This window comes from Panacagrimonas perspica, assembly GCF_004364935.1.
In the GTDB taxonomy this organism is placed as follows: domain Bacteria; phylum Pseudomonadota; class Gammaproteobacteria; order Nevskiales; family Nevskiaceae; genus Panacagrimonas; species Panacagrimonas perspica.
Window position 1 is genome coordinate 285,781 of the sequence record NZ_SOBT01000008.1, and the last position, 230,686, is coordinate 516,466.

Here is a 230,686-nt window from a genome sequence, read left to right on the forward strand (position 1 = left end):
ACACGATCATGCCGTCGCGGCGCTTCTCGATGGCCATCGACGCGACGCTGGTATAGACGTCGAAGTTCGAGGCGAGGTCTTCGAACATCTGCTCCAGCGTGCGTGCGCTGCGCAGCAGCACCCAGAGCGGTCCGATGACGACCGCCATCTGCGCCCGGCTGCCCAGGCGCAGGCCGAAGCTCGGGCAATCGCACATCTCCGCCGCGCATTCGAGGAACGCGTAGGCGGCACGGCCGGGCAGCGGAATGTCCGGATCCTTGAGCGCCTCGGCCGACACGTTGGCCCGGCGTGCGATGGCCAGCGGTTTCCCGCCGAGTTCCCGGATCAGGTCATCGGCGCCACTGAGCAGCGCGCTGCGGACGAAATTGCCGGGCATCGAGGAAGGGCGATTCGAAGGCTTGCATCTAATGTCAAAAAGATGGCATCTGATGTCAAGCTCGCATCGACGGGCGAGCGCATGATGCGAGTACTAAACCGGCATCAGTCCGGGTTTCAAAAGCCGCATTCGGCACTATTCGTTGGAGGAAGGAACATGACGCAAGGCAAGACCAGCACGCCCACGGTTCTCATCCTGGGCGCCGGCATGTCCGGCATCCTGGCGGGCATCAAGCTCAAGGAAGAGGGGATCGAGACCTTCGAGATCCTCGAGATGGGCGACAGCGTCGGTGGCACCTGGCGCGACAACACCTATCCCGGCCTGTCCTGCGACGTTCCCGCGCACAGCTACGACTACACGTTCGAGCCGAACTGGCGCTGGAAGTCGACCTACGCCGAAGGCCCCGAGATCCACGCGTACTTCAAGCACTGCGCCGACAAGTACGGCGTCACGCCGCATGTCCGCTTCAACACCCGCATCACCTCGGTCGTGCGCGAAGAAGGCGCTTGGACCGTGACCAGCGCCGACGGCATGAAGCGTCGCGCGCAGATCGTCATCAACGCCCTGGGCGTCCTGGTCCACCCGATGGACCCCGAGATCGAAGGGCTGAACAGCTTCGAAGGCCCGCGTTTCCACAGCGCGCGCTGGGATCACTCGGTCCCGCTCGACGGCAAGCGCGTCGGCGTCGTCGGCACCGGCAGCACCGCCGTGCAGATCATCTGCGCGCTGGCCGACCAGACGTCCAAGCTGGAGATGTACCAGCGCACGGCGCAGTGGGTGGGTCCGAATTACGACACCAAGCGGCCCGAGTGGCTGCGTGCGCTGCACCGCGCGGTTCCCGCGGTGTCGTGGGCGGCGGGTCGCATCCAGAACTGGGTGCTCGAAAACACGTTCTGCAAGGCCGTGGTCGGCAACAAGACCATGAAGAACCTGCTCGAGAAGCTGTGCCGCCGACACCTGGCTCAGGTCAAGGATCCGGTGCTGCGCGAGAAGCTCACGCCGAAGTTCGAGCTGGGCTGCCGCCGCCTGATCTTCTCCGACCAGTTCTACAAGGCGATCCAGAAGCCGGGTGTCTCGCTGGTGACCGAGGGCATCGAGCGCATCGAGCCCAAGGGCATCCGCACGAAGGACGGCGAACTGCATGAACTCGACGTCATCGTCACCGCCACGGGTTTCCACGCACTCGACTACACGCGAAACCTGATCATCCGCAACGAGAAGGGCGAGAGCCTGGGCGAGGTCTGGGACCAGGGTGCGCGTGCGCTGCGTTCGGTCGCGGTATCCGGCTTTCCCAACTTCTTCATGCTGATCGGCCCGCACAGCCCCATCGGCAATTTCTCGCTGACCGGGATCTCGGAGATCCAGATGCGCTACATCATGAGCTTCGTGCGCATGATCAAGCGTGGCGAGGTCAAGGCCGTGAATCCGAAGCTGTCGGCACAGGACAGCTACAACGATCACCTGCGAGAGGGCTTCACCAAGACGCAGTGGGTCACCGGCTGCTCGAGTTGGTACCTGGACAAGAACGGCCTGCCGCGCATGTATCCGTTCACGCCCAACCAGTACCGTCAGGACATGAAAGATCCCGACGTGTCCGAGTTCGAAATCACGACGACGGCCTGATCGTTGTCCCTATGCGGGATATTCCCAGCTTGGCGGAGTAATGCACACCGCCTACGCTGGACTTCCTTTGCCTGATACCCGGCGCCGCGTTGATGCGGTGCCGGGTTTTTTGCTTTCAGTTTCCTGTCATTCATTCCCCCCGACGTCATGACCTCATCCGCGCCGAAAGCCGCCTCGACAGTCCCCGCCGCCGACCCGCTTCGTTTCCGCGTGGCGGCGTGGATCATGAAGCACCGAGGCGGCGTGCTGATCGCCTTCGTCCTGATCACGCTCGGCTTCATGGGCGGATTCCCGGGCATCGAGATCCGCACGATCTTCAAGGATCTTCTGCCCGAAGATGACCCTTTCGTGCAGGTCTATTACGACCATCCGAACTTCGGCAACCCGCTGACCATGTCGATCATGATCAAGCGCAAGCAGGGCGACATCTACAACGCCGATACGCTGGACAAGGTCTGGAAGATGACGCGCGACATCGACCTTGGTCCCAACGTCGACCACGACCAGATCATCTCGCTGTCCACGGAAAAGCTTCGCTACGCCGAGGCAACGCCGTTCGGCATCGACATGCGTCCGCTGATGGACGGCCATGCGCCGGCGTCGCCCGAAGAAGTGCACGATTTCCGCCGCCGCATCCAGCTTTCTCCCAACGCGCGCACGTTCTACGTGTCGCGTGACGAGACGGCCACGCTGATCAACGCGACGTTCCTGGACTCCATCGAGTACGGCGAAGCCTTCAACTACGCGTACGACCTGGTCGAGAAGGCACGCGACGAGAACCACGACGTCTTCCTCGCCGGTCAGCCCGTGCTGACGGGCTGGGTCTACAAGCTGCAGAAGCAGACCTACAACATCTTCGGCGTCACGCTGGCGCTGCTGACGATCGCGCTGGTGCTGTACATGCGCAACATCGCCGGCGTCGTCACGCCGATCGTCTGCGCGCTGGTCGCGGCGGTCTGGGGCTTCGGCTTCATCGGCTGGCTGGGGCGGCCGATCGAACCGCTGCTGATGATCGTGCCATTGCTCCTGGTCGCTCGAACGTTCTCGCATTGCATCCAGTACACCGAGCGCTACTACGAAATCCTGAGTCACGTCGGTGACAAGCGCAAAGCCGCCGAGATCACGATGGGCGTGATGATGGCGCCGTCGATCCTGGGCATCCTCACCGACGTGTTCGGCATCGTGTTCATCGCCGTGGCGCCGATCGTGACGATGCACAACCACGCGCTGTTCTGCGGCGCCTGGGCGTTGTGGATCATCCCGACCGGCGTGTTCCTGATCTCGATCCTGCTGTCCTATCTGCCGGTGCCGAAAAACGTCGACCAGATCGCCGGTGGCGAAGGCAAGGAATCGGGTATCCATCTGTTGCAGAAGAACCTGCTGCACCGTATTGCCCGCATCACCTACGGCAAGCCGGCGCGCATCACGGCGGTGGTCATGGTCGTGCTCACGGCCTGGGCGGTCTACGACTCGCTGCAGATCAAGATCGGCAACCCTACCGAGGGCAGCAACCTGCTGTGGAACGACTCGGACTTCAATACCGCGGTGCGCGCGATCAACGCGAACTTCCCCGGCATGAACACGCTGGAGATCGTCATCGAGTCCAAGGACCCGAACAACGACGGTGAACGCGTGGGCCGCCTCGTCGAAGCCACGATGCTGCGCAAGAGGATCCAGGAGATCGTCGAGAAGGATCCGATCCTGGCACCGCGAGCCACGCTCTCGTTCACCGACTACATGATGGAAGGCAACCGCCTGATGGCCGGTGGCAATCCCAAGTGGCTACCGCTGGATCCCACGCGTGTGGCGGTCAACGGCGCGGCGGATGCGGTGACGTTCGGCTCGAACCCGATCAACTTCGGCCACGTGGCCGACTTCGTGTTCCAGCACTCGACGGTGTCGCTGTGGTACGCCGACAACAAGCAGGAGACGGTCGACGCGGCGCTCGCCAGCGCGCAGCGTGCGGTGGACGAAGTGGGCGTGGAACACGACATGTTCCGCGTCCGCATGGGCACCGGCTTCATCGCGCTGCAGCAGGCGATGAACAATGTGGTCAAGCGCTACCACTGGTTCATCCTCGGTCTCGTGAACCTCGCGATCGCTTTCATCTCGGCTTACGCGTATCGCTCGTTCGTCGCGGCGTTCCTGCTGCTCGTGCCGGTGAACGTGTCGAACTTCCTGCAGATCGCGGCCATGCATCAGCTCGGCATCGGCCTGGACATCAACGCCACGATCGTCGCCGTCATGGGAGTCGGCGTGGGTATCGACTACGGCATCTACCTGCTGTCGCGCATCTGCGAGGAGTTCACCGCGTCCGGGCATGACTGGGGCAAGGCGATCACCAACTCGCTGACCACGACGGGCAAGGCGATCATGTTCACCGCGACGATCATGCTGGTGGGCATCCTGCCCTGGTACTTCCTGTCCGACCTCAAGTTCATGGCCGACATGGGCATGCTGCTGGTGGCCATCATGCTGATCAACATGGTGCTGTCGCTGGTGCTGCTGCCGCTGCTGGTCTGGTACGTGAAGCCAAAGTTCGCCTCGCGCGAGGATCTGATCGTCGGCGAAGGCGTGGACCTGTCGAAGTACGCCGTGGCGAAGTAAAAAAGAAAGAGAGCCCGGATGTCGTCCGGGCTCTCTTCGATGTCGATATGTGACCCGGGCGAAGCCCGGGTTTTTTATGGCCTTCGCCAATTGACGGGGATTCGGACTTTGCCGGGCTTGCAGAAGCGTAGAGCGCAAAGGTCGCAAAGAGGAAAAGAAAGGACGCAAAGGAATGCGGGTAACAGCGCGGGTGAAGAAGCCGTTCCTATCATTTCCTTGTTCTTTTCTTTGCGTTCTCTCTTTTTCCTTTGCGCCCTTTGCGTCAAAAGCTTTTGTTCTACAAGTTCGAAACTCGGCACGAGCGGTGCCCGGCCTATCGCGGCTTCAGCCCTTGGCCAGTGTCTCGACCTGTGTCGCCCAGTCGTCGTAGGAGCCGAGCATCGTCCACGTGAAGTCGCAGGCGTAGTCGTAGCCGAGCTTGAAGAACGGCAGGCCGTGCGTGATCGGATCGATCTGGGCCGTGTCGGCGATCTCGACGATGGCGATCACCTCGTAGCGGCCCGGAACCTTCCAGACCTGCTTGATGGCGCCGGCGTCGCGCGCGGCCTTCACCGCGACGGTCTCCTGGTTCCAGGCGCCGAAGAATTCCTTGTGGCTCATGCCATCGGGCTTGCGAAGCTTCGCGTGCAGCAAGAACTCCATCGTGAATCTCCTGCTATGGGGATGTGGGGAACGGCGTGTGTCGGTCAATGAGTCGAATCGGTATCCGTGGCCGCACCGGTGAATTCGCCCGGGTTGATGTTCAGCTCGGCGAATTTCCGGTACAGCGTCGATCGCGCGATGCCGAGGACGCTGGCGACTCGATTCGCCTTGCGGTACTTGCGCAGCATCGAGACGATGATCTGGCGCTCGTAGTCGCGTACCGAACCCAGGCTCTCCGACGGCGTCGATGACGTGACCGGCGCGCTGCCGCCGCGGTCGCCGTCGGCGCGGACCTCGGGCGGCAGGCACTCCAGGTCGATGGCGCCAACCGAGCACAGGACGGCGGCCTCGATCGCATTGCGCATCTCGCGAGCGTTGCCGGGCCAGTCGTAGGCGGCCAGCGCGGCATGGGCAGCAGGTGTGATGCGAAGCTCGCCGAGGCCGTGCTTGCCGCGCATCGCTTCGGCGAAATGTTCGGCGAGCAGGCCGATGTCGCAGGGTCGTTCGCGCAGCGGCTTGATCGTGCGCTGGACCACCTTGAGCCGGAAGTAGAGATCCTGTCGGAAGCGGCCTTCGGCGATCAGTTGCACGAGGTTGCGATTGGTGGCGGCGATGATCCGGCACGAGGCTCGCAACGTTTCGCAGGAACCGACGCGCTGGAAGCTGCCGTCCTCGAGCACGCGCAGCAGCGAGGCTTGCATCGCCGGCGGAAGCTCGCCGACCTCGTCGAGGAACAGCGTGCCGCCCTTGGCGGATTCGAAGTAACCCGCACGGCCGCGCGGATCGGCGCCCGAGAACGCGCCACGCACATAGCCGAAGAACGTGCTCTCCATCAGCTGCTCGCTGATCGCGCCGCAGTTCACCGCAAGATAGGGCTCGTTGCGGCGCGGACTGCAGGCGTGGACCTGACGGGCCAGCAACTCCTTGCCGGTGCCGGTCTCGCCGATGATGAGCAGGTTCACGTCGGCCGCGGCGATGCGCTGCAGATCATCGAACATGCGGCGCGTGTCCGGATCGCGCGTCGTGAAATCTCCGAATCGTTCGACCGCGTCAGGAGCCGGAGCCGGTGGCGGCCGGATGACGCGCGTATGCCCGGAGGACCTGCCGAGGAGCACGATCGATCCGATGCGCGATTCCGAATGCGGCGCCGTGACGTCGATGGTGCTCTGTACCGAAACCCCGTCGTGACGTGTCGAGACCCAGCGTTCCGCGATCTGGCGGCAGCGCTCGTTGGGCGTGAACATCACCGGCCGGCCGCCGACGTCGAGCGCGAGCATGTCGTCGTGCGGGTAGTGCCGGGCCGCGTCGCTGAATGCGCTGAGAATGCGGCGGCGTTCGAGTTCGCGATGCAGCGCCATGCGGGCCTGGATGGAATTGGCGACCGACACCGTCAGGCCCAGGGCCTGGTCGCGGAAGTCGGTTTCGACGGCCGTGAAGTCGATGATGCCCAGCACCGTCTGGCCGTCGGTGTCGAAGATCGGCGCCGCCGCACAGGACCAGGAGTGCCAGCCCTCGCAGAAATGTTCCGTGGCGAACACGTGCACCGGCTGGCCCTTCGACAGGGCCGTGCCCATGCCGTTGGTGCCGGCGCTGAGCTCGTTCCACTGCGAGCCTTCGATGATGTTGGACTGCGATGCGGCGCGCTCGCGGACCACCGGGTCGCCGGAGATGTGCAGGATCGTGCCGGTGCGTTCGGTCAGGATCATGATGCCGGGAACGTCGACCAGGAAATGGCTGACGTCCTGCACGACGGGGACCGACGTCTGCAGCAGCAGTTGCTCGGCCTGACGCCGCTGGCGGAATTCCTCTTCGCTGAGACGGCGTCCCTTGGTCATCGCGACATCGACGCCCAGCGCGGAGCAGCGCTGCCACTCGCTCAGCAGGAGCTGCAGGTAGGGCGTGCGCCGTTCCTCGGTGTCGAGGACACCGGCGTTGAAGCGCTCCCACAGGCTCCTGACGCCGTGCGCGTCCTTGTGGAATCCGACGTAGGGGCTCGGAACGGGATTCATCTTCAGATCCTCCAACCTTCTGGAGCCGCGCAGCCCCGTTTGCGGCAGCGTGTCGGCTTCTTTTCGTGGTGCCACATCCGGTGGCGCACCGTATTCAACGCCCTTCGGGAGGCCGCTTCAAGGCGGGCGTCTGCCCCGTCCATCGGAGGCGTCGGGGAGATGTCCGATTCCTCGGACACATCTGTCCGACCGGCAGACAGATCGACGCTCTTCGCATCCTTTGGACAACCCCGGAGAGTTCGCAAAAGCGCTTGAAACAAGGCAATTCTGGTGACCGCGACCGGTGGTATGAATTTTGGGAAGACGGCCCTGCCTGGACATTGCGCCACGCCGAAGTCGTGCGCAAATCGGGCCGTGATTACCGGGGCAGCGCCCATCCTGAGAGGAGAACCAAAAAATGAGCACCACGACACTGGCCGCGCCGTCTGCGGCCGCCAACAGCAGCCAGGGCGCGAATCGCTACGACGCCATCGTCATCGGCGCCGGCGTCGCCGGCCTCTACCAGCTCTATCGACTGCGCAACCTCGGCCTGAAGGTCCGCATCCTCGAGTCGGGGACCGGCGTCGGCGGCACCTGGTACTGGAACCGGTATCCCGGCGCCCGCTTCGATTCGCAGGCATACATCTACCAGTACTGGTTCTCCGAAGAGCTCTACAAGGAATGGAATCCGAGCGAGCGCTTTCCGGCGCAGCCCGAGACCGAGAAATGGCTCAACTTCGTGGCCGACCGCTGTGATCTGCGCAAGGACATCCAGTTCAGCACGCACGTCACCAAGGCGCAGTTCGACGAGCGCACGCAGCGCTGGAAGATCGACACCACGGGCGGCGAGACTTTCGATGCGCAGTACTTCGTCACCTGCTGCGGCATGTTGTCGGCTCCGCTGGAGAACAGCTTCCCCGGTCAGCAGACGTTCAAGGGGCAGATCTTCCATACCGCACGCTGGCCCAAGCAGCCGATCGACTTTCGCGGCAAGCGCGTCGGCATCGTCGGCACCGGGGCCACCGGCATCCAGGTGATCCAGACGATCGCGCCCGAGGTCGGACACCTCAAGGTGTTCCTGCGCACGCCGCAGTACATCATCCCGATGCAGAACCCCAAGTACAGCGACACCGATCGCGAGGCCTACAAGGCGCTGTTCCCGTACCTGAAGGAACGCCTGCCCAACACGTTCTCGGGCTTCGACTTCAACTTCAAGTACGGCAACTTCGCGGACCTGACGCCGGCGCGGAAGAAAGAGCTGCTCGAGATGTTCTGGAACGAAGGCACGCTGGTGCTGTGGCTCGCATCGTTCCCGGACATGTTCACCAACGAGGCGGTCAACGAGGAGATCTCGGAGTTCGTGCGCGTGAAGATGCGCGAACGGCTCAAGGATCCGGAACTGTGCCGCAAGCTGATCCCGACGACCTACGGCTTCGGCACGCATCGCGTTCCGCTCGAGTCGGGTTATCTCGAGGCCTATCACCGGCCCAACGTCGAACTCATCGAGGTGGCGAAGAACCCCATCGTCAGCGTCGTTCCCGAAGGCCTGAAGCTCAAGGATGGAACGGTTCACGAATGCGACATCCTGATCCTGGCTACTGGCTTCGACGCTGGTTCGGGCTCGCTGACGCGCATCGACATCCGCGGCAAGAAGGGGCAGTCGCTGAAGGAACAGTGGAACCAGGAGATCCGCACGACGATGGGTCTGGCCGTGCATGGTTACCCGAACCTGTTCACGACGGCTGCGCCGCTCGCGCCGTCGGCCGCGCTGTGCAACATGACGACGTGTCTGCAGCAACAGGTCGACTGGATCGCCGAGTGCATCGGCTACATGCACCGGCAGGGCCTGAACGTGATCGAGGCGACGAAGGACTTCGAGGATCACTGGGTCGATCACCACGACGCCATCGCCAACGCCACGCTCGTGACCAAGACCGACTCCTGGTACATGGGTTCGAACGTCGACGGCAAGCCGCGACGGCTGCTGTCGTACATCGGCGGCGTCGGACGCTATCGGCAGGAGTGCAACGACGTCGCCGCGAAGGGTTACGAGGGTTTCACGCTGACCTGATCCCGCCCCGGGGCGCGTGAGCCCTCATTTCGGCCCCGCCGGCGCGCTTGCCGCCGGCGGGGCCGGCTTTCTGTCCGGATGTCCGCCGAGACCGCAGCCGAGATGAACAAGACCAAATACCACCTGCGAGCCGACCTGCAGGGTCCGGGCACGCCGATCCTGGGCGCTGCCGATGACGCATCGCCGCGGGGCGCGATGTCCCCGTCGCTGACGCAACAGGAGCGCCGCGTCGTCGCCGAACTGATGCGCGGCCTGTCGAATCGACAGATCGCGCGCGCCCTGTCGCTGAGTCAGTACACCGTGAAATTCCACCTCAAGAACGTCTTCACGAAGTGGGGCGTGCGCTCCCGCGTCGAAGTGATCCTGCGTTTCGCGTCCGAGCGGTCGCGCGCGCCGGTCGAGCGCTATGCCGTCACCGAATCGGTCGCCGCAATCGCCACAGCCCCGTAGCCCGGGCGCAACCCGGCGGTTTTCCTCGAATGACGACCGAAACCCCGGGTTTCACCCGGGCTACGGTGACACGCCCACCCGCGCTAGGCTTCGCGCGGCGCGACACCGCGCCGTCAGGGGAGCGTCGTCATGCGGCAGGTCTTCATCGTTTCGGCCGGCGGGCCGGAGAAGCTGCAGGTGCGCGAGGCGCCCGATCCGGTGCCCAAGGGCCGCGAACTTCGCGTCCGCGTTCGCGCCAGCGGCATCAATTTCGCCGACATCCTCGCGCGCCAGGGCCTGTATCCGGATGCGCCGAAACTGCCGGCGGTCGTGGGCTACGAAGTCTCGGGCGTCGTCGACGCCGCGGGTCCCGATGCTGGCGAGTCCTGGATCGGGCGCGAGGTCATGGCGCTGACGCGCTTCGGCGGATATGCCGACACCGTGATCGTTCCGGCACACCAGGTCTTCGACAAGCCCGCGTCACTGACCCACGAGCAGACCGCCGCAATCCCGGTGAATTACCTGACGGCCTGGCAACTGATGGTCGTCATGGGGTCCTTGTCGAAGGACGACACGGTGCTGATCCACAACGCCGGCGGCGGCGTGGGCCTGGCCGCGATCGACGTCGCGCGGCACATCGGCGCCCGCAGCATCGGCACTGCGAGCACCGGCAAGCACGCCTTCCTGAAGGCGCGCGGCCTGGATGAGGCCATCGACTACACGCGCGGCGACTGGATGCCGGAGCTGATGCGGCTGACGCAGAACCGCGGCGCCGAACTGATCCTCGACCCGCTCGGCGGCTCGCACTGGAAGAAGAGCGTCAAGGCGCTGCGGCACACCGGGCGCCTGGGCATGTTCGGCATCTCGACGGCGACGGAGTCGAAGCTGCCGGGACCGCTGCGCCTGCTGTCTGTGGGCCTGGGCCTGCCGCTGTTCAATCCGGTGACGCTGATGAACCAGAACCGCTCGGTGTTCGGCGTGAACGTCGGTCACCTGTGGCACGAGCCGGACAAGATCCGGGTCTGGGGCGATGTGATTCTGAAGGGCGTGACCGACGGCTGGGTGCGGCCGCACGTGGACAAGACCTTCGCGCTCGAGCAGGCGGGCGAGGCCCAGGCGTACATCGAGGCGCGCAAGAACACCGGCAAGGTCGTGCTGGTGCCGTAAAGCCGTAGCCCGGACGAAGTCCGGGGCTTCGGTCGAAATTCGAGGAAAAGCCCCGGACTTCGTCCGGGCTACGGGGACGATTCAGTCCGCCACCTGGACCAGCTTCAGCCGGCCGGATGCGCCGCTGCGGATCGACACCTGCGCCTTGCGCACGTCCAGCGTCTCGGCCACCAGCGCGATCAGGGCCTCGTTGGCCTTGCCGTCGATCGGCGGCGCCTGGACCTGCGCGATCCAGGTTCCGTCCGGCTGCTCCTGGAGCGCGCGCGTCTTCGCATTCGGCTTGACCTTGACTCGCAGTGTCCTCACGTCGATGTGCCCGGCTGGATCCAGCGTCATTGCACCACGCGGCGCTGCCACTGTCGTGGCGCGCGTGCAATCCGGGGATCGGGCGCAAGTGCGTTTCCTGCGCAGCCTGCCGAGCTACTGGCACGCCCCGACTATGACGTCTGCCCGATTCGCGCCTAGAGTTCGTCCATGGGCGCAACCGTTCTGATGCCGACCGCTATCGGTTTCGAAGCACCGATTCCAGGGTGCGGATGGCGTGACGGCGGCCGGCAACGCCGCCGCACCGTTTCAGGGCGCGCCTTCGCCCGATACCGGCCCCGTCCCGAAAGTATGTTGCCTCAGGCAAAGTACGCAGATGCGGGCCGGGTGGCCGTCATGGCTTTCCCCATCGAACACACCTTCACTTCAAGAGACCGATCATGAGCACCAAGCAGCCGACCATCATCTACACGCTGACCGATGAGGCGCCGCTGCTTGCGACCAGCTCCTTCCTGTCCATCATCCGCGCGTTCGCCGGCCCCGCCGGCATCAACATCGCCACCAGCGACATCTCGGTGGCGGCGCGCATCCTCGGCGAGTTCCCGGAATTCCTCACCGAGGACCAGCGCGTGACGGACAACCTGGCCGAGCTGGGCAAGCTGACGCTGCTGCCCGACACCAACATCATCAAGCTGCCGAACATCAGCGCCTCGGTGCACCAGCTGGTGGCCGCCATCAAGGAACTGCAGGGCAAGGGCTACAAGATCCCGGATTTCCCGGAAGACCCCAAGACCGAGGCCGAGAAGGCCGTGCGCAAGCGCTACGCCAAGTGCCTGGGCAGCGCCGTGAACCCGGTGCTGCGCGAGGGCAATTCCGATCGCCGCGCGCCGAAGGCGGTCAAGGACTTCGCGAAGAAGAACCCGCACAGCATGGGCGCGTGGAGCATGGCCTCGCGCACCCACGTGGCGCACATGACGCACGGCGACTTCTATCACGGCGAAAAGTCGATGACGCTCGACCGCCCGCGCGACGTGAAGATGGAGCTGGTCACCAAGAGCGGCGAGAAGATCGTGCTCAAGCCGAAGGTCTCCCTGCTCGAAGGCGAGATCATCGACTCGATGTTCATGAGCAAGAAGGCGCTGCTGGAGTTCTACGAAGAGCAGATGGAGGACGCGCGCAAGACCGGCGTGATGTTCTCGCTGCACGTGAAGGCCACGATGATGAAGGTCTCGCACCCGATCGTGTTCGGTCACGCGGTGCGCATCTTCTACAAGGAAGCCTTCGAGAAGCACGGCCAGCTGTTTGCCGAGCTCGGCGTCAACGTCAACAACGGCCTGGTCAACCTCTACGACAAGCTGCAGGGCCTGCCCAACTCGCAGCGCGAGGAAATCATCCGGGACCTGCACGCCTGCCACGAGCATCGCCCCGAGCTGGCGATGGTGGATTCGGCGAAGGGCATCTCGAACCTGCACGCGCCCAACGACGTGATCGTCGACGCCTCGATGCCGGCGATGATCCGCATCGGCGGCAAGATGTGGGGTGCCGACGGCCGTCCCAAGGACACCAAGGCGGTCATCCCGGAGAGCACGTTCGCGCGCATCTACCAGGAGATCATCAATTTCTGCAAAACCAACGGGAACTTCGACCCGCGCACGATGGGCACGGTGCCCAACGTCGGCTTGATGGCGCAGCAGGCCGAGGAATACGGCTCGCACGACAAGACCTTCGAGATCAGCGAGGACGGCGTCGCCAACATCGTGGATCTGGCCACCGGCGAAGTGCTGCTGTCGCAGAACGTGGAGACCGGCGACATCTGGCGCATGTGCCAGGTCAAGGACGCGCCGATCCGCGACTGGGTGAAGCTCGCCGTGACGCGCGCGCGCAACTCGGGCATGCCGGCGGTGTTCTGGCTCGATCCGTACCGTCCGCACGAGCATGAGCTGATCCAGAAGGTCGTGAAGTACGTGAAGGAGCACGACACCACCGGATTGAAGCTCGAGATCATGTCGCAGGTGCGCGCCATGCGTTACACGCTGGAGCGCGTCGTGCGCGGCCTGGACACGATCTCGGTCACCGGCAACATCTTGCGCGACTATCTCACCGACCTGTTCCCGATCCTGGAACTGGGCACCAGCGCCAAGATGCTGTCGATCGTGCCGCTGATGGCCGGCGGCGGCATGTACGAGACCGGCGCCGGCGGCTCGGCGCCCAAGCACGTCAAGCAGCTCGTCGAGGAAAACCACCTGCGCTGGGATTCGCTCGGCGAGTTCCTCGCGCTGGCGGTGAGCTTCGAAGACCTGGGTCTGAAGACCGGCAACCAGAAGGCCAAGGTCCTGGCCAAGACGCTCGACACGGCCACCGGCAAGCTGCTCGACAACAACAAGAACCCGTCGCCGAAGACCGGCGAGCTCGACAACCGTGGCAGCCAGTTCTACCTCGCGATGTACTGGGCGCAGGAGCTGGCGGCGCAGACCGACGACAAGGAGCTGCAGCGACAGTTCGCACCGCTGGCCAGGACGCTCACCGAGAACGAGAAGACCATCGCGGCCGAACTGTCGGCGGTGCAGGGCCAGCCGGTGGACATCGGCGGCTACTACATGCCGGACTTCGAGAAGCTCGAAGCGGTGATGCGGCCGAGCCCGACGTTCAATGCGGCACTGGCGAGCATGAAGGGCTGATCGCACTGCGGGTCTGTCTCTCCCCGTTGTCGCGGGGAGAGACAGACCCGCTCGCCGTTCCAGACCAGGCAGGCGCTACTTCGGCGGTCCCTGCGCGAGCAGTTCCTGCAACGTCGCCACGCAGACGTACCCGAGCCCCGTCAGCAGATTCATCATCGCGTCCAGGTGCGTGCGCTTGCCGTAGGCCGCGCGCAGGCTCGTGGCCATCGTGATCACGGCGAATTTGTAGGCGTTGAAGACGTCGAAGTAGTACAGCGTCTGCGGATCGATCTTCAGGCCGCTGCGTTCCTGGTAACGCGCCAGGAACTGCGGACGCGGGATCATTCCGGACGACAGCAGCGTGCCGTCGTCGTCACGCGCGCCGGTGAGCGTCATCGTGGCCCACGAGACGTCCTCGTGGTGATCGCCCAGGTGCGCGAGCTCCCAGTCCAGGATCGCGTTGATCTGCAGGTCCGGCGTGAACATGAAGTTGCCGCCGCGATAGTCGCCGTGCACGACCACCGGCTTGCCGGTGACCGGCATGTGGCGGCGCAGCCAGCCGGCGGCGTACGCCATCACCGGGTGCGCCTCGAAGGTGTCTTCCTCCCACACGCGATCCCATAGCGCCAGCGCCCAGCGCGTGCCCTCGTTCGTTCCGGGTTTCGGTTTCTGGAACGACGACAGCGGGGCCTTCGACCAGTCGAGTGTGTGGATCGCCGCCATGTGGTCGACGAACTGCCCGCTCAGCGCCTTGCGGTATTTCTCGGGAAACATCTGGCCGACGCCGCTGGCCTTGGTCGCGCCTTCGGGTTGCACCGCGCCGGGCAGGAAGACCGCGATCAGGAATGGGTGGCCCAGCGTGTGGGGATCCGGGTCCACCCACAGCACCTCGGGAACCGGCACCTGGCCGACCATGGCCTTGAGCACCTGCGCCTCGCGCAGCCGGTGCGTCTCGACGACGGACTCCGAAGGATCCATGCGCAGGATCAGCTTGCGCGTGACGCGCTGGGCGCTGGCGTCCTTCCATGTGAGGTCGAACGTGAACTGCTCCTTCGACGCACCGCCGGACAGCCGCTTGAGATTCGTCAGCGACAGGTCGGCCTGCCCGGTGTGCTGGCGCAGATACGACGTCAGGCGCTCCGCCAGATCGGTGAAATCGCTGAGGTGTTCGAGCCCCTTGCGCCGATTGTCGAGCTTGCGCGTCATGACCTCGTCGAGCGTGGACTCCACCGGGAAACGCTCGCGAACCTCGCGGATCCAGTCGGACGTGGGGTTGGCGCGCAGGCGCTGGCTCCGGGTATCGAGGGCCATGATCAGCCTCCCAGGCCGGGTAGGTGGAGCTGGCCGTCGCGATACAGCAGCGCGTCGAGGTCCGGAACCGGATCGGTCAGGTTGTCGAAGCCCAGCGCCTTGACCCAGGCGCGCTCGCGGATCTGCAGATCCTTGAAGAAGGGCCGCAGCAGCGCCTCGAAGCGCGTCGACACCGCGGCCGGGAACTGGTCCTGCGCGTGGATCAGCGTGGCCAGCAGTTCGCGCATCGTCTCGTTGGATCCGCGCAGGAAGCGGAACGGCTTCAGATGAACCGCGCTGCCGGCGGGATCGACCTCCTGGTGCGCACGGATGGCCGCAACGCCCTCGGCGGTGACCTTGGACGCGGTCGCGTCGCGGGTGACGATCGCGACCGCGTCGGACAGCAGCTGCTTGTAGAGATGGTTCTCGAGCAGCTCGTAGTGGAACGCCTTGTCCTGCACCGTCTGCAGGAAGCCCAGGGTGCCGGCGATCATGCCGGCCTGCTCCTGCGCGAAGCGGTCGGTGAGATTGGCGATCACGACCTGCTCGATCGCCTTCTTCATGCCCGACAGGAACTGCGAGATCTCCGGTTGCATTGCCGTCTCCTCGTTGTTTTTGTGTGCGGCGCGCGACGCGCGATCCCTTACCCCGGCTTCCAGGTATCGGCGAATTCCTTGAACCCGCTCGGGTCGTGCGGCCCGAACGCCGTGTGCTCGAGGATGCCCACCGACTTCTCCTTGCCGTTGAGCGTGACCTTGCAGACCTGCTGCACGTGGAAGAGATGGGCCTGCGTGATGTCCATCTTGTCGACGTCCCAGGTCTCGTCGTCGATCGCATACGCGCCCTTGAAGCAGCCGTGCCCCCAGGTCGGATGGAAGTAGCCGACGCCGGCCATCGCGAATGTCACCAGCGGCTCGTACTCGGCTTCCCAGATCTCGCCGCCCGGGCGCTTGAACTTCAGCTTGGCGCTGCGCAGGCGCCGGCTGTTCGGCAGGTAATTGAAGGTGTAGCCGACCGGCGTGGCGGCGACTTCGCCGGTGTCGCGTGCGAACACCGGCTCGTCGCCGGCCGGCACGCGCGGGATCGTGCCGCCCGAGCTGATCACGAGATCACCTTTCTGATCGGCGAACAGCACGCCGTGCAGGATGAAATCCTTCCAGAACGTCTGCGACCAGCCGAAGTAGAACTGCGAGGCCCAGCGATGCGGGCGGCCGCCGTTCTCGCCGCAGGGACGGATGCCCCAGGAACGGTCGCGCGTGCCGTTGGTGACGGCCGGGTTCAGCTCGATGCGCTTGCCCTTGACCTTGATCCAGCCCGACCACGCGCCGAACTGCGTCATGCGCGTCACGTCCATCGAGAGCTGCACGCCGTCGTGCAGCACCTGGCGGTCTTCCTCGTGCGTGCCGGTGCCGCCCTCGAAGCGCAGGTCCGCTTCGAAGCCGCGCTCGGGATCGGAGATCAGCACGCGGTGGCGACGCATCGGGATGATCGTCTGCACCGTGATCGGCCCGAGTTTGGTATTTGCGCGGTCCACGGGCAGGTCGCCGCTGACGTGCAGGCAGTACTGCTTGCCGTCGACGAGCACGCTGAAGCCGGCGTCCATGACACGGCGGTTCGGGTAGAAGCCCATCGCGACGCTGAAGTACAGCGAGCCGTCGCCGACGAAGCCATTGAACCAGAAGCGGTCGTAGAAGTTGCGGTCGCTGGTGGACGGAATGGCGACCGGCTGTGCCGTCTGGTGGATGGGATAGTCGTCGAGCGTCGTGATCATGCGGTCTCCCGGTGATGACTCAGTTTCTAAGGCAAAAAAGATGGGTAGGAAAAATCATCAACGCAAAGGCGCTAAGGACGCAAAGGTACGAAATTTCTCTGGACTTCTTTGCGACCTTTGCGCCTTTGCGTTGAAGTCTTTCGAATCTAAACACCACGCGGGTTCCTGTTCCTGTCGTGTCGAGGATGAGAAGGCACATGTCGCGACTCGGGTTCAGATGGTCGTCGTCGCTTCGCTCTTGCTTGTCGCGAAGAAGCGGTCCATGAACAGCGACTGCTCCGACAGGCCCTTGGCCTGCAGCAGCCGCGCTACCGCGTCGCACATCGGCGGCGCGCCGCACAGGTAGGCGTCGCAGAGATGCGCCTGCTCCTGCACGCCGCGCTGGATCGCCTGCGTGACGTTGCCGCGCTCGCCGGTCCAGGGATCGTTCGCATCGATACCATCGAGCGTCGGCACGAACTTCGATCCGGGCGCGAGGCCGTTCGCGAACAGCGCTGCGATCTCGGCGTGGTGCGGGACGTCGGCCGCGCTGCGGGCGCCGTAGTAGAAGAGGAAGGGGCGGGGATCCTTCGTCTCCGCGGCCTCGTGCAGCATCGACAGGATCGGCGCGATGCCTGACCCGATCGCGCACATCAGCACCGGACGATCGCCGGCGCGCAGGTAGCCGTCGCCGTAGGGGCCGCGCAGGCGCACCGCTGCGCCGGGCGAAACGTCACCCACGCGTGACGAGAACGCGCCGCCGGCGATGCGCTTGATGACGAACGACAGTTCGAAGCGACTCGAAGGTGGTGTTGCGATCGAATAGCTGCGCCAGATGGCGTCGACGGGCTCGGCGCCACCCGTAGCCCGGACGAAGTCCGGGAGTCCCGCTCCGGTTGAGGAGCCCTCCCGGACTTCGTCCGGGCTACGGTGGTGTCGCAGCCCCAGATCCACGAACTGTCCGGCGTAGAAATCCAGAGGCTCATCGAGCGTAAGGCGCAGCTCGACAAGTTCGGGCGTCAGCGAGCGCACGCCGGCAATCCTCGCGTCGATCTCGCGTGGCGGCAGCAGCGGCCTGACGCGCAGGTCGGGCGGGCGGTTGTCGCGGATCAGCAGGTCGGTCAGCGGCCGCGCACGGCAGAGCAATCCCCAGCCCTCGTCTCGCTCCGCGTCGGGCAACGAATAGACCGACACGTCGCCGTGATCGATCTCGCCGTCCTCGATCTGGAACTTGCAGGTGGAGCACTTGCCCGCGCGGCAGCCGTAGCGGATCTGCACGCCCTGGCGCAGCGCGGCGTCGAGTACGGTCTCGCCAGGCGAGACGTCGAACGTTTCTCCGGACGGAGTGAACTCGACGTTGAACGTCGCGCCACTCATGACGCGGACGGCGACGGGCGCGTGGACGACGAATCCATGCGCCTCAAGCCTGCGGCTCGATCTGCGTGATCGCGCTCGTGACCTTGAACTTGCGCGGCGTGGTGTCCACGCGCCCCACGTAGCTGGTCAGGATCACCAGCCACTGCGGCATCGACAGTGGCTGGCCGAGTTCGGAAGCGACGCGATCGAGATCGACCTCGAGGTCGTACTCGGTCGAGGTGACCTTCCAGTAGGTGCCGTGATCAGCGACCTGCAGATCGGGGTGATCTTCCACGAGCACGTCGATCGTGGCCTGCGCCTCGGGCGAGCCCTGCATCAGGATGATCGAGATCGGCGTACGGCCGTCGGCGCGGAGCGTGGCCATCAGGTGCCTCCCGCCGACGCGAAGCCCAGGCCCGAGAGCACGGCGCTCATGTCCGCGCTCGCCCTGGCGTAGGCCACGTCGAAGGTCTCGCGACGGTTCGGCACGGTGTCGAAGACCGGCGCGAGTGCCTTCGCAGCCTTTTGCGCGTAGTCGCTCCACTGCTCGATCCATTCGCAGATGACGGCGTGATTGGCGCCCGCTTCGGACAGCGCGGGATCGGTGACCATGCGAACGAAGGCCTCGGTGGCCGCGAGGTTGCGTCGGCGGTCACGCTCGGTCGTGACGATGATCTGGCTCGCCACGTCGTCGCCGTTGGCGCCTGCGTTGCCGCGCACGATCGCGCTCGATGCGAGTTGCTGCAGCAGCGGGCCGACGACGAGATTGAGCCCGACCATCAGCTCGCCCCAGTCGCCGGTATTGAGGATGTGCTCGGCCAGGTGCCGCGACGGCTGGTAGCAGGGGTCTTCCATCCAGGCTCGGCGCCCGGCCGCGTCGTCGACGGCCTTGTTGTAGCGCTCGAGTTCGACCAGATACACGATGACATCCTGCGCATGGCGCAGATGGTCGAAGCTCTGGAAGCAGAGCATGGAACTGAGCGTGTCGCTCAGCGATTCGCGCTGCGCAGGACACAGCGTGCGAAAGATCGCGTACTCGAAATGCGACCACGCGCGCCAGTGCTTCGACAGCACCTGGCCGACCCAGTCGGCCTTCAGCGCGGCGAGCGTGCCGTTGAGTCCGGCATCCTCGGTGGCGCGCTCGATCGCGGTCTCCTGCTGCTCCTGGTGGCGGATGTAGGTGCGCTGCCAGTGCTGCGCCGGGTCGCGGTAGCGATACCAGTCCGGGTGGCGCAGGCGCGTCGACGTTTCCCGCCACAGCGGGCCGCCGTCGGAGCGCAGCAGGAAAGCCTCGGCGCCGAAGCGTCCGCCGCCCGCCATGTCGTAACCGCTGGCATCGGGCTGCTGGTGCACCGTCAGCGCCTCGTACTCCGTGAGACGTCGCCCGGCCGGCTGGATGAACGTGAAGTCGCGCGCAGGTTTCGTCGATGCGGCAGTCGCAGGCCGCTGGATCACGGCGCTCATTGCAGCGTCCTCGGCGCCAGCAGGCGTGGCGCGCCGTCGGCGGGCAGCTTGCTGAGCGGGTTCTCGATCTCGATCTTGGTCCGCGCGATGTCGTCGACCGTCCACATCTTGTCCCAGTTCAGCGAGGGCTGGCCGATCAGCGTCTTGCCATCGGCGCGAATCAGGCCGCACTCGCGCACGAACTGCGACAGCTCGTAGCCCTCGTACTGCTCGAACCAGGTCCAGGCCTTCGCGTAGCGGTGCGGCTCGAGCGCATACAGGTGCTCGCAGCCGTCGCTGCAGAACGCGTGCTTGCGTCCATCGGCTTCACGGATGCGCACCGTCGACTGGTCGAAGCGCGGGAACACGCAGGGCATCTGGCAGACGCGGCAGATCGGCGGCACCTGCGGGAACAGCGTGAGCGGAATCTGGCCGTCCTTCGGATCGCCCATCTTCGCGTAGGCCTCCCAGAAGCCGCCGTACAGCGCGTACCAGCCCGGGTACTTTTTCTCGAACCACTCGAAGTCGCGTGGCGTCAGCGGGTCGATCCGGCAGAACTGCACGGGCCAGGTCGCGGCCAGCATCATCACGATGTTGTGGTGGCCCCAGGGAATGCGCGCCTTGGCCTCTTCCCAGCCGCGCGGCAGCTCCACGCCGAAAGGCTTCAGGCGCTCGATGTACGAACCCGCCCAGTCGTTGCCGACCCACTCGGTCCAGGCCTCGTGGTAGGAGCCGCCCCGGTTCTGCTGGAAGTAGTCGTAGACCGAGCCGATGAACGAATCCAGGAACGAGTGCTGGCGCCAGAACGCGTTGTCGAAGTCGCGCTGCAGCCGCGGCAGGTTGTCCGGCACCGAGGCGATCGCGGCGAGCGTGGCGTAGCCGTTGGCCATGTGGCGCGCTTCGTCGGACTGCACGCTGAGGAACGTGGTGGGCGTGGCTTCGTCGCCGTTGGCAGCCGCGACCTCGGTGAGCGTCACGAAGATCGGGTTGGTGTACGCGGTCTCGGCGACGACCTGCAGATTGATCGCGCCCTCGATGGGATCGCTGGCGAAGAAGGCGTCGAGCGCCGGTCGCGCGGCGCGCGTGATCATGTTCTGCCCGCGGATCTTGAAGCCGCGGTCGAAGCCCTCGGGATCGCGCGCGTGCTTGGCCAGATACCGGATCAGGTGGGCTTCCTGGTTGGTGTGGCGCACCTCGTCCATCATCTGTGCGAGGTAACCCTGCCGCAGTTCCGCGTTGTCGACCGAGTCCACGAGCTGGCCCGTGCACTTCATCGCCGCGTACTCGGCATAGGTGGTCACCGGCAACGCCATCTTCAGGATCTCGGTCCAGCGTTCCGAGGCCTTGGCCGGCATCTTGGCGCGCGCCATCACGTCGCTCATCGCGCCGTACTGGCGATCGTCCTTGTCGCGTTCCATCTTGCAGTAGTCACGGACCAGGTGACGGAACGGGTCGCTGGTCTTCTTCGGAATCTTGTAGTTCTGCGGGTAGCGCGTGGTCTTGGGCTCGTAGCTGAAGTCCCACTCGAAGTCCTTGACCCTGTCGTGGGCCTTGATGAATTCGTTGCTGTCCATCGGGTTCTCCTGTCGACACGCGCAGCGGCGGTTCGCCGGGGCGGGCTGCCGGCAGCGTAGGCCTGCCGCGGGCGTCACTCTTGGCATCCGCTGCCTGCCGATTTGGCAGCCCTTGCCAGCGCGGGTTCGTGCGCCTTGCAAGGTCGTCCGATGCGCCCATAATCGGGATACAACATGAGGTGCCCCGGATTCCGAGGCTCGCGTGGCCGTGTTCCCGGGCCCGCGACCAGGCTCCGCAGGACCACCGAGGAGGGGCCGTGACGTCTTCCAGTCCTGTGCTGAACGAACACTGGCGTGACCTCGAGAGCTGGACCACTGCCACGGTCATGCCCTCGAAGCAGTTCGATCGATGGCGCGACTTCGTCGTGGACGCGCACCTGCACTGGGACATCCACTCGGTCCGCTGCGACCAGTTCCCGGCCTTCATCCGCCAGGGCCGTTACGAGGGCTTCCGCCTGGTGCATCTGACGGCCGCGCGTGGCGGCGTCATCGGCCGGCGCTCGACGCGCGAGATCGCGCAGGATAGCGAGGCGCTCTACAACCTGATCTACGTGGCCGAGGGCTCGCAGTGCCTGGAGTTCGCCGATCACGAGATCCGGCTCGATCCGGGCACGTTCGCGCTGTGGGATTCCACGCAGCCGATGAACTTCAACACCGGCGAAGGCCTGCGCCAGATCACGTTCTCGGTGCCCAGGAAGCGCCTCGACGACGCGCTGCCGCGCTCCGGCGAATTCTGCGGTCACGCCATGAAGGCGACGGCGGGCATCGGCAAGCTGTTCATCGACTGCATGCTCGCGCTCGAGACGAGTTTCGGCGAACTGTCCAACGCCGAGGCCAGGCAGGTGCTCGAGGCGACGACGGAAATGCTGGTGGCCACGCTGACCGCCAAGGTGCAGCTGCCGGAGCACCGCGGGTTTCGCGAGCAGCTGCAGCACGTCATGGCCGGCATCAACCGGCAGCTCGACGATCCGCACCTGACGCCGCAACGGGTCGCCCGCGACAGCGGCATGTCGGAGCGGCATCTGTATCGCCTGTTCGCCGAGGCCGACACCACGCCGGCGTCGTGGATCCGCAAGCGCCGGCTGGAACAATGCCGCCGCGACCTGGTCGCCCGTTCGTGCGCGCACCTGAGCATCCTCGACATCGCCGCGCGCTGGGGCTTCTTCGATTCGAGTTCGTTCTGCCGCATGTTCCGGCAGGAATACGGCCTGTCGCCGAAGCAGGTGCGTTCTTCGGCAAGCCCTCGCGAGAACGTGAAGCGATGACCGACTTGAAGAAGGTTCTCCATGTGGAGGCCTCGCCGCGCAAGCAGCGCTCGGCCTCGCTGGAAGTGACCCGTGCCTTTCTCGATGCGCTGCGCGCGAAGACGCCGGGCCTGCAGGTCGACACGATGGACCTGTGGGACATGGCGCTGCCGGAGTTCGACGGCGCCGCACTGCAGGCCAAGTACGCGGGCCTCGAGGGCAGGGCGCGCAGTGCGGACGAAGAGATCGCCTGGAAAGCGATCAACGCCTATGCCGACCGCTTCAAGGCCGCCGACCTGCTGCTGTTCTCGGTGCCGATGTGGAACTGGACGGTTCCCTACAAGCTCAAGCACCTGATCGACCTGGTGTCGCAGAAGGACGTGCTGTTCACGTTCGACGAGCGCGGCATGAACGGCCTGCTGACGCGCCAGCGCGCGGTCTGCGTCTATGCACGCGGTGCCGATTTCACGCCGGGTGCCGGGTTCCCGCTCGACTGGGACCACCAGCAGCCGTTCATGCAGACCTGGCTGCATTCGATCGGGGTGACGCAGGTCGACGCCGTGATCGTCCAGAAGACCGTGATGGGGCCGGAGCTCGATCGCGCATCACGCGATGCCGGCTGCCGCGAGGCGCGCGAGCTGGCGCAGCGCCTGTCGCTCGCCGCGACGCGCTAGGCTTCACGGCAGCTGCGCCGTCCGCGCAGGCAGCGGCAACAGGCCCCAGATCATGAGCAAGCCGAATCCGGCCGTCGACGCCGTGGCGAAGAAGGTCGAGCAGACCATGCGACGGTTGAACGTGTGGACCACTCCGGCGCCGCCGCTGAAGCCGTTCCGCCAGCCGTTCGCGATGGACGCGATGCCGTTCGTGCACTGGATCCAGCTCGTGCTGGTGCCGCGGCTGCGCGAAGTCGCGCGCGGCGATGGGCCGATGCCGCCGTCGAGCAACCTGGCCGGGCACGCCGTGCGCGAGTTCGACGGCGACGACCTGATGGATCCGCTGATCGACGTGCTGCGCGAAGTCGATGGGCTGTCGCAGCCGTTTCTTGCGCCGGCGCCTGCCGGGCGCGTGCCGTCGATGTTCGCGCTCAAGCTCGCGGCACGCCTGGGGATCATCGTCGCCATCGTCCTTTCGATCTCCGCCAGCCAATGGGTGTCGAGATCGTTCAGCGCTTACTTCCCGCCGCATGTCAGCGCCGTCTTCTTCGGCAGCATCGAGCCCGACGCCGGGCACAGCGTTCTGCGCGTGGCGCTGATGGCGGAGCGGGGCAGGGAGAATGCGCTGCGACCCACCGAGGCGCATGTGCTGCTCGACCGCAGCGGGATGCCGACGCCGGGCGTTCTGATCAAGCTGCCCGATCCGCTGTCGTTCGACCCGACCGCGCCGCCCGAGGCCGCCGCGATTCGCGACTGGCTCGTGAGCGCGGGTGTCGATGCGAACTCGCCCCAGGCGCTGCCGGCCGCGGCGCAGGTGCTCGACATCGTCGGCGTGGCGGTGTCGGCGCGCACGCGGCAGGACCTCGAAACGCTGAGGCCGCGGCTGCCGCCGGGTACCTACGAGCCGCAGATCGTCGACATCGATGGACACACGCCCGGCTGGCTGGACATGACTGCCGGGCTCGTCGTCGCGGTGGCCGTGTGCATCCCGTTCCTCTGGTACGCGATCCGCGTGCGGCGACGCCGTTCGTAGCCTGGGTGAAACCCGGGGCTGCTGCTCGCTGACGAAGGGGAACCCCGGGTTTCACCCGGGCTACGGGATAGCAGACGGCAGATCACATCCCGCCCAGCCCCAGCCCGAAATTCACCTTGAGCAGGATCAGCGCGCCGAAGACCGCGAATAGCGCGGCGGCGACGAATCGCATCCGGCTCAACGGAAAGCGTTTCGCCAAGGTCTCGCCGAGCAACACCGCGGGCACGTTGGCCACCATCATTCCTAGGGTCGTGCCGGCGGCGACCGCGGCGAGACTCGCGTACTGGGCGCCGAGCGCCACCGTCGCGAGCTGCGTCTTGTCGCCCATCTCGGCGAGGAAGAACAGGATCGTCGTGGTCAGGAACGCGCCGTAGCGCGACGGCCGATGATCTTTCTCGTCGAGCGTGTCCGGGATCAGGGCCCAGGCCGCGAAGGCGAGGAAGGACAGGCCCAGCACCCAGCGCATGATGTCCGGGTCGACATGGCTGGCCACCCAGCCGCCGACGGACGCCGCGACCAGGTGGTTGGCGATGGTGGCGACGAAGATGCCCGCGATGACGGCCGCGTGCTGGCCGCGAAAGCGCGCGGCCATGACAAACGACAGCAGCTGCGTCTTGTCGCCCATCTCGGCGAGCGCAACCATGCCCAGCGAGGCGAGAAAAGCTTCCATTGGTGTATTTCCATTGGCTGGCGATGGAGCGCAATGACCCCGTTCTCCATCGCCAGCCGGCTGTGGACAACGAGGTCAAAGGTCTCGCCCTGCGGGTGCTGCCGACGCCATGGCCATGCGACCAAGTGTGTTGACGTCGGCTCTTTCCTTGCGGAAAGCAGCTACTCCCCAATGACGCGGCCACTATAGCGGGGCACGCGATCCTTGAACAACACGCACCGGGCCCGCTCAGCGCGGCGTTGCCGGTGCGTCGAGCGTGGCGAGCAGTTCCGCGGCTTCCTCGTGCCCCTGGGCGGCGGCCAGTTTCAGGTAGTGCGTGGCCCGTGCCGGATTGCGCGCGACGAGTTCGTCGTTCACGAACGAGAGGCCGCCGTCGAGATACAGCTGGCCGAGCAGGGCCTGGGCCTCGGCGTAGCCGCCGTCGGCCGATCGATGCAGCAAGGCAAGGCCGGTGACGTCGCTCTGTTCGACGCCGCGTCCGTCGATGTACATGCCGGCCAGGTGCACCTGCGCGCTGCCGACGCCGCGTTCGGCCGCGGCGCGGAACAGACGCGCGGCTTCGCGATCGTCCTGTGGCAACTCCTCGCCTTCGAGATAGAACTCGGCGAGCAGGGCCTGCGCGGCGGGATACGCTTGGTCGGAAGCCTTGCGCAGGAACGTCAAAGCCCGCGCGGAATCTTCGGCGGCTGCGTAGGCGCGGCTCAACTGGTACTGCACCCGCGGCGACGTGGGGGCCTTGGCGAGTTCCTTCGTGCAGGCCGCGATGGCCTTGGCCGGGTCGACGAAGTCATGCCCGGCGCCTGCGCCTGGTCCCAGCGGATCGAGCGGATCGCCGGCCATGCGATCGCAGTCGTTGGAGAGGCGAGGAGCGGATGCGCCCGATGGCGCGGGCACGATGGCGACGCCGTGGCCGATCGCAGCCTGCATCGGCAGGGCCAATGCCAAGGCAGCGGCGTATCGCCGAAGGCGCGTGGCAGGGGTTTGAAAAACGGGCAGCGGACTCATGGACACGCGACGTGGGAATCGGCCGCCCGGATTCTATTGATCTTTCCCGGACGAACGACGATCGGTAGCTCCCTCTCCCTTTGGGAGAGGCGTTTCGGGTTCAGGAGTGACATTGAGTCACTCCTGAACCCGAAACGGGGTGAGGGCGCGCGGAGCGCGGCAGAGGCGCTCTGATGGCGCTGCTCGACCGCGCTCCGCGCGGCCTCACCCCGGTTGGGTTTACGTGGGAGTGCCATTGAGGCACTCCGCGCTGGGACCCAACCGCTCCGCGCCGACCTCTCCCGGAGGGAGAGGTATCCGTTCGGGATCGCAATTGCTGCGGTCGGCCCTGCACCTTCACCGATACCGCGCCGGTAATCCACGCCTCCGCGCAAGGTATTGGACGCGCGCACGGGGCGCGCCTAGTTTTGCGGATCGGTGCCCGGGCAGCCTGCGATTCATCGTGGGCGCCGTCCGCGGTGTCGATCGCGCAGAAGGAGCCGAAGACGCCGACGCCTTCGAACAACGAGTTCAAACCATTGAACCGAGGAGATCGCAGCGATGCAGAAGAAGAGCACGTTTCTCGCCAATGCCTGGTATGCGGCGGCGATGAGCACCGAGGTCGGACCCGAGGCGCTGTTCCATCGCAAGATCCTGGACACGTCGATCCTGATCTACCGCAAGCAGGATGGATCTCCGGTGGCGATGCACGATCGCTGCCCGCATCGCTTCGCGCCGCTGCACCTGGGCAAGCGTTGCGGCGACGAGGTGGCCTGCCTGTACCACGCGCTGCGATTCAACGAGAAGGGCCAGTGCACGCACAGCCCTCATGGTGACGGCCGCATCCCCAACAGCGCGCAGGTGCGCGTGTTCCCGCTGCTGGAGAAGTACGGCTTCCTGTGGATCTGGATGGGCGATGCGCCGGCCGATGCATCACGCCTGCCCACGTGGAACGAGCTGGACGAAGGGCCGGCCACCGGCGTGGCGCATACCTACATGCACATGAAGGCCAACTACGAGCTGATCGTCGACAACGTCATGGACTTGTCGCACGTGGATCACGTGCACGGCGAGATCATCTCGACGCGCGGCCAGTTGTCCCCGTTGACGCCGCAGGTGCGCGAGACCGCCACGTCGATCGCCTCGCGCAACGAGTGGAAGCAGACGCCGCCGATGTTCATCTTCAACCAGTTCCTGCCCGATCCGCAGGGCGAAGCGCGCATGTTCGTCGAGGTCACGTGGACGCCGCCGGCGAACATCCAGCTGTCGATCGGCGCGTCGCAGGATCCGGCGGGCCAGCTCAATCTCGAAGAGTGCGTCAGCCAGTTCGACCTGCACACCTGCACGCCGGAGACTTCCTCGACGACGCATTACTTCTTCGCCACGCGCCGCAATCACCTGGTCGACAGCGCCGAATACAACGAGGGCAAGATCCGCGCGATGCATGCCGCGTTCGAGACCGAGGATGGTCCGATCATCGAGGCGGTGCAGCAGGAAATGGACACCGATGATTTCTTCAGCCTGCGTCCGGCGCTGACCACCAATGATCTGGCGCCGGTGAAAGTGCGGCGCTTGTTGAGGAAGCTGATCGAGGCGGAGCGGGTGGCGGCGGTGCGCGGTCAGCTGGAAGCGGTCGTCGGCTGAACGTCGCCCGTAGCCCGGGCGAAGCCCGGGGCTTCATTCGCAATTCGAGGAAAAGCCCGCGGGCGAAGCCCGGGTTACAGCCCGAGTTCGCTCAGCCCCGGATGATCCGCAGGCCGAGGGCCACTCGCATCCCAGTGGAACAGGCGCTGATCCTCGCGGATCGCAAGATCGTTGATGCTGGCGTGACGTTCGGCCATCAGGCCATTGCCGTCGAACGCCCAGTTCTCGTTGCCGTAGGCGCGAAACCACTGGCCCGTCGCGTCGCGATACTCGTACGCGAAGCGCACCGCGATGCGGTTGCCGGTGAACGCCCACAGTTCCTTGATCAGCCGATAGTCCTGTTCCTGCTTCCACTTGCGCGTCAGGAACTCGACGATGCGATCGCGCCCCTGGAAGATTTCGCTGCGGTTGCGCCAGCGGCTGTCGGGTGTGTAGGCCAGCGAGACGCGCTCGGCATTGCGTCCATTCCAGCCGTCTTCGGCCATGCGGACTTTCTGTGCGGCGGTGTCCGCGTCGAACGGGGGCAGGGGCGGTCGCGAGTCCATGGCAGATCTCCGTTGGCAAGCGCGCGTCGGCGCGCTTCGCAGATGAAAGACGACGATGTCGGCCGGAATCGTACGTGACGGCCGGATCACGTGGAGGGAGATGTCCGGCACCGTAGCCCGGACGAAGTCCGGGGTCGTCGCTCGAATTGAAAGCGCAATCCCGGACTTCGTCCGGGCTACGCTCGCTACGTCGAACGCAATTCCATCAAATGCACCAACGTCCGCAACGCCCCGTTGACCGGCGTAGCGACGCCGTACGTCTCCCCGAGGCGCACGACATAACCATTCAAATGATCGATCTCCGTCGGCTTCCCCGCCGCCAGATCCTGCGCCGTCGACGAACGTTGCGTCGCCATCGATCCCGCGATCCGGTTCACGGCGAGATAGGGATCGGAAAGCCCGGCGACGCCCGCCGCGCGTGCCACGGCCAGGCACTCGCGGATGACGTCGTGCATCACGGCAACGACACCCTCCGACGCCACGAGCTTGCCGTAGGGAATCTGCGGAATCGCCGACATCGCATTGAACGCGCAGTTGATGATCAGCTTGTCCCACAGGGCCGGCACGACGTCGTCGGACACCTGCGTCGGAATCTTCGCGGCATCGAGCACGGCCGCGATCCGCGCCGCGTCGTCGAAGCGGCCGATGACGAGTTCGCCGCGCCCGTGGTGACGCAGGTGACCATCGCCGGGCATGCCGACGGCGAGATAGACGATTGCGGGAATCACGTTGCGGCAGAGAACCTTCGACAGGCGTTCCGCGTTGTCGACGCCGTTCTGCAGGCTCAGCACGCAGGCCTTGTCGTGCAGGAACGGCAGCAGCATTTCGCCGGCGCTCTCGGTGTCGCCCGACTTCACGCAGAACAGGACGAGATCCGCATCGCGCGCCGCTTCGGGTGTCGTGCTCGCGCCGATCGGGATGCGACCGGTGAACGCGGCGGACTCGAACAGCAGGCCTTCGCGACGGATCGCATCGACGTGCCGCGCCCGCGCCACCAGCGTCACCGCGTGACCCGCACGCGCCAGCATCGCCCCGTAGTAGCAGCCGACCGCGCCGGCACCCATCACCAGGATGTTCATGCGGGGATCTTAGCGGCGTGCCGGTGCCGGGTGCGGGTTCGAGGCCGGAACTCCGGGCCGGGATGAGCGGAGTGGGGATACGCTGCGAAGGAGACGGACGTCGCAGTCGGATCGACGCGGGCTCCTGTGTTTCGAAGCGCGATTGAGCAGACTGCGGACAGGCCACCACCGCAGATGATCGTCATGCCCGCTTTCTCGTCCGCCCGCCTGATGCCCGCCGTCTTCGGTCTGTTCCTGGTGTTCGTCGCCGCCGCGGCGATGCATATCGAAGCCCGCGCCGCGGGGCCTCAAGCCGCGGACCGAAAGATCGAGTTCAACGGACGGCCGCTCGATGCGGCCGGCCTGAAGATCATCCAGTCGATCGAGCAGCAGGTCGGCCCGGTGCCCGATGGCCGTTACTGGTACGACGGCAGGACCGGCGCCGCCGGCCTGTGGGGCGGGCCGGTCGCCGCGGTGATCGCGCCGGGTCTTGCGCTGGGCGGTGCGCTGCCCGCACAGGCCTCGGGTGGCGGCGACGGACGCCTCACCGGCGTCTTCGTCAACGGACGCGAGCTGCATCCCTTCGACGTCAAACGACTGCAGACCGTCGGGGCCGTGGTGCCGGGCCGTTACAACTGGGATAGCGCGGGCAACGTCAGCCTCGAGAACGGGCAGCCGCTGTTCAACTTCTTCGCCGCCGTGCGCCAGAGCGGTCGCGGCGATCCGTTCTATACCAAGGACGCCAACAACCACTCCAGCGCGTTCGTCTCGAAAGGCTGCACCGCCGTCAGCGGGCGTACACGCGCCAGCGACGAGAGTTCCACGTACGACTACTACGTGGGCTGCTGAAGCCCGCAGCCAGCGGGACGATCAGCCGGGAACGCGGCCCGCGCGGCGCAGCGCGCCCTGGGCCAGCACCGACCAGTCCTTGTCGCCGTCGCCATGAGCGAGCGCATCCAGCAGGCTGTCGCGCACCAGGCTCGCGATCGGCAGCGGAACGGATTCGCTCTCGGCGGCAGCCAGGATCAGCCGCACATCCTTCAGGCCCAGACGCGCCTTGAAGCCCGCGGGCTCGTAGCGCTGCTCGGCGATGTTGCTGCCGTAACCCTGGTAGACCGGCCCCGGGAAGATGCTGGAGGACACCAGCTCGATCAGCGTCGACGGCGAGACGCCATGCGCGTCCACCAGCGCCGCGGCCTCGCCCATCGTCTCGATCGCCGACACCAGCATGAAGTTCACGGCCAGCTTCATGACGTTGGCCTGCGATGCCCGATCGCCGAGCCGCCAGGTCTTCTTGCCGATGACGTCGAGCAGCGGTTGCACGCGATCGAGTGCTGCCGCCGGACCCGCGGCCAGGATCTGCAGCGCGGCGGCTGCGGCCACATGCGGGCGTCCGACGACGGGAGCCGACAGGTAGGCCACGCCGGTGGCGGCATGCAGTGCGGCGAGCTCGTCGGCGAGCACGACCGAGATCGTCGCCAGGTTCACGTGCACCAGCGGTTCGCGCAGCGTCGCCAGCAATCCGGATTCGATCAGCACGGCGCGCAGCGAAGGATCGTCGGCGAACATGCTGAACAGCACGTCGGCGTCCGCGCAGGCGTCCGCAGGGTTCGCTGCGATGCGGGCGCCTTGCGCCGCGAGTGCGTCGCCGGCGGTAGCCGTGCGATTCCAGGCCGACACCTGATGTCCGGCCTTGAGCAGATTGGCGGCGACGGCCTGGCCCATGGCGCCGAGGCCGAGGAAAGCGAGTTTCATCGTTGCGTTCTCCGGATGAGGATCTCTACCGTAGCCCGGACGAAGTCCGGGATTTCGCTTGAATAAGGGGCGCGATCCCGGACTTCGTCCGGGCTACGGGTACTAACGGCCCTGGAAGCGCGCCTCGCGACGCTCCATGAACGACATCACGCCTTCCTTGGCGTCCTCGCTGCGCATCAGGCCCGGCATGTCGTCGAACAGGTGTCCGATCGCCACGTCCTGTCCTTCGGTGACGGCCATGCGCGTCGACTTGAGCACAGACTGCACGCCCAGCGGCGCCGCCTTGGCGATCTTCACCGCGATCTCGCGCGCCACGCGGTACTGCTCTCCGGCAGGAACGACTTCCTGCACCAGGCCCAGCCGGTGCGCCTCGGCGGCGGTCCATGCGTCGCCGGTGAGCAGGTAGCGCTGCGCGTTGCCCCAGCCCATCTGCTGCGGCAGCCGGATCGTCGCGCCGCCGCAGGGATAGATGCCGCGCTTGACCTCGAGCATCGCGAACTTGGTGTCGTCCGCCGCGACGCGCACGTCGGTGGCGAGCATCACCTCCACACCCCAGGTGTAGCAGTAGCCCTGCACGGCCATCACCAGAGGCTTGCGGCAGCGCGGCGACGTCAGCCCGAACGGATCGATCGCGCCTTCGAATACCGGGAACTTGTCGCCCGACGCGAAGATCGGCGCCCACTTGTCCAGCTCGATGCCCGAGGAGAAATGCTTGCCCGACGCATGCAGCAGGCCGACGCGCAGCTCCGGATCGCGATCGAGCTGTCCGAGCGCGAGCCCGATGTCGCGGTACATCTCCGGCGAAAGGGCGTTGAGCTTCTCCGCGCGATCGACATGGATGTCGAGGATGTGGTCGGCGATGGTGATCTTGATGTGCGACATGACAGGACTCGAAAGAGGTGATGGTCGAAGTAGAGCAGATGAAAGCGCCTCCCGGGCTACGTTCAGAAGATCTCCGGCGGCGCGCCGGACGCCACATCGGTACGCGACGCCACGACGCCGAGCCACGCATCGATCTTCGGCAACTCGCATTCGAAGAAATAGCGGCAGGCGCGCAGCTTGCCGTCGATGAACGTACGTTCGTCCGTCGTCTTCACATCCAGCGACCGCGCGGCCACGGCCTGCTCCAGCCACAGCCACGCGACGACGACATGCCCGAACGCCCACAGGAACGGCGTGGCGTTGTCGAAGGCGGCGTTGGCCACTTGCTGTCGCAGCGGGGCCAGCGAATCGTTGATCTGCGTGACGGCACGCTTGAGCGCGGCGGCGTGCGGTGCGAACTCGGGCACGCCCTGCGATCGCGCCGTGGTGTCGATCATCCGCCGGCCGAGTTCGGCCATGCCACGTCCGCTGTCGCGCAGGATCTTGCGTCCGAGCAGGTCGATCGCCTGGATGCCGGTCGTGCCTTCGTGGATCGGGTTGAGGCGGTTGTCGCGCAGCAGTTGCTCCACGTCGAAATCGCGCGTGTAGCCGTAGCCGCCGTGGATCTGGATCGCGATGTCGTTGGCGGCCAGGCCGTACTCCGAAGGCCAGGTCTTGGCGACCGGTGTCAGCAGGCCCAGCAGTTCGGCGCTGCCGGCATTGCCTTCCTCGTCGACGAGCTTCGCGCAGTACAGGCACAGCGCCAATGCACCTTCCGCGTAGGCTTTCTGCGCGAGCAGCATGCGCTTGACGTCCGCGTGTTCGATCAAGGGCACCGGTGCGCCGGTGCGCACGCCGATGGCGCGGCCCTGCAGGCGCTCGCGCGCATACGTCACCGACAGCCGGTGGCCGCGATAGCCCAGCGCCGCCGCGCCCAGGCCGACGCCGATGCGCGCCTCGTTCATCATCTGGAACATCTGCATCAGGCCGAGCCCGGGCTGGCCGACTCTCCAGCCGATGGCGCCACCGTGCTCGCCGAAATTGAGCAGGCAGTTGGCAGTGCCGCGATAGCCCATCTTGTGGTTGAGGCCGGCGACGCCCACATCGTTGCGCGATCCGTCGGGCAGGATCTTGGGCACGATGAACAGCGACAGCCCCGCGGTGCCCTCGGGCAGCCGCCCGTCCGCACCGGGGACTTTCGCGAGCACGAGATGGACGATGTTCTCGCTGGCGTCCTGGTCGCCACCCGAGATCCACATCTTGTTGCCGGTCAGCCGGTAGCGCTCGCCCAGTTCATCGGCTCCCGCGGGCTCGGCACGCGTGCGCACGTCGCCCAGGCTCGAACCGGCCTGCGGTTCGGACAGGCACATCGTCCCGAACCAGCGGCCGTCGATCTGCGGCCTGGCGAAGGTCTCGATCTGCGCGGACGAACCGAAGCTCACGATCAGGCGCGCGTTGGCCACCGTCAGCATCGCGTAGCCCGAGGTTGCGACGTTGGCCGCCGCGAAATACGCGAACGAGGCGGAAGTCAGCAGGTAGGGCAGGCCCGAACCACCGAGGTCCGGCGAAAAGCCCGCGGAGAAAAGTCCCACTTCCGCGTACTGGCGCAGCGCCTGCGTCACCTCGGGGCAGATGTGCACGCCGTCGGCGTCCAGTCGCGGCTCTTCGACGTCGGCGCGCTTGTAGTGCGTCAGGAAATGTTCGCGCGCGAGTTTTTCCGACAGGTCCAGCATCGCATCGACGGATTCACGCGTCAGATCGGCGTGGCGCTGCTGCGCCGCCAGCGATTCGATCTTCAGCCAGTCGTGCAACAGGAAATCGAGGTCGCGGCGGACGATCAGCGACGTGCTCATGCAACGGTCCTTGCGGTATCGGAGGGGAATCCCGAACTTCGTCCGGGCTACGCGAGCGGTTGTAGCCCGGACGAAGTCCGGGGTGGGACGTCGCCGATCACGTCTCGGTGATCCCGACGTACAGCGTCTCGCGCGGCCGCGCCAGCACGCGACGCACCATCGGCTCGAAGTGGCTCAGCGGCAGCGTCGGCGCCGCGGCATCGAAGGCGGGTCCGTCGTAGCGCTCGCAGAACTTCGCCGTCATGTCGTAACCGGGATGCTGGCGGAAGTTCTCGCGCAGGTTGCGGTCCATGCCCAGGTGATGGAAGAAGTAATAGCCCTGGAAGATGCCGTGCTTCTCGACCATCCAGTGATGTTCCGGCGTGACGAACGGCTTGAGCATGACGGCCGCGACGTCCGCGTGGTTGTACGGCCCCAAGGTGTCGCCGATGTCGTGCAGCAAGGCGCACACGAGGTATTCCTCGTTCTCGCCGGCCTCCTGGGCCAGTGTGGCGGTTTGCAGGCAATGCTGCAGTCGATCGATCGGAAAGCCGCCGTGATCGCCGTCCAGCAGGCGCAGATGAGCCAGCACCCGGTCCGCGAGGCCCTGCGCGAACGGAACGTAATGGCCCTTGATCGCCGCCCAGTCCTGCACGGTCGAGTCGGCGATCGACGCGAACGTGGCGCGGGGAAGGGTGGTGTCGTTCATGGCTGTGCCTCGATGTTGATGGTCTCCCTCTCCCGGCTTCGCGGGGTGAGGGACAAATGAATTACGCCGCGTGTTCCCGCGGCTGAGCTTTCGCTCTCTTCCTCAACCGCCCCGGCATGCTCGTCGCGATTCGCCGACGCTGTCCAGCAGACGACACGATCCCCGGCCTTGATCTGCTTGCCGCCGATCTCGACGTCCGCGGTCGCGGTGCGCATCTTGCGGAACAGGTCGCAGAAGTTCTTCTCGTCCGCGAAGAACGAGTGGCTGGTCAGCTGCTCGTCGATGGTCATACGGGATCTCCTTGGAGGAAAAGCTTCAACGCAGAGGCGCAAAGGACGCAAAGCGAAAAGAATCGGATGTTTTCCCGCCTGTCTTTTTGTTTTTCTTTGCGACCTTTGCGCCTTTGCGTTGAATGATTTTGAGGAGGACAGAGTGCCTCAGTGCACGACGGCCGGCAGGTCGACGACGAACATCTCCGGCCGCGTCTCACGGAACGAGGGCCGTGCTTCCAGCGCGTCGACGTACGCGACCAGATTCGGATACTTCTGCCGCCAGCGCGCTTCCTCGACTTTCGCGAACAGCCCGTTGCCGAGCATGAAGTCGAACCAGGTCAGCGCGGCGGCAGCGGCGATGTCGGCGTAGGTGATGGGTTCGCCTACCTTCGGAACGCGGTTGCCGACCAGCTTGGCGATCTCCGCGATGCCGCCGCCGACCTTGCGCGTCTGCCGCTCGGTCCACGCCGGGCTCGGGTGCTCGCGCTGCTCTTCGAACACGATCAGCACCGTGATCTCCATCAGCCGCTCGCCGAGCAGCTGCAGGCGCCTGGCCGCGAGAATGCCGTCGACATCACTCGGCAGCAGCGGCGGGTTGGGGTGCTTACGCTCCAGCCATTCGCAGATGAACATCGAGTCGTAGATGTTTTCGCCCTGGTCGGTGACCAGGATCGGGAGCTGCTGCAGCGGGCTGTAGCTGGGCACGATCGACTTGTCGTTCCAGGGGACGTCGAACACCGTCTCGAACGGGATCTTCTTTTCCTTCATCGCGATGGCGACCTTGCGGCCGAAGGCGCTGGGCGTGGAGTTGACGAGTTTCATGTGCGGGTCCTCGTGAGTTGGCTTACAGCGTCCAGGCGAGGCGCGTCTGGATGACATCGAATTTGGCGTCGTCGAGATCTTCGCGCACCGAGTGCACGTAGTTGATGCCGATCTTGATGTGCTGGTTCAGGAACCAGTTCAGCCCCAGCGTGTAGTTGGTCACCTCGGCACCGTCGCCGAGCGCGGTGGCGCCGCCCTGGAATTCCTTCGAACGCAGATCGAGCTGCGAGTAGCGTGCCTGGATCTCCCACGCGCCCCATTTTCCGAGCTTGCGGTTGGTGACCGGCACCGGCAGCACCTGGCCGTTGAGCGCCAGCGGGTTGAACAGCGTCTGGTGTCCGGTCAGGAAATATCCCGCCTCGACATAGAACGCGCTGAACGTCAGATCATCGGCCGTGTCGCGCTGGGTCTTGTTGTAGAAGTAATCCGACTGCATCCAGAACGGGCCTTCGACATAGCGGAACTCCAGCACGCCGAGCATCGCCTTCTTGGCGTTGTCGATGATCGCCAGCGGATACAGCTCGACGTCGTCGGTGTAGACCTCGGGCCAGATGCCCCAGACCAGCGTCTCGTCCTGCGGCTTGATCAGCGCGCCGGAGACACCGAGGTGGATCATGTGACGGCCGAGTTCGCTGTAGCTGGGCAGGAACGAGAAGCGGCCGTGCACGATGTAGTCGTCTTCGCCCTTGTCCACCGCCTGCAGCCCGGTGCCGGCTTCCTCGGTGGTGTCGCGCGCGATGCCCAGCGCCCAGCTCAGCTTGTGTTCCATATCCACGTCGAAGGCCGTGATGCCCAGCAGCGGCCCGTGGAAGAACGCGTTGACCAGTGAGGGTTCGAGCATCAGGCGGTGACGCGGATAGTTCGCCCACACGTCGAGCCCGTAGGTGGGCATCTGCAGGCCCACGAGCAGGTTCTGCACGACCGGAAGATTGTTGAAGCCCAGCGCCGCCCATTCCACGGCCGAGTCGCCGCTGCCGCTGCCGTTGTCCTGGAAGTCGACGCGGAAGTAGTACCAGTAGTCCTCGGTGTAGCTGCCGTTGAATTCCAGGCGTGCGGTGGCGATGCGGCTCTCGCCGTCGATCTCGTCGCGACCGAGCGCTTCCGCGAACTCCTTGTCGTCGAGCACGAAGCTGTTGTCGAACCAGACGAACAATCCCATCGTCAGACGGTTCTGCTGGTCCGGGCTCGTGAACGTCGGACCGTAGACACCGAGCGGGCTGTAGTCCCACTTCAGGCTGCCGTACGGAGAGGCGGGCGCCGCGGCCTCAGGCGGATTGGCCGGTGCCTTTTCCACCGCCGCGACGTCTTCGGCGTTCGTGCCGGGCGGAACGCCGCCCTCCGGAGTCTCGGCGAAGCTGTCGAAAGGCATCCACGCACCGGCCAGCGCCAGCATCAGCGCGGGCATGCGGCGGGCGGAAGGGGCAGGCGGGCTGTCGCCGCGGTCTGCGTCGAAGAAAAGCCGCACGGTTGTTTCTCCTCAGGGTGTCGCCTGCTGGCTGCCTGCGAAACGGTCTGCGGCAACTCGATCGGCAGTCACGAAAAATCGCGACCGGTAGCCAGCCGGTCGCGCGGTATGGCGGTGGTGCCGCGGATTACTTCTTCGACTTTTTCTTCGGCGCGACGTTGCCCTCGAAGGCCTTCTCGAAGGCGCTCGCCGCGCGGTAGATCGTCGATTCCTGCCAGTGCTTGCCGATCAGCATCATGCTGGCCGGCAGGCCGTCGCTGTAGCCGCAGGGAATGGCGATCGCCGGATGGCCGGTGGCGTCGAATGGCGCGGTGTTGCCGATCATCTCCAGGCCGCGCGCGACGCTCTCGGTGATGCTCGCGTCCGCGCCGGGGATCTTGCTGGCCTTGATCGGCACCGTGGGCATCAGCAGCAGGTCGTATTCGTTCAGCGCCGCGTCGTAGGCCGCGATCATCTGACGCACCAGGTTCTGCGCCTTGGCGTAGTACTGGCCCTGGTGCTGGTTGAGCATGAACTGGCCCATCAGCATCGTGACCTTGAGCGTCGTCGACAGCTCGTCCGCGCGGTTGCGCCAGCCCTCGTGCGCCTTCATCAGGCCGGGCAGGTACAGCCCCTTCCAGTTAAAGCCGAAACCGTTGCCGTGCATCATCTGCATCATCGCGCCTTCGTGCGCGATGGCGCTCCAGACCGACTGCGCCGCGCCGCCGTGCACCGGCACCGAGATCTCGTCGACTTTCACGCCCAGCTTCTTGAACAGTGCGGCGCCCTTGAGCACCAGGTCGTTGACGTCGGACTCGGCGTTGGGCAGCAGGAAGCCTTCCTTGACGATGCCGATCTTCAGGCCCTTCACACCGGCGTCGAGCGCCTGCGTGTACTTGTCGGTCTTGACGTTGATCTGGCGCGGATCGAGGCCGTCGTAGCCGGCGATGACTTCGAGCAGCAGCGCGCTGTCCGCGACGTTCTTCGTGATCGGACCGCAGTGGTCGACCGTGGCCTCGATCGGCATCAGGCCGGTGTAGGGCACCAGGCCGTGCGTGGCCTTCATGCCGACGATGCCGCAGTACGCGGCCGGCATGCGCACCGAGCCGCCCTGGTCGGTGCCCACGGACATGTCCACTTCGCCCGACGCGACGAGCGCGCCGCTGCCCGACGACGAGCCACCGGCCGAATAGCCGTGCTTGCGCGGGTTGTGCACCGGGCCCAGCGATCCGGTGTGGCTGCCGCCGGAGAAGCAGAACAGCTCGCAGTGCGACTTGCCGAGGATCGTGCCGCCGGCGTCGAGGATGCGCTCGACGACGGTGGCGTCCACGTCGGGCACGTAGCCCTGCAACGTGGTGGAGCCATTCATCATCGGCACGCCGGCGACGCAGATGTTGTCCTTGATCGCGAACGTCTTGCCCTTGAGCTTGCCGTTCTTGGCGCCCTCGATCTTCGACTTGTAGTACCAGGCGTTGAGAGGGTTCTCCTCGGCCGTGGGCATGTAGCCCGGCGTGCGCGGGTATTTCACCGGCGGGAGTCCGTCGGGCAGCTTGTCCAGCGCGTTGTAGCCGGCCACGGTGGGGACCATCAGCGCGAGGTATTCCTCGATCTGGGTCGGGGACAGGCTCATGCCGAGCTGCTCGGCGATATCGGCCATCTGCTCGTGCGTGGGCTGCTGGACGCTCATCGGTGGATCTCCCGGTTGTTGTGGTTCCTTGTTAGCCCAGTCTCCCCGGTCCGGGCAAGGCGGGTGATCCCGCGGAGCACCCTGCGACGGCGAGGCGACCGGGGGATCGAACCGGATCGACACGAAGACCCGGGCCCGCCACGATCACGGACCCGCCGCGATCCGACGACGCAACGAAGCTGGAGAAGAAATCCGATGATCAAGCTCGTCTACTGCCTGACCCGCCGCCCCGACGTCACCCCCGAGCGCTTCCACACGTACTGGCTCGAGAAGCACGGCCCGAAGGTGCGCGAGCGCAAGGCCGCGTTGCGCGCGCTCAAGTACATCCAGAGCCACACCGTGGAGCCGGAACTCAACGGCCTGCTGCAGGCCTCGCGCGGCATGCAGCCGCCGTACGACGGCATCACCGAAGTGTGGTGGGACAGTGCCGACACGCTGAAGGCCGCGATCGGAACGCCGGAAGGCGCCAAGGCGATGCAGGACCTGCTCGACGATGAATCGACGTTCATCGAGTTCTCGACGTCGCGGTTGTTCATCACCGAAGAGCATTCGATCTTCTAAGGAGGGCCCCCGTAGCCCGGACGAAGTCCGGGGTGCGCTTGGTATTCGAGGGGAACCCCGGACTTCGTCCGGGCTACGGCGCCGTCTTCTTCATCCGGTAGCGTCGGAACTCGATGTCCCGTCGCACGACCCTCTGCTCTTCCTCCACGCGGAATCCCTGTCGCGCAAAGAAAGGCGCGGCGACGAGGCTCGCCTCGGTCACGAATTCGGTGACGCCGATCCCGCGTAGATGCTGCTCGGCGGCCCGGTACAGCGCGGAGGCGACGCCGCGACGCGCGTGGCGGGGCGAGGTGTAGAGCAGGTCGATGTGCCCATCGTGCGAACAGGCGATGAAGCCGGCGAGGCCGGCTCCGGCGTCTGCGACGAGCGTCGTCTGCCCGCTCAAGCGCTGGCTCCACTCGGCGAGGTCAGGGGCGGCGGGAGCCCACGCGGCGCGCTGCGCCGCGTCGTAATCGTGAACCGCGAGTTCATGGATGGACGCGGCGAAGAGTTCCACGACGGCCGCAAGGTCAGTGTCGAGGTAGGCGCGGATGTTCATTTGCGGGATTGTCGCGCAACGCGAAGGCTGCGCCCGTTCCACCGCCGGAACGAGCGGCTGAACGAGGCCAGTTCCGCGTAGCCGAGCAGGCCCGCGATCTGCGTGGCGCTCATCTGCGAATGCCTCAGGTACTTGGCCGCAAGATCGCAACGCACCGCTTCCTTGATGGATCGCAGGCTGCGGCCCGAGGCCTTCAGGCGCGCTTGCAGCGTGCGCACCGGAAGCCCCATCGCGAGACTCACCTCCTTGGCGCTGCACGGAGCGAACGGCAACAGCGCGCGCACGATGCCCTCGACTTGCAGCGGAACCATCGTGACGGGCACGTCTTCCTCAAGCCGCAGCATGTCGAGCACCATCGCGCGGTTGCGCGTCGCGCCGCCGCGCAGCGGGCGGTCGAGCATGGCGTCGTCGATCTCGATCGCATTGCAGTTGCCGTTGAAGCGCAGTTGCGGTCCGAAGATGCGTCGATGCAGTCGCAGATCGCGCGGTGCGTCGTGGCGAAACCAGGTCGCGACGGGCGTCCAGGCGGCGAGGGCGTGCGAGCGCAGCTCGTTGATGAAGACCCCCAGCGCGAACTCGACGATCTGCACGTCGCTGTCGGTCTGCCCGGAGGCCGGAGACCATCCCAACAGCGAAGTGCCGCGCGAAGGCTCGAAACTGACGAGCGCGACGCTGCTGTAGAGATCGTAGTGACGTGCCAGGTCTTCGCAGAACTGGCGTACCGAGCGCGCGTTGCGCAGCAGCACCCACAGCGGACCGATGACCGCGGCCAGGCGGGCGTCGATCGACATCTCCAGCCCCCAGTTGCGACGGCGGCAGGCCGTCGCCGCCAGCTCGAAGAAGCGCATCACGGCGCGTCCGCTGACGAGCAGGTCCGGATCCTTGAGCGCGGAGGCAGGAATGCCTGCTTTGCGCGCGACGGCCGCCGGCTGCTTGCCGGCCGCGCGGATCTTCTCCGCAGCGCCACTGAGGATGATGCTTCTGACCAGCGCTCCCGACACGCGAGATCGTCCGTTGGATGGGCTGCGCATTCTGACAACTTTGCAGCGCATTCGGACAAGTCGCGGACCGCGTGCGGGCACATGCTGGGATCGCGTGGACTCCGGATGAAGCCGGAGATCCAAAACGCCAGGACAGACAGAAATGGAGCGAGAAATGGGCGACATGCCGATGGCCATACCGGCCGGAATACCCGGACACCTGGTCGTGGACTTCGACGTCTACAACCCCACCCCGGATGCCGAGGGCTTTCACCGCGCGTTCGTCGATTTCCAGCGCGCCACGCCGCACCCGCTGGTCTGGTCGCCGCACCACGGTGGGCACTGGATCGCCGTGCGCGGGCAGGACGTTCACGATCTCTACGCGGATCACGAGCGCTTCAGCTCCCGCCATTACTTCGTGCCCGCTGCACCGGAGCAGATGCCGATCGGAGCGTTCACGCTCGATCCTCCCGAACACCAGCCGTTCCGCGCGTTCCTGAACATGGGACTCTCGCCGCGGATCGTCGGCTCGAAGACCGCGTTCGTGCGCCAGTTCGCGATCGATCTCGCCGAAGGACTCGCCGGGCGCAGCGCCTGCAACTACATCGCCGAATTCGCGGACGTGCTTCCGCTGACGGTCTTCCTCGATCTGGTCGAACTGCCGCTCGCCGATCGCGAGAAGCTGGGCACGTTCGCGGAAATCGCGACGCGTGCTCCCGATCCGGCTCAACGGGTCGAGGCGATCAACGGATTGGCCGCGTACCTGCAGCCACACCTGCAGGCGCGTCGCGGTCGTGGCGGTGAAGACCTGTTGAGCCGGGCCGCCAACGCGGACATCGGCGGGCGGCCGATCTCCGACATCGAGGCGCTGGGTGCGTCGATCCACATCCTCGGCGCCGGCCTCGACACGGTGTCGTCGCTGTTCAGCTTCGTGATGCTGTTCCTCGCGCGAAACCCGGATCACCGTCGCGCGCTCGTCGAGAATCCCGAGCTGATTCCCGCCGCAGCGATGGAGCTGGTCCGCCGATTCCCGGTGGTGACGATGGTGCGTCAGGTCCGCGCCGACATGGACTTTCACGGCGTGGCCCTGCGCAAGGGCGAGATGGTGGCCATCCCATCCGCCTTCTTCAACCTCGACGAGACGATCTACGAGCGGCCGCTGGAGGTCGACTGGACCCGGCGCGTCGACAGGGTGCTGACGTTCGGGAACGGACCGCACCGCTGCCCGGGCGCGGTGCTCGGGCGCAACGAGCTGGTGATCGGACTGCAGGAATGGCTCAAGCGCATTCCGGACTTTTCCGTGGCGCCCGGGGCCGCCATTCCGGTGGCCGGCGGCACCGTCGCGAAGATCCTGGATCTGCCGCTGGTCTGGTAAGGGCTCCCTGTTGGGATAGCATCGCCGCCCGTCCTGGCCCTCGGGCTGCAGGCGGCACGAGATACCGCGATCCCTGGGAACCTATCGAGATGACCGAGCAAGCAAACGAGCGCGAACAAGAGTGGGAAGACGATCGGGACTGGCCGAATCTCTGGCGCTTCCATGAGGAGAACGCGCGCCTGCTCGCCAGCGGCGAGCCGGTCGACGTCGTGCTGCTGGGTGACTCCATCACCGAGGGCTGGAGCGTGGCCGACCCCGACTTCTTCGCCACGTCGAGCACGCGCCTGCTGAATCGCGGCATCACCGGGCAGACGTCACCGCAGATGCTGCTGCGCTTCATGGCGGACGTCGTCGCGCTGCGGCCGCGCGCGGTCCATCTGCTCGCAGGGACCAACGACGTCGCCGGCAACACCGGGCCGATCTCGTTCGAGGCCTTTCGCAACAACGTCAGCGCGATGATCGCCATCGGCCGCGCGCACGGACTGCGCATCATCCTGGGCACGCCGCTGCCGACCACCGGCTTTCCGTGGAACCGGGCGATCTCCAACGCGGTGCCACGCATCGCCGAGATGCGCGACTGGCTGATCGCCACCGCCGCATCGACCGACCTGATCCTCGCCGACTACTACCCGGTGCTGCTCGCACCCGGCGGTGCGATGGATCCGGCGTTCACGGAAGACGGCGTGCATCCGTCGACGGCGGGGTATCAGCAGTTGCGCGAGGTTGCGACGCGCTCATTCGAGGCGGCGCTGCGCTGAGGCGGTGGCTCGAGATGCCGTGCGCTGTCGCGCGCGGCTGCTCGAGATGAGCGGGGGACATCGATCGCCCCCGTGATGTTTCCTCAGGGCGTGCGATACCACTCCGGGCGTCCGGCCAGCCACAGCTCGCCCCAGAGCTTCCCGCCGCCATCCACCGTCAGCGTCTCCCCGGTGATGAAGCTGGCGGCCGGCGCCGACAGGAACACGCAGGACTCCGCGATCTCCATCGGCGTGCCGGGGCGCTTGAACGGATTGGCCAGCGGAAACTCGGCGACGGCTTCGGGCGGATAGACGTCCAGCCCTTCGCTGGCGGTAAGACCCGGTGCCACGCAGTTCACGCGAATGCCGAGCGGCGCCCATTCGACGGCGACGGTGCGCATCGCGCCGACGATGCCGGCACGCGCGGCCTGCGTATGCGCCACGCCCGGCATGCCGCGTTCGAGCACGACGATGACGTTGACGATGGAGCCGCCGCGCTTCAGGTCGCGCCAGCGCTGCGCCGCGCGCTGCATGACGAACCAGGTGTTGTTGAGGTTGTTCGTGATGACGGCGTTCCAGCCCTTCGGCGACAGGTCGATGGCGTCCTGCGGGAACTGGCCGCCGGCGCTGTTGACCAGCAGATCCGGAACGCCGACCTCGGCTTCGATCTTCTCGAACAGCGTGACGACCTGCTCGTGCTCGCGCAGCTGGGCCGCGAAGCCGTGCATGCGCGCGCCTTTCTTTACGGCGAAGTCGACGACAGCGTCGAGCTTCTCCTGCGTACGGCCGGTGATGACGACAGTGGCGCCGAGCCGCGCGAACAGCACGGCCGTCGCGCGGCCGATGCCACTGCCGCCGCCGCAGACCAGTGCGACCTTTCCGGCGAAGAGATCGGAGCGGAACGCGGTGTCGTGCTGCCAGAGGGATTCGAGGAGTTCGGACATGGGCTTCGAGAACAGGAGATGCGTAGCGCGGCGTCAGCGGTGCCGTGGCCCGGACGAAGTCCGGGATGCGCCGCGCCGGTGAACGAATTCATCCCGGACTTCGTCCGGGCTACGGTGTTGCGCGTGGGTCACGACGACAGCAGTTCCTTCGCAATGATCATCTTGCGCACCTCGCTGGTCCCCGCACCGATCTCCAGCAGCTTGATCGAGCGGTACAGCCGGTTGATCTCGCTCTCCCAGATGTATCCCGTGCCGCCGTGCACCTGCACCGCGTCGTTGAGCACCTTGTTCATCGTCTCGGCGGTGTAGAGCACGCCGGCGGCGGTGAGCTTGTGGATCTCGCCGCGACCGCCGTCGTCTTCGCCGATGACGTTGGCCGCACGCAGCGTCTGGTACGTGAACAGGCGCATGCTCTCGACCCAGGTGTACATGTCGGCGAGCTTGGCCTGGATCATCTGGAAATCGCTGATCGGGCGGTTGAACTGCTTGCGCTGACGCGAGTAGTCGAGCGCCAGGGTGAACGCGCGCTCGGCGATGCCCAGGCAGATCGGCGAGATCATCGCGCGTTCGAGATCGAGCCCCGACATGACGACCTTGACGCCGTTGTTCTCGGCGCCGACGAGATTCTCCGCCGGCACCTTGCAGTCTTCGAACACGAGCTCGGCGGTCTGCGATCCGCGAAAGCCCATCTTCACCAGCTTCTGCGCAACCTTGAAGCCGGGATAGTCCTTCTCGACGATAAACGCGCTGATGCCTTGCGCGCCCTTGTCCTTGTCGGTCTTGGCGTAGACCAGCAGCACGTCGGCGACCGGGCCGTTGGTGATGTAGATCTTGCTGCCGTTGAGGATGTAGTGGCCGCCTTCGCGCCGCGCCGTCGTGCGCATCGAACCCAGTGCGTCCGAGCCGGCGCCCGGTTCGGTCAGGCCCAGCGCGCCGATGCTCGTGCCCTTGCACAGGCCGGGCGCGTACTTCTGCTTCTGCGCCTCGTTGGCGTTGCGCAGGATGTTGTGCAGGCACAGGTTCTCGTGCGCCACCCAGGCCAGCGCCATCGCGTGGTTCCAGCGCGAGAACGCCTGCAGGATCAGGCCGGACGTGAACACATCCATGCCCGAACCGCCGTAGGCCTCGGGCGCGGTGATGCCGAAGTAGCCGGTGGAGCCGATCGTCGGAAACGCCTGGTCGGGCCACCACTCGTCGTCGTCCATGCGCTGCGACAGCGGATACAGCTCCTTCTGCGCGAAGCGATCGGCCTGCGCGAGGATGTCCATCTCGTCATGCGACAGGCCGGTGAAGGCCTGCATCACGGTGGGGCGGGAAGAAGGTTCGGACATGGTCGGGTGTGTCGAAATGGGGTGGGGAAGTTTCAGCGAGAGAACAGCATTTCAACGCAAAGGGCGCAAAGGAAAAAGAGAGAACGCGAAGTTTTCAAGCTACGCGGAACGCCCGCGCGGCAGCTATCGCACTTGCATCAAGTCTTTGCGTCCTTTCTTTTTCCTTTGCGCCCTTTGCGTTGAAATGTTTTTGACTCAGAGCCGGAAAACACCGTAACGCGGATCACCGATCGGCGTGTTCAGCGCCGCGGAGATCGACATGCCGAGCGCGTTGCGCGTGTCCACCGGATCGAGCATGCCGTCGTCCCAGATCTCGGAGGTCGTGTAGTACGCGCTCTGCTTGCGCTTGAACTCGCCCAGCACCGGATCGCGAATGGCGTCGATGTCGGCCTGCGACAGGGTCCTGCCGGACTTGGCGAGCTGGCGGATCTTCACGTCGGCCAGCACGTTGGCCGCCTGTTCGGCGCCCATCACCGAGGTCTGCGACTGCGGCCACGAGAACAGCATGCGCGAATCGAACGCGCGGCCGCTCATGCCGTAGTTGCCGGCGCCGAACGAGCCGTGACACATGACGGTGAACTTGGGCACTTCGCTGCACGACACCGCCATGATCATCTTGGCGCCGTCCTTGGTGATGCCGCGGCGCTCGTACTCGCGCCCCACCATGAACCCGGTGATGTTCTGCAGGAACAGGATCGGCGTGCGGTTCTGGTTGCACAGCTCGATGAAGTGCGCGCCCTTCAGACTGGAGTCGTTGAACAGCACGCCGTTGTTGCCGAGGATGCCGATCTTGTAGCCCCAGATGTGCGCGTAGCCGCAGATCAAGGTCGTGCCGTAGGCGGGCTGGTACTCGTGGAAGCGCGAGCCGTCGACCAGGCGCGCGATCACTTCCTTCATGTCGAACTGCTGCTTGATGTCGCGCGGCAGGATGCCGTAGAGATCAGAGCTGTCGTAATACGGATCCTCAGGCGTCTGCCATTCGGTGTGCGTCTTCTTCGGCCGCTTGAACTGCGCCACGATGTCGCGCGCGATCGCGATCGCCTCTTCCTCGCTCGACGCCGGATAGTCCGCAGTGCCCGAGGTCGTCGTGTGCATGTCGCAGCCGCCGAGCTCGTCGACGGTGTTCTCTTCGCCGGTCGCGGCCTTCACCAGCGGCGGGCCGGCGAGGAAGATCGCGCCGGTGCCGCGCACGATCACGTTGTAGTCCGACAGGCCGGGCACATAGGCGCCGCCGGCCGTGCAGTGGCCGAGCACGACCGAGACCTGCTGCACGCCCATCTTCGACAGGATGCACTGGTTGCGGAAGATGCGGCCGGCCATGTACTTGTCGGCGAACAGGTCGGCCTGCAAGGGCAGGAAGCCGCCGGCCGAATCGCAGAGGTGGACCACCGGCAGGCGGTTCTCGATGGCGATGTCGAGCGCGCGCACCGTCTTCTTGACCGTCAGCGGATACCAGGCGCCGCCCTTGACGCTGGCGTCGCCGGCATTGATGACGCACTCGCGTCCGGAGACGATGCCGATGCCGGTCACGCAGGCCGCGCCGGGAACTTCGCCGTCGTAGGCGTCGTTCGCGGCCAGCGACGAGAACTCGAGGAACGGCGTGCCGGGGTCGAGCAGCAGCGCGATGCGCTCACGCACCAGCAGTTTCTTCTGCGAGCGCAGGCGATCGATGTCGCGCTGCGGACGATCGTCGCGTGCCTTGCGCTGGCGTTCGCGGAATTCCTCGGCGAGCCGGCGGTTGTGCGCGGCGTTGGCCAGGAATTCGGCGGACGCTGTGTTGAGTTTGGATTCGATGCGCTTCATGCGCCTTCCCCGGCGGCGGCTTCCAGCTTCAGGAGAATCGCGTCGCGCTCGAAGGTCTGGCCCTTCTCGAATTGCACCGCAGCCACCGCGCCGTCGCGCGGCGCCACCAGCGTCGTTTCCATCTTCATGCTTTCCATGACGAGCAGGGTCTGGCCCTTGGCGACGGTGTCGCCGGCCTTCACATTGACGCTGACGATGCTGCCGGGCATCGGCGCGCGGATCAGGTCGTTGGCGCCGCCGCCGGCCTGTGCGGCCAGGCGTTCCAGCGGATGCCAGTAGCGCAGCGCATGGGCTTCGCCGTCCAGATGCACGAACACCTCGTCGCCGCGCGTCGCGATGACGACCTCGACGTGGCGCGTGCCCAGGGTGAGCCAGGTGCGGCCATCGGGCGAGGTCTTCAGGTCGATCGGCACGCGGCGATCGCCGACGTGCAGGCAATAGGCTTCGCGTGCGCGCGACAGGGCGAGGTTGTGTTCGGCTTCGCCCAGCTTGAATGCGTGTTGCATCAGTTCCTCCACTCGCCGATCGCGGCGTGCAGATCCGGCACGCAGTCGGCGGCATCGCGCATCGGCCGCGTGCTCAGGCTGGCTGCCGCGAGCAGGGCGTGCAGGGTTTCGTCGGCCATCGGCGGATCGGCCGCGATCTGCGGATTGGCGTCGAGGAAACCGGTATGGACATCGCCTGCGACGAACGCCGGGTGGACGACGAGGCGGCGCAGGAACGCCGTGTTGGTCTTGCAGCCGAGCAGCACGGTTTCGGCGAGTGCTTTCTCTGCCCGCGCGATCGCGTCGTTGCGGTCCGTGCCGCGCACGATCAGCTTGGCGATCATCGGATCGAACGCCGCGGTGACTTCGCCGCCCTGCACGACGCCACTGTCCCAGCGAATGCCGTCGCCTTGCGGCGCACGCAGCGCCAGGATCGGGCCGGTGGTCGGCGTGTAGCCGCGACCCGGGTCCTCGGCGTAGATGCGGAACTCGATGGCGTGCCCCTGCGAGCTCACGTCGCCCTGCGCGTAGCCCAGCGGCTCGCCGGCGGCGATGCGCAGCTGCTCCAGCACGAGGTCCTTGCCGGTGATCTCCTCGGTGACCGGGTGCTCCACCTGCAGGCGCGTGTTCATCTCGAGGAAATAGAACTCGCCGCCCTGGCCGAAGATGAACTCGACGGTGCCGGCGCCGCGATACCCGGCCGAGCGCGCGATGCCGGCCGCGGTCTCGCAGATCTGCGCGCGCAGCTGCGGCGTCAGCGCAGGCGAGGGCGTCTCTTCGACGATCTTCTGGAACCGCCGCTGCACCGAGCACTCGCGCTCGAACACGTGCACGACGTTGCCGTGGCTGTCGCCGAGCACCTGCACCTCGATGTGGCGCGGGTTCTCGATGTAGCGCTCGCAGTACAGGCGGCCGTCGCCGAAGTAGCGTTGGCCTTCGCTGCGCGCCCGTTCGATCTCCGCTTCGAGCACCGAAAGATCGCGCACGATGCGCATGCCCTTGCCGCCGCCGCCGGCGGACGGCTTGATCAGCAGCGGCGTGCCGACATTGCGCGAGCGCTCGACGAACGTCTTCGGGTCGTCGTCCTCGATCGCGCTGGGCGCAACCGGAAAGCCGCCCTTCTCGACGAAGTTGCGCGCGCGCACCTTGTCGCCCATCAGTTCGATCTGTTCGGGCTTCGGTCCGATGAAGATCAGCCCGGCGGATTCCACGGCGCGGGCGAAGCCGGTGTTCTCCGACAGGAACCCGTAGCCCGGATGGATGGCGCCGGCACCGCAGGATTTCGCAGCCGCCAGGATCTGCGCGCTGTCGAGATACGCGGCGACCGGCGTCGCGCCGGTGATCTCGATGGCGTGGTCGGCCATGCGCACTGCGGGCGCGTTGCGATCCGCGGCGTGGAAAACCACGGCGCCCTTGAGGCCGAGCTTCTGCACCGTGTGCAGCACGCGCACCGCGATCTCGCCGCGGTTGGCGACCAGCACGGTGGAGAACGGCCAGCCCGAAGCAGCACTTGTTGCAGTCTTCATTTGCGACTTTTCCTGTCACGTACCAGCGTGTTGACCGCCCTCTCCATCGTCGCCGTGAGTTCGGCGAACTTGCGCGTGTCGAGCGAGACCGTCGATGCCTTCTCGGCTTGCACGCCGCCGCAGACCAGGTCGGTGAGCTGGTCGGCCACGCGCTTGGGATCGAGCTCGCCGTTGCCGTAGAGGAAGCGCCAGGCGTGGTGCTCGATGCCGCCGTAGACGAGGTCGCGGATCAGTTCCGGCGCAACGGCCTGGCGGAACTCCTTGCTGCGGATGCCCTCGCGGACGACGTCCACCAGCAGGCCGGTGTAGCGGTGATTCATCTCGTGCAGCGGCGACTGCGCGTAGTCCGGCTGCACTCGCACTTCGGTGAAGATCAGGCGGCACATCTCGGGCCACTCGACGACCGTGCACAGGTGGCGCCAGACCAAGTAGCGGAAGCGGTTCTTCGCGCCCTGGATCGGGCCGAGTTCTTTCGAGTAGTCGCCGAAGAGGTCGCCGTACCAATGCTCGATGACCTTGTTCAGCAGATCGCGCTTGGTCGGGAAGTACTTGAAGATCGTTCCTTCCGCGACGCCCAGCGTCCGCGCGATCTCGGAGACCGCGGCCGCGTGATAGCCGCGCGACAGGAAGGTTTCGCGCGCGGCGACGAGGATGTCGGCGATGCGCGCGTCGCGATCCATGCGCGGGGCGCGCACGGCGCTGCGGGCCTTGGTTGCGGACGCTGTCTTGAGTGCTTTCATGGCGTGCGCCGCCGGCCGGCCGCGTCGGGTGAGCATCGCTCACCAGTGTTCGGCGGAGTATTCGCGGAGGGCATGGAAATGGGCATTTGAGATGGTGAGTGTTACTCACTAGAATCGGGCAGCGCAAGATCCGGTCTGACCGGAACGGGCGTGGCCGGGGGCTTTTCCTCGAATTGCGAGGGGAATCCCGGACTTCGTCCGGGCTACGGATGGAATTGATCCGGCAAGAACGTTTTTTTGCCAGCACCGCTCGCAGAAGCGGACCAACGAGAGAGGAGATGCACGTGACGATCGACGTCGAACGCCTGTACGACCGCCGCGCCGACAATCGCTGGGAACGCATCAGCGTCGGCGACATCTTCGAGCGCCTGACCTGGAGCGAGCCGGACAAGGTGGCGTTGATCGCCGCGCCCTGCGCCGTCCGCGATCCGGCCTTCGCGCGCGTCACGAACCGCCAGGCCGACGAGGCGGCGAATCGCATCGCGAACGGCCTGCTGGCCTGCGGCGCGGCGCGTGGCGATCGCGTGGCGCTGTTCTGCGACAACTCGGTCGAGGCCTTCATCGCGAAGATCGCGATCGCCAAGGCTGGTTTGGTGGCGCTGCCGATCAACACGATGATGGCGGCGGACATGGTCGAGCACTCGCTGCGCCACACCGGCGCGCGCATCGCCATCGTCGACGCCGAGCTGTGGGGCAAGTGCCGCAAGTCGCTCGAGGCGGCCAGCGTGCGCGTCGTCGCCGCCGTCCAGGATCGCGAGGGTGGCACCGGCGGGCTTCCGTCGCTGCGCGCGCTGATGGATGCGCAACCGGCCACCGAGCCGGACGTGCGCATCCATGGGGACGACATCTGGGAGATCCTGATGACCTCGGGCACCACCTCGATGCCCAAGGCCGTGATGCTGTCGCACAGCTACACCTACTTCGCGGCGCTCAACCAGACGGTGAGCTACTCGCGCGGCGTGCCGATCGAGAGCGAGTTCCGGATGTGCGTGTTCCTGCCGGTGATCTTCCACATCGCGCACCAGATCTTCGGGCTGGCGCCGTTGTTCGCCGGCGGCAGCCTCGTGATCGGCCGCGGTTTCGACGCGGGTCGCCTGGCGCAATCCATCACGCAGGAAAAGCCCACCGCGTTGTTCGGCGGCTCGCCGCAACTGGTCACCGACCTCGTGCGCGAAGCCGAGGCACATCCGCAGGCGCACGATCTTTCCAGCCTGCAGGTCGTGGTGTTCGGCTGGGCCGCGATGCCGCCCGCCGTGGCGGAGCGCCTGGAGACGCTGTGCAAGGGCGTGCTGCTGATCGGGATCTTCGGCCAGACCGAGGCCATCGCGCTGCATCGCTTCTGGCCCAAGCGCTGGCCCGAGGTCTACCGCGAGACCGCGCCGGCGACCAATGTGGTCGGCGTGCCGTCGCCGCTGCTGGCGTCCACGGTGATGGACGAGGACGGCCGCTCGCTGCACGGCCAGTCCGGCGTGCGCGGCGAGGCGGTGTATCGCTCGCCGATCGTCACCGCCGGTTACTTCCGTGACGAGAAGGCCACGCGCGAAGCGTTCCGCGACGGCTGGTTCCACAGCGGCGACATGTGCGAGTTCCGCGACGACGGGCTGCGCGTGATGGTCGACCGCTTCAAGGACGTCGTGAAGTCCGGCGGCGAGAACGTGTCGAGCCTGCGCGTGGAAGCAGTCGTGGCGCTGCATCCCGCGGTGGCGAGAGTCGCCGTCGTGGGCCTGCCGGATCCGCGCTGGGGCGAGGCGGTGACGGCGGTGATTGTGCCGAGGCCGGGCGAGGTGTTCGACGAGGCCGCCGTGCTGGCCTTCTGCCGTGAGCGCCTCGCGGGTTACGAGACGCCGAAGCGCATCGTGCTGGTCGATGATCTACCGGTCACGGTCGGCGGCAAGGTGCTCAAGTACAAGTTGCGGGCGATGCTGTCTCCTGTGTAGCCCGGACGAAGTCCGGGGTTCCCGCCGATCGACGAAACGGGATCCCGGACTTCGTCCGGGCTATGGGGGAGGTGCCTTGCTCTCGTCTTCGTCTTCGTCGTCGGACTTGCCCTTCCCGAACAGCTTTCCGATTGCATCGCCCGTGGCTTCCACGGTGTCGCCGCCGAACGTGCCGACGCCCTTGATCACGTCGACCAGCCCGATGCCCAGCGCGCCGGCGGCACCGACGGCGACGCGCACGGCCATCGTGTCGTTGAGCGAGAACCTGGTGTTGCCCAGATCGCCTTCGAGGTTGAAGTCGAGCGTGATCTTGCCGTCCCTGTCCTTGAGCGTGGCGAGGACGGCCTGGCGCGGCATTCCCATGAACGTGCTGCCGAAGTTGTCGCCGGGCCTGAGCTTCAGGTCCTCGAGGACAAGCGTGCCGGGCGCGTCCAGGTGCCGGTCCTTCACCGTGGAAGTGAGTTCCATCGAGAGCTTGCCGCGCTTCACGCCGGTTTCGGAACGGCGCAGCAGGTAGGGCTCGAGCAGCCGCATGTCGACACCGTCGAGCTTGATGGCCAGCTCGGATTCGCGCGTGGCGACCTGGACCTGGCCCTTGACGGTGAAGGGGCCGTCCAGCCGCTCGCCATCGTCGTTCTTCTCGCCCTTCACGACGCCCTTGATGTCGACCTGGGTGTGCGCGTCGCGTTCGGGCATGCGCAGGCCATGCAGGTCGGCCTCCACGTCGACGAGCTGCAGCTTCACGAGCTTCCCTTCCTCCACGCTGGCGTCGTAGAAATCGATCGTGGAATGGCCGAGCTCGACGTGCTCGATCGTGACGTGGAGGCGCTCGCTGTACGGCTTGGGCGGCTCGCGGCGGTAAGCCGGGTCGAAGATGCTCGGCACCAGCTTGAGCTGGCTCTGCTTGTTGCGCAGCACCGACAGGTAGCCGCCGTCGATCTTCACCCTGCGCACGATCATGCGATCGGAGAACAGCGAGCGCAGCGTGGGGACGATCTGCACGCGATCGGCGCGCAGCGTCTCCTTCGCGGGCCAGCCCTCCGGTGATTTCAGGCTGAGTTTCTTGATGACCACGACGCCGGGCCAGCCGACGCTGACGTCCTGCAGGTCCGCGTCGGGTCCCAGCACGCGGAGCACGCCGCTCTCCAGGCGATACAGCGCGGTGCGCCACATGCCGAGCAGCGCGACGACGACGACCACGAGCGCGATGATCCACAGGCGCCAACCGGTGCGCCGCGTCGTCTGCTGCGAAGTGGACTGCGGGTCGGGAGGCTTGTTCACGCGGGGCAGGGGCCGATGGAGAAGGAGCGTGACGACATCATCGGTGGAAGCTGCTTGCGTGCACCACGTTCACCTCGGAATGGCACTGGATCGGCGGATGCCAGCACGACTCGATCCCGGCCGGTCGGCAGGGCGTCAACGCGGGCCGTTGACGACCCCGGCATCGACGTGGCCGGTGGGGCCGGCCAGCGCGGCGGACTCGCAATGGGCGAGCTGGTCGTCGAAGAAGAAGTCGGGCTCGAATTCCTGCAGGAAGGGGCCCTTGCTCAGGCCGCCGAGGAACATGGCCTCGTCGAGCTCGATGCCCCAGTCCATCAACGTGCGGATCGCGCGCTCGTGTGCCGGTGAACTGCGCGCCGTGACCAGCGCCGTGCGCAGCCTGATCCCCACTTTCTCGCCGGCCGCCCTCTGAAGACGATGCAGGGCTTCCAGCAGCGGCTTGAACGGTCCGGGCGGCAGCGGGCGCGCGGCGTGGTGACGCTCGTGATCCTGGAAAGCATCGAGCCCGGCGGACTGGAACACGCGCTCGGCCTCGTCGGAGAACAGCACGGCGTCGCCGTCGAAGGCGATGCGCAGTTCATTGGGATGCCGCGCGGCATCGATCACCGAGCGGCTGAACACGCGCGCCGCCGGAAATCCGGCTGCGAGCGCGTCGGCGACGTCGCGGTCGTGCGCGGACAGGAACAGGTGCGCGCCCAGCGGACGCAGGTAATGCCAGGGCGGACTGCCACGGGTGAAGACGCCGCGCTCCAGCAGGAGATTGCCGGCCTTGGCGGAGCGGAACACACGCAGGCCGGAAACCGGGTCGTTGCGCGACAGGATCACCACTTCGGCGCGATGCTCGCCGTCGGCGTTGAACGCCAGCAGCTTGCGCACGAGCGCGTAAGCGACGCCGGGTTGCGCGGGCTGGTCGAGGCGGTCGAGTTGCAGGCGCGTGTAGGCCGCATCGCCCTGTTCGTCGAAGACGCGGTTCTCTTCCTCGAAGTCGAACAGCGCCCGCGAGGAGAGGGCGACGACGAGCTTGTTCTCGAGCGTGACGGGCATGGCCGCGGGCGGATCAGAGCGCGCGATAGACCTCGGAGCCGGCGTCGCGGAACTGTGCGGACTTTTCTTCCATGCCCTTCTCGAGCGCGGCTTTCTCGTCGGCGCCGATCTTCGCCGCGTACTCGCGCACGTCCTGCGTGATCTTCATCGAACAGAAGTGCGGACCGCACATCGAACAGAAGTGCGCGAGCTTCGCGCCTTCCTGCGGCAAGGTCTCGTCGTGGAATTCCTTGGCCTTCTCCGGATCCAGCCCGAGATTGAACTGGTCTTCCCAGCGGAACTCGAAGCGGCTCTTCGACAGCGCGTTGTCGCGCACCTGCGCGCAGGGATGCCCCTTCGCCAGATCCGCGGCGTGCGCCGCGATGCGGTAGGTGATGATGCCTTCGCGCACGTCGTCCTTGTCCGGCAGGCCCAGGTGCTCCTTGGGCGTCACGTAGCAGAGCATCGCGCAGCCGTACCAGCCGATGTTGGCGGCGCCGATGCCGGAGGTGATGTGGTCGTAGCCCGGCGCGATGTCGGTGGTCAGCGGCCCGAGCGTGTAGAACGGCGCTTCGAAGCAATGCTTGATCTGCTCCTCCATGTTTTCCTGGATGAGCTGCATCGGCACGTGGCCGGGACCTTCGATCATCACCTGCACGTCGTGCTTCCACGCGATCTTCGTGAGTTCGCCCAGCGTGTGCAGCTCGCCGAACTGCGCATCGTCGTTGGCGTCCGCGATGCAGCCGGGGCGCAGGCCGTCGCCGAGCGAGAAGCTCACGTCGTAGGCCTTCATGATCTCGCAGATGTCCTCGAAGTGTTCGTACAGGAACGACTCCTTGTGATGCGCGAGGCACCACTTGGCCATGATCGAGCCGCCGCGCGAGACGATGCCGGTCACGCGATTCGCCGTCAGCGGGATGTAGCGCAGCAGCACGCCGGCGTGGATCGTGAAGTAGTCCACGCCCTGTTCGGCCTGCTCGATCAGCGTGTCGCGGAAGATCTCCCAGGTCAGTTCCTCGGCGCGGCCGTTGACCTTCTCCAGCGCCTGGTAGATCGGCACCGTGCCGATCGGCACCGGCGAGTTGCGCAGGATCCACTCGCGCGTCTCGTGGATGTTCTTGCCGGTGGACAGGTCCATCACGGTGTCCGCGCCCCAGCGCGTGGCCCACACCATCTTCTCCACTTCCTCGGCGATCGAGGACGTCACTGCGGAGTTGCCGATGTTGGCGTTGATCTTCACGCGGAAATTGCGGCCGATGATCATCGGCTCGAGTTCCGGATGATTCACGTTGGCCGGGATGATCGCGCGGCCGCGCGCCACTTCGTCGCGCACGAACGCCGGCGTGATCTCGCCGTGCGGAATCGCGGCGCCGAACGCGTTGCCGCGGTGCAGGCGGCGCAGGTATCCGGCCTTCTGGTAGCTCTCGCGCAGTTCCTCGAGCCGCGTGTTCTCGCGGATCGCGATGTACTCCATTTCCGGTGTGATGATGCCGCGCCGGGCGTAGTGCATCTGGCTCAGGTTGGCGCCGCTGCGCGCCTTGCGCGGTGCACGGATGTGCTCGAAGCGCAGGCTGGCGGTCTTCTCGTCGGCCGCACGGATGCGGCCGAAGATCGACGACGGACCGCGCAGCTGCTCGGTATCGCCGCGCGCCTCGATCCACGGCGAGCGCACCGGCTGCAGGCCGGCACGAAGGTCGATGACGGCGGCAGGATCGGTGTACGGACCGCTGGTGTCGTACACGGTGATCGGCGGATTGGGTTCCGCGCCGGTCGCCGTGCGGGTATCGGTCTGGCTGATCTCGCGCATCGGGACGCGCACGCCGGGTGCTACGCCATCGACGAAGATCTTGCGCGACGCCGGAAATGGCTTGCAGACCTCGGCGGAGAGCTGTTCGGCCTGGCCGAAGATCGAATCTGCAGCGGGGGTATGCGGGGCATTCATCGTTCGGTGACTCCGCGGTGCGGTCGAACGGCGGCGCGGGACGCGGGCGCCCCTTCAGCCTTCCGTTCGCCGCCCGCTCAGGGGACGGCTACGTTCCAAGGGTGTGATCTCAGCCGCAACATTCGTGCGGCACCCCCGGCCAGACGCAAAGCTTACGCGCAATGGGCGGGGTGACCAAGGCGAGGTCGTGGGGGCATGCGGCCCGTCGCGCTCTGTCGCACACGGGACTCACGACGGCAGCTGTCGATGCCGCTCCTCGCGGACGCGCTACCCGAACAGCCGACCGGGCTCAGCGCAGCGAGCGCACGTAGCGATTCGCCGCCGGTGCCTCGGCCGGCGGCTCGACGTTCGTCGCGCTCGGTGCCGGCGCAGGCACCGGCGCGACAGCCGGCGTCACGGGCTGGCGTGACGACACGGAGGCGAGATGGACCGGGGCGGGCTTGACCTTGCGCGGCGCCGGCAGCAGCGCGGCGTACAGCACGGCGTACTCGCGCGTCTTCGGATCCGGGTTGGCCATTGCCAGCGCGATCACCTGGCGGGCGTATTCGTCGTCGCGCGTCATCAGCATCGCGTCGATCGTGAAGGCACCGCCGCGGCGCAGCCGCGAATACAGGTGCGCGGCGAGACTGAATTTCTCACGCTGGATGTCGTCGTCGCGGCTCATCGGGGCGGTCCTGGCAAGCGCAATCATTCGATCTTCTCTCCGTGCAGCGACAGGTCGAGGCCATCCCGCTCTTCCTCGGGCGAGACGCGCAGACCGATCGTCCAGCGCAGCACCAGCAGGATGAGGAACGACATGCCGGCGCTGTAGAACAGCGTGGCGAATGCGGCGATCGCCTGTGCCGTGATGTTTCCGTCCGCGCCGCCGATCTGGCGCGAGGCCAGCACGCCGGTCAGCAGCGCGCCGACCAGCCCGCCGATGCCGTGGATGCCGAACACGTCGAGCGAATCGTCCGCTCGCAGCAGGCGCTTCAGGCCGGTGGCGCCCCAGTAGCAGGCGACGCCCGCGACCAGTCCGATGATCATGGCGCCCATGACGTCGACGAAGCCCGAGGCCGGCGTGATGGCGACGAGCCCGCCGACGGCACCCGAGCAGGCGCCCAGCAGCGAGGCACGGCGACGCGCGATGTACTCGGAGAGCATCCAGGTCAGCGCGCCGACCGAGGCGGCCACTTGGGTGACGAGCATGGCCATGCCGGCGCGGCCGTCGGCGGCGACCGCCGATCCCGCGTTGAAGCCGAACCAGCCCACCCACAGCAGCGAGGCGCCGAGCAGCGTGAAGCCCAGGTTGTAGGGAATGAAGGGCTCCTGACCGAAGCCCTGGCGCGGCCCGAGCATCCAGGCGCACATCAGGCCGGCAGCGCCTGCATTGATATGGACCACCGTGCCGCCGGCGAAATCCAGAGCGCCCAGGCCGGCCAGCCAGCCGCCGGATTCCCAGACGCCGTGCGCCACCGGTGCGTAGACCAGCAGGCTCCACAGTGCGACGAAGCACATCATCGCGCCGAACTTCATGCGCTCGGCGAAGGCGCCGGTGATCAGCGCCGGCGTGATGATCGCGAACGTGAGCTGGAACATGACGAACACCGACTCGGGAATGCTCGGCGCCAGGTGGCTGACGCTGAGCATGGCCGCCTCCTTGTCGAAGGTCAGGCCCATCAGCAGCACGCGATCGAGTGAGCCCAGGAACGGCGAGCCGGGCGTGAAGGCCAGGCTGTAGCCGACGGTGATCCACAGGACGGTGACCAGCGCCGCGACCGCGAAGCTCTGCAGCGCGGTCGCGAGCACGTTCTTCTTGCGCACCATGCTGCCGTAGAACAGCGCGAGCCCGGGCAGCGTCATCAGCAGCACCAGGGCGGTGGAGACGAGCATCCAGGCGGTGTCGCCGGAACTGATCTGCGAGACCGGCACCAGGCTGGGGCCTGCGGCGGAGCAAGTTCCGGACGCCAGCAGCAGGGCCCCGATGCCCAGATACCGCGAGGCCGCCCGCGGCGCGCCAAGGGCGCACAGGACCTTCATCGTTATGGATTCCCGGTTGAACATTCTCGCGGCAGGCCAATTGGACGCACCTGCCTCCCTCCCAACTTTGTGACGCACATTTGTGAAGCACGTTGGATGCCATTCGAGGCCGGCCCGGGCGGAACAGGCGACGAATGAGGGCTTGCCTGACACGGCGCCGCGGCTGGAACCACGAGGGTTAGCCCGGCTTGCGGGGCCGCTGTCAGAATGGCGCCGATGGTTTCCGATTCGCCACGAACTCCTGATTCCTCAATGCGCCCATCGTCTCGACGACCTTCGCACCAGCGTGGCCGGGTCGTGCCGTTCCTGCTGCTCGGGTTCCTGTTCGGCGCGGGGTTCTACTGGCTGATCGCGCGAAACCCGCCGGCGGCCCTCTCGCCGGCCCCGACGCCGGCGGCCGTCCAGGCCCGTGCCGTCACGGCGCGCGCGGACCTGAGCGACTTCGAGCGCAACAACATCGAGGTGTTCCGGGCGGTGTCGCCGTCGGTGGTCAACATCACCACGGTCGAGCACATGGCGAGCCTGTTCTCGCGGCGCATCACCGAGGTGCCGCGCGGGACCGGCAGCGGTTTCATCTGGGACGCCGACGGCCATGTCGTCACCAACTTCCACGTCATCCAGAACAGCGACGGCGCGCGCGTGACCTTGGCCGACCAGAGCAGCTACACGGCCAAGCTCGTCGGCGCCTTCCCGGACCGTGACCTGGCGGTGCTGCAGATCGAAGCACCGAAGGACCGGCTGCCGCCGATCATCGTCGGCGCCAGCGAGAACCTCGTCGTCGGCCAGGCCGTCTACGCCATCGGGAACCCGTTCGGCCTGGACCAGACACTGACCACCGGCATCGTCAGCGCGCTCGATCGCGAGATCGAGTCGGTCACGCGCCGGGCGATCCGCGGCGTCATCCAGACCGATGCCGCGATCAATCCGGGCAACTCGGGCGGGCCGCTGCTGGATTCGGCCGGGCGCCTGATCGGCGTCAACACCGCCATCTACAGCCCCAGCGGCGGCAGCGCCGGCATCGGCTTCGCCATCCCGGTGGACGAGGTCAACCGCATCGTGCCGCGCCTGATCAAGGACGGCCGCGTCACGCGCCCGACGATGGGCGTCTCGGCGGCGCCGCCGGATTTCAACGAGTCGCTCGGACTGGGCAAGGGCCTTGCCGTCGTCGGCGTCGAGACCGGTGGTCCCGCCGACAAGGCGGGCCTGACGCCGTTCAAGCGCGAGCGCACCGGCGGCATCGTCATCGGCGACATGATCATCGCCATCGGCGATGTCGAGATCGGCAACTTCGACGACATGCTCGACCAGATGGAGCGCCACCAGCCCGGTGACAAGGTCGGGGTGAAGGTCAGGCGCGGCGACAAGGAGCGGACCATCGAGGTCACGCTCGGCGAGCCGGAGTAGCGGGCCCCCGCTTAGCCCGGACGAAGTCCGGGATCCCCCCCGATTCCGTAGAGCCATCCCGGACTTCGTCCGGGCTACGAAGCCCTTCGCGTTGCAACCCCTTCACGCGGCGTTGATCGAGCGCTGAGGGGATCAGCCATCTCGGTGTTCCGAAAGAAAAATATCGATGTGTGGAAACTGTGTGGGAGTTATTGGGAAACCGGTAAGACCCTCGGCGGCGCGGCGGGCAGAGTGCGCTCCATCGGCAGGCCAGAACCCGCCGACCCGCTCAACCCGACCCTCACGCTTTCTTCCCGGAGACTCGCCATGAACAAGCTCAAGACCCTCGCCGCCTCGATCGTCCTTGCCGCGTCCGCATTTGCTCCCGCCCACGCCGGGATCTCGATCAACGGCACCCAGCCGAACGGCATCTCGATCAACGGCATCCAGTTGAACGGTTTCGTTCTGAACGGAATGAAGCAGAACGGGCTTTATCTGAAGGGTGTTCGTTCCAGCGGCCTGATCGACAACGCGGCCGGATCGACGGGCATCGAAGCGGGCCGCCCGGTGGCGGTCACGTTGCCGGTTGGCGCCACGTCCCGGGTTCGCTGATCGCCGGACCCGCGCGGCTGCGTCGCAGGTGTGAAAGACATTTGAAAGTGGTTTCAAGGCCGTGAGGATGTTCTTCGGCCGCCTCCACACACTGTCTGCCTCGACGCGGTCCGCCGCGGAGCAGATCCGCCGTTCCGGCCCGGAGCGGACTCGTCCGCTACGAGAGGCTCCCGCTCTGGGTCCTTCCTCATCTCGCAGCACTCGCCGAAACGTATGCGTGTTCTACCGACAGCTTGGTTGATGGCGGGATTGCTGAACGCGGCCGCCCAGGCGGCAGCCCCGTCACTGGACCTGAAGGTGGAGCGCACGGAACGGGTTTATCGCGTGCCGGACGGAAAGCTCTTTCGCGGCGCGCAGTTGCAGGGTGCGATCGTGACGATGGGGGTCGATGGCGCTGCAGCGACGGCGACTCGCGCAGGCGGGCGTCTGCACCGAGGCCTCGGCGCGACGACACGGCGCGCTGTTGTTCCGGGGATCCAGGCCGACGTGAAGCAGGCGCAGGGGCGATCGTTAGCCCCGCTCACGAGGAAGGGAAGGTCACCGATACGATGATGGGGAAGCCGGCGAATCGCGATGGGGAACGCCGGCAGGGCATGCGCACAGGGGAGACGATGAGCGTGAAACGGGGATCGATGTGGGGCGTGCGAGCAGGTCTCGCCGCAGGGATGCTGGCCGTGGTGCCGTTCGCACACGCGCAGGCCGTGGAGCCTGCGGCTGAGGACGCCGCGGCGCCCGGGGCGCCCGAGGCAGATGCGATGCAACTCGACACGATCGTCGTCACCGCGCGCAAGCGCGAGGAAGACCAGACGCGCGTCCCGCTGGCGATGACGACGATTCCCGGAGACGTTCTGGCGCAGCGCCGCCTCGACACGATCGCGGATCTCGCCACGCAAGTGCCCAACCTGCAGATCGTCACCACCACCCGCACGATCTACCTGCGGGGTGTCGGCGGCGGCGGGCTTCACGTGGGCTTCGATACGCGCGCGAGCGTACACGTCGATGGCGTCTATGTCGGCGCGCCGCCGGCCTCGGACAGCCTGCTGCTGGATCTCGATCGCGTGGAGGTTCTGCGCGGACCGCAGGGCACGCTGTTCGGGCAGAACTCCACGTCCGGCACGCTCAACCTCGTCACGCGGGCGCCGGACGCCGTGCGCCACGCCGAGTTCGTGACGGGCTTCGGCAACAAGGATGGCCGCGAAGTCGCGGCGAGCGTGAATCTTCCGCTGGCCGGCGACACCTTGATGTTGCGCGTGAGCGGCTCGGGACTCTGGCGCGACGGGTTCACGCGCAACGAGACCATCGGCGGTCAATCCGATGATGTCGATCAGGCCGGCGGGCGCCTGCGCCTGCGCTGGATACCCAGGCCGGGACTGACGCTGGATCTTGCCGCGGACCAGTCGCGCGAAGCCACGCGCAACGTCGCCGGGGAGCCGCTGACGAGCACCTTCGGCAACGCGCCGCCGGAAGCGCCGCGCCAGTTCGTGCTCAGCAACGACACGCCCGAACACGACGTCAATAGCAATGCCGGAGTTTCGGGAACCGTGCAGCTCGACGCCGGTGGCGGACGTTTCACCTCGATCAGCGCCTGGCGCCGTGCCGAGCGCGACCAGCTCGCGGATCTGGATCGATCGTCGTCCGACTTCACCAGCTACGACTACCGCGACGACTACAACTACCTGAGCCAGGAACTGCGCTTCACGTCCGCGCCCGGACGTCTCCAGTACCTTGCCGGTCTGTATTTCCTGGACGCGCAAGGTGATTCCCTGCGTCTGGCGACCGCCGGTCCGGACATCGTCGGCGGTCCGCCGCCGTTCTCGTCCATCGTGCCTGGCGACGCCATCACGACGCGGCCCGACGTCGAATCCCGCTCGATTGCCGGCTTTGGATCACTCGACTACGCGCTCACCGAACGCCTGACGCTCAACGCCGGGCTGCGCGTGACGCAGGCGCGCAAGAAAGCGAAGTTCGACCAGACCGGAGAGTCCTTCGTCGCCATTCGTGCTGCGACGCTGTCGGGGTTCCACGACGACTTCGACGAAACCTCGGTGGATCCCGCTGTGGGTCTGCAGTTCTTCGCGGGCGACGACGACATGCTGTACGCGCGGATCGCGCGCGGCAGCAAGGCCGGTGGTTACAACGTCGAGGTGCTGGTCGCGCCGCGGCCGGGTCCGGAACGCTTCGACGAAGAGACGGTTCTGAACTACGAACTGGGCTGGAAGTCGGCATTCTTCGAGCGGCGCCTGCGGGCGGATCTGGTGTTGTTCTACGCCGACTACCGCGACTACCAGGTTCTGCAGACGGTCCAGGAAGGCAACATTCGCTACCCGGGCCTGACCAATGCGGGTCGCGTGCAGACCTGGGGTCCCGAGCTGAGCCTGGATGCCCGGCCGCTGCGCGGGCTGACGCTCGGACTGACGCTCGCCTGGCTCCACGCCGAGTACGAATCCTTCAAGGACGCCGCCGGGATCGGCGTGGATTTCAGCGGCAATCGCACCGAGTACGCCCCGCGCTTCAATGGTTCGGCGAGCGCGCGTTACGAGCGTGGCGTGGCCTGGGCCAGCGGGAACCGCATGTTCGTGGATGCCGTCCTGTCCGGGCGCACCCGGTCTTTCGCCGAAGCCTCGAACGAGTCGGCATTCGAGATCGATGCGCACACGCTGCTCAATGCGCAGGTCGGGCTGATCGAGCGTTCGGACCGCTGGCAGATCGGCCTGTGGGCCGAAAACCTGCTGGACGAGAAATACGAACAGACTCGCTCACTCGGGACCTTCGGCACCTTGTCGGGCCTACACGGCACGCCGCGCACCTACGGCCTGCAGGTGCGCTACGCCTGGTGAGGGGAGATCGGCGCTCGCAGCCTGGGCGAGGAACCTTTGCGTAGCTTCTGTCGGGGCTGACATCCCTCCTGCCTGTTCGAACCTGCAGGAGGGGCGTCAGCCCGACCGTCGTCCGCAGCCACGTTGACGTTCGTGCCCGTCGCACGAATGATCCCGAAGATGGGAGATACGACGCTTGCGGGAAAAAAATCAGGGGACACGGTCGCGGCATCCGAAGACGGGGCCTGCTGGCGCTTCGGTGACATCACGTTCGACGAGCGCACGCTGGAACTGAAGCTGCGCGGCGACCTGCGCCCACTGTCGCCCAAGCCGCTGGAACTCCTGATGCTGCTGCTGCGCCGTCCCGGCGAGGTGGTGACCAAGGAAGAGCTGTTCGCCGCCGTGTGGCCGCGGCGCATCGTCTCGGAAGCATCGCTGACCAACGCCATCAGCCGCCTGCGGCTGGCCATCGGCGACGAGCAGCAGCAGATCATCAAGTCCACGCACGGTCACGGCTACCGCCTGATGGGCACCGTCGTGCGCGAAACGCCACTGCCGACGCCGGTGGCCGCGCCGGTCTTCAGCTTCCTGGCAGGCGAGGCGGTGCCGCTGCGTCCGGACTGGCGCTTCGATTCGAAGATCGGCGCCGGCGGGCAGGGCGAGGTCTGGCTCGCCACGCACCTGAGCACGCGCGAGAAGCGCGTGTTCAAGTTCGCGCGCGATGAGACCTCGCTGATCGGGCTCAAGCGCGAGGTCACGCTGTTCAGGCTGTTGCGCGAAAACCTCGGCACCCGCCGCGACCTGGTGCAGTTGCTCGACTGGAACCTCGACAAGGCGCCCTGGTTCATCGCCGTGGAATGGTGTCCCGGCGGCTCGCTGACCGACTGGGCCGCCAGCAGTGGCGGCCTGGAGAAGATCGAGCTGGCGCAGCGCATCGAGCTGGTGGCGCAGACCGCCGACGCGCTGGCGGCGACGCACGCGATCGGAGCACTGCACAAGGACGTCAAGCCCGGCAACGTGCTGATCGCGTTCGACGACGAAGGCCGCCTGCATGTTCGCCTCGCGGATTTCGGTAGCGCGCGCCTGCTCCAGCGCAGCCATCGCACGACGCCCGAGGTCACGCGCATGGGCTTCACGCAGACCATCGGCGATTCCGCGACTGGTACACCGCTGTACCTGGCGCCCGAACTGATCGCCGGCGAGCCGCCGAGTCCGCAGTCGGACATCTATGCGCTGGGCGTGATGCTCTACCAGCTCGTCGTGGGCAACCTGCGTCGTCCGCTCGCGCCCGGCTGGGAGAGCAACGTGCCGGACGAGCTGTTGCGCGAAGACATCGCGCTGGCCGCCGCCGGTGATCCGGCGCAACGCCTGGACGATGCCGCGCAACTCGCGGTCCGCTTGCGCAGCCTGCCGCAGCGGCACGTCGATCGCGCACGCGAGCTGCGTCTGAAGGCCGAGGCCGAATCGACCCGCGAGGCGCTGCAGCGCAGCCTGGCGCGACGCGGATTGCTGCGGGCACTGGCGGTGACGCTGATCCTGGGCCTGGGCGCGACATCGGTGCTGCTATGGCAGGCGCTGAAGGCCAAGAACGAGGCACGGGACGAGGCCGCCCGCGCCAACGCCGTCACCCAGTTTCTTTCCGAGGATTTGCTGACGGGCGCCAACCCGGTCGTGGCCGGGCGGCGCGACGTCACCGTGCGCGAGCTGCTCGACGGTGCGGTCCGACAGCTCGACGCCCGCTTCGACGGACAACCGCGCACGCGGGCCAGCCTGCAGCGCGTCATCGGATCCGCCTACGCGGCAATGGGCGAGCGCGCACCGGCCGAAGCCTTGCTGCAGGCGTCCATCGCCAGCCTGTCGTCACTGGATGGCGATGCCTCGCTGCCGGTGCAGACCGCGCGCACCGCGTTGCGCGACATGTATCTCAACCTCGGCGAGTTCGGCCTGTCGACCCTCACCTCGTCGAAGATCGTTGCCGCAGAAGCGGCTGCCGGACGTCCCAACCCGGCGATCGCCACCGAGAACGAGGCCTACGTCGCGCTGGGAATGTGCGCGGGCGCAGCCATCAGCGAGTTCGTCGCTCGATGCGAGAACGTGGCACGCGACCAGTACGCACGCGTGCGACAGGTGCTGGGCGCAGAAAGCCTGGGTACCGCGCGGATCGGCGTGGTCGCCGCCGTGGTGCTGATGCGACCAGGCCGTTCCGCCGAGGCGATCCCGATCCTGCGTGACTCCCTCGAAGGGATGCGCCACTGGATGGGCGCCGACAACGCCTGGCTGATCCAGGCCGAGGGCGTGCTTCCCGAAGCGCTCGCCGGCGCCGGTCGGTACGCCGAGGCACTCGAAGGGTTCCTGCGTGTGGACGAGCTTGGGTTGCGGGTGTACGGGCCGAACCACCGCCTGACGCGGGTGAACCGGCGCTGGATCGCGACGACGCGCGTTCAGATGGGCGAACGGGAGCGCGGCACGGCCGACCTGATCGCGCTCTACGACGTGATGCGGGCCGATGCAGGCACGGGTGCGCGCGACATGGCCACCGTCAGCCTGGCCGCGGGCGATGCGCTCAATGCCCAGCGGCGTCCGGCGGAGGCCGCCGCGGCATTCGAGGTGGGTCTGTCGGCCGTTGGCCCGGTCGAAGCAGGTGGCGGCTACTGGACGCTGAGGCTGCGCGAGGGCCTGGCCGACAGCCGCCAGGCATTGGGTCAGGACGCGGCGGCGCTCGCCCTGCATCGGCAGAACCTGGCGGACGCCCGCCGCTTGATGACAAACGGTGAATGGCTGCTCGGCTGGTGTGCTCACCGGCTCGGCGCCTTCCTGGCTGCTCATGGCCAGATGGCGGAGGCCGAGCCGCTGCGCGCCGAGGCGCGGAAGATTCTCGAAGCCAGTCTCGAAGCCGACGACCCCCGCGTGCTCGAGGCCCGCGCGTCGCGTCCGTAGCCCGGGTGAAACCCGGGGCTGTTCGCCCGACGTCCGGGAAGAAGCCCCGGGTTTCACCCGGGCTACGGGATGGCCGGAAATACGCTTTATCGAATTGATAAATAAAACAAAAACACGAGTGCTTAAATTGTTGTGAAACGGTTTTGAAACCGGGAAGACCGCCGGGCAGCGGCGAGGGAAAGTGGCTCATCGACGGCGGATGCCCCGCCGCGACGACCTCTGAAGAACCCCCGCTGATCTTTCCCAAAGGAGCTTCCCGATGAATACCTTCAAGACCCTCACCCTGATGACGGCCCTGGCCATCTGCGCCTTTGCCGCCCCCGCTTTCGCGATAAAGACCTGCAACTCGGATGCGAGCTGCCAGAGCCTGAATGGCCCGAGCCTCGATGGGCTGTCGGAGAAGGTGCGTTCGGACGTGCAGCCTCTGTCGATCAAGGTCTGCAATACGGATGGCAGTTGCCAGAGCCCGAATGGTCCGAGCCTCGACGGTTGGGTACAGGAGCAGCGGTCGGACGCTCAGCCGCTGTCGATCAAGACCTGCAACGCGGACGCCAGCTGCCAGAGCCCGAACGGGCCGAGCCTCGACGGTCTTTCGGAGGAGGTGCGGTCGGACGTCCAGCCGCTGTCGATCAAGGTGTGCAACTCGGACAGCTCGTGCTCGAGCCCGAACGGTCCCAGCGCATCCGGTCGCGCTGCCGCCAAACTCGGCACGATGATCATTGCCATCACGATGCCCTGATCCGATCGCCGGAGGGTCCGGCGCAAGTTGCGGATCCGAAGCGCCCGTGCGGAAGCCCGGGCGCTTTTTTGTTTGGTGGACGAAGAGAGAACCGCTTCGTCTATTCCTTCACCCGTAGCCCGGACGAAGTCCGGGATCGCGCCGGTCTGCTGGTGGCCATCCCGGACTTCGTCCGGGCTACGGGCTCCATCAGAAGTGCAGCCTCAGCTTCACCAGCAACTGCTCCGCACTGCGCTCGCGCAGGCTGTCGTCGAGGAGCCCGCCGAAACTGCCGCTGTCGTCCTCGCGGAAGATGTCGCCGCCGCGGCCATAGACCGCGTACAGGTCCGACAGCGGTCCCAGCGAGTAGCGATAGCGCACCTGGATACCGAGCGTGGACAGCGTGAAATCGTCCGTCAGGTCCTGGTCGCGCACCAGCTTTCCGCCGGGCTGCGCCTCGTAGCTGCGCGTCGAGTCCGCGCGGATCCCCGCCCACTGGAACTTCACGCGCAGCTCGTGACGCGAGCCGATGAACGCGCCCAGGCTCATGCTGCCCTCGCGCCACTGCGTGGCGTAGTCGCTGACGGTGTTGCCACCGTCCCACAGCAGCCACGCATCGTTGGCCAGGATCAGCACCTCGAACTCGGCGTTCACGCGATCGGTGAAATACCAGGTCGGCGCGACGTACAGCGAGCGGTTGTCGCCACGCACGCCCTCCTGCCGATACCGTCCGATGGTGGTGACGCGCAGGCGTCCCATCAGGCGGGAGATGTGCGTGACGCGCACGCCGTGGTGCCACCCGAGCTGGACCGGGTTGTTGCCACGCGTGATGCGATCGTCGACGCCGCGGCTGGTGGGCGTGTAGGCCAGTTCGAATTCGCTGGTGTCGCGCAGGCGCCAGTAGATGTAGGTCTCGAGATTCGAAGCCAGCGCCTTGCCGTGATCGTTGCGGGCCGGCTTCAGCAGGACGCCCAGCGTGCGCACGTCGAGACGGCTGCCAGGGGCGAAGTCGTACTTCGAATGGCTCGAGTCGATGTCCAGCCGGTTGAGATCGTTGCGCGCCAGGTAGCCCAGATCGTTCGTGTCGAACTGGTCACCGTAGTGGGTGAACGAGATCGCGTGGCTCCACGCGCCGCCGGGTGCGTAATCGAAACGCAGCCAGCCGCCCGTGTCCGCCACCGTCTCACCGCTCTCGCGCGCCTGGCTGAAGATGAACTGCCCGCGCCACGAAAGTCCTGCGCGCGGTGACCAGTCGGCGTCCACCGACTGCACCTGCGATTCGCGATCCAGCGTCGGGCGGTTCACGAAGTCGCCGAGCCAGCCGAACGATCCGCCCTCGAAGCGCCGGCGCAGGCGGCCGACGGCGTAGTCGCGGCCCTGCACATCGCCGGTGTCGTCCTCGGTGGCGCCGAACAGCCCGTAGTCCCATGCGCCGGTCGTGCCGGTGTACTTCAGCGCGCCGAGGATGTCCGAGGCGCCTGCATCGCCAGCGTCGGGTGCGCCGCCGATGCGGCGCGTGTTGACCAGCAGGTCCTTGGTGGGCGCGCGAATGTCGAACAGCGCCTGGTTCTCGGTGAAGAACGGACGCTTCTCGGAGAAGAAGGTTTCGATCGCAGTGAGGTTCACGACGAGGTCGTCGCTCTCGACCTGGCCGAAGTCGGGATTGAGCGTGGCGCTGACCTGGTGCAGGCCGTCGGGCTTCCAGAACAGGTCCATGCCGATGCGCGCATCGTTGCTGTCGTCGACCAGATCGCGGCTGGCCGCGACGTAGGGGTAGAGATCGAACGCGCTGGCGGCGAAATCCTGCAAGGTCAGCGGCGCGAGGTCCGCCACCAGTGTCGGCCGTTCGAGGTCGTACGCCGGGTAACTCCAGCGCCGGCCAGCGTGGCGCATCTGGCGCGACACGAAGATGCCGAGCTTGCGCTGGCCTTCGGCGGCCGGCGCCATCGGCGCGACCGACCAGGGAATCAGCAGCTCCGCCGTCCAGCGATGCGGCTCTTCCGCGACAGCGTGCAGCCAGGCGCCGTCCCAATCCTGGTTGAACCGCCCCGGGTCGCTGACGATGGCGTCCTCGATCGAGTTGCCCAGCGACACCGTGAACTCGTAGGCGACCTTGCCGTTGCCCTCGAAGTCGAGCAGCACCGTCACGCTGTCGGCATCGGCCTGCTGATCGCGCAGCGTCTGCGGTTTCTGTCGAGGCACCAGGGCGGGATGCTCGTTGATGAAGCCGATGTGGATGCCCTCGGCATCGGTCCAGATGCGCGCCTCGGTGAGGTACTCGGGTGTCGCCTGGGTGTTGGGCTCGGTGGTCAGGAAGTCCGACAGGATCTGCGCGCCTGCCCACTCGGGTTCATCCAGGCTGCCATCCACCGCCGCCCGCGCGACGGGAGCGAGTGCGAGGAGCAGAAGCGCGGCCCTGCAGAGGAGGGCGCGGGAAGAGGGCATGGACCGCGGCGGGGGATGAAGGACGACGAAGGTTCGGTGATGCGAACTCTGAGGGTTGGCGCGCCTGCGGTCTTGTCGGGTTGCACACCTCAATCAAACGAAATTCAAACCGGGACGGAAACCCTGCGATGACGCAGGCTGAGCGGGTCCCCGTAGCCCGGACGAAGTCCGGGGTTCCCCTCGAATACGGAGCGCAACCCCGGACTTCGTCCGGGCTACGGTCAGTAGACGTCGCGGCGGTAGCGCCCTTCGATTCGCAGCTGCTCCACGGCTTGCGCACCCAGCGCCTCCACCAGCGCAGCGTCGACGCCCGGCGCCATGCCTTGCAGGCTGCCGCAGACGTAGATCGCCGCGCCCTGCGCGATCCACTCGCGCATCGTCGCCGCCGTGTCCGCGACCAGATGCTGCACGTAGCGGCCCGTGGGCGCGTCACGCGAGAACGCCAGGTCCAGGCGCGACAACTCGCCCCGCGCAAGCCAGGTCTCCAGCTCTTTGCCGAAATGCAGGTCGTGCGCCCGCGTGCGCTCGCCGAACAGCAGCCAGTTGCGATGCCGGCCCTGCGCCACGCGCTGCCTGAGATGTGCGCGCAGTCCGGCGATGCCGGTGCCGTTGCCCACGAGGATCATCGGGCGATCGTCGTCGGGCGCATGGAACGAGGTGTTGCGCCGGACGCGCAGCCCCAGCGTGTCGCCGACGGCGCACTGCGCGGTGAGCCAGCCCGAGCCCAGACCCGGCGTGCCGTCGGGATGCTGAACTTGTCGCACCAGCAGTTCGATCGCGCCGTCCGCCGGAATCGAGGCGATCGAATATTCGCGATGAGGCCGATCGCTGCCGATGGGACCGGGCAGCACTTCGACGATGTCGCCGGCTGCCCACGCCGCGCCAGGCGCCTGCGGCTCGATGCGGACATGCACGGCGGGCGCACCCGGGCTGCCGGCGTTGAGTACGCGACGCTGCACGAGGCGCCAGGCTTCGTAGGCGGGTGGGCTCCAGTCGGCCGCATCGCTGCTTCCGCCGAGCAAGGTCAGCTGGTGCTGCCAATGGCGCAGCGCACCTTCGTCGCCATCGTCGACCTCGACGGTGTCGAACAGCGGCGTCGCGCCCTGTGCCCGCAGCCAATGATCGAGCGCGCGACCGAAGCCGCAGAAACTCTCATAGGCGCTGTCGCCGAGCGCGAGCAGGCCGAATTGCAGGCGCGGCATCGGGACGGCCTGCTGCATGGTGTCGCGCACGAAGGCATACGCATCGTCGGGGGCGTCGCCTTCGCCGGTCGTGCTGACGACGAACAGCACGCGCGAGGCGCTTGCCAGCAGCGCGGCGTCCACCGACGCCAGGCCCAGGCGACGCACGCGGGCGACGCCGCCGGCGGCGAGGGCATCCGCGGTCTTCGCGGCGAGCGCTTCCGCAGTCCCGGTCTGGCTGGCGTGGATGACCAGCACGTCATCGGCGAGCACCGCGCCCGCCACCGTGGTGTTTCGGGTAGCGGACGACGCGCGTCGCCAGGTGCGGGCGACGAAGTAGAGACAGAACGCGAGATAGGCGGCCGCTGCGCCCACCGACATCGTGATGCGCCCGGCGGCGACATCGACGCGCGGAACTTCGAGGCCGTTCCAGTGGAACAGCAGCATCGCCAACGCGCCCAGCAACAGCATGACGAGGGCCTGGCCGGCGAGCGGCAACGCCGTCCGCCATCGCGTGCTGATCATTCGAGCATCGCGCTCGCGGCGCGGCTCACGCGCTCCGTCATTCGTCCTGCAGGATCGCGCGAGACGAAGAGTGCGGCCAGCTCGAGTGCGTCGGCGTACGCGATGCCGGCTTCCACGCCGAGCACCGACAGCACCGTGGCCAGGACATCGGCCTGCGCGCAGCTCGGATGCATCACGCTCACCGACGCCGGTGCATGCGCGACGGGGCGTCCGGTGCGCGGGTCCAGCGTGTGCGCATAGCGCGCGCCCTGATGCTCGAAGAACTGGCGATAGTCACCGGAGGTGGCCACCGACAGTCCGTGCAGCGCCACCAGCGTGCGCTCGCCGGATCCGTCCGGATTCTCCAGCTCGCCCCACCACGGCGAGCCGTCGGTGTTCCAGCCGCCGCCGCGCAGCTCGCCGCCGATCTCGACAAGGAAATGCTCGAGGCCGAGAGCCAGCAGGCGCTCGGCGACGACGTCCACCGCGTAACCCTTGGCGATGCACGACAGGTCGAGTTCGATGCCGCCCGGTTGCAGCACGCGGTGGTTCGCCTCGTCGATCTCGAGTCGCTGCCATCCGCAACGTGCGCGTGCCCGTTCGATGTCCGCGTCGCAGGGAGGCGCGTTGCGCTTGCCAGCCGGGCCGAAGCCCCACAGGTTCACCAGCGCGCCGACCGTGGGATCACAAGCGCCATTCGACCTGCGCGCCGCATCCAGCGCGCTGCGCAGCACGTCGAAGAACGCGGCGGGGATCGGCTGCCAGGTTCCCGCCGGGCGACGGTTGAAGATGCCCAGATCGGAATCCGGCGCCCAGTGACTCATCTGCGCGTCGAGACGGTCCAGCGTCTGCTGGAGGTCCTGGCGCAGCCAGCTCTGCGGCGGAAGGTCGCTGCAGAGCCGGACGCGCCAGTCCGTGCCCATCGTGCGGCCACGCAGCTCGCACGCGTCGCCGCGTGCACTGGCGGCCGACGGCGTGATCTGCTGCGGAATCAGGACGCGGTTCATGCGCTACGCGTGACGACGAGGTGGATTCGCGCTCAGGGCGAGAGCACTTCGACGACGGCGGTGTAGGCCGTGCGACGCTGCTTGGCCGGTGCGGTGGTGGCCTTCTCGTCGCTGACCGATGCCGACATCCAGTACAGGCCGGGCGTCTTCCAGTCGATGGCGAACTTGCCGTCCTTGTCGGTCTTGAGTTCGAGCGCGTCCACCGAGCTGCGATAGCGCACGCCGTCCGCGATGATCTCCACTTCCACATCGGCGGCCGGCTTGCCGTCGAGCAGGAACTGGAACTTCGCTTCCTCGCCGACATAGAGGTCGGTGATGCTCTGCAGCGGCACCAGTTCCAGCCCGACGCCGGTGGGCTTGAGCGCGGTGTCGTTCGGCTTGCCGGCGGTCGCGAATGTCACCAGCTGCGTCAGCGACTCGGTGACGGCGAGCTTCTCGGCGTTGGCCGGCACTTCCTTGGCGAAGCCTTCGGCCGTGAAGGCCTGGCCGCGCGGCGGATAGGACTTGCGCTGACCCTTTTCTTCCCAGCGCGCCGAAACTCCCGAATTGACGATGGCGACCTTGTACGTGCCGGCCTGGTTGAGCTGCACGTCGAAGCTGCTGCGCAGCTTGCCGGTGCTCGCGTTCTCGGGCTGCACCTTGCTGCCGTCCGGCGCCGTGATGACGAGATTGTCCAGACGCATCGCGTTGTGGTCCTTCAGGAACGGGTCCGTCGAGGTGGCCGCATCCACGGTGATCCACTGGCCCACGCTGAGCACGGTCTTGGACGGTTCGAGCCAGCCCTTGTGCGCGGACGCGGCGAAGGGCAGGGCGGCAACGGCGAGCGCGAGTGCGAGCTTCTTCATCGTGATCTTCATGTCGGGTCTCCTCAGGGCTTGATGTCGAGGCTCAGCGCACCGAGTTCGCGCGAGCCCTGTGCCTTCAGCTGTGCGGCCTTTGCAGCAGGCCACGTGAACGGAATCTCGAGCAGTTCGCGGCCGCCTTCTTCGCGCGCGGCTTCGACCATCAGCTTGTACTGGCCCGGAGCGAGATCCGGGAACGGCGCCTTGCCGGAACTGAAGTTCAGCTCGTGCACGCCGGCGGCACGCGTCGCGCTGCTGATGCCGTCCGCCGGCATCGTCATTTCGCGGCCGGTGCGGCGCCACCATTGGCGCATGTCGGGCAGCCACTTGGTTCCGCCTTCGGCTGCGCCAGCCGGCGCAGCTCCGCCTGCTGCGGGCATCTGCGCGGCCGCAGGCGCGTTGGCACGCTTGAGCTGATACCAGACCGCGAGGTTGGCGGCGACCGTGCGGTCTTCGCGTTCGATCCACGCCGCCACGTACGGGCGGTGATATTCGGCCACGTCCAGACGGGGCAGTTCGATGCCGATCTTGAAGTCGGCGGCCTGTGCCGTGCCTGCGAACAGCGTGCAGAGGGCGAGGGACAGGGGGGTGCGTTTGAGCAACGGGGAGGGTCGCATCGGGAGAGGTCTCGTCGAGTCTCGCTAGTGGACAAACAGAAGGATGAGGATCAGCGGCAGCACCACGCCGAGCACGACCAGCGGCCACGTTGCCGGGCGGCGCGCCGCGTGGATCTGCAGCAGGCACAAACCGGTGATCGCGAAGACCAGGCAGGCCACCGCGAAGATGTCGATGAACCAGCCCCACATCGCGCCCGCGTTGCGGCCCTTGTGGAGGTCGTTGAAGTAGGAGATCCAGCCGCGATCGGTGGTCTCGTATTCGGCCTCGCCACTTGCGAGATCGATGTTGACCCAGCCGTCGCCGCCGGGACGCGGCAGCGACAGGTAGATCTCGTCCTCGTTCCACTCGGCCTTGCGCGTGCCGGCTGGCAGCGACCATGTCGTCTCGAGCCATGCGGCGAGCGCAGGCGGAAGCTCGGCTTCGCCATTGAGCTTCTGCTCGACGATCTTCTCGAGCAACGGAGCGGGCACGGTCGCAGTGAGATTCACGACCTCCGGGCTGGACTTGATCTGCGATGCGTGGTTGAGCGTGATGCCGGTGATCGAGAACAGGATCAGGCCGACCAGACTCGTCGCGGCGCTGATCCAGTGCCACTGGTGCAGCGTCTTGAGCCAGTACGCCCGCGCCGCCGATTTCGGCGCGGCCGTGGCTGCGGCGGGCGAGGGAGCAGGACTCATGCTCGCCGGGGAGCGCTCAGGGCGTGGAGTGAGAAGGATCGGTCACGAAACCGATCTTGCTCAGGCCATTCTTCGCGGCCTCGCTCATCACCTGGGCGATGGTCTCGTAGCGCGCGTTGCGGTCGGCGTGGATATGGATCTCCGGATGTGTCGGCAGCTCGCCGGCCGCGTGCATGCGCTGGCCGAGGAGGACGTCGTCGACGACCTCTCCATTCCAGAACACCGTGCCCTGACCGTCGATGGCGAGCTGCACGTTGTCCACCTTGAGCACGTTGGGACTGCTCTCGGCCTTGGGCAGGTCGATCTTCACGGCGTGCGTGAGCAGCGGCGCCGTGATGATGAAGATCACCAGCAGCACGAGCATGATGTCGACGAGCGGGATCACGTTGATCTCCGCCATCGGAGCGGAGTTGGGCGTGGAATTGAAACTGCCGAAAGCCATGGCTCAGGCTCGCTTGAGCGGCGCGACGTTCGCGGCCGTGATCTGGCCGTCGATCTTGGCGCCGGTGGTCAGGAACGTGAACAGGTCGTGCGCGAAGGAATCCAGACGCGACAGTGTCAGGCGGTTGGCGCGCACGATGAAGTTGTAGCCGAGCACCGCAGGGATGGCCACGGCAAGACCGATGGCCGTCATGATCAGCGCCTCGCCGACCGGGCCGGCGACCTTGTCGAGCGTGCCGGCGCCGCTCATGCCGATGGCGACGAGCGCGTGGTAGATGCCCCACACCGTGCCGAGCAATCCCACGAAAGGCGCGGTCGCACCGATCGACGCCAGGATCGTCAGGCCGGATTCCATCTTCGCGGTGTCTTCGTCGATCGTGCGCTTGAGGATGCGCGTGATGAAGTCCGGCACCGAGCCGGCCTCGTCCAGCTTGTTCGCGCCGTGGCGCGCGTGGTGACGGCTCGCCACCAGCCCGTGATAAGCCAGGTGGGCGAAAGGCTCGCGCGGATGGTTGGCCTCGACGTGCTGCGCGACTTCGTCGAGCGACGGCGCGTTCCAGAAGAAATCGAGAAACTTCATCGAGCGCCGGCGCATGATGCGGATGCCCACCGCCTTGGTCAGGATCAGGTACCAGCTGGCGATCGACGCGATCAGCATCGTGATCAGGATGAACTTCGCCACCCCATCCGCGTGGGTGAGGAAGTGGGCGAAGCCCATCGAAGACGTTGCGTCGGTCATGTGCAGGAACTCAGGAGGTTTTCAGCTCGAAGGTGAGGGGCACGAGCACGGCGGCCGAGATGGCGCGATCGCCCTGCTTGGCGGGTACGAATTTCCACTTGCGCACGGCGTCGAGCGCGGCGCGGTCCAGGCGGCTGTAGCCGCTGCTGCTCTGCACCTCGATGGACTTGGACTGGCCGTGTTCGTCGACCAGCACGCGCAGCAGCACGGTCCCGGTCTCGCCCAGGCGCTTGGAGGCCGAGGGATAGACCGGCGGCGGATTGTCGAGATACGCCGCGACGAAATTCGGCGGAGTGATCGGCGCCGGCGGAGCGGGCGGTGCCGGAGGGGGCGGCGGCGGTGGTTCGGGAATGACCGGCTCGGGCATCGGCGCGCCCATCTCGGATGGCGTGGCCGTCTCCGCGACGATCATCTGCGGCTTGGGCTTGGGTTTGACCGGCTCGGGCTTCGGCGGCGGCGGTTCGATCTTGGGCTTGGGCGTCTCGGGCGGCGGCAAGGTGATCAGGCCGACCATGATCGGCGCGACTTCCACGACGGCCTCTCGCACCGATTCGATCTGCATCAGGCCGAACAGCACGCCGACGTGCAGCGCCACGATCAACGCCATCGCCGGCCAGCGACTCCCTTCTTCCCAGCCCGGTCCACGGTGCCTGTCGTGCGAAACGGAGGCGAGTGGATTTGCGGACGCCGGCAGCGCAGTGTCCGGAATCTGCGCGTCCTGTTGGTGCCGGACGACGCTCACAACTCGGCCCATCGACGCAGCAGATTGTGATACGTGCCGGTCAACGCGACCATCGAGGCGTGCCCCGGAACGTCGGCGTTGAGCTGCTGGATCGCCTTGTCCATCTCGAACAGCAGCGTTCGCTGCCCGTCGTCACGGATCATGCTCTGCACCCAGAAGAAGGCGGCAAAGCGCGTGCCGCGTGTCACCGGGCTGACCTCGTGCCGGCTGCTGGCGGGATACAGGAGCAGGTGTCCTGCGGGCAGCTTCACCTTGTGCAGACCAAACGTATCCTCGATGACGAGTTCGCCGCCCTCGTACTCGTCGGGCTGGCTGAGGAACAACGTCGCGGACAGATCCGTGCGCACGCGGAAAGGCGCCTGGTTGACGTAGCGCACCGCGGTGTCGATGTGTGCCCCGAAATGTCCGCCGCCCTCGTACCGGTTGAACAGCGGCGGAAACACCTTCAGCGGCAGCGCGGCGGATGTGAACAGCGTGCTGCCGGCGAGCTTCTGCAACACCAGGTTGCCGAGCTCCTTGGCCAGAGGATGTTCTTCCGTGAGCTGCAGGTTCTGTTTGACGCGCGCGGCCTGATGCCCGGCCGTCACCTTCCCGTCCTCCCACGACGCGGCCTCGAGGCGCATTCGAAACTGCGCTACGAGGTTTGCGTCGAGGAGGTCGGGGATCTGCTGCAGCATGTGGGTCGGGACGAAATGGGCGGGAGCGGCGCTCAGAACTTCACGTTGAGCGAGAGCATGTACGAGGCAGGAATGTCCGGAAAGTAACGCTGACCGGAGTTGTTCACGGAGGCCACGTAGTCCTCGTCGGCGACGTTGTAGGCGTTGAACTGCACGCTGTACATCGGAGTGATGTCGTACGTGGCCATCAGGTCGATGACGGTGTAGTCCTCGACCTTGAGGATGCCCGCGTTGGCCGCCGTGATCGTTCCGTCGCCGCCAGCGGTCGCCGTTCGCAGCGCCGTGGTGCGGCCCTGCGAGTCGACGTAGCGGATGCCGCCGCCGACGGTGAGCGGAATCGGCAACTTGTAGGTGGTCCACAGGTTCACGAAATTCTTCGGCGAAAAGTTGATCGCCACGCCGTCCTGCGGTGACAGCACGTCACCGTTGGCCTGCACGAAGCGGGCGCCGTCCTTCACCTCGGTGTCCTGGTAGGTGTAGCCGAAGCTCAGCTGCCACGCGGACGTGACCTGGCCGACCACGCCCACCTCGACGCCCTCGGCGGTCTTCTTGCCGTACTGCACGACGCTGTCGTCGGATTGGCGCGCGAGGTCGTTCTTGTTCTCGCTGGAGAACAGCGCAAGCGTGGCGGCAACGCGCCCGCCCAGGAAGTCCCATTTGGTGCCGAGTTCGAGGTTCTTCGCTTTCTGCGGGTCCAGGCCCACCGCGTTGATGTTCGCGTTCGGTGTGCCGGCGGCGTTGGTGGTCGCGGCCTGCAGCGTGAAATTGTCGCCACCCGGCGGACGCAGCGAGTTCGCGTAGGCGACATAGACGCTGCCGTTGGTCGCGGGCTTGAACAGGACGCCGGTTTTCCAGCTGAAGAGATTGTCCGCGTCTTCGGCGTGTGTCGGCACCAGCGTCCCCGCAGGCAGCGTCGGGAAGTTCGCGACCGTCGACAGCGCGGTGCTGTCGGTATCCGTCTCGTAGCGTTCCCAGCGTCCACCGGCCGTGAACTGCCAGGCCTCGCCGAGCTTGATCGTGTCGAACAGATACAACGCGCCGGTGTTGGTGCTGCCGTCCGTGTAGACACCATTTCGCGCGAGTTGCACGCCGGGGTCGTTCGGGTTCGGGTTGTAGAGGTTTGCCGCGACCTGGGTCTGGCCGGCGACGACGGCGAGCGTCGGGGTGTATTGCGATTCGTGGATGAGCTCGAACCCGGTGCTGACGTCGTGAGTCACCGGGCCGGTCTGGATCGCGCGGAACTGCAGGTTGGTCTGGTTGGTGAGCAGCTCGTTCTCGCGGTAGCTGGCCTGGCGTGAACGATTCACGGTCCAGGTATCCGGATCGTCGCGAAGCACCGGTGGCTGGCCAGCGGTGGGATTTGCATCGGAAACGATGGGCGCCTGCAGCGGCGCACTGAGCACGCGCTTCTGATCGGTCTTGCTGTAGCGCGAGGTGTTGCGAATCACCACGGCAGGGGTGAGGTCGTGTTCGACGCGAACCGTGAACATGTTCGCGCGGATGTCCTCGAAGTCGGACTTCAGGCCGTAGAAGTTCTTGCTGTCCACTTCCCTGGGATTCACCACTTCGCCGGTCGAGTTGGCGCCCTCGAGAATCGTGTTGCGCCAGCCCGAGACGCCAATGGCCGACACGCCGCCGTCGGGCGTGTTGTCCTGGCGAATGTGCTGAGAGAACAGGCTCAGGCGCGTCGCGGTGCCCAGACCGAGCGTGACGGAGGGCGCCACGCCCCACATTTCACGATCGATCTGCGGACGACCGGCCACACCGCCGTCCTGCGCGACGAGGTTCAGGCGCAGGCCCAGCGACTCACCCACGCGCTCGTTGATGTCGCCCGAGATGCGCCGACGGTCCTCTGTGCCGTAACCCACGCTCATGCTGCGCGAATCCTCCGCCAGCGGCGTCTTGCTGACGAGGTTGATGTAGCCCGAGGCGTTGCCGCGGCCATTGTCGGCACCCGCGGGTCCCTTGAAGATCTCGACCTGCTCGAGGTTGAACACGTCGCGGACCGCGGGCGTCAGGTCGCGGATATTGTCGAGAAAGATGCTGCCCTGCGCGTCGAAGCCGCGCATGAAGATGGTGTCACCGCTGGCGGTGTTGCCATTTTCGCCTGCCTGAAACGTGATGCCCGGCGTGTTGCGCAGAGCGTCGGTCAGGCTCAGTGCGCCCTGGTCGGCGATCACTTCCTTGCGGATGACCGTGACGGTCTGCGGCGTATTGACCAGCGGCTGCATGAACTTGGGCGACTCGACCTGTTCCGGCTTGTAGGTGTTTTCGGAGTCGCGCTCGTCGACGACCTTGACTTCGGGGAGCTGGGTCGCTGGCGCGGTCCCGGCGGCAGGGGCGGTGTCCTGCGCGTACGCGACTAGCGGAAGCGAGAACGTGGAGATCAGGGCCACAGCCAGTGGCGTGCGGCGGAACGTTGCGGTCATGTCGATGAAGCTCCCTGTAGAACTGGATGCGCTATTTGCGGTGCCGTCCGCCCGCGCCTTGGGCGGGAGGTCCGGGTTTGTTCTTGGGTCGCACACACCGCGTCAACGCGGGAGCTGCCTGGAAACGAGGCCGAGTTTAGATGAGAAATATTCGCGTTTGCAACGAGTGCCTGGAGAATTCGTGGCACCGGTGCCCCCTCGGACTGCAACAGGAGGGGCGGCCGATCGGGGCGGTGTTCGCCGCATCGGCCGGCGCGGCCCGTTCCTCCGCACGAACTTGTCGCCTGCGCTGCCCGCCGCAGTCGTTCTCGGAAGCGTGAATTTCCGTCGGGGGCCTGTTGTAAATTGCGTCGTCCTCTTCAGGATGACGCGCGTGCCCAGCAAGCCCATCACTGCCGCAGATGCCTATCCGCTGATCTTCGCGGTGATCAGACGCATCCCGCGCGGCAAGGTCGCGAGCTACGCCCAGATTGCCTACGCGGCCGGTCTGCCGGGCCGCGCGCGCATGGTCGGTCGTGCGCTGGCCGATGCCGGCGGTGCCGGGCCAAAGCTGCCCTGGCATCGCGTGATCAACGCGCAGGGCCGCATCGCGCTGCCGCGGTCGAGCGAAGCCTATGTCGAACAGAAGTCGCGGCTGATCGCCGAGGGTGTGCTGTTCGAAGGTGATCGCGTCAGCTTCACGCGCTACGGCTGGAAGCGCGGCAGCGCGCCGGTGCTGGATTGATCCCGACCGTAGCCCGGACGAAGTCCGGGGTTACGTCACCTGGATAGCGATACCCCGGACTTCGTCCGGGCTACGAGCGGCGCGTTGCCTCACCAGATCTTGATGCGCGACTCCGGCGTGGAATACAGGCCTTGTCCCGGCTGCACCGAGAACGCGTCCTGGAACGCCGGCACGTTCACCACCACGCCGTTGCAGCGGTATTCGCTGGGTGCGTGGGGATCCGTCTTGAGGCGGTTGAGCAGGTTCTCCTCGCGATAGAGCCGGCGCCAGGCCTGCGCCCATCCGAGGAAGAAACGCTGATCAGCGGAAAGATCGTCGATCACCGGACCCGGCTTGCCTTCGAGCGAGAGACGGTACGCGCGATACGCGATGCTCAGGCCTCCGAGGTCGGCGATGTTCTCGCCCAGCGTGAACTTGCCGTTCACGTGATAGCCCTTCACCGGTTCGTAGGCGTCGTACTGCGCGGCCAGGCGCGCGCCCAGCGCATCGAAGCGCTTGCGATCCTCGGCGGTCCACCACATGCGCAGGTTGCCGTCGCCGTCGTACTGCGAACCCTTGTCGTCGAAGCCGTGGCTGATCTCGTGTCCGATCACCGCGCCGATGGCGCCGTAGTTCACCGCGTCTTCGGCCTTCACGTCGAAGAACGGCGGCTGCAGGATCGCGGCGGGGAACACGATCTCGTTCATCTCGCCGTTGTAGTAGGCATTCACCGTCTGCGGTGTCATGCCCCATTCCTCGCGATCGATCGGCTGGCCGAGCTTGGCCATCTCGCGGTCGTATTCGAACTCCGCCGCGCGGCGCTGGTTGGCCAGCGCTTCGCCGGGAACGACCTGCAGATTCGTGTAGTCGCGCCAGCGGTTGGGGTACCCGATCTTGGTGTTGAACTTGGCGAGCTTCTCGCGCGCCGCCTTCTTGGTCTCGGCGCTCATCCATTCCAGTTCGTCGATCGACTGGCCGTAGGCGTGCAGCAGGTTCTTGACCAGCGCTTCCATGCGCTGCTTGTTCTCGGCCGGGAAGTGGCGTGCGACATAGACCTGTCCCACCGCCTCGCCGAGCGCGCCCTCGATGACGCGGACGCCGCGTTTCCAGCGCGGCTGGTTCTCCTCGATGCCGTTGAGCGTGCGTCCGTAGAACGCGAAGTTCTCGTCGACATAGGCGCGCGGCAGCAGCGGTGCGCGCGAGGCGAGCACCTGCCATTTCAGATACGTCTTCCAATTGGCCAGCGGCTCCGACTTGAGCAGCTTGCCCAGCTCGGTGACGTAGCTCGGCTGGCTGATCAGCACCTGGTCGAGCTTGGCGAAGCCCACAGCATCGAGATAACGCGGCCAGTCGATCTGCGGCGCCAGCTTGGGCAGCGCGGCCGGCGCATAGGGGTTGTAGCGCTTGACCGGATCGCGCAGTTCGACCTTGTCCCACTGCGCCTTCGCAAGCCGGGTCTCCAGTGCCAGCACGACGGCGGCGATCTGCTTGGGGTCCTTCGAGCCGGTGAGCTGCGACATGCGCTCGACGTGCAGCCGGAACGCTTCGCGCAGCTTGCGGAATTTCTCGTCGTCGATCAGGTAGAAGTCGCGATTGGGCAGCGAAAGGCCGCCCTGCGTGAAGTCGCCGGCATAGCGCGTGGCGTCCTTGGCGTCCTGGTGCACGTACGCCGCAAGAGGGACGTCGATGCCGGCGCGTGCCAGCCGCGCCATCAGCAGCGGCAGGTCGGCGCGCTTCTGCAGCGCATCTATGATGGCCAGCTCTTCCTGCACCGGTGCGAGACCCAGTTCATCGATGCGCGCCTCGTCCATGAAGCTCGCATAGGTGTCGCCGACTTTCTGCTCGACGCTGCCGGCGGCCTTCTGCTTGCTGGTCGACAGCTCTTCGATGATCACGCGCAACTGTGCCTCGGCGCCGTCCGAGAGCGCCGTGAACGAGCCGTAGTTCGACTTGTCCGCGGGAATCTTCGTATTGGCGAGCCAGGTGCCGTTGGTGGCGCGGTACAGGTCGTCCTGCGGCTTGGCCTGCGCATCGAAGTTGGCCGTCTCGATACCCGAAGCCATCAGCTCGACGTTGCGTGCCGGCTCCTCGGGCACCGCGGGCGGCGCTGGAATCGTGTCGGCCTCCGGGCTGCTGGCGCAGGCGGCGAGCAGGCAGAGAGGGGCGAACATCAGGACGAATGGGGACTTCAAGGCAATCTCCGCGGGATCATCGTTGTCCCGACTGGTTCGACGAGGCAAAAGTTCAAGACGCGTTGCGTCCTGCGAAGTAGAGGGCGATGAAGACGCGCGGATCGATCAGCACGCCGCGTGCCGCCTGCTGCTCCAGCCAGGTTTCGACCTCGGCCAGTGGCACCACATGGACCGTGATGTTCTCGCCTTCGACGCCGCCGCCCTCGCTGGCGCGACGCAGCCCGAAGACCTGCACGAAGTAGCCGATCTCGTCGGTCATGCCGGCCGCGACCGGGCCATGGCACAGCGCGCGCGTCGACGTGCCGACGAAGCCCGTCTCCTCCTCGAGTTCGCGCAGCGCCGAGGTTTCCGCCGATTCGCCCTCGGTGGTTTCGCCGTCGCCGATGATGCCTGCGGGCAGCTCGATCACGCGCTGGTGCAGCGGTACGCGGTACTGCTCCACGAGGACCAGTTCGCGCGCGTCGGTGACGGCGACGATGAAGCCGGCGCCGCTGGCGCGCTGGCGGCTGACGTACTCCCAGCGACCGTCGCGCTGCAGCTTGAGGAACTTGCCATCGTGCAGGGTGTGCACAGCGTCGGTGGGCGTGGTCATGCGCAATCTTCGGGCGGGTCGGGGTTCGAGTATCGCGCGCCCGAACCATCGCGCGAAATCGGTGGCCCGCAGACAGGGTCGATCTGACGGAGCGGATGCGCCGTGGCATGCTCGTCGCCGAGGAATGCCACGGGTCGTCATGCGCCAGTCATCCAACCAGACGCCGCCCACTTCCGAGGGCGCGCCGCGCGCCGCGGCATCGGGCGCCGTTCCCGCTCGCCATCCCGACAATGAAGCGCAGCGCATCGCGGCGCTGAATCAGTTCGGCGTGCTCGACACCCTGCCGGAGCAGTCCTATCAGGACATCGTGAAGCTGGCGTCGATGATCTGCGATGTGCCCATCGCGCTGATCAGCCTGATCGACAGCGATCGTCAATGGTTCAAGGCCCGGCAAGGTCTCGAAGCCGAGCAGACGCCGCGCGAACTGGCGTTCTGCGCCCACGCGATCCTGGAGCCGGGCGAACTGTTCCAGGTACGCGACGCGACCCGCGACGCCCGCTTCTCCACGAATCCGCTGGTCACCGGTGCGCCCGACATCCGTTTCTACGCCGGCGTGCCGCTGGTGACACACGACGGCTATGCGCTCGGGACCTTGTGCGCCATCGATCGGCGGCCGCGGGTGTTGAGCGCCGCGCAGGCGGACGGACTGCGTGCGCTGGCGCGTCAGGTGATGGAACTGCTGAGCCTGCGCCGCGCCCTCGGCGAACTGAGCCAGACGCGCACGGGCCTGGCGCAGAGCGAGCTCCGCTTCGGCGCGATCGTGGGCAATCTGCCCGGCTTCGTCTTCCGCGCCGAGGTGAACCGGCCGTGGCGGGTCCACTACGCCAGTGCCGGCGTCGAATCGCTGACCGGTTACCCGCCGGAATTCTTCACGGTCGATACGCGAGGATGGCAGGAGTTGATGCTCGTCGAGGACATCGATCGGACGGAAGCCGAGCTGGCCGCTCAGGCGGCACAGAACCTTCCTCTGCGCAGCGAGTACCGCATCCGCCGGCGTGACGGTCATGTGCTGTGGGTCGAGGGCCGTGCGGCTCACCCGTATCGTGACGACGCCGGCGTGCTGATGTTCGACGGCATGGTGATGGACATCGATGCGCCGCGCCGTGCGCGCGAAGCATTGATCCAGAGCGAGCATCGCTTCCGCTTCCTCGCGCAGTCGGTGCCGGAAGTGATCTGGACCAGTGGCCCCGACGGCCGCTTCGATTTCGTCAGCGATCGCGTGCGCACGCAGCACGGGTTCGAGCCGGCCGCCCTGATCGGCCATACCTGGCGCGGCGCCGTGCATCCCGACGACGTCGAGCATGCAACCGAGGCCTGGGAGCACTGCCGTCTCACCGGAGATCCGTTCGAGGTGCAGATGCGCCTGCGCGCGGCCGACGGCAGCTATCGCGGATACCAGTGCCGCGCCGTTGCGCTGAAGGACGCGGACGGGCGGCCGCTGAAGTGGTTCGGCTCGAATACCGATATCGAGGACACGCTGCACGCCAAATATCAGGCCGAGGCGGCGGCGCGGGCACGCAGCGTGTTCCTGTCCACGATGAGCCACGAGATCCGCACGCCGATGAATGCGGTGCTCGGCTTCGCGGGTCTCCTCAACGACACCACGTTGACGGCGCAGCAGCGGGATTTCGTGCAGGCGATCCGGACCAGTGGCGATCATCTGCTCGGGCTGATCAACGACGTGCTCGATTACTCGAAGATCGAGTCCGGCGGCTTGCGGCTCGAGCTTGCGCCCTTCGACGTGCGCCGTCTGGTGGAAACCGCGCTGGATCTGGTGAGCCACCAGGCGCAGGCCAAGAACCTCGAACTGGTCTTCACGGTGGCGCCCAGCGTTCCCGACACGTCCCGTGGCGATGCCGCGCGCGTGCGCCAGGTGCTGGTGAACCTGCTGGGCAACGCGGTGAAGTTCACACAGGCGGGCGAGGTGAGCGTCCACCTCGATGCGGTGCCGCTCGCCGACGGGCGCACGGAATTTCGCTACGAGGTGCGTGATACCGGCATCGGAATCTCGCCGGAAGCGCAGGAGCGCCTGTTCGTCGAGTTCAGTCAGGCCGAGGCCGACACGGGCCGCCGTTTCGGAGGTACCGGCCTGGGTCTGGCGATCAGCAAGCGCATCGTCGAGGCGCATGAAGGACGCATCGAAGTGCAGAGCGAAGCCGGGCGCGGCAGCCTGTTCCGTGTATGCATTCCCTCCAGCGCCGGCACGCAACCGCAAGCCGCGTTGCCGCAGACGCTGCGCGGACGGCGCGTGCTGATCGTCGACGACAATGCGGCGCAGATCGCCGCGATGGCGGACCTGGTCCGTGAATGGGGCCTCGAGCCGGTGTGTGAGCGCGACCCGCAGCGGGCTCTCGAACGGATGGAGAAGGGCGAGCGCTGCGAACTCGCGATCATCGATCAGGCCATGCCCTCGCTCGATGGGGGAGAGCTCTCGCGCCGGCTGCGCGCCAGCGGCGACCTTCCGATCATCCTGCTCTCGACGTTGGGCGCCGAACGGCCGCAGGGCGTCGCGTTCGCCGCCGTGATGTCGAAGCCGGTGCGGCGCTCGCGTCTGCACGGCGCGCTGGTGCAGGCGCTACAGTCGCGCCCGGCGGAGGTCCCCGTCGAGGCCAGCCGGCCCGGGCCGGCGGTGGTGGCGCCGTTGTCGATCCTGCTCGCAGAAGACAATCTGACGAATCAGAAGCTGGCCGGCCTGCTGCTGCGCAGGCTCGGCTATCCGTCGATCGATATCGCCGATGACGGCGAAAAAGCGCTCGCGGCGGTCGTTGCGAAGCCCTACGACGTGGTGTTGATGGATCTCGAGATGCCGGGGCTCGACGGCATCGAGGCGACACGGCGCATCCGTGCCCAAGTACCTGCGGAGCGTCAACCCTTGATCATTGCCATGACTGCGAACGTTCTCGCGGAAGACCGCGAGCGCTGCCGCGCTGCCGGCATGGACGACTATGTCGCCAAGCCGATCGATCCCGAGCAGCTTGCCGGCGCACTGCGCCGTGCGGCCTCGCGTACCCGGGCTCACTGACCATGCATTACCGTCACGCATTCCACGCCGGGAATTTCGCCGATGTGCTCAAGCACGTCCTGCTGATCGGACTGCTCGAGTCGCTCGGCCGCAAGGACAAGCCCTGGTGCTTCCTGGATACGCACGCGGGTGCAGGCCAGTACGACCTCGCGTCGGAGAGCGCCGACAGCACCGGCGAATGGCGCGAAGGCATCGGGCGTCTGCAGCGCGCGCCGGACATGCCGGCGATGGTGACCCGCTATCTCGATCTGGTGGCGTGGCCCGACCAGGGTCCCGCAGCGCGGGCACTCAAGCACAGTCGCGTGTATCCCGGCTCGCCGATGTTCGCGGCCAAGCTGGCGCGCCCTGGCGACCGGATCGTCTGCTGCGAGGCGGCTCCGGCGATCGCGGCGCAGTTGCGTGCGTACGTTCCCGAGGCGCAGGTCCACGTGCGCAACGGGTACGAGGCCCATGGCCTGCTGCCGCCGCGGGAAAAGCGCGGGCTCGTGCTGGTCGATCCGCCGTTCGAGGCGCGCGATGAGTTCGATGTCGCCAGCAGCTTTCTCGTACAGGCCGTCGAGCGCTTCACCAACGGGGTGTATGCCTTCTGGTATCCGTTGAAGAACCGGCATGACGTCGAGCGGTTCGTCCGGCGCACGCGACGTGATACCGCCTGTCCGTCGTTGTCCTGCACGCTGGAGAATGGCGCGCCGGGAGAAGGGCAGATGCGCAGTTGCGGCCTGTTGATCCTCAATCCGCCGTTCGGGTTCGCGGAGGAGGCCCGCACCGTGCTGGCGTGGCTGGCGCCGCGACTGGCGCAAGGGCCGCGGCCGGTCTGGACGGTCGAAGCCGCGGGCGTGGAGAAGTAGCGGTCAGCGGGCAGGGCGCGGTCGGGATACCGAGCCACGCTGCGCGGAGGGCTCTACGTCGTTCCGCTGGGGAGGCAAACGACGAGCGCGGTTCGCGCTTGCGTCCGAGCCTGGGTTGACGGCCGCCCGTCGACGCGGACGACCGATGGCACCGCGGATCAGGCGCCCCGCGCGGAATCGCGACCTCTTGCCTCGAAGCGCCCTCTCACCGAACAAATTGAAGGCACAAAAAAAGAGCCGCGCTTTCGCGCGGCTCTTGTTACGACTTGGTGGGAATCCGCGCCTTACGGCGTGGGTTCCGCAGCCGGTGCAGCGTCAGCGGCCGGAGCGGCATCGGCCGCCGGGGCAGCTTCAGCAGCCGGAGCAGCTTCCGCGGCAGGAGCCGGAGCAACTTCGGTCGAACCACCGGTGATCTTCAACTCCACGCGACGGTTGAGCTCACGCCCTTCGTCGGTCTCGTTGTCGGCCACAGGCTGGCTTTCGCCGTAACCCGCCGAGGTCATGCGGCCCGCATCGACGCCCTTGCCCACCAGGTACTGGAGGACCGAGGCAGCGCGACGCTCAGACAGCTTCTGGTTGTACTCGTCGCTGCCGCGAGCGTCGGTGTGTCCACCGACTTCCACGGTCACCGTCGGGGCACTGGCCATCGCATCGCTGACGCCGTCCAGAATCGTCTTGGCGTTCGTCGTCAGGCGCGACTTGTCGTACTCGAAGTTGACGCCGCGCAGCACGATCTTGTCGCCTGCGGCGCAACCTTCAAGCGTGACCGGCTGGCCCGGCTCAGGCGTCTTGCACTGCTTCTTGGGCAGCGGGCAACCGACTTCGTTGACCGGTTCGCCAGCAGGCGTACCCGGGCACTGGTCGAGATCGTCCGTCACGCCATCGCCATCGCTGTCGACCGGAGCAGCCGCCGGCACGACCTCGACCGGAGCAGGCTCTGCGGCCGGCGGCGGTGCCGGATTGGCACCGATCGGGACCAGGAAGCCGATATTGGCGACGACATCGCCGAAATCGTCCTCGTCGACGCCACCCAGGCCCGGCTTGTCGTGGAAGTCCATGCGATACAGCGCTTCCGCACGGATCGAACCATTGTTGAGCCAGGCGAACGGACCGTACAGGAAGCCCAGACCGGCGCTGCCGAAGATCGTGTCGTAGTTCTGCTGGAAGTCCGAGACGTTGATGCTCGGGTGATTCTTCACGTCGCCGTAGTGAGCGCCGACGATGCCGTAGATGTTCTGCGTCACGGAACCCGAGAACGGGAACACGAGACCCGAAACACCGACGCTCATCGTTTCCAGCGAGTCGACGCCGTTCAGGATGTGGTGTTCCTGATAGAAGCCGCTGATTTCAGCGCTGAAGAACGAAGAAAACTGCTTGCCGAGGGTGAGGCCACCGCCCCATCCATCGTCCGTCTGGCGCTGATGGTCTTCCCAGACGTGGGAGCCGAGCACCGAGAAGTAGAAGCGATCGTTGATCGCGGGGTTCGCGCGTCCACGGTCGGGGCCGGAATCCGCAGCGCCGCCCGCATCCTGCGCGGAAACCGAAACAGCGGTCATGGCAGCGAGCACAGCGCTCGCAAGAGCAACTCTTTTCATTGACTCCCCTCCTGAGACTAATTAGCCGAAATAGTTTATGTGCGTGACCGGCACAGGGATTATAGGTGCAGACCCTGTGTCGTTGCTTCCGAAAATCGTTGGGGCGATCCCGCTCCCTCCGATGTGATCTACAAGCTTCGGGCCTCTCTTTTACGAACTGGTGTCACTCGCAGGTGAATGTCAGGGGCCCTCCATCGGTGTTGCTGCCGCGGTCTCCTCGGACAGTGGCGTCACGGTGGTCGAGCCACCGGTGATCTGGGAGTGCACGCGATGACGATACGCGTGGACGTTGTCGTTCTTGTTGATGATCGGGAAATGCCATGAAGCCCCGGCGCTCGTCGCGCCGCAGAGGCGCGCGGCAATGTGTAGGGAGGAATCCAATTCGAAAGGGGCGTTCACGTGGCCGCTATGCAGACCGGCCATACCGAGGGCGGAACGCGCAAGGGGTTCGTGGAAAAATCAATTGCCTCCTCTGCCAGAACCGGGCGAGCCGGGTTGGCAACGAGCAGCACGCTCGCGAAGGCAGTGACTCTGTTCAGCACTCCATCCCCTAACACCAGGCTTTCAAAGCCTGCATCGGTTTATCCGGGCGAGCGGGTCCATCCTCGCGCGCCTTGTTTGTCCCGGATTTTTAGCATGCGGCCGAACGCCTTACAACCTGCCCGAGGGGCTGTCCCGAGCGGTTTCGTGTCGACGTCCGCGAAGTGCTGGCTATACTTCCCGCCCGATTTTTCCGGCACCGGTTACATGGAAATCCAGCAACTCAAGAGTGAGATCACCGCCTTGCAAGCGCGTTTCGACGCGCTTCGGGGGTATCTTTGACTACGACACCAAGCGCGATCGCCTGATCGAAGTCTCGGCTGAGCTGGAACGCAACGAGGTCTGGAACGAACCTGAACGCGCGCAGAACCTGGGCCGGGAGCGCGCGCGGCTGGAAGAAGTGGTGAACACGCTGGACCGGGTAGATGCCGGCCTGCGCGACGCTGGCGAGCTGCTGGAACTCGCCGAGGCCGAGGGCGATGCCAAGACGCTCGCCGAGATCGAGCGCGACGTCGTCGGTATCGGTCGTATCGCCGAGGACATGGAGTTCAAGCGCATGTTCAGCGGCGAGATGGACTCCCACAACGCCTATCTGGACATCCAGTCCGGCGCCGGCGGTACCGAGGGCCAGGACTGGGCCTCCATGCTGCTGCGCATGTACACCCGCTGGGCGGAAGGCAAGAACTTCAAGGTCGAGCTGATGGAACGCTCCGACGGTGAAGTCGCCGGCATCAAGTCGGCCACGCTGTTCATCCAGGGCGACTACGCCTATGGCTGGCTGCGGACCGAGACGGGCGTGCATCGCCTGGTCCGCAAGTCGCCGTTCGACTCCGGCAACCGCCGGCACACGTCCTTCGCCGGGGTCTTCGTGGCGCCCGAGGTCGACGACGACTTCGACATCGAGATCAACCCGGCCGACCTCGAGGTGGACACGTTCCGCTCCAGCGGCGCCGGCGGCCAGCACGTCAACAAGACCGAGTCGGCCATCCGCATCAAGCACGTGCCCAGCGGCATCGTCGTGGCCTGCCAGACCCAGCGCAGCCAGCACGCCAACCGCGACAGCGCGATGAAGATGCTGAAGTCCAAGCTGTATGACCTCGAGATGCAGAAGCGCAACACCGAGAAGCAGAAGGTCGAGGACTCGAAGGCGGATATCGAGTGGGGCAGCCAGATCCGCTCGTACGTGCTCGACCAGTCCCGCATCAAGGATCTGCGCACCGGCGTCGAGATCGCGGACACGCAGAAGGTGCTCGACGGGCATCTGGATCCGTACATCGAGGCCAGCCTGAAGCAGGGGCTGTAAACAGCGGCCTGCTGCCTGATCGTGGACGGCAGACGGCGCCTGGCCGATCTGTTGGTCTGCGGGATGCATGGGGGAGGAGGGCCGTCGTGCCGGCCTCTCCGGCATCCGGTCTGACGCCCGCTGCCGGGCCACTTCCAACGTGGACGGTCCTCGTGACCTTTGTGCCGGCGGCACCGCCTGCGACAATGGCCGACTCCGCCGCATCGCACCGCCCTAGGGCACATCGCCGTCCATGAACCAGACCCCTGAAGTTCCCCCGCAAGCCGCTGCCCCGGTCGACGAGAACCACCTCATCGCCCAGCGGCGCGAGAAGCTCGAACGCCTGCGTGCGAAGGGCCAGGCCTTCCCGAACGATTTCCGCCGCGACGCGCTCGCCGAGCATCTGCACGGCATGTTCGCCAGCCGCGACGCGGCCTCGCTCGAAGGCGAGACCACGGAGTTCCGCCTGGCCGGGCGGATGATGGCCAAGCGCGGTCAGGGCAAGGTCTCGTTCGTCGAGATCCAGGACAGCTCGGGCCGCATCCAGCTCTTCGTGCAGATGAACGCGATCGGCGCCGAGACCTACGAGTCGTTCAAGACCTGGGACGTGGGCGATATCGTCGGCGCCGTCGGCACCGTGATGCGCACCAAGGCGGGCGAGCTGTCGCTGCGGGTCAATCGCATCGAGCTGCTGGTCAAGGGTCTGCGGCCGCTGCCGGAAAAGTGGGCGGGCCTGACCGATACCGAGATCCGCTACCGCCAGCGCTACGTCGACCTGATCGTGAATCCGGACGTCAAGCGCGTGTTCGAGAAGCGCGGGCGCACGGTGAGCTTCATCCGCCAGTTCCTCGATGCGCTGGGCTTCGTCGAGGTCGAGACGCCGATGCTGCAGTCGATCGCCGGCGGCGCCACGGCGCGTCCGTTCATCACGCATCACAACGCACTGGATCGCGACCTGTACCTGCGCATCGCGCCGGAGCTGTACCTGAAGCGCCTGGTCGTCGGCGGCTTCGAGCGCGTCTACGAGATCAACCGCAATTTCCGCAACGAGGGTTTGTCGACGCGCCACAACCCCGAATTCACGATGCTGGAGTTCTACCAGGCCTACGCGGATTACAAGGACGCGATGGACCTGGTGGAGACGCTGATCCGCGACGCCGGCATGGCGGTCAACGCGAGCACCAAGCTGACCTACCAGGAGCGTGAGTACGACCTGGCGCTGCCGTTCAACCGCTGGTCGATGCGCGAGTCGGTGCAGCGCTTCAATCCCGAGTTCGACGTGACGCGCTTCGAGGACCGCGAGTACCTGGCCGCGTATGCGAAGAAGGTCGGCGGTGACGTGAAGCCGGCCTATGGCGCCGGCAAGCTGCTGACCGAGATCTTCGAGAAGACCGTCGAGAGCAAGCTGCACGATCCCACGTTCATCACCGAGTATCCGACCGAGGTCTCGCCGCTGGCGCGTCGCAGCGACAGCAATCCCGAGGTCACCGACCGCTTCGAATTCTTCCTCGGCGGAAGGGAAGTCGCGAACGGATTCTCCGAGCTGAACGATCCGGAAGATCAGGCCGGTCGTTTCAAGGCACAGGTCGAGGCCAAGGACGCCGGCGACGACGAGGCCATGGTGTTCGACGCCGACTACATCCGCGCGCTCGAATACGGGTTGCCGCCGACGGCGGGTGTCGGCATCGGCATCGACCGCCTCGTGATGTTCCTCACCGATTCGGCCAGCATCCGCGATGTGCTGCTTTTTCCGCAGATGAAGCCCGAAGCCTGAGACAGCATGCAGCGGAAAAAGTCGGCGGGGCCCCAGCCCCGCCGCGTCGCCCGGCGAAGACTGCCACGGGCAGTCTTCGAAACCCCGGGCTCCGTTCCGCAGATGAAGCCCGAAGCCTGAGGGCAAAACGAAATCGGGAAAACGCCGCCCTCTCTCCGGGGGCATCCCTCGAATGCGCGGATGCTGTTTCTCGATCGAGGCGGCGATCGCCACAATAGGGTGACGCGGCCGAGGCCAGCGCCGTCCCGCTTTCCTGCAGCGAAGCGCCAGCAGGCTGGGCACTGCAAGTGCTGCAAGAAAACGGCAGGTTCTGCAAGAGATCGATCCAGCCTTGCAAGGCGTCTGCATCGCTTCGGTGCGCTCACGGAAGTTGCCCCCGCAGTGCGGCGGACCCGGCACAATGGTGCACGGTACTCGCGGGAAGTCTCGTGCGGTCGGAGCCATGGACCCGAGCAAGCAGCCCAGAATTTTCGTTGCCGATGACCCGGTCGACGGTCGTGCCTGGGCCACTGTGGCCATGCACGGGCTCGGCTCGGTGGTGCAATGGGGGGACGGCCAGAAGCTGCTCGATGCGCTGACCGAAATGGCGGCTCCGGATGTCGTCTTCGTTTCCGACAGTCTTCCGGATTTCACCGGTCTCGAAATCTGTCTCCGCCTGACGAGTAGTGCGGTGACGCGCGCAACGCCGGTGATTCTGATGAGCACCGACCCGAGCGACGAATTCATCCGCAGTGCGTTCGAAGCTGGCGCTACGGATGTGCTGCACCAGCCGCTCCATCCCGATCTGTTGCGTGCCCGTGTGCGTTCCTACCTCGCGCTCAGCCGCCAGGCGCGGCCGATGGATGCCGAGACGCAGTCGAAGACTGCCGAGCTGGAACGCATGATCGAAACCCTGCGCGCGGAACTCTCCGAGCGTGAGCGCCTGATGGCGCGTGCCGAGTTCCTGTTCGACCACGATCTGGTCACCGGCCTGCCCAACCGGCGCCATCTGCTGCAGTTGGTGGAGCGTGCACGCCGACGAGCCGAAGGAAGCCATTGGCCGATGGCCATCGTCGCGCTGGGGATCGAGCGCTACGCCGCTCTGCAGGCCTCGATGGACAAGGATTCGTTCGACCGGATGATCTCGGCGGCGGCGGCCGGCCTGCGACAATCCCTGCGGCCGATGGATTTCGTCGCCCGCATTTCGGAAGAACTTTTCGCCGCGGTTCTCGTGCCCCGCGAGACCGACACGGCCGAGATCGTGTCGCGCAACGCGCGCGACATCGTGGCACGCGCCGCCGCGGCGCTGAATTCCGAGATCATGCTCGACGGTCGCCACGTGGCGCTCGAGGTACGGACCGCCGTCGCGATCTATCCGCAGGACGGCGCGCACGGCAAGGACCTGCTCAAGCATCTCGACGACACGCTGACGCTGACGCGTGGCGCGACACCGCGCGAGCGCCGTCGCATCAAGACACCGGACCTCGCGTCCGCGCTGGCGCTCGAGCTGCGGCTGCGCCAGGCCATCGACAGCGATCGCCTGATCCCGTTCTACCAGCCCAAGATCGATGCGAAGACCGGCCTGCTGCTGGGCGGCGAGACCTTGATCCGCTGGCCGCTGCGCACCGGCGAGTACGTGGGTCCTGGCGAATTCGTGCCGATCGCCGAGGCGGGCGGCCTGATCCCGGTGCTGGACGATTACGTGCTGACCGCCGCCTGCGTGCAGATCGCGGAGTGGCAGGATCGCTTCCCGAATTTCCGGATCGGCGTGAACCTGTCCGCGCTCAAGCTGCACAACCGCGGCGTGTTCGATCGTCTGCGCGAACTCTTCGCCACGACCGGTGCGCGCGCGCGGCACCTGGAACTCGAAATCACCGAGAGCGCGCTGATCACCGACTTCGATGCGGCCAGCAACTGGCTCAGTGCGGTGCGCACGATGGGCGTGTCGGTGGCGCTCGACGACTTCGGCACCGGCTATTCGTCGCTGGCGTATCTGCGGCGGCTTCCGCTCGACGCGATCAAGATCGATCAGTCCTTCGTCAGCGGCCTGAACGAAGATCGCAGCACCGTGCCGATCGTGCGGGCGATGATCGCAATGGCCAAGGCCCTGGGCATGCAGGTCATCGCGGAGGGAGTCGAGACCCCGTGGCAGGCCCAGATCCTCACCGAACTGGGATGCGACGGACTCCAGGGTTTCCTCTACAGCCCGGCGGTGCCGGCGGAGAAATTCGAGGCGATGCTGGCAGCGGGCCGGGTCGACCCGCGTATCAAAAAAGAGATGCCCGAGCCGCCGGCCGATCGCCGTCGATCATCGGAGTCTGCAAATCAGCCGGATTCGCGCATGCCGGGCAACGGCCCGCCGGCCGTCGCCCGGGACAACCGGACTCAGAACGCCCAGTCGAAGCGCAAGCCGTAGGTCAGCGGCGCCGCGAGCGTGACGTTGGCGCCGAAGTCGGTTGCGATCATGCCCTGGCTGTACTTCTCGTCGCCGAGGTTGCGACCGAACAGCGTCGCGCGCAGATTCCACGGCTCGTAGCGATAGCTCACGCGAGCGCCGTACACGGTGTAGCTCTTCTGTGCGAGGTTCTTCGCATTCGACGAGGCGTAGTAGAAGCCGTCGTTGTAGTACGCATCGCCGCCCAGTTCGAGCGAGCCGCCGGGCACCTGCCAGGTCTTGGTCAGGTTGGCCTGGCCCGTCCACTCCGGCGTGCGCACGACGCGGTTGCCGGTGTAGTCGTTGTTCGACGAGAAGTGGCCGTCGTTCGGATCGAAGCCCGAAGCGCTGGTGTAGTCGTCGTACTCCGAGTCGAGCCAGGACGCGCCGATGCCGAACACGAAATCGTCGAACGTCTGCGGCAGGATCTGCACCGCGAAGTCGAAGTCGATGCCCTGGATGCTCGCCGCGTCCGCATTCTCGAACGACACCGCGCCGCCCTGGAACAGCGAGATGAACTGCACCTGGAAGTCGGAGATGTCGTAGTGGAACGCAGCGACGCTCAGCGCCGCGTTGCCGTTGAACAGCGGCGTCTTGAGGCCCAGCTCCCAGGCCTCGATCTCCTCGGGCTCCACGTAGGTGGGCGGCGAGTAGATGCCGATGGCGTTGTACGTCGCCGACTTCAGCGCTTCCTGGTAGGTCAGGTAGATCAGCGTGTCGCCCGAGAACGGACGCAACTCGATCGTCGCCTTGGGCTTGAAGCTGGTCGTCGTGTCGTGGATCGGCACCGTGTTGCCGTCGGCGTCGCGCGCGCCGATCGTGTTCCAGTCGAACAAGGTCAGGAAGCCGCCGTCCGACAGGTACAGGCCGGAGTCCGACTTGATCAGATAGCGCGCCTCGTCCTGGTAGCGTCCGCCCACCGTCAGCGAGAGCCAGTCGGTCGCCTTGAGCGTGGCCTGCGCGAACGCCGCTTTCGAGTTCGTTCCGATGAGCGCGTGGAACGCGACGTCGCCGTTCGGGAACGCCACGTTCAGCGCGTTGAGCGCCTGGATCGCGGCCTCCGGCAGCGAGATGCCACCGCGCTGCAGGTCGGCGAGGTCGAGGCCCAGCAGCTTGAGGTTGGCGGTGTCGAAGCCCTGCTTGCTGTGGAAGTAGTAGCCGCCAATGATCCACGTCAGGCGATCGGAACCCCAGGTCGAGTCGTTGGACAGGATCTGGACTTCGCCGGTCTGGATGTCCGCCAGATTCTTCTTCTGGTCGAATGCCGCCAGCGCCTGGCCGGAGCCGTCGAAGTCGTACGTGAAGTACGAGCGCGCCTTCTGGTCGCTGCCCAGCAGCTTCAGGTCGAACCACGGCGTCTCGTAGGTCGCCTGCCCGTAATACACGGTGCTGCGGAAGCGCAGGAACGACGGTTCGCTCAGATCGCCCTTGTAGCCGGTCTGCGCCGTGATGCAGACGGGCAGCGGCAGCGGCGAGTCGCAACTGAACAGTCGCGTCGGCGCGTTGTTGAGCGTGAACACCGAGCCGGTGCCGGTCTGCTCGTTGCGCATCGCGGCGAACACGATGTCGAGCGAATCGGTGGGCGCGAAGCGCAGCTTCACGCGTCCGCCGCGCGATCGCTCGGGGCCGATCGGCTGACCGGCCGCCAGGCCGCTCATGTAGTGATCGCCGTCGGAGTAGTAGCCGCCGACGCTCACGGCGAGCCAGTCGGCGATCGGCAGGCTCTGGTAGACGTGCGTGTCGAAGGTGTTGCGATTGCCGTAGCCGGCCGCGATCTCGGTCTCGCTCTTCTTGAGGTTGGGATCCTTGGTGACGACGCTGATCGCGCCGCCCACCGCATTGCGGCCGAACAGCGTGCCCTGCGGACCCTTGAGCACTTCGACGCGCTCCACGGCGCCGAAGTCCTGCGCCTGGCCCTGCGAGAACGGGAAGTAGATGCCGTCCACGTAGTACGCCACGCTCGGATCGGCCATCAGGAAGGCATCGGAACCGACGCCGCGCAGGAAGATCGTCGTGAACTGCGCCTGCTCGTCCACCGACAGGCCTGGTGTCGCGAGTTGCAGCGACGTAGTGTCGGCGATGCCGCGGGCTTCGAGTGTCTCGGCGCTGAAGGCCTGGATCGAGATCGGAACGTCGAGCAGGTTTTCTTCGCGCTTCTGCGCGGTGACGATGATCGTCTCGAGCTGACCCGGGATCGGTTCGGCGTCCGGCATCGGCTTTTCTTCACCGACATTGACCGGGATCGTCGGCAGGATCTCGACGTCGGCTGCGGCCGCATCGGCTACCGGTGCCCCGGAATCCACAGCAGGTGCGGCGGCTTCCGCCGCTACGGGTGTCGCAGGATCTGCTACCGGTGCGGCTGGATCCGTTACCGGTTCCGCTGCCGCCACTTCCTGTGCGAGCGAGCCGTTCGAAGCGAGCAAGCCGGCTGCGCCGAACAGCACGGCGGGCAGCAGGCGCTGAGAAACACGTACCGGCACCGCGCGTCGCGCAGCGAGGGTTCGTCGATACCCCATCGATGAAACTCCCTGTAAAACGAATCTGAGAACGGCGAGGTTAGGGACGCGATGGAATGCCGACCAAGACTTTTTGCGGCGCGTTCTTCACCGCAAAGGAATAAGAAGCCGCGCTTCGATTCAATTCGAAAAGCGGCGTCTCGACGCGAAGAGACCGTAGCCCGGACGAAGTCCGGGATCCGTGTTCCGAAGGGGGCCATCCCGGACTTCGTCCGGGCTACGCTCCGCTAGCGGTACTCGTCGAGCAGCGCCGCGCCCGACACGACCACGCGTTCGCCCGGTGCCACGGCCGTGGCATCACAACCGCTTCCCTGTCGTCGTTCGAACCATTCGGGTTCGGAATGCACCCAGACCGCTTGCGCGGTGCCGCCGCAGGCGCCACGCGAGACGTCGATGATCACCGACACCAGCTCGCCGGGCAGCAGCGGGCGGTCGGCCAGCGGCGGGGCATCGAGCAGCAGGCGCCAGCCGGTTCCGGATGCCTGGGGTTCGACGCCGCGTACCGAGAGGGCGGCGCCTGCGGGTGCGCCATCGAGTCGTGCGACACGAATGTCCTGCGCCACGCGGGCATCCCAGATGTCGGCCGCGATGCGCACGCGCGACGCGCCGCTGATGTCGAACAGGGCCGCACCGGCGGCGACGACGTCGCCGGGTCGCACGCGAGGCGACGTGAGCACGCCGCTCGCCAGCGCCCGCAGCACGACGCGGCCCTGCAGGGCTTCGCTCGCGAGCTGGTACAGGCGATCCTGTGTCGCGCGCTCGGCCTCGGCCTGTTCCAGGAACACGTTGTCGGTTGCCGGCGCCTGGCCGCGGGCGTCCGACTGCAGGCGCATGCGCTCCAGGTTCACCGTGGCGAGATGGCGCTTCTGCTCGATGCCGGCGAGCGCCGCGCGTCGCTGTGCGCGATCGCGTTCGCTCATCAGCGGGCGCAGCACCGCCAGTTCCTGCCCGGCCTTCACGCGCTGACCGGATACCGGCCAGCCGGCGCCGACCGCTTCGAGCCGCCCCGGCTCGGGCGCCGTCACGACACCCGGCGCATCCGGATGCGAGATGACTTCGCCCAGCAGGCGCTGCGTCTGGATACCCGTGTCGGCCGCAGCAGCCGTGCGAATGCCGAGCCGGTGCTGCAGCGGTTTGGAAACGAACAGGCGGCCGTCGGCGCCCAGATGCGGCCGATCCGCAACGGTGGCCGGCACCGCGCCGTGATGCGCCGGACCTTCGTCGTGCGCGCGCACCGTGCCGGCGAGCAGCAGCAGGGACGCGCAGAGAAAGGACGCGACTCTCATCGTTTGATCGGTGTGCGCGAGGCGCTGGCCGCCTCGATCCGCACCGGCTCGCCGATGCGCAGCGGCGCATCGCCGGTCACCGCGAACAGGAAGCGGCGCGCGCGCAATTCGGGATCGAAGGATTCGGCGATCAGGCGCAGTCCGGCGGTCGACCCGTCGAGTGCCGTGGCATGTTCGAGCGCGCCCGCGTCGAGCTGGCCGTCGGGGCTGATGGCCTCCACGGCCAAGCCGCCGGCGTCGCCGATCTCGAACACGGTGTCGCCGGCGGCGACGTCGCGATCCGTGCGCGCGCGGCTCGCCAGCACGGTGCCCGCGCGTTCCGCCGTCAGCGGCAGACGGCCCGCGAGCGCACCGGTCAGTTGCTCCTTGCGCGCACGCGCGCTGCGATAGTCGCCGAGGATCTGCAGTGAAGGGAGCGTGAACTGTCCGTCGTACTGCCCGGTATCCACCGCGTTGAAGCGGCGCACCTGCAGTTCACCGAGCGTGACGTCGCGATCGGCGGTCGCGAGCAGCGCATCGAGGTCGCGCCGCTCGGGCGCCGGAATATTCGGTTGCAGGTAAGCGATCACCTGGCCGGCGTGCAGCTTTTGTCCCGGTGCCGGAAACCCGCCCGGCGGTGCCTCGAGTCGTCCTGCCTGCTCGACGCTCACGCGCAGGCTCGCGCGCGGATCCGCGATCACCTTGCCGGCGAGCGTGGCGGCATATGCGCTGCCGCCGATCCATCCGAACGCGAGCGCGGCGCAGGCGGCGTATCGGCTCATGACGCGCCCGGTCCGGCTGCGTTTGGCGCAGACGCCGGAGGGTGAAGCGGAGGCGAGGATCTTGAGGGACATCGGGCGATCGGCAAGGGCGCGCCGGATCGCGCGCGCCCTTGTCCGTTTGCGTCCTCAGTGCGTCGAAGTGGCCGGCGTCGCACCCGACTCCAGCAGCGCCACGATCCGGGTCAGGCCGTTGGCCTGCGCCACGCGCAGCGGCGTGTAGCCCGCGGTCGTGGACAGCTTCGGATCCGCGCCCAGCTTCAGCAGATGCTGCACGTAGGCCTCGTGTCCGCCGGCGGCGGCCAGGTACAGCGCCGTGACGCCACGATCGTTCTGCGTGTTGACGTTGGCGCCCTTCTCGACGAGCAGGCTGATCAGTTCCAGGCTCGATCCGAAGTAGGTGGCGTGGATCAGCGGCGTCCAGCCGGCAGGATCGCGGTACTCCGGATTGGCTCCACGCTCGAGCAGCAGCTTGGCGATCTCGAACTGGTTCTTGCTCGCCGCGGCGAGCAGCGCGGTCTGGTCCACGGCATCGACGCTGTCGACCGGCACGCCGCGGTCGAGTGCGGCGACGACCTGCTCGAGATGTCCGCTGCGGGCATCGTTGACGAAGAAGCTGATGCGTTCCTCGGCGCCGATGCCGTCATCCGGCGCGGTCTGCGCGGTGGCGGCGGGAGCCGCTCCCGGCTGCGACGTGGAAGCGCAGCCGGACAGGCCGGCGAGGGCGAGCAGGGCCAGCGAAAGGGCAGTGCGTTTCATGGCAGCGGCTCTCACTTGCTGGCGCGGGCGACGGCGTTGGCGCCGGGTCCGCCGAGCTTGGCCTTGGCGGCGAGCTGCGCCGTCAGGGTTTCGATGCGCTGCTGCACCGTCTTCTGGTACAGCGCTTCCTTGGCGGAGTCGTCGAGTGCGTCGTAGGACTCGGGCTTGGAGACGGCGCGCGGGCCGTCCTCGACCTTGAGCAGGTGCCAGCCGAACCGCGTCTTGACCGGCGTCTTGGTGTACTCGCCCTTCTTCAGCGAGGTCAGCGCATCCGTGAAGTGGTGGTCTATGAAGATGTCGGGGCGGAACCAGCCGAGGTCACCGCCATTGTTCTGACCACCCGGGTCCTGCGTGTAGACCTTGGCGACGGCGGCGAAGTCCTCGCCCTTGTCGAGCTTGCCGAGCGCGATGGCGGCCTGGTCAGGCGTGGCGACCAGGATCTGGCGGATCTTGTACTCGACGATCTTGTTGTTGGCGCGATTCCACTCGTAGGCGGTCTTCAGTTCCGCGGTCGTGACCGGGCTCTTCTCGAAGTAATCCTGGAGCAGCGCGCGCGAGAGGATGGCGCGCTCCTGGTAGTCGAGCTGGTCGGCCACTGCGGCGCTCTTGTCCAGGCCCTTGCGACGCGCTTCCTGCGCGAGGAGTTCCTGCGTGACCAGTTCCTGGCGCGCCGCGGTGCGGGCTTCCTCGGAACCCGCGCCGCGCGCGGAAGGATCGGGGTTGATGCTGGTGAGCATGAGCTGCACGTGATTGCGGCTGATGCTCTTGCCGTTGACGAGCACGTCGGTCGACAAGCCCGAATCTGAAGGGGTGGCGGTGTCGGCCTTTGACTGCGAGAACGCAGGCGCGGCGAGCAGGCTCGCGGCAGCGACGAACAGCGCGGGGGTGAGTCGAAACATCGGTGGCTCCCAAAAATTGAAAACGTCTAAACGCGAGGGCGCAAAGAATGAAAAGCGAAAAGGTGCGACAGGAAAACAGAAACGACGGGTAAGAAGGAAAGAACTAAAACGCCGGTTCTCATTCCGTTAAACGTGGACCGAGGCCCGGTCGAAGCAGGGATGTTCTCGGCTCGAGGGCAACAGCGCCGGGTTTCACCCGGGCTGCGGATGCGAAATCGGCGCGGGTTTGCACCCGCGCCGACGTTCTTCACATCAACCGCGTGCCGCTACCGGATCAGCGGTTGCCGTCCAGGTTCAGCGGCTTCTTCGGGAAGTAGCCCGGTCCGAACAGCGCAGCTTCGTCGCGCTCGAAGGCCGCGGCGTGCGGCTTGGCGCCGCCCTTGACGCCACGCGCACCCGGCCACAGCCAGGCGTCACGCGCCGCGCTGTCGAAGTCCACGCAAGGCGTTCCGAGCAGCTCGTCGGTGAATGACGTGTCGAGCACCGTGGCACCCGTTGCCTTGTCGAACTTGCCCAGGCAGATCGTGCGATCGCCGTCGGAGCCCGTGCCGGCGCCACCGATGTGGTTGAGTTCCACGAAGTACTGGATGAACACGTAGCGCGCGGTGCCCGTTGCGGGCTGTCCACCGACCAGCGTGTTGCGCGGCACCTTGTCGCCGTTGGGCAGGGTCAGCGGGCTCAGGTCGAGATAGCCACCCGTTCCCTGCGGCGTTGCCTGGTAGCCCACGCGGTCGACCAGCGTGAAGTGCGGGCCGCCGTGCGTGTACAGGTTCTGCAGCGAGTTGAGGTTGCCGCTGCCAGGACCGCTGCTGATGCCGGAGGGTTCGCCGCCGGTCTGGGTCGAGTTGAGCAGGATGCCCGCGACATTCAGGTTCAGCAGCTCAGGCACGACTTCCGCGAGACGGTGATAGCCGACGCCCGGCTGGCTCACGTTGTTCGACACGCTGGTCACCAGGCCCGTGCCGTGCGGCCCGGTCTCGAACTGGCCGATGGCGCCACGAATACGCGGGCAATCCGACGCCTCGTTGTTGTGCTTGAGGATGTTGAACTTGCCGCTGACACCACCGGACAGGTCGGCACGCGAGGCCGGCAGGCCCAGCGAGGTGTTGGCCGGACGCGAAGGATTGGCAGGCGGGAAGTCGCACTGGATCTTCGTGGCTTCGGTATTGCCCTTGCCCTTGGCCAGCAGCGGACGCACGTCGACCGTCAGCAGGCGGCGGCTGTGCTCACGCGGGTAGTCACGATCGAAGTCCGCCGAGCCGGCCGGGTCGATCGAGGCGGGGCTTTCGATGCCCGACACCGGCTGGATCAGGAAGCGATCGTCGTCGGTGAGCGAGAAGTACGAAACGCCGGTGCAGGGGCCCACGTCGTAGACCGCGCGCCAGTAAGGACCGAGGCCGCCGTAGATGTTGACTTCGTTGCCCTTCAGCGTGATGTCCGGGCTGTAGTACAGAACGCCACCGCACATGGAGGCCGAGAACGCGCCGTCATGCGGGATGTAGTTCGCCGAGCCTTCGGTGCAGCTCGCAGCGGTGACGCTGCTGCTGTTGTTCGCGGTGACGCCGGCAGCCGAGACCGCCTTGTCGAACGACGTGTCGCCCTGGTTCACCCAGCCCTTCTGGTTGACGCAGTGATGCGACTGGTGAGGCAGGCCGAACGCCATCAGGCCTTCGTTCTCCTCGTGGATCAGGATCGGCTCGATGCGCGGGCCATCCGGCACGGCGCTGACCGAGCGCAGGTACGGATTGCTCGGATACACACCGGCAGGCTTGAGCGAGTCCTTCGTCTTGCCCTTGGTGTAGCTGTAGCTGGTTTCCCACACGCGCACCGACGAACCGAAGCTCGATCCGCAGATACCCAGCGGCGAATTCGACAGGCCAGCCTGGCCGTTGCCGGCGAGGTTGCCGCAGAACGCGCCGAGCGCGCCGTTGATGGCAGCCACGCCGATGCTGGCAGGAACGGCGTAGTCCGACGCGGCGAGATACTTGCCGTCGTAGGTCAGGCCCATGCCGTGCGGCTGCGATTCGATGCCCGCGTCGCGGTTGCCGAGATAGAACACGCCCTGGTTGGCCGCACGCTGCGGACGCAGGTCCGGGCTGCTGGTGTAGTTCGTCGGGTTGCGCGGCTGCTTGGCTTCGACGCATCCCGGGTATTCCGTGATGCCGACGTGGCCGAGCAGTGGGTTGTCATCCGGCGCCGTGAAGTTGAGGCAGCCCAGCTGCGTGACCGTCTGCAGAAGCGGAACCACGGCCGGAACCGCGGCGGTCGCGATGCCGAGCAGGGTCGGGGCCACGCGGCCCGGATCGATTTCCGTCACCGTTCCCTGCGGTCCGTACACATAGTTGCCCATGTACGTGAACAGGATCTTGTGGTTGTCGCCCGGCGCCGGCATGACGATGAAGTCGTCGGTCAGCGACGAACGACGCGGCTGCGTACCGGCGACGGCGAGGTCCGCCTTGCCGATGCTGCGCACGCTGGTGATGTCGTAGCGGAACACGTTCTTGCTGATGACGCCGCCAGCGAAGGTGTACTTGCGCTTCGCCGTCAGGCCATCGCCACCGCCCGAGATGTAGGACGTGTAGCTCAGCATGTGGTGAGGATCGTTGTGCTGATCCGAACGGTCGCCCCAGACGTTGGGCAGCACGTTCGACACCAGCACGTTCGGCAGTTCGGCCGTCCAGATCACGTTGCCGAACGTCGTGGAGTTGGGCTCCACGTCGACCACGGCGAGGAAGTCCTGCGCGGTGTTCGGATTGCAGGTCGGCAGCGAGCAGCCGTCCGACGACCATACGAGCAGGACCGAGCCGTTGGGAATCTCGGCGCCGGTGTTCTTGTTGATGGCCGCGGGCGCGCCGGAGGGTGCCGGTGTGGTGGTCGTGCCACCGCCCAGCAAGCCGCCGAGCAATCCCTGCGCTTGTGCCACGCCTGATGTTGTCGCCCATAGCCCTGCCGCAGCGCAGGCTAGCAAGGCCTTGCGTGCGAGGCTGGTACGGCTACCCCCTGAAACTGTCATGGAATCTCCTGAACGTTTTTTCAAAAACAGGTTTGAGCGGAGACCGCTCGTCGCGAACTTCATCCCTTACATCGCGACGCACCCCGCACGAGCGCCTGAATGCGATCGCGACGGAACCTTAGCGCCGAAAAAACGTCGCGGCGCATCACGGAAATAGAACATTTGCGGTCGAAAAAAACGGTGAGCGTTCTTAGGACGAGGCGCGATAAGAACGTGCCGTTTGCGTGCGTCGTGCTGATCTAACGCATCGCGTTGATGGACTCGTCTTCGTCTCTATCGATATTCGATTTTTCGAATTTCGGGGTCGCGTCCCCGTAGCCCGGGTGAAACCCGGGATTGCCGCTCGACCGAAAGAGAAAAACCCCGGACTTCGTCCGGGCTACGGTTCGCTACACGAATCGCCGATACATCGCGGGCGTCACGAAGCTGTCGAGCAACGTCGAACTGAACAGCCCGCCGAACACCACCAGCGCCACCGGATGCAGCAACTCCTTGCCCGGATCCTCGGCGCCGATCAGCAGCGGCAGCAGCGACAGCGCGGCCACCAGCGATGTCATCAGCACCGGCACCAGGCGCTCGCCGGATCCGCGTAGCACACGCGCGTCGAGGCCAAGATCCGCTTCGCGCGTCGCCAGATCCAGATAGCGTCCGATCTTCAGGATGCTGTTGCGCGCAGCGATGCCGGCGAGCGTGACGAAACCGACGAGGCTCGCCACCGACAGCGGCGTCGACGTCAGACGCAGCGCCAGCGCGCCACCGATCCACGCCAGCGGAATGCTGGCGAGCACGATCAGCACCGCGCGCATCGAGCGGAAGTGTGCGTACAGAAGCGCGGTGATCAGTCCCAGCGCCAGCAATGCCAGGCCGAGCAGTTCGTGCGCGGCCGTGCGCGCCTGGGCGACCTGGCCCTCGACGCGAATCTCGAAACCCGCCGGCAGCGGCAACGCGGAAAGACGTTGCTCGAGGTCGGCGACCGCGGCATCCAGATCGCCCGACGCGAACGCGGAGATCAGCAGCCGTCGTCGACCGTCTTCCCGCAGCACGCGGTCCGGCACATCGACGGTCTCGAGCTTCGCCACCCACTTCAGCGGCACCGGCCCGGCAGGTGAGTCGATCAGCAACGCACCGATGCGCGCCGGATCGCGATCGTGCTCGGGCAGGCGCAGCACGAGGTCGGTGCGATACGGCGCATCGAGCAGGCGCGCCAGCGGGACGCCCGCGCTCAGGCCGGTCACCGTGTCCAGGACGCGGGCAGGCGACAGCCCGTACATCGCGGCCATGCTCGCGTCGATCCTCACGCGCTGTTCACGCGCGCGTCCCACCACGTCCAGCCCGGCCTCGCGCAGGCCCGGCACGTCGGCGAGAACGCTGCGCACCTGCGCCGCCAATGCATCGAGGCGCGCAGCGTCTTCGCCGAAGATCTTCACTGCGACCGGCGCGCGAACGCCGGACAGCAGGTGATCGATGCGATGCGAGATCGGCTGGCTGATGCTGACCTGGCCCGGCAGCACCGCGAGTCGCGCGCCCAGGTCGGCGAGCACCTCGTCGCGGCTGCGCGTCGAGTCCTTCAGCAGGACGTCGATTTCGGAGTAATGCGGGCCTTCGGCGTGCTCGTCGAGTTCCGCGCGCCCGGTGCGCCGGCCCACGCTGCGGGCCTCGGGCAGTTCGAGGATCAGTTGCTCAGCCGCGCGTCCCGCGCGATCCGATTCTTCCAGCGACAGGCCGGGCGAGAGCACGAGATTCACCACCAGCGTGCTCTCGTTGAGCGTCGGCAGGAAGCCGCGGGGCAGAGTCAGCAGGCAGGCCACCGCGACGAGCGCGAGTACGCCGACGCCGGCCAGCAACAGGGATCCCTTGCAGAGCACGATCTCGAGCACGCGCAGGTAGCGCGTCCGCAGACCGTGCAGCCAGGCGCGCTCGCGAGGCAGGTGCGGCTTGTCGCCCATGAAACCGAGCGCGCATAGCGCAGGTGTGACGGTGGCGGCGACCAGCAGGCTCGCGAGGATCGCCACCGCGTAGGCGGTTCCGAGCGCCGCGAACAGCTTGCCCTCGACGCCGCCGAGGAAGAACAGCGGCGCGAAGCCGGCGACGATCACCAGCGTGGCCTGCAGGATGCCGCTGCGTACTTCGGTGGTGGCATCCGCGATCAGCGCAAGGCTCACGCTGCCCGCTTCGCGCAGCCGGCGCGCGACGTTCTCCACACCGACGACGGCATCGTCGACCAGCTCGCCCACGGCGATGGCCAGGCCTCCCAGGGTCAGCGTGTTGATCGACAGGCCGAGCAGCGACAGCGCGAGCACGGCGCCGGCCACCGACAGCGGAATCGCCACCAGCGAGATCGACGTCGCGCGGCCGCCGCTGATGAACAGCGCGAGCACCAGCGCCACGATCAGCGCGCCGTGCCACAGCGCGTCGCGCACATTGCCCACCGACGCCCGGATGAAATCGGCCTGGCGGAACTGCACGCTGCGCACGGTGCCGGCGGGCAGGCCGGCGTCGAGCTGCGCGAGTCGCGCCTCGATGGCGTCGGTCAGCGCCAGCGTGTCGATGCCCGGCTGTTTCTGGATCGCCAGGATCACGGCAGGCTCACCATCCGCTCCGGCGGCGCCGCGCCGGAGCTTGGCGCCCTGCACGACGGTCGCGACCTGGCTGAGCCACACCGGGCCGGCTTCGCGATGATCGACGGCGACCTGTCCGAGTTCGCCCGCATCGAACGGCGTCGCCACACCGCGCAGCGTTCGTTCACGACCGTCGACGTTCTCGATGCCGCCGCCGCGATTCTCGCCGTACCCGCGCAGCGCGCTCTGGATCTGGTCGAGCCGCACGGCGAACAACTTCATCCGCGCGGGATCGGGTTGCACTTCCCATTGCGCGATCTCGCCGCCGATCACGGTCACCTGCGAGACGCCGGGAACGGCGAGCAGCGCGGGACGCAGCACCCATTCCGCGTCGGCGCGCAGATGGCGCAATCCGGTGTCGTTGCCGTTGCGCAGCGCGACCAGCAGGACTTCGCCCATCAGCGACGTCAGCGGACCCAGCCGCGGTTCGACGCCGGGCGGCAACTGCGAGCGTGCCGTGTCGATGCGCTCGGTGACGAGCTGCCGGTTGCGGTACGGATCCGTGCCCCAGGCGAACTCCACCTGTACCAGGGCCAGTCCCGCGACCGAACTCGAGCGCAGCCGCACCAGGTCCGGCAGGCCGGCGAGGGCGCTCTCGATGGGCCACGCGAGCTGCGCAGCCGCATCCTCGGCGCTGAAGTTCGGCGCTTCGAGATGAATGCTCACGCTCGGCCGCGTGAGGTCCGGCAACACGTCGATGTCGATGCGGGTCGCCTGCCAGCTTCCGGCGGCGAGCAGCAGCAGCGCGGTGGCGCATACCGCCACGCGAAAACGCAGGCTCCAGCTCACCAGCGCGTGAAAGCTCACGGGGCGCTTCTCAACGTGAAGCCGACAGCGACGCCGTCGGGATCGCGCCCGACAGGTCGACATCGACGCGAAGATCCAGCGACGCGCCGCGGATCACGAGGACGGCGGGCGTCGTCGTCGGACCGTCCGCGTCCATGCCGATCCGATACACGCCCGGCGCCTCTGGCGCGGCGCGGACGGCGCGCGTGCCGTGCAGGAAGCTGACCTCGAGTCCCGCACGCGGCGCGTTGCTCGAGAAGTCGTCGACGTAGAGAACGATGCCGGCCGCGTCGCGCACACCGACGATTTCCACCGGCGGTGCGTGCAGTGCGAAGCGGGTCGTCGCGAAGGTTGTCTGTGTGGAGACCGCCGCGGTGGTCTCGATCCTGGAATGCGCCTCCGCCTCCCCCGGCAGCAGGCGAGCCAGCACCTGGCCCACTCGCGCGGACCACGACAGGGACGGTGCAGCGGCCACTTCGTTGCGCGGCTCGGCGAAGCGCGCGTCGCGGACGAAGACTTCGTCGGTGAGCGTCGGCAGGAAGGCGAGCAGCGCACGCTGGTCGGCGAGCGACAGGTCGCGCGGCGCGGCGAGTCGCGGATCCAGCGACGCGGAATGCTGGATGCCGTGGGCGTAATGGTCGATCACCTCGCGCAGCGTCTCGAAGCGGCCGTCGTGCATGTAGGGCGCCGTGAGCGCGACGTTGCGCAGCGAAGGCACGCGAAAGCGCCCGCGATCCTTCGGATCACCGCTGATCGCGCCGCGTCCAGGATCGCGCGCCGTCGCGTCGAGTCCGTTGTCGGCAAAGCGGTGGTCGGTGAACAGCGGCTCGGTGTGGCAGGACGCGCATTGCTGGCGGAACACGGCCAGCCCGTGCTCGGCCTCCGGCGACAACGGCGTGCCGCCGCGTGCCGCGCGATCGTAGGCGCTGTCCGCCGACACCATCGTGCCGATGAACTGCGTCAGCGCGCGCAGCATGCGTTGCGAGTCGACGCCCGGCGAACCGAAGGCCTCGGCGAACCGCGCCGGGTAGAGCGGATCGCGACTCAGTTTCTCGATCACCTGCGGCAAGGTGCTGCCCATCTCGACCGGGTTGGTCAGCGGCGCCAGCGGCTGCAGTTCGAGATGCGTGACCGCGCCGTCCCACATGAAGTCGGGTTGCCACGCGAGATTGAACAGCGCCGGTGCGTTGCGCGTGCCGAGCTGGCCGCCGATGCCGTGGCTGACGCGATGGCGCGTGTGCGCGAACGCCGAGGCCTGCTGGTGGCAGCTCGCGCAGGACACGCTGCCGTCGCGCGACAGGCTCGGGTCGTAGAACAGGCGACGGCCCAGTTCGATGCCGGCCGGTGTGACCGGATTGTTCTCGAAGGCGTAACGCGGAGCCGGCCAGCCGGCGGGCGAGGCCAGGCCGCTGCTGGCGTTGGCCAGACAGGGCATCGCCGCCAGCACGAGTGCGGCGGCCGTCCGGTACCACCGGGGCTTCACGAAGGTCCGGTTCCGGTGGATGCGCGACCCACGCTGAACCATCCGGCGTAGCGATCCGCCAGGCCGTCGGCGCCGTCGGGCGACATCACCGTGTGCGTCGTCGCCAGGGGCAGGCCCTCGAAGAAGCGGCCGACATCGGCGCGCAGTTGCACGACGGGCGCCTCGCCCGATTTCACGACCAGTGCGTCGGGTCCCAGCGGCAGCACCAGCGTGCGCGCGAGCCGCGCATCGCCGCCGATGTGGAACGTGATCGCCCCATCGGAATCGCCGGAGGCCGTCGAGTGGCCTTCGAGCGCAAAGAAGATGTAGCCGCTCTTCCAGGTCCAGAACATGCCGCCCGCCGGATCCAGCGCACCGGTCTGTGCGCCGCCGGCGTTGCGTGCTTCGTCGACGCCGACCAGGAACTCCAATGTCTTGTAGCGGCCTGGCGGCACGCGGATGGCCCCGAACTGCAGGCTCGGTGCCTGCGCGACGTCGATCAGCCGGTAGTCGCCCGGCGAATCGTCGGGCGCGGCCGACGAGAACCAGCGCCCGTCCTCGTGCTGCAGGCGGAAGCGGCCGAGGTAGTAGTTCAGGCGCGTCACGCGCAGCGGCGCCTGTTCCGGCTGCGGGTAGTCCACGCCCAGCGCGAACGGCTGCCCATTGACCTGGTGTTCGATCCGCACGCCGATCTCGACGGGCTGGCCCGACTCGGTGGCACCCGGCTTCGAGCACGACGCCGTGGAGGCGAGGAGCAGGGCAGCGGCGAGAACGCGCAGGCCAGTGCCACGAAGGGACGCTGCAGGGAAGGCGACTTCCTTCTTATTGGAGAGTGCTGCGGCTGCGGGCATGGCCGTGGGCTTCGAATGACGATCGCGCGAAAGCCGGAGCCGGCTTCTCAGATCGAAAAATGCTATCGGCGCGCCCGAGTTATGCGAAGGAACGATTCGGGCTAGCGATATGCCGCGAACAATCGGCATCGCGTGGCCCGGGTGAAACACGGGGTTGCCGCTCTCGAGAGGGAGAAGCCCCGGGTTTCACCCGGGCTACGAGGTGGAAGCAGTCCCGTAGCCCGGACGAAGTCCGGGAGCTTTTCGCGACCCGACCGGAACCCCGGGCTCCGCCCGGGCTATGCGGCGGGCATCACCCAAAGCAGCAGGACATGCGCCGGCAAATAAAGCACCACCGGAAACCCGATCAAGGTCACGCCCAACCACGCCCGCTCCGACATCCATTCCTGCGGCCGCTCGTCCGAGAACCCGAAGACGTAGTTGATGTTCACCGGCTCCAGCCCGCGAACCGCCGAAGGCCGCGGCATCAGGAAGTAGCAGACCAGCACCAGCACCGTCCCCATCACGGTCCAGGCCGGCAGCGCACGCGGGTCGTAGCCGGTGCAGTTCAGCAGGTAGAGCAGCAGCACCGGCAGCCATCCATGGAACAACGACAGCCCGCGCAGGAACCGCGAGCGCTCCGCATCGAACATGTAAGCCGTCATGCCCGTCATCGGCAGCCCGAACAGCCGCCCGAAGAAATCGCAGAGCCAGAAGATCTGCGCCACGAGGATGCCGACGGTGGCCACCGACAGCAGCAATGCGCTCTCCGTCCAGACCCCCGCGAGCGTGAGCAGCAGCGCCACATCGCAGAAGTACAGGAAGTTGGTCGGCCCGTACTTGCGCAGGTAGACCGGCACCAGCACCGCCATGAACGCGGTGTAGGCGAGTTTCACCAGCAAGGGAATGTGCGGGTCGGCGAGAGCCACGACGTCGGGTTCTTTCAGAGAGGCAGCGTGTCGCGTGATCGCGGAATGTCAGGACGTATCGGCGTGACGGGAGCGGCAGTTCCCGGCCTTCGTCCGGGCTACGAGTGACGACAGTAGTACGACAGCGGGCTACTTCGCGACGACCTGTGTATCCGGCCCCAGCGAAATCACATCGCTTTTCCTCAGTGCAAAGGGTTGGCGAGGCGCAAGGCTCTTGCCGTTGACGGCCGTCCCATTGGTGCTGCCCTTGCCCTCGGTCCCCACGTCTTCGATCGCGCAGTGATGCTTCGCACACAGGATCGTCGCGTGCTGGCGCGACACCGATTTGTCGGTGAAGACGATGCCGTTGTCGTCAGCGCGGCCCAGCGTGAGCCGGTAGCTTTGGTCGTCGGTGACGACGGCTTCGGTGGGAGTCGCTGTTCCTTTGGTGACGACGAAGCGGTCGATTTGTTGATCGGCTGCGTGGGCGAGGCTGGTGCCGAGCAGGGCCAGGAATGCAATCTGCCGGAAGTGATTTCTGGGAGACATGGGAACCTCCGCGGCTATAGATCGGTACCCGGATCGGGGCGACGACGATGGAACGCCTAGCGCGAGATACGGCTATCAACGCTCCTGCTTCTCGCGCTTCGGTCTTTTTATAAAAAACGTAACGAGACTGGGGCGGCGAGGCCGGTTTGAATCGCTAATGGAACCACACTTCTATTACAAGAGCTGAGTAATAGCTTGCACGATGGGAGGCGCGATCTCTTTGGTGTTGCGTGCGAGAGTGACGACTTTATTTAGGCGATCGATCAGGCCGAAAAAAGTCTTCCATAGACCATGGTCGTCTGGATTCGAGCGTTTGATCGCGTCTTGATGGAGAAGAATAGAACCAACAGAACGCTCAATTTCTCCTTGAATTCCCTCGATTCCACGAATACGGTATGAAACGAAAGCGAGGCGAATCGCCTCAATATTTCTTAGAAGCAGGGCTCTCAATTCGGCTGGTATCGACGAATCAAAAACCTTGTTAAAGATTTCGTCGATGGCGTTTCGAATATCTTTCAGTTCGTCATTCGGGATCTGAGTGAAGCCACTGATCCGGGAAAGGCGATCTGCGCTGAACTGCAGTCCATAAAGAGTGCTGTCGTCGATCTGGGCCTTCCAATGGTCCCAAGCCGAGTCAAGACTGAGCTGCGACAAGAGAGATTCGATTCTCTTGAAAGGTTTCAGATGCAAAGCGTGATCGACGTCCTCAAGTCGTTGAATGGCCGTTTTCGTTTCGTGTACTAGATTTATTAGATCCGCCAGCAGTTTCAGAAGAGAGCTTGTGTCATTAGGTTCGATCTGGAAGACAGTAGCCCATGCTTTCCGCGCCGGTTCCTTAGACTGTTGCTGTCGGGCGCTGAGCAGAATGTCATGAAGCCTTCCTGCCGGGTTATTTTTTACGTCCAATTAACTCTCCCTGATGAAACCATCGGCCTCGACGCCTGCGATTAGCCTCCGTGTTACCGGAGCGAATTGGACGCAACGACGTCGCCCGAAAAAGCTGGTTGGGCCGAGTTGCTAAGGATCGCATTTAATTCCGAGGCGATAGTGACTACCTCTTGTTCGATAGCGAAAACTGCGAAATTCACTCCCTTAAGCATCGCTGCATATTCGCTCATTATTTCCTGGCCAACCAAGGGCGATGGATTGCCCGCTTGCATTTTGCTGAGCTTATCCTCCATTCCGCGAACGATCCACGATCTAAAATCCGCACATGCAACGCCAAACGCTGCATGCTGAGCGGCTAGTTCTGGGAAGTACAGCTTCTGCAGCATTGATGATCGTGAGAACGCGTGCCCGTCTGCTTGGGCCTCACTTCCGAAAAATTTTTGATTCATTTCCAGAGAGAGAGAATCCGCCGCCTCGTACAAGCTTTGGCAGTACTGCTCGAGTTTTACTCGCTTGTGAGTTTCCAGCTCTTTTCGTCTTGCTAGCGAATATTCTATGTCGCTCTTAATCTGCTCGGTAATCTGAGTGGTATCGGCGAGCTGCTTACGGAGCGCGTCCATATCGGCTTTTGTTGCAAGGTGCTCCCCTCTTTTTGCTGCGTAGCTTCCGATGAGCGCCGAGAAAAAGCTCGAAGCGCCAGATACCAAAATGGCTAGTGCGAGGGTCCAGAATTGCGTCTCGCTTAGCCCGGCGATGATTGGCGAGACCATATTCTCTTCCACATGCCACCTCCCACGATGCAGAAACCTGACCGCTTTTAGGCCGACGCCGAACTTCGGCGAGCCATTCCCTAGTCCGACGCTCCGTTTAGCGCGCGCTTAGGTGATCGGCGAAATCGTCGCAGCTCTTCAAGCGGCCGCGCACTCGGCGGTACGTTTTGCCCCAGAAGGGACCTGATCCCATCGTACTCGCCCGATCCTACCCCCGCCTTCAGTTCCCCGGCGAGCCGCCGATAACCAGAAGCAGGCGCCCCGAACCCACCCGCTCGCCACCCGCCACGGATCCCTGGCCCAGAACTTGTACCCCTCCCGTCGAACCGCCAGGGAGGCGCCGCAAATCCGGCGCAGTACGACGACATGAATTCGGCACTGTGGGTCGCCAAGACCGGACTGGATGCGCAGGCCACGCGCATGACGGTCATCTCCAACAACCTGGCCAACGTTGCCACGACCGGTTTCAAGCGCGGCCGGGCGGCGTTCGAGGACCTGCTGTACCAGACGGTGAAACAGGCCGGCGGGCAGACCAGCCAGCAGACGCAGGCGCCGACCGGGTTGAACCTGGGCACCGGCGTGCGCGTGGTGGCGACGGACCGGCAGTTCTCGCAGGGAAACCTGCAGCAGACACAGAATCCGCTCGACATGGCGGTCAACGGCCGTGGGTTCTTCCAGGTCACGATGCCCGACGGCACGACCGCGTACACGCGTGACGGCAGCTTCCAGGTGGACTCGCAGGGACAGCTCGTGACGTCCAGCGGCTTCGCGGTGCAGCCGGGCATCACGATTCCCGAAGGTGCGCAGAGCGTCACCGTCGGAGCCGACGGCACTGTCAGCGTGCAGCTCGCGGGCCAGGCGGCGTCGCAGCAGGTCGGTTCCTTGACGCTCGCGGACTTCGTCAATCCGGCCGGCCTCCAGAGCCAGGGCGAGAACCTCTACATCGAAACCTCGGCCAGCGGTACGCCGCAGACCGGCACGCCGGGTCTGAGCGGACTGGGTCGCGTGGTGCAGGGCTCGCTCGAGTCCTCGAACGTCAACGTCGTCGAAGAGCTGGTCAACATGATCGAGACACAGCGCGCCTACGAGATGAACTCGAAGGCGATCTCGACCACCGATCAGATGCTGGCGTATGTCTCCAACAACCTGTGATGAACCGCAGCGGCCAAGACGCCATGCCACTTCCCGAGACCGCGTCCAGGGGATCGAGCCATGAGAATCGAGGGATTCGTCAGCTTGATGGTCTGCGTGATGTTGTTGTTCGTCCTCAGCTTCTGCGTCGCGGCGCTGACGCGCGAAATTCGCGTGATGGTGCCGGACGGAAAATCGGCGTCGCAGCAACCCCATTCGCAGCAGGCTGCGCCGTCGCACTGAGCCTGTTGCTCGGCGCCTGCGCGACGACCGGCAGCCCGGGCGTGTCCACGCCGCAGGTCTCCGATTCGGTACGGCGTGCGCCGCCGGCCGCCACCGCCGGCGCCATCTACAACGCGGGAACCGGGTTCGCGCTGTTCGAAGACCCGAAGGCGCGCGTCGAGGGCGATCTGCTGACCGTGCTGCTCGTCGAAAAGACGCAGGCGCAGAAGAAAGCATCGACGTCGACCAGCAAGGACACGTCGATCGAAATCGCCAACCCGACCTTGTTCGGACGGCCACTGAGTCGCGACGGCACGCCCATCGGCGAGATCGGCGTGTCCGGATCGCGCGGCTTCGACGGCAAGGGCGACACCAGCCAGTCCAACCAGCTCACCGGCAGCATCACCGTGACCGTCGTCGAGCGCCTGCCCAACGGCAATCTCGTCGTCGCCGGCGAGAAGAACGTGGAACTCAACCAGGGCTCCGAGCGCGTTCGCCTGAGCGGCATCGTGCGCCCGGTGGACGTGCGGCCGGACAACAGCATCACGTCGGACCGCGTGGCGGATGCGCACATCGAGTACGTCGGTCGCGGCGCGCTGGCGGATGCCAACGCGCAGGGCTGGCTGTCGCGCTTCTTCACGTCGCCCTGGTTCCCGTTCTGAGAAACCGACCCATGTACCTGAGATATCCAGCGCAAGAAAACGCAGATGGGCTGCTACCCCCCGACGGCGCGTCCAGCCCGCGCCGGGCGGCCCGTCTGCGTTTTCTTGCGCTGGTGATCGTGCTGGAACTGGCGCTGCTGTTCACCACGATGCCGGCGCATGCCGAACGGGTGAAGGATCTCGCCTCGGTTGCGGGCGTGCGTTCGAATCCGCTGGTGGGCTACGGCCTGGTCGTGGGACTCGACGGCAGCGGTGATCAGACCTCGCAGGCGCCGTTCACGGTGCAGAGCCTGAAGAGCCTGCTCAACCAGCTCGGCGTCACGGTGCCGGCGGGCGTGAACCCCCAGCTCAAGAACGTGGCCGCGGTGGCGATCCATGCCGAGCTGCCGGCGTTCGCCAAGCCCGGGCAGGTCATCGACATCACGGTGTCGTCGCTGGGCAACGCGGGTTCGCTGCGTGGCGGCTCGCTGCTGATGGCACCGCTCAAGGGCGCGGACGGGCAGGTGTATGCCATCGCGCAGGGCAACGTCGTCGTCGGTGGACTGGGCGTGTCCGGCAAGGATGGTTCGCGCGTGTCGGTGAACGTGCCGTCGTCGGGCCGGATCCCGGGCGGCGCGCAGGTCGAGCGCGTCGTGGCGTCGTCGTTCGACGTCGGTCCCGAGATCGAATTGAATCTGCACACGCCGGACTTCACGACGGCTGCGCGCCTCGCGTCCGGCATCAACCAGTTGCTGGGCGGCGACTTCGCCCGTGCGCACGATCCGGTGACGGTCGCCGTTCGTGCGCCGGCGGAACCTGCAGCCCGCGTCGCGTTCCTGGCGGAGCTGGAGAACCTCGACGTCCAGCCGGGCGAGGGCGCCGCGCGCGTCATCGTCAACGCCCGCACCGGCACGGTCGTCGTCGGCAACAAGGTGCGCGTGCTGCCGGCCGCCGTCTCGCACGGCACGCTGTCCGTCACGATTTCCGAAAAGCCCTCGGTGAGTCAGCCCGAGGCGTTCTCGCGCGGCGAGACCGTGGTGGTGCCGCGCAGCTCGATCGAGGTCAGCCAGACCGGCGGAAAGATGTTCGTCATCGATGGTGGCGTGTCGCTGGATGACCTGGTGCGGGCGGTCAACCAGATCGGCGCGTCGCCCGGAGATCTCGTGGCGATTCTCGAAGCGCTCAAGCAGGCGGGTGCGCTGCGCGCCGAGCTGGTGATCATTTGAAGACGCTCCGCATCCTCGGCTACACCGGCGACACGCGACGCAACGTGCCGTGAGCCTGTCGTCGACGCCAGCGGTCACCGATCTGGGTGCGTTCGCACAGCTCAAGGCGTCGGCGCGTGCGAACGATCCGGAGGCGGTGCGCAAGGCGGCGCAGCAGTTCGAGGCGCTGTTCACGCAGCAGCTGCTCAAGTCCGCGCGTGCCGCGAACCTGGGCGACGACGTGCTCGGCGGCGGCCAGCAGATGGATTTCTACCAGGACATGTTCGATCAGCAGATGGCGCTGCACCTGTCGTCCGGCAAGGGCATGGGCCTGGCGGACGTGCTCGTGAAACAGATGCTCGGGACCGGTGCGGCGGCTTCGACCCCAGCGACCGCCGCGTCGTCGTCGTACCAGCCGGTCACGTCGCTGGCGCGCGAAATCGTCTCGACGCAACGCTCGAAATCCAGCGTCGCGACGACCGAATCCAGCGTCGCGACGACCGGCACCTCGCCGGCGCCCGCCGATCCGGCAACGTTCATAGAGCAGATCCGTCCGCACGCGACGCGCGCGGCGCAACAGCTCGGCGTCCCGGCGGAGGCGATCATGGCGCAGGCTGCGCTGGAAACCGGCTGGGGTCGGCACGTTCCGGCGCACGCCGACGGCACGCCCAGCTTCAATTTCTTCGGCATCAAGGCGGACTCGTCCTGGGACGGCGCGCGGCTGGAGAAGGCCACGCACGAACATCTGGGCGGCCGCATGCAGAAGGTCACCGCCGCGTTCCGCTCGTACGAGTCGGTCGGCGATGCCTTCGACGATTACGCCAATTTCCTGCAGTCGAACCCGCGTTACGCGGATGCGCTGCGTGACGGCACCGGTGGCGATGCCAGCGGTTTCGCGCGAGGCCTGCAGGACGCCGGCTACGCCACCGACCCCGCCTATGCGAACAAGCTGCTCAAGTTGATCGGCAGTTCGTCGATAAGCCGGGCAGGGCCCGCAACCAAGGACGCCGCGGCGTAACCGACGCTCATGGCCGATCTTCTCAATACCGGTATCTCTGCCTTGCTCGGGTATCGCAAGGCGCTGGACACGGCCGGGCACAACATCGCCAACGTCAACACCGACGGCTATTCGCGCCAGCGCGTGGAGTTCGTGTCGCGCATCGGCGGCCCGCAGGGCGATGGCTATGTCGGCAGCGGCGTCAGCGCCTCGACGGTCCGCCGCATCACGGATTCCTTCGTCGGCGCGCGCATCGTGTCCGACACCTCGTCGTACCAGCGTGCCGAGAGCTTCGAAGGCATCGCCAGCCAGCTCGATACCTGGCTGTCCGATGCCGCGACCGGCCTGGGCACGCCGATGAAGGGCTTCTTCGACAGCCTGAATGATCTGTCCGCCGATCCGGCGTCCACGGCCAACCGGCAGTCGGTGATCAGCGACGCGCAGTCGCTGGCCACGCGCTTCCACGCGCTGTCGCAGCAGATCGACGGCCTGCAGACCGAGATCAACGGGCGCGTGCGCCAGGATGTCGACGAGATCAACGCAGCAGCGCGGGACATCGCGACCCTGAACGATCGCATCGCGCTGGCCACCGGCGCCGCCGGCGGTCAGCCGCCGAACGATCTGCTCGATCAGCGCGACCAGCTGGTGCAGAAGCTCGCCGGCAAGATCGGCGTGACGACCCACGAGTCCGACAACGGCGCCATCAATGTCTTCGTCGGCAACGGCCAGGCGCTGGTGCTGGGCAGCCAGGCGACGAGCCTGGGCGTCAACGACGACGAGTACAGCAGCGGACGGCTCGACGTCACGTTCAACGGCGTGGCGATCACCGGGCAGATCGGCAGCGGATCGCTCGGCGGCCTGATGGATGCGCAGCGGGCGGTCATCGATCCGTCGCGCGCCAAGCTCGGTCGCATCGCCGTGGGCCTGACCGAAGCCTTCAACGCCCAGCATCGGCAGGGCGTCGATGCCACCGGCCAGGCGGGCGGCGACTTCTTCACGCCGCTGACGGGCAGCGCGCTCGCGTCGCGCGGCAATCACGGAACGGCGAGCGTGGATGTCGGCTTCGGCAACACCGCCGGACTGACGGACGCCGAATACCAGCTGCGCTACGACGGCGCCGCCTGGCAGCTGACGAACACGTCGACGGGTGCGTCGGTTGCGATGACCGGCAGCGGTTCGGCCGGCGATCCCTATGTCGCCGACGGCCTGCGCATCACCATCGGCTCCGGCGCAGTGGCGGGCGATCGCTTTCTCGTCCGTCCCGCGGCCGGCGCGGCGGAAGACATCGCAGTCGCCGTGACGGATGCGTCGCGCATCGCGGCGGCTGCCCCCGGCAGCGTTGCGAATTCGAGCGACAACACCAACGCCCGCGCGCTGATGGGGCTGTCGACCCAGCGTGTGCTCGACGGCGGACGCAGCACGCTCAACGCCGCCCACACCGCGCTGGTCAGCGGCGTCGGCAACCAGGCGCAGCAGGCGGGTGTGACGCTGACGGCGCAGAAGACCTTGCTGTCGCAGTCGGTGGCGGCGCGCGACGCGACGTCGGGCGTGAATCTCGATGAAGAGGCGGCCGACCTGGTGCGCTTCCAGCAGGCTTATCAAGCCGCCGCGCAGGTCATCGCCGTGGCGGACACCGTGTTCCAGTCGCTGCTGGCGGCGACACGGAGATAGACATGAAACCGCATCAGTCGAAATCCGCCCCCCGTAGCCCGGACGAAGTCCGGGATGCGCCTCGATCACGCGGCCGGTTCCCGGACTTCGTCCGGGCTACGGATTCGATCGCCGGGTCATCGCCATGAGAGTCTCCACCGCCGCATTGCACGCCCAGGGCGTGGCCAACATCCTGCGCAACCAGAGCGCGCTGGCCAAGACGCAGAACGAGCTCGCACTCGCGACCCGTCTGGTATCGGCCAAGGACGATCCGGGCGCCTGGGCGCGTGCCGCGGGACTCGATCAGCAGGTCGCGCAGTTCGCGCGCTATCAGGACAACGCGTCGGTCGTCGAGCATCGCCTCGGTCTCGAGGAGACGGCGCTGACGTCGGCGACCGAAGTGCTCGACCGCGTACGCGAACTGGCCCTGCAGGCGAACAGCGCGAACGCCTCCCGCGATGCACGCCAGTCCATTGCGCAGGAGATGCAGTCGCAGCTCGAGCAGCTGCTGGCGATCTCCAACAGCGGCGATGGCGAAGGACGCTACCTGTTCGCCGGTACCAACGATGGCTCCGCGCCGTTCTCGATGGCCGCCGTGGGCGCCAACTACTCGGGCAACGCCAGCCAGCGGCTGATGGACATCGGGCCGGAGCGCAGCGTCGCGCTGGGCGATACCGGCGCGCAGGTCTTCCAGAATCTCAGGGGCGGCAACGGCACGTTCGCCGTCTCGGCGGCCGCCGGCAACACCGGCACCGTGAAGCTCGACGGCGCCAAGGTGTTCGACGCGTCGGCCTGGGATGGCGGCAGCTACACCGTGAGTTTTGCCGCGGGCAATTACCAGGTTCACGACGCCGGCAACACGCTGGTGGCGTCGGGCGCCTACCAGAGCGGCACCGCCATCCGCTTTCGCGGCGCGGAGCTCACGCTCAGCGGCGCGCCGGTCGACGGCGACTCGGTGTCGGTGACGCCCAGCCAGACGCAGGACATGTTCACCGTCGTGCAGAACATGATCGCGCTCGTGTCGGCGATGCCAGCCGATGCCGCGGGTCGTGCGCACGAGCAGACGAATTTCTTCGGCGCGTTGCAGGAACTCGATACCGCAATGGAGCGCGTGATGTCGGTGCGCGCGACGGTGGGTCATCGCCTCAACGCGGTTGACGACGCCGGATCGCAGATCGAGGCGCTCGACGTGCAGGCCAACAGCACGCTGTCGAGCCTGCGGGATCTCGACTACGCCGAAGCGACGGCGCGCCTGAACCTGCAGATGACGGCGCTGCAGGCCGCGCAGCAGTCGTATTCGCGCATCCAGGGCATGAGCCTGTTCGACTTCCTCCGCTGATCGGTCGCAGCGCACCGTCGATCGTCGTCGCAACACGCCCCTAAAGATTTCGCGGAATCCGCCGAAAAACTTCACAGCAACGGCTTTCCAACCCAACCGCCGAAGCAAGTCCTGAGGCCTGTGCCCGCCGGGACCCCTACGCCAACAGGAGTGACTCTCATGCCGCAAACCATCAACACCAACGTGATGTCGCTGAACGCCCAGCGCAACCTCAACACGTCGCAGACGTCCATGGCGACCTCGCTGCAGCGCCTGTCCTCGGGCCTGCGCATCAACAGCGCCAAGGACGACGCCGCCGGCCTCGCCATCACCGAGCGCTTCACCACGCAGATCCGCGGTCTCGACCAGGCGGCACGCAATGCCAACGACGGCATCTCGCTGGCGCAGACGGCCGAAGGCGCGCTGGTGGAAGTCAGCAACAACCTGCAGCGTATCCGCGAACTGGCCGTGCAGAGCCGCAACGCCACCAACAGCGCGTCCGACCGCGCCGCGCTGAACACGGAAGCCCAGGCCCTTCGCGCCGAAATCGACCGCGTCGCTTCGCAGACCTCGTTCAACGGCGTCAACCTGCTCGACGGCTCGTTCACCAACCAGACCTTCCAGGTCGGTGCGAACGCCGGCCAGACGATCAACGTCGCCTCGATCGTGGATGCCAGCTCGGCCAACCTCGGCACCTACACCAGCGCACAGGTCACCGGCGTAGCCGCAACGGCGTTCACGGCCGTCACGGCGGGTCACCTCACCATCGACGGCGGCAACGGCAACGGTGCCATCAGCGTCGGCGGCATCGGCGCCGACACCAGCGCCACGGAGCGTGCGGCCAGCGTGCGCACGGCGGTGAACTCGGTGTCCGACCAGACCGGCGTCTACGCGGTGAACGACACGGCCACCACGGTGACCCTGGTGTCGACGACGGGTGCGATCACGATTGCGCACGCGGGCGCTTCGTCTTCGACTGCCATCACCGGCCTTGCGGCCGCCACGACGGCAACGACGACGAGCACGGGCTTCGCCACGCTCGACATCTCCAGTGTCGCCGGTGCGGATTCCGCGATGCGCCAGATGGACGCGGCGCTGAGCTCGGTGAACTCGGCACGCGCCTCGCTGGGTGCGGTGCAGAACCGCTTCAGCTCGGTGGTCGCCAGCCTGCAGACGACGTCGGAGAACCTGACCTCCTCGCGCGGCCGCATCCAGGATGCCGACTTCGCGAAGGAAACCGCCAACCTGACCCGCTCGCAGATCCTGCAGCAGGCCGGCACGGCGATGCTGGCCCAGGCCAACTCGGCGCCTCAGAACGTCCTCAGCCTGCTGCGCGGCTAAGGGGTGATGTAAACCGCGACGGATCCGGAACCCTGGCGGGATCCGGGTCCGTCGCTTTCCAACTCGTCATACGGAGGTGGTCATGGCCACCGACATACAAGGCATCAACAGCGTCGCCTTCGTTCCCCCGAGCGAGGGCGTTCGCGCGTTTCCGGCATCCGCGCCGAGACTGGCAGCGCCGATCTCACCCGGACCCGAAGTCGAGGCGCCGATCGATCTGGAAGCAGCGCTCGACGACCTGGCCGCGCGTGCGGCCGAGTCCGGCGCAGCGCTCGATTTTCGCATCGACGACGACTCGGGACGCGTGGTGGTCAGTGTCGTGGATCGCAGTGACGGCACCGTGCTGCGGCAGATGCCGAGCGAGGAAGCCTTGCGCATCGCGCGCAGCCTCGCGCGGTACGAGCCGCACCTCATCGAGCTGCACGCCTGAGCGCGTGGATTCGGGCAGAACCTTCAGGAGACGGCGACATGGCGGGCATCACATCGAGCGGTGGCGTACTGGATGTCGCCAGCCTGGTTTCGCAGCTGGTTTCAGCCGACCGCGCGCCGGTCGAGAACCGGCTGAACCTGCGCGAGAGCACGGCCAAGACGACGCTGTCGGCGCTCGGCATCTTCAAGTCGGCGATGAGCGGCTTCCAGAGCGCCGTCAATGCGCTCAAGGGCAGCAGCAGCGGGCTGGGCAAGCTGACGGCCGTGTCCTCGACGCCGACGCTGTTCACCGCCACGACGGGTACCGGCGCCGTCGCCGGCAGTTTCGGCGTCGAAGTGATGCAGCTCGCGCGGGCGGGCAAGATCGCGACGGGCACGTATGGGTCGGCCGACGCGATCGTGGGCAGCGGCACCGTGACGGTTTCGGCGGGCGCAGAGTCCTTCGACGTCGTGCTCACCGATGGTGACAACACGCTGGCCAGCTTGCGGGACAAGATCAACACGGCCGCCGACAACACCGGTGTGAGCGCCACCATCCTCAACGAGACGGGTGGGGCGCGCCTGGTGCTGACCTCGCGTCTGACGGGTGTGGCCAACACGGTTTCGCTGAGCTCGGCGGCCGAAGTCGGTGGCGCGGCGTTCGTCACGACCAGTTCCGTGCAGACCGCGCTGGACGCCGAAGTGAAGATCGACGGCTTCGCGTACACCAGTGCGTCGAACACGCTCGACAAGGCGGTCGATGGCGTGACGTTCAACCTGTTGAAGGCCGAGCCCGGGACGGTGGGCACGCTGGACCTGAGCCTGGATTCGGGCAGTTCCTCGCAGGCGGTGGAGGCGCTGGTCAAGAGTTACAACGCGCTGGTCGCAACGGTGGCCACCTACAGCAAGTACGACGCATCGACCAAGATCGCCGGTCCGCTGATGGGCGATGCCTCGGTGCGCTCGGCGATGCAGCAGGTGCGCAGCGTGCTCGGCGGCTCGGCCACCGGTGGCGACTACAGCCTTCTCGCACAGCTCGGCATCACCACGCAGCCCGATGGAGCCTTGAAGCTGGATTCGGGCAAGCTGAGCAACGCCCTGCGGGCGGATCCGGATGGGGTGAAGGCGCTGTTCGCCGGCACCGACGGCTACGCCACGCGGCTGTCCGGACTTCTCGACGGTGTGCTCGGCAGTGGAGGGCGCCTCGAAGCCGGCACCAAGGGCTTGCAAGCGCGGCTCGAGGACATCTCCGATCGGCGCGATGCGCTCGACCTGCGCATGCAGGGATTGCAGCGACGCTACATGGCGCAGTTCACGGCACTGGATTCGCTGCTCGGTCAGTTGTCGAGCACGAGCAATTACCTGACGCAGCAGCTGGGCAACCTGCCAGGGGCGTACCGCGGCTAGCGAGGCGCCGAGACTGCATCGCGCGCACGGCGCGGTGTAGGTTCTTGCAGCCCGTCGACCCGCAACGGCGGCCACGGGTCGCGCATCCCCTGCTCAAGCGGGAACCTGCTGACGACCTGCGGGCGTCGATCGGGATCGGCAGCGGTTCGAAGATCTCGACACCTCGTCGCCCGACGAAGTCCTGCGATGTTGCTTTCGCGCCTGCGAACCGCACCGATCCCACCTGCCGACCTTTCGATCGGGGACACCACTGCGGTCTTTGACCCTTAATGCATCGGACAGGAGCCGCATGGCGGAGTCCTCAACTCGAGGCATCAGGAATGGCGTCGGAATCCCTTTCAAGAATCGTCACTCGTCGTATCCCGTTCGACTTTCCGCAGGATGTGAAGCCGCACTGGATTCCCGACAAACCCGAGCTCGCGCACTTGTGGAACGGCGCCTCGATGACCATGCCCTACCTCGAACCGTTCCTGATACGAACGATGCGCGAGGCGCTCAAGCAGGTTCAGGATCCCGTCGTGCACGCCGATGGCGAAGCGTTCATATCGCAGGAAGGGCAGCACTACCGCGTCCACCGGCGCTTCAACGACCAGCTCATCGCCAGCGGCGGATATACGGAACTCGCCGCCGTCGAGGCGCAGATGGAAGTGTTCTACGCCAAGCTGTCGACCCGATCCCTGGGCTGTCGTCTCGCGTTCTCGGCCGGATTCGAGTCGATGACGATGGGCATGACGCGCTGGCTCATCGGCGAGCGATGCAAGCTGTTCAAGGATGCGGATCCGCGCGTCGTGTCCTTCGTGCTCTGGCACATGGTCGAGGAGACCGAGCACAAGACGGTGGCGTTCGACGTCTACCAGACCCTCTACGGGAATTACTGGCAACGGATGTTCGGCGTCCTGCACGGCTCGTACGGCGTGCTGAATTTCGGCGTCCGCGCATGCGTGCTGATGCTGAAGAAGGATGGCCTCTGGAAGGGCTGGCGGTCGCGCTGGAAATTCTTCGCGCAAGGGGTCACCGCGGTACGCCACATCGGGCCCTACCTGCTGCGGGCGATGCTGCCCTGGCACGACCCCCGGGCCGAGCGTGACCTGGAATGGGTCCGCGAGTGGCTCGCGCGATTCCCCGCAGACGTCGCGGACGGCTCGATCCCCATGGTCGATACCCGCGATCCGCTGATGCCCGTCCCTTCAATGACCGTCAAATCCAACGAGGTGAGCTATGGAACATGAGATCAAGGATACCCAGCGTCTGCTGGTCGGCAGCGGCGCGCTGTTGCTTCTGTTCGCAGGACTGGCCGGATTCGGGTTCCTGTTCTTCCTGCTGGGCAAGATCGAGCTGTGGCCGTTCCTCTACATCGAATACCAGATGCCGGGCTCGCTCAAGGCATGGCGGATGACCCATCTGGAAGGCGTGATCAACGGCCTGATCCAGTGGATCTTCGCGCTGATGCTGCCCTTGCTGCCGTTCGCGGCGAAGACGCTTCGGCGCATGAGCCTCGGGTTCATCTCGATCGGATGGCTGTTCACGGTGGCTTCGCTGTTCGACGCGATCTTCCCCAACAGCCGGGGCCTGGCCTTCGGTGGCGAGATCACCAACACCATCGCCTTCCTGATGTTCTACTTCGGCATCCTGGTGTTGATCGTGATCCTGATCGCGATCGCCTGGCGAACCCTGGTCGGCGGTCGCGGCGGCCGCGGATGAGTCCGGCCTGAGACGCCTCGAGGCCTGCGGCGGAGGACGTCGTCCTGGGGTGAACCCTTGCGTCCTCCGCAGGACTCCTCGCATTGAACGCCCGCCCGCCGCCGCGGGTGGGAAAGCCAGATCGAAAGGATGGGCTTTCTGCAGGCCTCCGGACATATGATCCCGCCCGGCAATCACACACCACCCCATAGAGGGTGACGGATTGCAGACGGCAGCGCGTGATGGCGCTGGCCGTGGATCGTGCCAAGGGAGGAGTCATCGTGAAGTCAGCCGCCAATGCGACCAGCCTGCCCCAGGGCCTGATCGCAACCAAGCTCGTGCCCGCCGCCATGGACAGGCGCCTGGTGTCGCGTGAGTCCTTGTTCGGCTCGCGGACGGGCTGGGGTGGCATGTCGCCGGTGGTCAGCATCGTCGCGGCGGCGGGCTCCGGGAAATCGACCCTGATGGCCCAGCTGCATCACGACATGGTCGAGCAGGGGGTCTCCACCTGCTGGCTGAGCCTGGACGCGGACGACAACACGCCGGCGGTGTTCGCGGTCTATTTCCTTTCCGCGCTGAGCAGCGTCGACCCGAATCTCGCGCGCGAGGACCTCTCGACGCTGCGGTCCAACCCGGTTCGCGACTTCGACGTGTTCTTCGACGCCCTGGTCGCGCGCCTTTCGGCGATCGACCGGCCCACGACCGTTTTCATCGACGATTTCCAGCACATCGGTCATCCGCGGGTCCTGCGTTTCCTCAACCGGCTGCTGGCGCACCTGCCGCCCTGTCTTCACCTCGTCTTCGCCAGCCGGGTCCAGCTCCCGCTCGACCTCGCGCGCCTGCGCGTGGCGGGCGCGCTGATCGAGGTCGACCAGGATCACCTCAACTTCGATGCGACCCAGGCGGGCGTGTTCCTGAAGCGCTACCACGACGTGGAGCTCGCGCCGGACGACCTGCAGGCGCTCATCACGACCACCGAGGGCTGGCCGACCGGCATCCAGCTCGCCGCGCTGGCGATCCGGCGGCACCGCGGATCGGCCGGCGAGCTGATCAAGAGCTTCTCCGGGCGCGACAAGGACCTGACCCGCTACCTGGTGGAGACGGTGCTCAGTTCGCAGTCGGAGATCGTGCGCCAGTTCCTGCTGACGACGGCGCCGCTGCGGCGCATGTCGCCCGACCTGTGCCGCGCGACCTCCGGCCATGCCGACAGCGGCGAGATGCTGGAGCATCTCGAGCGCTGCAACCTGTTCGTGATCGCGCTGGACCGCAACGGACAGTGGTACCGCTACCACCATCTGTTCGCCGAGTTCCTGCAGAACGAACTCCGGCGCACCGCCCCGGAGGCCTACCGCGATGTCTGCGAACGGGCGGCCGACTGGTGCCAGGACAAGGATCTGACGACCGAGGCCATCCAGTACGCGCTCGATGGCGAGTGCTACGAAAAGGCAACCGACCTGATCGCGCGCCACAGCCCGAAGCTCGCGCAGTTCGACGGTGACCATTACACCGTCCTGGACTGGATGCGACGGCTGCCGACGCAGTTCCACGATCACCGTCCGGAGAGCCTGCTCGCGCACGCCTGGTCGCGGGCGTTTTCGCGTGGCACCGGCATCGCGATGCAGCTCACCGAACAGGTACTCGAGGGACTCAAGGCGGAACCGGGTACGAACTGGGATCTCGACGACGCCCGCAGGCAGGGCCTGCGAGTCACGGCGCACGTGGTGCAGGCGGTGACGCATGCGGCCGCGGATGAGATGGAGTCGTGCTTCGCGCGGGCCGGCGAACTTCGCGCGAGCCTGCCGCCCTCCGAGGATTTCCTGATCGGGACGATCTGCAACTGTCTGAGCCTCTGCCACTTCGCCAAGGGTGACTTCGAACTCAGCGCGAAGGTGGCAGTCGACGCCTACTTTCACGGCCAGCGGGCCGGCGCCGTGTTTCCCACGCTGTGGGCCGATTTCCTGCAGGTGATGGCCAACGTCGAGCTCGGACGCCTGCACACCGCGCACGAGGTCGCCCAGCGCGCCTATGCCTCGGCACGATCCGAAGGCTCGAGGCATTCCTACGGCGTCGGCCTGTCCAGCCTGATCAACGCGGAAATCGCGATCCAGCGCTGCAACTTCGACAGCGCGCGCGAGTTCCTCGGCGACGGGAGCATCTTCAAGGAAGTATTCGGTCCGGCCGAGCCGGTCCTCGCGGCCATCCGCAACGAGGCGCGGGCCCAGGCCTGGAACCAGGAACTCGGCGCCGCCTGTCGCGTCCTCGAGCAAGGGCAGCACACGGCCCTCGGTACCCAGCATCCGCGTCTCTACGCGGCGCTGGCGATCGAAGAGGCGACGCTGCAGCTGATCGCTGGCGACACCGCCGGTGCGAGCCAGACCGCGAGCAGGACGCGACTGCTCGACGATTCGGACAGCACCCGCACCTCGTTCTCGCGCCGCCCGCTGCGGGGCGCGCTGCAACTGCTGGCGGCCCGCTTCCAGCTCGCGCAGCAGAACCCGGATGCCGCGGCCAGGATCCTGACGCAGCTTCTGCAGGCCCGGGGCGCTCCGACCCAGGGGTGCTTCTTCCTCACGGTCACCGCCGTACGCGCCGTCGCGCTCTGGAATGCCGATCGCCGCAATGACGCGGCGCGCGAACTCGACCGGGCGCTGCGCGCGGCCGCGCCGGAGTTCCACGTCTATCCGATCGCGTCGGCCGGGCGTGCGCTGCTTCCCGTTCTCGACGCCATCGCCCAGCGCCGGACCGACGCGGTGTCCTGCGCCGACCTCGACAAGAAGCTGCTGCTGCAGCGCAGCCTGCATTCGATCCTGCGCGGCGAGTCATCGGCGCAGCCGGCCGCGGAGACCAGGCCCGCGCGCCGGTCCGACATGGTCGAATCGATGACGGTGCGGGAAACCGAACTGCTTCGCCTCGTCGACGCGGGCCTCGCCAATCGACAGCTCGCGGATGCGCTGCTGGTATCGGAGGCCACCGTGAAATGGCATCTCCACAACATCTACGAAAAGATGGGCGTGCGCAGCCGCAGCGCGGCCGCTGCCCGGGCGCGCGAGATGCAGCTGTTCTGAACGGCGCGATGCAGGCGGGGCGGGATGTGGCCTCGCAGGTCGGCGCCTGAATTGATGTGCGGCTTCGAGGCCAGCGCGTGAGCGTCGCGCCTGAATGCGCGCCCGACGGCCCTCGATGACGGCTGCGGTGCGACGCCGCCACCGCGCGCCAGCGCGCTAGCAGACCTCGAAGCGGGTCTCATCTTCTTTGCAGTGGCATGCACCAGATGCGGCGCCGGCGCGCCGGATCTCGCCGTGCGCAGGTGCGAAATCCGCTCGGCGATGCACGCGTTCGAGTGGACAGCCGTCTTCGCGCAGGCGCGCCGAATTGATTGCGTCTGCCCATCGAAAGATCGGCTTATCGCGCAAGCCGGGTCGGCAGTATTGATGCCGGGCACGCCGTTTCGACGGCGGTTCTCCATTCCCAAAAAGGCGCTGTCCAGACTTGACCATGAAAACACCTTCCACGATCGCCGCTAGCGACATGGAACCGATGCGGTTCCGCATGGCGCGCTGGGTCATGGCGAATCGGGGCCTCGTGCTGATCATCTTCGCGCTCGCGACGATCGCTTTCGCCGTGGGCATTCCGCGCGTGGAGATCCGCACCATCTTCAAGGATCTTCTGCCCGCGGACGATCCCTTCGTGCAGGTCTATTACGACCATCCGAATTTCGGAAACCCGCTGACCGTCTCCGTGATGATCAAGCGCAAGCAGGGCGACATCTACAACGCCGACACCTTGCAGAAGGTCTGGCAGATGACGCGGGACATCGATCTGACGCCGGGCATCGATCACGACCAGCTGATCTCGATCGCCACCGAGAAGCTCCGCTTCGCCGAGTCCACGCCCTACGGCATCGACATGCGTCCGCTGATGGACGACAGCGTCCCGTCGACGCCGGACGAGGTCAGCGACTTCCGTCGCCGCGTGGAGCAGTCACCCAACGCGCGCGTCTTCTACGTCGCTCGCGACGAGACCGCCACGCTGATCAATGCGACCTTCCTCGACAGCGTCGAGTACGGCGAGGCGTTCGAGTTCGTCCAGGACCTGGTGGCCAAGGCTGCGGACGACCAGCACGAGATCTACGTCGCCGGCCAGCCGACGCTGACCGGCTGGGTCTACAAGCTGCAGAAGCAGACGTACGAGATCTTTGCACTGACCCTGGGTCTGCTCGTGGTGCTGCTCGTGCTCTACATGCGCAACATCGCCGGCGTCGTGATGCCGGTCGTCTGCGCGGCGATGGCGGCCATCTGGGGCGTCGGCTTCATCGGCTGGCTGGACCGTCCGATCGAACCGCTGCTGACCATCGTGCCGCTGCTGCTGGTGGCACGCACGCTCTCGCACTGCATCCAGTACACGGAGCGTTACTACGAGGTTCTCGAACACCTCAAGGACAAGCGCAAAGCGGCGGAAGTGTCGATGGGCGTGATGCTCGCGCCGTCGGTGCTCGGAATCATGGCCGACGTCTTCGGCATCGTGTTCATCGCGCTGGCGCCGATCACGGCGATGTACAACCACGCGCTGTTCTGCGGCGCCTGGGCGCTCTGGCTCATCCCCAACGGCGTGTTCCTGGCCTCGATCCTGCTGTCCTACCTGCCGGTGCCGACGAACGCGGACCGGATCTCCGGTGGAGCGGCCAAGGAAACCGGCATTCACCGCGCGCAGAAGATCCTGCTGAGCCGCATCGCGCTGCTCACCTACGGCAAGTACGCCAGGTTCACGGCGGTCGTGGTCGTGGTGATCGGCGCGGTCGCGACCTACGAGTCCTTCCACATCAAGATCGGAAATCCGACCGAGGGCAGCAACCTGCTCTGGCACGACTCGGAGTTCAACACGGCGGTTCGTGCGATCAACAGCCACTTCCCGGGCATGAACACGCTCGAGATCGTGCTCGAGGCCAAGACCCGCGACAAGAACGTGCGCGTCGCCCGCACGCCGGAGGTCGCGGAGGTGGCGTCGAGGATCCAGGCCATGGTCGAGTCCGACCTGACGCTGGCACCCCAGGCCACGTTGTCGTTCACCGATTACATGATGGAAGGCAACCGCCTGTTCTCCGGCGGCAACCCGCGCTGGCTGCCGCTCGACCCGACGGTCGCCGCGGTGCGCGCCGCCGGCACCGCGGTGGTGTTCGGCTCCAACCCGGTCAACTTCGGACACGTGTCGGATTTCGAATTCCAGAGTTCGACGATTTCGCTGTGGTTCAAGGACAACAAGCAGGAGACGGTCGACGCCGCACTGGCCAGCGCGCGGCGCGCGGTCGAGGCGGTAGGCGAAGATCACCCCCAGTTCCGTGTTCGCATGGCGACCGGATTCATCGCGTTGCAGCAGGCGATGAACAACGTCGTGCATCGCTACCACTGGTTCATCCTGGCGATGGTCAACATCGCGATCGGGATCATCTCGGCGATCGCGTATCGCTCGTTCGTCGCAGCCCTGCTGCTGCTGATCCCCGTGAACCTGTCGAACTTCCTGCTCGTCGCCGCGATGAAGTGGATGGGCATCGGCCTCGACATCAATGCGGTCATCGTCGCGGTGATGGGCGTGGGCGTGGGTATCGACTACGGCATCTACCTGCTGTCGCGCATCTGCGAGGAGTTCACCGCGCAGGGCCAGGACTGGGAGCGTGCCATCACCGAGGCGCTCACCACGACCGGCAAGGCGATCATGTTCACCGCCTCGATCATGCTCATCGGCATCCTGCCCTGGTACTTCATGTCGGATCTCAAGTTCATGGCCGACATGGGGCTGCTGCTGGTCGCGATCATGCTGATCAACATGGTCTTGTCGCTGGTCGTCCTGCCGCTGCTGGTCTGGTTCGTCAAGCCGAGCTTCGCCTCGCGCGAGGACCTTGCGCTGAGCGAGAACATCGACCTTTCGAAATACATGACGCCGCCCGTCGTGGCCGCCGTCCTGGCGAGCGAGAAATAAGCCGCACCGAACCTAGCGTTCTGCGGCCCGGAACGTCGCCCCCCGGATATCGCGGGTGATAGCGGTCCATGGAGAAATAAAATGAGAATCAGAAAGTACGACGTCGATTACGGCAGGCGCGCCCTGATGCAGAACCTGGCGATCGGCGCCGGCGCCGGCGTCCTGACGCCGCTGTCGAAGGTCTTCGCCGCGCAGGGAGAGATCCGCAAGTCCTATCCCGATGAGCTGCTGTCGATCGATGCGTACACCAAGGGCAAGGTGAAGACCGGTGACACGATCAATGCCAGCAACGTCGAACTGGTCAAGGAACTCCTGGATCCCTGCATCTACATGCAGGTGAAGAGCGAGGGACGCAAGTTCCGCATCAAGAAGACGCAGACCGACTGGTCCACGATGTTCCCGGCCGAGTTCTACGAGGCGACGCTGCGCAGCACGAAGTCGCCCGGCAAGTTCGATGCGGACGGCAATGTCGTCACGCAGGATGGAAAATCCTGGGTGGGCGGCCTGCCGTTCCCCGACCCCAAGACCGGCGACGAAGTGCAGGCCAATCTGTGCCTGTCCTGGGGTCGCGCGGACTACAACCAGTACGCGGTCAACGACGTCGTGCTCAACCCCGACGGCAGCGTCGGTTACGACTACGAGTTCGTGTGGTCGGAGCTGCAGACGCAGGCCCGCATGGACGGCAAGATCTTCCAGAACAAGGCCGATCTTCTGCGCTACCAGACGGTGTTGTTCACCTCCACCCAGGACGTGGCCGGCAGCTCGTTCCTGTCGATCTGGTACTACGACCAGCGCAAGTTCCCCGGCCTCTACGGCTACCTGCCGCAGTTCAAGCGTGTTCGCCAGTTCCCGACCAACCAGCGCTTCGAGCCGCTGATCCCGGGCGTGACCTGGTTCCTCACCGATCCCTGGGCTGCAGGCGATCCGATGCGCACCTGGGGCGAGTACAAGATCGTGGAGCGCAAGCCCATGCTCGGCGCCTACAACGTGACCGCCGACATCGACCAGCCCAACTGGATGGCGAAGGTCCACGGTGGCCCGAAGGGCACCACGTTCTTCGACACGGATTTCGAATTCGTGCCCGAGGTGATCGTGCTGGAGTCCAAGCCCACCGCCTATCCGCGTGCACCCGTGGGACGTCGCCTCGCGTACATCGATGCCCGCAACAGCATCTACAACGGCAATACGCGATACGACCGCCAGGACAAGCCCTGGGTGAATTTCGAAACCGCCTTCGGCCAGTACAAGAAGGGCGACAAGGTCGTCTACGGTCCGGACGGCAAGAACCCGGCGTGGTCGTGGACCTACTGCATGTCCTACGACATGCAGACCAAGCGCATGAGCCGCGTGCGCCACCTCGAGCAATGCGGCGCTGGCTACAAGAGCGTGTTCAGCGCCGACAACGAGGAGATGTACAACAAGTGGTGCACCCAGCAGGCGATCCAGCGCCTCGGTTCGGTGTAGCCCTCGCCGGCATACCGGTGCATTCCCCCGGTCCACGGCGACGTGGACCGGTGCTTCTCTCCACCAGGTCGAAAGCATGGTTATCAAGACCATCGCGGGCGTGCTGTTGCTCGCGGTTCTAGTTGCGAACAGCGTTCCGGGTCGGGCGTCACAGGCCCCCACCGAAGTCGTCAACGGGATTCCACACCAGTCGCTGTTCGGCATCGCCTTCGACGAGGCCAAAGGCGTGGCCGTCGGCGCCGCCGGCCAGATCCTGAGCACGCGCGATGCGGGCAAGAGCTGGACCACCGAAGCCACGCCGAATCGGCTCGGCCTGCTGGGCGTCGCGGTTCGCGGCGAGCGGCGCATCGCGGTCGGCCAGATGGGCCAGATCCTGCTCAAGGAGGGCGAGGGCAGCTGGCAGATCATCGACGGCGGCACGCAGGAGCGACTGATGGCGGTCAGCCTCAATGCCGCGGGAGAGGCCGTCATCGTCGGCTCCTTCGGACTGATCCTGACGTCGCGCGATGGTGGGCGCACGTGGGTCAAGGGCAACCCGGACTGGTCCCAGTATTTCGCCGCGGATGCCGCGGAGCTGGGCGACGATTTCAAGCCGCACTTCTACGCCGTGACGGTCTCCGACGAGCGCGTCATCACCGTCGTGGGCGAGCTCGGACTGATCCTGCGTTCCTACGACGGCGGCTGCAGCTGGACGGTCCTGCACCGCGGCGACCAGGCGGGCGGCACGGGTCGCGCGTCGCTGTTCGCGATGGACCTGCGCGGCGATGGCAAGGGTTACGTGGTCGGGCAGGGCGGGCTGGTGCTCACGACCGCCGACGGCGGTACGAGCTGGACCAAGCTCGACATCGGAACCGAGGCGCATCTGCTGGGCGTGGCCACGTCACCGGGCGGAGACGTCGTCGTCACCGCGATGCGTGAAGTCCTCACGAGTCGCGATGGCGGAACGCACTGGCAGAAGCAGGACGCCCTCGACATCAAGACCGGTTGGTACAACGCGGCCGCTCGCCAGCAAGGGACGGGCGCGGTGTTCGCCGTTGGCCATTCCGGCCGAATCATCCGTTTCGCCGAGTAATCCAGGTCGACGTGCGTCGGTGCGTGCACAGCGCGCCCGGCTGCTGCGCGGGTCGTCGGCCCCATAAACCCAAGAAATTCAGGAGAGCAAAATGAAAGGGGACAGGAACATGCAACGAACTCAGCGCCGTGTCGGCGCGACTCTGGGTGTGCTGGCGCTGGCGATCACGGGGAACGCGGTCCACGCCGGCGAAGCGGGCGGCTTCTTCGACGACATGAACATCAACTTCGCCGGGTTCGTTCGTGCCGAGAGCGCGATCAGCACGACCGGCCAGGAGAATCCGAACAACCAGGGCGGCAACATCTTCAACAGCCAGACGGTGGCGCGTACGGCCTACCTGCCGCCGGCACTCGGCGGCGGGCAGTGGGGTGCCATTCCGCTGGGCGTCGGTGGAAACCAGCAGCTCGGTGGCCTGCTGCCGCCGATCGCGTTCACCGATGAGGTCCGACGCGGCGACTTCATCGATGCCGACGACAACGCGTTCAACTACACGATCCTGCGCGCCGAGACCGAGATGCAGCTCACGCTGACCGACCACTGGTCGGTGATCGGCCGACTGCGCGCGATCTATGACCCGACGATCTACCAGCAATTCAACCCCGGCAGCGTGGGTGGCGTGCAAGGCGCCATCGACGGCGGAGAGAAGCGGCTCTACAAGGGCCGCCCGAACATGTTCGAGTACATCGTCGAGGGAGGAGACAAGCCGAATCCGCTGGAATGGTCGGGCAAGGACTATCTGGTCTATTTCCCGGCCTTGCTGGCCGAGTACACCAGCGGCGGGCTGAACCTGCGCGTCGGCAACCAGCAGCTCGCCTGGGGTCAGTCGATCTTCTTCCGCGTGTTCGACGTCGCCAACGGTCTGGACCTGCGTCGTCACCTGATCATGGATCGCGCGCTCGAGGAGTTTTCCGACAAGCGCGTCCCGCAGCTGTCCGTGCGACTCAGCTACCAGCTCAGCGACACCATCCTGCTGGACAGCTTCGTCGCCAAGTTCCAGCCCACCGTGTTCGGAAACCCGAACACGCCGTACAACGTGATTCCGGCGCAGTTCACGGTCCACGACCTGTACAAGGAAGGCGGATACGACAGCAAGCTCAACTACGGTCTGCGACTGAAGGGCGACTACGGACAGGTCAGCTTCCAGCTGATGGCGACCCGACGCTACAACCCGGACGGCGTCTTCCGGTGGACCGAGTCGGGCGTGCAGAAGCCGCTATCCGGTCTGCTCGGCACGGCGGTGAATCTTGCCTACAGCGTCAAGCCCCAGCTCGGAAACCCCGACAATGCCGGCGCGTGTTCGCCGACGCTCTGCCGGCTCTACGACGACATCTCCGAAGCGCTCTCGCATACGCCGTTCGAGGCTTCTCCGGCGGGCGTCTACTCGGCGCGCGAGTGGTTCAACTACGCCGCCCAGGTCCGGCTCGACGGCGTTGCGGGCCTGAACGCGGCCATCGAGGAATTCGCCGCTTCGCGTGACGTGTTCGCCACGCCTGCGGACAACTACGACCAGGCCTATGCGGAGCTGGACACCTTCTTCATCGCGGCCGGCGGATCGATGCGCGGACACATCGCGCGGCAGTACTTCCGTGAAGACGTCTTCGGCGTGGGCGCGAGCTACGTCAACGAGAGCGAGAACGATCTTCTCAACCAGATGATCTTCAACCTCGAGGTCCAGTACACGCCGGAGCGGACCTTCACGAACAAGGGCCTGAGCCGCAACTTCGTCAAGCAGGACGAGTACACGGTCTCGCTGGTCGTCGACAAGTGGCACCGCTTCTTCAACGAATTCCCGGGAACCTACATCCTGTTCCAGGCCTTGACGAAGAACCGCAGCGATCTGGTCGGGCGTCACCTGGGCGGCTTCGGCGGCTCGGAGAACAAGGAAGCGCCCGGAAAGTCCGGCAACTCGAACTATCTGGTGCTCGGCTTCCTGCAGCCTTGGCCGAACAAGATCTACGAGATCGAGTTCGCCGCGCTGGTGGATCTCGAGGGTGGCATGCTGGCGCAGCCGGGCCTTCGCTGGAACGCCGGCAAGAGCGTGACGGTGGAAGGCTTCTACAACTTCGTCGACGGCCGCCTGTGGGGCAATCCCAACGACAACCTGCTGTCGACGATCGACTTCGCCGAAGAGTTCACGCTGCGGGTCAGCTACCAGTTCTGATTTTTCGTCTCCTTCGCTCCGCACCTTTGTGGAGCTCACTCGGCCGGCGCGCCTCCTGGACGCCGGCCTTCTTTTTTATTGGAGACGTACGACATGCCGTACCTGACGCGATACGGGCGTGGCTTCACGCGCAGGAAATTCCTCACCGACGCTGCGCGAGGTGTGCTCGCCACCGGCGTGCTCGCCCCGCTGGCGTCATCGATGGCGGCGAGCGGTGAGATCACCAAGGCCTATCCGGACGAGTTGCTCTCGATCGAGGGCTACACCAAGGGACGCATCAAGACGGGTGACTTCATCACGAGTGCGAACGTCGAGCTCGTGAAGGATCTGCTCGAACCGGTGCGTTACGAGCACATCCTCAACCATGGTCGCCGGCTCAAGGTCGTGAAGACCACGCAGGACCTGATGCGCCTGTCGCCCTGGGAGTACATCGAAGCCACGCTGAAGAACGCCGGCAAGGCGGGCTTCGATGCGAAGGGCAACGTGGTGAACAAGGCCGATGGCCGTCCGTGGATCGGCGGCAATCCGTTCCCGGATCCCACGAACGGCCTGGAACTGTTCGCCGCCCAGACCTTGAGCTGGGGCCGTCACGATGCGTCGTTCTACGCGCTGACGGCGCAGGCCCTGGGACGGAATGGCGAGCCGCGCTTCAACTACAGCGGAGGCTGGGCGGAGCTCTCGCCAGTGGCACGCGTGAGCATGCAGCCGGCGCCGTACTGGCCGGGCCACGAGGACAAGCTGCGCTTTCAATCGGTGTTCTTCCAGACGCCGTCGCAGTTCAGCGGCACTTCGTTCCTGAATGTCTGGGACTACGACCACAGCCGCTTCCCGGACCTCTACGGATATGTGCCCGAGTTCCGCCGCGTGCGTCAGTTCCCCACCGACCAGCGATTCGAGCCGCTGCTGCCCGGCCTGTCGCTGTATCTCTCGGACGCCTGGGCCGCAGGTGATCCGCTGCATACCTGGAGCGGATACCAGATCGTGGGGCGCGGGCCTTTCCTGGCGGGCCTGGCGGGGAACTGGAACCCCGGGGATCCGAACTGGGAGCAAGGCGTTCACGGCGGACCGAAGAACCAATCGTTCTGGGACACCTCGGTGGAACTGGTGCCCGAGGCCATCGTCGTCGAGGCCATGCCGACGCGGTTCCCCCGGGCGCCGGTGTCGAAGAAGCGGGTGTGGTTCGACGCACGCAACCAGATCGTGATCGGCATGGTGACGTATGACCGGCGCGGGCAGCCGTTCCGTTCTTTCGACGGTGCCTATTCGCTCTACGAGTCAGGTGACGACAAGTTCATGGACGGCGCGCATCCGTACTGGAGCTGGTGCCATGTCACCGCTTCCGACGTCCAGACCGGCGATGTGACGCGCCTGCAGCAGGTCAAGGCCCTGCCGGGAAACCATCGCAGCGGCGCGAACGACGAGACGTTCTATCACCGCTACCTGACCCAGCAGGCGCTGATCAAGCTGGGGGCGGCCTGATCGCAGCGGCGCCATCGCGGGTCCGATGTTGGCGGCCCGAGCCCGAACTTCCTCGCTAAGGCCCGGAAGGGCTGGCGACCGAACGATAACGCCCCACGTAGCCCGGACGAAGTCCGGGGGTCCCTTTTCCGGGCGAGCATGTCTTGGAGAAAAGCTCCCGGACTTCGTCCGGGCTACGGTGGTGTTACGACGTCGAGCGTCCGTGCGCACGGGATGGGGAATCCCGGGTTTCACCCGGGCTACGCGGTTCGTCCTTCCGCTGCTGCGACGACCTTCGGCCACGCCAGCCGCACCTCGAGCCCACCGTCGGCCGCATTGCGTGCCTCGGCGCGCCCGCGATGGGCACGCATGACACGCGCGACGATCGCCAGGCCCAGGCCATAACCCTCACCGCCCGCGGCGGCCTTGCCGCGGAAGAACGGCTCGAACAGGCGGGGCAGCTCGTCCGCCGGTACGCCCGGCCCGCGATCGCGTACGACGATGCTCGCTTCGCTGGCACTGGCATCGAGCCCGATCACGATCTCGCTGTCGGCGGGTGCGTGGCGCACGGCGTTGCGGATCACGTTCTCGAGCGCCCGCATCAGGCCGTCGCGATCGGCCGACGCGTGCGCATTTCCTTGCACCGTCGAGCGCAACTGCAACCGCACACCGCGATGCGCCGCCTGCGGCCGCTCGGCTTCGATGACGTCTTCGGCCAGGGCCTGCAGGTCGACATCGGGCAGTGCCGCGAGCTTCGAGGCCTGATCCAGACGGGCGAGGGCGAGCAGTTCGCCGACGAGCAGGTCGATGCGCGCGATCTCGCGGTCCGCGCGCTCCAGCGTTTCGGGACGATGATCCTCGCGCGCGAGTTCCAGTGCGAAGCGCAGACGAGACAGCGGGGCGCGCAATTCGTGGGACACGTCGTGCAGCAGCTGGTCGCGGCTCTGCACGAGGGTTTCGATCTGCACGGCCATGCGGTCGAAGTCGCGCGCCAGGCGTCCGTACTCGTCCTCGCGAGATCCGATGACAGTGCCGACGCGGCTCGACAGATCGCCCGCCGCCATGCGACGCGTGACCGACTGTATCTGTGCCAGCGGCTGCGACAGATGACGCGCCACGACCCAGCCGACACCGGCGATGGCCAGCACCGACAGCAGGATCTGCAGGCCCAGCGGCACCCAGCGCATCCAGGGTGCGCGCCGCGGCGGACCCTGGATGACGATCAGCCAGGTCGGCGGATTGGCGGCGAGGCGCCGCGACACCAGCCACTGCCCGCGCGGCAGCCGCACCTCGGCATTGGTATCGGTCAGTTCTTCGAGATGTCGTGCCACCGGGCGCGGCAGATCGCCGTCGCCTTCGAGCGATTTTCCGTCGCGCACCAGTACCACGCGACGGCCGTCGTCGGGCGCATTCAGATCCGGCGTGCGGCCTTCGGCCAGCGCGGCTTCCGCCCGCATGACGACCTCTTCGATGTCGGGCGGCCGGTCGGCGTTGCGCTCGAAGATCGCGTGGGCGATCAGCACGCTGACGCCCATCGTCAGCAGGTTGGCGGCGCAGAACCACAGGAACAGGCGGCCGTAGATGCTCATGCCAAGGGCCTGCGAATGCCTGGTTGGTCGCTGCGTTGGCCTCTGTTTGCTCGCCAGGCAAGGCGCGACCGAGGAAGTTTGCTGACTGCAAATGACAAGGGAGCAACGCAGCATCGCGAAAAAACAGAGACCAACCCTCCGGGACCGGCCCGTTTTGGCCCATCGCTGCGTCTGTCGTCGCTTATGTACTTTGAGTACACCGCACTCCTCCATTCTTGCGCTGGGCGAAAACTGACTCGGCCGCAGCGATCAACCAGGCATTAGCAGGCCCTAGTCCTCGATGAGTTGGTAACCCGCGCCGCGGATGGATTCGACGCGCAGCCCCGACTTCGCCGCCGTCAGCTTCTGGCGCAAGCGACTGACGTGAACGTCGATCGCGCGGTCGTAGCGTTCGAGCGGCCGGTGCAGCGCGCTCTGCGTGAGCTGCTCGCGCGTCACCGCCTGGCCGGCCTGGCGCGCCAGTTCGAGCAGCACCGAGAGTTCGGCGCCGGTCAGCGGCAGCGCCTCGTCGTTGCAGGTGGCGCGGCGTTCGGCAGGACGCAGGCGAACCCGCCCGACGTTCAGTTCAGCTGCGGGCTCGGGCGCCGCGTCCGGGCGCGTGCGACGCAGCAGCGCCTGGATGCGGGCCAGCAGTTCGCGCGGCAGACAGGGCTTGGCGAGGTAGTCGTCGGCGCCCAGTTCCAGCCCGACGATGCGATCGACCGGCTCGCCGCGGCCCGACAGCATCACGATCGGCAGCTGTTCGAACTCGCGGATGCGGCGCAGCGCGGTCAGGCCGTCCATGCCGGGCAGCATCACGTCGAGTACCAGCACGTCCGGGCGTGTGCCGGTATGCAGGCGCTCGATGGCGGATTCGGCGGAATGCACGGCCTCGGCCGTCAGGCCCTGGCGCTCGAGGTATTCGGCCAGCAGGGCACAGAGTTCGCGGTCGTCGTCGGCGATCAGGATTCGCGGCATGGGGAGACAGTACCGGCACGCTGGGAAGGGGGTGCGCGCGTTTACCCAACTTTACGTGTCCGTAACCGAGGTTAACGCGACCTCCGGGTTTAATCTCTTCGCCAACCCCGGCCCCAACGGAGTTCCAAAATGTCCACCTTCAAGATCTCTTCCTTCTCGTTCAAGCCGATGCTGCTCGCTGCCGGTCTGGGCCTTGCTGCCGTCGGCGGTGCCTTTGCTGCCGGCACCACCGGCGCTGCTCCTTCCGGCGACGGTCCGCGCCACGATCCGGCCGCGCGCATGGCCAAGTACCTGTCGCTCGACGAAACGCAGAAGACCAACGTTTCGGCGATCTTCGAGCGCAACCGCCCGGCGAACGAGGCGCTGCGCGAGCGCAGCAAGGCCAATCGCGAAGCCCTGCGTGCGCTCAAGCCCGGCACGCCGGACTACAGCACGCGTTCGCAGGCTCTGGCCGACGCGGCCGGCACGCTCGAGCGTGACCGCGTGTTGCAGCGCACGCAGATGAACGCCGAATTTGCGACCGTCCTGACGCCGGAGCAGCTCGCCAAGATGCAGGCTCACGACGCTCGCGGCGGCCGTCACCACGGCGGTCGCGGTCGTGGCCCTGGCCCCGGCGGCAAGCCGGCGCCGGACGCCGAGTCGTAAGGCCCGGCGGTTCGATGTGACCGGCCGCGGCGCCCTCGGGCGCCGCGGCTTTTTTGTTTGCGTAGCCCGGACGGAGTCCGGGGCCCCCCCTGTTGACGAGCCGCATCCCCGGCTTTCACCCGGGCTACGCGGGGCTCAAGTCCTGCCCGCTGCCGCCGATACCTCATTCGTCAGCAATCGAGAATGAACATGGGCGCGATGATCCGCATGCAGGCACTTCGGCAGTACCAGCACTCCAGCGTGGACTGCGTGACGGCTTCGGCCAGTCCGCACCAGCTCATCGCGATGCTGCTGGAGGGTGCGCTGGACCGCATCGCGCAGGCCCGCGGCGCGGCGCGCAATGGTGATCGTGCATCGCGTCTGAAGAACGTGGCCTCGTCGATCGCGATCCTCGAATACCTGAACCTGTCGCTGGATCGTGGCGCGGGCGGGCTCAGCGAGCGCCTCGCTGCGCTGTACGACTTCTGTCTGCGTCACCTGGCGCAGGCCAATGCCGCCGACGACGCGGACATGCTGGACGACGTGGCCGACGTGCTGCGCCCGATCAAGCAGGCCTGGGACGAGATGCCGCGCGGTCCGGGCATGCGCTGATGGGAACCATGGCCATGGACGATCTGCCCCGCGATCCGTTCGATGCACTGCCGCACTACGCGGAGCGCCTGCGCGCCGAGTTCGAGCCGCTGCCGCACGCGCCCGACGCGGACACCTGCGCCCAGCTCGAACATGAGGCGAGCGCGCTGCTGATGAGCCTGCTCGCGATCGAGGAGAACGCGGTGGCGCGCAGCGGCGACGACGAAACCGAATCCGGACCGGAGTTCCAGCGGCTGGAGCGCAAGCTCGACCTCGTCCTCGAGTTGCTGTCCGCGCGACTGTTCGAGGCGTCGGCGCCCTCGGAGCGCAATGTGCAGATGAGCGCGGCCGGTGCGCGCTGGGCACTCGGCGGATCCGCACCCGCACCCGGCAGTGCCGGAATCGTGTCGATCTACGTGCATCGCCTGCTGCCGCGGGCGTTGCGCCTGCCGGCGGAAGTGCTGCACGACGAGGCGGGCTGGCTGCGCCTGCGATTTCTGGAGGTGGGCGAGGCCTGTCGCGAACTGCTGGTGCGTCATGTCTTTCAACAGCACCGCCGTCACCTGGCCGGCACGCGCCGCGCCCAGCGCACCCCGTAGCCCGGGTGAAACCCGCGAGCTTTTTCTTTTCGTCGGGCGGGATCCCGGACTTCGTCCGGGCTACGGGATGATGTGATCGAGTCGCAGCCCGTAGCCCGGACGAAGTCCGGGGCTTCTCGTCATTCGAACGGGGACCCCCGGGTTTCACCCGGGCTACGGGTGATGTGGATCAGGCGGGCGCGGCCTGGCGCGTGATGCCGTCGGCGTCGATGCGCAGGTAGTCGCAGCTGTCGTCGCGCCAGTCCGGCAACACGATGCGTTGCGCAGCGCCGATCGGCAGCTCCACGTCGTAGGTGCCCGGTCGGTGCGTGTGCCCGTGGATGATCCGCCGGACACCGGCTTGCGCCATGCCGCCGCGGATCGCGCCCGGATTCACATCCATGATGTTCTCGGCCTTGTTCTGCTTGGCGCGATCGCTGCCGCTGCGCAGGCCGCCGGCGATTCGCTCGCGCCGTGCACGCGGCAGCATCAGGAAGACGCGCTGCGCGAACCGGATGCGCGAGAAGCGGCGCCAGCGCTGGTAGGCGCGATCGTCGGTGCAGTAGAGGTCGCCGTGCGACACCAGCGTCGGTGTGCCGTGAAGGTCGACGCGATGCGGATCGGGCAGTTCGGCGATGCCGGTGAGGTCGAAGAAATCGCGGCCGACGATGAAGTCGCGGTTGCCGTGCTGGAAATAGACCGGGATGCCGCGTGCCGTGAGCGCGCTCAGCGCGGCGACTTCGGGTGCGTACTGCAGCAGGCCGATGTCGTCGCCGATCCAGCTTTCGAACAAATCACCGAGGATGTAGACGGCCGCGGCTTCGCGCGCCGGACCGTCGAGGAAACGCAGGAAGCGTTGGCGTAGCGGCGAAGTCTCGGGCGGCAGGTGCAGGTCGGACACGAACAGCGTCGGCCGCGTGTCCGACATGAGTCCCATCAGGTTCGCAGCACCGAACCAACCGCTCGCAGGCACAGCTCGACGTGCTGGCGCGTGCAGCTCTGGCCCATCAGTCCGATGCGCCAGATCTTGCCGGCGAATTCGCCAAGGCCCGCACCGATCTCCAGCTCGAATTCCTCGAGCAGGCGGCGGCGCAGCGGCTCTTCGTTGAGACCTTCCGGCAGCTTGACCGCGTTGAGCTGCGGCAGGCGTTCGTCCTTCGGCACCAGGTATTCGAGGCCGAGCTTTTCGAGCCCGGCGGCGAGTTCGGCGTGAAGCTTCTGGTGGCGCGACCACGAATGCTCGAGGCCTTCTTCGTGCAGCAGCGTCAGTGCCTCGTGCAATCCGTACAGCGCGTTGACCGGCGCCGTGTGGTGGTAGCTGCGCTTGGCGCCGCTGCCCCAGTAGGCGGTGACCAGCGAGAAATCCATGAACCAGCTGCGCACCGGCGTCTTGCGCGACATCAGCTTCACCAGCGCGCGCTGCCCGAAGCTCACCGGCGACAGGCCGGGCGGGCAGGACAGGCACTTCTGCGTGCCGCTGTAGATGGCGTCGATGCCCCAGTCGTCCACTTCGAGCTGCGAGCCGCCGAGCGAGGTCACCGCATCGACCAGGCTCAGCGCATCGTGACGCTGTGCGATGCCGGCGAGCGTCTTGGCGTCGGACAGCGCACCGGTGGAGGTCTCCGCCTGCACGAAGGCCAGCACCTTGGCTTCCGGATGGGCCTTGAACGCGTCCTCGACCTTCTGCGGATCCACTGCGCGGCCCCAAGGGTCCTTCACGGTGACGACTTTCGCGCCCAGGCGCTCCGACATCGCGCGCATGCGGCCGCCGAAGACGCCGTTGTCGCAGACGATGATGGTGTCGTCGGGTTCCAGCAGGTTGGCGAAGCAGGCTTCCATGCCGGCCGAACCCGGACCCGAGACCGGCATCGTCAGTTCGTTGCGCGTGCGGAACGTGAGCTGCAGCAGGCGCTTGATGTCGTCCATCAGGCCGATGAAGGCCGGATCGAGATGCCCGATGGTGGGCTGCGCCATCGCGGCCAGCACGCGCGGGTGCACGTCCGAAGGGCCGGGGCCCATCAGCACGCGGCGCGGGGGCACGAAGGCCGCGGGCGGGTTCGAGTTGGCGGTAGCGGCGTGGCTCACGGGAGCATCCTCGACATCATGAAATTGGGAGGTGAAACGAAGGTGAGCGCGCCGATCGTCTAAACACATCGATAGGTCGGGCTCGTCCTGCAGGAGTGCCACGAGGGCACTCCTGCAGGGATCAAGCGTTTTGCGCCGCGAAGAATTCGCAGGCGCGCACAGCCTTGCTTCAGGGCAGCAGCGTCGCCTTCTTGATGACGACCGCCGTGACCGGGACGTCGCGACCGAAGGGCGGGGCGTCGCCGGTCGGCGTGTTCGCGATTTTCTCGACCACGTCCATGCCCTCGACCACGTTGCCGAACACGGCGTAGCCCCAGCCGTCCTGTCCCGGATAGTCGAGGAAGCTGTTGTCGCCGTGGTTGATGAAGAACTGCGCGCTGGCCGAGTGCGGCGCGCTGGTGCGGGCCATCGCGACGCTGCCGCGCACGTTCTTCAGGCCGTTCTTGGCTTCGTTCTGGATCGAGGCGCGCGTGCTGCGCTCCTTCATCTTCTCGTCGTAGCCGCCGCCCTGGATCATGAAGCCCTTGATCACGCGGTGGAACACGACGCCGTCGTAGTGGCCGTCCTTCACGTACTGCGTGAAGTTGGCGACGGTCAGGGGCGCTTTCTCGGCGTCGAGCTGCAGCACGATGTCACCGAGGCTGGTTTCGAGCTTGACGCGGGGGGCTTCGCTTGCGGATGCGGACGACATGGCAACTCCAAGGGTGAGGGACAGCAGAAAGGCGAGCAGGCGCATGGGACTTCTCGTCGGTGGGGTGAAGGACGCCGGGACCGGCGTCGAGGTTCCGCGTCCGCCAAGCAGCGTGCGCGGGTGCAGCCGTCCGGGTGTGCGCAGCGCGGACATCACGCGCTGAATCCTGGACGTGAAGGCAGGAGGCATGGAGCTCAGGCGGCTTCGGACAGATCGTCCTGCTCGACTTCCTCGATGGCGAGGCGCAGCAGGTCGATGCCGGCGCCGGGCCGATGCGCCTTCTCGGACAGCACGCGACGGAAACCACGTCCGCCGGGCTGGCTGCGGAACAGGCCGAGGATGTGGCGGGCGATGCGGACCAGCGGCGTGCCGGACTTCAGCTCGCTTTCGATGAACGGGATGTAGCGCTCGAGCACTTCGTAACGATCCGGCATGTCCTGGTCGCTGCCGTCGAACAGCGCGGCCTGCAGTTCGGTCAGGACATAGGGATTGTCATAGGCCTCGCGGCCGAGCATCACGCCGTCGACGTGGCGCAGGTGACGCTCGCACTCGGCCACGGTCTTGATGCCGCCGTTGATGGCGATCGTCAGCTGCGGATAGTCCTTCTTGAGCTGGTAGACCTGCGGGTAATCCAGCGGCGGGATCTCGCGGTTCTCCTTGGGCGACAGGCCGCTGAGCCAGGCCTTGCGCGCATGCACGATGAAGACGTCGCAGCCGGCTTCGGCCACGGTCTCGACGAACTGCCGCAGGAAGTCGTAGCCCTCGGAGTCGTCGACGCCGAGGCGATGCTTGATGGTGACCGGCAGCGAGGTCGCGCGCCGCATCGCCCTGACGCAACGCGCGACCAGATCCGCGTCCTTCATCAGCACGGCGCCGAAGCAGCCGGTCTGGACGCGGTCCGAAGGGCAGCCGCAGTTCAGGTTGATCTCGTCGTAGCCCTCCTTCTCGCCGAGCTCCGCACAACGCGCCAGCGCGTCCGGATCGGAGCCGCCGAGCTGCAGGGCCACCGGATGCTCGACCCCGTCGAATCGAAGGTGCTTGCCGGTATCGCCGTGCAACAGGGCGCCCGTGGTCAGCATCTCCGTATAAAGGCGCGCATCGGCCGAGAACTGGCGATGGAAGTTGCGGCAGAAGCGATCGGTCCAATCCATCATCGGTGCAACCGACAGCCTCCAAGGGTTATGGCCCGGCTGGGATGAGGTCGCAGCGGCGTTCGCAGACACGATCGGGCAATCCTTGAGGGTGCAGATGACGCGGAAGGTCGCGAATTCTAAGGGGGCCGGGCCTCCGAGGCGATCCGGGCAGCCTGAAGGACGGCGGGGCAGGTGGCCCGACCCTCCTTTATAGGAGGGACGACGATCGCCTCGCGGCGATCAGGACAGCGACATGCCGCCGTCGGCCACGATCATCTGGCCGGTGACATAGGCCGACAGCGGGGACGCGAGAAACAGCGCCACGCCCGCCATTTCCTCGACGCTGCCGAAGCGGCCAGCCGGGATTCCCGCGAGGGCGGCGGCGCGGCGCTTGGGGTTCTGGGTGGTCACGTCGGTGAGCTTGGTCTCCACGAACCCGGGCGCGATGCCGTTCACGCGGATGCCGCGAGGGGCCCAGGCCTCGGCCAGGGTGCGGGTCAGGCCCAGCGCGCCGGACTTCGAGGCGCTGTAGGCGGGATTGCCCTTCGTCGCGCGGATGGACGCGATCGAACCGATGACGATGACCGTTCCGCGCGCGGCCGCCAGGGCGGTCTCGTACTTGGCGGCGCAGGCCATCAGGCTCATCAGGTTGACCTCCATGACCTTGCGGAAGCCCTCCATCGCGAATTCGCGGCGTTCGTACAGGACCGTGCCCTGCGCGAGCACGAGCACGTCGAGCCGCTCGGGGACGGGTGCGGCCTCGATCGCGCCGGACTGCGAGACATCCACGCTGCGGTACGCCAGGCCGTCCAGATCGGAGCCTTCGGTGCCCGCGTAATCCGCGGCCGTCGCGCGCGTGCCCCAGACCTCCACCGACGCGCCGCGCGCCAGGAAGGCGCGGGCGATGCCGTTGCCGATGCCGCTCGAACCGCCGACGACCAGCGCCGATTTTCCGCTGAAATCAAGGTCCATCCGACTCTCCTCGCTGGTTCTCGTGGGGTCCGGCGACCGCGCTCCGATGCGTGGCCTCCCAACCGATTCTTCGTCTCGTCAAACCGCGGTTTGATTTTCATACGAAGCGTAGGGACAATCAATTCAAATCCTTCCCGCAGACATGAGGAGTGTTCGTGACGGGAATCTCGGTCGAAGAACTGGGTCCGAAGCTGGACTCGTTGATGCGCGCCACGAAGGGCGCGGCTGCGTGTGTCCACGACCTGCGGGTCATGGAAGACGGGCATGCGGGGCTGACCTTCGGGTTCTCGTTGACCGACGCGCCGGGCGTCGCGCAGAAGGACTACATCCTGAAGCTCGCGCCGGTCGGCGTTCCGCGCCGCGGCAGCACCGACGTCTATCGCCAGGCGCACCTGCTCGGGGCTCTGCACGCCGCCGGGCTGCCGGTGCCGGCCATTGCGTGGTCGTCGCAGGACGAGTCGCTGCTCGGCACGCAGTTCATCGTCATGGAGCGCCTGGCGGGTCGCACGTTCGTGATCTGGGAGCCGAGCGATTGGTTCGACACCAGCCCCGCAGCGGTGCACGGGCTTTGGACGCAGGCGATCCGCGCACTGGCGTGCTTCCACAAGCTCGACTGGACGCGTTCGCTGCCGGAATGGGAGGCGCCTTACACGCTCGCCTCCGAACTCGTGCGCTGGAACAGCCTGCTGCGCCACGCGCCGCAACCCGAGTGGCTCGAAGCCGGGCAGCGCCTGCACGCGGCGTTGGCGCGCGAGGTCCCGCCGGAAGCGCCGGTCGGTCTGGTCCACGGCGACTTCCAGCCCGGCAACGTGCTGTACCACGAGGGTCGTCTGACGGGCGTGATCGACTGGGATCTCGCGGGCATCGGCGCGCAGGGCATCGACGTCGGCTGGCTGCTGATGATGATCGACCAGGCCGCCTGGGCCGACGGCTGGAAGCCGCTGGCGCCGATCGGGCGTGATGAATTGCTGAGCCTCTACCGCGAAGCCGGCGGCACTGCGCACGAGCATCTCGAATGGTTTCAGGCCTTCGGGCAGTTCCGACTCGGCGCCATCGCCTGTCTGAACGTGAAGCTCAATCGAAACGGCCGGCGCCCGGATGAACTCTGGGAACGTTTCGCACCGTCCATCTCCACTCTCTTCTCCCGCGCCGAGCAACTGCTCGCGGCGTCCGGGTCCACTGCATCCGCACGGAGCGTCGCATGATCGATTTCGAGATTCCCAGTGGCCTGGCCAAGCTGCGCGAGCGGGTGCGCACGTTCGTGCGCGAGAAGATCGTGCCGTTCGAGAACGACCCGCGGCAGGGCCCGCACGGCCCGACCGATGAGCTGCGGCGCGAGATGGTCGCGCTGGCCAAGGCCGAGGGCCTGCTGTCGCCGCACGCGCCGTCGGCCTACGGCGGCATGGGACTGGATCACCGCGGCATCGCCGTCGTGTTCGAAGCCGCCGGCTGGTCCACGTTCGGCGCGCTCGCGCTGAATATCCAGGCGCCGGACGAAGGCAATTGCCACATGCTCGACGTCTGCGCCACCGAAGAGCAGAAGCAGCGCTATCTCGCGCCGATCGCCACCGGCGAAGGACGCTCCGTGTTCTCGATGACCGAGACGACGGAGGACGGCGCCGGCGCCGATCCCTCGCTGCTGCGCGCCACCGCCCAGGAGACCGAGGACGGCTACGTCATCAACGGCCGCAAGTACATGATCAGCGGCGTGCCCGGCGCGACCTACAACATCGTCATGGCGCGTGCGATCGATCGCACCGGCAAGGACTGCGGCGCCTCGATGTTCTTCGTCGAGATGGACAACCCGGGCTTCAAGCTCGAGCGCATGCTCGACACCATCGACACCAATTCGCCCGGCGGTCACGCGGTCGTGAACTACGACAACGTGAAGGTCGGACACGACGCCGTGCTCGGACAGATCGGCGCGGGCTTCCGCCAAGCGCAGATCCGGCTCGGGCCCGCGCGCCTCACGCACTGCTCGCGCTGGCTCGGCCATGCGGCGCGCTGCCACGCCATCGCCGTCGAACACGCGGGCAAGCGTCATTCGTTCGGCAAGACGCTGGGTGAACACCAGGGCGTGGGCTTCATGCTCGCCGACAGCGAGATGGATCTGCATCTGTCGCGGCTGATCCTGTGGAACGCGGCGTGGAAGCTCGACCAAGGCGACCACGCGCGCGACGAAACCAGCATGGCCAAGGTGTTCTGCTCCGAGGCGCTGGGCCGCGTCGTCGACCGCTCGATGCAGATCCTCGGGTCCATCGGCATCACGCGCGACACGGTGATCGAGCGCATCTACCGCGACATCCGGCCGTTCCGCATCTACGACGGCCCGTCGGAAGTCCATCGCCATGCACTGGCACGTCGCATCGTCTCGCGTGGACCCAACATGAATTGAGGTACCCCCACGAGCGGTGCAAAGACGCCGCCGTCCAGCTGAGGAGAATCACATGGCAAAGAAGAAGATCCTGATCGCCGGCGCACTGGGCCTGACCGGAAGGGCAGCCGTGCGTCACTTCGAGTCGAAGGGATGGGACGTGGTCGGCCTGTCGCGACGTACGCCCGACCAGGCCTATCGCGATCTCGACGGCAAGGCGACGTACATCGCCGTCGACCTGCGCGATCCAAAGGATTGCGAGGCCAAGCTGTCCGGCCTCACCGACGTGACGCACATCGTCTACGCGGCGGTCTACGAGACCAGCGATCTCAAGGCCGGCTGGGTCGGCGGTGCGGAGGACTTCGTCGGCATCAACGTGCAGATGCTGAAGAACTTCCTCGACGTGATGCTCAAGACCGCGACGAGCCTCGAGCACATGACGGTGTTCCAGGGTGCGAAAGCCTACGGCGCACACACCGGCGCGATGAAGCTGCCAGCCAAGGAACGCGATCCGCGCCTGATCTCGGTGGGCTTCTACACGCCGCAGGAAGAACTGGTGAAGGCCCGCCAGAAAGGCAAGTCCTGGAGCTGGACGATCGTGCGGCCGCAGATGATCTCTGGCTTCGCCACCGGCGCGCCGATCTCCTGCCTGCCTGGCGTCGGCGTCTACGCCGCGGTGTGTCGCGAACTCGGACTGCCGCTGCGCTTCACCGGACGCGCCGATGGTCCGCTCGAAGCGGTCGACGTCGACCTGCTGGCCAAGGTGCTCGAGTGGGCCGCGACCTCGCCGCGCGCCGCCAACGAGATCTACAACGTCGGCAACGGCGACTGCTTCTGCTGGCTGAACGTCTATCCGCGCATCGCGCGCGAAGTCTTCGACATGGAGTACGCGCCGCCGCACACCGATTACCTCTCGGTCGTCATGGCGGACAAGGGCGGCGTCTGGGACGAGATCGTCGAGAAGCACGGCCTCAAGAAATATCCGATGGATCATCTGGTCGCGTCCTGGCAGGTCGTCGACTTCTTCCTCCATTACGGCGACCGCAATCGTCTGTCGTTGCTGAGCACGATCAAGCTGCGCAAGCACGGGTTCCACGAGTGCGAGGACAGCGAGGACATGATCGTGCGTCAGCTCAAGCAGATGCAGGCGCAGAAGGTGCTGCCGGCGTAACGCGCCTCGATCGGACCGGAACCAGGACATGATGACCATCCCGAAGCTGTCGACGTACGACGCGATCTACTCGGCGTTCGAGTGGAACATCCCCGCGCGCTACAACATCGCCCGTGACGTCTGCGATCGCCACGCGGCAGACGAGAGCAAGATCGCGCTGATCGGCGACGACGCGGCCGGAAAGCCGTGGAAGATGACGTTCCGCCACGTGCAGAAGCAGGCCAATCGCCTGGCGAACCTGCTGGTGTCGCTGGGCCTCAAGCGCGGCGATCGCGTGATGCTGCTGATGGTGCAGGACCCCTGGGTCGCGATCGGTCACGTGGCGTGCTGGAAGGCGGGCCTGGTCTCGCTGCCGTGCTCGGTGCTGTTCGGGCCCGACGCCATCGCATATCGCCTCGCGCATGCGGACGTGCGTGTCGTCATCACCGACATGGCGAACCTGCCCAAGATCGTCGAAGCGCGCGCCAAGGCGCCGACCGTCGAGAAGGTGTTCCTGGTCGATGGCGCGGAACCCGAAGCCGGATCGCTCGGCAAGGCGATCGAGCCGGCGAACGATGCCTTCGCGACCGTCGACACCGGCGCCGACGATCCGGCGTTCTTCAACTTCACGTCGGGCACCACCGGCAATCCGAAAGGCGCATTGCAGCCGCACCGCTCGATGCTGGGTCATCTGCCGGGCGCCGAGCTGATCTACGAATTCTTTCCGCAGCCGGGCGACGTGATGTGGTCGCCTGCGGACTGGGCCTGGCTGGCCGGGCTTATGGATGTGCTGATGCCTGCGTGGTACCACGGCGTGCCGGTGCTGACATCGCGTGCGATGCGCTTCGAGCCGGAAGCGGCCTGCGCGCTGATGGCGCGGCACCAGGTGCGCACGGCGCTGCTCACCCCCACGGCGCTGCGCATGATGCGGCAGGTCAAGGATCCGGTCGGCATGGGCGTGAAGTTGCGCGTCGTGATCTCCGGCGGCGAAGCGGTCGGCAAGGAACTGCACGAGTGGGCGGGCGCGACGCTCAAGACCACGATCAACGAGGCCTTCGGCCAGACCGAGTGCAATCTGGTGCTCGGCAACTGCGCGAGCGTGATGCCGGTCAGGCCCGGATCGCTGGGACGTTCGGTGCCGGGTCACGTCTGCGCGATCGTCGACGACCAGGGACGTGAGTTGAAGGCCGGCGAGATCGGCAACATCGCCGTGCGCTCGCCCGATCCGGTGATGATGATCGAGTACTGGAAGAACCCGCAGGCGACGAAGGAAAAGTACATCGGCGAGTGGCTGATCACCGGCGACCTGGGCATGCAGGACGAGGACGGTTACTTCTGGTTCCACGGTCGTGCCGACGACATCATCACCAGCTCGGGTTACCGCATCGGCCCGACCGAGATCGAGGACGCGCTGACGCGTCATCCGGCAGTGGTGATGGCCGCCGCAGTCGGCGTGCCGGACCCGGTGCGCACCGAATCGATCAAGGCCTTCCTGGTGCTGCGCAAGGAATTCCAGGGCAGCGCGGAACTGGCCGAGGAGATCCGCACCTCGCTGCGCGAACGCCTGGCCAAGCACGAAGTCCCGCGCGAGATCGCCTTCGTCGATGCCTTGCCGATGACGACGACCGGCAAGGTGCTGCGGCGCGAACTTCGCGACGCGGAACGCGCCAAGGCCGCAGCGACGAGCGGGAAGAGCTGAGCGCATGACCGACACCACAGCCACACCAGATACGACGGGCAAGGGCGGCGGGCGCCGCCGGCTCGTGATCTCGCAGGAACAGATCGTCCTGATCGTCACCGCGCTGCTCGCGATCGGCTTCGCGCTGACGCTGTCGGGGTTCGCGACGATCGGGAACTTGCTGGCGCTGACCCGCAGCGTCGCGATCCTGGGCATCCTCGGCATCGCGATGAGCGTCGTCGTGATCGGACGCGGCCTGGACCTGTCGCTGGTCGCGACGATGGCGGTCAGTTCCGCGTTCGCATTGCAGCTCATGCAGCACGGCTGGGGCTGGCCCGGCGCGGCGGCGGCCGGCATGGGCGTGGCGATCGCCATTGGATTGATCAACGGTTTCATCATCGCCTTCGTCGAAGTGCCGGCGCTGTTCACGACGCTGGCGACCGGCTTCCTGATCTTCGGACTGGGACGCACCTTCCTGCTCGACGGCGTCATCACCTACCTGCCGCCGCAGGCGGAGACCTTCGCGTGGATCGGGCAGGGCCAGTTGCTGGGCATCCCGGCGCCGGTGATCGTGCTCGCGATCGTCGCGCTGTTCGTGCAGGTGTTGCTCTCGCGCATGACGGTGGGGCGCTTCGTCTACGCGCACGGCGACAACGTCGATGCGGCGCGCCTGACCGGCATCGCGGTGCGGCCGCTGACGATGCTCGAGTACGCGATCTGCGCGGCCATCGGCTGTCTCGCGGGCCTGGTGATGGCGGCCTCGACGGCGAGCATCAACATGCAGATCGTGAATTCGACGTTGATCTTCGACGTGATCCTCGTCGTCGTGCTCGGCGGTGTGAGTCTCGTCGGCGGACGCGGCGGCGTGCTCAGCGTGCTGGCGGGAACCGCACTGATCGGCACCTTGCTCAACGGCATGACGATCATGGACCTGGACAACAACATTCAGAACATCGTGAAAGGCGCCGTCCTGCTGGCCGCGATCATCGTCGACAACCGCCTGCACCCGCAGGACGAAGAAACGGCGCGGCAAGGCGATTGAGGAGATGAAACGAATGACGCTCAGGATGACAGCGGTGGTGGCGATGGCCTCGGCCGTGTTGCTCGCCGGCTGCGAGGCCGGCACGCGCTCCGGCCAGGAAGCACCCGTCGGCACCGCTTCCACGGCGCAGATCAAGGCGCCCAGCCTGACCGGCGGCGACAGTTCGGCGAATCTGCAGAAGCGCGTCGACCAAGCGCTCCAAGGCAAGACCATCGCCTGGGTTCCGATCGCGCTCGGCATTCCGCTCGCCGACATCTGGACGCAGGTGATGCGCTCCGAGGCCGAGGCGCGCGGCATGAAACTGGAAGTGCGCGATCCGAACTGGAACACCACGGCGGCGCTGCAGGCGGTGTCCTCGCTGATCGCCGAGAAGCCGGACATCCTGGTGGTGCACAACCCCAACGTGCAGCTCTACGCGCAGGAACTGGCGCGTGCCGAGGCGGCGGGCATCCCGGTGATCCAGGTCAACATGGTCTCCAACCAGAAGACCACGGCCTACGTCGGTGCGGACTGGCCCAAGGTGGGTCGCCTGCTCGGCGAGGAGATCGTGCGCAGTTGCGGCAAGGGCAGCGGCAGCTCGGGCAAGGTCGCGATCGTGCAGGGTGAGGCGACTTCCGCGGTATCGCTGGAACAGATGCAGGCCGCCGCCGAAGTGCTGGGCAAGGACCCGAGCATCAAGATCGTGTCGAACCAGGCGGCCAACTGGGACGCGAGCAAGGCGCACGACATCACGGCCACCGTGCTGCAGCAGCATCCCGACCTCTGTGCAACCGTCGGCTTCTGGGGCGTGATGCAGACCGGCGCGGCGCAGGCGGTGAAGTCCGCCGGCCTGCAGGGCAAGGTCAAGGTCTACGCGTCCGGCAGCGACGGCAAGCTCGATTGCGACAACATCGATAGCGGGCTGATCACCAAATTCCTGAACTACAACTCCTCGTCGCAGGCACGCTCGGTGATCGCCATCGCGAGCTTCATGCTGCAGACGGGCTTGCCCCCCAGCGCCGTGCGCATGGCCGACTACTCGCCGCTGCAGTGGATGGAGAAGGGCAACTACGACCCGGCCCTGTGCTACGACACGTCCAAGCCGAGGTCGCCCGCCAAATGAGCGTCGCCAGTTCCAGCGTCAACGGCGGCCTGCTGCGTCGCCTGCGGTACCGCTATTCGGCGCGGCTGCTGCTGTCGGAGCTGCTCGGCAAGCGCTGGATGGAACCGGCGATCCCGTTCGCGCTGATGATCGGGCTGATCGTCTGGTTCTCGATGGTGACGACCAACTACGCGACGCTGGGCAATGCGCAGCAGCTCGGGCGCGAGTTCGCCGAGGCCGGCTTCGTGGCCATCGCGATGGCGCTGACGGTGATCTCGGGCGGCATCGACCTGTCGGTGGGCGCGGTGTTCGCGCTGGCGAATCTCGCGGCGCTGGTGTTCTTCCAGCTCTACCAGTGGCCGGTCGGGCTGGTGATCGTCGCGACGCTCGCGATCGGCGCCGGCATCGGCGCCATCAACGGTTTCCTGATCGGCTACATGCGCACGCGGCCGTTCCTGACGACGCTGGTGACCTTGATCGTGCTGCGCGCCACGGTCGATCTGCTCGGCCAGCATTTCTCCATTCCGCTGGCGATGGCCTCGCGCACGTCGTGGACCTGGGACGTGCTCGGCGTCGGCTGGATCGCGAAGCTGCCGTCGAACCTCGCGATCCTGGGCATCGTCGCGATCGTCGGTCACTTCCTGCTGAGCCGTTCGCGCCCGGGCTGGCATCTGACGGCGATCGGTTCGAGCCGCAAGGCGGCGCGACACGCCGGCATCCGCGTCGAGCGCGTGCTGTTCCTGACCTACGTGATGTCTGGAACCTTGGCGGCCGCGGGCGGACTGTTCTACGCCGCGCGCCTGCAGAGCTCGGGTTCCGACACCGGCATCGGCTGGGAGATCAGTGCGCTGACGGCCGTGGTGCTCGGCGGTGTGAGCTTGGCCGGCGGCCGCGGCACGGTGGCGCGCGCGCTGATCGGCGCGGTGATCGTGTTCGTGCTGGTTAACGGCCTCGTGCGCATGGGATTCCCCGGCGCGTTGTCTTCGACCGCACTCGGCGCGGTGCTGCTGATCGCGGTCGGCATCGACGTGAAGTGGGCGAAGAACCGCGGCAAGGCGATCCAGAAGATCTACGTCAACCCGACGATGGTGGAGTTGCCGCCGTCGCCGTCGATCACGGCGGACGGCGGCACCGCGTTCGCCGAGAACACGCGACTGCAAGCCTCAGAGGAAATCGGCCTGAACCAGGTGCAAGGGCCGGAGGACATCATCCTCGACCGCCAGGACCGCTTGTACTGCGGCACGCGCGAAGGCTGGGTGCTGCGCTTCTCGGGGCCGAACTTCGAGCATCGCGAAGTGTTCGCGCGCATCGGCGGCCGTCCGCTCGGAATGGCGTTCGATCGCGACGACAACCTGATCGTCTGCGTCGGCGGCATGGGCCTGTACGGCGTGACGCCGGCAGGCAAGATCTACAAGTGCACCGACCAGACGCAGCGTTCTCTGCTCAAGCTCAACGACGACTCGCGCCTGCGGCTCGCCGATGACTGCGACATCGCGCCGGACGGCACGGTCTGGTTCAGCGAGGCCACGATCCGCTACGAGATGCACTCGTGGTTTCTCGACGGCATCGAGGGACGCGCCAACGGACGCCTGATCGCCTGGAATCCGAAGACCAACAAGACGCGCACCGTGATCAAGAACGCGGTGTTCCCCAACGGCGTCTGCGTGGCGCACGACGGCCGCTCGGTGCTGTTCTGCTCGAGCTGGTTGTGCACGATCTATCGTCACTGGATCGAAGGACCGAAGGCCGGTCAGACGGAAGTCTTCGCCGAGAACCTGCCGGGCTATCCCGACAATCTCAATCGTTCGTCCGACGGCGGCTATTGGCTCGCGATGGTGGGCATCCGCTCGCCGACGTTCGACCTGATGATGCGTCACCCCGACGTGCGCCAGCGCATGATCAAGCAGCTCCCGCCGGACGAGTGGGTGTACCCGGGCATCAACAACGGGTGCATCGTGAAGTTCGACGAGTCCGGTCGCGCGCTCGAATCGATGTGGGATCCGGGCGGCACCAAGCACGCCACCGTCACGTCGATGCGCGAGCACAAGGGCTGGCTGTACATCGGTGGTCTGGAGAACAACCGCATCGGCCGCGTACGCCTGCCGGACGCGGACCCCGCCTGGAACGGCTGCGACGCCTACTGGGGAGCAAAGAGCTGATGCTCGACACTCTGTTTTCGCGTCTCAAGGAAGCGCTGTGGCCAGGTAGCGAGGTGGTGGCGCTGCCGATGATGGACGGTGCGCTCAAGCCCAATCGCCGGCTCGACGATGCCGCGCCGATCGGCGAGGCGCTGCCCGGTTGCGACGATCTGCTCGCCCTCGACGACGGCTCGGTGCTGGTGTCGGCCGGACGCCAGGTGCTGCGCCTGTCGGGTCCTGCGCTCGGTGAACGTGCGCTGTGGTGCGATTGTCCTGGAACGGTGGGCGCGCTCGCCGCGGCCCGCGACGGAACGGTCTACGCCGCCATCGCCGGTGCCGGCGTCGTGCGCATCGAGCAAGGCCGTGTCGGCGCGCGGCTCGAGCAGGCCGACGGCCAGCCGCTGCGCTGCGTCACGGCGCTCGCGGTGCTGCCCGACGGCAGGGTCGCGATCGCAGAAGGCAGCTCGATCAATCTTCCCGACGACTGGACGCGCGATCTTCTCGAGCGTCGTGCGCACGGACGCGTCGTCGTGGCTTCCGCCGATCTGTCCTCGGCCTCGACGCTCGTGTCCGGCCTGGCCTGGCCCGACGGCCTGCTGCTGCGCGGCACGTCGCTGTGGGTCAGCGAAGCCTGGCGGCACCGCGTGCAGTCGCTGCCGCTGGCCGGCGGCGCGGCGACGAGCGTGCTGCACAACCTGCCGGGGTATCCGGCACGACTGTCCGCGGACCCGGACGGCGGCGCGTGGCTGAGCCTGCTCGCCGTGCGAACGCAGCTGCTCGAGTTCGTGTTGCGCGAGCGCGCCTATCGCGAACAGATGCTCGCCACCATCGACCCGCAGCACTGGATCGCACCCAGCCTGCGTGCGACGGGTCACTACCTCGAACCACTGCAGGGCGGCGCGATCAAGAAGCTCGGCATCGTCAAGCCGTGGGCGCCGCCGCGCAGTTACGGCCTCGTGCTGCGCCTGTCGGGCAAGGGCGAGATCGTCGACAGCCTGCACAGCCGCGCCGCCGGCACGCACCACGGCATCACCGCGGCGCTGCGTCGCGACGGGCGGCTGCTCGCGGTATCCAAGGGCAGCGGACGGCTGCTCGACTGCGCCGTGGAGGATCTGCGATGAACGCGACGAACCCTCCCGAGAGTGGCACGGTGATCCTGCGCGTCGAGAACGGCAGCAAGATGTACGCGGGCGTGCATGCGCTGCAGGACGTCGGCTTCGACGTGCGCGCTGGCGAGATCCACGCGCTGGTCGGCGAGAACGGCGCCGGCAAGTCGACGCTGTGCAAGTCCATCGCAGGCGCCATCCGGCTCAGCAGCGGACGGATGTCGGTCGACGGACAGTCGGTGAATTTCCAGCGGCCCGGCGACGCGCTCAGGGCCGGCGTCTGCATGGTCTACCAGGAGACCAGCCTGGTGCCGTCGATGACGGTGGCGCAGAACCTCGAGCTCGGCCGCGAGCGGCTGATCACGCGTCTGCGTCCGCTGAACATCAAGGCGCAGCAGCAGTTGCAGTCGCTGAACTTCCACGTCGATCCGACGGTGCTGGTGGCGACGCTCGGCACCGCGCAACGGCAGATGGTGGAGATCGCGCGCGCCGCGTATCACGACGCCCGCATCATCATCTTCGACGAGCCCACCGCCAGCCTCACGCCCGAAGAGAAGGTGCACTTCTTCTACCTGCTGCGCGACCTGCGCGCCAAAGGCCTGGGCATCGTCTTCATCAGCCACGCGCTGGAGGAAGCACTCGAGCTGGCCGATCGCATCACGGTGCTGCGCGACGGTCGTCACGTCGTCACGCAGGACGCCAGCACGCTGACGCGCGAGGACCTGGTCCGCCACATGGTCGGCCGCGACGTGCAGGCCACGCACTACGGGCGGCGCGCGGGGTCCGATGCCAAGGGCAAGCGCGAGAAGGTGCTCACGGTCGAGAACCTGACGATGGGCAACATCGTCAAGAACATGTCGTTCACGCTGTACGCCGGCGAAGTGGTCGGCATCGCCGGCCTGATCGGCTCGGGGCGCACCGAGAGCGCGAAGATCGTGTCCGGCGCGCTCAAGCGAAACCTGATCGGCGGCGGTTCGGTGTACCTGCGCGGCAGGCCGGTGCGCTACGACGTTCCCAAGCAGGCCATCGACGACGGCATCGTCTACATCACCGAGGATCGCAAGCTCAACGGCTTCTTCGAGACGATGACGGTCGAGGAGAACATCCACCTCGGCAGCCTGGCGACGAAGAAGGGTTTCCGCTGGTTCGTCTCGGGGCGCCAGCGTCGTGAACTCGCCGGCGCGCTTGCCGCGCGCCTGAAGGTGCGCGCCGTTTCGGCCGGCGCGAAGATCATCGAACTCTCCGGCGGCAACCAGCAGAAAGTCGTCGTCGCCAAATCGCTGATCCAGGAGCCCGCGGTGGTGTTCTTCGACGAGCCCACGCGCGGCGTCGACGTCGGCGCGATCCCCGAGATCCACCAGGCCATCCGGCAGCTCGCCGACGAGGGCAAGGCGGTGGTCGTGATCTCGTCGTACCTGCCCGAGGTGCTCGCCGTCTCCGATCGCATCCTGGTGGCGCGACAGGGCCGCATCGTCGAGGAGTTCTCGGCGGCCGACGCCAGCGAGGATCGCATCATGTTCGCGGCCATCCACTGAGCTCCGGCATGACGACCGCCAAGCGCAAGAAGGGAAGCACGCCAGGCCGGCGCAAAGCGGCGGGCGGCGATGCGCCGCGCCTGCCACTGCATCCGGCGTTCGATCGCGACGACCAGTTCCAGAAGCGCCGACAGGTGCTGGTGCAGATCGCGATCCACCTGTTCAACCGGCACGGCTTCCACGCGACGTCGATGGAGGCGATCGCAACCGAAGTGGGCCTGACCAAGGGCACGCTCTACCACTACTACGACAGCAAGACGGACCTCGCCAGCGACTGCGTGCTCGAGTCGGTCGCGGACGGTCTGCGCATGGCGCAGAAGGCGCACGAGGGCGGCGGCAACGGCCTGCAGAAGCTGGAGCGCTACCTGCACCTGCAGTTCGAGACGCTGGCCGGTCGCGGCGGCTCGTCGTGGATGCTCGCCGACATCTCGGTGCTGTCCGAGCCGCAGCAGGCGGAGGCGCGCAAGCGTTCGCGCGTGGTCGACGCGCTGGTGCAGAAGATGCTGGAAGAAGGCGTCGCCGACGGCAGCATCGTCAGCGTCGATCCCAAGGTCGCCGAGTTCTTCCTGATGGGCGCGCTGAACTGGCTGCCGCGCTGGTATTCGCCGGAAGGTTCGATGAGCAGCTCGGATCTCGCGTCGCTGTTCATCCGGATGATGTTCGACGGCTTGCGCGCCAAAACGTAGCCCGGGTGAAACCGGGGGTTGCGCTTGGTCATCGAGGAAATCCCCGGGTTTCACCCGGGCTACGTTGACGTTTCCGCCCGAACCACGCGGACCATCCGGGCTCCGCGCTTGTCCAGGCTTCCGTCCGCGGAGCGCACGGCATCCGGAATCCGCGCGACGCCCTGCTCGAAACCGGCGTCGGCCAACGCGCGCGACGCTGCCTGTGCGGACTCGAAGTGCAGATACACACTGCCCCGCACGAACGTCGACAGCAGACGCATGAACGCGGCCACGCCGATTCCACGGTTGTCGGCTTTCAAGTGCAGATCGGACAGATACAGCCCCGTCGGAAACCGGCGCAGCGTCGTGGCGAAGCGTCGCCACATGCCGAGAACGGCATCCGTCGGAAAATAGTTGATCAGCCCCTCGGTGATGATCGCGACGCCCTTCGTGGGATCGAGACTATCGGCGAGCTGCGCAAGCGATCGAGGCCCTGATTCGGCGAGCGCATCGAGTTCGACGACGCGGTGATTCGCGCTGGCCAGATGGGCGCGCACCAGCAGCCGGCGCTTGTGCGCGGCCATGTCCGGCAGATCCGCCTCGATATACGTGATGCGATCACCGTAACGGCGTGCGAAATCCCATCCGCGTGGTGACAGGCCGGCGGCGATCTCGATGACCTGCGACACCGCGCCGGATTCGATCGCGGCTTCGAGTTGCGCGTCGATCGACCGATGGCGTGCGAGCAGGACGCCCTCGAGCGTCGGCGTGCCGAGACGACGCGACACGGCGTTGAGCGGTCGCAGGCCGTGATACATCACGCGTCCCTGCGCCGTGGCCAGCGACGGATGCGACAGCCCGTTGTGGAACCAGGTGTAGCCCGTGTAGTGCGCGGTGGGACTGATGCGGTCAGTCGCCACGGCGAGGCTCCTTCACCGGCTTGCAGTGATGGCTGATCGCCCACAGCACGCGGCCGAGCGACGGGATGCTCGCGGGCGCCATCGATTTTCCGGTGTTGAGCAGCGCAACCGAAATATCGCGCTCCGGGTCGGCCCAGCACACGATGTTGATGAAGCCCAGGTGCCCGTAGGCATGTGCGCAGGTGCCGCCATACAAGCCGAACGGCCGCTCGCCGAGAATGAAGCCGGGCGAGAAGCGGATCGGCACCAGCAGGGTGCGGTCGATCTGGATCTTGCTCACCGGCGCGATCGCCGCGGCGATGGTCTGCGGCTTGAGCACGCGCCGGCCTTCGAACGTGCCGCCGTTGAGCAGCATCTCGTAGAGGCGGCTCGACTCGTCGGCCGTCGAATAGATGTTGGCGGCGGGCACGACCGAGGACAGGAACTCCGGCCTGTTCGACACCGGCGCCAGTTCCTCGAAGGCCACCCCGAGTGCGCGCTTGGCGACGAGGTTGAGCGGGAACACCAGCTTCGGACCGGTCGAGTAGTTCAGCGTCAGATCGCGGTCGCGGTGCTCTTCCGGAAGCCCGTACGTGAAGTGGCGGCATCCCAGCGGCTCGGCGAGTTCTTCGCGCATGACCTGGGGCAGGGGCCGCCCGCTGGCCCGTCGCACCAGCTCGCCGACGATGTAGCCGGCCGTCACCGCGTGATACGACTGCTGCTGGCCGACGCTGGCGCTGGGCTTGGCGCCGCAGAGCAGGCGGATGACCTCGTCCCAGTTCGTCAGAAGCTTCGCGTCGACTTCCTTGATCGGCAGCGCGGGGATGCCGGCGCGATGGGCCAGCAGTTCGCGCACCGTGGTCCGGCCCTTGCCATGCGCGGCGTACTCGGGGATGTAGTCGGCGACCTTGTCGTCGAGCTGGAACTTTCCGAGCTCGACCATCTTGTGCGCGAGAACCGCGGTGACCGACTTGGACGCCGAGAACAGGCAGATCGGCATGTCGGTGCGCAGCAGCGCCTTCTCGGTCTCCTCGGTATCTCCTGGCCCGTTGCCGCGGGCGTGGCCGATCGCGCGATCCAGCACGACCTTGCCGCGCCGGCGGATCACGAGCTGGATGCCGGGGTGCAGGCCGGTGCGATACATCGCCTCGACGCTGTGCCAGATCTTGTCGACTGCGCCGGGCTTCAGGTCCGCGTCCTGCGGGCGGCTCTCGCCCCTTGGTCCGTATTGCGTCACCGACGCGAGGTCGCGGGGGACTGCGATGAGGTTGCGGGTTCGCAGCATGGGCGCGGATTCAGGAGTTGGCATCGGGGCCGCGATTGCAGGCCCTGGGCGCAGCGGGGTCAATGTCGGTTGCGCCACGCGCGGGCCGCCATGCGGTGTGCGCGAGAGGGGAGCAGGGCGTGACCGCATCCTCCATGCCCGGTTCGCTGGATTACAGTACGGGCCTGCGATCCCGCATCGCGCGAGTCGAGGAGAACGACATGAATGCAGTGCTCAAGCCCAGCACCCTCTCGGTGCGGGATCAGGTTTCGAAGGAAGAGTGGGATCTGCGTGTGGACCTCGCCGCGGCCTACCGGCTCGTCGCGCTGTTCGGCTGGGACGATCTGGTGTTCACGCATATCTCCGCGCGCCTGCCGGGGCCGGATCATCACTTCCTGATCAATCCCTACGGCTGGATGTTCGAGGAGATCACCGCGTCGTCGCTGGTGAAGATCGACCTGGCGGGCAAGAAGGTCATGGAGTCGCCGTACGACATCAATCCCGCCGGCTTCACGATCCACTCCGCGATCCACGCCGCGCGCGACGAAGTGGTGTGTGCGATGCACACGCATTCGATCAATGGCGTGGCGGTGTCGGCGCAGAAGGGCGGCCTGCTGCCGCTGTCGCAGACGGCGGTGATCGCGGGCGCGTCGCTGGCGTATCACGACTACGAAGGCATCGCGCTGTACGAGGACGAGAAGCCGCGCCTGGTCGGCGACCTCGGCAAGAAGTGGACGATGATGCTGCGCAACCACGGCCTGCTGACCTTGGGCAAGAACTGCGCGGATGCGTTCATGCGCATGTACTACCTGGAAGCCGCCTGCATGATCCAGGTGCGTGCCCAGGCCGGCGGCGGCGAACTCAACCGCGTCCCGCAGAACGTGCTCGACAACATCGACGAGCAGATGGACATGGCCACGCGCGGGCAGTTCGGGTCGCTGGCGTGGCCGGGTCTGTTGCGCAAGCTCGATCGGCGCAATCCCGGGTACAAGGACTGAGAGAGATCTGCTCGGCTACGCGGTCGGTGAAGTTTGCCGGTGCTCGGAGGTTGTTCGGATCGGCGCGCGGTAGAGAGCAGGGCGTGGAAAGCGATTGCGCCGAAGGCCTGAAAAGATCTGCGCAAACCGTAGCCCGGACGAAGTCCGGGGCTTTTCCTCGAATTGCGAAAGAAGCCCCGGGCTACGGGGATGACAGGTGCTCGGCGATCGTGCGGATCAGAGCGCGATAGAACGCAGGGCGCGGAAAACGATTGCGCCCGAAGTTGAACGTCAGGTAACTCACGCCCCAATGATGCGTGCGCACCGCACCCAGATGCAGGCGTCGCTGCGGCGGAATCTGCGCCGCTTCGGGAATCAGGTTGTCCGGTAGCGCGACCTGGCCATCGTTGTAGACCGTGATCGCATCGGTGATCAGGGCCTGCCGGTACAGGGCGTAGTCGTCGAGATTGAACTGCCACCAGCGGCGACGATAGTCGGCCAGCGGCATCACGGCCGCGATCGAGAAGTAGTGCAACTCCGGCGGAAGCTGCGGCGCGTACTCGCGCAGCCGTGTCTGTCGCACCTCGTGGCCCAGTGCCTGCACGCCGCCCTCCATGTCGGCCAGCAACTGCGGCGTGCCCAGGCCCACGAGCTTGGCGATCAGCGGATGCCGCGCGCAGAACGCGATCAGCCGGCGCATCGAGAAGAATCGTGGCGTCTCGTGCATGACGTCGTCGGCGAGATATGAGCCGCCGATGTCTCCGCACATGCCGACGAAAGCCACTGTGCGGGACAACAATTCCCGGCCCGGCAGGGCGCCGCTGTTCATCGCGGCCAGCAGTTCGAGCGACAGCGGCGCACCGTAGGAATAGCCGACGAAGACCAGGCGATAACCATCGGCGATCCACCGCCGCAGGTGCGTGCTGTCGGTCAGCATCGAGAACATCGTCGGCACGATGTGCCGCGAATCGGCGTTCGAGCGCGGATAGCGCAGGTACAGCACCTTCATGCCGTCGCCGCGGCCGAATTCCTGTTCGCGCAGCGGTCCGCCCGCGGTCTGCGGCGCATGCAGCATCACCACGTGATGGGGCGAGTCGCGACGCTGGATCTGTTCGTGCCAAGAGTAGTTGCGCAGCGTCTCGTGCGTGAAGCCCGGCACGACGACGAGCGCGAGCTTGTGCCGTTGGTGGAAGTCGGCATCCATCGGCGAAAGCGGCGGCGACGATGGCAGCGCATCGACGTCCGCAGCGCTGTATTCGAGCTTGGCCAGGTCGAGGTCACGCTCGGGGTCGAAGATGCGCAGGAACTCGAGCGGGGTCGGGCGCCAGGTGTGACGTGCGATGAACGCACCGTCGCGGCCCTCGGCTTTCAGCTCCGCGACGAAATGGACATGAAACCGGCTGGCCGCGTCCATGCAGTCTCCCTGAGGTCGTTTTACCCGTTCGGACGATTCTCCGGCCGGCCATCGGCAGCCACAATGTCCGCATGGAAAACCTGGAGTGGCTGTCCCGTTACCTGCTGGTCCTCGGCATCCCGTACTTCCTGGTGCTGATGGCACTGGAGTTGTGGGCGCTGCACGGACGCGGCCGGACGACGGCGGCCAAGGGTTACGAATGGCGCGACAGCGCCACCAGCGTATCGATGGGTGCCCTCAAGCTGGTGGTGATGATCGGCTGCGCGCTCTACACGGTGCCGCTGTTCGCATGGGTCTACGAACACCGCGTTTTCACCCTGTCACCGCTGGTCTGGTGGACCTGGGTGCTGCTCTTCTTCGCCGACGATTTCACGTACTACTGGTATCACCGCTTCGCCCATCGCGTGCGCCTGTTGTGGAGCGAGCACGTCAATCACCATTCGAGCGAGCACTACAACCTGAGCACGGCCTTGCGACAGTCCACGCTGGGGCCGGCGTTCCTGTTCGTCTACTGGCTGCCGCTGGCCTGGATCGGCTTCCATCCGGCGGCCATCGCCGTGCAGTTCGGGCTCAACCTGCTGTACCAGTTCTGGATCCACACCGAGACGGTTGGGAATCTGGGCGTGTTCGAGAAGGTGTTCAACACGCCCTCGCACCACCGCGTTCACCACGGCAGCAACGGCATCTACCTCGACCGCAATTACGCCGGCATCCTGATCATCTGGGACAAGCTGTTCGGCACCTTCCAGCCCGAGCGCAAGGACGTGCCGGTGCGCTACGGCCTGGTGCACGACATCAAGACGTTCCGGATCGGCACCGTGATCTTCCACGAGCTGGCGTTCATCGTTCGCCAGGCCTGGAACGCCAAGGGCCTGCGCAACAAGCTCGGCTGGATCTTAGGTCCGCCGGAATGGTCACCCGAGGGCCCGCGCTGGCCCGACGATCATCCGCAGGCCGTCGCCGCCAGGAATCAGGCGAGCTGAGCGGCGAGTGCGCCCAGGCGCGCGATGCCGGCACGCAGCGTGGCGTCCCAGGGATGCCCGTGATTGAGGCGCACGCAGTTGCGGTAGGCGCGGCGCGCCGAGAACATCGGACCCGGCGACAGGCCGATGCCTTCGGCTGAGGCCAGGCGATGCAATTCGAGCGCGTCGACGCGCTCCGGCAGTTCCACCCAGGTGAAGTAGCCACCTTGCGCGCGCGTCGCGCGCGTGCCGTCGGGGAAATGCCTCGTGATGGCGGCCAGCATCTCTTCCTGTTGCGAGGCGAGCCGGCGTCGCAGGCGCCGCAGATGGGTTTCATAGCCGCCGCGCCCGAAGTAATCCGCCAAGCCTTCCTGCGCCGGGATGTTCGTGGCCAGGCTGCTCATCGTCTTGAGGCGCTCCAGCCGCGGCGCATGGCGTCCGCCCGCGACCCAGCCGATGCGCCAGCCCGGCGCCAGGCATTTCGCGAACCCGCCGCAGTGCAGGACCAGGCCGTCCCGATCGAAGCACTTGTAAGGTCGCGGTGCACGCGCGCCGTAGTACAGCTCGCCATAGACGTCGTCCTCGATCAGCGGAATGCCGCGTTCCGCCAGCAGGCGCACGATCTGCGGCCGCCGCGTGTCGGGAACCGTGGCACCGAGCGGATTCTGGAAGCTGCTCATGAACCAGCACGCGGCGACGGGCTGCGCATCGAGCACTTCGCGCAGCGATTCCAGATCGATGCCGTCGATCGGATCGGTGCGCACCTCGGCAGCACGCAGCCCGAGCCGCTCGATGGCCTGCAGCGCGCCGTAGAAAGCTGGCGATTCGATGGCCACGACGTCGCCCGGCTTCGTCACCGCCTGCAGGCACAGGTTCAGCGCTTCCATGGCGCCGTTGGTGACCAGGATGCCGTCGGCGCCCACCTCGACCCCCGATGCCAGGTAACGGCGCGCGATCTCGTTGCGCAAGGCCAGGCTCCCGGGCGGCAGATCGGTGACCGTCGTCCACGGATCCAGGCCACGCGTGCTGCGCGACAGCGAGGCGGCGAGCGCATCGAGCGGAAACAGCAGCGGGCTCGGGAAGGCCGAACCGAAGGGCAGCAGGCGGCGTTCGCGCGTCGCCCCGAGGATGTGGAACACCAGGTCCGACACGTCGACGGGCACCGCCAGCGGGTCGGTCGGCCGCGCCGCGACCGAGGGCGCCGGCGGGCCGGACGCGACGAAATAGCCCGAGCGCGGCCGGCTCTCGATCAGCCCGCGTGCCTCCAGCAGCGCGTAGGATTGCAGCACGGTGGCTTGGCTGACCGCTCGCCGGCTGCGCAGCGTGCGTACCGAGGGCAGGCGACTGCCGGGCGGGAGCGTCCCCGCGGCGATCATCTGCTGGATGTCCTCGGCGAGTTGTTCGTACAGGCTCATGGCAAGGCGGGTGGGGGCGGCCAACTGCTACGCCCCGATTTTGAGCCATCTGTGTCTACGGGGTCGGGCGGCCCAGACCTAAAATTCCCGTATCGAACCACCGGAGTCGAGCCATGCAGACCCTCACGCCCGCATCCCCGCAGCGCCCGCAGCCCGAAGAGCGCGTCGGCATCATCGCGACGATCGCCAGCGTCCTGTCGGCTTTCGGTGGCGTGCAGAGCTCGAAAGCACGCGAACGCGACTTCTCGCGCGGCTCGCCGGTGCTGTTCTTCGCGGTCGCGGTGGCCCTGACGGCGGGGTTTGCGCTCACGCTGATCACGGTGGCCCGGATCGTCGTCGGCCGAGTGGCAGGCGCGGGATGAACGCGAAGCGCTTCAGGCAGTTCTGCGTCGCGGTGTCGGCGCTGGCGGCGGCCTTCACCGTCGCCGCCGACGACCGCGACAGCTTTGCGCAGCGCATGCGTCCTTGCGTCGCCTGCCACGGCGAACAGGGCCGCGCCACGCCGGACGGGTTCTTTCCGCGCATCGCCGGCAAGCCGGCCGGCTATCTGTTCGAGCAATTGCTGAATTTTCGCGATGGCCGCCGGCAACACGCCGAGATGAGTTATCTGCTCGATCGCCAGAGCGAGACCTACCTGTTGCAGATGGCCCAGCACTTCGCCGCGATCGAGCTGCCGTATCCGGCGCCGGTGAGCGTCTCGCGCGAGCCGGCGATCCTGGCGCTCGGCGAGAAGCTGGTCCGGCAGGGCGACGCGACGCGCAAGATCCCGGCCTGCAGCGCCTGCCACGGCGAGCGCCTGACCGGTATCGAACCCGCCGTGCCCGGGCTGCTCGGCCTGCCGCACGACTACCTGGTCGCGCAGATCGGGTCCTGGAGAGAACATTCCCGCAAGGGACGCGCGCCCGACTGCATGGCCGAGATCGCACGGGACCTGCAGCCGGCCGACGTCGAAGCCGTCGCGGCCTGGCTGGCAGCGCAGCCGGTTCCTGTTCCTTCGTCACCGCGTCACGAGCCCCTGCTGGATCCGCCGACGCGTTGCGGCAGCCTGGAGCCACGGTCATGAGCCGCGCGCTGCGCTGGGTGCTCGGGCTGGTGCTCGTCCTGGTCGCCGTCGTGGCGAGCGTCGGGTGGCTGGGACTGCGTGGCGATTCGACGCCGCCCGGGATCGAGGTTCCGCGTGTGGCTGCCGATCGGCAGGACACGATCGAGCGGGGCGCCTATCTGGCGACTGCCGCGAATTGCCGTGGCTGCCACACGGCGCGCGGCGGAGCGGCGTACGCAGGAGGCCGGGCCATCCCGACGCCGTTCGGCACGTTCCATGCCCCCAACATCACGCCTGACGGCGACACCGGCATCGGCCGCTGGACCGACGACGATTTCTGGCGCGCGCTGCACGAGGGCAAGCGGCCCGACGGCGCGCCGCTGTATCCGTCATTTCCGTACACGCACTACACGAAGCTGGACCGCGCGGATTCCGACGCCATCCTGGCCTACCTGCGCAGCCTGGCGCCGGTCGCGCTGGCGAACCGTCCGCACGAACTCAACTTCCCGTACGACCAGCGCTGGCTGCTGGTCGCGTGGCGCGCGCTGTTCTTCCGGCCGGGCGTGTTCGAAGCCGATGCGACGCAGGATGCGCGCTGGAATCGTGGCGCCTACTTCGTGCAGGGGTTGGGCCACTGCGGTGCCTGTCACGAGGCGCGCAATGCGCTGGGTGCGACGGTGTCGCGCGACAACCCGGCGGGTGGCGTGGTGCTGAGCTGGTATGCGCCGACACTCGAGTCGAGTGCCGAAGCCGGCGTGTCGCACTGGAGCGAGGACGAGATCGTCGCGTTGCTGCACGACGGTGTATCGGCGAAGGCCTCCGCGATGGGGCCGATGGCCGAGGTCGTCCACGACAGCCTGCAACACCTGGACGAGGAAGACGTGCGCGCCATGGCCAGCTACCTGCGAGGCATGCCGGATCGCGAAGTGTCGTCGCCGCGTGCCCTGCGCCTGCCGTCGGAGCGTGAGCGCCTGGCCAGCCTGGAGCGAGGCGCCAGCGGTTACGCCAAGCATTGCGCCGACTGCCATGGCGAGCAGGGCGAGGGCCATGCGCCGTCGGCGCCGGCACTGGCGGGCAACCGCGCGCTGACGATGTCGTCGTCGGTGAATCCGATCCGCACGATTCTCTACGGCGGTTATGCGCCGGGCACCACCGGCAATCCGCAGCCGTTCGGCATGCCGCCGTATTACGCGCAACTCAGCAACGGCGAGATCGCGGACATCCTCAGCTACTTGCGCACGTCCTGGGGCAACCAGGCGGCGCCGGTCGCCGATTACGAGGTGCAGCGGCAGCGCACCGGGCCGCTATGGTGAGTCGGGTTCAGCGCTCGACCCTGCCGCCGGCGACCTGCGGCAGCGCGTCGGTGATTTCGAACCAGTCCGCTTTCGACGCGGTGTGGAAGTGGCCCGCCGGTCGCGCCTCGACCGGTGCGTCGACGAGGCCGGCGCGGATGCGCATCGTGTCCGGCGTGTCGGGACGCCGGCTGTAGATCGGCGATCCGCAGTGCGTGCAGAACGCGCGCAGCTTGCCGGGTGAGGATTCGTACTCGCGGATGAGGTCGCGTCCGGATTCGAACCGCAGCGCGTCCGTTCGCACCGGCAGCACCGCGGCGAACGCGCTGCCCTGCGCCTTGCGGCACTGTCCGCAGTGGCAGATCTGGATCGCCGGCAGCGGCCCGGAGATCTCGAAGCGCACGGTTGCGCAGAGGCAGCTGCCGCGATGCAGGGTCACGACCTTGTCCTGGGCGTCGGGAAGAAGCGGATGTCTTCCCGTCCGCTCATGACTTCAGCTGATCCGGAAAGTACTGCCGCGTCTTCTCGACCTTGGGCATCGACACGCCCGCGATGTATGGCTGGTAGGGATTCCGCGCGGCGTAGTCCTGGTGATAGGCCTCGGCGCGGAAGAACGTTTCCAGCGGTTCGAGCGTCGTCGCGATCGGCTTCTGGAACACCTTCGCCGCGTCGAGCGCATGGATATAGGACTCGGCGACGCGCTTCTGGTCCTCGTCGGCGTAGAAGATCGCCGAACGGTACTGCCGCCCGTGGTCATTGCCCTGGCGATCGACCTGCGTGGGATCGTGCGCGGCACTGAAGTAGACCTTCAGCAGGCGGCCCAGGCTGATCCGCGCCGGGTCGTAGTCGATCTTGATGACTTCGGCGTGCCGGGTGCGACCCGAGCAGACCGCCTCGTAGTTGGCGGTGGATTCCTGGTCGCCCGCGTAGCCGGAGGTGACATCGAGAACGCCATCGAGCTGGCGGTACACCGCTTCGACGCACCAGAAGCAGCCGCCGGCGAGCACGATGCTCTGCGGACCACCCGTGGTGGGCAGATCTTCCGGCGGATCCGGAAACTTGTGGTGAGGCGCGCTGCGCGAGGCAGCGGGCAGATCGCATTCGAGGGCCATGATCGTTCTCCATTGGAGGGAAGGGCGGTCACCGGCGTGACCTTTCCGGACTCGATTCTGCCGCGAAGCCGGAGTTCAAGAGCGCTGCGGGACGATTCGACCGAAACGGCGGACGCGGTGCTCCCCTGCGTCGTAGTCCGTGACCCTTGGGGCGGTTCCTCGCAACGAGGGGAATCCCGGGCTGCGCCCGGGCTACGAACCTCAGTCGCCCCGTGACTTGGACGGGAACAGCGTCACCGTGCGATCCGGCAGCATCGTCTGGACCTGCAGCGAGGGCCGCAGCCGGCGCATGTCGTCGAAGAAATCGTCGAGATGCACCGCGAACGGGATCGGGACCAGAGGACTGTCGAGCGGCGTCGTGAAGTCGTCCCAGTGCGTGGGGATCACGCGCGTTGCACCCACCGCGTCCACGGTTTCGCGCAGATAGGGTTCGATCTCGTCGATCAGCGCCACGCCCAGGAACACGACGTCCGCGTGATGCCCGTCGAGCGCGCCCGGAATGAATCCGGCGCTGCCGTGATGGAGCAGGCTGCCCTGCGGGTGCGCGATCAGGATCGAGTAGGTGCCGCCGAGCTTGTAGTCCAGGTAGTGCGCCGGCGGGCTCAGCGGCCCGGCGATCTCGCCGGTCGGCTTGCCGCCGGTCTTTCCGGCGTGCGCGCTCTCGATGAAGCTCACGTCGAAATCGCCGAATTTCATCGGCGTCGCCGGATCTGCCTTGATCAGGCGCTCCTCGGTCAGTCCGGCGCCACGCCCGATGTTGAGCGTGCTCGGAGAGCCGACGAGCTGGGCGCCCGTCAGGCGCGCCACGACGCCGGCGTCCATCGCGTGGTCGAAGTGCGAGTGCGAGACCAGCACGGCATCGAGCCGCGTGACGCCGAGCTTGGTCAGCCACTGCTGGATCAGGGCTTCGTCCGGTGCGATCTGCCGGTCGAGCACCATCGACAGCAGGCCGGGAGGTCGCGTGAAGAACGGGTCGATCATCACCGAGTGCCGGCCATCGGTGAGCAGCAGGGCGGTGACGCCGAGCCAGGTGGCGCGCACGGCCAGCGGATGTGCCGGCTGCTGCTGCGGGAACAGGTGATCGTGGTACTCGCGCAGGCCGGGACGCTCGTACCAGGCGGCGACGAGCAGCACCGACGCGGCGAGGGCGAAGACGAGCAGGATCCGCGCGAAGGAACGCATCGACGATCAGTTCGAGGTCGGTGCCTTGGCACCGAGATACCGGGTGGTTGCCGCAAAAAACATCATGGCAGTATCGATCACGGTTCTTGCGGGCTGATGATAGCCGTCCGCGATCCATCGCATGGCGATGTGCACGCAGGATCCGATCAGACCGGTGGCGACCAGGTCCATGTCCGGCGCGTCTTTCTGCCGCTGCCCCGGCGGTAGCGTCGCCAGCGCCATCTGCTTGATCAGGTCGGCGAACGCGAACGTCGCGCGCATCGCGCGCTGCTCCATCTCGATGCTGACCGTGAGCACCTCGACCATGATGATCCGGCCGAAGCGCGGATCCTTCTGCAGGCCCTTGAAGAACGCGCCAAGTCCCGCGCGCGCCATCTCGTCGAGTGACGGTGCCTTGGGCAGCACCGCGGTCGTGAAGTCCTTGCGCAGTTGCTCGACCAGGTCTTCATAGACCGCGGCGAACAGCGCTTCGCGGTCCGCGAAGGACTCGTAGAAGTAGCGCTCGGTGAGCTGCGCCTCGGTGCAGAGCTCGCGCACCGTGACCGCGTGATAGCCGCGCGTGCCGAAACATTCGAGGCCGGCGGCGATGAACTGACGGCGGCGTTCGAGAACGCGCTCGCCCACATCGACGCCCCGATACCGGCGCGCCTTGGGCGCTGCTTTCTCGGATCGCTTGGCCGGCCGGACAGGTCGCGTGCTCACGGCGGCATATTGACACGATGCATTGTCAGAAATAAAGTGACAACGCTGCATGTCACTTCTGATCTGCAGCGTCGGTTCCAGGCGCATCTCGCGCCAACACGAGGAGCAACACCGGATGGCATTCGATTTCGCGGAGCGGTCGGGCGGAGCGTCGGGTACGGACTTCCACACCCTCATCGTCGGCACCGGCTTCGCCGGGCTGGGCATGGCGATCAAGCTCAAGGAAGAAGGGCAGGACGACTTCGTGATCCTCGAGCGGGCCGCCGACGTCGGCGGCACCTGGCGCGACAACAACTATCCCGGCTGCGCCTGCGACGTGCAGTCGCACCTCTATTCGTTTTCGTTCGAGCAGAACCCGGACTGGTCGCGCATGTTCGCCAAGCAGGGCGAGATCTGGGCCTACCTGCGTGCCTGCTCCGAGAAGCACGGGCTGGCTCCGCACCTTCGCTTCGGTGCCGACGTGACGTCCGCGCGCTGGAACGACGAGTTGCAGAAGTGGAGCGTCTCGACGCGCGACGGCCGCACGTTCACCGGCCGCGTGCTGATCTCCGGCATGGGTGGCCTGTCGAATCCGGTGATCCCGGATCTGAAGGGCAAGTCGAAGTTCAAGGGCGCGCAGTTCCATTCCGCGCAGTGGCGCCACGACGTGGACCTCAGCGGCAAGCGCGTCGCCGTGATCGGCACCGGCGCCTCGGCGATCCAGTTCGTTCCGCAGATCCAGAAGCTCGCCGGCCGCGTGGACCTCTACCAGCGCACGCCGCCGTGGATCGTGCCCAAGCCGGATCGCGCGATCTCGGCCATCGAGCGTCGGCTGTTCAAGCGCTTCCCGCTGCTGCAGAACCTGTATCGAAAGGGCATCTACTGGATGCTCGAGTCGCGCATCCTCGGCTTCACCGTCGATCCGCGGCTGATGAAGCTGTTCGAGGTGGTGGCCCGCTCGCACATCAAGCGCCAGGTGAAGGACCCAGTGTTGCGCGCCAAGCTCACGCCCGACTACACGATCGGCTGCAAGCGCATCCTGATCTCGGACGATTACTACCCGGCGCTGACGCAGGCGAACGTCGAGGTCATCGCCGACGGTGTGCGCGAGATCCGCGCGAACAGCGTGGTGGCCGACGACGGCACCGAGCGTGAAGTCGACGTGATCATCTGGGGCACCGGCTTCCAGACGGCGGACCCGGTGCCGCGCGGCGTGTTCTTCGGCCGCAACGGCATCGACATCCTCGATGCCTGGAAGAACGGCGCCGAGGCCTACAAGGGCACGTCGGTGGCCGGCTTCCCGAATCTGTTCTTCATCGTCGGACCGAACACCGGCCTGGGCCACAGTTCGATGGTCTTCATGATCGAATCGCAGGTGGGCTACATCAGCGATGCGCTCAAGACGATGCGTCAGCGCTCGGTCGCAACCGTCGAAGTCAGGCCCGAAGCGCTGCGTGAGTACAACGATCGCCTGCAGTCGCGCATCGGCAAGGCGGTCTGGAACACCGGCGGCTGCCAGAGCTGGTACCTGGATCGCAACGGTCGCAATGTCACGCTGTGGCCTGGGGCCACGTGGCAGTTCCGCCGCCAGACGCGCCGATTCGACATCGAGCGCTACGTCAGCGAGCCGGTGAAAGTCCACGGCGCCGCCTGAGGCGTTCGCGCCTCGTCGTCCTCATTCAAAACAAGCAACACACAGGGAGCCCAGATGAAGAACTTCAAGGACAAGGTCGCCGCCATCACCGGTGCGGGATCCGGCATCGGCCGCGCGCTCGCGATCGATCTGGCGGGACGCGGCTGCAATCTCGCGGTCAGCGACGTGAACCTCGAAGGCCTCGCCGAAACGGTGAGACTCGCGCAGGAAGCGGGGCGCGTGACGATCACCTCGCAGAAGCTGGATGTGGCCAATCGCCAGGACGTGCACGCCTGGGCCGACAAGGTCGTGGCCGACCATGGCAGCGTGAACCTGATCTTCAACAACGCCGGCGTGGCGCACGGCTCGACGATCGAGGCGGCGTCCTACGAGGATTTCGAGTGGATCATGGGCATCAACTTCTGGGGCGTCGTGCACGGCACGAAGGCCTTCCTGCCGCACCTGCGCGCTTCGGGTGACGGTCACGTGATCAACATCTCCAGCGTGTTCGGCATCATCGGCGTGCCGACGCAGGGTACCTACAACGCCACCAAATTCGCGGTGCGCGGCTTCACCGAGGCGCTGCGCCAGGAGCTGGACATCGAGGGCGCGCGGATCAGCGCCACCAGCGTTCATCCCGGTGGCATCAAGACCAACATCGCCAACGCGGCGCGCTTCGACAAGAGCACCGAGGCGATCACCGGCCAGAGCCAGGAAAAGAGCAAGAAGAATTTCGAGAAGCTGTTCCGCACGACACCGGAGCAGGCGGCGCACACCATCCTGAAGGGTGTCGAGAAGAACGCGCGACGCGTGCTGATCGGTTCGGATGCGTACGCCATCGATGCGATGCAGCGCCTGCTGCCGAGTGCGTACCAGGCGATCCTGGGCGGGCTGGCCAAGCGTCAGCAGCGCAAGGGCTGAAGAGGCTGCCGAGGCGCAACGACGCTTAGGCGTGCGTCGCAGTTGCAGCGCTTCGTTAAGATCCGCGCTTCGAAGAACGTGAGGGCACGGTGCCAGTCACCGCGCGAGCAGCATGGAATCAGCCGTGTTCCGGAACGCGATCAGTCCCCGCATCCGGTTGCTGGTTCTGGCGATGGGCTTCGCGCAATGCACAGCGGCCGAGACGCCGCGCTGGCTGTGCATGGATGAGAACGGGCAGGCGGTGCAGCGGTCCACGCCCTGTCCGAATCTGTCGAAGCAGCCCGCTGTCGCAACGTCGGCGGCGGCGCCTGCTCGCTGGCTCTGCCAGGACGGAAGCGGCGGGACGGTCGAGCAGTCCCAGCCTTGTCCTGGCGCAGCGCCCACGGTCTCTCCTGGCGAGGCGGTCGCGGCCCCCGGAGTCCTCCATTGCATGGGAGCCGACGGGCAGGTGTTCGAGGCTCGCGGTGCTTGCCCGCAGCCGCCGAAATCCCGGCCTGACGAGTCGGCGTCCAGCCCGTCACCCACGCCCGAGCAGCGCGGCGATTCCTCGGGAGTGGCGTCGAATGCTTCAGTAAATGCGCGATCGGGTTCCGGTTCGTCGACTGGATCCGGCTCGCGCGCCATCACGGACGAGAGTTCACACCAGACCGCTTCATCCGCGGCGGCACCGGTTTCAGCGACGGGCAGCGTTTCCGCGCTGGATGGCGACGCAATGGCTTCGTCGCGTTCCAGTACAAGCGATCGCAATGCTCGGACGACGGAGCCCGCGGTCGTTGCGTCGAGCGAACGCGTCAATCCCTTCGGTCACGCGGTGGGATCTGCTTCGCTCGAATCCGATAGCGAAGGCGCCGCGATCGTCTCGTCGATGGACCCGGCGAAGGGCGGCATCGCCAATTGGCTGCTGATCCTCGGTGCGCTGCTGGCCCTGGTCGGGGCGTGGACGCTGCGACGGGTCGTTCGCGACCGGCACTGACGTCCCGCGTCCGCGTCCGCCTCGGCCTGTCTGCCGATGACGGACGCGGTCGTAGAGATCAGCGCAGCATCACCAGCATTTCGACCTGGCCGGTACGCTCGTCGAATCGCTTGAGTGCCTTGCCGATCACGGTGCCCGGAGCCGGATGTTCCGGTGCGCGCATCGCGTGGCCTGCCTTCGACGAGGCCACGAGCAGATCACCAATGCGGATGGGGCCGTTCTCGCCGGTCACCTTCACCGGTACTCGGCCGACGAGCGCGAGCGCGGGTCCGACCGCGTCCTCGTGCGCGCCATTTCGCGCGTTGAGCGTCACACCGGGCTGGGTCGAAATCACCCCCGCGACGCGCGTGGTGTTCGCGCTGGAGGACAGTCGGAAACGATCCTCGTGCATCGGATCGATCTCGACCACGTCACCGATCTGAGGCTCCTCGCCGACGGTGGGGATGAGTTCGGCGATGTCAGCGCCGTTTGCTTGCACGCCTCCGTTGAAGAAACCCTTGCCCGCCGCGTCGATGCGCGCGACGTTCGCTGCCCCGGCGCGAAATACGGCGAGGTTATTGGTCCCGACGGTCTCTACCCGTATAACGGGCGTGGTGTTGGCGGGATTGTAATTTTGAAAACGCCCGGCCTGCCCGATGCCGAAGTTCGGCACCCAGCCGTAAACCGCCGTGCCCGTTCCGTCGACAGTGGCCTCGATCCCATCGCCGTCTTTTCCGGCGTTGGTCGTGATGCCATTGCCATTGCCATCGGCGATCGCGACCAGAGCAGCGCCGTTCCCATTCGGGTTGCCCGCATGAAAGAGTCCTGCGAAACCACCGGTCCCCGAGGACACGCCGAAGATGCCGGCTGCCCCCAAATTTCCAAAAATCGTGTTGACTTCGCCACGCACGGCCGCACCCACGCTCTGCGTGTTGTCGACGACAAACGACCCTGCGTTGCCCTGCGTGTTGTCAGGAATGTTGCCGAGGCCCTTGCTCACCACCTCGAACGCGTTGGATTCGTTTGCAGCGTTGTTGTTTTCGAATCGTCCCGCCCGGCCGGTGCTGTTGCCTGACCCGACCTGCCCGAGGACGCCGACGCCGGTGCCACTCGTATCGCTTGCAATGAACCCGCGAACGCCGGAGCCGCCGCCGTCGTTACGACCCACCACGGCGCCTGCGATGTCGGACGTCGTACGTCCGACCATGGCCTCGCCGCCACCGGTGTTGTCGGCGACCACGCCGGCGCTGCTTTGCTGGGAAGTGATTCCTTGCACGCCGAAGCCGGTATTGCCGATGCCGACGATTGCGTTGCCACTCCCGGTGTTGCTCAGGCTGAACAGCGCAGCCGCTGCAGACTGCGTGGCCGTGAACGGCAGCGTTAGCGATCCGGCTGGCCCTGTCGGTCCCTGCGGACCCGTAGGGCCGGCTACTCCCTGCTCACCCGCCGGGCCGCGCGCACCCGCGGCGCCCGTGGAACCGTCCGATCCGTTCGAACCGGCCGGGCCGATCGGCCCTTGAGCGCCCTGAGCACCGGCGGCGCCAACGGGTCCGGGCAGTCCGGCAGCACCTTGAGGCCCTTGAGCGCCCTGCGCTCCTGCGGGTCCGACCGGCCCTTGCGGGCCCTCGGCGCCCTGCGGACCCGGCTCGCCCTGTTCTCCCATGGCCCCGTCCGAGCCGGAGTCGCCGTCGTCGACGCAGGCGGCGAGTAGCAGGGAATTGGCCAGAATCAGGGCAGCCGAAAGTGGACGCGCTGCGGACGTGATGAAACGCATGAAGGTCTCCCGGAAGAAGCAAGATGAACACGCTGCCGTCCGCCCTTTAAGTCGATCACTCCCCGGCGGCAACCGCGTTGTTGCGGCATCCGGCGCGCGTGTGCGCGTCCCGGGCCGCTGGCGCAAGCCTACCGACTCGCTGCACCGATCCTCGCTCCAGGAAGCGTCCCGGGCCGTGGTGTAAGAAAAAGTTAGAAAGTGAGTTGTTCACGGCGACATCGGTGACGCATCGGAAGCAATACGTCGGGTTGCGGAAGGCTTTGCATTTGCGTGGACGCCGGAGCAGGCTCGCGCAACGCGAGATGGCCACAGGCCACGAGGGGGAGAACGGCGTGAAAGCACTGAGTCCGCTGGATCAGATGTTCCTGATGCTGGAACGTCGTAATCAACCCATGCATGTCGGAAGTCTGATGCTGTTCCAGCCGCCGCCCGGGGCGAGTGCCGAGGACATCCGTGAACTCGTCGACCAGATGGCGCAGGGCGATCACGCCGAGCCGCCGTTCGATCAGCGCCTGACGCGCAAGCTGGCGCTGCCGTTCTGGACCAAGGACGACGACTTCGACCTGTCGCATCACTTCCGCCACATCGCATTGCCGCAGCCCGGCCGTATCCGCGAACTGCTGGCGATGGTGTCGAACCTGCACTCGAGCCTGCTCGACCGCGAATTCCCGTTGTGGGAGACCACGTTCATCGAAGGCGTGTCCGACGGCCGCTTCGCGATGTACAGCAAGATGCACCACGCGATGATCGACGGCGTCGCTGCCGTCCGACTGGTCGAGCGCGTTCTGTCCACGGATCCGGACGCGCGCGACATGGAGCCGCCCTGGGCGGTCAAGCGTCCCGCTCGCAAGAAGGAAGGACTGGTCGCGGGGCCGACCTCTGCGCTGAGCGCGGTGATGGGAGGCCTGAAGGCACAGGCCAAGTCCTGGCCGGCGGTGACCAAGGCCCTGGTCAGCACCTACCAGCAGGCGCGCAAGGACAGCGAGTTCGGCGATCTGTTTCGCGCACCGACGACGATCTTCAACCGGCGCATCGGCAACGCGCGCCGCTTCGCCGCGCAGTCCTGGTCGCTGTCGCGGGTCAAGGCAGCGGGCAAGAAGCTGGGCGGCACGCTCAACGACGTGGTGCTGGCGATGTGCGCTTCGGCGCTGCGTCGATACCTGATCGAGCAGAACGCGCTGCCCGACCAGCCGCTGATCACGATGATGCCGATGAGCCTGCGTCGCGACGACAGCGACTCCGGCAACCAGGTCGGCATGGTGCTGGCCAACCTCGGAACGCATGTCGCCGATCCGTCGGAGCGTATGAGCCTGATCAAGCGCAGCGTCGCGGCGTCCAAGGAGCGTCTGTCGAAGATGTCGCCGGCCGAGATCATGAATTACACCGGGCTGATCTCGGGCCCGGCCGGGCTGAATCTGGCCACCGGCATCGCGCCGAAGAAGCAGCTCTACAACGTCGTCATCTCGAACGTGCCCGGGCCAAAGCAGACGCTGTACTGGAACGGCGCGCGACTCGAAGGCATCTACCCGGTCTCGATCCCGGTGGACGGCATGGCGCTGAACATCACGCTGGTGAGCTACGGCGACCAGCTCAACTTCGGCCTGATCGCCTGTCGCCGCTCGGTTCCCCACGTGCAGCGCATGCTCGAGTACCTCGAGCAGGGGCTGGTCGAGCTGGAGCGGCTGTAAGCCTCGCCTCATAGCCCGGACGAAGTCCGGGATTGCGCTCCGTAGGCGAGGAGACCCCCGGACTTCGTCCGGGCTACGGGCTTCGCCTTGCAGATCGCCCGATGCGTACGTCGCCTGATTTTCGCCGACGCAACCCGGGGTCCGCCCGCGGGCTTCCGTCCTCGCGCGGGGCGGCTACACTCGTCAACTTAAATTGGCTTTTTGCGTCCGCGTTCCATGCCCACGAGCGGTTCCTACGATTCGATCGACGAGGAAACGCCGCTGCCTGCCCAGGCGGCGCTGGAGCTGTCGCACGAGCGCATCGTGCCGCAGCCCTGCCTGCGGCTGTTCACGCACCGCATCAACACCTGGTTCCGTGGACGGCCCGACCGCCGCCCGATCGGCGCGGCCCGGCTGAGCTTCGACTACGCCGGCCACCGTCACGCCCCCTTGCCATCCCGGGCCCGGCGCGGCGCGGTGCTTGCCGAGGAGCCGTTCCGCAACGGCGCGGCCGAACTCGACGCGCTGGAACGCCTCGCCGAGCTGCACATGACGGATGCAGGCGAGGTCGAGGGCGTGTATTTCGATCGCGACCCGGTGTTGCGCTCCGGCGATTTCGTCCTCGAACGCGGCCGCGGCGTGCTGGCCACGCCCGATCACTGGCTGCACCTGCTGCCGCGGCTGTCCGGCTCGGGTTTCCGGCTGGAGTTCTCGCCGGACTTTCCGGTCGAGCTGCTCAAGGGCCCGGACCAGTGGCGCGTCGACGTGGCCAGCCGCGGCCATGGCAAGTGGTTCGAGCTGGGCTTGTCGCTGGACGTGGACGGCCACCGCATCGAGCTGTTGCCGATCCTGCGCCGGCTGTTCGCCGACAAGGCGTTTCCACGGGTGCCCGCGCCCAACGAGCCGCCCGATGCGGTGTGGCTGGCGCCGCTGGACGAGCGCCGTCATCTGCCGCTGCGGCTCGATCGCCTGCGCAGCCTGATGCGCGTGCTGGAATCGACGATCGCGTCGCAGGCCACCGGCGATCATCTGCGTCTCAAGCGCTCGCAGGCCGACCTGCTCGACGAATTCGAAACCATTCCCGACCTGCACTGGCACGGGCGCGAGCGCATCGCCGCCGAGCGTGACCGCCTTCAGGGCATCGCCAGCCGCGCCCGCAGCTCGCGCGAGCCGGCCGAAGGCTTCCAGGCCACGTTGCGCGGCTACCAGAAGGAAGGCCTGGCCTGGCTCGGGTTTCTCGGCGAGGCCGGCCTCGGCGGCGTGCTGGCTGACGACATGGGCCTGGGCAAGACGGTGCAGGTCCTGGCGCACATCTGGACCGAGCGCGTGGAGGGCCGGCTCAAGCGGCCGGTGCTGATCGTGGCGCCGACGACGCTGGTGGCGAACTGGCGCAACGAGACCCGTCGCTTCGCCCCGGAACTGAGCGTGCTGGTGCTGCATGGCCCCGACCGCGAGCGGCGCTTCGAGCACATCGACAGCCACCACATCGTCATCACCACGTATCCGTTGCTGTCGCGCGATCGCGTGGCGCTCAAGAAGCACCGCTTCGATCTGCTGGTGCTCGACGAATCGCAGTTCATCAAGAACACGCGCACGCAGGCGGCCAAGGTCGTGCGTGAGCTCAAGGCCGATCGCCGCCTCGCGATGACCGGCACGCCGCTGGAGAACCATCTGGGCGAGCTGTGGGCGCAGTTCGACGCCGTCGAGCCGGGCCTGCTGGGCGAGGAACGCGTGTTCGATCGCTTCTGGCGCGAGCCGATCGAGGAAGAGGGCAGCGTCGAAGTGCTGGGCAAGCTCAATCGGCGTGTGGCGCCGCTGATGCTGCGCCGGCGCAAGGAAGACGTGCTCAAGGATCTGCCGCCGAAGACCGAGATCCTGCGTTCGGTGGAACTCGAATCGGCACAGGCGCAGCTCTACGAGGTCCTGCGCCTGGCCCAGCATGCGCGCGTGCGCGAGGCGGTGGCCATGCAGGGGGCCGGGCAGTCCGGCATCGTCGTGCTCGACGCGTTGCTGCGCCTGCGCCAGGTCTGCTGCGATCCGCGGCTGCTCAAGCTCGAAGGGCTGGAGAAGGAGATCGCGGCCGCCCACTCGGCCAAGCTCGAGCGCCTGATGGAAATGCTCGACGGCCTGGTCGCGGCCAAGCGTCGCGTGCTGGTGTTCTCGCAGTTCACATCGATGCTGGATCTGATCCAGCAGGCGCTCACCGAGCGCGGCATCGGCCACCTGCTGCTGACGGGCCAGACGCGCGATCGCGCCGAGGTCGTCGCCCGGTTCCAGGAAGGCGATGCGCCAGTGTTCCTGATCAGCCTCAAGGCCGGTGGCGTGGGTCTGAACCTGACCGCCGCCGACACGGTGATCCACTACGACCCATGGTGGAATCCGGCCGCGGAAGACCAGGCCACCGACCGTGCCTACCGCATCGGGCAGGACAAGCCGGTGTTCGTCTACAAGCTGATCTGTTCGGGGACAGTCGAAGAACGCATCCGCGCGTTGCAGGCGCACAAGTCGGCGCTGGCGGACGCGGTGCTCGAAGGCGGCACCACGGCGAGCCTGCATTTCGACGAGGCGGAAATCGACGAGCTGTTCGCGCCCCTCTCCTCGTAGCCCGGGCGAAGCCCGGGGTTGCGTTCCGTCGACGAGGGGAGCCCCGGGCTACGAAACCGCGTCGTCCGACACGTACGGGTTGAACTGCCGCTCCTTGCCGAACGTGCTCATCGGCCCGTGACCCGGCACGAACTGGATGTCGTCGCCCAGCGGAAACAGCCGTTCGCGGATCGAGCGCACGAGGTCCGCGCGATTGCCGCGAGGAAAGTCGGTGCGGCCGATCGAGCCCTGGAACAGCACGTCGCCGACGAAGGCGAGCTGCGAGTCCGCGTGATGCAGCACCACGTGGCCCGGCGTGTGCCCCGGGCAGTGGATCACGTCGAAGCTCAGCGAACCCAGCGCCACCGCGTCGCCCTGATGCAGCCAGCGGTCCGGCGTGAAGGGGCGGGCCGGCGGAAAGCCGAACTGGCGGGCCTGCTCCGGAATCAGGTCGATCCAGAACTGGTCGTCCTCGTGCGGGCCTTCGATCGGCAGCTTCAGCGTCTCGGCCAGTTCCGCCACCGCGCTGGCGTGATCGAGATGACCGTGCGTCACCAGCAGTTTCTCCAGCGTGATGCCGTGATGCTTCACGCGTCCCAGCAGCCGCTCGATCTCGCCGCCCGCGTCCACCAGCGCGCCGCGCATCGTCTGCGTGTCCCACACCAGCGAGCAGTTCTGCTGGAACGGGGTCACCGGGATGATTTCGCAGCGCAGCGTGGAAGCCATGGGATCCGGCCGCGAGGCGGCCTGCAGGTCAGGAAGCGGAGCGCGATTGTATCGACCGCGATCGCGTCGACCCGGCGGCGCCGGTTCAGGCCGCCTCGGAGTGCACTCCCGGCGCGGCAGGCGGGATCGGAATGATCCGCTCGTCGCTGCGCGGCGCCTCGACGGGGGTTTCGAACAGCGGCTTCGGCGTGGCGCCGCCGAAATAGCCGAACAGCCGCGGCTGACGTGCGCTGTTGCCGGGCAGGGGGCGCAGGCCGGTCTTCAGCGGACTGTTCTGCGCTGCGCGCCATTCCTGTTCCATCGGCCACAGGTAGTGCGCGTTGAGCAGATGACCCCAGGCGCCGCGTCGCATGAAGCGTTCGCCACCGATGCGTTTTTCGCGAGGCCCCGGTCCGGGCGCCAGCACGCCGAGGCGCGCGACGGCGTCGAACTCGTTGCCGTAGCTCTCGATGTAGGGGAATCCGGCGCGGCGATCGATCGGCCCCATCAGGCTCGCGCAGTTGCCGAACGCGTAGATCTCCAGCTTGGCCAGTTCTTCGCGGGTGAGCTCGGGCTTCACCGAGCTGCCGGACTTGGCGCGTGCGGCCGCGGACTGCGCGCAGGGGAATCCCCAGCGCTGTGCCAGCGCGCGCGCGATGCGCTGCTCCGGGCAGCGCGCTTCGCCGTCGAGCAATTCGTCCGCGGTCGGCGGGTACAGGCCGCGCAGCAGCCACAGCAGCACGCTGGTGACCGCGCTGCCCTGTGAATGGGCAAGCAGCACCACGCGTTTGCACGCAGGCTGCTTGAGCGCGACGTAGATCGGTGCAAAGGCCATGCGGGCGGCCTCGCAGACGCCGTCCGAGCCCTTGCCGAACGCGCACTCGGCGAGATCCGACAACAGGCTGCAGGTCGAATCGTGCAGCAAGGTCAGCGGGCGGCCGAACAGGTCCGTGAGGTAGGACGCATTGAGCATCAGCACCTGGCGATCCGCGCAGATGCCGTTGATGAAGAACCAGGCCTGGTCCGGCGTCGGATCGGGAAAGGGGCGCGCGGGGCGGTAGCGATAGACCTTCGACGGCCGGAAGACCATGCGCACCGCCGGCTTGAGGCGGGGGCGCACGCGCGCCCAGGCCGGCAGTCGTCGCGGCAGGCCCGGAATTGCGAGGTGGGCCAGGGTCAGCGTCGACTTGAGCAGCGCGTCGGGCTGGATGAGCTGGAACTCGGTGGGAGGGCAGGTGCCCGGCGCACGCGATTCCGGGTCACCGAAAATCGAGCGCCCGAGCTGCAGGCCGGTCGACCGAACCGCCTGATATGCGTTCGCCGCCAGCCTGATCGATTCGGGAAGCATCGGGTTTTTATTCTCCTTGAGCAGCGGCGACGCAAGCATCGCGCCAGATGCACAGGCAAACTATGCGACTCGTTTTTCGACTGCCTCGTCGACAAGTCGTTCCGCAGTGGGCCTCGGTCCGCCGCCCGACCCGACCGCCGTGGCGCTCGTTTCGCGCTGGCGGTCCGCTCGATGCGCGTTCCGTCACGTGTTGCGGGCCACGATGCCGCACGCGGATTGCATGCGGATTTCATCGGCGGACCGGAGACGATCATCGTCGAGCCGCTGCACCCGTTGCGCGCATTTCCTTATTCGTTTCTCCAATCGGTCCTTCGCTTCATGCTCAGCTTTACCCAGTTGACCCTGCGCCGCGGCGCCCGCGTGCTGATCCAGGACGCCACCTTGCAGATCCACGCCGGCCAGCGCGTCGGCCTGGTTGGTCGCAATGGCACCGGCAAGTCCAGCCTCTTTTCGCTGATGCAGTACCAGCTCGCGCCGGACAAGGGCGAGTTCACGCGGCCGCGCAACTGGGAGGTCGCCACGGTCGCGCAGGAGACGCCGGCGTTGCCGGTTCAGGCGCTCGAATTCGCGCTCGACGGTGACACCGAGCTGCGCAGGCTCGAAGCGGCGCTGGTCAAGGCCGAGGAGGCGCACGACGGCGACAAGATCGGCAATCTCCACGAGCGCCTGTACCAGATCGACGGCTACACGGCGCGCTCGCGCGCCGCGACGCTGCTCGCGGGCCTGGGCTTCACGCAGGACATGCAGTCGCGCACCGTCGCAGAGTTCTCCGGCGGCTGGCGCATGCGCCTGAACCTGGCGCGCGCGCTGATGTGCCGCTCCGACCTGATGCTGCTCGACGAGCCGACCAACCATCTCGACCTCGACGCCGTGCTGTGGGTGCAGGACTGGCTGGCCTCGTACCAGGGCACGCTGGTGCTGATCTCGCACGACCGCGAGTTCCTCGACGCGGTGTGCACGAACACGCTGCACCTGCACGGCGAGAAGCTCACGCTGTACCCGGGCAACTATTCGGCCTTCGAGCGCGTTCGCGCTGAGCGCCTGTCGCAGCAGGCGTCGCTGCGCTCTTCGCAGGAACGCGAGATCGCGCACCTGCAGAAGTTCGTCGACCGCTTCAAGGCGCAGGCCACCAAGGCGCGCCAGGCGCAGTCGCGCATGAAGATGATCGAGCGCATCCAGCTGGTCGCGCCGGTGATCGCCGATAACGAGTTCACGTTCGAATTCCGCAAGCCGCTCAAGCTGCCGTCGCCGCTGGTGCGCTTCAACAAGGTGGCCGTGGGTTACAACGGCAAGCCGCAGCTGACGAACATCAACCTGGGCATCGAGCCCGGCGAGCGCATCGGCCTGCTCGGCCCCAACGGCGCCGGCAAGTCCACGTTCGTGAAGCTCATCGCGGGCAAGCTCGAGGCGCTGTCCGGCAACATGGTCGCGCACCCGGATCTCGTGGTCGGCTACTTCGACCAGCACCAGCTCGAACAGCTCGATCCCAAGGCCTCGCCGATCCTGCACCTGCGGCGCATGGACCCGAAGGCCAAGGACCAGGAGCTGCGCGACTACCTGGGCAGCTTCAACTTCAAGGGCGACCGTGCGTTCGAGGCCATCGAGCCGTTCTCGGGCGGCGAAAAGGCGCGCCTGGCGCTGGCGCTGGTGGTGTACCCGAAGCCCAACCTGCTGCTGCTCGACGAACCGACGAACCATCTCGACCTGGACATGCGTCAGGCGCTCGAGATGGCGCTGAACGACTACGAGGGCGCGGTGGTGCTGGTCACGCACGATCGCCATCTCGTCTCCAGCGTCTGCGACCGCCTGTGGCGTGTGGCGGATCACGCGGTGCAGATGTTCGACGGCGATCTGGAGGACTACGCGCGCTGGCTCAGCGAGCGCGCCCGCGGTCGTGCGACGGCGGCGACGCCGATGCCCGAGCCGGAGCCGGTCGTGCCGGAGAAGAAGGTCGAGGTCGCCAAGCCGGTGGCGGCGGTCTCGCGCGAGGAGGTCAAGCGGCTGCGCGACATCGTCCGCAAGAGCGAATCGCGCCAGTCGCGCATCGAGGACCTGCTCAAGCGGCTCGAGCAGAAGCTGGCCGATCCGGGCTTGTACGAGAAGAGCGGCGGCGCGGCGGAGGCCGCCAAGCTGATGAAGGAACAGGCCGAGCTGCGCGACGAACTGGCCAAGGTCGAGGAGACCTGGCTCGAAGCCTCGGGCCAGCTCGAAGGGCAGGGCGCCTAACGAGCGGAAAAAAGCGGGGCGGCCGGCCCTCATCCGGGGACGGCCCGTTACCCGCGAGGGTGGGGTGTGCGCCCCTGGCAAGGGTTCTCCCCAATGCAAGATGACGGCTGCGTTTCCTAGTCTCGGCCACAGGTCACATTCCAATAAGACCCGACCCGGGGAGAACAGACGCATGCGCACATTCACTCAGCGACTGCAGTCGCGAACCTTGCTGCTTGCCGCGACCGTGCTGGGTCTTGCGTTGTCCGGTTCGCCCGCGAACGCGGCCGAAGGCGGTCTGTCCAACTTCCCGTACGGCGCGCAGACCAGCTATGCCGCTTTCGTACCGGCGCCCGGAACCACCTCTTTCTTCGGCTACGCGCTCTACATCGACGGCAAGAGCCTCCGCGACAACGACGGCGACAAGATTCCGGGTGTCAGCATCGAGGCCGTGGCGCTGGCGCCGCGCCTGGTCCACACCTGGAACTCGACATTCCACGGCTGGAAGATGACCAGCGGCGCGGTCATCGAGGGCCTGTACGTGAAGGTCGAGGTGCCTGGCCTGGAGGACAAGGACACCGGCCCGACGTTGCTTGGCTTCGAGCCCCTGTATCTGAGCAAGACCTTCGGTGCGTTCACATTCTTTCACGGCTCGCTGATCTACCTGCCGATCGGCAGCGCGGACAAGAATCAGCTTGCCAACAGCAACCTCAACTACAAGTCCCTCGCCTACCAGGGCTCGATGAGCTGGAATCCGAACGCACGCGTCGACGTTTCGCTGAACGCGGCGATCGAGTTCAAGGACGACAACGAGGAGACCGAGTACCAGTCTGGACCGCAGGCCAGCCTGACGTTCGGAGCGGGCTACAAGCCGTTTGCCAGCAACCTGAGCTGGGATCTCGGCATCAGTGGCTTCTATACCGACGGCCTGGCCGACGACAAGATCGACGGCGAGAAGGTGCCGGGGGGCGGTCGCACGAAGAAGTTCGGCATCGGCCCCAAGATCGTCTATCTGTTCAGCCCCGGGGCCGCCATCGTGGCGCAGTACCACCGCGAGATGGAGACCGAGAACGCGGCGCAGGGCGACCTGTTCTGGCTGGAGTGCGTGTTCCCCTTGTGACGACCGCGTAGCCCGGGTGCAACCCGGGATTTCGCCCGTCCACGGACGGAGATCCCGGGTTGCACGCGGGCTACGGTTGGCGCGGGCTCGTCACCTTCCGGCGCCCAATCCGACGCCGGAACGCAAACGCGTCCAAAATGCGCGGCCCCGGCTTCCCGTGACCCGCTGCTGACGATGTCTTCCGCTTCTGAAATGCCCGCTGGACCCATGTTCCGTGACCTCGAACTGCCAGAGACGCTGCTGCGCGTGCTCGAGGAAGTCGGTTACGAGACCCCGTCGCCCATCCAGGCGCAGACCATTCCCCCGTTGCTTCAGGGCCGTGACGTCCTCGGCCAGGCCCAGACCGGCACCGGCAAGACCGCGGCCTTCGCCCTGCCCGCACTGGCACGCACCGACCTGTTCCACGCGGTACCGCAGACCCTGGTGCTGGCGCCGACGCGCGAGCTGGCGATCCAGGTCGCCGAGGCATTCCAGAAGTACGCCACCCACCTGGCCGGCTTCCGCGTGCTGCCGATCTACGGCGGCCAGAGTTACGAGCCGCAGCTGAAGGGCCTGCGCCGGGGTGTCCACGCCGTCGTCGGCACGCCCGGCCGCGTCGTCGATCACGTCAAGCGGGGCACGCTCAAGCTCGACCAGATCAAGATGCTGGTGCTCGACGAAGCCGACGAGATGCTGCGCATGGGCTTCATCGAGGACGTGGAGTGGGTGCTCGAGCAGATGCCGCCCGAGCGCCAGATCGCGCTGTTCTCGGCCACGATGCCCTCGGTCATCAAGCGCGTGGCGCAGACGCACCTGCGCAATCCGGCCGAGATCCACGTCAAGGCCAAGACGACCACCGCGACCAACATCCGCCAGCGCTACTGGATGGCCGCCGGCGCCGGCAAGCTCGAAGGCCTGACGCGCATTCTCGAGGCCGAGACCTTCGACGGCATGCTGATCTTCACGCGCACGAAGATCGCCACCACCGAACTCGCCGACAAGCTCGAAGCCCGCGGCTTCAACGTCGCCGCGCTCAACGGCGACCTCGACCAGAAGCAGCGCGAGCGCACCATCCAGCGTCTCAAGGACGGCACGCTCGACATCATCGTGGCCACCGACGTGGCCGCGCGCGGGCTCGACGTGGAACGCATCAGCCACGTCGTCAACTACGACATCCCGACCGACACCGAGTCCTACGTGCATCGCATCGGCCGCACCGGCCGTGCGGGCCGCAGCGGCGAGGCGATCCTGTTCATCGCCCCGCGCGAGCAGCACCTGCTGCGTGCCATCGAGCGCGCCACGCGCCAGACCATCACGCAGATGCAGCTGCCGAGCGAGCAGGCGGTGCAGAGCAAGCGCGTCGAGCGCTTCCGCCAGAGCATCCTCGACGTGCTCGGCGACGACACGGCGAACGCGGAACTCGCGCGCGCGCAGCAGCTGATCGAAGACATGGAGCGCGAACAGTCGGTGCCGGTGGCGCGCATCGCCGCGGCGCTGGCCAAGCTCGCCGCGGGCCAGAAATCGCTGGTCATTCCGGAAGCCACCGTGAAGGGTTTCGTTCCGCCGACGACGTCCAAGGCCGAACGTTTCGAGGCCGCGCAGGCGGCGCGCGAAAGCCGCACGCTGCCGCCGTCGGCCTCGTCCGCGCGGCGCGAGCGCGAACAGCGTGAGCGCAACGCCGAGCGCAACGCGGTGGAAGTGCCCAAGGCGCCGCCGCCGAAGCAGTTCTTCGTGCCGCCTGTTGCGGCCGCGACCGAGGTGCCGAAGCCCGCGCCGATCCCGTCGCCGCATCCGATCCGCGAGCGTCTCAAGCGGCGCGAAGCGGGTGACGAGGACACCGCGACCGAGACCTATCGCGTCGAAGTCGGCGAGCAGCACGGCATCAAGCCGGGCAACCTCGTCGGCGCCATCGCCAACGAGGCGGGCCTGGACGGCGCCAACATCGGCAAGATCGTCATCAATGCCGATCACAGCCTCGTGGATCTGCCGGTCGGCATGCCCAAGAAGATCTTCCGCGACCTGCAGAAAGTCTGGGTCGCCGGGCAGCAGCTCAGGATTTCCCGCGTCGAAGGCGGGCCCGCGAGACCGGGCGGCAAGCCGCCGCACAAGGGTCCTCGCCGGGACTAGTGGATGAGGCCTCGGCGAGAGCCGGGGCTTCTTCCGGGAGCCTTCCAGGAACTCCCGCGGCGCGTTCTTCCGCCTGGATGTCGCCGCCACAGCCTTGTGGCGGCGCGTATCGACAGACGCCTCAGAACGACGAGCCGGGCTGCTCCAGGAACGCCCGTTCCTCGTCCGTCGAAACGCGCTCCAGAATCGCATTGCGATGCGGGAAGCGGCCGAACCGATCGACGACGCGCCGATGGTCCACGGCGAATTGTCCGTACAGCTCGAACAGGTCGCGCAAGGCGTCCGGCGCAGCTTGTGTGAGCGATTCGTAGACGGCGACCGATCGGGCCTGGTCGGCGCGGTCCTCGGAATGCTCGAGCGGCAGGTAGAAGAACACGCGTTCGAGCAGTCCCAGCTCCTGGTCGATTCCGGCCGCAAGGCCTTCGACGCACAGCCGGCGCGCGAGCGCGTCCTGCGCGAAGGCTCCGGGGGTTCCGCGGTGGATGTTCCGCGAGAACTGGTCGACGACGATGATCAGCGCGAGCCGGCCGCGCGGCGTGTCACACCAGGCGTCGAGGTCGCCGCGAAGCGCCTGTGCGTGCAGATCGCCGAAGCGCTGCCGGATGAGGCCATCGGTTTCGCGATTGCCGCCCCACCAGAGCGCTTCCTTGGCCTGGGCGGTTGCGGCGATATTGCGGTTGCCGTCACCACCGAACCAGAAGCCCAGGACGGATTCGATGTCGTTCGAGTTTGGATCCATGCGAAGCACGGTGCCACGGTCGACCCGATGCCGCCATGAACCGAATCAGGCGGCCGCCTTCGTGACCGATGCCACCAGACGCGCGATCGCCTCGGCCTGGGCCGGAGAGGCGTTGACCGCCTCGGCCTTGCCGTCGCGCAGGTCGCCGAGGAACTCGCTCTTCCCGACATTGATGCGGACTTGGGCATCGAAGCCGGTGAACGAGACCGACGCGGCTTCCGGATAGAACACGTCCGCTGTCATCCACAGCGTCCGGTTGGTGCGGCGATCGAACACGCGGAACCAGGCGCCCACCGGCATGCCGGCGCGCCAGTCCACGAGATGGTCGGCGGGGCCGGCTGCGGACTTTTCCTGCGGCTTGGTCGGTGCGCCCGCGCTGCGGCCTCGCGGCGCGAAGGTTTCCAGGTCCAGGCGCTGCATCACCAGGGCTTCGCTCGACAGGCCATCGCGCAGCAACGTACATGCGCGCAGCACGAGGTTCGGCGGCACGGCCATCACCCGCATCTCGCCGGAGACATCGTCCAGGATGGTATCGACCAGCGCCGGCTCCACGTGGCCGGTCAACCAGCGGCACTCGCCGAACAGGCGCTGCAGCAGTTCCTTCGAGCGCGTCCACTCCGGCGTACCGACGCCGAAGCGCAGGCTCAGCGCCGAGACCAGGGGAATCCAGACTTCGGTCAGGAACGGGGCGAGGCCTACCGGCAGCTCGTAGCCCGATCCGGCCGCCTTGACCTGCTCGTGCGCCGCCGCCTTGGCGGAAGCCATGCGCGCGGAGGTGTCGGTCTTCGGCGAGCGTTGCGAACTCAGGAAGCCCTGCAGTTCGGACTGCGCCAGCGGTGCGACGCTGGCGGGAGGACGGTACTGCTGCTGCAGGCCGCGCAACGCGGTTTCGGCCGCCGCGAGCCGCGCGCTGCGGGCGGGAGCGGGTTCGGCCGCCAGCGATTCGAGGCCCGAGATCAGCGTTCGCGCCGGGTGCTTCGCGTCGGAGAAGAAGCTCGAATCGGACAGCGCGATCTGGACGATCGGCAGGATCAGCCGCCGCAGCGCGTCCATTTCCTCGCGCGGCCAGCGGCTGCCGGTTTCATCGATGAGCTGGCTGACCAGGGTCAGGCGCTGGGGGGCGCCTGCCGTGAAGGTGGCCTGTGTCTCGGGCGCCGCCTGCCAGGAATTGCTCGGCAATCCCCACTGGCTCAGCGAGTTCACCAGCGTGCTGGGAACGGAGTACGACGGCGGCGCGGCGCCCGCACCTCCGCCGCCGCCCCCCGAACCGAAAACGGCGCTTTCGGTGCGACGCGCCGGCACGGCCTTGTCGGTGAAACCTTCGGCCTCGAGCTTCGTGTTCAGGCTTTCGAAGTAGGCGTTGGCGTCCGCCATCAGCTGCCGTTCGAACAGCTTGAACAGGATCGGGCGGATTTCCGGACCGAGTTCGAGCGCCTGGAGCGCGGCGTTGAAGGCGGCGACCAGCGCCTTGGGCCGCAGTCCCTCGAGTTTTGCGCGGATGTCGGAATTCGCGGGGATGTGGGCCACGCGCAGGCCGTACTCCCACAGCATCTGCTGGGCGAGATTGTCGACGCGACCGGCCGTGTTGCCGGCCGTGATCTCCTGCTGGACATCGTCGTCGGCGCGCAGCGACAGCGTCAGTTCACCACTCGGCGCGGTGATGACCGCTGCCGGAGCGGGCGCCGGGATGCCGCCCGGTCGCAGCGCCTGGTCGAAGCCGCGCGCCAGCGCAGGGCCCGACTTGCGCAGCACGCGCATGGCGTCGAAGCAGCCGCGCCGCTCTTCGTCCGACATCTTGCGGCCGGACAACTCGAACAGCGTGTCGTCGGCCGAATCGAGCATCCGCCGCAACATGGACTGCGCGGCCTGCAGTCCCCATTCCGCGGCGGCGGAACCTGCCGCCGGAGGCTGGTGGCCGGAGTCTTGATTCATGACGTGGGAAAAAGGGCGGCGGGATTCACGGGCAATCCGTTCTCAAGCGGCGTGCCAGGACGGCGCAGTCCGGCCCGCCGCCGATCGGCTTTCAGCCCATCGCAAGCATCGCGCCGGCCAGCCCACGCCACAGGCACAGCAGGCCCGCGACGATCAGCACGAGGAAGGTCAGGATCGTCCCGAGAAAGCGACCGATGAAGAACTGCGTGGAGAAGCTCAGCGCGTAGCCGTGCAGCAGGCGCGCGATGAACAGCGTCATGCCCAGCGCGTGCAGCACCCAGATCGACGAGGCGCCACCGATCTCGATCAGGGCGATCAGCAGCAGGGCCAGGGGTACGTATTCGGAAAAATTGCCGTGGCCGCGGATGCGGCGCTGCATCTCGGCGTCACCGCCGTCACCCAGGCTGATCTTGCCGTCCCGGCGGCGCACGATCACGCGCATGCTCAACACGACGAACAGCAAGGCCAGCAGGCCGGCGTACAGCGGCGTGACGATCATGGGGAACTCGGTGAGCGCAGTTCCTGCAGGCTATGACGTTGGTGGTCCCTTCTCAACCGCAGAAGGTCGGATTTGGACGTATTTCGCCGCTCTTCGCCACGCAGTGGCCGTGGCGAATTCCGCCGATCATCGTGGCGACGGCGTGATCCCATCCACGTAGAACCAGGCGCCCGATTCCCGCACGAAGCGGCTGCGCTCGTGCAGGCGAACCGCCGAGCCGCCGCCCACGCGGTAGCGGGCGACGAACTCTACGTGAGCAAGATCGGGCCCGTCGTTCTGCGCGGCCTTCACGGACAGGCCGAGCCAGCGCGTCCCGGGTTCGAACTCGACGGCCGGCGGTCGCGTCGACCGATGCCATGTCGTCAGCAGATAGGACTCCAGTTCCATCGCGAACGCCGTGTAGCGGGACCGCATCAGGGACTCGGCGGTAGGTGCAGGCGCGCCCGCATGCCAGGGCTGGCAGCACTCCGCGTAGCTGTGGCCCAGCCCGCAGGGACATCCGTTCACGACAGCGCCTCGCCGCAGGCGTGTGCGGAGGCCCAGGCCCACTGGAAGTTGTATCCGCCGAGCCAGCCTGTCACGTCGAGCACTTCGCCGATGAAATGCAGGCCCGGCATGCGTTTGGACTCGAAGCTGCTGGAGGACACCTCGCGCGTGTCGACGCCACCCAACGTGACTTCGGCGGTGCGGTAGCCCTCGGTGCCGCTGGGCGTCACCGGCCAGGCGTGAAGGCGACCGGCGATGTCACGCAGCTCCTGGGGCCGGAACTGGCGCATCGGACGGCTCGGTGCGAGCAGCTCGCAGAATCGCTGCGCGAAACGCTTGGGCAGAACGTCGGAGAGCACCGTGCGCAACTCGGCGGCGGGCTGCTCGCGCTGACGTTCGAGCAGCCAGTCCTGGGCGTCGGTTTGTGGCATCAGGTCGAGATTCAGGGCGACGTCGCGGCCGGGCTGCCAGAAGTTGGAGATCTGTAACAGCGCAGGGCCGGACAAGCCCCGATGCGTCAGCAGCATCGCGTTGCGGAATCGCGCGTCGCCGCAGGACGCTTCCACCTCGAGGCTCAGCCCCGAAAGGTCCTGCCACTGCTCCAGCGGCCGGCCGGAAAGGGTCAGGGGGACCAGCCCGGCGCGCGTGGGCTCGATGCGATGCCCGAACTGGCGGGCCAGCTCGTAGCCGTACCCGCTGCCGCCGAGACTGGGAATCGACAGACCACCGGTGGCCACCACCAGCTTGCGCGCGCGCATCGGGCCCAGCGACGTGCGCAGCGCGAACACAGCGCTCGCGGCATCGTGGTCGACGCGCTGCACCTCGCAGTCCGTGTGGATCTCGACGCCGGCCTGCGCGCACTCGTCGAGCAGCATGCGCAGGATCTGCTTGGAGGAGTCGTCGCAGAACAGTTGTCCGAGTTCCTTCTCGTGCCAGGCGATGCGGTGGCGGTCGACCATCGCGATGAAATCCTCGGGCTGGTAGCGGGCCAGCGCGGATTTGCAGAAATGCGGGTTGGCCGACAGAAAATTCTCCGGTGTGGTCCCGGCATTCGTGAAATTGCAGCGGCCGCCGCCGGACATCAGGATCTTCTTGCCCGGCTTGTTGGCGCCTTCCACGACGCGCACCCGCAGTCCGCGGGCGCCGGCCGTGAGCGCGCAGAACAGGCCTGCGGCGCCGGCGCCGAGAATCAAAACATCGCTGTCGTGTTCCTTCATGCGGACATTCTGACCGAGCGGGGCGGGCGGCCGCCTCGGGGGAGCCTGCCTTCAGAATCCCTCAACGCAAAGGCGCAAAGACCGCAAAGGAAAATCATGAGCGATCGGACTTCGCTTTTCTTGGCGTCGTTCGCGCCTTTGCGTTGAAAGCTTTTCGAGTACGTTCAATCCGGCAAAGCGCGCCAGACGCTTGGAAAGGCCAGCGCTCTCTCCGATACTTCGGTCGTTCACACCCGCACTTCTACCGCCATGCCCTCATTCGACGTCGTCAGCCAGGTGGACAAGCACGAGCTGACCAACGCGGTGGACACCGCCATCCGCGATATCGTCAATCGCTTCGACCTGCGCGGCACCAGCGCGAAGATCGAGCGCGAGGAGTTCGTGCTCACCCTGCACGCCGACACCGAGTTCCAGCTCGACCAGTTGATGGAGGTGCTGCGCAAGCGCATGGCCGGTCGCCACATCGATCTGCGCAGCCTCGACATTGGCGACGTGCTGACCAATCTCTCCGGCGCGCGCCGCACGGTGACGGTCAAGCAGGGCATCGAGCAGGCGCAGGCCAAGAAGATCATCGCGAAGATCAAGGAGGCCAAGTTCAAGGTCGACACCTCGATCACCGGCGACAAGCTGCGCGTCACCGGCAAGAAGCGCGACGACCTGCAGGACGTGATCGCGTTCCTCAAGAAGGCGGACGTCGAGCTTCCGCTGCAGTTCGAGAATTTCAGAGACTGAACCGCGACGAGCGCGACGCCATGAATGCTCCGCGGCCGCCGAAGATCGGCCTTGCGCTCGGCAGCGGTTCCGCCCGCGGCTGGGCGCACATCGGCATCATCCAGGGCCTGCAGGACATCGGTGTGCGGCCGGACGTCGTCGCGGGCACCTCGGTCGGCGCGCTGGTGGGTGCGGTGTACGTCTCGGGTCAGCTCGAGGCCTTCACCGACTGGGTGCTCAAGCTCACGCCGCGCGACGTCTTCGGCCTGATGGATCTGAGCTTCTCCGGCGGCATGGTCAAGGGCCGCCGGCTGTTCGGATTCTTCGAGGAGAAGCATCTGAATCCGAACATCGAGGACATCGAGCAGCGCTATGTCAGCGTTGCCACCGAGATGAGCAGCGGCCGCGAGATCTGGATCACGCGCGGGCCGATCATCTCCGCGGCACGTGCGTCCTGCGCGATTCCCGGGCTGTTCTCGCCGGTCAAGCATGACGAGCGCTGGATGCTCGACGGCGGACTGGTGAATCCGGTGCCGGTGTCGGCCTGCCGCGCGATGGGCGCCGACGTCGTCATCGCGGTGAATCTCAATGCGCAGCTCGTCGGCCGTCACCTGTCACGGGCCGGCCAGGAAGAAGTGGTGCGCGAGGCCAGCACGCGCCAGGAGCGCAATCTCTGGCAGCGCATGATCGCCTCGCTGTCGAGCAGTGACGATGATCATCCCAGCGTGTTCGACGTCGTCGCCGCCAGCGTCAACATCCTGCAGGACCGACTGACGCGCAGTCGCATGGCCGGTGATCCGCCGGAGATCACGCTGTTGCCGGTGCTGTCGGATTTCGCGCTGATGGATTTTCATCGCGCGAAGGAATGCATCGACGAAGGGCGCCGCCTGGTGCAGGAGAACGCCGCGACCTTGCGCGCGTGGGCAGGACTTCCTCGCGCCGATGCCGTGGCGCCGAAGGACGCAAAGGACGTGAAGGACAGCGAAGCCCCTCGGCTGGAACGCGACGAAAAGACCTGAGTCACCGGTAATCGACGCGTCGCCGAGTCGGTTCGTCTCGACGAAGCAAGCGCTTGCGCACGCTGCTGGCACGCCATTCGTGTCGCATCACTCGATGAGCAGGAATCCTCGAAGGCGCGCTGACGCGTGAATGGCCCGAGAAAAAAGCGCGCCCTGCTTTTTGCAAAATCGAATCGAGAATCGTGCGAAATGCCTTGAATTAGTCATCTTTTCGCTCGTTTCTTATCATCGACCCAGCACCGGAAACGTGGCCACTTCGTTGCCGGAAATTTAAAACGCGGATGTCGCCGACGGCGGCATCCGCGAACCAGTCGGAGATCAGCGATGAGAAACGGGGCGCGGGCAACGTACGCAGGGGTCAAGCACTTTTTCAGCTTTGGTGGCACCAACAAGCGCGTCGACAAGGGCAATGCGGTGCTGCATGGAAACCAGTCGGCGGCCAAGAAGGCGGAAGTGATCTCGCAACTGTTCCTGGCGATGGCCATCCGCAGCTCTCCGATCGGACTGGCCGGTAACACGCTGAGTTCGATCAAGGCCGGACGGCGCAAGTACAAGGAGCTGAAGAACATGCTCCCGCAGCTCACGCAGACCTTGACCGCTCTGGGTGTGTCGCCGGGCGGCGTCCAGCAGATCCTGCAAGCGATCCGCGGCGGCTCGGCGCTCAACCTCAGCAACCACGACGAGCAGATCATTGCAGGTGATTTCGACACGCTGGCGAATGCCGCGGTTGCGCAGGGTGTGTCGCCGGATGTGATCCGGAGCATCCTCGTCGACGTCCGCCACGAGTTGGGCACCGGCACGATCGCGTTCTAGCTGTCGGCGGCCCATCTGCGCACGAATGCGCGGATGGGTCGGGCGGCGCGCCCTACAGCAGGCTCGACAGCAGCGTCGCGATTCCGAGAAACGAGAAGAACCCGGCGATATCGGTCACCGTGGTAAGGATGATCGACGAACTCTGCGCGGGGTCCTGACCCAGCCGCGTCAGCATCATCGGAACGACGGCTCCGGCGAAGCCCGCCGCGACCATCGCCAGCACCATCGACGCGCAGATCACCAGCACCAGGCCGAACGAGCCGCTCCAGACCCAGACGCCGAGCCCGCAGGTGACGGCCACCGCGATGCCGTTGAGCAGGCCGACACCGACTTCCTTCGAAGTCACGGAGAACCACTGGCGTGCCGTGACTTCGCGCAGCGCAAGGCCGCGCATCGTCACTGCCAGGGCTTGAGCGCCGGCGTTGCCCGACTGGCCCGCGACCACCGGCAACAGCACCGCGAGCGCCGTGAACTTGGCGATCGTGCTCTCGAAGAGTCCGACGACGGCCGCCGCCGCGAACGCGGTGACGAGATTGATCTGCAGCCAGGGCAGGCGCTTGCGCACCGCGAACCACGGACTCGACAGCGCGCGCTCCTGCGGACTGACGCCGACCATCGCGCCGATGTCCGCCGCCGCTTCCTGCTGTAGCGCCTGCACCAGGCTGCCGTGCTGGATCAGGCCGATCAGGCGGCCATCGAGATCGATCACCGGCAGATCGGTCAGGCGATGCTTCTCGACGGTCTGGATCACCTCGTCGCGCGGATCCATCGCGTTCACGGCGGCGGGAACCGGCTGCGCGAGGTCGTGCAGCGAGGTGTCTGGCGCCGCCATGGCCAGCTCCTGGATCGGCACTTGCCCGCGCAGGCGGTTGTCGGCATCGACGACGAACAAGGTGCGCGGTGCGCGCCCCTGCGCGTCGCGCAGCGACGCCAGCGCAGCGGCCGCCAGCATGTCCGGCCGGAACGTGCGCACGCGCGTGTCCATCAAGCTGCCGGCGGTGTTCTCCGGGTAGGTCATCAGCTCGCGCAACTGCGTGCGCAGGTCGGGATCCAGGGTCTCGAGCAGGCGGTCGCGATCCTCGTCGTTCATCGCGCCGAGGAAGCGCACGGCTTCTGTCGGCAGCAGGCCCGACAGGATGTTGCGCGCCTGCGTCTGCGCCATGTGGGCCAGCAGCGCAGCACCACGATCGGCGCCCAGGCTGGGCCAGGCAGGCACCAGCACCGGCGCCGACTGCGTGGCGATCTCCTCGACCGCTTCGTCGAGCGGCAACGCTTCGAGCTTGCGTGCGGCCGAGCCCGGGTGATCGCGCAGGTAGCGGCGATTGAGCTTCTCGACGACCTGCGCGAGTTCAGCGTTCATCGCGCGATCCGGTCGTCGTGGTCGACAGCCCGCGGCCGATCAACAGCCGCAGCAGGTCGGAACCCGTGTGCAGGTAGGCCGTGAACAGGTGCGCGAGCAGCGATTCGGGCTGCGAGTTGCCCGGCTGCGGCAGCACCGAGTTCAGCGCGCGACGCAGGCCCGCGCGCGACAGGCCACCGAGCAGGTTCCCGTCGGGCGCCGTCACCGGCAGCATCGCCCAGTGATCCCATTCGTCGAGATCCTTGATGTCGTCGACGTCGGCCGCGTCGGACAGCGGACGCAGGCTGCGATCGGTCAGCCGCGACAGCGGCGTGTCGGGCGCGGCGTGGACCAGCGCGCCGAGCGTCACGGTGCCGCCGTAGGCCTGCGCGGATCGCAGCACGAACACGGCGCAGTCCTCGTGCTTGGCGCGCTGTCGCAGCACGTGCAGTGCTTCGGCCACGGTCCGGTGCGCGGGCATCGTGGGAACGTCGTACTCGAGCCACGCGCCCACGGTGTCGAGGGTGTAGGCCAGCGAGCGGCGGAAGTGCTGCACGAGCCGCGGCGGCAGTTCGGCGAGGATCGCGCGGCGCGGCTCGGGTGCGCAGACGCGCAGGATCGTCACGCACCCACGGCTGCCGACGGCTTCCAGGAAAGCCGCGGCTTGCTTGGGTTCGAGCAGGGCGAGGCGTCGCGCGGCCGAGCCGGCCGACATCTCGTCGAGCACCGGCGACGCTTGCGACGGATCCAGCTCCGCCAGGAACAGCGCGGCCTGTTCGGAAGGCAGTTCTTCGAGCGCCCGCGCAACCGATTCCGGTTCGCTCTCGGCGAACGCGGTGGCGAGGACCAGGCCCTCAGCCATCGTCGCGCTCCGCGGTGACCAGCAGGCTCACCTGCTCGGAGAACATGCGCGCCGGAATGAAGGCGCGGCCATCGTCGGTCTCGAGTACGACGTTGGTCGGCGTGATCTCGATGATCTCGCCCTCGACGTCGCCGACGCGCACCCGCACGCCGGGCTGCAACTGCCGGCGCAGGTAGTGCGTGCCGATCAGGTTGGCCACCAGTCCGCGTGCGCCCAGGCCGAACGCCAGCGAGAACGCGAGCAGCACCGAACCCAGCGCAACGGCGATCACCAGCGTGACGAAGCTGACGTTCACGCCGATCTGGTGCACGCCGATGATCACGGCGGTGAGGAACGTCGCGGTCTGCGCGAGGCGCGCCACGAGTTCGCGCTGCTCGACCTGGGCCGAGGCCAGCGCCTCGAGCAGCAGGTCCCGCACCAGCAGGCCGATCAGGTGGCCGGACACGATGATGATCACGCCGAACAGCAGCGTGGGCAGGTAGCGCAGCACGTTGCGCAGCCACTCGGTGACGGCGTCCATGCCCGCCATGTCGGTGGCGAAGCTCAGGAACAGCAGCAGGATGATCCAGAACGTGGCCGTGCCGATCAGGCGCAGCATCGTCGGCGACAGGCGCAATCGCGCGGCGCGTTCGGCCCGCAGCATGCGGTCCAGCCCGCGGTTGATGCGCGAGCCCAGGCCGCGGATCAGCGCGCGCACGCCGCTGGCGACGAGCCAGCCCAGCAGCACGAGCAGCACGGCGCCGAGCAGGTTCGGCACGTGATCGACCAGCCAGGCGGCGAACGCGGCGCTGCGCTGGTGCAGCACATCGAGTGCGGCGTTGATCAGGTCCATGTGCAGGAGCTCGTGGCGGCGGTGTGCGAGCGGTCGATCATCCGTGGGAGCGGGCCGTGGTTCAGGGTCATGAAGCTGCGACCCGAGAGTAGCGAAGAATGTCGTGCGCGGTCAGCGCACCCGTAGCCCGGACGAAGTCCGGGAAGCCGCGCTCGAATCAACGCCATCCCGGACTTCGTCCGGGCTACGAGTGTGTATCGACGCTAGTGCGCGAACCCGCACCCCAGATGAACCCGCCAGGTCACGCGGCGCGAAGACGGGCCCACGCGGCGGCGCCGCGCCCGGCGCGCACGCCGCTCGCGAAGCACGCGGTCAACAGATATCCGCCGGTCGGCGCCTCCCAGTCGAGCATCTCGCCGGCGCAGAACACGCCGGGTCGCGCACGGAGCATCAGGTTTTCATCCAGGCCTTCGAGCCGGACGCCGCCGGCGCTGCTGATGGCTTCGGCCAACGGGCGCGTCCGCAGCAGGCGCAACGGCAGGTGCTTGATGCGGGCGGCCAGACGCGCCGGATCGGCGCGCTCCTCGAGCGTCGCGACCTCGAACAACAGACCCGCTCGCACGCCCTCGAGCTTCGCGGCACGACGCAGATGCTCGCCGATGGAGCGCTTGCCGCGCGGCCGCGCCAGCGCATTTGCCAGATCGGCCTGGGCTCTGTCGGGAAGCAGATCCAGCACGATGTCGGCATGCCCGTCCTGCGCGATGCGGTCTCGCAGATCGGCCGACGCGGCGTACACGAGGCTGCCTTCTACGCCCTGCGAGGTCACGATGAACTCGCCCTGGCGTTCCTGTGTCCGGCCCTGCGCATCCAGCCACTGCAGGCGAACCGGTTTCACCGGCGCACCCGCGAAGCGTTCCTTGAAGGGCGCCGACCAGTCGAGTTCGAAACCGCCGTTGGCCGGCGCCAGCGGCGACACGTCAGCACCCGCCAGCGCGAGCCACGTCGTCCAGTTGCCGTCCGAACCGAGCTGTGGCCAGGAGCCGCCGCCGAGCGCGAGCACGACGGTGTCGAACTGCGCCGCGTGCGCGCCCCACTGCGTGCCCAAATGAACGCGCAAGCCATCGTTCGGTGTGAACTCGATGCGCTGCAGCGACTGGTGCATGCGAAAGCTGACGCCCTGCGAACGAAGGCGACGGACCCAGCCGCGCAGCAGCGGCGCCGCTTTCAGGTCCGATGGAAACACGCGGCCCGACGTGCCGACGAAGGTCTCGACGCCGAGTCCGAGCGCCCAGGCGCGTAGCGCGTCCGCATCGAAGTCGCGAAGCCAGGCCTCGACCTCGGGCTGCCGCTCGCGATAGCGCGAGACGAAATCGGCGAAGGCCTCGCCGTGTGTGAGGTTCAGGCCACCCTTGCCGGCGAGCAGGAATTTCCGGCCAACGGAGCCCATGCGGTCGTAGAGATCGACCTGGCAGCCGGCGGCCCGTGCGATTTCCGCGGCCATCAGGCCGGCGGGGCCGCCGCCGACGACGGCGACGCGAGGAGAAGGGACGTTCATCCGCAATTGTACGAGCGGGGATGGGGCGGGCCGGCAACGGCACGGCCGAAATGCGCTGACACGATGTGTCGAAAACTGGAACTAGGGCTGAAACGGTCGGGGCGTAGCCTGATTTCCATCGAAGGACGCCTCCTTCGCCCCGATACAGGAGTCTCGCCATGAAAACCTTCAAGTCCTTCGCTCTGTCTGCCTGCACTGCCGCGTCCACACTGATGTTCGTCGCCCTGTCGACGCCGACGCAGGCCTGGGCGATCCAGCGCAACGGTCCTGTCTTCAACGGTCCTGTCCTCAACGGGCCGATCGTCCAGGGCCCCGTCGTCCAGGGTCCGGTGCTCCAGGGTCCGGTCATTCAGGGCCCGGTCCTGCAAGGGCCGATCGTTCAGGGTCCGTTGCTGCAGGGCCCGACGGCCAGGGGCGCACACCTGGGCAAGTTCGTCGCCGTGACCTTGCCGGGCGGCGAGAGGATCCCGGTGCACTGATCGTCGCCCCTTCCGATTTCCCCGCTTCTCCTCCTCAGGCCCGCCGGTGATCCGGCGGGCTTTTTCTTTGGCGTCGGCGACCGGTGTGTTGGGGCGCGGTTCGAGCCCTTCTACACTCAAGCCGGCCTCGCAGGACCTCCATGAACACCGAATCCCTCTTCGCACCCTTCGTTGATCGGCCCGGTTTCGCCAGGCTGCTGGCAGCGGCGCTTCTGCTCGTGGCTTGCGATCGTGCTCCCGCGCCGGTCCAGAAGACGCCGCCGCTTTCCGCGAATGAGGCCGCTGATGCGTCCCTCGACGTGCCCGCGAACACGTCCACGCTGACGGTCGAAGGCAGCGCATTCGTGCTGCGAGTAGCGGACGGCCGGGTGCTGCGCGGAGCCGAGCTGCAGGGAGCCGTCCTTCACGTCGCGCTCGATGGCGGGCAGGTGGCGCCGCTGAAGCTCGCGTCGATCGTCCCTGATCCCGAGACGCCCGAGATCCTGCGTCACGACTTCCAGACCTCGGACGGGCAGGGCGGCTGGAAGACGGCGTGTCCGCCGAACGCGGACGGGGAAACCTGGGGCTTCCCGGTGTCGCTGCCCGAAGGTCATCCCGGACGGGACGGCGACGTCACGGTGACCTGCGTGTCCGGTGCGGTCGGCAAGTGCGTGCGCTGGGGCTATCCGCCGTGGATGAAGGGTCCGGGTGGCGAAGACCTCGCGCCGTTTCACGCCGCCTGCGTGCACATGGCGCGGGCCGACTATTGCGGTGACAACCGGCCGCGCACCAAGGAAGGCACGTCCATCGACAACTACGACGATCTCGGCATCCAGCGTCGCGGCGCAGCGAAAGACCCTGCCTACGTATTCGAGGCGGGCTGGGGCGCGCAGGGCGCGGTGTGCGTGGCGCATCCGCGCTGGTCCGACGTGGCGACGCTCGAACAGATCCAGGCCGACTGTCCGCGGCTGGCGGCAGTGCCGCTCTGCAACGAGGCCAGCGCCCGCGGCCTCGGGGCGCGCATGTTCAACACCTCCAAGCTGCTGCCCGCCCGGTAGTGCGACGCAACGCACGCGCGACATTGCGCTGACACCGTATGTCGCTGCACTGGCATCGGCCTGATACGGGCGGCGCCTAGTCTGGTTTCAACGAAGGCACATCGCTTTCGACCCGACTGGAGCAGCCCCGATGAACGTTTCCACTTCCTTCCGCCGCACCGCCTTTGCCGTCGCCGCACTGGCGTCTTTCGCGTTCGGTCCGTCCGCATCGGCCGAAGGCTTTTCTGGCGGCGTGTTCGTCGCGGCTGGCGACGTCGACGGTGATGGCGCCTACCGCGGCGGCGTGAAGATCGCCGTCAGCGACGTGAACTACATCGGCCGCGACGGCAACTGGTTCAACCCTTCCAACTGGAGCAGCGGCCGCGTGCCGGGCGCTGGCGACAACGTGATCCTCGACGGCAACGACTACGTGCTGATCGATGGCGGTGCCGATCCGTCGGCGACGCGCGTGTCGTTCGGCGATCTGGTCGTCAGCAGCGTCGCGGTCCTGGAAGTGCGCAACGGCGCCATCGTGCAGACGCGCAGCCAGGTGCTGAAGGACGACGGCCAGATCATCTTCCGCGCCTCGGGCGACGTCGGCGAGAGCCTGATCGTCGACCGCTCGTGCACCGACTGCGTGCTCGTGCAGAACCCGAACCAGAAGAGCAAGCGCATCGTCGTGCTGCAGAGCAGCGTGACGACCGACATGGGCCTGGGCGGCACCGAGCCGGCGACGCTGACGCGCGACGCCAGCGGCCAGATGCAGCTCGCCGCGGGTCGCGGCCATTACTCGACGCTGACCGTCGACACCGCGGTGATCGACGGCGATCTCAAGCTGTCGACCTACTACGGCTTCAGCCCGATGCCGGGCGACCAGTACCAGATCATCACCGTCAACGGCCGTCGCACCGGCGAGTTCATCGGCGTCCCGGAAGGCGGTTACGTGGGCTGCACCGAGAACCATGTCGGCCTGCGCCTGAGCTATGAAGGCGGCGATGGCAACGACATCGTGATCTCGGCCGAGCAGACTGATCCCGCGACCTGCCTGCTGCTGCCGGCGGTGCAGAAGGTTCGCGAGGCCGCGGCGCGCCTGAACGTGCAGGCCCGCATCGACAAGCTGCCGCTGGCGGCCGCGGTGGAACAGGGCGTGGCGCAGACGCGCGAGCACATCCTGCTGGCCAGGCAGATCGGCGTGCCCTCGGCCACCGATGGCGCCGCCGAAACGGCGAAGGGCACGACCAAGCTGCCGTCGCCGACGACGCCGATCTCGGGCCCCAAGCCGCCGAAGAAGTAAGCCGGCTCTCCGTCGATCCGGCTGGCAAGGCCGCTGACATCATGTGTCAGCCGGCTGACATCGACGGAAGCACGCCGGACACCACGGGGCCGTAGCCTGCAAAGGCACGGCCGGGATTCCAGTCCCGATGCGTGCGTCCCACAGTCCCAGCCGGTGTTTCCGGCAGAGCCCGCCGACATGAACGATGCGCCCAAGCCTGCTGTGCCCCGCGATCTGAGCCGCCTGCGCGACGGCCATTTCGACGGGGCCGCGCAGGAACGGCTGATGACCGACCTGGCCGAATCGCTGCCGGGCGCGGTGTTCCAGCTCGAGTCGGACGACAAGAACAACCTTCGCTACAACTTCGTGTCCGGTCGCGCGCGCGAGGTGCTCGGCGTCGAGCCGCAGGCCATCCTCGACGATCCGCTGCTGCCGTCGAAGCTGGTGATCGCGAAGGACTCCTCGGTGCTGTTCAACGCGTACCGTGATTCCGCTCGCGGCATCCGCCCGGTGAGCGCCGACGTGCGCATCCTGCGTCCCGACGGCCAGCAGCGCTGGATCCGCACGTTCGCCACCTGCCGCAAGGCCGGCGGCAACGTGATGTGGAACGGCTACTGGAACGACGTCACGGACGAAGTCGAGGCGCGCGAGAAGCTGGAGCGCTCCGAGGCGCGGCTGCGTGCCATCGTCGACACGGTGCCCGGCGTGCTGTTCCAGCTGCGTCGCGACGCCGACGGCAGCATCGGCATCAACTATCTGTCGCACGGCAGCGAGGAGATGTCGGGCATCCCGCACGAGGAATTGCGCCGCGATTTCGGTGCCTTCCTGCGCGCGGTGCACGAGGAGGACCGCCCGCAGATCGCGGAGGCGCTCGAGCGCTCGGTGTCGGAGATGAAGGTCAAGGAGCACACCGTGCGCGTGAATCACCGCGACGGCAGCCTGCACTGGATCACGAACATCGTGTCGCCGCGCCGCAACGAGGATGGACAGGTGCTGTGGGACGGCATCACCGTCGACATCACCGCGCACAAGCGGACCGAGGAAGCACTTGTGCATGCCGAGACCCGCATGCGGGAGATCGTAGGCTCGGCGCCGGGTGCGGTGTACCAGGTGGTCATCGGCGCCGACGGCGTGCTGCGATTGCCGTACGTCAGCGAAGGGTTGATCGATCTGGTCGGCATCGCCAAGGCGGACGCCGAAGCGGACGTAGGCTGCCTGTTCGCCCAGGTGCAGACCCTGGACCTGCCGCGCCTGCAGCGTGCGATCGTCGCGACGGCGCAGCAGCGCGAGACGCTCAGCTTCGACTTCCAGTTCCGTCATGCGCTCAGCGGAGAACTGCGCTGGCTGCGGTCGCGCGCGACCGCCGTGCGAGGGGCAGGCGGCGAGGTGGTGTGCAACGGCTTCTGGCAGGACATCACCGACTTCAAGACGCTGGAAGCGGAGCTGCGCGACGCGCGCGACGCCGCGCAGGTGGCCGAACGCCGCGTGCGTGACATCACCGACAGCCTGCCGGGTGTCGTGTTCCAGATGGTCTATCCCGTCGACGGCCCGGCGCGCGTTGCGCATGTCAGCGAGGGTATGCGCGAGCTGACCGGCATCGACCGCGATGCGGCGATGACCAACCTGTCGGTGCTGATCCAGAACGTGGTGCCCGAGGACCGCGCACACGTGATCGCCGAAACGGCGCGCATGGCGCGCGATGCCGGCACCTTGCGCATCGAGTTCCGCCTGCGCCACACGCTGACCGGCGAGATTCGCTGGCTGCTCGCGCGCTCCGCCGGGCGCCGCATGGAGGACGGCAGCGTCGTCTCCAACGGCTTCTGGCAGGACATCACCGAGATCAAGACGCTGGAGGCCGAGCTGCGCGACGCGCGCGACGTGTCGCAGGCCAGTGCGGTGCAGTTGCGCGTGGTCACCGATTCGCTGCCGGGCATGGTCTACCAGTACAACGTGGCGCCCAATCTGGTGGGCACCTACACGATGGTCAGCGACCAGGGCCCCGAGATGTTCGGGCGCACGCGCGAGTGGATCACCGGCACGCCCAACAGCCTGCTGTATCTCGTGCTCAAGGAAGACCAGCCCAAGCTGATCGGCGCGTTCCTCGAGGCCGTGCGCAGCCGCGGCAACGTGGATTTCACCTACCGCTCGCAGCTGGCGGGCGATCGCATCGGCTGGCTGCGCACGCGCGCGCGTCCGATCCCGCAGGCCGACGGTGGCGTGGCCTGGAGCGGTTTCACGATGGAAGTCACCGCGGAGATCGAGGCGCGCCAGCAGCTCGAGGTGGTCGAGAAGCGGCTGCTCGAAGAAGCCAAGGCTGGCGAGCGGCGCGTGCGCGAGATCACCGAATCGTTGCCCGGGGTCGTCTACCGGATGGAGAACGTCGGTCGCAACACGACGCGCTTCACCGACATGACGGACGCGGCGCACAAGTTGTATGGCTACACCCGCGAACAGATCATGGCCAATCCCGCGTTGATGAGCGACGGCGTGCACCCGGACGATCGTGTCGCGATGCGCGATGAGCTGATGTCCTCGGCGCGTGCGGGCCGCCAGGCGCAGATGAATTTTCGCTTCAACCGTCCCGACGGAACCTTCCGCTGGCTGCGCACCTACGCAGCGGCACAGTTGATCGACAACGGTGTGGCCTGGGTGGGCTACACGGCAGATGTCACCGCAGAGCGCGAGGCGCGTGACCGCGCCGATGAGGCGATGCGTCAGCTGACGGTGGCGCGCGACGCCGCCGAAAGCGCGCAGCAACGCATGAGGGCGATCTTCGATCACACCAAGATCGGCCTGGTGATGATCGACGCGAACAAGAATTTCTCCGACGCCAACCCTTCGCTGCGCGAGCTGCTGGAGATCGCGGACGAGGAACAATTCGCGCGCGAATTTCCGAAGTTCTCGCCGCCGACCCAGCCGGATGGCCGCGATTCGATGGAGAAGGCGGCCGAGGTCATCGGCGTCGCATTCGAGCGCGGCTACAACCGCTTCGACTGGATGCACCAGACGTATTCCGGTGAGCCGCGACCCTGCGAGATCGCGCTGACGCGCGTGGAGCTGGGCGGCAAGCCCACGATCTTCGCGACGATGACCGACATGCGCGAGCGCCTGCGCTACGAAACGCAGCTCATGCGGGCCTCGGAGGAAGCGCGATCGGCCTCGCAGGCCAAGAGCGAGTTCCTCGCCAACATGAGCCACGAGATCCGCACGCCGATGAACGCGATCGTCGGGCTCACGCACCTGGGCTTGTCGAGCACCGATCCGACGCGCCTGCGCGACTACCTCGGCAAGATCGACACCGCGGCCAAGTCGCTGCTGCAGATCATCAACGACATTCTCGATTTCTCGAAGATCGAGGCGGGCAAGCTGTCCCTCGAATCGACGCCGTTCGACCTGTATTCGGTGCTCGACAATCTCTCCGGCATGCTGAACCTGCGCGCGGCGGAGAAAGGGATCGAACTGCTGTTCGCGGTCGAGCCCGGCATCAGCGCACAGCTCATGGGCGATCCGCTGCGCCTGGGGCAGATCCTGCTGAACCTGACCGGCAACGCGGTCAAGTTCACCGACAAGGGCCAGATCGTCGTGCGGGTGAAGACGACGAAGAAGGGCAAGGACTTCGTTCGGCTGCGCTTCGAAGTGACCGACACCGGCATCGGCCTGTCCGCAGAACAGATCTCGCGGCTCTTTGAATCCTTCTCGCAGGCCGACACCTCGACCACGCGCCGTTACGGCGGCACGGGTCTGGGCCTGGCCATCTCGCAGCGCCTGGTGGACCTGATGGACGGCGAGATCGCGGTCGACAGCGTGCAGGGCAAGGGCAGCACTTTTCACTTCACGGCGCGGTTCGGTCTTGCGCCCGAGACCGCCAAGCGCACGCCCACGCCCAAATCGATGCGCGGCATGCGCGTGCTCGTGGTGGATGACAACAGCACCGCGCAGTCGATCCTGCAGGCCTACCTGGAGTCCTTCGGCTTCGTCGTGGAGACCGTCAGCGACGGACAACGCGCGGTCGAGGCCATCCGCAATGCCGGCCCGCAGGCTTTCCGGCTGGTGCTGATGGACTGGCAGATGCCGGGCATGAACGGCATCGAGGCGGCGCGGCGGATTCGCGAGCTGTCCAGCCCCGAGCCCTCGGTGATCATCATGGTGACCGCGTTCGGCCGCGAGGAAGTCGAGCACCAGGCGCTGTCGGCCGGTCTCGACGGTTTCCTGATCAAGCCGGTGAATCCTTCCGTTCTGCTCGACACCATTCTCGATGCGTTCGGCAGGGAGGCTGCGCTGGAAGCGGGACCGGTGTCGTCGGCGATCGCGCCGACGGTGTCGCTCGAAGGCCTGCACGTGCTGCTCGTGGAGGACAACGAGATCAACCAGGAAGTCGCGATGGAGCTGCTCAAGCGCGCGGGCATCACGGTGGATCTGGCGAAGAACGGACGCGAGGCGGTGGACCTGGCGTCCGCCAAGGATTACGACGCCGTGTTGATGGACGTGCAGATGCCGATCATGGATGGGCTCGAGGCTACGCGGCGCATCCGTCGCCTGGAGTCGCTGCGCGCCACGGTCCCGATCATCGCGATGACCGCCAACGCGATGGCCGAGGACCGGCAGCGTTGCATCGAGGCCGGCATGAACGATCACGTCGGCAAGCCGGTGGACGTGAGCCGGCTGCACAAGGTGCTGGCGCAGTGGACGCGCGGTGCTGCGCGTAGCCCGGACGTTGAATTGCGCGAAGCCAAAGAGCGGGAGCTTCTACCTCGGCAGGAAGCCTTCCCGGACTTCGTCCGGGTTACGGTTCCGCCAACCTTGCCCGGCGGTCAGGCTGGGCCCGACGCCAGGTCTGCGCCGGAAGAACCGGATTTCGACTTTCCGCTCGCGGTCCGCCAGATGGGCGACAGCGTGGCGCTGTGGGAGAAGCTGGCGCGGCGCTACGGGGCATCGGCTTCACCGGCCGCGCAGATCATGCAATCGCTGGCGGCCTCGGATCGTGAATCCGCGCGTCGCAACGCGCATACGCTCAAGGGCGTCGCGGCGACGCTCGGGCTTCTGGCGCTCAAGCGCGCTGCGGCCGAAGTGGAACGCGCGCTGGCCGCCGGCTCCGGCGTGGCGATGCCCGACCTCGAGGAACTGACCCGCGCGGACGAGACAGCGCGCCGGGTGATCGGTCAGCATCTGTCGAAATGACGACGCACTGGATGGACGGAGACCTGCTGTGAAATCCCGTATTGCGGTGGTGGACGACGACGAGATGATCCGCGAGGTCGTCGTCGAGTATCTGACCGGCCAGGGTTTCGACGTCCTCAGCCTCGACGGCGGTCCAGCGCTGCGTGCCGCTTTCGCCACCACCCCGCCGGACTGCGTGATCCTGGATCTGGTGATGCCGGGCGAAGATGGCCTGAGCGTGCTGCGCTGGATCCGCAACGGGTCGGCCGACCTTCCGGTGATCATGCTGACCAGCGCGGATGGCACCGCCGACCGGGTCGTGGGGCTGGAACTGGGCGCCGACGATTACGTCTCGAAACCGGCCGATCTGCGCGAACTGCTGGCGCGCGTGCGCAGCGTCCTGCGCCGGCGCACCGGCGCCGCGTCACCGCCGCCGATGGCGCAGCCGGTTCCGCTGGTCGAGCAACGCAAGTCCGCCGGGCCGGGCGAGGCCTGGTTCGGTCGCTGGCGGCTCGATCGTGCGCGGAGGCGCCTGGTGGATTCGGCCGGCGAGGTGCTGCCGGTGACCGGAGCGGAGTTCGGCCTGCTGTGCGTGTTCGCGGATCACCCGAGCGTGGTGCTGTCGCGCGACAAGCTGCTGGAGCTTTCGGGCACGGATCCCGGGGAAGTGTTCGATCGCGCCATCGACCTGCGGATCACGCGTCTGCGGCGCAAGATCGAGCCGGTTCCCGGGGATCCGACGGTGATTCGCACGATTCGCGGGCATGGCGGCGGCTACGAGTACCTGCCTTCGGATGGACCCAACTACGGGCGCTGATCGTCCGGACTGCCGGAAGGCGCTGGTTCGGCTGGAAATCCCGGACCGAATGGCTACAATACGCGCCCTTTTCGCAGCCGCTCGGCCGCGAAGCTTTTGAGATTGAACTGCATGGTTACGATTCGTCTGGCTCGCGCCGGCTCCAAGAAGCGCCCGTTCTATCACGTGGTTGCCACCGACAAGCGCAGCTCGCGCGACGGACGCTTCATCGAGCGCCTCGGCTTCTACAACCCCACCGCGCAGGGCAAAGAGCAGAAGCTCGTGCTCGACGTGGCCAAGATGAAGGACTGGCAGAGCAAGGGCGCGCAGGTTTCCGAGCGCGTTTCCTACCTCGCCACGACGCTTCCCGCCGCCACGCCCGTCGCGGCCTGAGCAGCAGGATGAGTCGCCGGCTGACGCTCGGTCGCGTCGCCGGGGTGTACGGGGTCAAGGGCTGGGTCAAGCTTCGTTCGTTCACCCGGCCGATCGACAACCTCCTGGATTTCCGCGAGTTCTGGTTCGCCAAGGGCGAGGGCTACGCGGGCCGGCTGGCCGAAGGCAAGCTGCATGGGGACGGCATCGTCGCCCGCCTGAGTGGCCCCGACGGCAAGCTGATCGAGGATCGGGACATGGCGGCTGCGCTGATCGGGACGGAAATCCAGGTCGAGCGAAGCCAGATGCCACGGCTCGAGCAGGGCGAGTACTACTGGTTCGACCTGGTCGGACTCGAAGTGCGGAACCTGGAAGGCGTGGTGCTGGGCAAGGTGGACGAGGTGACCAGCAACGGCGCGCAGGATGTGCTGGTGGTTCTGGATGGTGAGACGGAGCGGCTGATCCCCTTCGTGCACGGTCCGATCATCCAGTCGGTGAGCACCGGCGACGGCGTGATCGTCGCGGACTGGCAGCCGGATTACTGAATCTGATGTTCCGGGATGACGCACGATGATGAAGATCGAAGTCGTCACGCTGTTTCCGGAACTGGTGGATGTGGTGAAGCGGCACGGAATGCCGCGGGTGGCGGTGGAACAGAAGGCGCTGGAGTTGAGTTGCACCAACCCCCGTGATTTCGCCCAGAACCGCTGGCGCAAGGTCGATGAACGGCCTTTCGGCGGCGGTCCGGGGATGGTGATGCAGGCCGAACCGCTGGCGCTGGCGATCGAGAACGCGAAAGCGAATCTCGGACCGGCGACCAAGGTGGTGATGATGTCGCCCCAGGGCGAGCGCATGGACCAGTCCTGGTTCGAGCGACTCGGCAAGGAAGCGGGATTGGTGGTGTTGTGCGGTCGTTACGAGGGCGTCGATGAGCGCCTCGTGTCGAGCGTGGTGGACGTGGAGCTGTCGCTGGGCGACTTCGTGCTGTCGGGAGGCGAATTGGCGGCGATGGTGATGATCGATGGCATCGCACGGCTGTTGCCGGGAGTGCTGGGTCATGCGGAGTCGGCGGGTCAGGATTCGTTCTCGAACGGCCTGCTCGACCATCCCCACTATTCACGGCCGGTGGATTGGCGCGGCGAAGCGGTACCGGACATTTTGATGAGTGGCGACCACGCCAAACAGGCGCGGTGGCGGCTCAAGCAGGCACTGGGACGGACGTGGTTGCGTCGCCCGGACTTGCTGGACAAGTTGGAACTGGATGCGGAACAGCAGACCCTGCTCCGCGAATACGTGTCAGAGCAGAAGGCAGGTGGATCATGAGCAACGCAAACAAGATCATTCAGTCGGTCGACGCCGAGCAGTTGAAGCAGAACGTCCCGACGTTCAATCCCGGTGACACCGTCGAGGTCAAGGTCAAGGTCAAGGAAGGCGACCGCGAGCGTCTTCAGGCGTTCGAGGGCGTGGTGATTGCCAAGCGCAGCCGCGGCCTGAACTCCGCGTTCACCGTCCGCAAGGTTGCGCACGGCGAAGGTTGCGAGCGCACCTTCCAGCTGCACAGCCCGCAGGTCGCCGAGATCGCCGTGAAGCGTCGTGGCGACGTGGCACGCGCCAAGCTGTACTACCTGCGTGATCTGGCCGGCAAGAAGGCGCGCATCAAGGAAAAGCTGTCCTGATCCTGCGTGGCTTCGCGTCGATCTGACGCGAAGCGCCCTTCGGATCACGTGGTACGAGGGCCTGGACATCGTCCGGGCCTTCGTCGTTTCTGTCGTTCGGACAGGGTGCCCGACAGGCCTTCGGACACACCGATGGTGACGGTCCTCACACTGCGAAGTGCACACCTGGATATATCCATAGCACCTGCCTTGCGGTCCGGTTTACCCGGGCCCTAGTATGGCCTCCGGATCGCGAGACTAGGTCCGTCCTTCGGATACACAACTGGGAGTTCAATATGAAGAAACTGGTCGCTGGTGCTGTCCTGCTTGTTGCTTCCTCGTCGGTCTTCGCGGAGGCCCCGGGTGGCCCGAACTGCGGTTGGGGAAACATGCTGTTCAAGGGCCAGTCCGGCTTCGTGGCCCACTTCCTGGCCAGCACGACCAACGGTACGTCGGGCAATGCCACGTTCGGCATGACCACGGGCACCAACGGTTGCTCGGTTGACGGCAAGCTGACCTACGGCGGCAAGGCCATGGTCGGTGCGATGTTCGACGAGTTCTCCGCCGACGTCGCAGTGGGTGAGGGTGACGCGCTGAACGCCGTCGCCGCCGCCTACGGTGTCAGCAAGGAAGACCGCGCCGCGTTCGCCACGCTGGCCCACCAGAACTTCGCCGCGCTGTACACGAGCGAGAACGTGACGGCTGAAGAAGTCGCCACGAATCTGGAAACGCTGATGAAGGCTGACGCAACGCTGTCGAAGTACGTCATCTGAACTTTCGCGACTGCCGCCTGATGGCGGCAGTCCGATGGTCCAATCGGGCCCGGTATCGCTTAGATGCCGGGCTTTTCTTTTGAACGCCCCGAAGCGATGTCCTCGACGCGCGCACTCGTCCCGTTCCTGATCGCACTGTTCGCCTTGTTGCCGACCCCGAGCTGGTCGGCCGGTACGGCCTGGGAACAGGCGCAGGCCAGCGAGCTGTGGCAGCGCAACGAATGGATCAAGCTGGGTCACTACAAGCCGGGCACCTGGCCCGGGTCCTGGCGCAGCCAGACCGAGGATCCGCGCTTCTTCATGGCGGCCAACGGCGCGGTCGATCCGCGTGCCGAACTCCAGGCGACGCTCGAGGGTTTCGCCGCCTCCGCCGAATCGGGTGACGAGCACGCGCAGTGCCGGTTCGTCGCTCGCCTGAGCTGGCTGCGTGCGGAGCTGGATATCGGCGATCTGCCGCAGCCCGACTGCGCCAAGTACCGGGAATTCAGGGAGCAGGTCAACGCCACGCGGGCGGTCCTGGTCTTTCCGTCCTATTACCTCAACAGCCCCTCGTCGATGTTCGGCCACACCTTGCTCCGGCTGGATCCGGGCGAGGCGGACGGCGGCTCCGAGTACCTGTCCTTCGCCGTCAATTTCGGTGCGCTGGTGGACCCGAACGACAACGGCCTTTTCTATGCCTTCAAGGGCTTGGCCGGCGGATATGCCGGCCAGTTCGAGGTGGACCACTACTACAAGAAAATCCGCGAGTACAACCACGGCGAGAACCGCGACATCTGGGAGTACCCGCTCAATCTGACGGCCGAGGAAACGGAGCGGCTGATCCAGCATCTGTGGGAGCTGCGCCGGATCAACTTCGCGTACTACTTCTTCGACGAGAACTGCTCGTACCGGATCCTGGAGATGCTCGAAGTGGCGCGTCCGGGATTGGACCTGACGAGCGCGTTTCCGCTGACCGCGATTCCGATCGACACCGTTCGTGAGGTGGAGCGATCGGGGCTCGTTCGCGACAAGCACTTCCGGCCTGCCCAAGGCACCGTGCTCAAGCAGCGTCTGGCGGGTGTGCCGCCCCGGCTTCGCGAACGGGTGATCGAGATAAGCCGGTCGCCCGATCGGCTCAACGACGCCGACGTGCAGGCGCTCGATCCGGCCACTCGCGCGTTGCTGATCGATTCCGCCTACAAGTTCCTGCGCTACGAGCAGACCGGCATGGAGCGCGACCCCGAGGTCGCGCAGCGCAGCTTCCGGCTGTTGCAGGCCCTGCAGGCGCGTGCCGCGGATCTTCCGCCTCCCGCAGCTCAGCCCGATCCGTCGACGTCGCCCGATCTGAGCCACGGCAGCCGGCGACTGGCCGTCGGCGCCTGGAACGAAGACGGACAGGACTACCTGAGCCTTGGCCTGCGCATGTCGCTGCACAGCCTTCCGGAGAACCGCAACGGCTTCCCGGTGGGCGCGCAGATCAACCTCGGCAACTTCGATCTGCGGATCGAGGACGACGGCAAGGTCGATCTCAATCGCTTCGACGTCGTCGACATCCTGTCGCTCAGCCCGCGGGACCGCTTCTTCAAGCCGCTGTCGTGGGCCGTGAGGACCGGCGTCGAGCGTCAATGGACCGACGATCGCGAGCATCGGGTGGCGCACATCAACGGCGGCATCGGTGCGACGCGCACGCTGTGGGCGGACAACCGGGTCTACGGTCTGACCACCGCCCGGCTGGAGAACAACTACGGCTTCGCCGATCCGCTGCAGCCTGCGCTGGGCCTGCGCGGCGGGCTGCTGTTCAATGCCGGACCCGTGATCCTGCAGTGGGAAGTGAGCGCGGAGAAATTCGCCAATGGCGAGCTTCGCAAGATCGCGGACCTGAGCCACAACCTGCGCCTGTCGCGTAACCAGGCGCTGCACCTGGAACTGCTCTGGCGGGACCAGCAGCCCGACGATACGCTCGCCGTCGGCCTTCGCTACCAGTACTACTACTAGGAACAGGGCGCTAGCCGGGACGCTCTTCGATGCCGCAACCTCAGCCTTGAACGTGCTCGATTCGCAGGTCGCCTTCGCGATCGCAGATGCCCGAACCGCTTCCTCGCTTCGGCTTCTGCGCGGGCACTTGCACGGCGTACTGCTGCTCTGTTTCGCGCTGTGCGGATGCACCTCGGTCTTCCTGCAACCCGACCACGTGCAGTACTTCCAGAACCGGACGCTCGGAACGCCGGTCGAGGATGTCTGGCTCGCCGCGCGCGATGGCAGCCAGCTCCACGCGCTGTACCTGCCGGCCCAGGGAACGCCGCGCGCGACACTGCTGTTCCTGCACGGCAACGCCGAGAACCTGAGTTCGCACGTCTACGCGGTGAAGTGGCTGCCGGCACAGGGCTACAGCGTGCTGGCGCTCGACTATCGCGGGTACGGGCTGTCGCAAGGCGACAAGAGCATCGACGCCGTCCACGAGGACGCCGAGTCGGCGCTCGCCTGGCTGGTTGCCCGCGATGCGGGCGCCCATGGACCGCTGATCGTCTATGGCCAGAGCCTGGGCGGGTCCGTCGCGATGCGTCTGGCCGCGACTTCGCCGCTGCGCGAACACATCGCTGCGGTGATCGCCGACAGCGCGTTCTCCAGCTATCGCGACATCGCGCGCGAAAAGCTGGGGCAGGTGTGGCTGACCTGGCCGCTGCAATGGCCGCTGTCGCTGCTGATCTCCGACCGCTACTCGGCGATCGACGTCGTCGATCGCATCAGTCCCATTCCGCTGGTACTGATCCAGGGTGAGCGCGACGTCATCGTCGACACTCACCATGCGCAACGGCTGTACGCGGCAGCCGGAGAGCCCAAGCAGTTGTGGATGGTCCCGGAAGGGCTGCATATCGACGCCGTCTCCCGCGAACCGGTGCGCGCCCGCTTCCTCGATTTCCTGAACACGGTGCAGCCCCGCCCTTGAAAAAGGGGCAGGGGTGCACATTCGAACGTCACGATGTCTACCAAAGGGATTCTGCTGCGCCATGACTGACAAGCACGCCTTCCAGGCCGAAACCAAGTCGCTGCTGCGACTGATGATCCACTCGCTGTACTCGAACAAGGAGATCTTCCTGCGCGAGCTGATCTCCAACGCGTCGGACGCCTGCGACAAGCTGCGGTTCGAGGCCATTTCCAGGCCCGAGCTGATGGGTACGGACGAGCTGGCGGTGGAGATCATCCCGGACAAGGCGGCGGGAACGCTGACCATCCGCGACAACGGCATCGGCATGACGCGCGAGGACATGGTCGCGCACCTGGGCACCATCGCCCGCTCGGGCACGCGCGAGTTCATGAGCAAGCTGTCCGGCGACCAGGCCAAGGACGCGCAGCTCATCGGCCAGTTCGGTGTGGGCTTCTACTCGTCGTTCATCGTGGCTGACGACGTGACGGTCAGAAGCCGTCGCGCCGGCACCGACGAGGCCACCGAATGGTCGTCGAAGGGCGAGGGCGAGTTCGAAGTCCAGCCCTGCGAGAAGGCAACGTCGGGCACCGACGTGATCCTGAAGGTGCGCGAGGACGACAAGGAATTCCTCGAGGCGTCGCGGCTGTCGTTCATCGTCCGCAAGTATTCCGACCACATCGGGCTGCCGATCCGCATCCGCGACGACAAGGGAGAACTCGAGACGCTCAACCAGGCCCGCGCGTTCTGGACGCGGCCCAAGAGCGAGCTCAAGGACGAGGACTACCAGGCGTTCTACAAGCACCTCGCGCACGACTTCGAGGAGCCGCTGTCCTGGGCGCACCACAAGGTCGAAGGCAATCTCGAATACACCTCGCTGATCTACATCCCCCGGCGCGCGTCGTTCGAACTCTGGAACCGCGAGGCGCACCAGGGTCTGCACCTGTACGTGAAGCGCGTCTTCATCATGGACAAGGCGGCCGAACTGTTGCCACCGTATCTGCGTTTCGTGCGTGGTCTGGTCGACACCGCGGACCTTCCGTTGAATGTGTCGCGCGAGATCCTGCAGGGCAGCCGGACGACCGAGAAGATCAAGGCCGCGCTGGTCAAGCGCGTGCTGGACCTGCTGGACGACATGGCCGAGAAGAAGCCGGAGGACTACAAGGTTTTCTGGAACACCTTCGGATCGGTGCTCAAGGAAGGCGTGGTCGAGGACACCGCCAACAGCGAGCGCATCGCCAAGCTGTTGCGCATGGCCTCCACGAAGGATCCGGCCGGCGAGCTGACGTCGCTGCCCGAGTACGTGAAGCGCATGACCGAGGCGCAGAAGTCGATCTACTTCCTGACGACCGAGTCGCTGACGGCCGCGCGCTCCAGCCCGCATCTCGAAGGTTTCGCCAAGCGCGGACTCGAAGTGCTGCTGCTGACCGATCGCATCGACGAGTGGGTGGTCAGCAATCTCACCCAGTTCGACGGCAAGCCACTGAAGTCGGTGGCGCAGGGCGCCGCCGAACTCGACGACGTGGTCGAGACCGCCGAGCAGGCGCAGCAGGAATCCTCGTTCAAGGACGTCTTCGAGCGCGTGAAGGCGGTGCTGGAAGATCGCGTGCAGGAGGTGCAGCTGTCCAAGCGCCTCACCGATTCGCCGTCGTGCCTGGTGGCGCCGGACTTCGGCATGAGCCGCCGCCTCGAGAAGATGCTGGCGCAGGGTGGCGAGAAGATCCCGCGCAGCAAGGCGATCCTCGAACTCAACGGCGATCACCCGCTGGTGGCGCGTCTCAAGGAAACCAACGACGACGCCGTGTTCGCCGACTTCGCGGAGCTGCTCTACGGGCAGGCGCAGCTGGCCGAGGGCGGCCAGCTCGACGATCCGGGCGCGTTCGTGAAGCGGCTGAACCGGCTGGTGCTCGGACAGGCGCCTTCAGGCCGGATCATCGTCTAGGCCCACCCGTAGCCCGGGTGAAACCCGGGGCTTCTCGTTCGACCAATGAGAAAAGCCCCCGGGTTTCACCCGGGCTACGGTGGCGGCGAAATTATTTCGCCGCCGATGTCGAAATGCGGCAGGCTGACCCGTCATGGGGTGCACGGATCGTCGTGCGACCTTCTATCCACGGGAGTCACCCATGAAATACGCCCTCTGCTTCTACGAGACCGCCGACAACTTCGCCGCCCGCACCAGCGGCAATGCGCCCGAATACTGGAGTGCCTGGAAAGCCTACGCCGGCGCTCTCGGCGACCGCATCACGGGCGGCTCGGCGCTGCAGAGTCCGGCGACCGCGACGACCGTCGCGGTCCGTGGCGGCAAGCGCCAGGTCCAGGACGGACCGTATGCCGACACCAAGGAACAGCTCGGCGGCTTCATGCTCATCGAAGCGGCGAATCTCGACGAGGCGCTGGAATGGGCGGCCAAGTGCCCCGCCGCCGCCACCGGTCGCGTGGAGGTTCGTCCCGCGCTGTCCACGCAGTCGATGTAGGCCGGGCATCCGGTCTTCGGAGATCGACGTCCGGTGAGTGACACGCACGAGGCGGTGGTCGCGGCTGCCCGACGCAGCTACGGCCGCCTCGTCGCGTATCTGGCCTCGCGCATGCAGGACCTTGCGGGTGCCGAGGATGCGCTGGCCGATGCGTTCGAGCGTGCGCTGCTCACCTGGCCGCGCGACGGGGTTCCGGACAACCCGGATGCCTGGCTGCTCACGACCGCGCGGCGACGCCTGCTCGACGACGTGCGTCATGCGCGCGTGCGCCGCGAGGCCGAGCCCCTGTTGATCCTGATGATGGACAACCCGGCCGAACCTGCCGACGCATTTCCGGATGAGCGCCTGAAGCTGCTGTTCGTGTGCGCGCATCCGGCCATCGACGTCGGTGTCCGCACGCCGCTGATGCTGCAGGCCGTGCTCGGTCTGGACGCGGCGACCATCGCCAGCGCGTTCCTGGTCGCGCCGGTGTCGATGGGACAGCGTCTCGTGCGAGCGAAGACGAAGATCCGCGCCGCCGGCATCGCGTTCGAAGTGCCGGGCGAGGGTGATCTGCCGGCGCGGCTGGAAACCGTGCTCGACGCCATCTACGCCGCCTACGGCACGGGCTGGGATGCTTCGGGTGCGAACGGTCGTCACGCCAGTCTTGCGCGCGAGGCGGTGGATCTGGCCCGCGTGCTCGTCGCCTTGATGCCCGACCAGCCCGAGGCGCTCGGCCTGCTGAGCCTGATGCTGTACTGCGAGTCGCGGCGCGAGGCGCGTCGCGACGAGGCGAACCGCTACGTACCGCTGGCGAAGCAGGACGTCTCGCGGTGGTCGCGGACGCTGATCGGGGAGGCCGGGCAGTTGCTGCAGCACGCGGGCACGATGGGGCACATCGGGCGCTACCAGCTCGAAGCCGCGATCCAGTCGGTGCACGCACAGCGCGCGCTGACCGGCACGACGCACTGGGACATCATCGCGCGCTTCTACGGCGAGTTGCTGCGGCTCGCGCCCACGATCGGCGCCCAGGTAGGCGAGGCGGCCGCGGTTGCGGAATGGCGAGGCGCGCAGGCCGGCCTCGATCGGCTCGACGCGATGGATGCCGACGAGGTGCAGCGCTATCAGCCCTGGTGGGCCGTGCGGGCACATCTGCTGGCCGCCACCGGTCGCGTCGCGGAAGCGCGTCCGGCCTACGAGCGCGCCATGGGGCTGGCGGAGGATGCCGAGGTGCGGAGCTTTCTCGCCGGTCGACTCGCGGCCCTCGACGACACGTCCGCGTAGCCCGGGTGAAACCCGGGGATCATTTCCTTCGGATACGCGGAACCCCGGGGTGCACCCGGGCTCCGCCGTGATGGGCTAACGGATGACGCGCACCGTGTCGACGTAGCGGTCCATCCACCAGCGGTTGCCGACCGGGGCGACGATCACCTGACGGCCGCTGCTCGGCGCGTGCACCGCCTGGCCGTCGCCGAGATAGATGGCGACGTGATCGATGCCCCAGCTGTTGAAGCTGTAGAAGATCAGATCACCGGGCTCCGCATCGTCGAGGTCGATCTCTTCGCCGGACTTGTGCTGCTCGCGCGTCGTGCGCGGGATCTTCACGCCCTGCTGGGCATACACGTACTGCACCAGGCCACTGCAGTCGAAACCGTCCGGCGTCGCGCCGCCATAGCGGTACGGCCGGCCGATCTGGCCCAGTGCGTCGAGCACGATACCGCGCCTGAGCGCCTGTCCTTCCGGAGTGGGCTTGTAGCTGGAGAAGCAGCCTGCGAGCAGGCTCGCCACGAAGGCGAGCAGGATGAAGCCGGGTAGCGCCCGCATCAGCCGGGCGGCGGGACGGTAGCGACCATCGACTCGCGCAGCGCGAACGTCGTGAACCAGCGATCCAGCGGCTCGTGCCCCTTGCGCCACTCGATGTACGGCATGCGCAGGTCGAGATAGGCCAGGGCCACACCAGCGGTGATCTCGACCACGCTCGGCGCTTCGTTGGACAGCTCCGCGGCTTCCAGATCGAGCACGGCGATCGAGCGGCGGATCACGTCGGCTTGGCGGTCGAGGAAGGCGACGTGGCGGATGCCTTCGGGGCGGCGTTTCTCGATCACGGTGGCGAACGCGGCATTGATGACGCCCTCGGCCACCTGGGCGCGGCGCAGCGCCGACCAGCGCTTGGAGCCGCGCGGCAGCGCGGTGAGCCCACGGCCACGGGTCTGCAGGTATTCGATGATCAGCGTCGAGTCGGGCAGCGATTCGCCCTTCTCGGTGACGAGGGTCGGAATGCGCGAAAGCGGGTTGGCGGCGAGCAGTTCGGGCAGCGGATCGAACGGGTCGCAGAGGATTTCCTCGATCAGGTCGGAGAGGCCGAGTTCATGCGCAACGACGCGCACTTTGCGTGCGTAGGGTGAAGTCTTGCTGCAGTACAGCTTCATCTTCACCGCGCGTCCCCTCGTTCCATTTACGTGACCAGCGTGACCGTATGGCAGGACGGGCGCAAGCCTTGACGCCCGCTCAATAAAAAGCCCCCGGCCTGCGGGGGCTTGTTACGCCGCGGACGGCTCAGTGGATGCCGGCGAGCGCGTCGAGGTACTTCTCGGCGTCGAGCGCGGCCTGGCAACCCGTGCCCGCGCTGGTGATCGCCTGGCGATACACGTGGTCCTGCACGTCGCCGGCCGCGAACACGCCGGGCACGCTGGTCTGCGTCGCATTGCCGTTGGAGCCACTCTGCACCTGCAGGTAGCCGCCCTTCATCTCGAGCTGGCCTTCGAAGATGCCGGTGTTCGGCGTGTGGCCGATGGCGATGAAGACGCCCTTGAGCGCGATCTCGCGCGCCGCGCCGGTCTTCACGTTCTTGACGCGCATGCCGGTCACGCCGGAGGCATCGCCCAGCACCTCGTCGAGCGTCGAGTCCCAGATGATCTCGACCTTGCCTTCCTGCTGCCGCTTGAACAGCTTGTCGTGCAGGATCTTCTCGCCCTTGAAGCGGTCGCGGCGATGCACCACGGTGACCTTGTTGGCGATGTTGGCCAGGTACAGCGCTTCTTCGACCGCGGTGTTGCCGCCGCCGATCACGGCCACGTCCTGGCCCTTGTAGAAGAAGCCGTCGCAGGTCGCGCAAGCGCTGACGCCCTTGCCCTTGAACGCGTTCTCGGAGTCCATGCCCAGGTAACGCGCCGAGGCGCCGGTGGCGATGATCAGCGCGTCGCAGGTGTATTCGCCCTGGTCGCCCTTGAGCTTGAACGGCTTGTTCTTCAGATCCACCGAGTGGATGTGATCGAACACCATCTTCGTATCGAAGCGCTCGGCATGCTTCTGCATGCGATCCATCAGCGCAGGGCCCATCAGGCCGTGCACGTCGCCGGGCCAGTTGTCGACTTCGGTGGTGGTCATGAGCTGCCCACCCTGCTCGATGCCGGTGATCAGCACGGGTTTGAGGTTGGCGCGGGCGGCGTAGACGGCGGCGGTATAGCCGGCCGGTCCCGAGCCGAGAATGATCAAGGAATGGTGATTCATGGTGTATGCGGGAGTGGGGGCTCGATCGCGGACCTCAAGCGGGGCCGACGATGGTTTGCGATGTCGTCTCTGGGTGACCCCGGAGGGACACCGTTGGATGGCGAACATTCTACGTTCCCGCATTCCTGGGCGATGAAAGTTTGCAGAGGCGCGGGATAGGGTTGGGCTATGAGGGCGGTGCGCCGGGTGGGCGATGCGTACTGCGCGCGGCGGAGGGGGCTGGGTGTTCGGGCCAGGCTCTCCCTCATCCGCCCCTTCGGGGCACCTTCTCCCTCCGGGAGAAGGAACCGCTTGCTCCCCTCTCCCGGAGGGAGAGGGGCCGGGGGTGAGGGAGAGTCTTGGCTGCTGCGAGACACTCGAACCCGACCCGTTGTTCAGATCTAGATCCGCGATAACGACCTGAGGCACAAGGTCTTCAGCAGCCGATTTCATTGCGACCAGGGGCATGGGCGTGTCTAATACGCGCCCCTGTTTTCCTCCCCCGGCCCGCGCCGCGCCGAGTCCCTGACGTGAATACCAATTTCCCGCGCATCCAGCGCCTTCCTCCCTACGTCTTCAACATCGTCGGCGAGCTCAAGAAGGCTGCCCGGGCACGCGGGGACGACGTCATCGACTTCAGCATGGGGAACCCGGATCAGCCGACCCCCAAGCACATCGTCGACAAGCTGGTCGAAGCGGCCGTCCGCGGTACCGAGAGCGACTACGTGCGCCCCGAGGTGCACGACGAGGACGGCACGCACACGCACCGTTACTCGGTCTCGAAGGGCATTCCGCGCCTGCGTCGCGCCGTCAGCCGCTGGTACAAGCAGCGCTACGACGTGGACATCGACCCCGAGAGCGAGGCGATCGCCACGATCGGTTCGAAGGAAGGCCTGGCGCATCTGGCATTCGCCACCTTGGCCGAGGGCGACGTCGTGCTGGTGCCCAATCCGGCGTACCCGATCCATCCGTATGGCGTCGTGCTGGCCGGCGCCGACGTGCGTCACGTGCGCATGACGCCGGAAGTGGATTTCTTCGAGGAACTGCAGCGGGCGGTCAAGGAATCCTGGCCCAAGCCCAAGATGCTGATCCTGAACTTCCCGGGCAATCCGACGACGCAGTGCGCGGACCTGGCGTTCTTCGAGAAAGCGGTGGCGATCTGCAAGGAGCACGAGATCTGGCTGGTGCATGACCTGGCCTACGCCGACATCGTGTTCGACGGATACACCGCGCCTTCGATCCTGCAGGTGCCGGGCGCCAAGGACATCGCGGTCGAGTTCTTCACCTTGTCGAAGAGCTACAACATGCCGGGCTGGCGCGTCGGCTTCATGGCCGGCAACCCGACGCTGGTCGCCGCGCTGGGCCGCATCAAGAGCTACCTCGACTACGGCATGTTCACGCCGATCCAGGTCGCCGCCATCGCCGCGCTCGAAGGCCCGCAGGACTGCGTGGCCGAGATCCGGCACATGTACAAGGTGCGCCGCGACGTGCTGTGCGAAGGCCTCAACCAGGCCGGCTGGAAGGTCACCAAGCCCAAGGCGACGATGTTCGTCTGGGCCGAGATTCCGGAGCCGTTCAAGGGCCTGGGCTCGCTGGAATTCTCGAAGCTGCTGATGAACGAGGCCAAGGTCGCGGTCTCGCCCGGCATCGGCTTCGGCGAGTACGGCGACACGCACGTGCGCTTCGCGCTGATCGAGAACGAGCACCGCACGCGCCAGGCCGTGCGGGGCATCAAGAAACTGCTGAAGGAAGGACCCAAGGGACAATGAGAGCGCAGCGACACGGTGCCGTGAGCGATAGCGAGCGTGGGTGCGGGAGCTGCGCGCCGTGCTCATCCAAACCAGGTTTCGACGTCTTAAGCGGGGTATGCCGATGAGCACGCCTCTCAAGATCGGCCTGATGGGCCTGGGCACCGTCGGACAGGGCGTCCTGCGCGTGCTGCGCAAGAACGCCGACGAGATCGAGCGTCGCATCGGTCGCAAGCTGGTGGTGACGCACATCGCCACCAAGGACCTGGATCGCAACTCCGAATCGCTGGAAGGGATCACCGTCAGCGACGACGCGCTGACCTGCGTGCGCAGCGCCGACGTCGACGTCGTCGTCGAGGTCATGGGCGGCTACAACATCGCCAAGCAGGTGACGCTGGCCGCCATCGAGCGCGGCAAGCCGGTGGTCACTGCCAACAAGGCGCTGCTCGCCGAGCACGGCAACGAGATCTTCGCGGCAGCCGCGAAGGCCGGCGTGGGCCTGGGCTTCGAGGCGGCCGTCGCCGGCGGCATCCCGATCATCAAGGCCGTGCGTGAAGGCCTGGCCGGCAATCGCATCGACAGCCTGGCCGGCATCATCAACGGCACCTGCAACTACATCCTCACGCAGATGACGGTGAAGGGGCAGACCTTCGCCGACGCGCTGTCCGATGCGCAGAAGCTCGGCTACGCCGAGGCCGATCCGACGTTCGACGTCGAAGGCGTCGACGCCGCGCACAAGCTGACGATCCTGGCGAGCATCGCCTTCGGCATCCCGCTGTCGTTCGGCGCGGTCGCCCGCGAAGGCATCTCCAAGATCACCGCGCAGGACATCCAGATCGCGCTGACGCTGGGCTACCGCATCAAGCTGCTCGGCATCGCGCAGCGTTCGGATGCCGGCGTGTCCTTGCGCGTGCATCCGACGCTGGTGCCGGACGACCAGCTCATCGCCAAGGTCGACGGCGTGGTCAACGCCGTCGTCGTGAACGGCAACGCGGTGGGGCAGGTGGGCTTCTACGGCCGCGGTGCCGGTGGCGATCCGACGGCCTCGGCCATCGTCGCCGACCTGATCGACGTGGCGCGCAGCCTCGGCGTTCCACAGGCGCAGCGCGTGCCGGTGCTGGCCTTCCAGCCCGGCGCCATGAAGGCGCTGCCGCTGCTGGCCATCGCCGACATCGAGTCCTGCTACTACCTGCGACTGCGCGTGGCGGACGAGCCCGGCGTGCTCAAGGCCATCACCGGCACGCTCGCCGAGTCCGACATCAGCATCGAGGCGATCCTGCAGAAGGAGCCGCGCGAGCACGAGGACGCGACCGTCGCGCTGATCACGAGCGCGGTGAAGGAGTCGAAGTTCGACGCCGCGATGCAGCGGCTGCTGGCGCTGCCGTTCGTGCGCGAAGGTGCCTCGCGCATCCGTGTCGAGCATTTCAAGAGCTGACAGATCAATGACGGCCGTGCGGCTCCAGGGCGGCGCCGTCGTATTGCAGCCGCTCACCGAAGACGACGCAGAAGCCCTGTTCGCGGCTGCCGATGCGCCCGCCGAACTGTTCCGCTACCTGCCGGACCGGCTGGAGACGCTGGAGCATCACCGCGCGTTCGTCGCCCGCGCGCTGGCCGAGCAGGCGCAGGGCAAGGCCCTGGCGTTCACGATCCGGCTGGCGGGGTCGGGTGAGGTCGTCGGCACGACGCGCTTCGGTGCCATCGAGATCGCCCATGCCCGCGCCGAGATCGGCTGGACCTGGATCGCCGGCAAGGTGCAGCGCTCGGCGGTGAACACCCAGGCCAAGAAACTGCTGCTCGAACACGGCTTCGAGGTCATGAAGCTGAACCGCGTCGAGTTCAAGACCGACAGCCTCAACCAGCGTTCGCGCAGCGCCATCTGGCGGCTCGGCGCGACGCAGGAAGGCATCTTTCGCAATCATATGGTGATGCCGGACGGTCGCATCCGGCACACCGTGTACTTCAGCATCACCCGTGAAGAGTGGCCGGAAGTACGACGCCGGCTCGACGCGATGCTGGTCCATTCCGCTTTGCCCGTTTAGGTTCTTCGTCATGCGCTATACCGGTCTGGTCGATCACTACCGCAGTCGTCTGCCCTTTGCCCCGAACGTGCGCGCCATCGCGCTGTGCGAAGGCCGCACGCCGCTGATCAAGCTCGAGAACCTGCCCAAGCGGCTGGGTTTCGAGAACGATCTGTACGTGAAATTCGAGGGTCTGAACCCCACCGGTTCGTTCAAGGACCGCGGCATGACCGCGGCGGTGACGCAGGCGGTGCACGAGGGTTCGCGCGCCATCATCTGTGCGTCGACGGGCAACACCTCGGCCGCCGCCGCGGCCTACGCGGTGCGCGCCGGCATCACCGCCTTCGTGCTGATCCCGGAAGGGAAGATCGCGCTCGGCAAGCTGGCGCAGGCGGTCGTGCACGGCGCCGTCGTCATCCAGGTCATGGGCAACTTCGACGACGGCATGCGCCTGGTCAAGGAAGTCGCGCAGACCTCGCCGGTGTCCATCGTCAACTCGATCAATCCGTTCCGCCTGCAGGGTCAGAAGACCGCCGCGTTCGAGATCGTCGAGGCCCTCGGGCGCGCGCCGGACTATCACTGCCTGCCGGTCGGCAACGCCGGAAATATCACGGCTCACTGGATCGGTTACTCGGAAGCTTCGGGGCATGACACGGCGGCGCACACGCTGCCGGCTGCGCTGCGCACCTACGACCAGACCGCCATCGCGTCGAACCGCCCGATCATGGTCGGCTACCAGGCCGCGGGCGCGGCACCGTTCCTGCGCGGCGGCCCGGTGAAGGATCCCGAGACGGTCGCCACCGCGATCCGCATCGGCGACCCGCAGTCCTGGAGCCAGGCCTGGCACGTGCAGAAGGAATCCGGCGGCTGGTTCGACGAGTGCACCGATGCCGAGATCCTCGCGACGCAGAAACTGCTGGCCGAGAGCGAGGGCGTGTTCTGCGAGCCGGCCTCCGCCGCCTCGCTGTGCGGTGCGCTGCGCGACATCAAGGCCGGCAAGATCAAGCCGGGCAAGACCGTCGTCTGCACGCTGACCGGCAACGGCCTGAAGGATCCCGACGTGGTGATGAAGAACGGTCTGACGGGTCTCGTGCAGGTTCCGGCGGAGCGCGCAGCGGTCGAGAAGGCGATCCTGAACCGGCTCTGACGTGGCGACGGTGGGTCGTGGGACCGTCGGGAACGGTCAACGCAGAGGCGCAAAGGACGCAGAGGTCCGAATGGAGCATCCCTGCGTCCTTTGCGCCTCCGCGTTGATTTCTCCGCACGTGTAGTCGGGACGTTTCGTTCTCGATTACGGAGTGAGTGTCGATCGAATGCTAGACTTCGCGCGGTTTTTCGACGCGACTGCGGCATGAACTGGGCGGACTACGGCATCCTGGCCATCGTCATCCTCTCGATCCTGATCGGGGTGCTGCGCGGTTTCACGCGCGAACTGTTCGGTGTTGGAACCTGGATCCTCGCCATCCTGCTCGCCGTGGTCTTCGGCTCGAAAGCCACCATCGCGCTGCAGGAGCACATCGCCACGCCGCTGGTCCGCATGGGCGCTGCGTACGGCGGTCTGTTCCTCGCCGGCCTGTTGATCGGCGGCATCCTGACCGCGCTGCTGGTATCGCGCATCCGCCAGAGCCGGTTCTCGTCGGCGGATCGCACGCTCGGTGCGGGCCTGGGCCTGATTCGCGGCATCCTGGTCGTCGGTCTGATCGTGCTGCTCGCGCGCACGGTGGACGTCAGCGAGGAAGCCTGGTGGCGGGAATCGGCGCTGATTGGTCCGTCGATGCCCATCGCCGATGCGCTGGATACGTTGATCCCCGATTCCTGGCTCGAACCCTTGAAGCCGGACCCGAAGACCCCAGTTGTTCCCGAACCGGGAGCAGACGACGCAGCGAAGCCCGCTGCTTCTGCTGCCCCAGCCTGAGGAGACGCCTCGCATGTGCGGCATCGTTGGCATCCACTCTCACGGCCAGGTCAATCAGGAGCTGTACGACGCTCTGACCATGCTGCAGCACCGCGGGCAAGACGCGGCCGGCATCATGACCACCGAAGGTTCGAAGCTGAACCTGCGCAAGGACAACGGTCTGGTGCGCGACGTCTTCCACGCCGACGAGCACATGATGCGTCTGCGTGGAAAGCTCGGCATCGGTCACGTGCGCTATCCCACGGCCGGCGTCACCAGCGCAGCCGAAGCGCAGCCGTTCTACACGAACATGCCGTTCGGCATTTCGCTGGCGCACAACGGCAATCTGACGAACGCCGATGAGCTCAAGCTCGAACTGTTCAGTGAAGATCGCCGGCATCTGAACACCGAGTCCGACTCGGAAGTGCTGCTCAACGTCTTCGCGCACGAACTGCTCAGCCAGAACAAGATGCGGCTGCAGCCGGACGACATCTTCGCCGCCGTCTCCGGCGTGCATCGGCGCTGCCGCGGTGCGTACGCCTGCGTCGCGATCATCACCGGCTACGGCCTGCTCGGCTTCCGCGATCCATTCGGCATCCGTCCCGTCGTCTACGGACGTCGCCGCGCCGCCGAAGGCTACGAGTACATGATCGCGTCGGAATCGGTGGCGCTGAACGCGCTCGGTTTCGAACTGGTGGCCGACATCCTCCCCGGCGAAGCCATCTTCATCACCACCGACGGCAAGCTCTACAAGCGGCAGTGCGCGGCCAACCCGGTCTACTCGCCGTGCATCTTCGAGTACGTGTACCTGGCACGCCCCGACTCGCTGATGGACAAGATCTACGTGCACAAGGCGCGCCTGCGCATGGGCATGAAGCTGGCGGACCGCATCAAGCGCGAATGGGCGGATCACGACATCGACGTCGTCATTCCCATTCCCGACACCTCGCGCGTGCCGGCATCGGAGCTGGCCTCGGAACTCGGCGTTCCGTATCGCGAGGGCTACGTCAAGAATCGCTACATCGGCCGCACGTTCATCATGCCGGGGCAGGGCCAGCGCAAGAAGAGCGTGCGCCAGAAGCTCAACCCGATCGAAGTGGAATTCCGCGGCAAGAACGTGCTGCTGGTCGACGACTCCATCGTGCGCGGCACGACGAGCAAGGAGATCATCGAGATGGCGCGCGAAGCCGGCGCCCGCAAGGTGTACTTCGCGTCGGCGTCGCCGCCGGTGCGCTATCCCAACGTCTACGGCATCGACATGCCGTCCTCATCCGAACTGGTCGCCCACGGCCGCACGATTCCGGAGCTGGAGAAGCTGCTCGGCGCCGATCGCCTGATCTTCCAGGAACTGGACGATCTGATCGATGCGGTGCTGCACAAGCACGCCACGATCGAGCGTTTCGACTGCTCGGTGTTCACCGGCAAGTACATCACGCAGGACATCAGCCCCGAATACCTGAGCCAGCTCGAACTGTTCCGTTCCGACGCCGCCAAGCAGGCACGCAAGCAGGGCCCGACGTCCGTCATCGAGATGGAGAACGCCGGCGCGCGTTGACCCCGGCGGTCTGCGCTCCGTAAACTTCGCGCTCAGCCGATTTCAGCGCTTGCGGGCTCACTGCTAAGCGCCACGATGTGATGTGAATCGGCCCGCTATTTTTCGCGGGCTTTTTGTTGCCCGCGTGACGGAAGAATTGCCATGACCGACACGCTTGACGATCCGACTGCTTCCTGGGGCCCGGCCACGCTGGGGATCCGCGCCGGCCAGCACCGCACGGCGGAGATGGAACACTCGCCCGCAATCTTCGCGACGTCGAGCTTCGTCTTCCGGAATTCCGCCGAAGCGGCTGCGGTCTTCGCCGGCGAGCAGCCGGGCAACATCTACGGCCGTTTCACCAATCCGACGGTGCAGGCTTTCGAGGATCGGCTCGCGCGGATGGAAGGTGGCGATGCCTGCGTGGCGACCGCCAGCGGCATGGTGGCGATTCTCTCGCTGGTCCTGGCGACGATGAAGGCCGGCGATCACCTGCTGGCCTCGAGCGGCCTGTTCGGCGCGACCATCAGCCTGTTCAACAACTACGTCGTGAAGTTCGGCGTGGCCGTGGATTACGTCGACCCGAAGCATGCCGAACTGTGGGAGAAGGCGATCCGTCCGAACACGAAGCTGCTGTTCGTCGAGACGCCGTCCAATCCGCTGACTGAGATCGCCGATATCGCAGCGCTGGCCGAGATCGCGCATCGACACGGCGCGAAGCTGGCCGTCGACAACTGCTTCCTGACGCCGGTGTTCCAGAAGCCGCTCGAGCTGGGCGCGGACTACGTCATCCATTCGGCCACCAAGTATCTCGATGGTCAGGGCCGCTGCCTGGGCGGTGCGATCGTCGGTGACGCGCAGAGCGTGGGCAAGGATGTGTTCGGCTTCATGCGGACGGCGGGACCGTGCATGTCGCCGTTCAACGCCTGGGTCTTCCTGAAAGGCATGGAGACCCTGACCGTGCGCATGAAGGCGCACGAAGACAACGCGCGGCGCCTTGCGACCTGGCTCAACGAGCAGGTCGGCGTGAAGCACGTTTACTACCCCGGCCTGCCGGGTCATCCGCAGCACGAACTCGCGAAGAAGCAGAGCAAGGGCTACGGCGCGATCGTGTCGTTCGAAGTCGACGGCGGACGCCAGGGTGCGTGGAAGGTCATCGACGCGACGCAACTGTGTTCGATCACCGCGAACCTGGGCGACACGCGCACGACGATCACGCATCCGGCGACGACGACGCACGGCCGCATCAGCGCCGAGGCGCGCGCAGCCGCGGGCATCTCCGAGGGACTGATCCGGATCGCGGTCGGGCTGGAAGAGCTGGACGACATCCAGGCCGATCTGCGCCGCGGACTGGGCTGAGGCGTCGGTGTCACGGGCGCTGTTCGAGGCGCTGTGCGAAGTCGACCCTGCGCGCAAATGCGCGATGGTGTCCGCTTTGCAGATATCGGATGACGTCGTCGGCGAGACGGCGGATGTGGAGCTGGCACGCGATCCGCGCATTCCCGGCCGTCCGGTGCGCCCCGAGCTGGTGAATCCGCGCGACGTCGCGTTCCGCGGACTGGGAACCGCCGAGGGGCGAGCGGCGATGGTGCATGCCGTGGCGCACATCGAGTTCAACGCGGTGAATCTGGCGCTCGACGCCACGCTGCGTTTCCCCGGGTTGCCGGCGGGCTATTACGCGGACTGGATCAGCGTCGCGCAGGACGAGGCGCGTCACTTCGCGATGCTGTCGGATCGTCTCGCGCAGCTCGGTTATGCCTACGGCGATTTTTCCGCGCACAACGGTCTGTGGGAAGCCGCTGAGAAGACCGCGCACGATCCGCTGGTGCGCATGGCGCTGGTGCCTCGCGTGCTCGAAGCGCGAGGGCTCGATGTGACGCCGAACATGATCCGCCGTCTCAAGGAAGTGGGAGATCCGGCGACGGCCGCGATCCTGGGCGTGATTCTTGAAGAGGAAGTCCGGCACGTCGCCATCGGCACCCACTGGTACCGCTATCTATGCAATTCGCGCGGTGTAGATCCCGTTGCAAGGTTCCGCGAGCTGCTCGTGGAGCATCGCGTGCGCCTGCAACGACCGTTCAACACGGAAGCCCGCGCGCGGGCGGGATTCGACGCGGCCGAACTCGCGGGCTGATACGGGGTGACGACACGCTGTGGGCGGGGCACAGTACGGTATGAGTATCGCGTCGGAGCGTCCGACCCTGATGAAACTGGTGTTGGCCGACGGCCAATCCCTGGTGCGCGCCGGCATCAGGATGCTGCTGCAGAGCGAAGGGCAGGCCGAGGTCGTCGGCGAGGCAGGTGACGGACAGGAATTGCTGGCGCTGATCGCCAAGTTGCGGCCGCGCGCCGCACTGGTGGAACTCGACCTGCCGGTCGTCAACGGTCTCGATGTCCTGGCCCAGGCACGTCGCCACTATCCCGAGGTCGCCGTGCTGCTGCTGGCGGCTCGTCCTGAGCCGGGGCAGGTCCGTTCGGCGCTGCGTCAGGGCGCCGCGGGATTTCTGACCAAGCAGGCCGAACCGCAGGAACTCGGGCTCGCGCTGCGCTCCATCGAGAAGCGGCAGACCTACATCAGCCCCGCCGTGTCGAACCTGCTGCTCGACCGCCGCGACCAGACGCGCATCGAGGACGCGGCGATCCTGACGCATCGTCAGCGGCAGGTCCTGACGCTGATCGGAAAAGGGAAATCCACCAAGGAAATCGCGGCCTTGCTCGGGGTTTCGGTGAAAACGGTCGAGACTCACCGCGCCCGCCTGATGCAGTCCCTGGGCCTGTACGGAACCAACGCCCTGATGCGGACCGCGCTGCGCTGGGGCCTGGATACGCACGAGCACTAGGAGGCCGGAAGCCCGGTTTTCCTGCGCAACGGACCTGGATTCGGGGCCCGGCATGGCTCCTCGAGGTGCCCCGCCAGGATTCTGGCGTGTGTAGGGATATCCCCTACAAACGGTCAGGAAAACACTTCTTAGCGGCGCGGCCGCATTCAACGACGATGACTCCATCAACAGCGGGCAAAACGCCCGAAGGGAGTCGGACCATGAAAGCCAGCCTTGCCATTCGCGCCACCCAGAGCATGGTGCTGACCCCCCAGCTTCTGCAGTCCATCCGGCTGCTGCAGCTCTCGACGCTGGAACTCGAGCAGGAGATCGAACAGGCGCTGGAAGACAACGTGATGCTCGAGGCCGACGAGACCTACGAAGCCGCCGACGAATCCACGATCACCCCCGGTCCGGCCGTCGCCATCGAGACCGAGTCGGTCCCCGAAGCAGCCACCGGCTGCGATGCGGGCGTCCATTCGGAGGTCGAAGCCGACTTCGACTGGTCGAGCAGCGAGAGCTGGTCGGGCGGCGAACCGGCTGATGAAGACGACGAGCCGTGGACATCGCGTACTGCGGCGCCGACCAGCGGCGATGCCCGCGTCGGTGCACTCGAGCAGCTGCGCATGATGGTGCGCACCCGCCGCGAGAGCGCGATCGTGACCGCGATCGTCGAGAACATCGACGACAACGGCTACCTCGAATGCCCGCTGGGCGAGATCGGTTCGCAGCTCGGCGACGACTTCGACGCCACCTCCACCGAACTCGAAGCGGCGCTCACGATGGTGCAGTCGGTCGAGCCGACCGGCTTCGGTGCCCGCAACCTCGTCGAGTGCCTGCGCCTGCAGCTCGAGATCTTGCCGGGCAGCACGCCGGGCAGGGAGCTGGCGCTGTACCTGGTCGCCAATGGGCTGGAACTCGTCGCCGAGCGCCGCCTCGATCAGGTCCGTCGCGAACTGCATGCGAGCGAGGCCGAGATGAAGGCCGCCTTCAACCTCGTGCTCGCGCTGGACCCCAAGCCGGGCGCCTCGCAGGGCGCGCCGGCCGAAGCCGCGATCCCCGACGTGATCGTCAGCGGCCGTCCCGGCGCTTGGCGCGTCGAGCTGAATACCGAACGCCTTCCGCGCATCCGCGTGAACGGCTCGTATGAGCGTGCCATCGCGACGTCGGCTCATCGTGCGCTGAAGGACAAGCTGCAGGAGGCGCGCTGGCTCGTGCGCGGCCTGGAAATGCGCCACGAGACGCTGCTCAAGACCGCCCGCGCGGTGTTCGAGCGCCAGAAGGGATTCCTGGAACACGGCGAAGAACGCATGGTGCCGCTGACCTTGCGCGAGATCGCCGACGCCATCGGCATGCACGAGTCCACCGTCTGCCGCGTGACGACGGCGAAGTTCATCCAGACGCCCTGGGGTGTCTACGACTTCAAGAGCTTCTTCCCCAGCCAGATCACCGGCTCGGACATCGAAGCCTCCGGCACGGCGGTCAAGGCGATGATCCGCCGCATCGTCGACAGCGAGAACCGCCTGAATCCGCTGTGCGACGGCGCCATCGGT

At 66.6% G+C, this 230,686-nt stretch carries 192 protein-coding genes, 1 pseudogene and 1 riboswitch (2 of these 194 running past the window's edge); of the genes and pseudogenes, 98 read left to right on the forward strand and 95 right to left on the reverse strand.

The features are described 5' to 3' along the window. Positions 1 to 376, reverse strand: the 5' end (the start) of a protein-coding gene (locus DFR24_RS01385; RefSeq protein WP_133879564.1) for an AraC family transcriptional regulator. Its footprint begins 635 nt before the window's first position; only the first 376 of its 1,011 coding nucleotides appear in the window; its start codon is at positions 374 to 376; the stop codon falls past the left edge of the window. Between the two features lie 156 nt (positions 377 to 532). On the opposite strand from DFR24_RS01385, the gene DFR24_RS01390 reads away from it, so the two are divergent. Together DFR24_RS01390 and DFR24_RS01395 are read left to right on the forward strand one after the other, a co-directional pair. Further along, positions 533 to 1,999: a flavin-containing monooxygenase gene (locus DFR24_RS01390; protein ID WP_162850962.1), complete on the forward strand. Its 1,467-nt coding sequence runs from the start codon at positions 533 to 535 to the stop codon at positions 1,997 to 1,999. 225 nt (positions 2,000 to 2,224) lie between these two features. After that, complete coding sequence (locus DFR24_RS01395) at positions 2,225 to 4,606, forward strand: efflux RND transporter permease subunit (protein ID WP_246051471.1); 2,382 nt, start codon at positions 2,225 to 2,227, stop codon at positions 4,604 to 4,606. Positions 4,607 to 4,930: 324 nt separating this feature from the next. Here DFR24_RS01395 and DFR24_RS01400 read toward each other — a convergent pair whose 3' ends face one another. Continuing rightward, a complete protein-coding gene (locus DFR24_RS01400; protein ID WP_133879567.1) occupies positions 4,931 to 5,248 on the reverse strand; it encodes a muconolactone Delta-isomerase family protein in 318 nt (105 codons plus the stop codon). Between the two features lie 44 nt (positions 5,249 to 5,292). After that, on the reverse strand, positions 5,293 to 7,257 hold the full coding sequence (locus DFR24_RS01405; RefSeq protein ID WP_133879568.1) for a sigma-54-dependent Fis family transcriptional regulator: 1,965 nt from the start codon (positions 7,255 to 7,257) through the stop codon (positions 5,293 to 5,295). Between the two features lie 397 nt (positions 7,258 to 7,654). Between DFR24_RS01405 and DFR24_RS01410 the strand changes: the two genes are divergently transcribed. The 3 genes from DFR24_RS01410 (at position 7,655) to DFR24_RS01420 (ending at position 10,903) form a co-directional block, all read left to right on the forward strand. Then, the gene (locus tag DFR24_RS01410; protein ID WP_133879569.1) at positions 7,655 to 9,307 is read left to right on the forward strand and encodes a flavin-containing monooxygenase; all 1,653 of its coding nucleotides are present in this window, start codon (positions 7,655 to 7,657) and stop codon (positions 9,305 to 9,307) included. Between the two features lie 102 nt (positions 9,308 to 9,409). Beyond that, positions 9,410 to 9,757, forward strand: coding sequence for a response regulator transcription factor (locus tag DFR24_RS01415; RefSeq protein WP_210772571.1), 348 nt, complete (start codon positions 9,410 to 9,412; stop codon positions 9,755 to 9,757). A gap of 129 nt (positions 9,758 to 9,886) precedes the next feature. Further along, positions 9,887 to 10,903: a zinc-binding dehydrogenase gene (locus DFR24_RS01420; protein ID WP_133879571.1), complete on the forward strand. Its 1,017-nt coding sequence runs from the start codon at positions 9,887 to 9,889 to the stop codon at positions 10,901 to 10,903. An 81-nt stretch (positions 10,904 to 10,984) separates the two neighbouring features. Here DFR24_RS01420 and DFR24_RS01425 read toward each other — a convergent pair whose 3' ends face one another. Beyond that, positions 10,985 to 11,239 carry a DUF167 domain-containing protein gene (locus tag DFR24_RS01425; RefSeq protein WP_133879572.1) on the reverse strand — a complete coding sequence of 85 codons (255 nt, stop codon included), beginning with the start codon at positions 11,237 to 11,239 and terminating at the stop codon, positions 10,985 to 10,987. A gap of 368 nt (positions 11,240 to 11,607) precedes the next feature. Here DFR24_RS01425 and DFR24_RS01430 point away from each other — a divergent pair, with 368 nt between their 5' ends. Next, entirely contained in the window at positions 11,608 to 13,845 is a 2,238-nt protein-coding gene (locus DFR24_RS01430; protein WP_133879573.1) for an NADP-dependent isocitrate dehydrogenase, read from the forward strand. 75 nt (positions 13,846 to 13,920) lie between these two features. Here the strand turns inward: DFR24_RS01430 and DFR24_RS24270 are convergent, their stop codons facing one another. From DFR24_RS24270 to DFR24_RS01455, 7 genes are all read right to left on the reverse strand, one after another. Further along, positions 13,921 to 15,135, reverse strand: coding sequence for a phosphotransferase family protein (locus DFR24_RS24270; RefSeq protein ID WP_162850963.1), 1,215 nt, complete (start codon positions 15,133 to 15,135; stop codon positions 13,921 to 13,923). A gap of 2 nt (positions 15,136 to 15,137) precedes the next feature. Beyond that, on the reverse strand, positions 15,138 to 15,710 hold the full coding sequence (locus DFR24_RS24275) for a hypothetical protein (RefSeq protein WP_162850964.1): 573 nt from the start codon (positions 15,708 to 15,710) through the stop codon (positions 15,138 to 15,140). A 47-nt stretch (positions 15,711 to 15,757) separates the two neighbouring features. After that, on the reverse strand, positions 15,758 to 16,885 hold the full coding sequence (locus DFR24_RS24280) for a hypothetical protein (RefSeq protein WP_162850965.1): 1,128 nt from the start codon (positions 16,883 to 16,885) through the stop codon (positions 15,758 to 15,760). Positions 16,886 to 17,098: 213 nt separating this feature from the next. Further along, positions 17,099 to 18,241: a 2Fe-2S iron-sulfur cluster-binding protein gene (locus DFR24_RS01440; protein WP_133879575.1), complete on the reverse strand. Its 1,143-nt coding sequence runs from the start codon at positions 18,239 to 18,241 to the stop codon at positions 17,099 to 17,101. 43 nt (positions 18,242 to 18,284) lie between these two features. After that, positions 18,285 to 18,605 carry an MmoB/DmpM family protein gene (locus tag DFR24_RS01445; protein WP_162850966.1) on the reverse strand — a complete coding sequence of 107 codons (321 nt, stop codon included), beginning with the start codon at positions 18,603 to 18,605 and terminating at the stop codon, positions 18,285 to 18,287. Continuing rightward, a complete protein-coding gene (locus DFR24_RS01450) occupies positions 18,605 to 19,684 on the reverse strand; it encodes a ferritin family protein (RefSeq protein ID WP_133879577.1) in 1,080 nt (359 codons plus the stop codon). The genes DFR24_RS01445 and DFR24_RS01450 overlap by 1 nt, the downstream gene beginning before the upstream one ends. Then, entirely contained in the window at positions 19,681 to 21,237 is a 1,557-nt protein-coding gene (locus DFR24_RS01455; protein WP_133879578.1) for a ferritin family protein, read from the reverse strand. The genes DFR24_RS01450 and DFR24_RS01455 overlap by 4 nt, the downstream gene beginning before the upstream one ends. 257 nt (positions 21,238 to 21,494) lie before the next feature. Here DFR24_RS01455 and DFR24_RS01460 point away from each other — a divergent pair, with 257 nt between their 5' ends. From DFR24_RS01460 to DFR24_RS01470, 3 genes are read left to right on the forward strand one after another with little or no spacing between them, the layout of a single operon-like run. Then, complete coding sequence (locus DFR24_RS01460; protein ID WP_133879579.1) at positions 21,495 to 22,502, forward strand: AraC-like ligand-binding domain-containing protein; 1,008 nt, start codon at positions 21,495 to 21,497, stop codon at positions 22,500 to 22,502. Continuing rightward, positions 22,499 to 23,155, forward strand: coding sequence for an FMN-dependent NADH-azoreductase (locus tag DFR24_RS01465; protein WP_210772569.1), 657 nt, complete (start codon positions 22,499 to 22,501; stop codon positions 23,153 to 23,155). Before DFR24_RS01460 ends, DFR24_RS01465 begins: the two co-directional genes overlap by 4 nt. 52 nt (positions 23,156 to 23,207) lie before the next feature. Continuing rightward, positions 23,208 to 24,167: a YqcC family protein gene (locus DFR24_RS01470; protein ID WP_162850967.1), complete on the forward strand. Its 960-nt coding sequence runs from the start codon at positions 23,208 to 23,210 to the stop codon at positions 24,165 to 24,167. Positions 24,168 to 24,249: 82 nt separating this feature from the next. On the opposite strand, the gene DFR24_RS01475 is transcribed toward DFR24_RS01470, so the two are convergent. Both DFR24_RS01475 and DFR24_RS01480 read right to left on the reverse strand, forming a co-directional pair. Then, positions 24,250 to 24,837, reverse strand: coding sequence for a TMEM165/GDT1 family protein (locus DFR24_RS01475; protein WP_133879581.1), 588 nt, complete (start codon positions 24,835 to 24,837; stop codon positions 24,250 to 24,252). 15 nt (positions 24,838 to 24,852) lie between these two features. Then, positions 24,853 to 25,030, reverse strand: a riboswitch (yybP-ykoY riboswitch). 35 nt (positions 25,031 to 25,065) lie between these two features. Beyond that, positions 25,066 to 25,782: a tetratricopeptide repeat protein gene (locus DFR24_RS01480; RefSeq protein ID WP_162850968.1), complete on the reverse strand. Its 717-nt coding sequence runs from the start codon at positions 25,780 to 25,782 to the stop codon at positions 25,066 to 25,068. Between the two features lie 600 nt (positions 25,783 to 26,382). Here DFR24_RS01480 and DFR24_RS01485 point away from each other — a divergent pair. Next, positions 26,383 to 27,465, forward strand: coding sequence for an aromatic ring-hydroxylating dioxygenase subunit alpha (locus DFR24_RS01485; protein WP_133879583.1), 1,083 nt, complete (start codon positions 26,383 to 26,385; stop codon positions 27,463 to 27,465). Positions 27,466 to 27,539: 74 nt separating this feature from the next. Here DFR24_RS01485 and DFR24_RS01490 read toward each other — a convergent pair whose 3' ends face one another. Continuing rightward, positions 27,540 to 28,010 carry a nuclear transport factor 2 family protein gene (locus DFR24_RS01490; RefSeq protein WP_133879584.1) on the reverse strand — a complete coding sequence of 157 codons (471 nt, stop codon included), beginning with the start codon at positions 28,008 to 28,010 and terminating at the stop codon, positions 27,540 to 27,542. 185 nt (positions 28,011 to 28,195) lie between these two features. Further along, complete coding sequence (locus tag DFR24_RS01495) at positions 28,196 to 29,089, reverse strand: ketopantoate reductase family protein (protein ID WP_133879585.1); 894 nt, start codon at positions 29,087 to 29,089, stop codon at positions 28,196 to 28,198. A 183-nt stretch (positions 29,090 to 29,272) separates the two neighbouring features. On the opposite strand from DFR24_RS01495, the gene DFR24_RS01500 reads away from it, so the two are divergent. Continuing rightward, positions 29,273 to 29,917 carry a hypothetical protein gene (locus DFR24_RS01500; protein WP_133879586.1) on the forward strand — a complete coding sequence of 215 codons (645 nt, stop codon included), beginning with the start codon at positions 29,273 to 29,275 and terminating at the stop codon, positions 29,915 to 29,917. Positions 29,918 to 29,938: 21 nt separating this feature from the next. On the opposite strand, the pseudogene DFR24_RS25235 reads toward DFR24_RS01500, so the two are convergent. From DFR24_RS25235 to DFR24_RS01540, 8 genes and pseudogenes are all read right to left on the reverse strand, one after another. Then, a pseudogene (locus DFR24_RS25235) lies at positions 29,939 to 30,829 on the reverse strand (NAD(P)-dependent oxidoreductase); the annotation flags it as partial. 96 nt (positions 30,830 to 30,925) lie between these two features. Continuing rightward, complete coding sequence (locus DFR24_RS01510; protein ID WP_133879588.1) at positions 30,926 to 31,705, reverse strand: crotonase/enoyl-CoA hydratase family protein; 780 nt, start codon at positions 31,703 to 31,705, stop codon at positions 30,926 to 30,928. Positions 31,706 to 31,767: 62 nt separating this feature from the next. Then, positions 31,768 to 33,537, reverse strand: a complete 1,770-nt coding sequence (locus DFR24_RS01515) for an acyl-CoA dehydrogenase (RefSeq protein WP_133879589.1) — start codon at positions 33,535 to 33,537, stop codon at positions 31,768 to 31,770. Positions 33,538 to 33,634: 97 nt separating this feature from the next. After that, positions 33,635 to 34,225 carry an HD domain-containing protein gene (locus DFR24_RS01520; protein ID WP_133879590.1) on the reverse strand — a complete coding sequence of 197 codons (591 nt, stop codon included), beginning with the start codon at positions 34,223 to 34,225 and terminating at the stop codon, positions 33,635 to 33,637. Continuing rightward, complete coding sequence (locus DFR24_RS01525) at positions 34,222 to 34,515, reverse strand: hypothetical protein (RefSeq protein WP_133879591.1); 294 nt, start codon at positions 34,513 to 34,515, stop codon at positions 34,222 to 34,224. Before DFR24_RS01525 ends, DFR24_RS01520 begins: the two co-directional genes overlap by 4 nt. A gap of 147 nt (positions 34,516 to 34,662) precedes the next feature. Further along, positions 34,663 to 35,319 (reverse strand): glutathione S-transferase N-terminal domain-containing protein, encoded by a 657-nt coding sequence (locus DFR24_RS01530; RefSeq protein WP_162850969.1) that lies wholly within the window; start codon positions 35,317 to 35,319, stop codon positions 34,663 to 34,665. A 22-nt stretch (positions 35,320 to 35,341) separates the two neighbouring features. Further along, a complete protein-coding gene (locus tag DFR24_RS01535) occupies positions 35,342 to 36,784 on the reverse strand; it encodes a porin (RefSeq protein ID WP_133879593.1) in 1,443 nt (480 codons plus the stop codon). A 127-nt stretch (positions 36,785 to 36,911) separates the two neighbouring features. Next, positions 36,912 to 38,450, reverse strand: coding sequence for an amidase (locus tag DFR24_RS01540; RefSeq protein WP_133879594.1), 1,539 nt, complete (start codon positions 38,448 to 38,450; stop codon positions 36,912 to 36,914). A gap of 195 nt (positions 38,451 to 38,645) precedes the next feature. Between DFR24_RS01540 and DFR24_RS01545 the strand changes: the two genes are divergently transcribed. Continuing rightward, on the forward strand, positions 38,646 to 39,011 hold the full coding sequence (locus DFR24_RS01545) for an EthD domain-containing protein (RefSeq protein ID WP_133879595.1): 366 nt from the start codon (positions 38,646 to 38,648) through the stop codon (positions 39,009 to 39,011). 73 nt (positions 39,012 to 39,084) lie between these two features. Here the strand turns inward: DFR24_RS01545 and DFR24_RS01550 are convergent, their stop codons facing one another. Together DFR24_RS01550 and DFR24_RS01555 are read right to left on the reverse strand one after the other, a co-directional pair. Beyond that, positions 39,085 to 39,549 (reverse strand): GNAT family N-acetyltransferase, encoded by a 465-nt coding sequence (locus DFR24_RS01550; protein WP_133879596.1) that lies wholly within the window; start codon positions 39,547 to 39,549, stop codon positions 39,085 to 39,087. Then, positions 39,546 to 40,550 carry an AraC family transcriptional regulator gene (locus DFR24_RS01555; protein ID WP_162850970.1) on the reverse strand — a complete coding sequence of 335 codons (1,005 nt, stop codon included), beginning with the start codon at positions 40,548 to 40,550 and terminating at the stop codon, positions 39,546 to 39,548. The genes DFR24_RS01550 and DFR24_RS01555 overlap by 4 nt, the downstream gene beginning before the upstream one ends. 142 nt (positions 40,551 to 40,692) lie before the next feature. Here DFR24_RS01555 and DFR24_RS01560 point away from each other — a divergent pair, with 142 nt between their 5' ends. After that, positions 40,693 to 41,904 (forward strand): cytochrome P450, encoded by a 1,212-nt coding sequence (locus tag DFR24_RS01560; RefSeq protein ID WP_133879598.1) that lies wholly within the window; start codon positions 40,693 to 40,695, stop codon positions 41,902 to 41,904. Positions 41,905 to 41,993: 89 nt separating this feature from the next. Then, positions 41,994 to 42,662 carry a GDSL-type esterase/lipase family protein gene (locus tag DFR24_RS01565; protein WP_162850971.1) on the forward strand — a complete coding sequence of 223 codons (669 nt, stop codon included), beginning with the start codon at positions 41,994 to 41,996 and terminating at the stop codon, positions 42,660 to 42,662. Positions 42,663 to 42,745: 83 nt separating this feature from the next. Here DFR24_RS01565 and DFR24_RS01570 read toward each other — a convergent pair whose 3' ends face one another. The 6 genes from DFR24_RS01570 to DFR24_RS01595 form a co-directional block, all read right to left on the reverse strand. Next, positions 42,746 to 43,585, reverse strand: a complete 840-nt coding sequence (locus DFR24_RS01570) for an SDR family oxidoreductase (RefSeq protein ID WP_133879600.1) — start codon at positions 43,583 to 43,585, stop codon at positions 42,746 to 42,748. Positions 43,586 to 43,713: 128 nt separating this feature from the next. Further along, positions 43,714 to 44,916, reverse strand: a complete 1,203-nt coding sequence (locus tag DFR24_RS01575) for an acyl-CoA dehydrogenase family protein (RefSeq protein ID WP_133879601.1) — start codon at positions 44,914 to 44,916, stop codon at positions 43,714 to 43,716. A 195-nt stretch (positions 44,917 to 45,111) separates the two neighbouring features. Next, complete coding sequence (locus DFR24_RS01580) at positions 45,112 to 46,719, reverse strand: acyl-CoA carboxylase subunit beta (protein ID WP_133879602.1); 1,608 nt, start codon at positions 46,717 to 46,719, stop codon at positions 45,112 to 45,114. After that, positions 46,716 to 47,225, reverse strand: a complete 510-nt coding sequence (locus DFR24_RS01585; RefSeq protein WP_133879603.1) for an acetyl-CoA carboxylase biotin carboxyl carrier protein subunit — start codon at positions 47,223 to 47,225, stop codon at positions 46,716 to 46,718. Before DFR24_RS01585 ends, DFR24_RS01580 begins: the two co-directional genes overlap by 4 nt. After that, the gene (locus DFR24_RS01590) at positions 47,225 to 48,730 is read right to left on the reverse strand and encodes an acetyl-CoA carboxylase biotin carboxylase subunit (RefSeq protein ID WP_133879604.1); all 1,506 of its coding nucleotides are present in this window, start codon (positions 48,728 to 48,730) and stop codon (positions 47,225 to 47,227) included. The genes DFR24_RS01585 and DFR24_RS01590 overlap by 1 nt, the downstream gene beginning before the upstream one ends. Beyond that, positions 48,727 to 49,470 (reverse strand): TetR/AcrR family transcriptional regulator, encoded by a 744-nt coding sequence (locus DFR24_RS01595; RefSeq protein ID WP_162850972.1) that lies wholly within the window; start codon positions 49,468 to 49,470, stop codon positions 48,727 to 48,729. The genes DFR24_RS01590 and DFR24_RS01595 overlap by 4 nt, the downstream gene beginning before the upstream one ends. Before the next feature lie 278 nt (positions 49,471 to 49,748). Between DFR24_RS01595 and DFR24_RS01600 the strand changes: the two genes are divergently transcribed. After that, positions 49,749 to 51,407: a class I adenylate-forming enzyme family protein gene (locus DFR24_RS01600; RefSeq protein WP_133879606.1), complete on the forward strand. Its 1,659-nt coding sequence runs from the start codon at positions 49,749 to 49,751 to the stop codon at positions 51,405 to 51,407. A 60-nt stretch (positions 51,408 to 51,467) separates the two neighbouring features. On the opposite strand, the gene DFR24_RS01605 is transcribed toward DFR24_RS01600, so the two are convergent. The 5 genes from DFR24_RS01605 to DFR24_RS01625 all read right to left on the reverse strand — a co-directional run bounded on the left by DFR24_RS01605 (position 51,468) and on the right by DFR24_RS01625 (position 57,672). Next, positions 51,468 to 52,688 carry a DUF748 domain-containing protein gene (locus DFR24_RS01605; protein ID WP_133879607.1) on the reverse strand — a complete coding sequence of 407 codons (1,221 nt, stop codon included), beginning with the start codon at positions 52,686 to 52,688 and terminating at the stop codon, positions 51,468 to 51,470. Positions 52,689 to 52,823: 135 nt separating this feature from the next. Then, complete coding sequence (locus DFR24_RS01610; RefSeq protein ID WP_133879608.1) at positions 52,824 to 53,732, reverse strand: 5'-nucleotidase; 909 nt, start codon at positions 53,730 to 53,732, stop codon at positions 52,824 to 52,826. Positions 53,733 to 53,745: 13 nt separating this feature from the next. After that, the gene (gene thiC, locus DFR24_RS01615; RefSeq protein WP_133879609.1) at positions 53,746 to 55,653 is read right to left on the reverse strand and encodes a phosphomethylpyrimidine synthase ThiC; all 1,908 of its coding nucleotides are present in this window, start codon (positions 55,651 to 55,653) and stop codon (positions 53,746 to 53,748) included. Positions 55,654 to 55,942: 289 nt separating this feature from the next. Continuing rightward, on the reverse strand, positions 55,943 to 56,317 hold the full coding sequence (locus tag DFR24_RS01620; protein WP_133879610.1) for a hypothetical protein: 375 nt from the start codon (positions 56,315 to 56,317) through the stop codon (positions 55,943 to 55,945). Positions 56,318 to 56,340: 23 nt separating this feature from the next. After that, entirely contained in the window at positions 56,341 to 57,672 is a 1,332-nt protein-coding gene (locus tag DFR24_RS01625; RefSeq protein ID WP_133879611.1) for an ammonium transporter, read from the reverse strand. Between the two features lie 252 nt (positions 57,673 to 57,924). Between DFR24_RS01625 and DFR24_RS01630 the strand changes: the two genes are divergently transcribed. From DFR24_RS01630 to DFR24_RS01650, 5 genes are all read left to right on the forward strand, one after another. Then, positions 57,925 to 59,076: a S1C family serine protease gene (locus tag DFR24_RS01630; protein WP_133879612.1), complete on the forward strand. Its 1,152-nt coding sequence runs from the start codon at positions 57,925 to 57,927 to the stop codon at positions 59,074 to 59,076. A gap of 144 nt (positions 59,077 to 59,220) precedes the next feature. Beyond that, entirely contained in the window at positions 59,221 to 59,667 is a 447-nt protein-coding gene (locus DFR24_RS01635) for a hypothetical protein (RefSeq protein ID WP_133879613.1), read from the forward strand. Between the two features lie 611 nt (positions 59,668 to 60,278). Further along, positions 60,279 to 62,504, forward strand: coding sequence for a TonB-dependent receptor (locus DFR24_RS01640; protein ID WP_162850973.1), 2,226 nt, complete (start codon positions 60,279 to 60,281; stop codon positions 62,502 to 62,504). A gap of 159 nt (positions 62,505 to 62,663) precedes the next feature. Then, complete coding sequence (locus DFR24_RS01645) at positions 62,664 to 65,420, forward strand: protein kinase domain-containing protein (protein ID WP_162850974.1); 2,757 nt, start codon at positions 62,664 to 62,666, stop codon at positions 65,418 to 65,420. A gap of 259 nt (positions 65,421 to 65,679) precedes the next feature. Next, positions 65,680 to 66,159, forward strand: coding sequence for a hypothetical protein (locus DFR24_RS01650; RefSeq protein ID WP_133879616.1), 480 nt, complete (start codon positions 65,680 to 65,682; stop codon positions 66,157 to 66,159). Positions 66,160 to 66,348: 189 nt separating this feature from the next. Here the strand turns inward: DFR24_RS01650 and DFR24_RS01655 are convergent, their stop codons facing one another. From DFR24_RS01655 to DFR24_RS01705, 11 genes are all read right to left on the reverse strand, one after another. Next, positions 66,349 to 68,583: a DUF5916 domain-containing protein gene (locus DFR24_RS01655; protein ID WP_136249398.1), complete on the reverse strand. Its 2,235-nt coding sequence runs from the start codon at positions 68,581 to 68,583 to the stop codon at positions 66,349 to 66,351. Between the two features lie 221 nt (positions 68,584 to 68,804). Next, entirely contained in the window at positions 68,805 to 70,289 is a 1,485-nt protein-coding gene (locus DFR24_RS01660; RefSeq protein WP_133879618.1) for a sulfite reductase subunit alpha, read from the reverse strand. Continuing rightward, positions 70,286 to 71,275: an FAD:protein FMN transferase gene (locus tag DFR24_RS01665; protein WP_133879619.1), complete on the reverse strand. Its 990-nt coding sequence runs from the start codon at positions 71,273 to 71,275 to the stop codon at positions 70,286 to 70,288. The genes DFR24_RS01660 and DFR24_RS01665 overlap by 4 nt, the downstream gene beginning before the upstream one ends. 32 nt (positions 71,276 to 71,307) lie before the next feature. Beyond that, positions 71,308 to 72,132 (reverse strand): DUF4198 domain-containing protein, encoded by an 825-nt coding sequence (locus tag DFR24_RS01670; RefSeq protein WP_133879620.1) that lies wholly within the window; start codon positions 72,130 to 72,132, stop codon positions 71,308 to 71,310. An 11-nt stretch (positions 72,133 to 72,143) separates the two neighbouring features. Continuing rightward, positions 72,144 to 72,734, reverse strand: a complete 591-nt coding sequence (locus DFR24_RS01675; RefSeq protein ID WP_133879621.1) for a DUF2271 domain-containing protein — start codon at positions 72,732 to 72,734, stop codon at positions 72,144 to 72,146. A 24-nt stretch (positions 72,735 to 72,758) separates the two neighbouring features. Further along, positions 72,759 to 73,412 (reverse strand): PepSY-associated TM helix domain-containing protein, encoded by a 654-nt coding sequence (locus tag DFR24_RS01680; protein WP_133879622.1) that lies wholly within the window; start codon positions 73,410 to 73,412, stop codon positions 72,759 to 72,761. Between the two features lie 16 nt (positions 73,413 to 73,428). Then, the gene (locus DFR24_RS01685; protein ID WP_133879623.1) at positions 73,429 to 73,854 is read right to left on the reverse strand and encodes an ExbD/TolR family protein; all 426 of its coding nucleotides are present in this window, start codon (positions 73,852 to 73,854) and stop codon (positions 73,429 to 73,431) included. A gap of 3 nt (positions 73,855 to 73,857) precedes the next feature. Further along, positions 73,858 to 74,592, reverse strand: a complete 735-nt coding sequence (locus DFR24_RS01690; protein ID WP_133879624.1) for a MotA/TolQ/ExbB proton channel family protein — start codon at positions 74,590 to 74,592, stop codon at positions 73,858 to 73,860. Positions 74,593 to 74,602: 10 nt separating this feature from the next. Continuing rightward, positions 74,603 to 75,199: an energy transducer TonB gene (locus tag DFR24_RS01695; RefSeq protein ID WP_133879625.1), complete on the reverse strand. Its 597-nt coding sequence runs from the start codon at positions 75,197 to 75,199 to the stop codon at positions 74,603 to 74,605. Between the two features lie 131 nt (positions 75,200 to 75,330). Continuing rightward, complete coding sequence (locus DFR24_RS01700; RefSeq protein WP_133879626.1) at positions 75,331 to 76,011, reverse strand: Fe2+-dependent dioxygenase; 681 nt, start codon at positions 76,009 to 76,011, stop codon at positions 75,331 to 75,333. Between the two features lie 32 nt (positions 76,012 to 76,043). After that, positions 76,044 to 78,440, reverse strand: a complete 2,397-nt coding sequence (locus tag DFR24_RS01705) for a catecholate siderophore receptor Fiu (protein ID WP_133879627.1) — start codon at positions 78,438 to 78,440, stop codon at positions 76,044 to 76,046. Between the two features lie 373 nt (positions 78,441 to 78,813). Here DFR24_RS01705 and DFR24_RS01710 point away from each other — a divergent pair, with 373 nt between their 5' ends. Then, a complete protein-coding gene (locus DFR24_RS01710; RefSeq protein WP_246051473.1) occupies positions 78,814 to 79,164 on the forward strand; it encodes an MGMT family protein in 351 nt (116 codons plus the stop codon). An 89-nt stretch (positions 79,165 to 79,253) separates the two neighbouring features. Here the strand turns inward: DFR24_RS01710 and DFR24_RS01715 are convergent, their stop codons facing one another. Both DFR24_RS01715 and DFR24_RS01720 read right to left on the reverse strand, forming a co-directional pair. Beyond that, positions 79,254 to 81,335, reverse strand: coding sequence for a M13 family metallopeptidase (locus tag DFR24_RS01715; protein ID WP_246051474.1), 2,082 nt, complete (start codon positions 81,333 to 81,335; stop codon positions 79,254 to 79,256). Between the two features lie 52 nt (positions 81,336 to 81,387). Continuing rightward, positions 81,388 to 81,927 (reverse strand): NUDIX hydrolase, encoded by a 540-nt coding sequence (locus DFR24_RS01720; protein WP_133879629.1) that lies wholly within the window; start codon positions 81,925 to 81,927, stop codon positions 81,388 to 81,390. Between the two features lie 139 nt (positions 81,928 to 82,066). Between DFR24_RS01720 and DFR24_RS01725 the strand changes: the two genes are divergently transcribed. Together DFR24_RS01725 and DFR24_RS01730 are read left to right on the forward strand one after the other, a co-directional pair. After that, positions 82,067 to 84,949 (forward strand): response regulator, encoded by a 2,883-nt coding sequence (locus DFR24_RS01725; RefSeq protein ID WP_162850975.1) that lies wholly within the window; start codon positions 82,067 to 82,069, stop codon positions 84,947 to 84,949. A 2-nt stretch (positions 84,950 to 84,951) separates the two neighbouring features. Next, positions 84,952 to 85,797 (forward strand): 23S rRNA (adenine(2030)-N(6))-methyltransferase RlmJ, encoded by an 846-nt coding sequence (locus DFR24_RS01730; RefSeq protein WP_133879631.1) that lies wholly within the window; start codon positions 84,952 to 84,954, stop codon positions 85,795 to 85,797. 284 nt (positions 85,798 to 86,081) lie between these two features. Here DFR24_RS01730 and DFR24_RS24285 read toward each other — a convergent pair whose 3' ends face one another. Next, positions 86,082 to 87,392 (reverse strand): OmpA family protein, encoded by a 1,311-nt coding sequence (locus tag DFR24_RS24285; RefSeq protein WP_162850976.1) that lies wholly within the window; start codon positions 87,390 to 87,392, stop codon positions 86,082 to 86,084. A gap of 180 nt (positions 87,393 to 87,572) precedes the next feature. Continuing rightward, positions 87,573 to 87,791, reverse strand: a complete 219-nt coding sequence (locus tag DFR24_RS01740) for a hypothetical protein (protein ID WP_133879632.1) — start codon at positions 87,789 to 87,791, stop codon at positions 87,573 to 87,575. 348 nt (positions 87,792 to 88,139) lie between these two features. On the opposite strand from DFR24_RS01740, the gene prfB reads away from it, so the two are divergent. The 3 genes from prfB to DFR24_RS01755 all read left to right on the forward strand — a co-directional run bounded on the left by prfB (position 88,140) and on the right by DFR24_RS01755 (position 93,383). Continuing rightward, positions 88,140 to 89,235 (forward strand): peptide chain release factor 2 gene (gene prfB, locus DFR24_RS01745; protein ID WP_133881416.1). Its coding sequence is split into 2 segments (ribosomal slippage): positions 88,140 to 88,211 and positions 88,213 to 89,235, totalling 1,095 coding nucleotides; the frame shifts between segments, so codons are not numbered across the junction. A gap of 232 nt (positions 89,236 to 89,467) precedes the next feature. Next, entirely contained in the window at positions 89,468 to 90,988 is a 1,521-nt protein-coding gene (gene lysS / locus DFR24_RS01750; RefSeq protein ID WP_133879633.1) for a lysine--tRNA ligase, read from the forward strand. 442 nt (positions 90,989 to 91,430) lie between these two features. Next, positions 91,431 to 93,383 carry a putative bifunctional diguanylate cyclase/phosphodiesterase gene (locus DFR24_RS01755; protein WP_162850977.1) on the forward strand — a complete coding sequence of 651 codons (1,953 nt, stop codon included), beginning with the start codon at positions 91,431 to 91,433 and terminating at the stop codon, positions 93,381 to 93,383. On the opposite strand, the gene DFR24_RS01760 is transcribed toward DFR24_RS01755, so the two are convergent. From DFR24_RS01760 to DFR24_RS01820, 13 genes are all read right to left on the reverse strand, one after another. Continuing rightward, positions 93,353 to 95,917, reverse strand: a complete 2,565-nt coding sequence (locus tag DFR24_RS01760; protein ID WP_133879635.1) for a TonB-dependent receptor — start codon at positions 95,915 to 95,917, stop codon at positions 93,353 to 93,355. The two genes, DFR24_RS01755 and DFR24_RS01760, sit on opposite strands and share 31 nt — an antisense overlap. 227 nt (positions 95,918 to 96,144) lie before the next feature. Beyond that, positions 96,145 to 97,203 carry an efflux RND transporter periplasmic adaptor subunit gene (locus DFR24_RS01765; protein ID WP_133879636.1) on the reverse strand — a complete coding sequence of 353 codons (1,059 nt, stop codon included), beginning with the start codon at positions 97,201 to 97,203 and terminating at the stop codon, positions 96,145 to 96,147. Then, entirely contained in the window at positions 97,200 to 98,036 is an 837-nt protein-coding gene (locus tag DFR24_RS01770) for an HlyD family efflux transporter periplasmic adaptor subunit (RefSeq protein ID WP_133879637.1), read from the reverse strand. The genes DFR24_RS01765 and DFR24_RS01770 overlap by 4 nt, the downstream gene beginning before the upstream one ends. A gap of 54 nt (positions 98,037 to 98,090) precedes the next feature. After that, positions 98,091 to 98,720, reverse strand: a complete 630-nt coding sequence (locus tag DFR24_RS01775; RefSeq protein WP_133879638.1) for an ankyrin repeat domain-containing protein — start codon at positions 98,718 to 98,720, stop codon at positions 98,091 to 98,093. Positions 98,721 to 98,731: 11 nt separating this feature from the next. Then, on the reverse strand, positions 98,732 to 99,619 hold the full coding sequence (locus DFR24_RS01780) for a peptidylprolyl isomerase (RefSeq protein ID WP_133879639.1): 888 nt from the start codon (positions 99,617 to 99,619) through the stop codon (positions 98,732 to 98,734). A 274-nt stretch (positions 99,620 to 99,893) separates the two neighbouring features. After that, positions 99,894 to 102,542, reverse strand: a complete 2,649-nt coding sequence (locus DFR24_RS01785; RefSeq protein WP_133879640.1) for a hypothetical protein — start codon at positions 102,540 to 102,542, stop codon at positions 99,894 to 99,896. Positions 102,543 to 103,021: 479 nt separating this feature from the next. Continuing rightward, positions 103,022 to 106,057 (reverse strand): efflux RND transporter permease subunit, encoded by a 3,036-nt coding sequence (locus DFR24_RS01790; protein ID WP_162850978.1) that lies wholly within the window; start codon positions 106,055 to 106,057, stop codon positions 103,022 to 103,024. 10 nt (positions 106,058 to 106,067) lie between these two features. Next, positions 106,068 to 107,519 (reverse strand): cytochrome-c peroxidase, encoded by a 1,452-nt coding sequence (locus DFR24_RS01795; protein WP_246051475.1) that lies wholly within the window; start codon positions 107,517 to 107,519, stop codon positions 106,068 to 106,070. Continuing rightward, complete coding sequence (locus tag DFR24_RS01800) at positions 107,516 to 108,349, reverse strand: MbnP family protein (protein WP_133879642.1); 834 nt, start codon at positions 108,347 to 108,349, stop codon at positions 107,516 to 107,518. The genes DFR24_RS01795 and DFR24_RS01800 overlap by 4 nt, the downstream gene beginning before the upstream one ends. A 278-nt stretch (positions 108,350 to 108,627) precedes the next feature. After that, positions 108,628 to 109,257 (reverse strand): hypothetical protein, encoded by a 630-nt coding sequence (locus DFR24_RS01805; protein ID WP_246051476.1) that lies wholly within the window; start codon positions 109,255 to 109,257, stop codon positions 108,628 to 108,630. 129 nt (positions 109,258 to 109,386) lie between these two features. Beyond that, on the reverse strand, positions 109,387 to 109,785 hold the full coding sequence (locus tag DFR24_RS01810; protein ID WP_133879643.1) for an FHA domain-containing protein: 399 nt from the start codon (positions 109,783 to 109,785) through the stop codon (positions 109,387 to 109,389). A gap of 174 nt (positions 109,786 to 109,959) precedes the next feature. Continuing rightward, the gene (locus DFR24_RS01815) at positions 109,960 to 110,691 is read right to left on the reverse strand and encodes a hypothetical protein (RefSeq protein ID WP_133879644.1); all 732 of its coding nucleotides are present in this window, start codon (positions 110,689 to 110,691) and stop codon (positions 109,960 to 109,962) included. Between the two features lie 53 nt (positions 110,692 to 110,744). Then, positions 110,745 to 111,455, reverse strand: a complete 711-nt coding sequence (locus DFR24_RS01820) for a hypothetical protein (RefSeq protein ID WP_133879645.1) — start codon at positions 111,453 to 111,455, stop codon at positions 110,745 to 110,747. Between the two features lie 354 nt (positions 111,456 to 111,809). Here DFR24_RS01820 and flgG point away from each other — a divergent pair, with 354 nt between their 5' ends. From flgG to DFR24_RS01905, 18 genes are all read left to right on the forward strand, one after another. Then, positions 111,810 to 112,595, forward strand: a complete 786-nt coding sequence (flgG, locus tag DFR24_RS01825) for a flagellar basal-body rod protein FlgG (protein ID WP_133879646.1) — start codon at positions 111,810 to 111,812, stop codon at positions 112,593 to 112,595. A gap of 60 nt (positions 112,596 to 112,655) precedes the next feature. Next, on the forward strand, positions 112,656 to 112,817 hold the full coding sequence (locus DFR24_RS24810; RefSeq protein WP_246051477.1) for a hypothetical protein: 162 nt from the start codon (positions 112,656 to 112,658) through the stop codon (positions 112,815 to 112,817). 41 nt (positions 112,818 to 112,858) lie between these two features. After that, positions 112,859 to 113,458, forward strand: coding sequence for a flagellar basal body L-ring protein FlgH (flgH, locus tag DFR24_RS01830; RefSeq protein ID WP_246051478.1), 600 nt, complete (start codon positions 112,859 to 112,861; stop codon positions 113,456 to 113,458). Positions 113,459 to 113,607: 149 nt separating this feature from the next. Further along, the gene (locus tag DFR24_RS01835; RefSeq protein ID WP_366518894.1) at positions 113,608 to 114,663 is read left to right on the forward strand and encodes a flagellar basal body P-ring protein FlgI; all 1,056 of its coding nucleotides are present in this window, start codon (positions 113,608 to 113,610) and stop codon (positions 114,661 to 114,663) included. Between the two features lie 49 nt (positions 114,664 to 114,712). Continuing rightward, the gene (flgJ, locus tag DFR24_RS01840) at positions 114,713 to 115,660 is read left to right on the forward strand and encodes a flagellar assembly peptidoglycan hydrolase FlgJ (RefSeq protein WP_133879649.1); all 948 of its coding nucleotides are present in this window, start codon (positions 114,713 to 114,715) and stop codon (positions 115,658 to 115,660) included. A 9-nt stretch (positions 115,661 to 115,669) separates the two neighbouring features. After that, the gene (gene flgK, locus DFR24_RS01845; protein WP_133879650.1) at positions 115,670 to 117,310 is read left to right on the forward strand and encodes a flagellar hook-associated protein FlgK; all 1,641 of its coding nucleotides are present in this window, start codon (positions 115,670 to 115,672) and stop codon (positions 117,308 to 117,310) included. A 124-nt stretch (positions 117,311 to 117,434) separates the two neighbouring features. Further along, positions 117,435 to 118,628: a flagellar hook-associated protein FlgL gene (gene flgL, locus DFR24_RS01850; protein WP_133879651.1), complete on the forward strand. Its 1,194-nt coding sequence runs from the start codon at positions 117,435 to 117,437 to the stop codon at positions 118,626 to 118,628. A 159-nt stretch (positions 118,629 to 118,787) separates the two neighbouring features. After that, positions 118,788 to 119,948, forward strand: a complete 1,161-nt coding sequence (locus DFR24_RS01855; protein ID WP_133879652.1) for a flagellin — start codon at positions 118,788 to 118,790, stop codon at positions 119,946 to 119,948. An 82-nt stretch (positions 119,949 to 120,030) separates the two neighbouring features. Beyond that, positions 120,031 to 120,378, forward strand: a complete 348-nt coding sequence (locus tag DFR24_RS01860; RefSeq protein ID WP_133879653.1) for a flagellar protein FlaG — start codon at positions 120,031 to 120,033, stop codon at positions 120,376 to 120,378. A gap of 38 nt (positions 120,379 to 120,416) precedes the next feature. Then, positions 120,417 to 121,763 carry a flagellar filament capping protein FliD gene (gene fliD / locus DFR24_RS01865; RefSeq protein ID WP_133879654.1) on the forward strand — a complete coding sequence of 449 codons (1,347 nt, stop codon included), beginning with the start codon at positions 120,417 to 120,419 and terminating at the stop codon, positions 121,761 to 121,763. 320 nt (positions 121,764 to 122,083) lie between these two features. Continuing rightward, positions 122,084 to 122,992 (forward strand): metal-dependent hydrolase, encoded by a 909-nt coding sequence (locus DFR24_RS01870; protein ID WP_162850979.1) that lies wholly within the window; start codon positions 122,084 to 122,086, stop codon positions 122,990 to 122,992. Continuing rightward, positions 122,982 to 123,464: a hypothetical protein gene (locus tag DFR24_RS01875; RefSeq protein WP_133879656.1), complete on the forward strand. Its 483-nt coding sequence runs from the start codon at positions 122,982 to 122,984 to the stop codon at positions 123,462 to 123,464. Before DFR24_RS01870 ends, DFR24_RS01875 begins: the two co-directional genes overlap by 11 nt. Before the next feature lie 260 nt (positions 123,465 to 123,724). Beyond that, positions 123,725 to 126,508, forward strand: coding sequence for a LuxR C-terminal-related transcriptional regulator (locus DFR24_RS01880; RefSeq protein ID WP_162850980.1), 2,784 nt, complete (start codon positions 123,725 to 123,727; stop codon positions 126,506 to 126,508). A 430-nt stretch (positions 126,509 to 126,938) separates the two neighbouring features. Continuing rightward, entirely contained in the window at positions 126,939 to 129,416 is a 2,478-nt protein-coding gene (locus DFR24_RS01885; RefSeq protein ID WP_246051479.1) for an efflux RND transporter permease subunit, read from the forward strand. An 81-nt stretch (positions 129,417 to 129,497) separates the two neighbouring features. Next, a complete protein-coding gene (locus tag DFR24_RS01890) occupies positions 129,498 to 130,880 on the forward strand; it encodes a DUF1329 domain-containing protein (RefSeq protein ID WP_133879658.1) in 1,383 nt (460 codons plus the stop codon). A 76-nt stretch (positions 130,881 to 130,956) separates the two neighbouring features. Beyond that, positions 130,957 to 131,952, forward strand: coding sequence for a WD40/YVTN/BNR-like repeat-containing protein (locus DFR24_RS01895; RefSeq protein ID WP_133879659.1), 996 nt, complete (start codon positions 130,957 to 130,959; stop codon positions 131,950 to 131,952). Positions 131,953 to 132,061: 109 nt separating this feature from the next. Continuing rightward, on the forward strand, positions 132,062 to 134,113 hold the full coding sequence (locus DFR24_RS01900) for a DUF1302 family protein (RefSeq protein WP_133879660.1): 2,052 nt from the start codon (positions 132,062 to 132,064) through the stop codon (positions 134,111 to 134,113). A 93-nt stretch (positions 134,114 to 134,206) separates the two neighbouring features. Continuing rightward, complete coding sequence (locus DFR24_RS01905) at positions 134,207 to 135,592, forward strand: DUF1329 domain-containing protein (protein ID WP_133879661.1); 1,386 nt, start codon at positions 134,207 to 134,209, stop codon at positions 135,590 to 135,592. A 239-nt stretch (positions 135,593 to 135,831) separates the two neighbouring features. Here the strand turns inward: DFR24_RS01905 and DFR24_RS01910 are convergent, their stop codons facing one another. Continuing rightward, a complete protein-coding gene (locus DFR24_RS01910) occupies positions 135,832 to 137,160 on the reverse strand; it encodes a sensor histidine kinase (RefSeq protein WP_162850981.1) in 1,329 nt (442 codons plus the stop codon). A gap of 270 nt (positions 137,161 to 137,430) precedes the next feature. Further along, positions 137,431 to 138,117, reverse strand: a complete 687-nt coding sequence (locus DFR24_RS01915; protein ID WP_133879663.1) for a response regulator transcription factor — start codon at positions 138,115 to 138,117, stop codon at positions 137,431 to 137,433. A 129-nt stretch (positions 138,118 to 138,246) separates the two neighbouring features. Here DFR24_RS01915 and DFR24_RS01920 point away from each other — a divergent pair, with 129 nt between their 5' ends. The 3 genes from DFR24_RS01920 to DFR24_RS01930 all read left to right on the forward strand — a co-directional run bounded on the left by DFR24_RS01920 (position 138,247) and on the right by DFR24_RS01930 (position 139,931). Beyond that, complete coding sequence (locus DFR24_RS01920) at positions 138,247 to 138,762, forward strand: Spy/CpxP family protein refolding chaperone (RefSeq protein WP_133879664.1); 516 nt, start codon at positions 138,247 to 138,249, stop codon at positions 138,760 to 138,762. 189 nt (positions 138,763 to 138,951) lie between these two features. Further along, positions 138,952 to 139,353, forward strand: coding sequence for a flagellar export chaperone FliS (gene fliS / locus DFR24_RS01925; RefSeq protein ID WP_162850982.1), 402 nt, complete (start codon positions 138,952 to 138,954; stop codon positions 139,351 to 139,353). 14 nt (positions 139,354 to 139,367) lie between these two features. Further along, positions 139,368 to 139,931: a PilZ domain-containing protein gene (locus tag DFR24_RS01930; RefSeq protein ID WP_162850983.1), complete on the forward strand. Its 564-nt coding sequence runs from the start codon at positions 139,368 to 139,370 to the stop codon at positions 139,929 to 139,931. 169 nt (positions 139,932 to 140,100) lie between these two features. On the opposite strand, the gene DFR24_RS01935 is transcribed toward DFR24_RS01930, so the two are convergent. The 5 genes from DFR24_RS01935 to DFR24_RS01955 all read right to left on the reverse strand — a co-directional run bounded on the left by DFR24_RS01935 (position 140,101) and on the right by DFR24_RS01955 (position 144,791). Beyond that, a complete protein-coding gene (locus DFR24_RS01935; RefSeq protein WP_133879667.1) occupies positions 140,101 to 140,838 on the reverse strand; it encodes a UDP-2,3-diacylglucosamine diphosphatase in 738 nt (245 codons plus the stop codon). A gap of 8 nt (positions 140,839 to 140,846) precedes the next feature. Next, positions 140,847 to 141,929: a pyridoxal-phosphate-dependent aminotransferase family protein gene (locus DFR24_RS01940; protein WP_366518895.1), complete on the reverse strand. Its 1,083-nt coding sequence runs from the start codon at positions 141,927 to 141,929 to the stop codon at positions 140,847 to 140,849. 235 nt (positions 141,930 to 142,164) lie between these two features. Beyond that, positions 142,165 to 142,686: a peptidylprolyl isomerase gene (locus tag DFR24_RS01945; protein ID WP_246051480.1), complete on the reverse strand. Its 522-nt coding sequence runs from the start codon at positions 142,684 to 142,686 to the stop codon at positions 142,165 to 142,167. Positions 142,687 to 142,880: 194 nt separating this feature from the next. Next, positions 142,881 to 143,909, reverse strand: a complete 1,029-nt coding sequence (gene dusA, locus DFR24_RS01950; protein WP_281280135.1) for a tRNA dihydrouridine(20/20a) synthase DusA — start codon at positions 143,907 to 143,909, stop codon at positions 142,881 to 142,883. A gap of 150 nt (positions 143,910 to 144,059) precedes the next feature. Beyond that, on the reverse strand, positions 144,060 to 144,791 hold the full coding sequence (locus tag DFR24_RS01955; RefSeq protein WP_133879670.1) for an SDR family NAD(P)-dependent oxidoreductase: 732 nt from the start codon (positions 144,789 to 144,791) through the stop codon (positions 144,060 to 144,062). A 155-nt stretch (positions 144,792 to 144,946) separates the two neighbouring features. Between DFR24_RS01955 and DFR24_RS01960 the strand changes: the two genes are divergently transcribed. The 10 genes from DFR24_RS01960 to DFR24_RS02005 are packed head-to-tail and all read left to right on the forward strand — an operon-like array spanning position 144,947 to position 157,581. Beyond that, positions 144,947 to 145,996 (forward strand): phosphotransferase family protein, encoded by a 1,050-nt coding sequence (locus DFR24_RS01960; protein ID WP_133879671.1) that lies wholly within the window; start codon positions 144,947 to 144,949, stop codon positions 145,994 to 145,996. Then, entirely contained in the window at positions 145,996 to 147,186 is a 1,191-nt protein-coding gene (locus tag DFR24_RS01965; protein WP_133881421.1) for an acyl-CoA dehydrogenase family protein, read from the forward strand. The genes DFR24_RS01960 and DFR24_RS01965 overlap by 1 nt, the downstream gene beginning before the upstream one ends. Positions 147,187 to 147,238: 52 nt before the next feature. Next, complete coding sequence (locus tag DFR24_RS01970; protein ID WP_133879672.1) at positions 147,239 to 148,336, forward strand: SDR family oxidoreductase; 1,098 nt, start codon at positions 147,239 to 147,241, stop codon at positions 148,334 to 148,336. 31 nt (positions 148,337 to 148,367) lie between these two features. After that, on the forward strand, positions 148,368 to 150,014 hold the full coding sequence (locus tag DFR24_RS01975; RefSeq protein WP_133881422.1) for an AMP-binding protein: 1,647 nt from the start codon (positions 148,368 to 148,370) through the stop codon (positions 150,012 to 150,014). Positions 150,015 to 150,018: 4 nt separating this feature from the next. Beyond that, positions 150,019 to 151,035 (forward strand): ABC transporter permease, encoded by a 1,017-nt coding sequence (locus DFR24_RS01980; RefSeq protein WP_133879673.1) that lies wholly within the window; start codon positions 150,019 to 150,021, stop codon positions 151,033 to 151,035. A 13-nt stretch (positions 151,036 to 151,048) separates the two neighbouring features. Then, entirely contained in the window at positions 151,049 to 152,137 is a 1,089-nt protein-coding gene (locus DFR24_RS01985; RefSeq protein WP_162850984.1) for a sugar ABC transporter substrate-binding protein, read from the forward strand. Continuing rightward, the gene (locus DFR24_RS01990) at positions 152,134 to 154,275 is read left to right on the forward strand and encodes an ABC transporter permease (RefSeq protein WP_133879675.1); all 2,142 of its coding nucleotides are present in this window, start codon (positions 152,134 to 152,136) and stop codon (positions 154,273 to 154,275) included. The genes DFR24_RS01985 and DFR24_RS01990 overlap by 4 nt, the downstream gene beginning before the upstream one ends. Next, the gene (locus DFR24_RS01995; protein ID WP_133879676.1) at positions 154,275 to 155,375 is read left to right on the forward strand and encodes an SMP-30/gluconolactonase/LRE family protein; all 1,101 of its coding nucleotides are present in this window, start codon (positions 154,275 to 154,277) and stop codon (positions 155,373 to 155,375) included. Before DFR24_RS01990 ends, DFR24_RS01995 begins: the two co-directional genes overlap by 1 nt. After that, positions 155,372 to 156,895, forward strand: coding sequence for a sugar ABC transporter ATP-binding protein (locus tag DFR24_RS02000; protein WP_133879677.1), 1,524 nt, complete (start codon positions 155,372 to 155,374; stop codon positions 156,893 to 156,895). The genes DFR24_RS01995 and DFR24_RS02000 overlap by 4 nt, the downstream gene beginning before the upstream one ends. An 8-nt stretch (positions 156,896 to 156,903) precedes the next feature. Then, the gene (locus tag DFR24_RS02005) at positions 156,904 to 157,581 is read left to right on the forward strand and encodes a TetR/AcrR family transcriptional regulator (protein WP_133879678.1); all 678 of its coding nucleotides are present in this window, start codon (positions 156,904 to 156,906) and stop codon (positions 157,579 to 157,581) included. Positions 157,582 to 157,640: 59 nt separating this feature from the next. Here DFR24_RS02005 and DFR24_RS02010 read toward each other — a convergent pair whose 3' ends face one another. Beyond that, positions 157,641 to 158,480 carry a class I SAM-dependent methyltransferase gene (locus DFR24_RS02010; protein WP_133879679.1) on the reverse strand — a complete coding sequence of 280 codons (840 nt, stop codon included), beginning with the start codon at positions 158,478 to 158,480 and terminating at the stop codon, positions 157,641 to 157,643. After that, positions 158,470 to 159,744 (reverse strand): serine hydrolase domain-containing protein, encoded by a 1,275-nt coding sequence (locus DFR24_RS02015; protein ID WP_162850985.1) that lies wholly within the window; start codon positions 159,742 to 159,744, stop codon positions 158,470 to 158,472. Before DFR24_RS02015 ends, DFR24_RS02010 begins: the two co-directional genes overlap by 11 nt. A 200-nt stretch (positions 159,745 to 159,944) precedes the next feature. Between DFR24_RS02015 and DFR24_RS02020 the strand changes: the two genes are divergently transcribed. Continuing rightward, positions 159,945 to 160,721: a class II aldolase/adducin family protein gene (locus DFR24_RS02020; protein WP_133881423.1), complete on the forward strand. Its 777-nt coding sequence runs from the start codon at positions 159,945 to 159,947 to the stop codon at positions 160,719 to 160,721. Positions 160,722 to 160,902: 181 nt separating this feature from the next. On the opposite strand, the gene DFR24_RS02025 is transcribed toward DFR24_RS02020, so the two are convergent. Further along, on the reverse strand, positions 160,903 to 162,114 hold the full coding sequence (locus DFR24_RS02025) for a hypothetical protein (protein WP_133879681.1): 1,212 nt from the start codon (positions 162,112 to 162,114) through the stop codon (positions 160,903 to 160,905). A 71-nt stretch (positions 162,115 to 162,185) separates the two neighbouring features. Here DFR24_RS02025 and DFR24_RS02030 point away from each other — a divergent pair, with 71 nt between their 5' ends. Continuing rightward, the gene (locus DFR24_RS02030) at positions 162,186 to 163,097 is read left to right on the forward strand and encodes a sterol desaturase family protein (protein WP_133879682.1); all 912 of its coding nucleotides are present in this window, start codon (positions 162,186 to 162,188) and stop codon (positions 163,095 to 163,097) included. Here DFR24_RS02030 and DFR24_RS02035 read toward each other — a convergent pair. Beyond that, on the reverse strand, positions 163,085 to 164,515 hold the full coding sequence (locus DFR24_RS02035) for an aminotransferase-like domain-containing protein (RefSeq protein ID WP_211346572.1): 1,431 nt from the start codon (positions 164,513 to 164,515) through the stop codon (positions 163,085 to 163,087). The two genes, DFR24_RS02030 and DFR24_RS02035, sit on opposite strands and share 13 nt — an antisense overlap. Positions 164,516 to 164,604: 89 nt before the next feature. Between DFR24_RS02035 and DFR24_RS02040 the strand changes: the two genes are divergently transcribed. Genes DFR24_RS02040 through DFR24_RS02050 form a run of 3 tightly spaced genes read left to right on the forward strand, consistent with a single transcriptional unit; the run spans position 164,605 to position 166,846 of the window. Further along, entirely contained in the window at positions 164,605 to 164,853 is a 249-nt protein-coding gene (locus DFR24_RS02040) for a DUF2970 domain-containing protein (RefSeq protein WP_133879684.1), read from the forward strand. Beyond that, complete coding sequence (locus tag DFR24_RS02045; protein ID WP_133879685.1) at positions 164,850 to 165,554, forward strand: c-type cytochrome; 705 nt, start codon at positions 164,850 to 164,852, stop codon at positions 165,552 to 165,554. The genes DFR24_RS02040 and DFR24_RS02045 overlap by 4 nt, the downstream gene beginning before the upstream one ends. Further along, positions 165,551 to 166,846 (forward strand): c-type cytochrome, encoded by a 1,296-nt coding sequence (locus DFR24_RS02050; protein ID WP_133879686.1) that lies wholly within the window; start codon positions 165,551 to 165,553, stop codon positions 166,844 to 166,846. The genes DFR24_RS02045 and DFR24_RS02050 overlap by 4 nt, the downstream gene beginning before the upstream one ends. 7 nt (positions 166,847 to 166,853) lie before the next feature. On the opposite strand, the gene DFR24_RS02055 is transcribed toward DFR24_RS02050, so the two are convergent. The 4 genes from DFR24_RS02055 to DFR24_RS02070 all read right to left on the reverse strand — a co-directional run bounded on the left by DFR24_RS02055 (position 166,854) and on the right by DFR24_RS02070 (position 169,821). Further along, complete coding sequence (locus tag DFR24_RS02055) at positions 166,854 to 167,264, reverse strand: GFA family protein (protein WP_246051483.1); 411 nt, start codon at positions 167,262 to 167,264, stop codon at positions 166,854 to 166,856. A 46-nt stretch (positions 167,265 to 167,310) separates the two neighbouring features. After that, positions 167,311 to 167,937 carry a peptide-methionine (S)-S-oxide reductase MsrA gene (gene msrA, locus DFR24_RS02060; RefSeq protein WP_133879687.1) on the reverse strand — a complete coding sequence of 209 codons (627 nt, stop codon included), beginning with the start codon at positions 167,935 to 167,937 and terminating at the stop codon, positions 167,311 to 167,313. Between the two features lie 201 nt (positions 167,938 to 168,138). After that, on the reverse strand, positions 168,139 to 169,119 hold the full coding sequence (locus tag DFR24_RS02065) for an MBL fold metallo-hydrolase (protein ID WP_133879688.1): 981 nt from the start codon (positions 169,117 to 169,119) through the stop codon (positions 168,139 to 168,141). A gap of 6 nt (positions 169,120 to 169,125) precedes the next feature. Next, positions 169,126 to 169,821, reverse strand: a complete 696-nt coding sequence (locus DFR24_RS02070) for a TetR/AcrR family transcriptional regulator (RefSeq protein ID WP_162850986.1) — start codon at positions 169,819 to 169,821, stop codon at positions 169,126 to 169,128. A 115-nt stretch (positions 169,822 to 169,936) separates the two neighbouring features. Between DFR24_RS02070 and DFR24_RS02075 the strand changes: the two genes are divergently transcribed. After that, positions 169,937 to 171,454, forward strand: coding sequence for a flavin-containing monooxygenase (locus DFR24_RS02075; RefSeq protein WP_133879690.1), 1,518 nt, complete (start codon positions 169,937 to 169,939; stop codon positions 171,452 to 171,454). A 54-nt stretch (positions 171,455 to 171,508) separates the two neighbouring features. Then, complete coding sequence (locus tag DFR24_RS02080) at positions 171,509 to 172,354, forward strand: SDR family NAD(P)-dependent oxidoreductase (protein ID WP_133879691.1); 846 nt, start codon at positions 171,509 to 171,511, stop codon at positions 172,352 to 172,354. Between the two features lie 96 nt (positions 172,355 to 172,450). On the opposite strand, the gene DFR24_RS02085 is transcribed toward DFR24_RS02080, so the two are convergent. Continuing rightward, entirely contained in the window at positions 172,451 to 173,149 is a 699-nt protein-coding gene (locus DFR24_RS02085; protein ID WP_133879692.1) for a hypothetical protein, read from the reverse strand. Between the two features lie 16 nt (positions 173,150 to 173,165). On the opposite strand from DFR24_RS02085, the gene DFR24_RS24290 reads away from it, so the two are divergent. Continuing rightward, positions 173,166 to 173,327, forward strand: coding sequence for a hypothetical protein (locus DFR24_RS24290; protein WP_162850987.1), 162 nt, complete (start codon positions 173,166 to 173,168; stop codon positions 173,325 to 173,327). Positions 173,328 to 173,385: 58 nt separating this feature from the next. Here DFR24_RS24290 and DFR24_RS24645 read toward each other — a convergent pair whose 3' ends face one another. Then, complete coding sequence (locus tag DFR24_RS24645) at positions 173,386 to 175,080, reverse strand: collagen-like domain-containing protein (RefSeq protein WP_210772564.1); 1,695 nt, start codon at positions 175,078 to 175,080, stop codon at positions 173,386 to 173,388. Between the two features lie 332 nt (positions 175,081 to 175,412). On the opposite strand from DFR24_RS24645, the gene DFR24_RS02095 reads away from it, so the two are divergent. Both DFR24_RS02095 and DFR24_RS02100 read left to right on the forward strand, forming a co-directional pair. Continuing rightward, positions 175,413 to 176,768: a WS/DGAT/MGAT family O-acyltransferase gene (locus tag DFR24_RS02095; protein WP_133879693.1), complete on the forward strand. Its 1,356-nt coding sequence runs from the start codon at positions 175,413 to 175,415 to the stop codon at positions 176,766 to 176,768. A 216-nt stretch (positions 176,769 to 176,984) separates the two neighbouring features. Then, entirely contained in the window at positions 176,985 to 179,351 is a 2,367-nt protein-coding gene (locus DFR24_RS02100) for a DEAD/DEAH box helicase (protein ID WP_133879694.1), read from the forward strand. A gap of 48 nt (positions 179,352 to 179,399) precedes the next feature. Here the strand turns inward: DFR24_RS02100 and DFR24_RS02105 are convergent, their stop codons facing one another. Continuing rightward, positions 179,400 to 180,056 carry an MBL fold metallo-hydrolase gene (locus DFR24_RS02105; protein WP_133879695.1) on the reverse strand — a complete coding sequence of 219 codons (657 nt, stop codon included), beginning with the start codon at positions 180,054 to 180,056 and terminating at the stop codon, positions 179,400 to 179,402. 85 nt (positions 180,057 to 180,141) lie between these two features. Continuing rightward, on the reverse strand, positions 180,142 to 181,383 hold the full coding sequence (locus tag DFR24_RS02110; RefSeq protein WP_133879696.1) for a hypothetical protein: 1,242 nt from the start codon (positions 181,381 to 181,383) through the stop codon (positions 180,142 to 180,144). A 171-nt stretch (positions 181,384 to 181,554) separates the two neighbouring features. Between DFR24_RS02110 and DFR24_RS02115 the strand changes: the two genes are divergently transcribed. The 3 genes from DFR24_RS02115 to DFR24_RS02125 all read left to right on the forward strand — a co-directional run bounded on the left by DFR24_RS02115 (position 181,555) and on the right by DFR24_RS02125 (position 186,814). Next, the gene (locus DFR24_RS02115; RefSeq protein ID WP_246051484.1) at positions 181,555 to 183,609 is read left to right on the forward strand and encodes an ATP-binding cassette domain-containing protein; all 2,055 of its coding nucleotides are present in this window, start codon (positions 181,555 to 181,557) and stop codon (positions 183,607 to 183,609) included. A gap of 172 nt (positions 183,610 to 183,781) precedes the next feature. Beyond that, positions 183,782 to 184,708, forward strand: a complete 927-nt coding sequence (locus tag DFR24_RS02120) for a SphA family protein (RefSeq protein WP_162850988.1) — start codon at positions 183,782 to 183,784, stop codon at positions 184,706 to 184,708. A gap of 192 nt (positions 184,709 to 184,900) precedes the next feature. Continuing rightward, a complete protein-coding gene (locus DFR24_RS02125) occupies positions 184,901 to 186,814 on the forward strand; it encodes a DEAD/DEAH box helicase (protein ID WP_133879698.1) in 1,914 nt (637 codons plus the stop codon). Between the two features lie 121 nt (positions 186,815 to 186,935). Here DFR24_RS02125 and DFR24_RS02130 read toward each other — a convergent pair whose 3' ends face one another. From DFR24_RS02130 to DFR24_RS02150, 5 genes are all read right to left on the reverse strand, one after another. Beyond that, entirely contained in the window at positions 186,936 to 187,553 is a 618-nt protein-coding gene (locus DFR24_RS02130) for a DUF924 family protein (RefSeq protein WP_133879699.1), read from the reverse strand. A gap of 45 nt (positions 187,554 to 187,598) precedes the next feature. Further along, a complete protein-coding gene (locus DFR24_RS02135) occupies positions 187,599 to 189,485 on the reverse strand; it encodes a DUF1631 family protein (RefSeq protein WP_133879700.1) in 1,887 nt (628 codons plus the stop codon). Between the two features lie 91 nt (positions 189,486 to 189,576). Beyond that, a complete protein-coding gene (locus tag DFR24_RS02140; protein ID WP_133879701.1) occupies positions 189,577 to 189,984 on the reverse strand; it encodes an MAPEG family protein in 408 nt (135 codons plus the stop codon). Positions 189,985 to 190,110: 126 nt separating this feature from the next. Continuing rightward, positions 190,111 to 190,491, reverse strand: coding sequence for a YchJ family protein (locus DFR24_RS02145; protein WP_246051485.1), 381 nt, complete (start codon positions 190,489 to 190,491; stop codon positions 190,111 to 190,113). Further along, positions 190,488 to 191,687: a BaiN/RdsA family NAD(P)/FAD-dependent oxidoreductase gene (locus DFR24_RS02150; RefSeq protein WP_133879702.1), complete on the reverse strand. Its 1,200-nt coding sequence runs from the start codon at positions 191,685 to 191,687 to the stop codon at positions 190,488 to 190,490. The genes DFR24_RS02145 and DFR24_RS02150 overlap by 4 nt, the downstream gene beginning before the upstream one ends. Before the next feature lie 249 nt (positions 191,688 to 191,936). Between DFR24_RS02150 and DFR24_RS02155 the strand changes: the two genes are divergently transcribed. The 3 genes from DFR24_RS02155 to DFR24_RS02165 all read left to right on the forward strand — a co-directional run bounded on the left by DFR24_RS02155 (position 191,937) and on the right by DFR24_RS02165 (position 194,230). After that, entirely contained in the window at positions 191,937 to 192,419 is a 483-nt protein-coding gene (locus DFR24_RS02155) for a YajQ family cyclic di-GMP-binding protein (RefSeq protein WP_133879703.1), read from the forward strand. A 20-nt stretch (positions 192,420 to 192,439) separates the two neighbouring features. Further along, positions 192,440 to 193,417: a patatin-like phospholipase RssA gene (gene rssA, locus DFR24_RS02160; RefSeq protein ID WP_133879704.1), complete on the forward strand. Its 978-nt coding sequence runs from the start codon at positions 192,440 to 192,442 to the stop codon at positions 193,415 to 193,417. 324 nt (positions 193,418 to 193,741) lie between these two features. Beyond that, complete coding sequence (locus DFR24_RS02165; protein WP_133879705.1) at positions 193,742 to 194,230, forward strand: hypothetical protein; 489 nt, start codon at positions 193,742 to 193,744, stop codon at positions 194,228 to 194,230. 52 nt (positions 194,231 to 194,282) lie between these two features. Here DFR24_RS02165 and DFR24_RS02170 read toward each other — a convergent pair whose 3' ends face one another. The 4 genes from DFR24_RS02170 to DFR24_RS02185 all read right to left on the reverse strand — a co-directional run bounded on the left by DFR24_RS02170 (position 194,283) and on the right by DFR24_RS02185 (position 198,758). After that, positions 194,283 to 195,590, reverse strand: coding sequence for a magnesium transporter (locus tag DFR24_RS02170; RefSeq protein ID WP_133879706.1), 1,308 nt, complete (start codon positions 195,588 to 195,590; stop codon positions 194,283 to 194,285). After that, positions 195,580 to 196,431, reverse strand: coding sequence for a magnesium transporter MgtE N-terminal domain-containing protein (locus tag DFR24_RS02175; RefSeq protein WP_133879707.1), 852 nt, complete (start codon positions 196,429 to 196,431; stop codon positions 195,580 to 195,582). The genes DFR24_RS02170 and DFR24_RS02175 overlap by 11 nt, the downstream gene beginning before the upstream one ends. Next, positions 196,424 to 197,263, reverse strand: coding sequence for a mechanosensitive ion channel family protein (locus DFR24_RS02180; RefSeq protein WP_133879708.1), 840 nt, complete (start codon positions 197,261 to 197,263; stop codon positions 196,424 to 196,426). Before DFR24_RS02180 ends, DFR24_RS02175 begins: the two co-directional genes overlap by 8 nt. A gap of 241 nt (positions 197,264 to 197,504) precedes the next feature. Continuing rightward, the gene (locus tag DFR24_RS02185) at positions 197,505 to 198,758 is read right to left on the reverse strand and encodes a TIGR03862 family flavoprotein (RefSeq protein ID WP_133879709.1); all 1,254 of its coding nucleotides are present in this window, start codon (positions 198,756 to 198,758) and stop codon (positions 197,505 to 197,507) included. A 158-nt stretch (positions 198,759 to 198,916) separates the two neighbouring features. Between DFR24_RS02185 and DFR24_RS02190 the strand changes: the two genes are divergently transcribed. From DFR24_RS02190 to DFR24_RS02260, 15 genes are all read left to right on the forward strand, one after another. Further along, complete coding sequence (locus DFR24_RS02190; RefSeq protein ID WP_133879710.1) at positions 198,917 to 199,237, forward strand: hypothetical protein; 321 nt, start codon at positions 198,917 to 198,919, stop codon at positions 199,235 to 199,237. A gap of 140 nt (positions 199,238 to 199,377) precedes the next feature. After that, positions 199,378 to 200,274: an ADYC domain-containing protein gene (locus tag DFR24_RS02195; RefSeq protein ID WP_133879711.1), complete on the forward strand. Its 897-nt coding sequence runs from the start codon at positions 199,378 to 199,380 to the stop codon at positions 200,272 to 200,274. Positions 200,275 to 200,404: 130 nt separating this feature from the next. After that, positions 200,405 to 201,547 (forward strand): hypothetical protein, encoded by a 1,143-nt coding sequence (locus DFR24_RS02200; RefSeq protein ID WP_133879712.1) that lies wholly within the window; start codon positions 200,405 to 200,407, stop codon positions 201,545 to 201,547. Positions 201,548 to 201,724: 177 nt separating this feature from the next. Further along, a complete protein-coding gene (locus DFR24_RS02205) occupies positions 201,725 to 206,704 on the forward strand; it encodes a PAS domain-containing protein (protein ID WP_133879713.1) in 4,980 nt (1,659 codons plus the stop codon). Positions 206,705 to 206,732: 28 nt separating this feature from the next. After that, entirely contained in the window at positions 206,733 to 207,500 is a 768-nt protein-coding gene (locus DFR24_RS02210) for a response regulator transcription factor (RefSeq protein ID WP_210772563.1), read from the forward strand. A 111-nt stretch (positions 207,501 to 207,611) separates the two neighbouring features. Next, the gene (rpsP, locus tag DFR24_RS02215) at positions 207,612 to 207,872 is read left to right on the forward strand and encodes a 30S ribosomal protein S16 (protein WP_133879714.1); all 261 of its coding nucleotides are present in this window, start codon (positions 207,612 to 207,614) and stop codon (positions 207,870 to 207,872) included. An 8-nt stretch (positions 207,873 to 207,880) separates the two neighbouring features. Then, on the forward strand, positions 207,881 to 208,396 hold the full coding sequence (gene rimM / locus DFR24_RS02220; protein ID WP_133879715.1) for a ribosome maturation factor RimM: 516 nt from the start codon (positions 207,881 to 207,883) through the stop codon (positions 208,394 to 208,396). Positions 208,397 to 208,421: 25 nt separating this feature from the next. After that, positions 208,422 to 209,174: a tRNA (guanosine(37)-N1)-methyltransferase TrmD gene (gene trmD, locus DFR24_RS02225; protein WP_246051486.1), complete on the forward strand. Its 753-nt coding sequence runs from the start codon at positions 208,422 to 208,424 to the stop codon at positions 209,172 to 209,174. Then, positions 209,171 to 209,527, forward strand: a complete 357-nt coding sequence (gene rplS, locus DFR24_RS02230) for a 50S ribosomal protein L19 (protein ID WP_133879716.1) — start codon at positions 209,171 to 209,173, stop codon at positions 209,525 to 209,527. The genes trmD and rplS overlap by 4 nt, the downstream gene beginning before the upstream one ends. A gap of 275 nt (positions 209,528 to 209,802) precedes the next feature. Next, the gene (locus DFR24_RS02235; RefSeq protein ID WP_133879717.1) at positions 209,803 to 210,279 is read left to right on the forward strand and encodes a DUF3015 domain-containing protein; all 477 of its coding nucleotides are present in this window, start codon (positions 209,803 to 209,805) and stop codon (positions 210,277 to 210,279) included. 96 nt (positions 210,280 to 210,375) lie between these two features. Then, positions 210,376 to 212,253: an Lnb N-terminal periplasmic domain-containing protein gene (locus DFR24_RS02240; protein ID WP_162850989.1), complete on the forward strand. Its 1,878-nt coding sequence runs from the start codon at positions 210,376 to 210,378 to the stop codon at positions 212,251 to 212,253. Between the two features lie 127 nt (positions 212,254 to 212,380). Further along, the gene (locus DFR24_RS02245; protein WP_162850990.1) at positions 212,381 to 213,205 is read left to right on the forward strand and encodes an alpha/beta hydrolase; all 825 of its coding nucleotides are present in this window, start codon (positions 212,381 to 212,383) and stop codon (positions 213,203 to 213,205) included. Positions 213,206 to 213,266: 61 nt separating this feature from the next. Then, a complete protein-coding gene (gene htpG, locus DFR24_RS02250) occupies positions 213,267 to 215,123 on the forward strand; it encodes a molecular chaperone HtpG (protein WP_133879720.1) in 1,857 nt (618 codons plus the stop codon). A 181-nt stretch (positions 215,124 to 215,304) separates the two neighbouring features. Continuing rightward, entirely contained in the window at positions 215,305 to 215,655 is a 351-nt protein-coding gene (locus DFR24_RS02255) for a YciI family protein (protein WP_133879721.1), read from the forward strand. A gap of 33 nt (positions 215,656 to 215,688) precedes the next feature. After that, positions 215,689 to 216,918, forward strand: coding sequence for an RNA polymerase sigma factor (locus tag DFR24_RS02260; protein WP_133879722.1), 1,230 nt, complete (start codon positions 215,689 to 215,691; stop codon positions 216,916 to 216,918). Positions 216,919 to 216,993: 75 nt separating this feature from the next. Here the strand turns inward: DFR24_RS02260 and DFR24_RS02265 are convergent, their stop codons facing one another. The 3 genes from DFR24_RS02265 to trxB all read right to left on the reverse strand — a co-directional run bounded on the left by DFR24_RS02265 (position 216,994) and on the right by trxB (position 219,144). Next, positions 216,994 to 217,458, reverse strand: a complete 465-nt coding sequence (locus tag DFR24_RS02265; RefSeq protein ID WP_133879723.1) for a C40 family peptidase — start codon at positions 217,456 to 217,458, stop codon at positions 216,994 to 216,996. Further along, positions 217,458 to 218,063, reverse strand: coding sequence for a glutathione S-transferase family protein (locus DFR24_RS02270; protein WP_246051605.1), 606 nt, complete (start codon positions 218,061 to 218,063; stop codon positions 217,458 to 217,460). The genes DFR24_RS02265 and DFR24_RS02270 overlap by 1 nt, the downstream gene beginning before the upstream one ends. A gap of 127 nt (positions 218,064 to 218,190) precedes the next feature. Next, positions 218,191 to 219,144 (reverse strand): thioredoxin-disulfide reductase, encoded by a 954-nt coding sequence (gene trxB / locus DFR24_RS02275; RefSeq protein WP_133879725.1) that lies wholly within the window; start codon positions 219,142 to 219,144, stop codon positions 218,191 to 218,193. 509 nt (positions 219,145 to 219,653) lie between these two features. Between trxB and alaC the strand changes: the two genes are divergently transcribed. The 10 genes from alaC to rpoN form a co-directional block, all read left to right on the forward strand. Continuing rightward, positions 219,654 to 220,892 carry an alanine transaminase gene (gene alaC, locus DFR24_RS02280; protein ID WP_133879726.1) on the forward strand — a complete coding sequence of 413 codons (1,239 nt, stop codon included), beginning with the start codon at positions 219,654 to 219,656 and terminating at the stop codon, positions 220,890 to 220,892. A gap of 103 nt (positions 220,893 to 220,995) precedes the next feature. Continuing rightward, positions 220,996 to 222,306, forward strand: a complete 1,311-nt coding sequence (locus tag DFR24_RS02285) for a homoserine dehydrogenase (protein WP_133879727.1) — start codon at positions 220,996 to 220,998, stop codon at positions 222,304 to 222,306. A gap of 7 nt (positions 222,307 to 222,313) precedes the next feature. Further along, positions 222,314 to 222,910 (forward strand): GNAT family N-acetyltransferase, encoded by a 597-nt coding sequence (locus DFR24_RS02290; RefSeq protein ID WP_133879728.1) that lies wholly within the window; start codon positions 222,314 to 222,316, stop codon positions 222,908 to 222,910. 10 nt (positions 222,911 to 222,920) lie between these two features. Continuing rightward, positions 222,921 to 224,036, forward strand: coding sequence for a threonine synthase (thrC, locus tag DFR24_RS02295; RefSeq protein WP_133879729.1), 1,116 nt, complete (start codon positions 222,921 to 222,923; stop codon positions 224,034 to 224,036). 204 nt (positions 224,037 to 224,240) lie between these two features. Next, positions 224,241 to 224,804: a CvpA family protein gene (locus DFR24_RS02300; RefSeq protein WP_133879730.1), complete on the forward strand. Its 564-nt coding sequence runs from the start codon at positions 224,241 to 224,243 to the stop codon at positions 224,802 to 224,804. Between the two features lie 13 nt (positions 224,805 to 224,817). Then, a complete protein-coding gene (gene purF, locus DFR24_RS02305; RefSeq protein ID WP_133879731.1) occupies positions 224,818 to 226,338 on the forward strand; it encodes an amidophosphoribosyltransferase in 1,521 nt (506 codons plus the stop codon). Between the two features lie 141 nt (positions 226,339 to 226,479). Next, positions 226,480 to 227,673: an O-succinylhomoserine sulfhydrylase gene (locus tag DFR24_RS02310; RefSeq protein ID WP_133879732.1), complete on the forward strand. Its 1,194-nt coding sequence runs from the start codon at positions 226,480 to 226,482 to the stop codon at positions 227,671 to 227,673. Then, positions 227,651 to 228,448: a ferritin-like domain-containing protein gene (locus tag DFR24_RS02315; protein WP_133879733.1), complete on the forward strand. Its 798-nt coding sequence runs from the start codon at positions 227,651 to 227,653 to the stop codon at positions 228,446 to 228,448. Before DFR24_RS02310 ends, DFR24_RS02315 begins: the two co-directional genes overlap by 23 nt. 70 nt (positions 228,449 to 228,518) lie before the next feature. After that, on the forward strand, positions 228,519 to 229,154 hold the full coding sequence (locus DFR24_RS02320; protein WP_162850991.1) for a response regulator: 636 nt from the start codon (positions 228,519 to 228,521) through the stop codon (positions 229,152 to 229,154). 200 nt (positions 229,155 to 229,354) lie between these two features. Next, a protein-coding gene (gene rpoN, locus DFR24_RS02325) for an RNA polymerase factor sigma-54 (RefSeq protein WP_133879735.1) crosses the window boundary here: on the forward strand, positions 229,355 to 230,686 show its 5' portion. 135 nt of this gene lie beyond the right edge of the window; only the first 1,332 of its 1,467 coding nucleotides appear in the window; the start codon lies at positions 229,355 to 229,357; the stop codon falls past the right edge of the window.

Coding starts and splice junctions, on each gene's coding strand:
- DFR24_RS01390 (WP_162850962.1), top strand. CDS start 533: ATGACGCAAGGCAAGACCAGCACGCCCACGGTTCTCATCCTGGGCGCC.
- DFR24_RS01395 (WP_246051471.1), top strand. CDS start 2,225: ATGAAGCACCGAGGCGGCGTGCTGATCGCCTTCGTCCTGATCACGCTC.
- DFR24_RS01400 (WP_133879567.1), bottom strand. CDS start 5,248: ATGGAGTTCTTGCTGCACGCGAAGCTTCGCAAGCCCGATGGCATGAGC.
- DFR24_RS01405 (WP_133879568.1), bottom strand. CDS start 7,257: ATGAATCCCGTTCCGAGCCCCTACGTCGGATTCCACAAGGACGCGCAC.
- DFR24_RS01410 (WP_133879569.1), top strand. CDS start 7,655: ATGAGCACCACGACACTGGCCGCGCCGTCTGCGGCCGCCAACAGCAGC.
- DFR24_RS01415 (WP_210772571.1), top strand. CDS start 9,410: ATGAACAAGACCAAATACCACCTGCGAGCCGACCTGCAGGGTCCGGGC.
- DFR24_RS01420 (WP_133879571.1), top strand. CDS start 9,887: ATGCGGCAGGTCTTCATCGTTTCGGCCGGCGGGCCGGAGAAGCTGCAG.
- DFR24_RS01425 (WP_133879572.1), bottom strand. CDS start 11,239: ATGACGCTGGATCCAGCCGGGCACATCGACGTGAGGACACTGCGAGTC.
- DFR24_RS01430 (WP_133879573.1), top strand. CDS start 11,608: ATGAGCACCAAGCAGCCGACCATCATCTACACGCTGACCGATGAGGCG.
- DFR24_RS24270 (WP_162850963.1), bottom strand. CDS start 15,135: ATGGCCCTCGATACCCGGAGCCAGCGCCTGCGCGCCAACCCCACGTCC.
- DFR24_RS24275 (WP_162850964.1), bottom strand. CDS start 15,710: ATGCAACCGGAGATCTCGCAGTTCCTGTCGGGCATGAAGAAGGCGATC.
- DFR24_RS24280 (WP_162850965.1), bottom strand. CDS start 16,885: ATGATCACGACGCTCGACGACTATCCCATCCACCAGACGGCACAGCCG.
- DFR24_RS01440 (WP_133879575.1), bottom strand. CDS start 18,241: ATGAGTGGCGCGACGTTCAACGTCGAGTTCACTCCGTCCGGAGAAACG.
- DFR24_RS01445 (WP_162850966.1), bottom strand. CDS start 18,605: ATGGCCACGCTCCGCGCCGACGGCCGTACGCCGATCTCGATCATCCTG.
- DFR24_RS01450 (WP_133879577.1), bottom strand. CDS start 19,684: ATGAGCGCCGTGATCCAGCGGCCTGCGACTGCCGCATCGACGAAACCT.
- DFR24_RS01455 (WP_133879578.1), bottom strand. CDS start 21,237: ATGGACAGCAACGAATTCATCAAGGCCCACGACAGGGTCAAGGACTTC.
- DFR24_RS01465 (WP_210772569.1), top strand. CDS start 22,499: ATGACCGACTTGAAGAAGGTTCTCCATGTGGAGGCCTCGCCGCGCAAG.
- DFR24_RS01470 (WP_162850967.1), top strand. CDS start 23,208: ATGAGCAAGCCGAATCCGGCCGTCGACGCCGTGGCGAAGAAGGTCGAG.
- DFR24_RS01475 (WP_133879581.1), bottom strand. CDS start 24,837: ATGGAAGCTTTTCTCGCCTCGCTGGGCATGGTTGCGCTCGCCGAGATG.
- DFR24_RS01485 (WP_133879583.1), top strand. CDS start 26,383: ATGCAGAAGAAGAGCACGTTTCTCGCCAATGCCTGGTATGCGGCGGCG.
- DFR24_RS01490 (WP_133879584.1), bottom strand. CDS start 28,010: ATGGACTCGCGACCGCCCCTGCCCCCGTTCGACGCGGACACCGCCGCA.
- DFR24_RS01495 (WP_133879585.1), bottom strand. CDS start 29,089: ATGAACATCCTGGTGATGGGTGCCGGCGCGGTCGGCTGCTACTACGGG.
- DFR24_RS01500 (WP_133879586.1), top strand. CDS start 29,273: ATGCCCGCTTTCTCGTCCGCCCGCCTGATGCCCGCCGTCTTCGGTCTG.
- DFR24_RS01510 (WP_133879588.1), bottom strand. CDS start 31,705: ATGTCGCACATCAAGATCACCATCGCCGACCACATCCTCGACATCCAT.
- DFR24_RS01515 (WP_133879589.1), bottom strand. CDS start 33,537: ATGAGCACGTCGCTGATCGTCCGCCGCGACCTCGATTTCCTGTTGCAC.
- DFR24_RS01520 (WP_133879590.1), bottom strand. CDS start 34,225: ATGAACGACACCACCCTTCCCCGCGCCACGTTCGCGTCGATCGCCGAC.
- DFR24_RS01525 (WP_133879591.1), bottom strand. CDS start 34,515: ATGACCATCGACGAGCAGCTGACCAGCCACTCGTTCTTCGCGGACGAG.
- DFR24_RS01530 (WP_162850969.1), bottom strand. CDS start 35,319: ATGAAACTCGTCAACTCCACGCCCAGCGCCTTCGGCCGCAAGGTCGCC.
- DFR24_RS01540 (WP_133879594.1), bottom strand. CDS start 38,450: ATGAGCGTCCAGCAGCCCACGCACGAGCAGATGGCCGATATCGCCGAG.
- DFR24_RS01545 (WP_133879595.1), top strand. CDS start 38,646: ATGATCAAGCTCGTCTACTGCCTGACCCGCCGCCCCGACGTCACCCCC.
- DFR24_RS01550 (WP_133879596.1), bottom strand. CDS start 39,549: ATGAACATCCGCGCCTACCTCGACACTGACCTTGCGGCCGTCGTGGAA.
- DFR24_RS01560 (WP_133879598.1), top strand. CDS start 40,693: ATGGAGCGAGAAATGGGCGACATGCCGATGGCCATACCGGCCGGAATA.
- DFR24_RS01565 (WP_162850971.1), top strand. CDS start 41,994: ATGACCGAGCAAGCAAACGAGCGCGAACAAGAGTGGGAAGACGATCGG.
- DFR24_RS01570 (WP_133879600.1), bottom strand. CDS start 43,585: ATGTCCGAACTCCTCGAATCCCTCTGGCAGCACGACACCGCGTTCCGC.
- DFR24_RS01575 (WP_133879601.1), bottom strand. CDS start 44,916: ATGTCCGAACCTTCTTCCCGCCCCACCGTGATGCAGGCCTTCACCGGC.
- DFR24_RS01580 (WP_133879602.1), bottom strand. CDS start 46,719: ATGAAGCGCATCGAATCCAAACTCAACACAGCGTCCGCCGAATTCCTG.
- DFR24_RS01585 (WP_133879603.1), bottom strand. CDS start 47,225: ATGCAACACGCATTCAAGCTGGGCGAAGCCGAACACAACCTCGCCCTG.
- DFR24_RS01590 (WP_133879604.1), bottom strand. CDS start 48,730: ATGAAGACTGCAACAAGTGCTGCTTCGGGCTGGCCGTTCTCCACCGTG.
- DFR24_RS01595 (WP_162850972.1), bottom strand. CDS start 49,470: ATGAAAGCACTCAAGACAGCGTCCGCAACCAAGGCCCGCAGCGCCGTG.
- DFR24_RS01600 (WP_133879606.1), top strand. CDS start 49,749: ATGCACGTGACGATCGACGTCGAACGCCTGTACGACCGCCGCGCCGAC.
- DFR24_RS01610 (WP_133879608.1), bottom strand. CDS start 53,732: ATGCCCGTCACGCTCGAGAACAAGCTCGTCGTCGCCCTCTCCTCGCGG.
- thiC (WP_133879609.1), bottom strand. CDS start 55,653: ATGAATGCCCCGCATACCCCCGCTGCAGATTCGATCTTCGGCCAGGCC.
- DFR24_RS01620 (WP_133879610.1), bottom strand. CDS start 56,317: ATGAGCCGCGACGACGACATCCAGCGTGAGAAATTCAGTCTCGCCGCG.
- DFR24_RS01625 (WP_133879611.1), bottom strand. CDS start 57,672: ATGAAGGTCCTGTGCGCCCTTGGCGCGCCGCGGGCGGCCTCGCGGTAT.
- DFR24_RS01630 (WP_133879612.1), top strand. CDS start 57,925: ATGCGCCCATCGTCTCGACGACCTTCGCACCAGCGTGGCCGGGTCGTG.
- DFR24_RS01640 (WP_162850973.1), top strand. CDS start 60,279: ATGAGCGTGAAACGGGGATCGATGTGGGGCGTGCGAGCAGGTCTCGCC.
- DFR24_RS01645 (WP_162850974.1), top strand. CDS start 62,664: ATGGGAGATACGACGCTTGCGGGAAAAAAATCAGGGGACACGGTCGCG.
- DFR24_RS01650 (WP_133879616.1), top strand. CDS start 65,680: ATGAATACCTTCAAGACCCTCACCCTGATGACGGCCCTGGCCATCTGC.
- DFR24_RS01655 (WP_136249398.1), bottom strand. CDS start 68,583: ATGCCCTCTTCCCGCGCCCTCCTCTGCAGGGCCGCGCTTCTGCTCCTC.
- DFR24_RS01660 (WP_133879618.1), bottom strand. CDS start 70,289: ATGATCAGCACGCGATGGCGGACGGCGTTGCCGCTCGCCGGCCAGGCC.
- DFR24_RS01665 (WP_133879619.1), bottom strand. CDS start 71,275: ATGAACCGCGTCCTGATTCCGCAGCAGATCACGCCGTCGGCCGCCAGT.
- DFR24_RS01670 (WP_133879620.1), bottom strand. CDS start 72,132: ATGAAGATCACGATGAAGAAGCTCGCACTCGCGCTCGCCGTTGCCGCC.
- DFR24_RS01675 (WP_133879621.1), bottom strand. CDS start 72,734: ATGCGACCCTCCCCGTTGCTCAAACGCACCCCCCTGTCCCTCGCCCTC.
- DFR24_RS01680 (WP_133879622.1), bottom strand. CDS start 73,412: ATGAGTCCTGCTCCCTCGCCCGCCGCAGCCACGGCCGCGCCGAAATCG.
- DFR24_RS01685 (WP_133879623.1), bottom strand. CDS start 73,854: ATGGCTTTCGGCAGTTTCAATTCCACGCCCAACTCCGCTCCGATGGCG.
- DFR24_RS01690 (WP_133879624.1), bottom strand. CDS start 74,592: ATGACCGACGCAACGTCTTCGATGGGCTTCGCCCACTTCCTCACCCAC.
- DFR24_RS01695 (WP_133879625.1), bottom strand. CDS start 75,199: ATGGCGTTGATCGTGGCGCTGCACGTCGGCGTGCTGTTCGGCCTGATG.
- DFR24_RS01700 (WP_133879626.1), bottom strand. CDS start 76,011: ATGCTGCAGCAGATCCCCGACCTCCTCGACGCAAACCTCGTAGCGCAG.
- DFR24_RS01705 (WP_133879627.1), bottom strand. CDS start 78,440: ATGACCGCAACGTTCCGCCGCACGCCACTGGCTGTGGCCCTGATCTCC.
- DFR24_RS01720 (WP_133879629.1), bottom strand. CDS start 81,927: ATGACCACGCCCACCGACGCTGTGCACACCCTGCACGATGGCAAGTTC.
- DFR24_RS01725 (WP_162850975.1), top strand. CDS start 82,067: ATGCGCCAGTCATCCAACCAGACGCCGCCCACTTCCGAGGGCGCGCCG.
- DFR24_RS01730 (WP_133879631.1), top strand. CDS start 84,952: ATGCATTACCGTCACGCATTCCACGCCGGGAATTTCGCCGATGTGCTC.
- DFR24_RS24285 (WP_162850976.1), bottom strand. CDS start 87,392: ATGAAAAGAGTTGCTCTTGCGAGCGCTGTGCTCGCTGCCATGACCGCT.
- lysS (WP_133879633.1), top strand. CDS start 89,468: ATGAACCAGACCCCTGAAGTTCCCCCGCAAGCCGCTGCCCCGGTCGAC.
- DFR24_RS01755 (WP_162850977.1), top strand. CDS start 91,431: ATGGACCCGAGCAAGCAGCCCAGAATTTTCGTTGCCGATGACCCGGTC.
- DFR24_RS01760 (WP_133879635.1), bottom strand. CDS start 95,917: ATGGGGTATCGACGAACCCTCGCTGCGCGACGCGCGGTGCCGGTACGT.
- DFR24_RS01765 (WP_133879636.1), bottom strand. CDS start 97,203: ATGAGAGTCGCGTCCTTTCTCTGCGCGTCCCTGCTGCTGCTCGCCGGC.
- DFR24_RS01770 (WP_133879637.1), bottom strand. CDS start 98,036: ATGTCCCTCAAGATCCTCGCCTCCGCTTCACCCTCCGGCGTCTGCGCC.
- DFR24_RS01775 (WP_133879638.1), bottom strand. CDS start 98,720: ATGAAACGCACTGCCCTTTCGCTGGCCCTGCTCGCCCTCGCCGGCCTG.
- DFR24_RS01780 (WP_133879639.1), bottom strand. CDS start 99,619: ATGTTTCGACTCACCCCCGCGCTGTTCGTCGCTGCCGCGAGCCTGCTC.
- DFR24_RS01800 (WP_133879642.1), bottom strand. CDS start 108,349: ATGCCCGCAGCCGCAGCACTCTCCAATAAGAAGGAAGTCGCCTTCCCT.
- DFR24_RS01810 (WP_133879643.1), bottom strand. CDS start 109,785: ATGTCTCCCAGAAATCACTTCCGGCAGATTGCATTCCTGGCCCTGCTC.
- flgG (WP_133879646.1), top strand. CDS start 111,810: ATGAATTCGGCACTGTGGGTCGCCAAGACCGGACTGGATGCGCAGGCC.
- DFR24_RS24810 (WP_246051477.1), top strand. CDS start 112,656: ATGAGAATCGAGGGATTCGTCAGCTTGATGGTCTGCGTGATGTTGTTG.
- DFR24_RS01835 (WP_366518894.1), top strand. CDS start 113,608: ATGCCGGCGCATGCCGAACGGGTGAAGGATCTCGCCTCGGTTGCGGGC.
- flgK (WP_133879650.1), top strand. CDS start 115,670: ATGGCCGATCTTCTCAATACCGGTATCTCTGCCTTGCTCGGGTATCGC.
- flgL (WP_133879651.1), top strand. CDS start 117,435: ATGAGAGTCTCCACCGCCGCATTGCACGCCCAGGGCGTGGCCAACATC.
- DFR24_RS01855 (WP_133879652.1), top strand. CDS start 118,788: ATGCCGCAAACCATCAACACCAACGTGATGTCGCTGAACGCCCAGCGC.
- DFR24_RS01860 (WP_133879653.1), top strand. CDS start 120,031: ATGGCCACCGACATACAAGGCATCAACAGCGTCGCCTTCGTTCCCCCG.
- fliD (WP_133879654.1), top strand. CDS start 120,417: ATGGCGGGCATCACATCGAGCGGTGGCGTACTGGATGTCGCCAGCCTG.
- DFR24_RS01870 (WP_162850979.1), top strand. CDS start 122,084: ATGGCGTCGGAATCCCTTTCAAGAATCGTCACTCGTCGTATCCCGTTC.
- DFR24_RS01875 (WP_133879656.1), top strand. CDS start 122,982: ATGGAACATGAGATCAAGGATACCCAGCGTCTGCTGGTCGGCAGCGGC.
- DFR24_RS01885 (WP_246051479.1), top strand. CDS start 126,939: ATGAAAACACCTTCCACGATCGCCGCTAGCGACATGGAACCGATGCGG.
- DFR24_RS01890 (WP_133879658.1), top strand. CDS start 129,498: ATGAGAATCAGAAAGTACGACGTCGATTACGGCAGGCGCGCCCTGATG.
- DFR24_RS01895 (WP_133879659.1), top strand. CDS start 130,957: ATGGTTATCAAGACCATCGCGGGCGTGCTGTTGCTCGCGGTTCTAGTT.
- DFR24_RS01900 (WP_133879660.1), top strand. CDS start 132,062: ATGCAACGAACTCAGCGCCGTGTCGGCGCGACTCTGGGTGTGCTGGCG.
- DFR24_RS01905 (WP_133879661.1), top strand. CDS start 134,207: ATGCCGTACCTGACGCGATACGGGCGTGGCTTCACGCGCAGGAAATTC.
- DFR24_RS01910 (WP_162850981.1), bottom strand. CDS start 137,160: ATGAGCATCTACGGCCGCCTGTTCCTGTGGTTCTGCGCCGCCAACCTG.
- DFR24_RS01915 (WP_133879663.1), bottom strand. CDS start 138,117: ATGCCGCGAATCCTGATCGCCGACGACGACCGCGAACTCTGTGCCCTG.
- DFR24_RS01920 (WP_133879664.1), top strand. CDS start 138,247: ATGTCCACCTTCAAGATCTCTTCCTTCTCGTTCAAGCCGATGCTGCTC.
- fliS (WP_162850982.1), top strand. CDS start 138,952: ATGGGCGCGATGATCCGCATGCAGGCACTTCGGCAGTACCAGCACTCC.
- DFR24_RS01930 (WP_162850983.1), top strand. CDS start 139,368: ATGGACGATCTGCCCCGCGATCCGTTCGATGCACTGCCGCACTACGCG.
- DFR24_RS01935 (WP_133879667.1), bottom strand. CDS start 140,838: ATGTCGGACACGCGGCCGACGCTGTTCGTGTCCGACCTGCACCTGCCG.
- DFR24_RS01940 (WP_366518895.1), bottom strand. CDS start 141,929: ATGGGCCCCGGCCCTTCGGACGTGCACCCGCGCGTGCTGGCCGCGATG.
- DFR24_RS01945 (WP_246051480.1), bottom strand. CDS start 142,686: ATGTCGTCCGCATCCGCAAGCGAAGCCCCCCGCGTCAAGCTCGAAACC.
- DFR24_RS01955 (WP_133879670.1), bottom strand. CDS start 144,791: ATGGACCTTGATTTCAGCGGAAAATCGGCGCTGGTCGTCGGCGGTTCG.
- DFR24_RS01970 (WP_133879672.1), top strand. CDS start 147,239: ATGGCAAAGAAGAAGATCCTGATCGCCGGCGCACTGGGCCTGACCGGA.
- DFR24_RS01975 (WP_133881422.1), top strand. CDS start 148,368: ATGACCATCCCGAAGCTGTCGACGTACGACGCGATCTACTCGGCGTTC.
- DFR24_RS01980 (WP_133879673.1), top strand. CDS start 150,019: ATGACCGACACCACAGCCACACCAGATACGACGGGCAAGGGCGGCGGG.
- DFR24_RS01985 (WP_162850984.1), top strand. CDS start 151,049: ATGACGCTCAGGATGACAGCGGTGGTGGCGATGGCCTCGGCCGTGTTG.
- DFR24_RS01990 (WP_133879675.1), top strand. CDS start 152,134: ATGAGCGTCGCCAGTTCCAGCGTCAACGGCGGCCTGCTGCGTCGCCTG.
- DFR24_RS01995 (WP_133879676.1), top strand. CDS start 154,275: ATGCTCGACACTCTGTTTTCGCGTCTCAAGGAAGCGCTGTGGCCAGGT.
- DFR24_RS02000 (WP_133879677.1), top strand. CDS start 155,372: ATGAACGCGACGAACCCTCCCGAGAGTGGCACGGTGATCCTGCGCGTC.
- DFR24_RS02005 (WP_133879678.1), top strand. CDS start 156,904: ATGACGACCGCCAAGCGCAAGAAGGGAAGCACGCCAGGCCGGCGCAAA.
- DFR24_RS02015 (WP_162850985.1), bottom strand. CDS start 159,744: ATGCTGCGAACCCGCAACCTCATCGCAGTCCCCCGCGACCTCGCGTCG.
- DFR24_RS02020 (WP_133881423.1), top strand. CDS start 159,945: ATGAATGCAGTGCTCAAGCCCAGCACCCTCTCGGTGCGGGATCAGGTT.
- DFR24_RS02025 (WP_133879681.1), bottom strand. CDS start 162,114: ATGGACGCGGCCAGCCGGTTTCATGTCCATTTCGTCGCGGAGCTGAAA.
- DFR24_RS02030 (WP_133879682.1), top strand. CDS start 162,186: ATGGAAAACCTGGAGTGGCTGTCCCGTTACCTGCTGGTCCTCGGCATC.
- DFR24_RS02040 (WP_133879684.1), top strand. CDS start 164,605: ATGCAGACCCTCACGCCCGCATCCCCGCAGCGCCCGCAGCCCGAAGAG.
- DFR24_RS02045 (WP_133879685.1), top strand. CDS start 164,850: ATGAACGCGAAGCGCTTCAGGCAGTTCTGCGTCGCGGTGTCGGCGCTG.
- DFR24_RS02050 (WP_133879686.1), top strand. CDS start 165,551: ATGAGCCGCGCGCTGCGCTGGGTGCTCGGGCTGGTGCTCGTCCTGGTC.
- msrA (WP_133879687.1), bottom strand. CDS start 167,937: ATGGCCCTCGAATGCGATCTGCCCGCTGCCTCGCGCAGCGCGCCTCAC.
- DFR24_RS02065 (WP_133879688.1), bottom strand. CDS start 169,119: ATGCGTTCCTTCGCGCGGATCCTGCTCGTCTTCGCCCTCGCCGCGTCG.
- DFR24_RS02075 (WP_133879690.1), top strand. CDS start 169,937: ATGGCATTCGATTTCGCGGAGCGGTCGGGCGGAGCGTCGGGTACGGAC.
- DFR24_RS02080 (WP_133879691.1), top strand. CDS start 171,509: ATGAAGAACTTCAAGGACAAGGTCGCCGCCATCACCGGTGCGGGATCC.
- DFR24_RS24645 (WP_210772564.1), bottom strand. CDS start 175,080: ATGCGTTTCATCACGTCCGCAGCGCGTCCACTTTCGGCTGCCCTGATT.
- DFR24_RS02100 (WP_133879694.1), top strand. CDS start 176,985: ATGCCCACGAGCGGTTCCTACGATTCGATCGACGAGGAAACGCCGCTG.
- DFR24_RS02105 (WP_133879695.1), bottom strand. CDS start 180,056: ATGGCTTCCACGCTGCGCTGCGAAATCATCCCGGTGACCCCGTTCCAG.
- DFR24_RS02110 (WP_133879696.1), bottom strand. CDS start 181,383: ATGCTTCCCGAATCGATCAGGCTGGCGGCGAACGCATATCAGGCGGTT.
- DFR24_RS02115 (WP_246051484.1), top strand. CDS start 181,555: ATGCGCGTTCCGTCACGTGTTGCGGGCCACGATGCCGCACGCGGATTG.
- DFR24_RS02120 (WP_162850988.1), top strand. CDS start 183,782: ATGCGCACATTCACTCAGCGACTGCAGTCGCGAACCTTGCTGCTTGCC.
- DFR24_RS02125 (WP_133879698.1), top strand. CDS start 184,901: ATGCCCGCTGGACCCATGTTCCGTGACCTCGAACTGCCAGAGACGCTG.
- DFR24_RS02130 (WP_133879699.1), bottom strand. CDS start 187,553: ATGGATCCAAACTCGAACGACATCGAATCCGTCCTGGGCTTCTGGTTC.
- DFR24_RS02135 (WP_133879700.1), bottom strand. CDS start 189,485: ATGAATCAAGACTCCGGCCACCAGCCTCCGGCGGCAGGTTCCGCCGCC.
- DFR24_RS02140 (WP_133879701.1), bottom strand. CDS start 189,984: ATGATCGTCACGCCGCTGTACGCCGGCCTGCTGGCCTTGCTGTTCGTC.
- DFR24_RS02150 (WP_133879702.1), bottom strand. CDS start 191,687: ATGAAGGAACACGACAGCGATGTTTTGATTCTCGGCGCCGGCGCCGCA.
- DFR24_RS02155 (WP_133879703.1), top strand. CDS start 191,937: ATGCCCTCATTCGACGTCGTCAGCCAGGTGGACAAGCACGAGCTGACC.
- rssA (WP_133879704.1), top strand. CDS start 192,440: ATGAATGCTCCGCGGCCGCCGAAGATCGGCCTTGCGCTCGGCAGCGGT.
- DFR24_RS02165 (WP_133879705.1), top strand. CDS start 193,742: ATGAGAAACGGGGCGCGGGCAACGTACGCAGGGGTCAAGCACTTTTTC.
- DFR24_RS02170 (WP_133879706.1), bottom strand. CDS start 195,590: ATGAACGCTGAACTCGCGCAGGTCGTCGAGAAGCTCAATCGCCGCTAC.
- DFR24_RS02175 (WP_133879707.1), bottom strand. CDS start 196,431: ATGGCTGAGGGCCTGGTCCTCGCCACCGCGTTCGCCGAGAGCGAACCG.
- DFR24_RS02180 (WP_133879708.1), bottom strand. CDS start 197,263: ATGGACCTGATCAACGCCGCACTCGATGTGCTGCACCAGCGCAGCGCC.
- DFR24_RS02185 (WP_133879709.1), bottom strand. CDS start 198,758: ATGAACGTCCCTTCTCCTCGCGTCGCCGTCGTCGGCGGCGGCCCCGCC.
- DFR24_RS02190 (WP_133879710.1), top strand. CDS start 198,917: ATGAAAACCTTCAAGTCCTTCGCTCTGTCTGCCTGCACTGCCGCGTCC.
- DFR24_RS02195 (WP_133879711.1), top strand. CDS start 199,378: ATGAACACCGAATCCCTCTTCGCACCCTTCGTTGATCGGCCCGGTTTC.
- DFR24_RS02200 (WP_133879712.1), top strand. CDS start 200,405: ATGAACGTTTCCACTTCCTTCCGCCGCACCGCCTTTGCCGTCGCCGCA.
- DFR24_RS02205 (WP_133879713.1), top strand. CDS start 201,725: ATGAACGATGCGCCCAAGCCTGCTGTGCCCCGCGATCTGAGCCGCCTG.
- rpsP (WP_133879714.1), top strand. CDS start 207,612: ATGGTTACGATTCGTCTGGCTCGCGCCGGCTCCAAGAAGCGCCCGTTC.
- rimM (WP_133879715.1), top strand. CDS start 207,881: ATGAGTCGCCGGCTGACGCTCGGTCGCGTCGCCGGGGTGTACGGGGTC.
- trmD (WP_246051486.1), top strand. CDS start 208,422: ATGATGAAGATCGAAGTCGTCACGCTGTTTCCGGAACTGGTGGATGTG.
- rplS (WP_133879716.1), top strand. CDS start 209,171: ATGAGCAACGCAAACAAGATCATTCAGTCGGTCGACGCCGAGCAGTTG.
- DFR24_RS02235 (WP_133879717.1), top strand. CDS start 209,803: ATGAAGAAACTGGTCGCTGGTGCTGTCCTGCTTGTTGCTTCCTCGTCG.
- DFR24_RS02240 (WP_162850989.1), top strand. CDS start 210,376: ATGTCCTCGACGCGCGCACTCGTCCCGTTCCTGATCGCACTGTTCGCC.
- htpG (WP_133879720.1), top strand. CDS start 213,267: ATGACTGACAAGCACGCCTTCCAGGCCGAAACCAAGTCGCTGCTGCGA.
- DFR24_RS02255 (WP_133879721.1), top strand. CDS start 215,305: ATGAAATACGCCCTCTGCTTCTACGAGACCGCCGACAACTTCGCCGCC.
- DFR24_RS02265 (WP_133879723.1), bottom strand. CDS start 217,458: ATGCGGGCGCTACCCGGCTTCATCCTGCTCGCCTTCGTGGCGAGCCTG.
- DFR24_RS02270 (WP_246051605.1), bottom strand. CDS start 218,063: ATGAAGCTGTACTGCAGCAAGACTTCACCCTACGCACGCAAAGTGCGC.
- trxB (WP_133879725.1), bottom strand. CDS start 219,144: ATGAATCACCATTCCTTGATCATTCTCGGCTCGGGACCGGCCGGCTAT.
- DFR24_RS02285 (WP_133879727.1), top strand. CDS start 220,996: ATGAGCACGCCTCTCAAGATCGGCCTGATGGGCCTGGGCACCGTCGGA.
- DFR24_RS02290 (WP_133879728.1), top strand. CDS start 222,314: ATGACGGCCGTGCGGCTCCAGGGCGGCGCCGTCGTATTGCAGCCGCTC.
- thrC (WP_133879729.1), top strand. CDS start 222,921: ATGCGCTATACCGGTCTGGTCGATCACTACCGCAGTCGTCTGCCCTTT.
- DFR24_RS02300 (WP_133879730.1), top strand. CDS start 224,241: ATGAACTGGGCGGACTACGGCATCCTGGCCATCGTCATCCTCTCGATC.
- purF (WP_133879731.1), top strand. CDS start 224,818: ATGTGCGGCATCGTTGGCATCCACTCTCACGGCCAGGTCAATCAGGAG.
- DFR24_RS02310 (WP_133879732.1), top strand. CDS start 226,480: ATGACCGACACGCTTGACGATCCGACTGCTTCCTGGGGCCCGGCCACG.
- DFR24_RS02320 (WP_162850991.1), top strand. CDS start 228,519: ATGAAACTGGTGTTGGCCGACGGCCAATCCCTGGTGCGCGCCGGCATC.